The following is a 188,564-nucleotide window of genomic DNA, read 5'->3' on the forward strand; positions in this document are numbered from 1 at the left end:
ACGCGAACGCATGTCGGGATCCCGGGGCCGCTTCGGCGTCGTCTTCCGGTCCGTGGCCGTGGCCGTCGTCCTGGTCATCGTGTTCGGCGCGCTCTTCGCCAGTGCCGACGCCGCCTTCGCGGACCTGCTGGGCAGCCTGACCCCGGACGTGTCGGTCGGTGACGGTCCATGGCGGATCTTCCTGGGCCTCCTCGGTCTGGTGGGAGCCCTCGCCGCCGCCTACACCGCCGCCGCCCCGGTCCGCTGGGACGGGCTGCCGGTACGGCCGGGCAAGGCGCGGGGGCGGTTGGAATGGGCTCTCCCGCTGATCGTTCTGAACCTCCTCTTCGCGGCGTTCCTCACCATCCAGCTCACGGTGCTGCTCGGCGGATACGACAAGGTGATGGCCGAGACGGACCTGAGCTACTCCGAATACGCCCGCCAGGGCTTCTGGCAACTGCTCTGGGCGACGGTGCTCACGCTCGGCGTCATCGCGCTCGCCCTGCGCTGGGCCCCGCGCGGCGGCACGCGCGACCGCACCCTCGTCCGTTGTGTACTCGGCACCCTGTGCCTCCTCACCCTCGTCGTGGTCGCCTCGGCCCTGCGGCGTATGGACCTCTACGTCGACGCGTACGGCCTGACCCGGCTGAGGATCTCCGTGGCAGCGGTGGAACTCTGGCTCGGTGTGATCCTCGTACTGATCATGGCGGCCGGCGTGTTCGGCCCTCGTCTGCTGCCGCGTGCGGTCGCGGCGAGCGCGGCCGCCGGCGTACTGGCCTTCGGTCTCATCTCGCCCGACGGGCTCATCGCCGAGCAGAACGTCCAGCGCTACCGCAACGATCACGCGATCGACATCGAATACCTCAAGGGCCTCTCGGCCGATGCCGTACCCGCTCTCGACACCCTGCCCGAACCCCTGCGCTCCTGCGCCCTGCAGGACATCCGGCGCGAGCTCCAGAACTCCGACGAGCCCTGGTACGCGACGAGTTGGGGAGAGGCGCGAGCCCGGGACATCCTCGCCGACTGGGACCCCGGATTCCGCGCGTCCGACTGCCGGGGGCTGAGCACGGGCGACAGCGGCGACGAGCGCGGCGGCGGGACGGACGACGTCTACGACCCGTACGACCCGTACTGATCAACCCGCAAGCGGCAGCCCGGAGCCGTGTGTCGCGCGCCGTCCGGCGCGCGACCGCCGGTGCGAGCCCGCGAGGGGTGCCCCGGGGTGTTCCTGGCGTCCCCTTCGGCGTACGCTGACAGACGCCATGCCGTACGAACCACCCACGCACACCGTCGAGCGCTCACTGCGCGCCACCACCGGTGCCAAGATCGTCGCCGGTGTCGACGAGGTCGGACGAGGAGCGTGGGCCGGTCCCGTCACGGTGTGCGCCGCGGTCACCGGTCTCCGCAGGCCCCCCGCCGGACTCACCGACTCCAAGCTGATCACCCCCAAGCGCCGTGCGGAACTGGCGCCGGTGCTGGAGAGCTGGGTCACCGCGTACGGCATCGGTGACGCCTCCCCCCAGGAGATCGACGACCTCGGCATGACCGCCGCGCTCCGGCTCGCGGCCGTACGCGCCCTGGAGGCGCTGCCGGTCCGCCCCGACGCGGTGATCCTGGACGGCAAACACGACTACCTGGGCAGCCCCTGGCAGGTCCGTACCGTCATCAAGGGCGACCAGTCCTGCGTCGCGGTGGCCGCGGCATCCGTGATCGCGAAGGTCCGCAGGGACGCCATGATGGCCGAACTCGGCGCGCAGAAAGCGGAGTACGCGGACTTCGCGTTCGAGGCCAACGCCGGCTACCCGTCCCCCGTCCACAGGGCCGCACTCGAGGAGCGTGGGCCCACCGCCCACCACCGCCTCTCGTGGTCCTACCTCGACGCGCTGCCCCGGTGGCAGCACCTGAAGAAGGTCCGTTTCTCCGCCGAGGCGGCCGCACTGGAAAGCGGGGGCCAGCTCGGCTTCGACTTCTGATCGCGCATATGTGCCCACCCGCCGATGCCCGTGGTACCGGCGTTTGATAGACAACCACCCATGCCTCTCATCCCCGAGGAGCCTCAGATTCACGAGAGCGCCCAGGGTCCCCGCGCCACCCCGGCCACCGGCCGTGCCGCGTCGACCCCTCGTCCCGTACCCGGTCCGCGTTCAGCGGCCACGCCGCGCCCCGGTCGCCCGGGGCCCGGCCCGCGGCCTGCGCCCCCGGCGCAGCGCCAACCCGCCACCTCCGTCCGGCCCCAGGCGGCGCCGGTGGAGAATCGTTCCGCACCGAAGCTCCAGGTCATCCCCGCATCGGCCGACGGCGCGCTCGACGCCGCCGACGAGGCGGTGGACCTGCTGCTCGACTCGGGTCGCGCACCCGGCGACATCCTGGTGCTGACCACAGGCGGCCAGCACCCGTGGGCCACCCACGAGCTCTCCTTCGGTGAGGCCGCGTACTGGGCCCAGCTCGAAGCGGGCGACGACGTCTTCTTCGCCGAGGCCGCGGCCGCGGACCGGGTCAAGCCCCGGCCCGTGGTGGTCGTCGCGGTCAACGGCCCGGCCGACGACGCGGCCGCGCGGGCACTGGCCAGGGCCCGGGAATCGGCCGGTGTGCTGCTGATCGTCTGCGGCGATCCGCAGCGGATCAACGCCGCGCTCGGCGTCGGCGTCTGAGCATCGGCGCCGACGGGCCCGCGGCCGGTTACGTCACGGTGTGAGCCGCGGCTTCGGCGGTCCGGCCGTCCGAGAGGGCGGCCGGACCGCCGAAGCGTGCGTGGTCAGCGTGCCGCGGAACGGTGCAGTGCCTGTGCTGCTCCGCCTCCTGTGCGCGACGGGACCTGCGCGGAGGCCAAGGCTGTGTCGGCGAGGGCCGAAGGCTGCGACAGGGAGTTCGGACGGCGTCCGCCCCGGCCCTCGCCCAGCACCTGCCAGCCGCCCCGGGTCAGCGTGATGTACGCGCCGCACCGCAGTCCGTGCAAGGTGCAGGCGTCCCGAAGTCCCCACATCCACGCTCCGTCCTCCTCCGTCCAACGCTCGTCCCCTTCGCGGCAGTAGAGCAGTACCGCGGTGCGGACGGGCGTACGGCGCCGCAGATCATGCGGGATGACGCGCCGCAGATGCGCCAGCAGTGAATTCCGGAACTCCCAGCCGTCGGCCGTCACCGAGCGGCGGGCGAATGAGGCGCTTGCCGTCAGGCGCTCCTCGTGGTCCAGGACGGCGACCACCGCGGTGGCCGGCGACGGCCGGTGCCTGGCATGCAGGCCGCTGACCACCTCACGCGGGCTGCGCAGCAGGGGTATTCCGGCCGCTGCCCACTCGGCCGGTTCGAGCATTCTGGCAAGGCGGTTGGCGGAGTCGGCGGCTGCCGACATCGAAGTGGCTGCGGACGGAGCGAATCCGAAGGTCACGGTCCTCCCTTCGCATACGCGCCCACGATGCGGGCAGGGTCGGATGAGGGCGCGCCGCGGCACAGCCCTTTCGGGCCCGCGAGAGGACCGTGCGGGGAGCGACTCCAATTCTTCCTGGCGTATCGGCAGGCGGCAACGAGCAATTGGCGAGGCTGACGGTATTCAGCCGGAATGACACGGATATCCCTGCCCAGTCCGGGCCCGCCCGACGCCTTCCGTCACGCCTGAACCGCGAGGACCAGCGGAAACACCGCCTCCGCCCCGGCGCGACGCAGCAGGCGGGCCGCCACGGCGAGTGTCCAGCCGGTGTCCGAGAGATCGTCCACGAGCAGCACGGGACCGTCCGCGGTCGACAGGGCGTCCGCGAGGCCGGGTGGGACGAACAGCCGCTCGTGCAGGGCGCGGACCCGCTGCGCACTGTTGGTCTGCGATATCCGGACGGCATCGGCGTCCGGGGTCAGGCCCAGACACCCCAGCAGCGGCATTCGTCCCACGCCGGCGATGTGCCTGCCGAGCGATTCGATGAGCTGGGGCCTGCGGGCCGAGGCCATGGTGACGACACCGACCGGGCGGGAGACGGCGTCGGCGGTCCCGGAAGCCCAGCCTCCGGGGCCCTTGGCCCAGTCGGCCAGCACCGTCACCACGGCATCGGCGACGTCACCCGGAACCGGGGCGTCGGGCGCCTGTCCCGTCAATATCGGGCGCAGTCTGTTGCCCCACCCGATGTCGGTGAGCCTGCCCAGGGCCCGGCCGGTTCCGGCGAGCTCCGTCGCCGAGATCCTGCCCTTGAGATCGACACCGACCGACGCGAGCCCGGTCGGCCACATCTTGCGGGGCTCAACCTCCACACCGGCCCTCCGGAGCTCACCCTTCGCGGTGTCCAGCGCGGCGTCGGAGACTCCCGCGTCGAACCGGGCGCCGGCGCAGTTGTCGCAACGGCCGCACGGGACCGCTCCCTCGTCGTCGAGCTGCCGGCGCAGGAACTCCATCCGGCAGCCGTCCGTCGCGGCGTAGTCGCGCATGGCCTGCTGTTCGGCGGCGCGTTGCCGAGCCACCCATGCGTAGCGTTCGGCGTCGTACACCCAGGGCTCTCCCGTCGCGGTCCAGCCGCCCTTCACCCGCTTGACCGCCCCGTCGACATCGAGGACCTTGAGCATGCTTTCCAGCCGTGCGCGGCGCAGCTCGACCAGGGGCTCCAGGGCGGGCAGTGAAAGGGGCCGCCCGGCCCGGCCCAGCGCGTCGATCGTGCGCCGCACCTGTTCCTCCGGTGGGAAGCCGACCGACGCGAAGTACTGCCAGATCGCTTCGTCCTCCTTGCCGGGCAGAAGCAGCACCTCGGCATGCTCGACTCCGCGCCCGGCGCGGCCCACCTGCTGGTAGTAGGCGATGGGGGAGGACGGCGACCCGAGGTGAACGACGAAGCCGAGGTCGGGCTTGTCGAAGCCCATGCCGAGCGCGGAAGTCGCCACCAGCGCCTTGAGCCGATTGGCCAGCAGATCGTCCTCCGCCTGCTGCCGTTCCGCGTTCTCGGTGCGGCCGGTGTAGGACGCGACTGTGTGCCCGCACTGCCGGAGATACGAGGTGACCTCCTCGGCGGCCGCGACCGTGAGCGTGTAGATGATTCCCGAGCCCGGAAGCTCCTTGAGGCGGTCCCCGAGCCACGCCAGGCGGTGTGTCGCGTCGGGGAGCCGCAGCACGCTGAGGCTCAGGCTCTCGCGGTCCAGTGAACCCCTCAGCACGAGCGCGTCCGCGCCGGAGCCGGTACCCAGCTGTTCCGCCACGTCCGCGGTGACCCGGGCGTTCGCCGTGGCCGTGGTGGCGAGCACCGGGACTCCGGCGGGGAGATCGGCGAGCATCGTCCGCAGCCGGCGATAGTCGGGCCGGAAGTCGTGGCCCCAGTCGGAGATGCAGTGCGCCTCGTCCACGACGAGCAGCCCGGTGGTCGCGGCGAGCCGGGGCAGCACATGGTCGCGGAAATCGGGATTGTTGAGGCGCTCGGGGCTGACCAGCAGGACGTCGACCTCACCGGCGGCCACCTCGTCCTGCACGGTGTCCCACTCCTCCGTGTTGGAAGAGTTGATCGTGCGCGCACTGATACCGGCGCGGGCCGCCGCCGCGACCTGGTTGCGCATCAGCGCCAGCAGCGGCGAGACGATGACCGTCGGTCCGGCGCCCAGCGCACGCAGGAGGGAGGTGGCGACGAAGTACACCGCGGACTTTCCCCAGCCGGTGCGCTGGACCACCAGCGCCCGCCGCTTGTCCGCGACGAGTGCCTCGATGGCCCGCCACTGGTCCTCACGCAGACGCGCGGTGCCGGAGGCGTCACCGACGAGTCGGGCCAGTACGGAATCGGCCGAAGCCCTGAGCTCTGCGCGGTCTGCGTTGGTCATGCCTCCCATGCAACCCGATGGATCCGACAACCGCGAACAGCCCGTCACTGTCTGTGGATAAGTTATCCACAGGGGGTGGCGGAAACGCGCGGGCCGCGAGACGGTCTGGCCATGAACAAGCACCCCGAATCAATCGGTCCCTCCGAGGAACAGCAGATCACCCTGCGGGGCCCGGCCGAGCTGGCCGACGCTCTCCCCTATCTCCTGGGCTTCCACCCGAGTGACAGTGTGGTCATGGTCGCCCTGCACGGTGGCCGAGGCCGGTTCGGAGCCAGGCTCAGGCTCGACATCCCGCGGTCTCCGCAGGAATGGCCGACGGCCGCCGAGCAGCTCGCCGAATGCCTGATCAAGGGAAGCGAGCGGCGTGACGCCCGGCCCGACGCCATCGTCGTCTTCCTCTGCCAGGACCCGGTGGACGGCGAGACGGGCAGTCAGACCATGGAGCGTCTGCGGCCGTTCGCCCAGCGGTTGCGTACGGCGTGCGGCGCGCTGGACGTGCCGGTTCTCGAAGCGCTGTGCATCTCGGGCAACCGCTACTGGTCCTACGTATGCCCCGATGCCCGCTGCTGCCCGGCCGAAGGCAACCTGATGGCCATGCCAGGGACCTCGGTGATGGCGGCGGCGGCCACCTACGCCGGCATTCAGGTGCGGGGATCGTTGCGTGAGATGGAGGCCAGGCTCACACCGCTCACTCGCACATCCGGCACCACCCAGCAGCGTGCCCTGGACGCGGCGGGCAGCGCGATGGTGCCCCTGCTGCTCGATCAGGAACGCCGCCAGGAGCTCGCGGGCGACACTCTGAAACTCGCCGGCCGCCTGATCGACCGCCTGGGGAAGGCGCCCGTCACGGCACCGTCCCTCGCAGACATCAACGACGACCGGTTGATCAGCGACGAGGAGGCGGCGTCGATGATTCTCGGTCTCCAGGACAGGGAGACCCGCGACAGGGCGGCGGAGTGGATGGAGGGCCCGAAGGCACATGCCGCCTTGAGGCTCTGGCGAGCGCTGGCCCGACGCTGCGTCGCCCCGTACGAAGAACACGCCGCAGCCCCTCTCACCTTGGCGGGCTGGGTCTCCTGGTCGACCGGAGACGAACCGGCCGCTCGCGTCGCGCTGGGGCTGGCTCTGCGCCTCGATCCGCATTACACCTTCGCGCAGCTCCTGCACGAGGCGTGCAACCAGGGGCTCGACCCGGAGACACTGCGGCGCTGCCTGCGCGGCGAGCGCAGCATGCGGGCAGCCGGGCACGGCCGGCCTGCGGAACGGGTCGCGGGGGCCCGTTCCGCACGGGCGAGGCCGGCCGGGCGCGGCAGGACGCGTCCCGGTTCCACCCGTCCCGGCACCGGAGCGGCGGGCAGGCGGCGGCCCGCCCGGCCCGGGGTGCAGGGACGCCGGGGGACCAGGTCCGGCCGTTGAGACGGTGCGGCGCCGGGCCCCGGCGCCGCACGCGGGGCCGGTCGGACGCCTCGCGTCGCCGGAGGACACCGGGCCCGCGTTTCCTCCGGGCGCCCGGAGCGGGCTCCGTAGGGCGGTGAAGAGTCATCAGGAGGGGAGTGTTTATCGTCAGGAAGACGACTATGATCGCGGCATGCCGCCCTACGACCCGTCGACCTTTCCGCCGTTCGCCGTCACCGTCGACCTGGTGGTACTCACGGTGCGTCGGCACGCCCTCTGTGCGCTGGTGGTACGGCGGGGTGAGACCCCGTTCCAGGGAAGGTGGGCCCTGCCGGGCGGTTTCGTCAAAGCCGACGAGGATCTCGGGGCCGCGGCGGCACGGGAGCTCGTCGAGGAGACCGGCCTGTGCGCCCAGAATCCGGCGGCCCCGGCCGTCGGCAACGGCGCCCACCTGGAACAGCTCGCCACGTACGGGGACCCTGCCCGGGACCCGAGGATGAGGGTGGTCAGCGTCGCCCATCTCGCGCTGGCCCCCGATCTGCCCGCTCCCAGGGCGGGCGGCGACGCGAACAGTGCGCGATGGGCACCCGTCGAGGACCTGCTCGGCCCGGAGGGCGGCTGTGGACCGGACGGCGAGCACCAGGCGCCGTTGGCCTTCGACCACGCGAAGATCCTTGCCGACGGGGTCGAGCGGGCCCGGTCCAAGATCGAGTATTCCTCGCTGGCCACCGCCTTCTGCCCACCCGCCTTCACGGTCGGCGAGCTGCGCCGGGTGTACGAGGCGGTGTGGGGTGTCGTGCTCGATCCGCGGAACTTCCACCGCAAAGTGACGGGTACGCCGGGCTTCCTGGTGCCCACCGGAGGGACGACCACCCGCCAGGGGGGCCGCCCGGCCCAGCTGTTCCGGTCGGGCACGGCGACCGTGCTCAACCCTCCGATGCTGAGGCCCGAGGTCTGAGGTTCTGCTCGTCACGCCCGCTGGGCGAAGGCGGCCCCGGCCGCCGCGCGCCCCGCCTTGCGCCAAAAGTCTGATATGTCGGGTTATCGTGCTGCGGTACTCACTCGCCGCCGGGCGGCTCCGCCTTCGCCGTCCCATTTCCTGCGAGAGAAGCGATGCTCCAGGCCATCGGACTGACCAGCTCCCCCTCCCGTGGACAAGCCCCCGCCGTAAACGACCTCACCTTCGACGCGGAGCCGGGGTGCGTCACCGCACTGCTGGGCGCACCGGGTTCCGGAAAGACCGCAGCCCTGCGGTTGATGCTCGAGCTGGAAGCGGGCCGGGGGGTCACCTACTTCCGGGGCAGGCCGCTGCATCGCGTTCCGAACCCGGCCGGTGAGGTGGGCGTGGTGCTGGGTGACGTGCCGGGGCACCCCGCACGCACCGTTCGGGGACAGCTGCGCATGCTCTGCGCCGCGGCCGGCGTACCGGTCTCCCGGGCCGACGAACTCCTCGACGCGGTGGGCCTCGCCGGCCTGAGAGATCAGCGCATCGCCACCCTGTCCCTCGGTATGGACCGTCGGCTGGCGCTCGCCTGCGCTCTGCTCGGGGACCCGCACACGCTGCTCCTGGACGATCCGGCGGCGGGGTTGGTGCCCAAGGAGGCCGACTGGTTGCACGGGATGCTGCGCACCCACGCCGAGCGGGGCGGAACCGTACTGTTCGCCACCAGGGACCCCAAGGAGGCCGCGCGCTCGGCCGGTCATGTGGTCACCCTCGACGGTGGGCGGGTGGTCGCCGACCAGGACGGAGCGGCCTTTTCCCGTACCCGCCTACGGCCCCGCGTGGCGGTCCGCTCCCCGCAGGCCGCCCGCCTCGCGGCCATCGTCAGCCGGGAAGCGCGTGCCGCTCGACGGTCCGTGGAAGTCGTCGCCGAGGCGGCCGGCAACCGGCTCTCGGTGTACGGCAGCAGCTGCGCGGAGGTGGGCGACGCCGCCTTCCGGCACGGGCTCCCCGTTCACCAGCTCGCCGACGAAGTGGGTGACATGGGTCCCGCGGGCGCGACCGATGCCGCGGCCGATCCCGCGGCCGATGGCCGTACGGCGTCATCGCGCAGCGCCGTCGATGGCGACTCCGGATACTCCCCCCGCTCCTCGCGGTCCGCCGCCCGGGGTGAGCTTCCGCCGCCGATCAGGCGGCGCCCGGCCAGGGGGCCCTTGCGGCCGGTGCGGTACGAACTGCGCCGGTTGTTCGGGGTGCGGACGACCACCTCGATCATGGCCGTCGTGCTGACCGCTTCCGTCGGTCTCTCCGTGCTGATGGCCCGCGACGGCCGCGCCCCCCTCGTCCACGTGATCGCCGCCTGGCCCTCGTTGCTGCCGCTGCCGCCCGCCGCGCTCGGTGCCGGGCTTCTCGGAGCGCTGTCCTTCGGCGACGAGTTCCGCTATCCGGCACTCGCCACCGGGCGGGGGACTGTGCCCCGCAGGCTCGGACTGCTCGTCGCCAAACTGGTGGTGTCCGGGGCGGTCGCCCTTCTGCTGGCGTCGCTCGTCGTGCTGGGCTCGGCCGCGGCCCTGCGCGTCGTGTACGGGGGGAGCCTGCTCGACATCCCGTCGAACGCGGTGTCGAGCGCGGTGAGCTGGTCCGCTCTGACGGTCGGCTGTGCCTGGGCCGGGCTGCTGGCCGCCGGCATCTTCCGGGTGGCGGCGGCGGGCATCGCTGCTGTGCTCGCCGTGCCCGTGGTGATGGTGCCGCTCGTCGAGCGGACGCCGAAGGCGGCGACCACGCGTTCGATGGCTGGGCTTCCCGGTCGGCTGCGGGATCTGGCCTGGCTCCAGTGGCCGGGGGAGGCGGACCGGTGGATGCTGGCCGCCGCGCGGATCGTGGCGCATCCCGTGGGTGCGGCCCTGGCGCTGTCCCTGACGGCCCTGACCTGCGCGTTTCTGCTCACTGGCCTGCGCGGGAGGGTCCGTTGGTGAGCACGCCGGGCGGCGGGTGGCGGCGTCCCCGTAACCTCTCCAGCGGAAAGTCCGGTTTATACCAGTAAGGCGTCAATTGATGGGCGAGTGCCGATCACCCTTTCGTGTGCTTTTCAGCAAAGACCTCAAGGGGCGGATGGGAGCCGCCGACAAAGGATGCGTGAGTACCCTTGCGCACACCATGATGACCACCGCCCGCTCCGCCGATTCCGGCCTCGCCGGCCCGGGCGAACTCGACCGTTACCCGTACACGGAGGCGCCGGCCGGCGAGCGCGCCGCCGCGCGCTCCTGGGACGGCGCCGAAGCCGAACTCGGCCGGGTGGGCCGACGGGGGTCGGCCAGCCGTGGCCGCGGGCTCCACGGCCAACTTGTCCAGCAGCTGGGGCAGATGATCGTCTCCGGCGACCTCGGGGCGGACCGCCCCCTGGTGCCCGAGGAGATCGGCCAGCGTTTCGAGGTTTCCAGGACCGTTGTGCGGGAATCGCTGCGCGTACTGGAGGCGAAGGGGCTGGTCAGCGCCCGCCCCAATGTCGGTACCCGAGTGCGGCCGGTCGGTGACTGGAATCTGCTCGATCCCGACATCATCGAATGGCGCGCCTTCGGCCCGCAGCGTGACGACCAGCGCCGCGAGCTGGGTGATCTCAGGTGGACGATCGAGCCGCTCGCTGCCCGCCTTGCCGCAGGGCACGGGCGCGAGGATCTTCAGCAGCGTCTTGTCGACATGGTCGAGATCATGGGGCACGCGCTCGGGCAGGGCGACATGATCACGTGCGCCCGCGCCGACGCGGAGTTCCACTCCTTGCTCATCCAGGCCGCCGGCAATCGCATGCTGGAGCACCTTTCCGGGATCGTCTCCGCGGCGCTGCAGGTGTCGGGAGGCCCAGCCACCGCTTGCGACCGGCCCAGCGAGGCGTCCCTGGCCCTGCACGCGCACATCGTGGACGCCCTCGCGTCCGGTGACTCGGCGGGTGCCGAGTCGGCCATGCGCCAGCTGCTGGTCGGGCACCACGAGGCGGAACGCGTGGTGCCGGCGCCGCGCGAGCACTGACCGCCGCGCGGGCAGGGTGTGCCCACCCCGTGCCGTCGGACCTCGACGGTCCGGCGGCACGGGGTGGAGAGATGTCGCCTTGGTCGCGTTCATCGCAAATGGGGTGTGACTCGGGCCACGCGGAACGGCCGTAACGCTCCTTGAAACAGCGCGATGACTTAAGAGGTGACCGTCGCAGAAGGAATACAGCAGCCGCCCAGGGCGCTGTGCACTTCTGAGGCCAAGCCCGCGCCGTCGGTGCATTCCCCGCCCGTCGGTCGTCGGTTCCAGCCCTCTCCGGGCCGGGCCGGAAGCCGTTTCCATCGTTCCGAGAGGTTGTTCGTGTCGGCCAGCACATCCCGTACGCTCCCGCCGGAGATCGCCGAGTCCGAATCTGTGATGGCGCTCATTGAGCGGGGAAAGGCTGATGGGCAGATCGCCGGCGATGACGTGCGTCGGGCCTTCGAGGCTGACCAGATTCCGCCAACCCAGTGGAAGAACGTTCTGCGCAGCCTCAACCAGATCCTCGAGGAAGAGGGTGTGACGCTGATGGTCAGTGCCGCGGAGCCGTCGAAGCGTGCCCGCAAGAGCGTTGCAGCGAAGAGCCCGGCCAAGCGCACCGCCACCAAGACCGTCGCGGCCAAGACGACGGTGACGCGGACGGTGGCAGCGCCCGCCGCCCCGTCCGCCGAGCCCGCGGACCCGTCGGCCGAGGAAGCTCCCGCGGCCGCGCCCGCGAAGAAGGCCGCAGTCAAGAAGACGGCCGCGAAGAAGACCGCCGTGAAGAAGACGGCGGCCAAGAAGACGGCCTCCAAGAAGGCCGGTAAGCAGGACGAGGAGATCCTCGACGGCGACGACGTCGTCGAAGAGGTCAAGGTCGGCAAGGGCGAGGAAGAGGAGGGCGAGGGCGAGAACAAGGGCTTCGTCCTCTCCGACGACGACGAGGACGACGCGCCCGCGCAGCAGGTCGCCGTCGCCGGTGCCACCGCCGACCCGGTCAAGGACTACCTCAAGCAGATCGGCAAGGTCCCGCTCCTCAACGCCGAGCAGGAGGTCGAGCTCGCCAAGCGCATCGAGGCGGGTCTGTTCGCCGAGGACAAGCTGGCGAACTCCGACAAGCTCGCCCCCAAGCTCAAGCGCGAGCTGGAGATCATCGCCGAGGACGGCCGGCGCGCGAAGAACCACCTGCTGGAGGCCAACCTCCGTCTCGTGGTCTCGCTGGCCAAGCGCTACACCGGCCGCGGCATGCTCTTCCTGGACCTGATCCAGGAGGGCAACCTCGGTCTGATCCGCGCGGTCGAGAAGTTCGACTACACCAAGGGCTACAAGTTCTCCACGTACGCCACCTGGTGGATCCGGCAGGCGATCACTCGCGCGATGGCCGACCAGGCACGCACCATCCGTATTCCGGTGCACATGGTCGAGGTCATCAACAAGCTGGCACGCGTCCAGCGCCAGATGCTCCAGGACCTGGGCCGCGAGCCCACCCCGGAGGAGCTGGCCAAGGAACTCGACATGACCCCCGAGAAGGTCATCGAGGTCCAGAAGTACGGCCGGGAGCCGATCTCCCTCCACACCCCGCTGGGTGAGGACGGGGACAGTGAGTTCGGTGACCTGATCGAGGACTCCGAGGCGGTCGTCCCGGCCGACGCGGTGAGCTTCACGCTCCTCCAGGAACAGCTCCACTCGGTGCTGGACACGCTGTCCGAACGCGAGGCGGGCGTGGTCTCCATGCGCTTCGGCCTCACCGACGGACAGCCGAAGACGCTGGACGAGATCGGCAAGGTCTACGGCGTGACGCGCGAGCGCATCCGTCAGATCGAGTCCAAGACCATGTCGAAGCTGCGCCACCCGTCGCGCTCGCAGGTGCTGCGCGACTACCTCGACTAGGCCGCAGCGGTATCACGACGCGGCGAGGGCCCGGGTCCCACGGAGGACCGGGCCCTCGCCGCGTCGCGTCCCGATCTCCACGTGCGTCCGAGGCGGAGGTGCGCATCGGCGTCGCCGCGATGACTCTGGGTGGGCAAGGTTCATCACAGAGTCAGGAGTACGCATGTCCCGCACTGTCGTCCGCACCTTGACCGGGGCGCTCGCCCTTGCCGCCACCACGGCCGTGATACCGCTGGCCACCCCCGCTCCGGCTGTCGCCGACAGCATCATCATCGGAGGCCAGCCGGCCCACGTGGCGGACAGCCCCTGGGTGGTGGCGCTGTCCAGCCGTGACCGGTTCGGGGGTACTCGGGCCGGTCAGTTCTGCGGCGGCGTCGTGGTGGAGCCGAAGAAGGTCCTCACCGCCGCCCACTGTCTGAGCCGGGAGGCCCTGGGCACCGATGTGGACCAGGTGAGCGATCTGCGGATCATCTCCGGCCGGGACGCGCTGAACGGCTCGGGCGGCAAGGAGATCCCGGTGAGCGGGACCTGGGTGAACCCCGGGTTCGACGCCGGCACCAACAGCGGGGACGTCGCGGTACTCACCCTCTCCGAGGCGCTGCCGGAGGGGGACACGATCCCCCTGGCCGAGGCCGGTGACCCGGCGTACCGGGCGGGCACACCCGCGGTCGTCTACGGATGGGGCGACACCACCGGGTACGGCGACTACGCGACGTCGCTCAGGTCCGCCCGGGTGGACATCCTGCCCGACAGCTCGTGCGAACAGGCGTACCCGGGCGGCAGCATCGGTGCGTACGAGCCCTCATCGATGCTCTGCGCGGGCGAACCCGAGGGCGGGTACGACGCCTGCCAGGGGGACAGCGGAGGGCCTCTGGTGGCGCAGGGGCGCCTCGTGGGGCTCGTGTCGTGGGGGAACGGCTGCGGGCGCGCCGGATACCCCGGTGTCTACACGCGGATCTCCGCCGCCATCGATTGGATGGCGAACGCCGACTGACCGGCGCGGGCTCCGCAGATACGAGAACGGGCGGCTTCCCTCACGGGGAGGCCGCCCGTCGGCCGGTCCGGGACCGGCCCCTGGCTCGTCGTGGATGCAGAGGTGTCAGTGTTCCTCTTCGGCGGCTTGGGCCTGCACGGCCGTCAGCCGGTCCGTCTCATCCTGTATTTCCGCGGCGATCTTCTTGAGTTCCGGCTCGAACTTGCGACCGTGGTGGGCGCAGAAGAGCAGTTCACCGCCACTGATGAGCACGACGCGCAGATATGCCTGGGCGCCGCAACGGTCACAGCGGTCTGCTGCGGTCAGCGGGCTCGCGGGGGTCAGAACAGTAGTCACGTCGCCTCTTCTCTAGCTCGACGAGCTGTCGTACCAGGGTCAACATCCAACCAGGCCGAAAACGTTCCCGCTCGTGGCATTTCTTCGAAACTTCTTCTCGGTCTGGCTGTCTGTTGCCGGTTCGCGGCGAATGTGCCGTATTGCGTGGCGCTACGGTTTCGCGTTGCTTGGCTTGGTCAGTCCGGGCCGGCTGGCTTGCCGGTTGTTCATGAGGACGTGCCCGGAGCCTAAATGGTTCATGCCTGGAAGGGAACGTGATGTGCACGTCACCCCTGCGGGGAGATCGAACATGCATGCGAGTCTGGTTTAGGGTGAGGTTCTGCGAGGGTGGCGTTTCACCCGCTCCACCAGGCATCGGTACCCTCACAGCGGCACCGAAGCCGAGCCCGTGACCCACAGGGCCCCAAAAGAAATTCAGCGAGGAGCGAACCGCGTGACCGCCGATACGTCCGTGCCGTCCACTGCGCTGCTGACCGGAGCAGACCGAGACGGTTCCAACTACACCGCGCGGCACCTGCTCGTACTCGAGGGGCTCGAAGCGGTCCGCAAGCGCCCGGGTATGTACATCGGGTCCACCGACAGCCGCGGTCTGATGCACTGCCTCTGGGAGATCATCGACAACTCCGTCGACGAGGCCCTCGGCGGCTACTGCGATCACATCGAGGTCGTACTCCACGACGACAACTCCGTCGAGGTCCGGGACAACGGCCGGGGCATCCCGATCGACGTCGAGCCCAAGACGGGTCTCTCCGGCGTCGAGGTCGTCATGACCAAGCTGCACGCCGGCGGCAAGTTCGGCGGCGGCTCCTACGCCGCGTCCGGCGGGCTGCACGGCGTCGGCGCCTCCGTGGTCAACGCCCTGTCGGCCAGGCTCGACGTCGAGGTCGACCGCAACAGCGCGACCCACTCGATCAGCTTCCGGCGCGGCGTGCCGGGGATCTTCACCGAGCAGGGCCCGGACAGCCCGTTCGACCCGGCCAACGGGCTGCGCAAGGGCAAGCGCGTCCCGAAGACGCGCACCGGAACGCGCGTGCGGTACTGGGCCGACCGGCAGATCTTCCTCAAGGACGCCAAGCTCAGCCTGGAGACGCTCCACCAGCGTGCCCGCCAGACGGCCTTCCTCGTCCCCGGCCTCACGATCGTGGTGCGCGACGAGCGTGGCCTGGACGGCGCGGGCAAGACGGAGGAGACCTTCCGCTTCGACGGGGGCATCAGCGAGTTCTGCGAGTACCTGGCCCAGGACAAGGCCGTCTGCGACGTCCTGCGCCTGACCGGGCAGGGCACGTTCAAGGAGACCGTCCCGGTCCTGGACGACCGCGGGCACATGACGGCCACCGAGGTCACGCGCGAACTGGGCGTGGACATCGCGCTGCGCTGGGGCACCGGGTACGAGACCAACGTGAAGTCCTTCGTCAACATCATCGCCACCCCCAAGGGCGGCACCCACGTGACCGGGTTCGAGCGCTCCGTGACCAAGACGGTCAACGAGGTGCTGCGCTCCGCGAAGCTGCTGCGCGTGGCGGAGGACGACATCGTCAAGGACGACGCCCTCGAGGGCCTCACCGCGGTCGTGACCGTACGCCTGGCGGAGCCGCAGTTCGAGGGCCAGACGAAGGAGGTGCTCGGCACCTCGGCGGCCAACCGGATCGTCGCCAACGTCGTGGCCAAGGAGCTCAAGGCGTTCCTCACCTCCACCAAGCGGGACGCCAAGGCCCAGGCCAGGGCGGTCCTCGACAAGGCGGTGGCAGCCGCCCGCACCCGGATCGCGGCCCGCCAGCACAAGGAGGCACAGCGCCGCAAGACGGCACTGGAGTCGTCCTCGCTGCCGGCGAAGCTCGCCGACTGCCGCAGCGACGACGTGGAGCGCAGCGAGCTGTTCATCGTGGAGGGCGACTCCGCGCTCGGTACCGCGAAGCTCGCGCGGAACAGCGAGTTCCAGGCGCTGCTGCCGATCCGCGGCAAGATCCTCAACGTTCAGAAGGCATCGGTTTCCGACATGCTGAAGAACGCCGAGTGCGGAGCGATCATCCAGGTCATAGGAGCCGGCTCCGGGCGCACCTTCGACATCGACGCCGCCCGGTACGGCAAGATCGTCCTCCTGGTCGACGCCGATGTCGACGGCGCCCACATCCGTATCCTGCTGCTGACGCTCTTCCAGCGGTACATGCGGCCGATGGTCGAGGCGGGCCGGGTCTTCGCCGCGGTGCCCCCGCTCCACCGGATCGAACTGGTCCAGCCCAAGAAGGGCCAGGACAAGTACATCTACACGTACTCGGACAACGAGCTGCGCCAGCGGCTGCTGGAGCTCCAGCGCAAGAACATCCGCTACAAGGACTCGATCCAGCGGTACAAGGGGCTGGGCGAGATGGACGCCGACCAGCTGGCGGAGACGACGATGGACCCGCGTCACCGCACGCTCCGGCGGATCAACATCGGGGACCTGGAGTCCAGCGAGAAGGTCTTCGATCTGCTGATGGGCAACGAGGTGGCGCCGCGCAAGGAGTTCATCACCAGCTCCGCGGCGACGCTGGACCGCTCGCGCATCGACGTCTGAGCCTCCGCTCCGGGGTCCGGGCCGGCGTAAGGCGCGGACCCCCTGTCGTCCCCACACATGCGCAACGACGACAGGGGATCGACGGGGGTGTCCCACGGCGCGCTACGCGTACCCGCGAGGGACGGCGCGCCCCCCCCAGGGGATCCTTCACCTGATGAGGTGAAGTCTCGCGAATGAAGCGCCCGGGATCTTCCGGAACTGCCCATTCTTGGATACGCGGCCGAAGTGGTCCGTGGACAAGGGGAGTTGTGCGGTGGAGAAGGAAGCAGGGCGTGAGTCCGCGGCGACGCGGCTCGACGACCCGTGGGACGACGCGCTGACCTCCGGGTGGGCGGAGCCGGACGGCGCGGCCGGCCCCGCCCCCGTCGCGGTGCCCGCACCGGCCGCACCGCGCGGTGGCCACAGCGCGGCCGACATCTATCTGGAGGTGCAGCGCAGCGAGGCGTTCCAGGAGGTGCGCCGCCGCTACCGGCGCTTCGTCATGCCCGCCACCACGGCCTTCTTCGTCTGGTATCTCGCCTATGTCGTCACGGCGGTGACCGCGCCCGGGCTGATGGCGCGGCCGGTGGCCGGGGCGGTCAATGTTGCGATGGTCGTGGGGCTCGGCCAGTTCCTGACGACCTTCCTGCTCACCGGGGCGTACGCACGGCACGCGCGACTGCGCAGGGACCGGGCCGCGCTCGATCTGCGGTGGGAGACGCAGGAGATGACACGGGGGGCCGGGCGTTGAGCGGCGACCACCAGACCCTGGCGCTGCTGCTGTTCAGCGCCTTCATCGCGGTCACCCTGGGCATCACCACCTGGGTGAGCCGCAACAGGCAGGGCTCGGCGGAGGAGTTCTACGCGGGCGGCCGGCTCTTCTCGCCCATGGAAAACGGTTTCGCCATCGCGGGCGACTACATGTCCGCCGCGTCCTTCCTGGGCATCTCCGGCCTGATCGCCCTCTTCGGCTACGACGGCATGCTGTATTCGGTCGGTTTCCTGGTCGCCTGGCTCGTTGTCCTGCTGCTCGTCGCCGAACTCGTGCGCAACTGCGGCAGGTTCACGCTCGCCGACGTGGTCGCGGCCCGGATGGCGGAGCGCCCGGTCCGCATCGCGGCGGGGACGTCCTCCGTCACCGTGTCGGTGCTCTACCTGGTGGCACAGATGGTCGGTGCCGGCAGTCTGGTGGCACTCCTCCTCGGCGGGACGAGCGGCGCCGCCCGTTCCTGGACCGTCGTCGGTGTCGGGGCGCTCATGGTCGTGTACGTCTCGCTGGGCGGGATGCGTGCCACCACCTGGATCCAGATCGTCAAGGCCGTCCTGCTGATGGCGGGCACCGTGGTGCTCACTGTGCTCGTGCTGGTCCACTTCCACGGGAACGTCAACGCCTTGCTGAACTCCGCCGCCGACCGCAGCGGGTACGGCAAGGACTTCCTCTCGCCAGGTCTCCGGTACGGCGGGAGCTGGACCGCGCGCATCGACTTCATCAGCCTGGGCCTCGCCCTGGTTCTCGGCACGGCCGGGCTGCCGCACATCCTGTCCCGCTTCTACACCGTCCCCACCGCGCGCGCCGCCCGCCGGTCCGTCGTCTGGTCCATCGGCCTCATCGGCAGCTTCTACCTGATGACCATCGTGCTGGGCTTCGGGGCCGCCGCGCTGGTCGGCTCGGCCGACGTACGGGAGTCGAATGCCGCGGGCAACACCGCCGTGCCGCTGCTGGCCATGGTGCTGGGCGGGGGCGAGGGCTCCACCGGGGGGACGGTCCTCTTCGCCGTGGTCGCCGCCGTCGCCTTCGCGACCATCCTGGCCGTCGTCGCCGGGATCACCCTCGCCTCGTCGGCATCCGTCGCCCACGACCTCTACGCCTCGCTCAAGCGCCCCGGCGCCAAGCAGCGCAGTGAGGTGGCCGTGGCCCGGGTGGCGGCGGCAGGCATCGGGGTCGTAGCCATCGGGCTGGGCCTGCTCGCCCAGGACCTCAATGTGGCCTTCCTGGTGGGGCTCGCCTTCGCCGTCGCCGCGTCGGCCAATCTCCCGGTTCTGCTCTACTCGCTGTTCTGGCGGAACTTCACCACCCGCGGGGCGGTCTGGTCCGTCTACGGCGGACTGATCCCCGCGGTGCTGCTCGTGGTGCTCTCCCCGGTTGTCTCCGGCAGCCCAAGCTCACTCTTCCCCGGCGTCGACTTCCAGGTCTTCCCCCTGGAGAACCCCGGACTGGTCTCCATCCCGCTGGGCTTCCTCGCCGGCTGGGCCGGCACCGTCACCGCGCACGAGCCGCCGGACGAGGCCAGGCATGCCGAGATCGAGGTGCGCGCGATGACCGGGGCCGGGGCGGTCTGAGCGCCGGTCCCGCGCTCAGACGCCATCCGTGCAGAACACGCATTCCTCCCAGAACGGCAGCCCGTTCAGGACGCGGTGACGTACGCAGGAGGCCCTCGCGGCCTCCTGCGGGCCGGGCAGGACTCTCCGGCCGGGCCTGGCGGTGGCGGGGTCGAAGGCTTCGGCCATCGCCCGGTAGGTGCGCAAGTAACCTTCCACCCGGGGTGGTTCATACGTCAGCTCGTCCCACCGGTGGTGGGTCAGGGCCAGGTCGAGGACGCGCAGCAGGAAGTCCTTGGCCGCGGCGGCCTCCTGCGGCGAGTCACCCCAGTCGAGCTCCTCCAGATCGAAGCCGACCATGCCGCGCCCCATCACATTCTGGTTCTGCAGCGACAGAAGCGCGGCGAAGCGGAAATCCCAGGGTGCCCGGGCCAGTGACGAGACGGCGAACGTCAGCACGTCCACGAACACCGCTGTGCCGCCGTTGGTCAGGGACAGGTGCCGGCCGCCGCCTCCGCCGAACTCGTTCACGCCGTCAAGGATATGGGCGGCTCGACGCACGCCTCCAGGGGTGCCTGAGCGGGGCGGTGACGGGTACGGTGGCGCCGATGGAGAGCGGACGGGCCCAGCTCCAGTGAGGGGCCGGCCGAGGCGGCCCGCCGGACTTGCTGAAATTCGTCTCTGATTCCGCCCCCACGCAATCTGCTTGCGTTTCTTGCGCTAATCTTGCGCGTATGACGCGACGACTTGCTCAGGTGGCACAGAAGGTTGGAGTCAGCGAGGCCACGGTCAGCCGGGTGCTCAACGGCAAGCCGGGCGTTTCCGACGCCACGCGGCAGGCCGTCCTCTCCGCGCTGGACGTCCTCGGTTACGAGCGCCCGACCCAGCTGCGCGGTGAACGGGCCCGCCTGGTCGGCCTCGTGCTGCCGGAACTGCAGAACCCGATCTTCCCCGCCTTCGCCGAGGTCGTCGGCGGTGCGCTCGCCCAGCAGGGGCTCACCCCGGTCCTCTGCACGCAGACCAAGGGCGGCGTCTCCGAGGCGGACTACGTGGAACTGCTTCTGCAGCAGCAGGTCTCGGGCGTGGTCTTCGCCGGCGGCCTCTACGCCCAGGCCGACGCGCCGCACGATCACTACAAGGTGCTGGCCGACCGCAAGATCCCCGTCGTGCTGATCAACGCCGCCATAGCCCGTCTCGGCTTTCCCTGCGTCTCCTGCGACGACTCCGTGGCCGTCGAGCAGGCGTGGCGCCATCTGGTGTCCCTGGGACACGAGCGCATCGGCCTGGTGCTCGGCCCCTCGGACCACATGCCCTCGCAGCGCAAACTGGCCGCCGCCCGGGCGCTCGCGCAGGAGTCCGGCGCGACCATCCCCGACGAGTGGGTGACGCGCGCGATGTTCTCGCTGGAGGGCGGGCAGGCCGCCGCCGCACGGCTGCTCGACGACGGCGTCACCGGCTTCATCTGCGCCAGTGACCCCCTGGCCCTCGGAGCCGTGCGCGCGGCGCGCCGAAGGGGCCTCTCGGTGCCCGGCGACGTGTCCGTCGTGGGATACGACGACTCGGCCTTCATGAACTGCACCGAGCCGCCGCTCACCACCGTCCGCCAGCCCATCGAGGCGATGGGGCGGGCCGCCGTGGAACTGCTCTCCGTGCAGATCGGTGGGCGCGCCGTGCCGTCGGACGAGCTCCTCTTCGAACCGGAACTGGTCGTCCGCGGTTCCACGGCCCAGCCCCCGCGCTCGGCTTCCCGCTGACCGTCGCGATTTTGCGTCCGTGCAGCCGCCAATTGCGGGGCTACGAGGACGGGAGGGGCTGGGGCGGACGGGGGCCGGTGTAGTGCCCGCTGGGGCGCATCCGCAGCGGGCGTTCCCCGTACTCCTCCAGCGCATGCGCGATCCAGCCCGCCGTACGGGAGATCGCGAACACCGTCTCTCCCGCCTCCGCGGGCATGCCCGAGGCGACCGAGAGCACGGCCAGCGCCAGGTCGACGTTGGCGTGCAGGGGGACGTCCCGCGCGGTGGTGGCCACCACATCGCGTGCGGCGGCCAGGGCCGGCCCGGCCTGCGGGATGCGTTCGAGCAGGTCGAACAGCGTACGGGCGCGAGGGTCCTCGCCCGGATACAGCCGGTGCCCCAGCCCCGGCACCCGGCGCCCGGCCCGCAGATGGTCCGCCACCACGGGGGCGGCGCCACCGCGCTCCAGGACCTCGGCCAGCATGCGGTGGGCCAGTCCGCTCGCCGCACCGTGCAAAGGTCCTTCCAGTACGCCCAGCCCCGCCGACACCACCGCGTAGGGATGGGCCCGGGCCGATGCGGCGACCCTGGCCGCCAGCGTCGAGGCGGCCAGATCGTGGTCGATGAGCAGCGTGAGCGCCGTGTCCAGAGCGGCGAGTGACGGCTCGTCGGGCAGGCGAGCGGTGAGTTTCGGCCACAGTTGGGCAGCCAGACCGGAGGGCGCGACCGGTGCGGCGGCATCCACCGCGGGCAGCGCCGCGACCAGCGTGGGAATCAGGCTGCGCGCACTGCCGAGCACCGTCTCGCGCGACAGGTCGAAGCGCAGCGGATCGGCGGCGGCGGCGGCCACCACGGCCACCCGGAGCCGGTCCGTGGACCCGCAGTGCTCCGGCAGCGCGCCGACCGCCCGCCGGGCAGCCGCCACCGCCTGCTCCGGGCCGGTGAAACGGATGCCGGGCCGCAGCTCGCCGGTCCACAGCCAGTCGGCGACCTCCTCGTACGAATGGCGCGCGGCCAACTCCGTGGCGTCCACGCCCCGGAAGTAGTAGCGGTCGGTGCCGATGAGGGTGATGCCGGTACGGACGGCCGGCTCGCCCGGGGCCGGGACCGTCTCCCTGCGTCCTGAGCGCCGGGCCAGCGCGTCGACTTCCGCCGCGTCGAATGTGCTGCCGCGACCGCCCGGTGCCCGGCTGCTGCTCAGCTGGCCCCGGCTGACGTACGCGTACACCGTCTCGGGCTTCACCCCCAGGCGCTCGGCTGTTTCCCGCGTCGTGAGCCGCCGCTCGTCCGCCTCTGATCGCTCCGTCATGCCGTCACCGTATCCATATGACGGCCGTAGCATCCATGCACCTATATTGATTTAATCAATGTTGACAGGAATTGGGTCATGCATGGACAGTCGAATCAATAGCAAGAGCCCGTCCGACTTCCCACGGAGGAAGCAATGACGACCATGACCGGCGGCACGCCGCTCGACGTCCCCCGAGGTCTCGCGGGTGTCGTCGTGACCGAAACAGCGCTCGGGGATGTCCGGGGGCGCGAGGGCTTTTACCACTACCGCCAGTACTCGGCGGTCGAGCTTGCGCGAACCCGCGGCTTCGAGGACGTCTGGTATCTCATGACCGAGGGCGAGCTGCCCGGCCCGGACGCGCGTGCCGACTTCGCCGCCCGCACCGCCGCCCTGCGCGTACTGCCCGACGCCGTACGCGAGGCACTGCCCGCCATAGCGCGTGCGAGCGCGGTCTCGGGCCCGCTCTCGGGGCTGCGCACGGCGCTCTCCCTGCTCGGCGCCTCGGCCGGATTCCGGCCGGTGTACGACATCGAAGCGGACCGGCGGCGGGCCGACGCCCTGGCGGTCTGCGCCGCGGTCCCCACCGTGCTGACCGCCCTGCACCGCCTCGGTCAGGGCCTCGAACCCGTCGAGCCGCGCGCCGACCTGCCGCACGCGGCCAACTACCTGTACATGCTCACCGGTTCCGTCCCGGACGAGGCCCGGGCCAGGGCGGTCGAGCAGTATCTGATCTCCACCGTGGACCACGGCTTCAACGCCTCGACGTTCACCGGACGGGTCGTCGCCTCGACCGGAGCGGACGTCGCCGCCTGCCTGGTGGCCGCCGTCGGAGCGCTCTCCGGCCCCCTGCACGGCGGCGCCCCCAGCCGCGCCCTGGACACGCTCGACGCGATCGGCACTCCCGACCGCATCGACGGCTGGATCCGCGAACGGGTGCTCGCCGGCGACCGGATCATGGGCTTCGGCCACCCGGTCTACCGCACCGAGGACCCCCGCTCGCGCATGCTGCGGTCCATCGCCCAGGGCTTCGGCGGCCCGCTCGTGGACTTCGCCGTCGAGGTGGAGCGCCAGGTCGAGGCGATCCTCGCCGAGCTGAAGCCGGGGCGCGAGCTGCACACCAACGTGGAGTTCTACGCCGGCGTGGTCATGGAGCTGTGCGGACTGCCGCGCGAGATGTTCACGCCCACCTTCTGCACGGCGCGGGTCGTGGGCTGGAGCGCCAATATCCTGGAGCAGGCGGAGGACTCGAAGATCATCCGCCCGGCGGCCCGCTATGCCGGCCCGCCCCCGCCGCAGCCGGTCCCCGCCGGCTGACCCCGCAGGAAGGCATCCGTTGAGCTCGTCGTCGCCCCATCGCCCCCGCATTCCGGTCGTCGTCCTCGCCGGGTTCCTGGGGTCCGGCAAGACGACGCTGCTCAACCACCTCCTGCTGCACCGCGCGGGCAACCGGATCGGCGTGATCGTCAACGACTTCGGGGCCATCGAGATCGACGCCATGACGGTCTCCGGGCAGGTCGGGTCCACCGTGTCGCTGGGCGGCGGCTGCCTGTGCTGCGCGGTCGACGCGAGCGAACTGGACGCCTATCTGGAGACCCTGACCCGGCCCTCCGCCCGGCTCGACGTCATCGTCATCGAGGCGAGCGGCCTCGCCGAGCCGCAGGAACTCGTCCGCATGATCCTCGCCAGCGACAACCCGCACATCCTGTACGGGGGACTGGTCGAGGTGGTCGACGCGGCCGAGTTCGAGGCGACCAGGGAACGCCATCCGGAGATCGGACGCCATCTCGCGGTGGCCGACCTCGTCGTGCTCAACAAGACCGACCGGGCCGGGGACGAGGAGTGCGCCCGCGTCCGCAGGGCGGTCGCGGAGACGGGCAGCACGGCCGCGATCATCCCGGCCACGTACGGCCGCGTCGACCCCGCGCTGCTCTTCGACCCGGCCCTGCGGCCCGACGGCGAGGAGAGGGCCCGGCAGCTCACCTTCGAGGACCTCTACCTGGAGGAGCGCGCGGCGGAGGACCGCGCCGGGCACGGGGGCCATCTGCACACCGCGTACCAGAGCGTCGACTTCGACTCCGGCGTGCCGATGGACCCCCGCCGGCTGATGCGGTTCCTCGACACCCGGCCCAAGGGCCTCTACCGCATCAAGGGTTACGTCGACTTCGGCGCGGGCGACCCCGGCAACGCCTACGGGGTGCACGCCGTCGGCAGATTCCTGCGATTCACCCCCAGGCCCTGGAGGCGCGGCGAGCCGAAGCGGACCCAGCTCGTCCTGATCGGCTCCGGCATCGACGTACCGGCCCTGCGCGAGGAACTGGAGAGCTGTCGGGTCACGGAGGACCCGGCGGCCGGGGAAACGCGGCAGGACGCCGCACACGAGCGAGCCATGTGGGGCGTCCTGCGTTACGTACAACAGCCGGGCGACGACGACGCGTAGGGTCTCCCGCCGCAGCCGGGCCGGACGGACTACGCCGGGCCGGCGACCACCGCGACCGGATCCTCCAGCGGCGTCCCCGAACCGTCGCGTCGCGGGTCGGGCTCGGGCAGCGAGGCCGGAGCGCCGTTCTTCTGCGCGGCCCTGGCCGGCAGCGCGCCCGCCCAGGCGAACACCAGCACGTCCTCACCCTTCAGGAACCGCTGACAGCGCACCCCGCCGGTCGCCCGGCCCTTGCGCGGATACTGGTCGAACGGGGTGAGCTTGCAGGTCAGGACCGAGTCGTCCAGCGTGCCGTGCGAACCGGCGACCGTGAAGACCGCGGCGTCCGCCGCCGGGTCCACCGCCGCGAAGGAGAGCACCTGCGCTCCCGCCCCCAGCTTGACGCCCGCCATACCGCCGGCCGCCCGCCCCTGCGGACGCACCTGCGCGGCCGGATAACGCAGGAGCTGCGCGTCCGAGGTGATGAAGACCAGGTCTTCCTCACCCGTCCGAAGCTCCGTCGCGCCGACGATCCGGTCACCGTCCTTGAGGGTGATGACCTCCAGCTCGTCCTTGTTGGCCGGGTAGTCCGGCACCACGCGCTTGACGACGCCCTGCAGGGTGCCGATGGCGAGACCCGGTGACGACTCGTCGAGCGTGGTGAGGCAGACGACCTCCTCGTCGGGCCCCAGCGTGAGGAACTCGCCGACCATCGCCCCGCCCGACAGATTGGGCGCCGCGTGCGTGTCCGGCAGCTGGGGGAGATCGATCACCGGCAGCCGCAGCAGCCGCCCACCGGACGTCACCACCCCGACGTCACCGCGAGCCGTCGCCGCCACCGCCGAGACGATGACATCGTGCTTGGACCGCTTGGCGCCCTCCGGGACGACGATCGGCTCGTCGTTGGCCGTGCGCGCCAGCAGACCCGTCGAGGACAGCAGCACCCGGCAGGGGTCGTCCGCCACCTCCAGCGGCACCGACGCCACCTGCGAACCGGCCGACTCGAGCAGCACCGTACGCCGGGCCGTACCGAACTTCTTCGCGACCGCGGCCAGTTCCGCGGAGACCAGCTTCCGCAGCTCGGTGTCCGATTCCAGGATCGACGTCAGCTCGGCGATCTCGGCGTCCAGCCGGTCCCGCTCGCTCTCCAGCTCGATCCGGTCGAACCGGGTCAGCCGGCGCAGCGGCGTGTCCAGGATGTACTGCGTCTGGATCTCGCTCAGCGAGAAGCGCTCCATGAGCCGCTCCTTCGCCTGCGCCGAATTGTCGCTGGACCGGATGAGGCGGATGACCTCGTCGATGTCGACCAGCGCGACGAGCAGGCCCTCGACCAGATGCAGCCGGTTGCGGCGCTTGGTCCGGCGGAACTCGCTGCGCCGGCGCACCACGTCGAACCGGTGGTCGAGATAGACCTCCAGCAGCTCCTTCAGCCCCAGCGTGAGCGGCTGGCCGTCGACCAGCGCCACGTTGTTGATGCCGAAGGACTCCTCCATCGGCGTCAGCTTGTAGAGCTGCTCCAGCACCGCCTCCGGCACGAAGCCGTTCTTGATCTCGATGACCAGACGCAGGCCGTGCGAGCGGTCCGTGAGGTCCTTGACGTCCGCGATGCCCTGGAGCTTCTTCGCCGAGACCAGGTCCTTGATCTTGGAGATGACCTTCTCGGGGCCGACGGTGAAGGGCAGTTCGGTGACGACCAGACCTTTGCGGCGCGGCGTGACGTTCTCCACGGCGGCCGTGGCACGGATCTTGAACGAGCCGCGGCCGTTGGCGTAGGCGTCCTTGATGCCGCCGAGGCCCACGATCCGCCCGCCCGTCGGCAGGTCGGGACCGGGGACGAACCGCATCAGCGTCTCCAGGTCGGCGCCCGGATGCTTGATCAGATGCCGGGCCGCGGCGATGACCTCGCCCAGGTTGTGCGGCGGCATGTTGGTCGCCATGCCGACCGCGATCCCGGTCGTGCCGTTGACCAGGAGGTTGGGGTAGGCCGCCGGGAGGACGACCGGCTCCTGCTCCTGACCGTCGTAGTTCGACTGGAAGGCGACCGTCTCCTCGTCGATCGACTCCGTCATCAGCGAGGTCGCGTCGGCCATCCGGCACTCGGTGTACCGCATGGCGGCGGGCGGGTCGTCGTTGCCCATGGAGCCGAAGTTCCCGTGTCCGTCGACGAGGGGGAGGCGCATGGAGAACGGCTGGGCCATACGCACCAGGGCGTCGTAGATCGACGCGTCGCCGTGCGGGTGCAGCTTGCCCATGACCTCGCCGACGACCCGGGCGCACTTCACGAAGCCGCGGTCCGGGCGCAGGCCCATCTCGTTCATCTGGTACACGATGCGGCGGTGCACCGGCTTCAAGCCGTCACGGGCGTCCGGCAGTGCCCGGGAGTAGATCACCGAGTACGCGTACTCGAGGAAGGAGCCCTGCATTTCGTCGACGACGTCGATGTCGAGGATCTTCTCCTCGAAGTCGACCGGCGGCGGGGTCTTCGTGCTGCGGCGGGCCATCGCTGCTGCGACTCCTTCACGGATTTCGAGCGGGCAACCTCAGGTTCCCTCAGGTTCTGACGCGCTCCATTGTGGACCGCCCCACTGACAACCCCGACCTCGACCCGTCCCAAAGGGCCCACGCCGTCCGCCCCGAGGCGGCGGAGGACCACCTTCCGGGGAATTTCGCTCGCAGCTTCGCCGCACGGGAACTTCGGCAGGTGCCGGTTCGCTTGCATACAGTGTCGGGTGTCTTGAAGCAACCTTCGAAGCAGCCTCCCGCAACGGCTTCTTCATATGGACATCCAGTAGCGCGATCGAAGGGACGTACATGCCCATGGGTCACACGGCCACAGCCCAGGCCGGCTCCGGCGGGCTGACAGCGACCGAGCACCGTCTGGCCAACGGCCTGCGCGTGGTGCTCTCCGAGGACCATCTGACCCCGGTCGCGGCGGTGTGCCTCTGGTACGACGTCGGCTCACGCCACGAGGTCGAGGGCCGCACGGGCCTGGCCCACCTCTTCGAGCACCTGATGTTCCAGGGCTCCGGCCAGGTCAAGGGGAACGGACACTTCGAGCTGGTCCAGGGCGCCGGCGGCTCGCTCAACGGAACGACCAGTTTCGAGCGGACCAACTACTTCGAGACGATGCCCACGCACCAGCTGGAGCTGGCCCTGTGGCTCGAGGCCGACCGCATGGGCTCGCTGCTCGCCGCGCTCGACGAGGAGTCCATGGAGAACCAGCGCGACGTCGTCAAGAACGAGCGCCGCCAGCGCTACGACAACGTCCCGTACGGCACCGCGTTCGAGCGGCTGACCGCCCTGGCCTACCCCGAGGGCCACCCGTACCACCACACCCCGATCGGCTCCATGGCCGACCTGGACGCGGCGACCCTGGAGGATGCCCGCGCCTTCTTCCGTACGTATTACGCGCCGAACAACGCGGTGCTGTCGGTCGTCGGCGACATCGACCCCGAGCAGACCCTCGCCTGGATCGAGAAGTACTTCGGCTCCATCCCGTCCCACGACGGCAAGCAGCCGCCGCGCGACGGCTCGCTGCCCACGATCATGGGCGGCCAGCTGCGCGAGGAGGTGCGCGAGGAGGTGCCGGCGCGCGCCCTGATGGCCGCGTACCGGCTGCCCCACGACGGCACCCGCGAGTGCGACGCCGCGGACCTCGCCCTGACCGTGCTCGGCGGCGGGGAGTCCTCCCGGCTGCACAACCGCCTGGTCCGGCGCGACCGTACGGCCGTGGCCGCCGGCTTCGGACTGCTCCGGCTCGCCGGCGCGCCCTCCCTGGGCTGGCTGGACGTCAAGACGTCCGGCGGCGTCGAGGTGGCGGAGATCGAGACCGCGGTCGACGAGGAGCTGGCCCGGTTCGCCGAGGAGGGTCCCACGGCCGAGGAGATGGAGCGCGCCCAGGCCCAGTTGGAGCGCGAGTGGCTGGACCGCCTCGGCACGGTCGCGGGCCGCGCCGACGAACTGTGCCGGTATGCCGTGCTGTTCGGCGACCCGCAGCTCGCGCTGTCCGCCGTGAACCGGGTCCTCGATGTCACCGCCGAGGAGGTCAAGGCCGCCGCGCGGGCGCAGCTGCGGCCCGACAACCGGGCGGTCCTGGTCTATGAACCGGTCGAGCCGGCCGAGACCGCCGAAGAGGCCGCCGCCACCGACACCGACGCGCAGGAAGGGGCGGACCAGTGACCGACGCTGCCGCGACTGAAGTTTCGATGCAGTTCCACCCCCAGCCCGCACCCGGCGTGGCCCGGCCCTGGGCCTTCCCCGCGCCCGAGCGGAGCTCCCTGCCCAACGGCCTCACCGTCCTGCGCTGTGACCGCCCCGGCCAGCAGGTCGTCGCCGTCGAGATCTTCCTCGCCGCCCCCCTGGACGCCGAGCCCGAGGGCCTGGACGGCGTGGCCACGATCATGTCGCGCGCCCTGTCCGAGGGCACCGACAAGCAGAGCGCCGAGGAGTTCGCCGCCGAGCTGGAGCGGTGCGGCGCCACCCTCGACGCCCACGCCGACCACCCCGGCGTCCGGGTCTCCCTGGAGGTCCCGGCCTCTCGCCTGGCCAAGGCGCTCGGCCTGGTCGCCGAGGCCCTGCGGGCGCCGGCCTTCGCCGACAGCGAGATCGAGCGCCTGGTGCGCAACCGGCTGGACGAGATCCCGCACGAGCACGCCAACCCGGCCCGCCGCGCGGCCAAGCAGCTCTCCAAGGAACTGTTCCCGGCAACGGCCCGCATGTCGCGCCCGCGTCTGGGCACCGAGGAGACCATCGAGCGGATCGACGCCGCGGCCGTGCGCGCCTTCTACGACGCGCACATCCGCCCGTCCACCGCCACCGCCGTGGTCGTCGGCGACCTCACCGGCATCGACCTGGACGCGCTGCTCGCCGAAACCCTCGGCGACTGGTCCGGGGACGCCTCCGAGCCCCGCCCCGTCCCCCCGATCACGGCCGACGACACCGGCCGGGTGATCATCGTCGACCGCCCCGGCGCGGTGCAGACGCAGCTGCTGATCGGCCGCATCGGCGCCGACCGCCACGACAGCGTGTGGCCGGCCCAGGTCCTCGGCACCTACTGCCTGGGCGGCACGCTGACCTCCAGGCTCGACCGGGTGCTGCGCGAGGAGAAGGGGTACACCTACGGCGTGCGGGCCTTCGCCCAGGTGCTCCGCTCCGGCGCCGCCGATTCCGCCTCGGGGGCGACGGGCGCCGCGATGCTCGCCATCAGCGGTTCCGTGGACACGGAGTCCACCGGACCGGCGCTGGACGACCTGTGGAAGGTCCTGCGGACGCTGGCCGCCGAGGGCCTGACGGACGCCGAGCGCGAGACGGCCGTACAGAATCTCGTGGGCGTCGCGCCCCTGAAGTTCGAGACGGCGGCCTCCGTCGCGAGCACCCTCGCCGACCAGGTGGAACAGCACCTCCCGGACGACTACCAGGCGACGCTGTACGCCCGCCTCGCGGAGACCGGCACGGTGGAGGCGACCGCGGCCGTGGTCAGCGCCTTCCCGGTGGACCGGCTGGTCACGGTCCTGGTCGGTGACGCCTCGCGCATCGAGGAGCCGGTCAGGGCGCTCGGTATCGGCGAGGTGTCGGTCGTCACCGGCTGACCCGTCGCTCAGCCCGCGGCACGGGCGGCGAGGGCTCCGGCGCGTGGTCGCGCCGGAGCCCTCCGCGCATCTGGCCGCTGCCCGGCCCTTATGTGCCCTTTCGCCGTCAAGCGGCCCGATCGCCCTGTGGGATGCGCTACAAAACTCCGTGTCCGTTTGGTGGCGGGAAGTCCGTCCGCTTAGCGTCAGGTCGGCTGTCCGCCACTTGTACGCGCATCCATGACGTACCGGGCAGCCATCGCCGAGTCCCCGTCAGGCGCGAGCCTGGGGAGCCGGGGACCCACACAGTCCCTGGGGTGAATCGGATGCCCGCGCTCCGTCCGGGGCGGGACATCCGTAGGAGACCTTCCTGCTCCGAACCCGTCAGCTAACCCGGTAGGCGAGAAGGAAGGAAAGGACCAGCCACCCCATGGCGTTCACCCGTGCCACCGGGAAGCACCGTGCCCCGAGCCGCCTGACACGCGTCGGCGCCAAGGCCGTCGGTGTCACGACGCTCGCCGCCGGCGGCGTCATCGGCTCCCTGGCCTCCCCGGCCCTCGCCGCCGACGCCGGGACGGCCCCCGCCGCCGGCGAGACCGGCCTCTCCCAGCTCATCGCCATCGAGAACACCCTCGCCGACCGGATCGACGCCCAGGCCGCGGCGCAGCGGCACCAGGCCGAGGCCGCCGAGAAGAAGGCGGCGGCCAGGAAGAAGGCCGAGGCCGTGAAGAAGAAGGCCGCCGAGAAGGCCGCCAAGGCGAAGGAGGCGGCCAAGGCGAAGGCCAGGGCCGCCCGCGAGGCGTCCGCCCGCGCCGGCCGTTCCACCACCCGCACCGCGCTGGGCTCGTCCTACCGGCTGCCCGTGGCCGGCTCGTACGTGACCACCGGCTACAAGTCCAGCGGCTCGCTCTGGTCGTCCGGCAGTCACTCCGGCATCGACTTCCACGCCGCGTCCGGCAGCTCCGTCGTCGCCGTCGGCGCCGGCACGGTGGTGGAGGCCGGCTGGGGCGGGGCGTACGGCAACAACATCGTGCTCCGCATGACGGACGGCACGTACACCCAGTACGGCCACCTCTCCTCGATAGGCGTCTCCGGGGGACAGAGCGTCGCGGCCGGCCAGCAGATCGGGCTCTCCGGCTCGACCGGCAACTCCACCGGTCCGCACCTCCACTTCGAGGCCCGGACCACACCTTCCTACGGCTCCGACATGGACCCGGTCGCCTATCTGCGCGCCCACGGCGTCAACGTCTGACCGGTCCCGGGCTCCGCACCGAAGGCCCCGGCGCTCCTTGCACCCAAGCGAGCCCCGCCGGGGCCTTCGCCGTGCCCGGGCCCCGCCGCGCGCCTCCCGCCGCCTGTCCGCGGCCAAAAGATATTCATGAATTCCCGCCCGGCATCGGAAAGGCGACCGCATTGCAATAGAGTCGCGCCAGAGGTGTCGATCGGCCGCTGTTCGCGGGGATTGAGGCGGAGGTTCGGACATGCGTGTTCCGGCGCATTCGGTATGCACGGCAATCCGTGACGACATCGTCTCCGGTGTCTTCGAACGCGGCAGCCGCCTCACCGAGGAGGTGCTCGCACGGCGTTACGGGGTTTCCCGCGTGCCCGTACGGGAAGCGCTGCGCACCCTGGAGTCCGAGGGCTTCGTCGTCACCCGCAGACATGCCGGAGCCTGCGTCGCCGAGCCCTCGGAGCAGGAGGCCGCCGACCTCCTGGAAGTGCGCATGCTGCTGGAACCGCTGAGCGCCGCCCGCGCGGCCCAGCGCCGGACGGACGCCCACCTCAAGGTGTTGCGCGGCCTGGTCAGGCTCGGCCAGGAGCGGGCCCGCCGGGGCGAGGGCGAGGACCTGCGCTCCCTCGCCGGCTGGTTCCACGAGACGCTGGCCCAGGCGTCCGGCAGCCCCGGCCTCATCGCCCTGCTCACCCAGCTCCGCCACAAGATCGCCTGGATGTACGCGGTCGACCAGCCGGCCCGCCCGGCCGAGGCCTGGGCCGAGCACGGAGCCCTGGTGGACGCCGTGGCGCGCGGAGACGCGGCGCGGGCGAGGGCCCTGGCCGCGCAGCTCGCCGAACGCCAGGGCGCCGCGCACCGGCTGCGCCGCGCCGCGCGCCCCGCCAACGTGCCACGGGCCGGCCGTGTGAGGACTTCGCAACGTGCCGTAAACACCGCGAGCGGCCGGAATTAACAAAGGGCGCGTACAAATAAAGAAAGGCGCGCGTAAAAACTGGGAAAAGCGGGCCGCCTCATTCCGGCTGGGTTGCCCCATTCCGGCCGGGCCGTCATTCCGTCGGTCCGTGCATGCAAAAGCCGCGGCGCCCCATGCGGGGGGCCGCGGCTTTCCCGGGACAATTCCGGTAATGCCGGCCGCTCGGGCTCAGACGGTCTCCGGAAGCTCCTCAAGGCCCTCGGCGACCAGCTTCGCCAGGCGGTCCAGGGCGGCCTCGGCGTTGTCCGCGTCGGACGCGAGCACGATCTCCTCGCCGCCCTGGGCACCGAGACCGAGCACCGCGAGCATGGAGGCCGCGTTCACCGGGTTGCCGTCCGCCTTGGCGATGGTGACGGGAACGCCGGAGGCCGTAGCGGCACGGACGAAGATGGAAGCGGGGCGGGCGTGCAGGCCCTCGGCCCAACCGACGTTTACGCGGCGCTCAGCCATGGTTCTGCCCTTCAAGAATCAACGGTTGTCTAGACCAGTGTCTCATGTGGTGCGCGATGCTCCGGGCAGACCCGCGGGCCCTCCCGGGCGCCGCGCCCGCGGTCGTCCGGAGACCTCAGACTGCCCCGGCCCCGGCACCCCCGCGACCCGTGCGACAGCCGTAGGCTTTCCCCATGCAGCCCGCTCCGGAGCAGAGTCCGCATCACGCCTACCCCGATCACTGGGAGGCGGACGTGGTCCTCCGTGACGGCGGCACCGCGCGGATCAGGCCGATCACCACGGACGACGCCGAGCGGCTGGTCAGCTTCTACGAGCAGGTTTCCGACGAGTCGAAGTACTACCGCTTCTTCGCGCCCTACCCCCGGCTCTCCGCCAAGGACGTCCACCGCTTCACCCATCACGACTACGTCGACAGGGTGGGACTGGCCGTCACGGTGGGCGGCGAGTTCATCGCCACCGTCCGCTACGACCGGATCGACGCGACCGGCCGCCCCGCCTCGGCCCCCGCCGACGAGGCCGAGGTCGCCTTTCTCGTCCAGGACGCCCACCAGGGCCGGGGCGTGGCCTCGACCCTGCTCGAACACATCGCGGCCGTCGCCCGTGAGCGCGGCATCCGGCGCTTCGCCGCCGAAGTGCTGCCCGCCAACACCAAGATGATCAAGGTGTTCCGGGACGCCGGCTACACCCAGCGGCGCAGCTTCGAGGACGGCTCCGTCCACCTCACCCTGGACCTCGAACCCACCGCCGAATCCCTCGCCGTGCAGCGCGCCCGCGAACAGCGCGCCGAGGCCAGGTCCGTGCAGCGGCTGCTCGCCCCCGGCTCCGTCGCCGTCATCGGGGCCGGCCGCACCCCCGGCGGCGTCGGCCGCACCGTCCTGCGCAACCTGCTCGGCGCGGGCTTCACCGGCCGCGTCCACGCGGTGAACAGCGCCTTCTCCGACGGCCAGGACACCATCGACGGAGTCCCCGCGCACCGCTCCCTGGGCGAGATCGGCGAGCCGGTCGACCTCGCGGTGGTCGCCGTGCCCGCCGACCGGGTCCCCGAGGCCGTCGCGGACTGCGGCGAACACGGCGTCCAGGGGCTGGTGGTCCTCTCCGCCGGCTACGCCGAGTGGGGCGCCGAAGGCCGCGAGCGCCAGCGGGAACTGGTGCGCCAGGCCCGTTCGTACGGCATGCGGATCATCGGGCCCAACGCCTTCGGCATCATCAACAACTCCGAGGCGGTCCGGCTCAACGCCTCGCTCGCCCCGGACCGGCCCGCCTCCGGGCGGATCGGCCTCTTCACCCAGTCCGGTGCCATCGGCATCGCCCTGCTCTCCGGGCTCTACCGGCGCGGCGCGGGCCTCTCCACCTTCATCTCGGCCGGCAACCGCGCCGACATCTCCGGCAACGACTTCCTCCAGTACTGGTACGAGGACCCGGACACGGATGTCGCCCTGCTCTACCTGGAGTCGCTGGGCAACCCCCGCAAGTTCACCCGCCTCGCCCGCCGTACCGCCGCCGTGAAGCCGGTGGTCGTGGTCAAGGGCGCCCGGCACAGCGGCTCGACCCCGCCCGGCCACGCCGTCCCCGTCAGCCGCGTCCCCGACTCCACGGTCTCCGCGCTCATGCGGCAGGCGGGCGTCATCCGCGTCGACACGGTCACCGAGATGGTCGACACCGGACTGCTCCTCGCCGACCAGCCGCTCCCGGCGGGCGGACGCGTCGCGATCCTCGGCAACTCGGAGTCCCTCGGCCTGCTCACGTACGACGTGTGCCTGGCCGAAGGGCTCCGCCCGCGTCCGCCGGTCGACCTCACCACGTCCGCCACCCCGCAGGACTTCCGGGAGGCGCTGTCGGCGGCGCTGGCCGACGGGGGGTGCGACGCCGTGATCGTGACGGCGATCCCCTGGGTCGGCGAGAACGGCGAGGCGGAGTCGGGCGACGGCGAGGTCCTCGCCACCGCCCTGCACACCGCGGCCGCCGCCGGTCCGGCCAAGCCGGTCGCCGTGGTGCACGTCGAGATCGGCGGCCTGGCGGAGGCGCTGTCCGCCGCCACCAGCACGGTGGCGCAGCCGCGCCCGGCCACGCAGCCGTTCGCCGCGGCGCAGGGCGCCCCCACGGAGCCCGCCGCACCGGCGCCCGGCACCGGCAAGCCCGAAACCGACACCCCCGAAGAGGCGCGCCGCGTCGGGCGCATCCCCGCCTACCCCGCAGCCGAGCGCGCCGTCCGGGCGCTCGCCGAGGCCGTCCGCTACGCGCAATGGCGGCGGCAGGCCGCCGTGCCCGGCAAGGTGCCCGACTTCCTCGACGACACCATCGACGCCCCGGGCGCCGCCGCCCGCATCCAAGCCCTCCTCGGCGAGGACCCCGATCCGCGCGGCCGGCCGCTCGGCCACGACGAGGCCCGCGAACTGCTCGCCTGCTACGGCATCGCCGTACGCCCCACGCTGCCCGCCCCCGGCCCGGAGGAGGCGGTGGCCGCCGCGGCCCGGCTCGGCTACCCGGTGGCGCTCAAGACGACCGCGCCCCATCTGCGCCACCGGGCCGACCTCGGCGGCGTACGCCTGGACCTGGACAGCGAGGCGGCCCTGCGCCGCGCGTACGGCGATCTCACCGAACTGCTCGGCAAGCCCGCGGAGCTGCGGCCCGTCGTCCAGGCCATGGCGCCGCGCGGCGTCGACACCGTCGTACGGGCCACCATCGACCCGGCCGCGGGCGCGGTGCTCTCCTTCGGTCTCTCCGGCGCGCCCTCCGAGCTGCTCGGCGACACCGCCCACCGCCTGGTCCCCGCCACCGACCGCGACGCCGCCGAGCTGATCAGGTCCATCCGCGCCGCCCCCGTCCTGTTCGGCTGGCGCGGTGCCGCGCCGGTGGACACCGCCGCGCTCGAGGAGCTGCTGCTGCGGGTCTCCCGGCTGGTCGACGACCACCCCGAGGTGGTCTCCCTCGCCCTGGAGCCGGTCGTGGTCGCCCCGCAGGGCCTCTCGGTGCTGGGGGCGAGCGTCCGCCTCTCGCCGCCCCCGGCCCGCAACGACCTCGGCCCGCGCCGCCTGTCCAACTACTGACCCGGCCCCGCTCGCGTCCCCCTGGACCGGCCGGGGCGGGTCTCCGGCGGCGTCCCCGGCAGCCACCGGGCCCCCGTAGGATGGTTCCCATGGCTAAGACCGGTACGACGACCCAGGGGCTGCGCGCGGCGATCGAGCGCAGCGGCTACTACCCGGCCCTCGTGGCCGAGGCGGTGGAGGCCGCCGTGGGCGGTGAGCCGGTCGCTTCGTATCTGGTGCACCAGGAGACGACCTTCGACTCCAACGAGGTGCGCCGGCACGTCACGGTGCTGGTGCTCACGGACACCCGCTTCATCGTCAGCCACACCGACGAGCAGAACGCGGACACCAACTCCCCGTCGCCGTACGCCACCACCTCGACGGAGTCGGTCAAGCTGGACCGGATCTCCTCGGTGGTGGTCAGCCGCGTCGTCGCCAACCCGGAGAAGTACGTCCCGGGCACGCTGCCCCGCGAGGTCGTCCTGACCATCGGCTGGGGCGCGGTCTCCCGGATCGACCTGGAGCCGGCCGCCTGCGGCGACCCCGACTGCGAGGCCGACCACGGCTACACCGGCAGCACCACCGCCGACGACCTGAGCCTGCGGGTCAGCGAGGCCGGCGACGGCCCGGACACCGTGCGCCAGACCCTCGCCTTCGCCCAGGCGCTCTCCGAGGCCACGGCCGCCACCCCCGCGGCCGGCCGCTGATGGCCCAGCCGGCCTGGCCGGACGACTTCGTCCCGCTGCCCGTCGACAGCGCGCCCGTCCCGGAGTACGGCAGCGGCTCGCTCGCCGACCTGCTGCCGACCCTCCTCGCGGGCCAGGAAGTGCCCGGCTTCGACGCGGCCATCGGCGAGCTCACCCCCGCCGACCGGAACTGCGTCTTCCTGATCGACGGCCTCGGCTGGGAGCAGATAAGGGCCCACCCCGACGAGGCACCGTTCCTGTACTCGCTGCTGCCCACCTCGCGCGGTGGCACCGGCCGCCCGATCACGGCGGGCTTCCCGGCCACCACGGCGACCTCGCTGGCCTCCGTCGGCACCGGCCGGCCCCCCGGCGAGCACGGTCTTCCCGGTTACACGGTCCGCAACCCCGAGACCGGCGAGCTGATGAACCAGCTCCGCTGGAACCCGTGGACCCCGCCGAAGGCGTGGCAGCCCCACCCCACCCTCTTCCAGCTCGCCGACGCGGCCGGTGTGCGCACCGCCCAGGTCTCCGCCCCCGCCTTCGAGCAGACCCCGCTGACCAAGGTCGCGCTCAGCGGCGGCTCCTTCCTCGGCCGGCTCAGCGGCGAGGAGCGGATGGACACCGCCGCCGAGCGGCTGGCCGCCGGCGACCGCTCGCTCGTCTACACGTACTACAGCGAGGTCGACGGCAAGGGCCACCGCTTCGGCACCGACTCCGACGCCTGGCGCGGACAGCTGATGTACGTCGACGGGCTGGCACGGCGCCTGGCCGAGCAGCTTCCGCCGCGCTCGGCGCTCTACATCACCGCCGACCACGGCATGATCGACATCCCCTTCGACGAGCAGTCCCGGATCGACTTCGACGAGGACTGGGAGCTGAGCGCCGGCGTCGCGCTGCTCGGCGGCGAGGGCCGGGCGCGGCACGTCTACGCCGTTCCGGGCGCCGCATCCGATGTGCTGGCCGTCTGGCGCGAGGTGCTGGGCGAGCAGTTCTGGGTGGCGAGCCGGGACGAGGCCGTCGCCGCCGGCTGGTTCGGCCCCACGATCGACGAGCGGGTGTACGGCAGGATCGGCGACGTGGTCGCCGCGGCCCACGACGACGTGGTGATCACCGCCTCGCGCAACGAGCCGAACGAGTCGGCCATGGTCGGCATGCACGGCTCCATGACCCCCGTCGAGCAGTTCGTCCCGCTCCTCGAAGTACGCTCGTAGCCCGTTTCGCCCCCGCTCTTTCCTCCCGTCCCGAAAGGTGCTCGACCCGCCATGCCCGAGCTTGTGTTCTTCTCCGGAACGATGGACTGCGGAAAGAGCACCCTGGCCCTCCAGATCGGCCACAACCGCTCGGCGAGGGGCCTGCAGGGCGTGATCTTCACCCGGGACGACCGGGCGGGGGAGGGGAAGCTCTCGTCCCGGCTCGGCCTGGTCACGGAGGCGGTCGAGGCCGACGAGGACATGGACCTGTACGCGTATCTCGTCGCCCAGCTGTCCAAGGGCGGACGGGTCGACTACGTGATCGTGGACGAGGCGCAGTTCCTGGCCCCGGCGCAGATCGACCAGCTGGCCCGGGTCGTGGACGACCTGGAGATGGACGTCTTCGCCTTCGGCATCACGACGGACTTCCGCACCCGGCTCTTCCCCGGCTCGCAACGGCTGGTCGAGCTGGCGGACCGCATCGAACAGCTCCAGGTCGAAGCCCTCTGCTGGTGCGGCGCCCGCGCCACGCACAACGCCCGCACCGTGGACGGCGAGATGGTCGTGGAGGGCGCGCAGGTCGTCGTCGGCGATGTGAACCGCGCGGCGGGCGAGGTCGGTTACGAGGTCCTGTGCCGCCGGCACCACCGCCGCCGCGCGACCGCGGCCTCCGCGCAGGCGGGCGCCCTCTCCCCGGACGTCCTGCCGGTCAGCACCGCCTGACGCCGGCGGGCAGCCCGAGCCGGCACGGGCGGTGAGACCGGCCCGCGGCGCGGTGCGCCGGATTCGGTGTTTACGGTCGGGGGCGCCCGTGAACGAAGCCGTCAGCAGCCCGCCGTGTTCCATACCGTCGCCCCGCCCACCGCGCCTGTGCCCGTTTCGCCGGCGCGAGCGCGTGGTACGGCCCCGTCGTCACCGCGGGATGCGCCACCCCGTGCACGTACAGGCTGGTGCACAGCCCAGCGCACTGTCCCGGTTCGGGGAGGCACTCGCGGCGCGGTCAGCCCGCCGCCGAGCGCTGGATCGTGAAGGCCGCGCCCTCCGGGTCCGCGACCGTCGCGACCCGGCCGCTCGGGCTCTCCCTCGGCGGGCTCAGGACCTGCCCGCCGAGCTCCGCCACCTGCCGCGCGGCCTCGTCCGTGTCGGCCACCTCGAAGTAGGTCATCCAGTGCGGTCCCCGGTCGCGCAGCGGGGCGTGGCCGACGCCGTGCAGCGAGGCCACCGGGCGCCCCTGGAGGTGCAGGGTCTGGTAGTCGAAGTCCGCCGAGACGACGGCCTTCGTCTCGAAACCGAAGACCGCCTGGTAGAACTTGGCGACCGTCGAGGTCTCCCGGGTCACCAGCTCGTTCCAGACCGGGGTGCCGGGCGCCCCGGCCAGGGCCGTGCCGATGTGCGCGGCGGCCTGCCAGATCCCGAAGACGGCTCCGCCCGGGTCGGAGGCGATGGCCATACGGCCCGCTTCACCCGCGTCGAGCGGCCCGACGCCGACCGTGCCGCCGCACGACCGGATGGCCTCCGCCGTCTGATCGGCGTCGTCGGTGGCCAGATAGGTCGTCCAGGCGATGGGGAGGTGCCGGTCCGGCGGCAGCTGGCCGATGCCCGCCACCTCCCTCCCGTCGATCAGCGCCCGTACGTACGGGCCGAGCTGCTCGGGGCCGGGGCCGAACTCCCAGCCGAACAGCTCGGCGTAGAAGTTCTGGGTCGTGCGCAGGCCGTGCACGATCAGGCTCACCCAGCAAGGTGTTCCGGGTGTACGCCGAGCGGCAGCCTCGGTCATCGTCACTCTCCTCGGACCATCGTGGTGGCCGTACGGGAAAACGGGGCCGGCGCGCCGTGGTGCGGTGCGAGCTGTGGACGCCCCGTGCAGATGCTTGCACCACCGGGCGCGGGATGCGCTCCGGCCGCGCCGTCTTTTCCGGGATCTCGCCCCAGGCGGACCGGTTTGTACCGGTATAACCGCTTGGCCGTTGTTACGGGCAGCCGGGCGTCTGCGTGAGGATGGCACGCATGAAGCCCATCATCTCCGCATTCGAATGCGCGAGCGAACTGGCGGGGCCACGTCCGCCGGTGCTCCTGGACGTACGTTGGCAGCTGGGCGGCCCGCACGGCCGGCCCGACTACGAGGCGGGGCACATCCCCGGCGCGGTCTTCGTGGACCTCGATACGGAGCTCGCCGGACCGGCGGGCACCGGAGGCCGCCACCCGCTGCCCGACCCGGAGGAGTTCGGCGCCGCGATGCGCCGCGCCGGGGTCCGCCAGGACGGCCCGGTGGTCGTCTACGACGGCGGTCAGGGCTGGGCGGCCGCCCGGGCCTGGTGGCTGCTGCGCTGGGCGGGGCACTCCGACGTACGGGTGCTGGACGGCGGCCTCGCGGCCTGGACGGGGGAGCTGTCGAAGGAGACCCCGGACCCGGCCGAGGGCGACTTCGCGCCCGCGCCGGGAGCGCTGCCGCTGCTGGACGCGGACGGCGCCGCGGCCCTGGCCCGCTCGGGTGTCCTGCTCGACGCGCGGGCGGCCGAGCGCTACCGGGGCGATGTGGAGCCCATCGACCGGGTCGGCGGCCACATCCCCGGCGCGGTCTCCGCGCCGACCGGCGAGAACGTGGACGCGGACGGCCGCTTCCTGAGCCCCGAGCGCCTGGCCGCCCGGTTCGCCGGGCTGGGCGTCGACGGGGAGGACGCGGAGGTCGGCGTCTACTGCGGTTCGGGCGTCTCCGGGGCCCAGCAGGTGCTGGCGCTGGAGCTTGCCGGGCACCGGGCCGCCCTCTACGCGGGCTCCTGGTCGCACTGGTCCGCCGACGAGTCGCGCCCGGTCGCCACGGGGCCCCAGCCCGGGTAACGGCACGCCGTCGCGCGAGGACGACGCGGGGCCGGCACGCGCTCGCGTACCGGCCCCGGTCATCGCGTCCAGTCCTGCTTCTTTCGCGTCTAGTCCTGCTTCTTGCGGCGGGTGCCGAAGACGATCTCGTCCCAGCTGGGCACCGCGGCCCGGCGCCCGGGCCGGACCCCGTCCGCCTCGGCCTGCCGGTCCGTCGTCCCGGTCAGCCGGTCGCGGTGACCGGCGACCGCACGCGGCATCAGGACGTCCGCGTACGCGGAGCCCGCTCCGGCCGACGCGGCGGGCGGCTCCTCGGCCTCCGGCTCCCGGTCCGGCGGTTCGATCGCCGGGGGCTCGGGCGGCGCGGGCCGCTCCGGCACGACCATGTCACCCCGGAAGCTGGGCACCGCCTCCAGCAGGCTGGTGAGGGAGTCCCGCTCGCTCGCGGTCACCCCGGCGATCCGCTCCTCCGGCTCCGGGGGCGGCGGCGGGGCCGGACGCTCGATCTGCCGGTCCAGCGCGCGGTCCAGCGGCCGGTCGCGCGGCAGCCGGGCGATCCGGGGCACGAACGGGAAGCTGGGCTCGGGCGCCGCGACCTCGTCCGTCTCGCCGATCAGCGAACGGGCCTCGTCGTCGACGGCCTGGACCAGCCGGCGCGGCGGGTCGTAGGTCCAGCTCGCCGAGTGCGGCTCACCCGCGACCCGGTAGACGAGAAGGACCTCCCAGGTGCCGTCGTCACGGCGCCAGGAGTCCCACTGGACGGTCTCCTTGTCGGCGCCGCGCAGCAGCAGCCGCTCCTGCACCGCCTCGCCGAGCTGGGGGCCGGTGTTCTCGCCGGGACGGCGCACGGGAGTCTTCCGGGCCCGCTCGGCCATGAAGGCCCGCTCCGCGAGCACGGGGCCCTCGAAGCGGCGGACACGGTCGACGGGGATTCCGGCGAACTGGGCGACCTCCTCGGCGGAGGCACCGGCTCGTATCCGTGCCTGGATGTCGCGCGGGCGGAGGTGGCTCTCCACCTCGATCTCGATCTGGCCGAGCCGGGCGCGGTCGTTGCGCACGGCGGCTCGCAGCCGCTCGTCGATCGGAAGCGTGTACTCCGTGCTGTCCGCAGCCTTGAGCACCAGTCGTGTGCCGTCGTTGGAGACGGCCACGACACGCAGTTCGGGCATGGGGACCTCCCGGGTGGTGCCTGCCGACGTCACGTGCGTCGCTGCTTCCGCTAGTCGAGTGTGGCCTGCCCGGGTGCAGCCTGCCACAACATTGCCGTGTTGCCCGGCGTGTCGGGCGTGAGCCCTTGATCGCCGGTATGCCACGGTAGCCCTTGCGCAACGCAAAGTGACCGATGGTCACTCTGTGTAGCTGGCCGCCGTGCGATGCCGTGCGCCGCCGGATCGAGTGCCTCCTTCGGCCCCCTCCCGAAGGTTCCGGACGCCCGCGCGGGTGTCCGGCCCCAGGGCTCGCCACAGTACTCCATTCGGGCCATGTGGGTGGACCGCCGCGCCGTCGAAGTTCTCGCGAGGTACGGAAGTCCGCCTACCCCTCCAGGCGTCCCCCGCTCATGATCCGTGTCGTGCTTCACATAATCCACGCAACCGGAACTTTCGGCTTCGCTCACGTGTCCCTAGTTGGTGCATGGTGGGAGAGATGTCTATCAAGGGCTGGAAATGGTGCAGAAGCCGGAAAGCGGCATAGAACCCAAGGAGAGGCGGATCGATCTGAGCCTGCCCCAGGTGGCGGGCAGCGCGGTCGCCGCGGTGGCCGCGGCCGTGGCGGCTTCCCAGCTCGGTGTGTACGGAACCATCGCGGGCGCCGGAGTCATGAGTGTCGTGGCGACCTGCGGCGGCTCGGTCTTCCAGCACTTCTTCCGTCGTACGGGGGAGCAGATCCGCGAGGTGACGGTCCAGGTGAAGCACCCGGACCGCGAGGTGACCGTCCGCACCCGCGAGACCGGCGCCCGGCAGCCGGAGCCCGCGGCGTGGGAGACCGTCCTGCCGGGAGCGGCGGACGAGGCCACGACGGTGCTGCACCGGGTCGAGCCGCAGCCGGACGAGACGACGCTCCTGCGCCGGGCGGACCAGCGGCCGGACGAGACGATGCTCCTGCGCCGGGCGGACCAGCCGTCGGACGAGACGATGCTCCTCGGCCGCGTGGCGCCCGACGCGACGACCGTGCTGCGCGGCGTCGGCGCCGGGCCGGACGAGGAGTTCTCCGAGGCGACCACGCACGGCACCCGGATGCGTGGCTGGAAACGGTCGGCCATCGGCGCGGCCGTGGTCTTCGTCGTCTCGATGGCCGGCATCACCACGTACGAACTGATCTCCGGCGGCGACCTGAGCGGCGGCCACGGGACGACCGTGGGCTCCGTCGTACGCGGTGAGCACGACGCGGGCCCTTCCACCCCCGCGCCCGCCGAAACCACCCGTCCCGGTCCGGACGCGTCGGACCCGGCGCAGCGGGACCCGGGCACGGCCACCCCCGGCACGGGCACCCCGGACGACGACGGCACCGCCCCGCAGCCGGACCGCAGCGGCGGTCCCGGCGAAGGGGCGACACCCTCGCCCACCGCCTCGGACCCGGCGGACGAGGGCGCCGAGCCCGCGCCCCCCCCCCCCCCGCGCACCACGGACGACGGCGGGAGCGCGGCGCCCGACCCGACGGCCACGGACGGCGTCCCGGCGCCCGCCGGCACCGAAGCGGGGGAGTGAGCCCGGGGTCAGTCGCCCAGCACCCGGCGCAGGTAGTCGTTGCCGAACAGCCGGTCCGGGTCCAGCCGGTCCCGTACGGCCGTGAACTCGCCGAAGCGCGGATACACCCCGGAGAGGTACGCGGCGTCCCGCGTGTTGATCTTGCCCCAGTGCGGGCGGCCGCCGTGCGCGGTCATGATCCGCTCCACCGCCGTGAAGTACGCCTGGTAGGGCGTGCCCCGGTACAGATGGACGGCGATGTACGCGCTCTCCCGGCCCGACGCGGTGGAGAGCGCGATGTCGTCGGCGGGCGCGGTCCGCACCTCCACCGGGAAGCTGATCCGCAGCGGCGAACGGTCCACCATCGCCCGGACCTCGCGCAGCGCCTCGACGGCCGCCTCACGCGGCAGCGCGTACTCCATCTCCACGAAACGCACCCGGCGCGGGCTGGTGAACACCTTGTACGGGATGTCGGTGTACGTGCGCGCCGACAGGGCCCGGCTGGAGATCCTGGCGATCGAGGGGATGGTGGCGGGCACGGCCCGGCCCAGCGCGCAGGCGACCTGGAAGACGCCGTTGGACAGCAACTCGTCCTCGATCCAGCCGCCGACCCTGCCGAGCGGGGCGGCGGGGCCCGCGCTGCGGTTGTTGCGCTTGGTGTTGCAGTTCCCGGTGTGCGGGAACCAGTAGAACTCGAAGTGCTCGTTCTCGGCCACGAGCTGATCGAACTCGGTCGTCACCTGGTCGAAGCTCATCGGCTCCTCGCGGGCGGTCAGCAGGAAGACCGGCTCCACCGCGAAGGTGATCGCGGTGATGACGCCCAGCGCGCCGAGCCCGATCCGCGCCACCGCGAACACGTCGGCGTTCTCGGTCTCCGAGCAGCGCAGCACCGTGCCGTCCGCGGTGACCAGCTCCAGGGCGCGTATCTGCGCGGATATGGACGCCGAGTCACGCCCGGTGCCGTGCGTGCCGGTGGAGGTGGCTCCGGCGACCGTCTGCTCCATGATGTCGCCCATGTTGGTGAGCGAGAGGCCCTCGCGGGCCAGTGCGGTGTTCAGACGCTTCAGCGGGGTGCCCGCCTCGACCGTCACCGTCATCGCCTTGCGGTCGATCTCGCGGATGCCGGTCAGCAGATCGGGCCGGACGAGCAGCCCGTCGGTGGCCGCGGTCGCGGTGAACGAGTGCCCGGTGCCGACCGGCTTCACCCGCAGCCCGTCCTCGGACGCCCTGCGCAGCGCCTCGGCCAGCTCGTCCACGGAGGCGGGGGACACAATCCGGGCCGGCCGGGCGGTGACGGTCCCCGCCCAGTTGCGCCACGGGCTCGTCGCCGTCCGTACGTAGGTCTCGGTCATCTTCCCCGCGCCCTTCCCTAGGAACCGGCCCACCCAGCCGGCGCTTCCCCCGGACGGAAACCACGGGTTACCGGCCGGTTGGAGGGGGATCATACTCACGGCTCCCGCACATTCATCCACCCCTCGCGCCGCCCTCTGCCCAGGGCCCGGAGCGCCCGCTCCGGACGTCGGTGCGACCCCGCCCGGGTGCGGGTGGCAGGATCGACGGCATGTCCGATCTGCGCGACCCCGCCCCCTACGACGCCCTGCTCCTGCTCTCCTTCGGAGGCCCCGAAGGCCCGGACGACGTGGTCCCGTTCCTGGCGAACGTGACCCGCGGCCGGGGCATCCCCGAGGAACGGCTCAAGGAGGTCGGCAAGCACTACTTCCTGTTCGGGGGCGTCAGCCCGATCAACGCCCAGAACAGGGCCCTGCTCGACGCGCTGCGCGAGGACTTCTCCGAGCACGGGCTGGACCTGCCGGTCTACTGGGGCAACCGCAACTGGGCCCCGTACCTCACCGACACCCTGCGCGAGATGGTCAACGACGGCCACCGCCGCATCGCCGTCCTCGCGACCAGCGCCTACGCCTCGTACTCCGGCTGCCGGCAGTACCGCGAGAACCTCGCCGAGTCACTGGCCGCCCTGGAGGCCGAGGGCCTTCCCGTGCCGCGCGTGGACAAACTCCGGCACTACTTCAACCACCCCGGCTTCGTGGAGCCCATGGTGGAGGGCGTCCTCGCCTCGCTGGCGGACCTGCCCGACGAGCTGCGCCCCGGTGCCCACCTGGCCTTCACCACGCACTCCATCCCGCTCTCCGCGGCCGACACCTCGGGCCCGGTCGAGGCGCACGGCGACGGCGGCGCGTACGTCGCCGAGCACCTGGAGGTGGCCCGGCTGATCGTGGACGCGGTGCGCGAGCGGACCGGCACGGCCCATCCCTGGAAGCTCGTGTACCAGTCGCGCAGCGGCGCGCCGCACATCCCGTGGCTGGAGCCCGACATCTGCGACCACCTCGACGCGCTCCACGGGGACGGGGTCCCCGCCGTCGTGATGGCGCCCATCGGCTTCGTCTCGGACCACATGGAGGTCCTGTACGACCTGGACACCGAGGCCACCGCCAAGGCCGCCGAGCTGGGTCTGCCGGTACGCCGCTCCGCGACGGTCGGCGCCGACCCCCGGTTCGCCGCCGCCGTGCGTGAGCTCGTCCTGGAGCGGGCCGCCGCCGAGCAGGGCCGCGAGCCGCGGCGGTGCGCCCTCGGGGCGCTGGGTGCGAGCCACGACCTCTGCCCGGTGGGCTGCTGCCCGGCGCGGGCGCCCAAGCCCGCCGCCGCGGGGGCCGACAGCCCCTACGCGTAAGCCTCCGCCCTTTCCCCGCCCACCACCCTCGCAACCCCCTAGGGAGCGCCGTGACCGAAACCGACCCCTCATCGGACGTCCTGCTCGACCTCGCACTGGAAGCCGCGCGGCTCGCCGGCCGGCTGCTTCGCGACGGGCGTCCGGCGGGGCTGGGCGTGGCCGCGACCAAGTCCAGCCCGGTCGACGTCGTCACCGAGATGGACATCGCCGCCGAGAAGCTGATCACCGAGTTCCTGATCGAGCGCCGCCCCCTGGACGGCTACCTCGGCGAGGAGAGCGGCACGACCGCCGAGGGCAGCACCGGAGTGCGCTGGGTGATCGACCCGCTCGACGGCACGGTGAACTATCTCTACGGACTCCCGTCCTGGGCCGTCTCCATCGGCGTCGAGGTGGACGGCGAACGGGTCGCCGGTGCCGTGGAGGTCCCGATGCGCGGCGAGACGTACTTCGCGCGCCGCGGCCACGGCGCCTTCGTCACCGGAGGCCCGTACGGCGACGAGCACGTCCGGCTGCGCTGCCGGCCCACCGCCCCGCTCGCCGAGGCGCTGGTGGCCACCGGCTTCAACTACGTCGCCGAGGTCCGGGCCCACCAGGCCGAGGTGGCGCACGACCTCATCCCGCAGGTCCGGGACATCCGGCGCGGCGGCTCCGCTGCGATCGACCTGTGCGACGTGGCCGCCGGCCGGCTCGACGGCTACTTCGAGCGCGGGCTGCACCCCTGGGACCTGGCGGCGGGCGACCTCATCGCCCGGGAGGCCGGCGCGCTCACCGGCGGACGCCCGGGCAGGCCGGCCGACGGCGAGCTGACCGTCGCCGCCTCCCCCGGGGTCTTCGAACCGCTCCAGGCCCTCCTGGACGGGCTGGGAGCCTGGCACGACTGATCAGCGGCTCCTCCCCAGGTCCCGGGCACCAGAAGGGCCCCGCAGCCGCTTCACAACGGCTGCGGGGCCCTTCTGGCCCAGAGCGACGGTCAGGCGTTCGTCGTCGTGCTGATCCGCACACCGTGCTCGGCGGCGAGACGACGGAGGTCGTCCAGCTCGCTCTGCTCGACGTCCGCGAGGAAGTCGTCGCCCGTCTCGCGGGCCTTCGTGAGGTCGTCCTCGGTCGTCTTGATGCGTTGCAGCAGACCTGCGGTGAAAGCGTCCATGAAGCGCCCCCTCATCGTGGGTCGGTGGCACGGGGGTGTGCCCGGGTTTCCCTCCGCCGAGGCGGTAGGGCGGGTGATCACGCACTCTCCGGGGGACGGAGGGGCCTGTGACAACGCCACATGGGAAGACGTGATCGCGGGTGTGAATGCGTACTCCCCCGCCCGAAGCTCAGAGAAACCTCAACTAGCCGGGAAATCCCGTCGCTTCCTCGAAGCCGCAGGTCGGGGCGGGACGTCTTACCGCCGGTTTATGCGGGTTACGGGCAGGATGGAGCCGCACAAGTGTGCCGGGGCCGTGCCCGCGGCGCGGGCGGCCGGGCCGCCCCGGCCGCCCGGGAGCCCCGTGGTGAAACCGCTTGCGAAGTTCTAGGGAAGGAAGCGCCGTGCGCGTACTCGTCGTGGAGGACGAGCAGCTGCTCGCCGATGCGGTGGCCACCGGTTTGCGCCGTGAGGCCATGGCCGTCGATGTCGTGTACGACGGGGCCGCGGCCGTGGAGCGCATCGAGGTCAACGACTACGACGTCGTGGTGCTCGACCGCGACCTCCCCCTCGTCCACGGCGACGACGTCTGCCGCCGGATCGTCGAGCTCGGCATGCCGACCCGGGTGCTCATGCTCACCGCGTCAGGGGACGTCAGCGACCGGGTGGAGGGTCTGGAGCTCGGCGCCGACGACTATCTGCCCAAGCCCTTCGCGTTCAGCGAGCTGACCGCCCGGGTACGGGCGCTCGGCCGGCGTACGACCGTCGCCCTGCCGCCCGTCCTCGAACGGGCCGGCATCAAGCTGGACCCCAACCGCCGGGAGGTGTTCCGGGGCGGCCAGGAGGTCCAGCTCGCGCCCAAGGAGTTCGCCGTCCTGGAGGTCCTGATGCGCAGCGAGGGCGCCGTCGTCTCGGCGGAGCAGCTGCTGGAGAAGGCGTGGGACGAGAACACCGACCCGTTCACCAACGTCGTCCGGGTGACCGTCATGACCCTGCGCCGCAAACTCGGTGAGCCGCCCGTGATCGTCACCGTGCCCGGCTCCGGCTACCGGATCTGATGCCCGTGCCCACCGTCCCGCCGCCCATGGGGGCGCCCCCCAAACCCACCTGGGAGCCCAAACAGCAGGAGCCCTCCTACCCGTGGCTGCGCCCGACCATCCGGATACGGCTCACGCTGCTGTACGGCGGCATGTTCCTGATCGCGGGCATCCTGCTGCTGTCGATCATCTACATGCTGGCCGCCCAGGCCCTGCACGTGGGCAGCGACCTCCCGTTCAAGATCGTCGACGGTCACGTCTCCAGTGACGTCTGCAACCTCCTGGAGGAGGGCAACTCACCGAGCGCGGTCAACGCGGCGATGAACTCCTGCGTCAACCACCAGCGCCAGCAGGCTCTGGACACGCTGCTCAACCGGTCGCTGCTGGCTCTGGTGGGCCTCAGCATCATCGCCTTCGCCTTCGGCTACGGAATGGCCGGCCGGGTGCTCTCGCCGCTGGGCCGGATCACCCGCATCGCCCGGACCGTGGCCGGCACGGACCTGGCCCGCCGCATCGAGCTGGACGGGCCGGACGACGAGCTCAAGGAGCTGTCCGACACCTTCGACGACATGCTGGACCGGCTGGAGCGGGCCTTCACCGCGCAGCAGCGGTTCGTCGGCAACGCCTCGCACGAGCTGCGCACGCCGCTCGCCATCAACCGCACGCTGCTGGAGGTCCACCTCTCCGATCCGGCGGCGCCGCCCGAGCTCCAGCAGCTCGGCAAGACGCTGCTGGCCACCAACGAACGCAGCGAGCAGCTGGTGGAAGGCCTGCTGCTGCTGGCCCGCAGCGACAACCAGATCGTCGAGCGCAAACCCGTCGACCTCGCCGAGGTCGCCTCGCGCGCCGTGGACCAGGCACGCGGCGAGGCCGAGACCAAGGGCGTGGAGATGCGCGAGGAGCTGGCCGAGGCGGTCGTCCAGGGCAACGGAGTCCTGCTGGAGCGCATCGCGCTGAACCTCGTGCAGAACGCCGTCCGCTACAACGTGGCGGAGGGCGGCTGGGTCGAGGTGAGCACGGCGCTGCTGCCCGGCCAGGCGGTGCTCGTCGTCTCGAACACGGGCCCCGTCGTCCCGGCGTACGAGATCGACAACCTCTTCGAGCCCTTCAGGCGGCTGCGTACGGAGCGGACGGGCAGCGACAAGGGGGTCGGACTCGGTCTGTCGATCGCGCGGTCCGTCGCCCGGGCCCACGGCGGCCGTATCATCGCCGAGCCACGTGAAGGCGGTGGTCTTGTGATGCGCGTCTCACTGCCGGTCTGACCGGCGCGCGAGGAGCTTTGCCCGCCGATTATTTTTTGTTCGCTTTGAGCGGAATTTTCGGGACCTGGTCCCGAAAGTTCCGTGTGTGATCGATCACAGGAGCGAATATCTCCCTGTCCACGCTCCGTGACCAGGGAACCCACCGGAAACTAGGCGAAACACCGGGTTTTCGGGGGTGGGCATGACGGGAAGTACACGGGGTGGCGCCTGCGAAGGGTGCCGCCGGGACCGTGTACGGTCCCCATCGCCACCCAAGCCGATCACTCCCGAGCGGTCCTTTTGGGTGTCGATTGAGTAACAGACCTTGATGTGAGGCAAAATCTCCGCCTCAGGTCGGGCACAAGTCCGGCCTCTCACGCGTTACGAGCGCTGAGACACCGCAGACACCCAGAGGGGGAGAGCGACATGGCAACGGATTACGACACCCCACGCAAGACCGACGACGACGTCGATCAGGACAGCCTTGAAGAGCTGAAGGCGCGCCGGAGCGACAAGACGGCGTCCGCCGTCGACGTCGACGAGTTCGACGCGGCCGAGGGCCTTGAGCTGCCCGGCGCGGACCTGTCCAACGAGGAGCTGGCCGTACGGGTCCTGCCCAAGCAGGCCGACGAGTTCACCTGCATGAGCTGCTTCCTCGTGCACCACCGCAGCCAGCTGGCCCGCGAGAAGAACGGCCAGCCGATCTGCCGCGACTGCGACTGAGATCCGGTCGGCCGTGGCAGGGGACACACCGTTCCGCAAGCGGCGCCCCTGGGGCAGAAGGCCACCGGAGGCGCACCAGGGCGGTACACGCCCGGCAGAGGGCGCCGAGGCGCCCGCCGAGCGGCCCGCCCTGCCACCCTCGCCGGACGGACAGGACGACGAGCGGGGCCTGCAGGCGGCCTCGCTCGAAGCAGCCGAAGTAGCGGTCAGGGCAGCCCGTGAGGCTGCCGGAGCCGACACGGCCTATGGGGCCGGACAGGTCGGCAGGACGGAGCCCGTGACCGGGGCAGGCCGTCTGAGTTCAGTGAAACGGGGTGTACGCAAGGGCGGGGAGAGCGCCAAGGAAGCGATCGGTCATATCGCGGACCTGATCATCCACATCGCTCCCCGCGTCCCTGTGCGCGACCTCGCCACCCTGCGCGCCCACTTTCCCGGCCTCGGGCCGGAGGAGATCGCGGACCGGCTCGTCGTGGGCGCGAGCCGCGCGACCGCCACCGTCGGCGCCGGAATCGGCGCCGCGGCCATGATGCCCGTGCCGCCCGCGATGCTCGCCGAGCTGGCCGCCGAGGTCACCGGCGTCGCCGCCGTAGAGATGAAGCTCGTGGCCGAGCTGCACGAGGTCTACGGACGCCGTCCCCCGGGCAACATCGCCCGGCGCTCCACCGCCTACCTCACCGCCTGGACCGAGGAGCGCGGCATCGAGGTCACCCGGCCCTCCTCGGTCGACGCGGCGCTGAGCGGCCGGATGAAGCGCGAGCTGCGCCGCCAGATCATGAAGCGCACCGTGCGCGACCTGCCGAGCCTGATGCCGTTCATGGTCGGCGCCGCCGTCGGCGCTTCCATGAACCGGCGCGACACCAGGAAGCTCGCCGAACGGGTCAGGAAGGACCTGCGCGAGAAGCAGATCCCCTGGGACCGCCTCCCGGAACAGCCCCCGCTGAGACCGGAAGGCTCTTAGGGCCCGCCCCCGCGAAGGCCCGCCGGACCTACTGGGCCCGGACCGCCGCGTTCACTGCTGCCACCAGGGACTTCGGGTCGCGCGTCGAGAGATAGACGTACGGGGTCGGGTCCTCGGGGTCGGTGACCTCCACCCGGACGGCCGTCGGGATGTAGCTGCGCAGCAGCATGAAGGCCCGGGTGTCCGCCTTGTGCGTGCGCCAGGCGCGCGCCTCCTCGGCGTCCAGCGCCTCGGCCTCGCCGAGCGCCGAGACCGGGATGCGGGCGTCCCCCGCGACGAGCGCGCCCGCCACCACCCGGATGCGGGCGGAGCCGTACGAGCTGACCGCGACGGCCGACAGGACCGTGCCGCCGGCCAGGCCGGCCAGGAGCGGCAGGGTGCCCAGCGGCAGCAGCATCAGCGCGCACGCGATGCCGATCAGGACGGCGATCAGCCACCACGAACGGGGTGCGGTGAGGCGTTCGTCGAAGGGCGGGGTCGAAGGCTGCATGGCTCCAGCTTGGCACGGCGCGACCGGCGGGTACCCGCGCGGGTAAGGTCTGCGCCTGTGAGTGGAACATCTGCGGCTCTGACGCCCCCGGCCGACGCGGTGAAACCGGTCCGGCACCCCGACGCCCCGGCCCCCGGCGAACTCCTCGGCGCGCACTACGAGCACTGCTTCGGCTGCGGTTCGGGACAGCCCCACGGACTGCACCTCCAGGCGCGGGCCGGCGAGGGCGTCAGGGTGACCGCCGAGTTCACCGTGAAGGCGGCCCACCAGGGCGCGCCGGGCCTCGCGCACGGCGGGGTGCTGGCCACGGCGCTGGACGAGACGCTCGGCTCGCTGAACTGGCTGCTGCGGGTCATCGCGGTCACCGGCCGGCTGGAGACCGACTTCGTGCGGCCCGTCCCCGTCGACACCGTGCTGTTCCTCGACGCCGAGGTCACCGCCGTGCACGGGCGGAAGATCTACTCCCGGGCGACCGGCCGCATCGGCGGCCCGGACGGGCCGGTCGCGGTGCGGGCCGACGCGCTGTTCATCGAGGTCAAGGTCGACCACTTCATCGAGAACGGCCGGCCGGCCGAGATCGAGGCCGCCATGGCCGACCCCGACCAGGTCAGGCGCGCCCGCGCCTTCGAGGTGAACCCGTGATGCGCCACCCCGTCGACGTCCTCATCCGCCGGATCGACCCGGACGTTCCGCTTCCGGCCTACGGGCACCCCGGCGACGCCGGCGCCGACCTCGTGACGACCGAGGCCGCCGAACTGGGACCGGGGGAGCGGGCCGTACTGCCCACCGGGGTTTCGATCGCCCTGCCCGACGGGTACGCCGCGTTCGTGCACCCACGATCCGGTCTCGCCGCCCGCTGCGGAGTCGCCCTGGTGAATGCCCCGGGGACGGTCGATGCCGGGTACCGTGGAGAGATCAAAGTGATCGTCATCAATCTCGACCCGCGCGAGTCCGTGCGGTTCGAGCGGTTCGACCGGATTGCCCAACTGGTCGTGCAGCAGGTCGAGAAGGTGCGCTTCCACGAGGTGTCGGAGCTTCCCGGCTCGGCGCGGGCCGAAGGGGGCTTCGGGTCCACCGGCGGCCATGCCGCCGTTGATGTTGATGGCGTCCGGGGCGGGGTTCCCCAGGGCGGGAACGGCTACGCTTCGGTCGAATCCGACCGGGAAGGACAGTGACGTGTTCGGACGTCGCAAGAACAGTGGTGCCGCCGATGACACGGCGGACGAGGCGCGCGAGGCCGAGCAGGTCGTCGACGAGCAGGATGACGCCGAGGGCGAGACCCGCCGGACGAACCTTCCGCCGGCGCCGCGCCCGGACGGCCCGTGGGACGTCAGCGAGGTGTCCCAGCCCGGCGACGGCCGGGTCGACCTGGGGGGCATCTTCGTGCCCGGCGTCGAGGGCATGGAGCTGCGCGTGGAGGTCGCCGGTGACGCGATCGTCGCCGCCACCGTCGTGATGCGGGACAGCGCGATCCAGCTCCAGGCGTTCGCCGCCCCCAAGAAGGAGGGCATCTGGGGCGAGGTCCGCGAGGAGATCGCCACCGGCATCACCCAGCAGGGCGGCGTCATCGACGAGGTCGAGGGACCGCTGGGCTGGGAGCTGCGCGCCCAGGTCCCCGTACAGCTTCCCGACGGGGCGACCGGCGTGCAGCTGGTGCGCTTCGTCGGTGTCGACGGCCCGCGCTGGTTCCTGCGCGGGGTGATCTCCGGCCAGGGCGCCGTGCAGCCGGAGGCCGCCGGGCTTCTGGAGTCGGTCTTCCGGGACACCGTGGTCGTCCGCGGCGAGGGCCCGATGGCCCCGCGCGACCCGATCGTCCTCAAGCTCCCCAACGACGCCCAGATGGTTCCCGAGGGCGTGCAGCAGGAGGAGCAGGAGGGCTCGAAGTTCTCCGGTGGCATGGCGGGGCTCCAGCGCGGTCCCGAGATCACCGAGGTGCGCTGACCCGCACCCGCGGACACCGGCCGGCGGGCCGTACCCCTTCCCCGGGGGGCGGCCCGCCGGCTTTTGCGTGCGCCGGCGCGTACGGGGCGCGTATCGGCGGCGTACAGGCGCCGTCAAGGCCGGGCCCCCTTCCGTAAGAGAGGCATCAACGCAGGTCACGGCGGTGGGGGCCAGAGGTTTGCTCAGGGGGTCCGATTCATCGACGCCTCATTCAGGAGCATCCGATGGCCGATGTGGCCTTCGTCGTCACCACGATCGCGGTCTTCGCGCTGGTGGCACTCGTCGCCAAGGGGGTGGCGAAGCTGTGACCGCGGACAACGTGGCCGGCCTCGTCGTGGCCGCCGCCCTGCTGGGCTACCTCGTCCTGGCCCTCCTCTTCCCGGAGAGGTTCTGAGCCCGACATGAGCCCCGTCCTCTCCGGTGTGCTCCAGCTCCTCGCGCTCGTCGTCGCGCTGGGGCTGGCGTACCGCCCGCTCGGCGACCACCTGGCCCGCGTCTACACCTCCACCCGTCACCTGCGGGTGGAGCGGTGGATCTACCGGGCGATGGGCGCCGACCCCGGCGCACAGATGCGCGGAGCCGCCTATCTGCGCGCCGTCCTCGCGTTCTCCGCCGTGAGCGTCCTCTTCCTCTACCTGCTGCAACGGCTCCAGGGCGTCCTGCCCGGCTCGCTCGGCTTCGCCTCGATCAGCCCGGACCAGGCCTTCAACACGGCCGCCTCGTTCGTCGCGAACACCAACTGGCAGTCGTACGCCGGCGAGCAGGCCATGGGCCACGTCGTCCAGACCGGCGGCCTCGCCGTCCAGAACTTCGTCTCCGCCGCCGTCGGCATGGCCGTCGCGGTGGCCCTGGTACGCGGATTCGCCGCCTCCCGCACCGGGGAACTCGGCAACTTCTGGGCCGACCTGGTGCGCGGCACCGTACGCGTCCTGCTGCCGATCGCGGTCGTCGGCGCACTCGTCCTCGTCGCCTGCGGGGCGATTCAGAACTTCTCCGGCATCCACGAGGTCGGGCGGTTCACGGGCGGCGAGCAGCAGTGGAACGGCGGCGCGGTCGCCTCCCAGGAGGCCATCAAGGTACTGGGCACGAATGGCGGCGGCTACTTCAACGCCAACTCCGCGCACCCCTTCGAGAACCCCGGCGGCCTGTCCAACCTCTTCGAGATCTTCCTGATCCTGGTCATCCCGTTCGCCCTGACCCGCGCCTTCGGCCGCATGACCGGTTCGGTCCGGCAGGGCTACGCGCTCCTCGCCACGATGCTCGTCTTCTGGCTCGGCTTCTCCGCGCTGATGATGTGGACCGAGTCCGCCCACCGGGGCGCCGCCTTCGAGCTCGCGGGCGGGGCGGCCGAGGGCAAGGAGACCCGGTTCGGAATCGGCGGCTCCGCCCTGTTCGCCGTGGCCACCACGCTCACCTCGACCGGCGCGGTGAACTCCTTCCACTCCTCGTTCACCGGCCTCGGCGGCGGCATCACGCTGCTCGGCATGCAGCTCGGCGAGATCGCCCCCGGAGGCGTCGGTTCCGGTCTCTACGGCATGCTGATCATGGCGCTCATCGCGGTGTTCGTCGCCGGACTGATGGTCGGCCGGACGCCCGAATACCTCGGCAAGAAGATCGGCACCCGCGAGATCAAGCTCGCCGCCTGCTACCTCCTGATCACCCCGGCCCTGGTGCTCGGCTTCACCGCCGCGGCCGTCGCGCTGCCCACCCCGCCCCGCTCTGTGGCCAACCCCGGGGCGCACGGCTTCTCCGAGATCCTGTACGCCTACACCTCGGGCGCCAACAACAACGGCTCGGCGTTCGCGGGGCTCGCCGCGGACACCCCGTGGTTCAACACCACGATCGGGCTCGCGATGCTGCTCGGCCGGTTCCTGCCCATGGTGTTCGTCCTGGCCCTCGCCGGCTCGCTCGCCGAGCAGCGCCCCGTCCCGGCGACCTCGGGCACCCTCCCCACCCACACCCCGCTGTTCAGCGGACTGCTGGCCGCGGTCGTCGTGGTCGTCGCCGGCCTGACCTACTTCCCGGCCCTCGCCCTGGGCCCGCTGGCCGAGGGGCTGGCGTCATGACCACTCGTACGAAGCAGGAGGGCCCGATGACCGCCGGCGCCGCGCTGTCCGACCCCAAGACGCTGCTCGCCGCGCTGCCCGAAGCACTGCGCAAGCTCCACCCCCGCGCGATGGCCGCCTCACCGGTCATGTTCGTGGTCCTCGTGGGGTCCGTCTTCACCACCGTCCTCGCCGCCCTGGACCCCGGCGACTGGTTCGGCTGGGCGATCACCGGCTGGCTCTGGCTCACGACGGTCTTCGCCAATCTGGCGGAGGCGGTCGCCGAGGGCCGCGGCAAGGCCCAGGCGGACACCCTGCGCCGGGCGAAGACGGACGCCGTCGCCCGCCGCCTCACCGGTGACGGCGAGGAGCGCGTCGCGGGCACCGACCTCCGCGTCGGCGACCTGGTCGTCTGCGAGGCGGGCGACATCGTGCCCGGCGACGGGGACGTCGTCGAGGGCGTGGCCGGCGTGGACGAGTCCGCCGTCACCGGCGAGTCCGCCCCGGTCATCCGCGAGTCCGGCGGCGACCGCAGCGCGGTGACCGGCGGTACGAAGGTGCTCTCCGACCGGATCGTCGTCCGGATCACCACCAGGCCCGGCGAGACGTTCATCGACCGCATGATCGCCCTGGTCGAGGGCGCCGCCCGGCAGAAGACGCCCAACGAGATCGCCCTGAACATCCTCCTGGCGTCCCTGACCGTCGTCTTCCTGCTCGCCGTCGTCACCCTCCAGCCCTTCGCCGTGTACGCGGGCGACGCGCAGTCCATGATCGTGCTCACCGCGCTCCTGGTCTGCCTCATCCCGACCACCATCGGCGCGCTGCTCTCCGCGATCGGCATCGCCGGCATGGACCGGCTCGTGCGGCGCAACGTGCTCGCGATGTCCGGACGGGCCGTCGAGGCGGCCGGGGACGTCTCGACGCTGCTCCTCGACAAGACCGGCACCATCACCCTCGGCAACCGCCGCGCCACCGGCCTGCTGCCCGTCGCCGGGGTCACCGCGGCGGAACTCGCGGACGCCGCCCAGCTCGCCTCGCTGGCCGACGAGACGCCCGAGGGCCGGTCCGTGGTCGTCCTCGCCAAGGAGCGGTACGGGCTGCGCGAACGCCACGCGGGCGAGCTCTCCGGCGCCACCTGGGTCCCCTTCACCGCCCGCACCCGCATGTCGGGCGTGGACGTGGACGGGCGCAAGGTCCGCAAGGGCGCCACCGGAGCCGTCGTCGCCTGGGTCCAGGAGCGCGGCGGCAGCGTCCCCGGCGAGGCGCGGAGCCTCGCCGACCGCATCGCGGCGGCCGGCGGCACCCCGCTCCTGGTGGCCGCGGAGGACGGGCACGGGGCGCGGGTCCTGGGCGTCGTCCACCTCAAGGACATCGTCAAGGAGGGCATGCCGCAACGGTTCGCCGAGCTGCGCCGCATGGGCATCCGCACCGTCATGATCACCGGGGACAACCCGCTGACCGCGAAGTCCATCGCCGAGGAGGCCGGGGTGGACGACTACCTCGCCGAGGCCACGCCCGAGGACAAGATGGCCCTCATCAAGCGCGAACAGGCCGGCGGCGGGCTCGTCGCGATGACCGGTGACGGCACCAACGACGCCCCGGCGCTCGCCCAGGCCGACGTCGGCGTCGCCATGAACACCGGGACCTCGGCCGCCAAGGAGGCCGGGAACATGGTCGACCTGGACTCCGACCCGACCAAGCTCATCGAGATCGTGGAGATCGGCAAGCAGCTGCTGATCACCCGGGGAGCGCTCACCACGTTCTCCCTGGCCAACGACGTGGCGAAGTACTTCGCGATCATCCCCGCGATGTTCGCCGCGCTCCACCCGGGGCTGGACCGGCTCAACATCATGGACCTGTCCTCGCCGCACACCGCGATCCTCTCCGCGGTGATCTTCAACGCGCTGATCATCGTGGCGCTCGTCCCGCTCGCCCTCAGGGGCGTCCGCCACCGGCCCGGCGGCGCCGCGGCCGTGCTCCGGCGCAACCTCGCCGTCTACGGCATCGGCGGCCTGCTCGCCCCCTTCGCCGGCATCAAGCTCATCGACCTGCTCCTCTCCCTCGTCCCCGGAATCGGCTGACCCGCCATGAACACACCCGTACGCAACCCCGCCCGCCGGCTCTGGGCCGCCCTGCGCGCCCTGCTCGCCCTCACCCTGGTCTGCGGCGTCCTCTACCCGCTCGCCGTCACCGGCGCCGCCCAGCTGCTCATGCCCGGACGCGCCAACGGCTCCGAAGTCACCGAGAACGGCCAGGTCGTCGGCTCCGCCCTGATCGGACAGCGCTACGACCTGCCCGGGGGAGCCCCGGACCTGCGGTGGTTCCAGCCGCGGCCCTCCGAGGGGCTCGGCACCAACAGCGTCAACACCCGGTACGCGCTGCTGGTCTCCGGCGCGTCCAACCTCGCCGGCGACAACCCCGGCCTGATCGACCGGGTCACCGCCGCCAGGGCCGCCGTGGTCCGGGACAACTCCGTCCCCGGCCATCCGGTGGACCCCGCCGCGGTGCCGCCCGACGCGGTCACCTCGTCCGGCTCCGGACTCGACCCGGACATCTCACCGGCGTACGCACACCTCCAGGTCCGCCGCGTCGCCGCACGCAACCACCTCACCGCCGGACAGGTCTCCGAGCTGGTCGAGCGGCACACCGAAGGCCGCGCCCTCGGCTTCGTCGGGGAACCGCGCGTCAACGTGCTCCGGCTCAACATCGCCCTGCGGCAGCTGGTGACCGGGGCGCGCTGACGGAAGGGGCATTGCCCGGTCCCGTGCCACCCGCACATACTGGCGGCCGACAGGACCGAGGACCCACGGGGGAGCACCATGACCGACAACACCGCCGACACCAGCACCGGTGGGGGCGCCGGCACGGCCGTCGCCGACGGCCCCATGGTCCGCGTGGAGGACCTGCACCGCTCCTACGGCTCCGGCGCGGGAGCGGTGCACGCGCTGCGCGGCGTCTCCTTCGAGGTGCCGCGCGGCGAGCTCGTCGCCCTCAAGGGGCGCTCCGGCTCCGGCAAGACGACCCTGCTCAACCTCGTCGGAGGCCTCGACACCCCGGACGGCGGCCGGATCACCGTCGACGGCACCGACCTCTCCTCGCTCGGCGAGAACGGGCTCCTGGAGCTGCGCCGGGACCGCATCGGCTTCATCTTCCAGTCGTTCGGCCTGATCCCGATCCTGACCGCCTCCGAGAACGTGGGCGTCCCGCTGCGGCTGCGCAAGGCCGACCCCAAGGAGCGCGAGGAGCGGGTGTCGCTGCTGCTCTCCCTCGTCGGCCTCGCCGACCACGCCGCCCAGCGCCCCGGCGAGCTCTCCGGCGGCCAGCAGCAGCGGGTGGCCATCGCCCGGGCGCTCGCCAACCGGCCCGCCCTGCTGATCGCCGACGAGCCGACCGGACAGCTCGACGCCGAGACCGGCCTCGCGGTGATGGAGCTGCTGCGCGCCGTCGTGCACAGCGAGGGCGTCACCGCGCTCGTCGCCACCCACGACGCCCAGCTCCTCGGCCTCGCCGACCGGGTCCTCGAACTCAGCGACGGCCACATCATCGAGCACTGACCGGCGGCCGGGGCAGCGAAAGCGGAGTGCGGCCGGGGGGTCGGCACCGCAGTACGGCCGGAGGAGCGGTATCAGAGTTACGTCAAATCCCGCCGCTTCCCCACCCTCCGGGCGATATGCCGGAAATCCACCAGGTACTTTCGAACCATGGCTGCCACGGCGGCAGCCGCCGGTTTCGGAAGACAATGGGGCCATGGCGCGCGGCAAACTTCGGATCTACCTCGGTGCGGCTCCCGGCGTCGGCAAGACGTACGCGATGCTCGCCGAGGCGCACCGGCGCGTCGAACGCGGCACCGACTGCGTCGTCGGCTTCGTGGAGCACCACGACCGCCCGCGCACCGAGACCCTGCTGCACGGACTCGAAGTCGTCCCGCGGCGCGAGATCGAGCACCGCTCGGCCGTCTTCACCGAGATGGACATCGACGCCGTCCTGGAGCGCGCCCCGGCCGTCGCGCTGGTGGACGAACTGGCCCACACCAACGTGCCCGGCTCCCGCAACGCCAAGCGCTGGCAGGACGTCGAGGAACTGCTCCGGGCCGGCATCGACGTCGTCTCGACCGTCAACATCCAGCACCTGGAATCCCTCGGCGACGTGGTCGAGTCCATAACCGGCGTACGCCAGCGCGAGACCGTGCCCGACGAGGTCGTCCGCCGGGCCGACCAGCTCGAACTCGTCGACATGTCGCCCCAGGCCCTGCGCCGCCGTATGGCCCACGGCAACATCTACAAGCCCGACCGGATCGACGCCTCCCTCTCCAACTACTTCCGCCCCGGCAACCTCACCGCCCTGCGCGAGCTGGCCCTCCTCTGGGTCGCCGACCGGGTCGACGAATACCTCCAGCAGTACCGGGGCGAGCACAACATCCGCACCACCTGGCAGGCCCGCGAACGCATCGTCGTCGGCCTCACCGGAGGCCCCGAGGGCCGCACCCTCATCCGCCGCGCCGCCCGGATGGCGGCCAAGGGCTCCGGCAGCGAGATCCTGGCCGTCTACATCGCCCGCAGCGACGGGCTGACCTCCGCCTCGCCCAAGGAGCTCGCCGTCCAGCGCACCCTGGTCGAGGACCTGGGCGGCACCTTCCACCACGTCATCGGCGACGACATACCCTCGGCGCTCCTGGAGTTCGCCCGGGGCGTCAACGCCACCCAGATCGTCCTGGGCTCCAGCCGCCGCAAGACCTGGCAGTACATCTACGGACCCGGCGTCGGCGCCACCGTCGCCCGCGAGTCCGGCACCGACCTCGACGTCCACATCGTCACCCACGACGAGGTCGCCAAGGGCCGGGGCCTGCCCATCGCCCGGGGCGCCCGCCTCGGCCGGGCCCGCATCATCTGGGGCTGGGTGGTCGGCGTCGGCGGCCCGGTCCTCCTCGCCCTGCTCCTCAAGGCCCTCGAATCCGGCCCCGGGCTCGCCAACGACGTCCTGCTCTTCCTCTTCATGACCGTCGCCGCCGCCCTGATCGGCGGACTGCTGCCCGCCCTCGCCGCGGCGGCGGGCGGCTCCCTGCTCCTGAACTACTGGTTCACCCCGCCCACGCACACCCTCACCGTCCAGGACCCGGAGAACTTCGTCGCCATCGTGATCTTCTTCGCGGTGGCCGTCGCGGTGGCCTCCGTGGTGGACCTCGCGGCCCGCCGCACCCACCAGGCCGCCCGGCTGCGCGCGGAGTCCGAGATCCTGTCGTTCCTGGCCGGCAGCGTGCTGCGCGGCGAGACCACGCTCGCCGCCCTCCTGGACCGGGTCCGGGAGACCTTCGGCATGGGGTCCGTCGCCCTGCTGGAGCGCCGCAGCGACGTCGACCCCTGGACCTGCGCCGGCAGCGTCGGCCCGGCCCCGGCCGCCCGGCCCGAGGACGCCGACGTGGACATGCCCGTCGGGGACCACATGGCCCTGGCCCTGACCGGCCGGGTGCTGCCCGCCGAGGACCGCCGGGTGCTCGGCGCGTTCGCCGCCCAGGCCGCCGTCGTCCTGGACCGCCAGCGGCTGGTGGACGAGGCCGAGGAGGCGCGCAGACTCGCCGAGGGCAACCGCATCAGGACCGCGCTCCTGGCCGCCGTCAGCCACGACCTGCGCACCCCGCTCGCCGCGATCAAGGCCGCCGTCTCCTCCCTGCGCTCGGACGACGTGGCCTGGTCCGACGACGACGAGGCGGAGCTCCTGGAAGGCATCGAGGCCGGCGCCGACCGCCTCGACCACCTCGTCGGCAACCTCCTGGACATGTCCCGCCTCCAGACCGGCACGGTCACCCCGCTCATCCGGGAGATCGACCTGGACGAGGTGGTGCCCATGGCCCTCGGCGGCGTCCCCGAGGACAGCGTCGACCTGGACATACCCGAGACGCTGCCGATGGTCGCCGTGGACCCCGGACTCCTGGAGCGGGCCGTCGCCAACGTCGTGGAGAACGCCGTGAAGTACAGCCCCGACGGCGACCGCGTCACCGTGGCGGCGAGCGCGCTCGGCGCCCGCGTCGAGCTCCGGGTGGCCGACCGCGGCCGGGGCGTCCCCGACGAGGGCAAGGAGCGCATCTTCGAGCCCTTCCAGCGCTACGGGGACGCCCCGCGCGGCGCCGGGGTCGGCCTCGGCCTCGCGGTGGCCCGGGGCTTCGCCGAGTCCATGGGCGGCACGCTCGACGCCGAGGACACCCCGGGCGGCGGCCTCACCATGGTCCTGACCCTCAGGGCGGCCCCCGGCCACGCCCCGGCCGCCCCCGGCCTCCCCGCGCGGACCACCTCATGAACCGCCCGGACGGCCGGGACCGCCCGGACGGCCGGGACCGCCCGGACCCCACGGACGGCCGGGACTGCCCGGACCTCCCGGACCTCCCGGACCACCCGGACCGCCGGGATTCCCCGGACCTCCCGCGCCTCCCCGCACCGACGTACGCCCAGCAGAAAGGCAGGACCCCGATGACCCGGGTGCTTGTGGTCGACGACGAGCCGCAGATCGTACGCGCCCTCGTGATCAACCTGAAGGCGCGCAAGTACGAGGTGGACGCCGCGCCCGACGGCGCCACCGCCCTCCAGCTCGCCGCCGCCCGCCACCCGGACGTCGTCGTCCTCGACCTCGGGCTCCCCGACATGGACGGCGTGGACGTGATCCGGGGCCTGCGCGGCTGGACCCGGGTGCCGATCCTGGTCCTCTCGGCCCGCCACACCTCCGACGAGAAGGTCGAGGCGCTCGACGCGGGGGCCGACGACTACGTGACCAAGCCCTTCGGCATGGACGAGCTGCTGGCCCGGCTGCGGGCCGCCGTGCGCCGGGCCGAGCCGGTCGGACAGGACGGGGGCGACCAGGTCGTCGTGGAGACCGAGGGCTTCACCGTCGACCTCGCCGCGAAGAAGGTCCACCGCGAGGGCCGCGACGTACGGCTCACCCCCACCGAATGGCACCTGCTGGAGGTCCTGGTCCGCAACGGCGGCCGGCTCGTCAGCCAGCGCCAGCTGCTCCAGGAGGTGTGGGGGCCCTCGTACGGCACCGAGACCAACTACCTGCGCGTCTACATGGCCCAGCTCAGGCGGAAGCTGGAAGCGGACCCCTCCCACCCCCGCCACTTCGTCACCGAACCCGGCATGGGTTACCGCTTCGAGCGCGCCTGAAACCGGCGGACGGGCGCGTACGCGTCCTCCGTACGAGTGAGACGGCGGCCACCCGCCAGGCCCTCGCGGGACCGGTACCCTTCGGGTATGAGTGCTGTTCCTCGATCCGCGAAGCCCCACAAGGGCGACCGGCCCTCCGGGCGCTTCCGGCGCATGCTCGACCGGCTTTCCAGCTCCCAGGAGGACCTGGAGTGCGAGGAGCTGGAGGAGGACTCGCAGGCGTCGGGGTGCACCCGGATCTCCGAATGCACCGACCGCCAGATCGTGAAGGTCACTGGTACCTTGCGGACGGTCACCCTGCGGCCGCGCGCCGGAGTGCCCGCCCTGGAGGCGGAGCTCTTCGACGGCACCGCGCCGCTCGACGTGGTCTGGCTCGGCCGCCGCTCCATCCAGGGCATAGAACCGGGCCGCAAGCTCATCGCCTCCGGCCGGATCGCCATGAGCCACGGCCGGCGGGTGCTGTTCAACCCCAAATACGAACTCCGACCGCTCGGCAAGGAGTAGCCGGTGACGTCTCTCGACAAGCCGACGTCCGACACGGACCGCACCACCGACCAGCAGGAGGCCGACAGCAGGGCGGTCACCGAGGCCGCCCTCTTCGAAGCCTTCGGCGGCGTGAGGGGCATGGTGGAGACGGTCCTGCCCGGGCTGCTCTTCGTCACGATCTTCACCATCAACAAGAACCTCACCGCCTCGGCCATCGCGGCCCTTGCGGTGTCGCTGGCGCTCGTGGTCGTGCGGCTGATCCGCAAGGACACCGTCAAGCACGCCTTCAGCGGCGTCTTCGGTGTGGCCTTCGGCGTGGTCTTCGCCAAGATGACGGGCAACGCCAAGGACTTCTACCTCCCGGGCATGCTCTACACCCTGGGCCTCGCCCTGGCCTACCTGGTCACCGCGGCCGCCGGCCTGCCGCTCATCGGCCTCATCCTGGGCCCGGTGTTCAAGGAGAACCTCTCCTGGCGCACCCGTAACCCCGGCCGCAAGAAGGCGTACACCAAGGCCAGCTACGCCTGGGGGCTGATCCTGCTCGCCAAGTGCGCGATCCTCTTCCCGCTGTACTGGTGGGCCGACACCACCCAGCTCGGCTGGGTCCTGGTCGCCCTGAAGATCCCGCCCTTCCTGCTGGCGGTCTACCTGACCTGGGTCTTCCTAGCCAAGGCACCGCCGCCCATCGACGTCTTCGCCGAGATGGAGGCGGAGGAGGAGGCCGAGAAGGCCCGTAAGGCCGCCGCCGCCGAAGCGGCCAGGGGCCAGGAGCTCTGAGACGTACGAGAGGGGCCCCGCCACCAGCGGTGACGGGGCCCCTCTCGCGTGCTCACGCCTCCGAGCCGCCCCGGCGCACCGACAGCAGGTCCTCCAGCTGCTCCTCGCGCGCCTGCGCGGCGACGAACAGCAGCTCGTCACCGGCCTCCAGACTCTCCTCCGGGTTCGGCGTCAGCACCCGCTGACCCCGGATGATCGTCACCAGCGAGGTGTCCTCCGGCCAGGCGACCTCCCCGACCTGGGTGCCCGCCAGCGCCGACTCCGGCGGCAGCGTCAGCTCCACCAGGTTCGCGTCGCCGTGGCTGAAGCGCAGCAGCCGGACCAGATCGCCGACGCTCACCGCCTCCTCGACCAGCGCCGACATCAGACGCGGCGTGGACACCGCCACATCGACGCCCCACGCCTCGTTGAACAGCCACTCGTTCTTCGGGTTGTTCACCCGGGCGACGACCCTCGGCACGCCGTACTCGGTCTTGGCCAGCAGCGAGACGACCAGGTTCACCTTGTCGTCGCCCGTCGCCGCGATCACGACGTTGCAGCGCTGGAGCGCCGCCTCGTCCAGCGACGTGATCTCGCAGGCGTCCGCGAGCAGCCACTCGGCCATCGGCACCCGCTCCACCGAGATGGCGGTCGGCGCCTTGTCCACGAGCAGCACCTCGTGCCCGTTCTCCAGCAGCTCGCCCGCGATGGAACGCCCCACCGCACCGGCCCCGGCAATCGCGACACGCATCAGTGACCGCCCTCCTCGGGGCCCTCGGCGAAGGCCGCCTCGACCTTCGCGATCTCGTCCGTACGCATCATCACGTGGACGAGGTCGCCCTCCTGGAGCACCGTCTGCGACGACGGCAGTATGGCCTCGCCCAACCGGGTGAGGAAGGCGACGCGCACGCCCGTCTCCTCCTGGAGCGTGCTGATCTTGTGGCCGATCCAGGACGGCGTGGTGTGCACCTCCGCGAGCTGCACCCCGCCGCTCGGGTCGCGCCACAGCGGCTCCGCACCCGAGGGCAGCAGCCGGCGCAGCATCTGGTCCGCCGTCCAGCGCACGGTCGCGACCGTCGGGATGCCCAGACGCTGGTACACCTCGGCGCGCCGGGGGTCGTAGATCCGGGCCGCGACGTTCTCGATGCCGAACATCTCGCGCGCCACCCGGGCCGCGATGATGTTGGAGTTGTCGCCGGAGCTCACCGCCGCGAACGCGCCGGCCTCCTCGATCCCCGCCTCGCGCAGCGTGTCCTGGTCGAACCCGACCCCGGTGACGCGACGGCCGCCGAAGCCGGAGCCGAGTCGCCGGAAAGCCGTGGGGTCCTGGTCGATCACGGCGACCGTGTGCCCCTGCTGCTCCAGGGTCTGCGCGAGAGCGGCTCCCACTCGCCCGCAGCCCATGATGACGATGTGCACCTTGCGCCTACCTCGCAGTCCTGGTCGTCCGGCTGACCTGCGAAAACACCCTGCTCACACTCTTTCCTCGGCTGGCCGGGCAGACAACGGGGCAACGGTGTGTCCCGTCGCCCGCTTACGAGCTTATGCGGCGTCGTTCCCGTCGCCTCATCCGAGTGTGCGCATCGCGGCGCGGGTACGGCGAAGACGGCGTGTCCGGGGCGCTCCCCGGCGGCGTGGCGCAAGGATTGCGTTAAGGATTCCGTGGCGTTTCCGGCCGAGTGCAGGAGATTGGCGGGCCACGCCGGTGCAGCGGGGGCGGGCCCCATACGGAACCCTTACGATCCTCTGCGTGTCCAAACTGACCGACGTGCCCAAACGGATCCTGATCGGGCGGGCCCTGCGCAGCGACAAGCTGGGGGAGACGCTCCTCCCCAAGCGCATCGCACTCCCCGTCTTCGCATCCGACCCGCTGTCCTCGGTGGCGTACGCACCCGGAGAAGTCCTCCTCGTGCTGTCCATCGCGGGTGTGTCGGCATACCACTTCAGTCCCTGGATCGCGGTCGCGGTCGTGGTCCTGATGTTCACGGTCGTCGCCTCCTACCGGCAGAACGTCCACGCCTACCCGAGCGGCGGCGGCGACTACGAGGTCGCCACCACCAACCTCGGCCCCAAGGCCGGGCTGACCGTCGCCAGCGCGCTGCTGGTCGACTACGTCCTGACCGTGGCCGTGTCGATCGCCTCCGGCGTGGAGAACCTGGGCTCCGCGATCCCCTTCGTCGTCGAGCACAAGACGGGGTGCGCGGTCGCCGCGATCGTCCTGCTGACCCTGATGAACCTGCGCGGGGTCAAGGAGTCCGGGAAGCTCTTCGCCATTCCCACGTACCTCTTCGTGGCCGGCGTCTTCATCATGATCGTCTGGGGCGCCTTCCGCGGACTCGTCCTCGGCGACACCATGCACGCCCCGACCTCCGCGTACACCATCAAGCCCGAGCACAAGGGCCTGGCGGGCTTCGCGCTCGTCTTCCTGCTGCTGCGCGCCTTCTCCTCCGGCTGTGCGGCGCTCACCGGAGTCGAGGCGATCAGCAACGGCGTGCCCGCGTTCCGCAAGCCGAAGAGCAAGAACGCCGCGACCACGCTCGCGATGATGGGCCTGCTCGCCGTCACCATGTTCTGCGGCATCATCGCGCTGGCCATGGCCACCGACGTCAAGATGGCCGAGAACCCGGCGAAGGACCTGATCAGCAACGGCACCCCGGTCGGCTCCGGCTTCGTCCAGGACCCGGTCATCTCGCAGGTCGCGGCCGCGGTCTTCGGCGACGGCACGTTCTTCTTCGTGATCCTCGCCGCCGCCACCGCCCTCGTCCTCTTCCTGGCCGCGAACACCGCGTACAACGGCTTCCCGCTCCTCGGCTCGATCCTCGCCCAGGACCGCTACCTGCCCCGACAGCTGCACACCCGCGGCGACCGGCTCGCCTTCTCCAACGGCATCGTGCTGCTGGCCGGCGCCGCGATCCTGCTGGTCGTGATCTACGGGGCCGACTCGACCCGGCTCATCCAGCTGTACATCGTCGGCGTGTTCGTCTCCTTCACGCTCAGCCAGACCGGCATGGTCCGGCACTGGAACCGCCACCTGGCCGTCGAGAAGGACCAGACCAAGCGCCGCCACATGATCCGCTCGCGGGCGATCAACGCCTTCGGCGCCTTCTTCACCGGCCTGGTGCTCGTCGTCGTGCTCGCCACGAAGTTCACCCACGGCGCCTGGGTCGCGCTGCTCGGCATGGTCATCTTCTACGGCACGATGACCGCGATCCGTAAGCACTACGACCGGGTCGCCGAGGAGATCGCCGCCGACGAGACCGCCCCGGACGAGTCGATCCGCCCCTCCCGGGTCCACTCGATCGTCCTGGTCTCCAAGCTCCACCGCCCCACCCTGCGCGCCCTCGCCTACGCCAAGCTGATCCGCACGGACCACCTGGAGGCGCTCTCCATCAGCGTGGACCCGGCCGAGACGAAGGCCCTCAGGGAGGACTGGGAGCGACGCGGCATCAACGTACCGCTGAAGATCCTCGACTCCCCGTACCGCGAGGTGACCCGCCCGGTCATCGAGTACGTCAAGGGCCTGCGCCGGGAGAGCCCGCGCGATGTGGTGAGCGTCTACATCCCCGAGTACGTCGTCGGGCACTGGTACGAGCACCTGCTGCACAACCAGAGCGCCCTCAGGCTCAAGGGCCGGCTGCTCTTCACGCCCGGTGTGATGGTCACCTCGGTCCCGTACCAGCTGGAATCCTCCGAGGCCGCGAAGAAGCGCGCCCGCAAGCGCGCCGACTGGACCGCTCCGGGCTCGGTGCGCCGGGGCCCGGTGGAGCGCAAGCACAAGGAACCGGCGCCGAAGGGCTGAGGCCGGGGGCCCTGGAGAGTGGTCGGCGGCCGGACGACACCCACGTAGACTCGTAGGTTGTTGTCGTCCGGCCGCGGGCCGTCCCCCTTCCCTCCCTGGAGCCATCCCCTCATGCAGAACGAATCCACGTCGCCGCAGACCGGGGAGACACAGCCGGAGTCCCTGGTCGGGCGGGAGTACGAGGTCGAGGTCGGCCCGGTCGCGCACGGCGGCCACTGCATCGCCCGCACGGACGAGGGCCGGGTGCTGTTCGTCCGCCACACCCTGCCGGGCGAGAAGGTGGTCGCCCGGATCACCGACGGCTCCGAGGACTCGCGCTTCCTGCGCGCGGACGCGGTGGAGATCATCGAGGCGTCCAAGGACCGGGTGCCGGCCCCCTGCCCGTTCGCGGGGCCCGGCAAGTGCGGCGGCTGCGACTGGCAGCACGCCAAGCCGGGCGCCCAGCGCCGCCTCAAGGGCGAGGTCGTCGCCGAACAGCTCCAGCGCCTCGCGGGCCTCACCCCGGAGGAGGCCGGCTGGGACGGCACGGTCATGCCGGCCGAGGGCGACAAGCTCCCCGCGGGCGAGGTGCCCGCCTGGCGCACCCGCGTCCAGTACGCGATCGACGAGGACGGCCGGGTCGGGCTGCGCAAGCACCGCTCGCACGACATCGAGATCATCGACCACTGCATGATCGCCGCGCCCGGGGTCTCCGAGCTGGGCGTCGAGCAGCAGGACTGGCCGCGGATGGCCGCGGTGGAGGCCATCGCCGCCACCGGCTCCCACGACCGCCAGGTCATCCTGACCCCCCGCCCGGGCGGCCGTCTGCCCCTGGTCGAGCTCGACAAGCCGGTCTCCGTCCTCCGCGTGGACGAGCGAGACGGCGGAGTGCACCGGGTCCACGGCCGCGGCTTCGTCCGCGAACGCGCCGACGACCGCACGTACCGCGTCGGCTCGGGCGGCTTCTGGCAGGTCCACCCGCAGGCCGCGAACACCCTGGTCCGCGCGGTCATGCAGGGCCTCCTGCCCCGTAAGAACGACACCGCCCTCGACCTCTACTGCGGCGTCGGCCTCTTCGCCGGCGCCATCGGCCAGCGCATCGGCGAGAAGGGCGCGGTCCTCGGCATCGAGTCCGGCAAGCGCGCGGTCGAGGACGCCCGCCACAACCTGGCCGACCTGGACCGCGTCCGCATCGAACACGGCAAGGTCGACCAGGTCCTGCCCCGCACCGGCATCACCGAATGCGACCTCATCGTCCTGGACCCGCCCCGCGCGGGCGCCGGCAAGTCCACGGTGAAGCAGCTCGTCGCGCTGGGCGCCCGCCGGATCGCCTACGTCGCCTGCGACCCGGCGGCGCTGGCGCGGGACCTGGGGTACTTCCGGGACGGGGGGTACCGGGTGCGGACGCTGCGGGCGTTCGATCTGTTCCCGATGACCCACCATGTCGAGTGCGTCGCGATCCTTGAGCCTGCTGGAAAGGGCCGCTGACCTGCTGTTTTAGCGAGTGTGCGTTATGTGCGCTGTGTGCGTTACGGGCGATATCTTGACGCATATTCGACGCACGATCGGCCCTTCTGACGCACGTTTGACGCACGCCCTGATGGGTCATCAGGCACTTGCCTCCGCTTCTGATGGTGTAACAGGTGTGGCAGGTGGGGGCTCAATCTTGATAACTCTCTGTGGCGGAGCCGGTGTCGTGTAGCGGCTCTGGGGGGGGTGCCCCTATGTCTTTGGTCAAGGTGGTCGGGTCGGTGTCGGGTGGGTCTGGCAGTGTGGCTGTCGTGAGTGATGATGTGTCTGTTCGCGGGTCTGCTGGTGAGGGCATGCGTCCGTGCGACTTTTGTGGTCACCCGGTCGTGATCGACTCGATCGACGAGCGTGACTGCCCGGTGTGTGGCGAGGGTGCTGAGGTTCAGCCCGAAGTAGCCGGCTGGGGTTCGTAGAAGGTTCCGTCGCGGAGCATCGCGAAGAGGACGTCGGCCCGTCGTCTGGCGAGGCAGAGCAGGGCTTGGGTGTGGTGTTTGCCCTGGGCGATCTTCTTGTCGTAGTAGGCCCTGGAGGTCGGGTCGCCCAGTGCGGCGAACGCGGAGAGGAAGAATGCCCGTTTGAGCTGCTTGTTTCCTCTCCTGGACGGTTGCTCGCCGCGGATCGACGAGCCCGAGCTGCGGGTCGCCGGGGCCAGACCGGCGTAGGCGGCGAGGTGGGCGGCGGAGGGGAAGCTGGATCCGTCGCCGACGCCGATGAGGATCCTTGCTCCGGTCCTGACGCCGATCCCCGGCATGGAGGTCAGGACCTTCGAAAGAGGGAGTGCCTCCAGCAGTTCCTCGATCCTCGCGGCTAGCAGTTTCCGCTGGTCAAGCACCGCTTGGAGCGAGCCGGCGAGGCTGGGAACGATCAGCGCGGCCGCGTCCGTGCCCGGGACGACGACGGTCTGCTCGTCCAGCGCGGTGAAGATGTCCTCGACCAGGCGCTCGGCCATCCGCAGAGCCTTCGGACGTATGAGTGTCACCAGCCTGCGGCGTCCGGCCTTGCGGATCTGGGCCGGAGAGCCGAACTGGTCGAGGAGCTTGAGGACGGCCGGGTGCTGCACTCTCGGGCCCAAGACCCGCTCCAGCGACGGGTGGATCTGCGTGAGCAGGCCCCGCAGCCGGTTGCTGATGCGGGTCGCTTCCCCGGCCAGGTCGTCGTCGAAGCCGACGATCATCTCCAGCTCGGCGATGGTCTCGTCCTCGAGATCGACCGAGCGGAGCGTGTGCGGCATGACGCGGGCCGCGTCCGCGATGACGAACGCGTCCCGGGCATCGGTCTTGGCCTCACCCGGATAGAGATCGGCGATCCGCCGCATCGTCAGCCCCGGCAGATAGGCGACCGGGCAGCCCATGTCCCGGGCCACCGCCAGCGGAAGGGCTCCGATCGAGGCCGCCTGATCGACGACCACGAGCACGGTTCCGTGCTTGGCCTGCAGCTTACCGAAGACCTCGCGGAGCTTCGGTTCGCTGTTGGGCAGCCGTTTGTCGAACGCCTTCTTCCCGGCCGGCGTGACAGCGGTGGCGTGGTGTTCGCCTTTGCCGAGGAAAGCGCCGATCTCGCTGACGTCAATCACACGCGTCCTCCGGTCGTTCCTGCCCGGCCGTCCCACGGCACCGATCGCCACATCCACATTACGAAGAGCCTCCCGACCTGCGAAAAGGCCGGTGGTCATGCCCCTAATCAGCGGTCTGTCGATGCCTCCGGAGCTGGTGACACCCCCCCCAGGCCATGCGTTCGACAGGGGGAGAAAGTCATGCCAACTCCGGAGGCCAGGCGCCCCATTGCGGGGCCACCAAGAAGGTAATGGGGGGGACGATCGTGACGGTGTGGCCCGGGTCGTCCGGCGCGAACCCGTCCTTGATCAACCATGTGGCGATGTTCGTCAGGTCCTCCGCCGTGAAACGGACGCTGTCGTGAGGGACGCGCCGGTCCAGCCAGGTCGGGATGTCCGCAGCCTGGATCAGGACCGTCCCGTCGGCGTTGAACTCCGGCGAGATGGTCGGCCCCTCCCAGACCGGCAGCCCGTCCCGGTAGATCACCAACTTGTGCCGCCAGGCCCGGACGCGGCCGAGCTGGGCGCAGCAGTTCCCGTCGGGCTGGATGAGGACGCTCGCCGTCGAGTTGTCGTCCAGGACCCGCGACCAGTCGACTTGCAGCAGCACATCCGCCTGGGCGACGGTCCCGCCGTCGCGGTCGATGATGGCCGCCTGGTGGCTCGCGCAGCCAACTGCCATGGGTGGGCACTCCTCACGCCGAAGGTGCCCGGCCCGCCCACAACCAGCGGCCCCGCAAGGGTAAGTCGGTCCTTCCTCGCACAAGCGGTCGCACTCTGCGAGCGTGCCGTCCAGGAGAGAACTCCGGATCGTGTGCGTGTGACTGAAAGTCGCGGCCCCATAGGACAAGATCAGGCCACGACCAAAAGCGATCGTTGGTCTCCTGAAGGCATCAGCCATAAGGTCACCCTGGTTGGCATGTGACAGGGACATGGTAGTCCGTTGGGTGCACATGCAGCTGCGGAGGGAGGGGAAGCACCCCCCTTCCGTACAGTCGGCCTCAACTCAGCAAACAGAATGGGAAGCACTGTGAAATCTCTCTACGCGCGTTCAACTTCCCTGAAGCCATCGATTCGCCGAGCCGCAGTGGTGCTGTTCAGTGCCGTGACAGTTATCGGCATATTCAGCAGTCCCGCACAGGCGGGCAGTTACACCAGTTACATGAAGGGGGTGCAACCGGGTTTTGAGTCCACCCGCTGGAGGGAGGAAACCTCTGCCACAACGACGACCATCAAGTTCACCGGCTGCACCAGCGACGGCAGCGTCGTGAACGTCACCATGGCGAAGGACATCGGCGGCGCTCCCGACACCTACTACACCAAGGCCGCGTACACAAAGTGCCTGGAGAGTAGCACTTCGACCTCCACGGGCACGTGGAATGACCACGGGGCCGGCAGTTACTACTTCATCGTCAACGATGGTGGCTTCAGTGTCGTCTCGGTCAAAAGCTTGACCGTCTCTTGGTGATTGCACTCTCCCCGGCCGCCCGCCCACTCGGACGGCCGGGGCCTGCTCTGTTCTGTCGATGAGGGTCACTTTCATGCCGTTGCACTACCAGTCCTGCACGTTCCGCTACAACCGTAGAAAACGCCCAGTCATCGACGAACTCGAACTGCGGTTTTCACCGGGCAACACCGTGCTCCTTGGCCCGAACGGAGCGGGCAAAAGTACGCTGCTCGCGCTGGGAGCGAGCGCAAACGCCCCCCAGAGCGGGGAGGTCCGCTTCGGGGATTTGCGATCAACGAACAGGAAGAGCCTGTCCACCTACCGCCGCAAGGTGTCCTGGCTCCCCCAGCGGAGCTCCACTCTCCCCGGACTGACATGCCGGGAACAGGTCGCGTATGTTGGATGGCTCAAAGGGATGCGTGAGCGAGACGCCTGGCGAGCCGCTCCAGCAGTAATTGAACGCGTCGGGCTCACAGCGAAGATGAAGGACAAGGTAAACACCTTGTCCGGAGGTCAGCAGCAGCGATTGGCGATTGCCCAGGCTCTCGTTCACGGTGCGGAACTGCTTCTACTTGACGAGCCCACCGTCGGCCTCGACCCCACTCAGCGCCGTCGCTTCCACGATCTTCTCGTGGAGCTTCGTGGGGCGGTGCATGTGATCGTGTCCACCCACGATATTGGAGATCTGGACGACGCCTTCGACGAGGTAGTGGTATTGGAAGGCGGTGTACCCCGATTCCAAGGAAGTGTAGCTGTGTTCGAAAGTCACGCTTCCATCGGGAGCGCCCCTGGCCGGCGCTTGGAAAGCGCATATTCGGCACTGCTGGGATCGGTGGAACAGTGATCTCGCTCGGAAATATCCGCGCCTCGTCAGCCCCCTGGCTGCTCATACCGGCCGCACTCTATATGAGCAGTTACGTCGGCGGAGACAACTTCTGGGGCGATCACAACTACGGCCCAGCCTCAGGTGAATTCGCCGCCTGGGGGATCACCGTGATCACACCGGCAGTTGCCGGATCCGCCGCCTGGGAGGCCGGCCGCCAGAAGGTACTCGGAGGCATCCGGGAAACCAGTGCACGCAATGTCGTGCAACAGTGGCTCTGGGCAATCCGACCTGTCATGGCCCTGCATCTGACCCTCGTTGCCGCCGCAATCGCCTTGGCCAAGCTCACGGTCGGCGTTTGGCCCGCCGGTGCCGGTCTGCTCGCCGTTGCGCACTTGCTCGTACTCCCCTGCGGCTGGATGATCATTGGCTGGGTAGTGGGACTGTTCTGCCCCCGGGCCGTTGCAGCACCGGCTGTCGCAGTTGGGACTTGGGCATGGCTGGCTGTTCCCCCCTCAATAAGCTCCCCTTCGTGGCGTCACCTGACTGGCTTCGAGACCGAAGGCTCTACTCTGACCGATACCCTTGATCCGCTTGTCTACTTCATTCCGTGGCTGGTCACGGCCGGGTTCGCAGGGGCTCTGCTTCTCATGGCCGGGGCACGACGCAGACCATGGCTCGTAGCTGCCAGCGCAGCACTCGTCGTAGGGACGCTCCTCGGCGGACGCAGCCTTGTAGCGGACTGGGGATTCAGCCCTCTGACAAAAGCTCGCCTCGGCCACACAGTGTGCATCGGCAGAGAACCTGCAGTCTGCGTGCCCGAAGAGTACGAAACCGATGCAGCAAAAATCCGCCTTCAAGCCTTGCCCGCCCTGAAGGCGCTAGGTGGCAGCGGGGTTCCCTTTCCCATGGCTTTGCGGTTGGCCTCTGCTGATCTCCCAGCAGAACCGGGCACTTGGCCTCTCTACTGGTCGCCAGATACCTCCCTTGAGCAACTCGATATCGACCTCGCTCGGTCTGCAGTCACTGGCACAGCAGCGTTGCACGGAGTGCGTGACTGTCGGCAACCATCGATCGCAGCAACTTGGGCTCTACTGAAGGTGGGGGTGAACGAGAAGAAAGTGCAGGAAAGCACTACTCCCCAGGAGTGGGCGCAATTGCTGCGCATTCGCGAACTGTCGGCTAAACAGCAGGCAAAATGGTTCACATCAACGGTTCAGGACCAAACACACTGTGTGGCAGGCATTACGTGAAGCTCTACTTCAACGTCGTACGGCGCTGGTGGACCGTGCTGGTGGCCACTGCGTTGCTCGGTCTGGTCTCCTGGAGCCTCGGTGGCACCGAAATTCCCGTCCCTGGCTTCATAGGCGGCATGGTTAGCATGCGCGTTGAGTACTTCGCTCCCCTACTGGTCATCGTCGCTGTCCTGTACTGCCTCGAACGTCGGCTGGAAGCTCCGGAGAGCACCGCGGCTGTGCGCCTGAGACGCTGGGATCTGGCCGCGGTTTCCCTCACAGCATTCCTCGGTCATGTGCTCGGCCTTTTCGTGGGCATGGACATACCTCGAAACCTGATGCTTCTCCTCGCTCTCGCTCTACTCGTTCGACAGTTCAGTAACGAGGCGGCAGCAGGCGGCGCCTGTCTACTGTTCCTACTCGCTACTGCTACCCTCGGCCGCTATCACCGGCCCTCGGGCCAGCCGACAGGCCAATGGTGGGCTCTTCCCCTCTACCCGCCTGGGAGTCTGACCGCTTGGGCAGTGACTCTGGCCATCTTCGGCTGCGGGCTGCTGTCGTCGGGTCGGAGCAGACGGCTCCGCTAGCTTGATCTTTAACCTTGGAGCCCGAACGCGACCTCGTACTTGATCACTCGGAGTGATAACTGCCGTACGTGCGGGCGGCCTTCGGCTGAGCATGTGATTCGACCAAGGAACACACAAGCTCAGCCGAAGGCCGTGGGGATGAGTCTGTCGCATCATGCTGTCCGGCAGGATCCGATTGCGGAACTGTCACGCTTCCGGGGTGAGTTCTACTCCTGTCTGGCCAGGCGTGCGGACGCGCTGTTCGAACTCGTGGACGCGGTGTTGTGCGCGGACGGGCCGGTCCGGTCGCTGGTGGAATTGTCACTGGTCGGCGAACATCGGCGTGGGCACGGCGGGCTCTACGACGCCCTGGCCGCAGGCCAGGTCGATGTGGCCCGACTGCGACGGGCCCTCGCTGCGGTGCCTCTGCCGCGGGCGGCGGACGGCCGGCTGGTCCTGGCCGTCGACCTCACCTGCTGGCTGCGGCCCAACGCCCACACCTCACCGCAGCGGGTCCTGTGCCATACCTATGGCCGGGGCAAGGACCAGCACATTCCCGTTCCCGGCTGGCCGTACTCGGTGATCTGCGCGTTGGAGACGGGCCGCAGTTCCTGGACCGCACCGCTGGACGCGCTACGTCTGGCACCGGGCGACGACGCCGCCACCGTCACCGCCCGGCAGATGCGCGAGCTCGTCGAACGGCTCATCACGGCCGGGCAGCGGAAAGACGGCGACCCGGAGATCCTGATCGTGGTGGACGCGGGATACGACGTGCCACGTCTGGCCTTCCTGCTCAAAGACCTGCCGGTCCAGGTTCTGGGCCGGATGCGCTCGGACCGCGTCCTGCGACGCGCGGCCCCACCCCGCGAGCTTGGAGTTCGGGGCCGCCCGCCCCGCCACGGCGGCGAGTTCGTGTTCGGTGACCCGGCCACCTGGGGCACCGCCGACGCGCAGACGGTGACCGCGACCCGTCTTACGGCACCACCGTCGCACGGGCCTGGGACCGGCTCCACCCGAGACTGACCCACCGCTCGGCCTGGACCGCCGAACTGGGTGCCCTGCCAGTCATCGATGGCACCGTGATCCGTCTGCAGGTCGAGCACCTGCCCAGCGGCGCGACGCCGAAGCCGGTCTGGCTGTGGTGGTCAGGCACCCACGCCACAACCGCCGACGTCGACCTGCTCTGGCAGGCATTCCTGCGACGCTTCGATATCGAGCACACCTTTCGACTCTTCAAACAGACCCTCGGCTGGACCTGCCCGAAGATCCGCAGCCCCGAAGCCACCGATCGCTGGACCTGGCTGATCGTCGCCGCGTTCACTCAGCTCCGGCTTGCACGCCCACTGGCGGCAGACCTCCGACGGCCGTGGGAGAAGCCGGCCCCGCCCGACAGGCTCACCCCCGCCCGAGTCCGCCGCGACTTTCGGCACCTCCGCACGAAGGCTGTCTGCCCAGCCGGCGCACCGAAAACCGCCCGGCCTGGCCCGGGACGCCCACCCGGCCGCAAGAACGACCAGCCCACTGCCCGCTATGACGTGCACACAGTCGGCAAACCAGGCTCCACCAGGCGACGAACGAAGAAGTCGATGACCCCACGCCCACGCCGCACAGGTTAAAGATCAAGCTTGGACAGGTTCCGAAAGTTCGGGATACCCAACTTCCGCTTGACCGCCGCTTCGTTCACGTAGCCCATTCCCTGACTCCGTCCGTCGTCCCGTGAGGATCCTGGATAGTAGCGGTCCCCACCGACAAGCCGCTCTTCCTCGTCTTCGGGCTGCTCGCCACGACTCTGTGAGCCGTACCGGGGGCAGGCGTACCCACTGGGCGCCAGTCAACGGCACGCCCCGACCGATGGTCGCATGGTCGGGAGAGCACGACGGCAGGAACCACCTCATCTCCGAAGGCCGGTCACGGTCGAGACCTGGAGCCGGCCCCGGGTCGAATCCGCCGAACGAGGCATTGGAGGCTCCTCGTAGTGGACATCATTCAGGCAGCGACTGTTGCGCGGCCGGCTCCCCCTGCCCGTGCACGAGACGGCGACCCCTTGCACCCCCGTCGCCCGGATGGCCTTGAGCAGGTCGACGGTCGCGACGTCAGGGGAGACACCCCACAGCACGTTCGAGCCCAAGATGATCACAGCAGGTTGCTCCGTCTTTGGGCGGCATGCAACGGGCGGGGCGGACCTCGCAGGCTCGAAGCGGCCTCGTCGACGGTTCTCGATCACACTGCTCCTTTGACGGCTGGACTTCCCTACGCACTGGGCGCACCGACGTGACTCCACCGGCGTGAGACTCCCTACGGGTGGAGGCGCTGCGTACTACGGGGAGCCATGACGCGCCAGAGTTCCGGTGCCGAACCGACTCAGGGCCGTGACGCTCATTTGACGCTCCGGGCGTCTGACGGCTCTCATCCGGGACCTAAAAGCATCTCTGACCTGCTGCTTTCCCGCTCGCCTCCAGGCCCACATCTTTCCGATGACGCACCACGTGGAGTGCGTGGCGATTCTGGAGCCGGTGAAGAAGGACGCGTGATTTGGGGTTTTGTGGGTGCGCGGTATGTGCCGTGTGGGCGTTACGGGCGATATCTTGACGCTGAGATGACGCTCGTGACGCTCATTTGACGCTCGTTCTGATGGGGTGTCAGCCCAGGGCTGGGTCGCCCAGGTCGTTCTCCTCCCTGTCCTGCTGACTACGCAAGGCGTCTTCTACGTCCACTGGGTGGCGCTGGGCGTTGTGGCGGCTTCGTTGCGGCTGAGAGCCCCGTCCCGCGTGTGTTCGGATGCCGCACACGCTCCTCTACGAGCCCTCGGTCGCCCGTTCCGACACGGGCGACCAGGTGCTGATGGCCAGGGCGCGGGGATGCCCCCGGGTGGCGAGCGCCGCCGCCACCCGCTCGACCGCGCCGTCGACGGTCTCGTGTTCCCAGATGCGGAGGGGCAGCCAACCGATCAGCGTGAGGTGGGCATCGGTTTCCTCGTCGCGGCGGGCATTTCCCCGAAGCTTCTGCCGCCACCATTCCGAGTTGTGCCGGGGCATATGCAGGTGACTCGGGCAGGCGTGCCAGAAGCAGCCCTGTACGAACACGGCGGTGCGCCACTTCGTGAACGTGACGTCGGCGCGACGACGCGGCATGCCGACGATCGGCAGGTCCACGCGGTAGCGGAAGCCCAATGAGTGCAGAGCCCGGCGAAGCGCAAGCTCCGGAGCCGTGTCCCGGCTTCGCTGGGCGACCACGACCCTCCGCGCGTTGGCGTCGCGCGGCGCCGGCGTCCCCCTGCGGCGTCCCTGGATTCTCACGCCTGATCAACCATCGGGGCGCCTCGCCGTTACGGGCGTCGTACCGGTGATCCGCCCGGGCCGTTCACGACCGCTGCTCATGCTGCGACCGAACTCGGCATCGTGCTCCTTCCCGGTTTCACCGAGGGGTTGTGGGCAGCGGTCGGACGTGATTGTGCGACGGGCAGGCCTCAGGAGCCGGATAGCAGCGCCGTGACCGTGGATTGAACGAGTTGGGCCGCCGCGAGGACGCTGGGGATGGCTCCGGGCCGACCGCGCTGAAGATCTGGGGCGGACACAGAGGGGCGTCATCTTCAGGCCGAATCGAGTGCTTGGGGGCGGTCGGCGGCCGTCCCTGAACTTCCTCCGAAGCTTGGGAGTCGGACACGCGGTCCCACGTGCCGGCTGTGCCGCTCCTCCGATTGTCATTGAGGAACTGTGCGTAACCGAAGAAAGCTTTCCGTCTTGCTCTTCGTAGGACTCGACCTGCGGCCAAGTGCTTTAGAAGGCACTTGGTGGATCGGGAAGGATCATCCCTCTGACCTGCTGTTTTTCCCTTAGGCTCAGTGAGCTGGCCCGGATTTCCGGCGTTCTCGGGACGGACGGCTCGCAAGGGAGCCGACGGGGTTGGTGCGTCACACGGAGAACAGGTCGCCCTGGACGAAGTCGACCACATGCCGCTGGGGGTAGAACAACCCGAGCAGCATGAAGGTCCGCGGGTGGGCGGCGATGTTGCCGACGAAACAGTGCACGGCCTTGTCCGGCGTCACCATGCGGTCGAACCATCGTTCGCGCAGCTTGTCCAGGACGGCTCGCTCGCCGTACTTCTGGAGGAACTTCCGATAGGACTGTCCAGCCTCCCAGTCCTTGAGCCCCATGTGGTGTCCGGGGCAGTCATCGTCGACGCAGCGCAGGCGGTAGCGGAACTCGTACGGGACCCAGTCGAGGCGCCGTAGATCCTGGTCGAAGAGATCCAGCTGGTCTGCGAGTGCGGCCTTACCCGCCGGCCACGGCTCCGCCGCCTCCAATCGGAAGTCGGTGATCTCTGCCGGACGGAACACACCGAGTGACGTTCCGTTCGCCTCCTGGTCACGCTTGATGGCGCACAAGGAGCGAGCGACCAGTGGTTCGATGTGTGCATACCGCTGCTTCCAGCCGTCGGAGGTCGGTAGATGATCGACGACGCTCAGCGTTTCGAGGTTGGGGCGCAGGCTCTCGGGACGTCTGTCCTTGGGGTGAGGCCGGACATCGACCTCGACGATCGAGTACTTCTGGAACTGGGCCTCCTGCTGCAGGAGTCGGAAGGGGACCGGGAAGAGACGCACGTGCTGTGGCGTTCCCTGATCCAGCCGGATGCCTGCGACGCAGCTCGTCTCTCGGTACTTGGATGAGAGCTCCGGGTACGTCTTGACGGTGATCATGATTCGAGCCCGTTGCCAGTTCTCGGCCACGCTTCCCCCTCCGATGAATCGCCCCGATTCAGATGGGAAAGGAGGGACGGCCCCCGGTCAAGACCGCAGACATGGGGAACCGTTGATCTCAGGCCAGCGGTCGCACATCTACCGAGGTCCGCTTTCGGACGGTGTCCAGAACGACCTTCCGGTGGCATCGCTCCTCGTCCTTTTCGAAGCACAACACCGCGACGCGTGACTGGGCGGCGTGCTCGGCCAGGCGGTCGAGGTCCGACTGTGCTTCGTCCGACCGCAACACGCTTCGGAAGCGGGCCCGTCCCACGCTCACGCGACCGTCCCAGAAAGGAGCCCTGTTGTCCTTGGGGTTTCCCAGGGCGCGCAGATGGGTGTACTCGATGCCGGCCTCGGCGAGTGCCTGCCCAAGTCGTGTCTTGCTGAAGCCGGGTTTGCGGCTGATCGGTGTGAGCCTGACGTCGGCCACGACCTGGATGTCGCTTTCGAGGAGTGATGAGACGAAGGAGTCGATGTTCCGGCCTTCATAGCCTGCCGACCAGAGTCCAGGGGCGGGCCTCGCTTCGCGGAAGAGCGCGTCGAGAGAGACGTTCAACGCTTCCGCGACGGCTCCCACCGTGAAGAATCCTGGCTGGATCGCACCTTCGCTTTCCAGCCTCCTGAGCGTGCTCAGGCCGATTCGGGCCTCCGACGCGAGGCGCTTCGGTGACCATCCCCGTGCCTCGCGAAGTGCCTTCACTTGTCGTGCGAGCGCACGAGAATGAGTGGGGTCAAAGCTGTTCGCTGAAAGTCGACCGGCCATGGGCTGTGATCCTAACGGGACTCGAACTAGACCGTACTGCCACCCTGTTCAACTCGATCGAGAGGCTTCCGTCACCAGTTCTGTTGGGCAGTGCGCACCCTTCGCGTGAGTCCCCGTTCACGCGATAGCGTCCTCGTACGAGTCCGATCTCGGAAGGGACGTTCAGCCGGTGGCGCACAGGAACACGGCCGATGGGCAGGAGCCGATGGGACTGATCCTCGACTTCGCCGGGGTACTGACGGCTAGCCCCATCGAGGTCCATCGGACCTGGTGCGTGTCGGAGGGACTGGAACCTGGAGCGTGGCGGGCAACGCTCAACGATCACCCCGAAGGTCGGCGGCTGTACGCGGCGCTGGAGATCGGGGCTATCGGGCAGACCGAGTGGAACGAGGGCACAGCGGCGCTGCTGGGAGAGCACGTGGACCCCGTGAACCTGATGGGACGGGCTTGGGCCAATGTTCCTCCGGCGCGTCGGATGATCGCGCTCGCCCGTGCCGCGCGGGCCGCCGGCCACCGGCTCGCGCTGTTGTCGAACAGCTTCGGGCTCGATCCGTTCAACCCGTACGAGCACGTGGGTATCTGGGACCTCTTCGACGTGCACGTCGTGTCCGAGCTGGAGGGGCTGGCGAAGCCGGACCCGGCTATCTACCGGCTCGCGCTGGAGAGGATCGGGTTGCCTTCCGAGCGGTGCGTGTTCGTGGACGATCACGAGGTGAACCTGCCGCCGGCTGCCGAGCTGGGCATCACGACCGTTCACGTCACCGACGAGGACAGGGCCGTGGCGGAGCTGGAGGCTCTTCTCGGCGTCACAGCTGTGCTCACGGTCTGAGCGTCAACTGCCGCCTGGCCGAAGGCTGTCCGCCGCCCCATTTCTGTGAGTACTGTCCATGTGGGGCCCATCACGCGTAGGTTCTGGAGCATGCAGTGGTCGGAGTACACCACCTCTGAGCGCTTGAAGGCGCTGCGCGGTGCCATGACGCAGGAGCAGTTAGCGGAGGCGGCCGGTGTGTCCGTCGGCGTCGTCCGCAAGCTCGAACGTGGCGGGTCGGCTTCCCTGCCGTCGCTGCTGTCGATCGCCGACGCGCTCGGTACGGACATCGCCGTGCTCCTCGGGCAGCAGGCGCCGCGCCGCTCCATGGACCGCGACGAGAGGGCCGCGCTGCGCCTGGTCTCCGCAGCGACCCACGACGCTGCCATCGGCATCCCCGCCGAGGTCGAGCCGGGAAGCATCGAAGAACTTCGGGCGGTCGTTCGTCGCGCGGACGCCGCCTACTGGGAAGGGCGGTACATCGAGCTCGGTACCCTCCTCGGACGGCTCCTTCCAGAAGCCCGCGCCCGGTTCGACGCCGCCGGCCTCGATGAACGGGAGGCCGCCGCCGGAGTCCTGATCGACACCTTCCAGACCGCGGGCATGGCCGCCAACGTGCTTGGCTCGCGAGACCTGGCGTACGCGGCGTTGACGTACGGGCGGCAGATCGCCGTCCAGGGCCGTGACGAACTGCGCGACGCCCATCTCGCCGCCACGACCGCGTGGGTCAATCTCCGTGATGGGCGCACCAAGCAGGGCTTCCTCCTCGCGGCGGCCCAGGCCGACCGGATCGAGCCCAAGATGAGCGAGCACGACCCGGATCGGCTCAGCGTCTACGGCCAGCTCGTCACGAACGCCGCCGTCGCCGCCTCCCGGGGCGGGGCGAGCGCGGACCACGCCCGTGAGTACCTCTCCCAGGCGCACGCCGTCGCAGCCCGCATCGGAGACGAACACGCCCGCGGCTCGCACGCTCAGCCGTACGGGCCGATGTACGCCGCCACGCAGGCGATGAGCATCGCGGTGGCGCTCGGCGACACAGGTGGCGCTCTGCGCCTCATGGACACCGTCCGCTTGGACGCCAGCGTGCCTCTGGCCACCCGTGCCCGCTTCGGCTTGGACGTTGCTCTCACCCAGGTGGAATGCCGACGGTGGGAGGCCGCCGCCGACACCCTCCAAACGGTGTGTGAGACGGCTCCCGGCTGGGTGCGCCACCAGATGCTGCCCGGCGTCATCATCAGCAGGCTCGCCGGCGTGTCCGTCAACCGACTGCGCGGGCTGGCCAACTCCGCCGGTGTCCCGCTCGGGGTGCGCTGAGGAACGGGCCGCAGTACCACGGTCCGTAGTAGCTCCGCGGGTGCCGCCGGCATGACTGCTACGGGCCGTGCCAGCCCCACGGCGGAGTCCGCGACCGCTGCCACGGGACGTGGCAGTCGAGCCCGGTACGAGGTTCCTCCGCTGTGACGGGCCGTGCCTGGGCTCATGCATCGCAGGCCACCAGCCTGGAGGCATGCCGAACAACCCGCCCGGCGGCCTCGGGCCCGTACCCGTTGCCGTCTACTCCTGCGCCACCACCTCCACCGCCCTGGGCGAGAGCGAGGAGCATGGCCGCTACTACGCCGACGCCCGGCACTGGCTCGTCGCCGGGGCCTGGTCCGACGCCGACCCGGCGCTGCCGCTCGCTGAGCGGCCGGGGTGGCAGGCGGTCACGGCCGCCCTGTCCGCCGGGATGATCCGAGGCGTCGTCGTCAGCGGCCCGGCGCATGTCGCCTCTGACGCGGCTCAGTTCGCGGCCCTCGGCGTGCTCCTCCGCGATCGGGGAGGGTTCGTCGCGGACGCGTCGAACGGCACCCCGGGCCGCCATACGCCCGGTCAGGCCCGACGCCGCCGCGACCTCGCGGACGCGGCCTCCGGCTGGTTCGGACAGACCGACACGCACCACGAGGGCACCTCGTTAGCACCGAGCGTGCGTGGGTCGGCGACCTCGTCAGGGACGGAAACGGACGGCGGGCGATCGTCACCGACGTCCGTGCCGGCGGCACCGTGTGGGTGCTGCGGCCGCCGACCGGGGGAGGGCCCTGCTGGGAGACCGACGACCCCGAAAGCCTCCAAATCCTCGCCCCCTCCGGCGGCGGGGACAACCGGTGAGCTTTCGCGTTCACCGGCCCGTCCCTCACTCCCTTCCGTGCACCACGCCTGAAAGGCGACGTCCCGTGTACGCGTTCGGTCTCTGCATCGACCAGCAGTACCTCGTCCCCGGCCTCGCCGCGATCGCGGGTCTGGCCGACAGCCTCACCCCCGTCGCCCGCCGCCCTGCGGCGGTACGGGTGCTCACCCTCGACCTCGCCCCGACGCAGGCCCTGCTCCTCTCCGACTTCGCCAAGCGGACCGGCTTCGCCTCCTTCGACCTTCGGCGCTGCGTCCCGCTGCGCGCCTCGCGCATGGCGGACGCCTCGTACATCACCGTCACCACCTACCTGCGGTTCGAGTTCACGCCCGACTTCGTCCGCCGGCCTTACCTGATCTACGTGGACGCGGACGTGCTCGTACGCGGAGACATCACCGATGCGCTCGGATCCCTCCGGGAGGACGAGATCGGCGCCGTACGTGACGAGTTCAACCCGGCCGTAGGTGAGTGCCCGGCGCTGCCCGGGGCCGCCGAACGCTGGCCCCACCTGCGCGGCCGTCCCTACTTCAACGCCGGCGTTCTCTGGACCCGCACCGGCCACATGCCCGTCGTCCGCAAGGGCGTCGAGCACGCGCTCATCCACGGCCGCCGCCACATCCTCCACAACGACCAGGACGCCCTGAACCTGTGGCTCCTGCACTCCGGCCGCGTGCGGCCGGTAGCCGCCGGGCTCAACAGGTTCGAGACCGGCCGGTTCCTGGAGCGGGGCAACTGGGTACGGCGGGTCGTCACCCGGTCGCTCAGGCCGGACCCGGCCGCGGCTCTCGTGCACTTCGTCGGCCCGGAGAAGCCCTGGCAGGTTGACTGTCCCGTCACCGAGGAGGTGGCCGAGTACCGGCGGCACCTGGCGGTCGCCCTTCGGCACGTCCGCCGCCTGGGTGCATTCGGGGCGGAACCGGCGGGTGCGTGGTGAGCACGACGAACGTACCCGCGGCCGTTGCGCGGGCCGCCCTCGGTCTCGTGGGAGTTTCGGTCCGTGCCGCACACCACCTGTCGGCACGGTCGAGGACGGTCGTGTACCGGGCCTTCCTGGCCGACGGCCGGAGCGTGGTGGTCAAGCTGTACGCGGTCACCGCCCGCCGCAATGCCGCGACCGAGGCGGCGGCGGTCCGGGCCGTCACCAAGTACGTCCCCGTGCCCGTCGTCCTGGCGCACGGACACGTGCCCGGTCACGAGGTGACCGCTCTCATCATTGCGGACCTCGGCCCGCTCACCCTGGGAAGCGCCGTACGGTCCGGCCGGGTGGGCGACGAGCGAGCCCTGAGAGACCTCGGCGGCCTGCTCGGCCGCCTTCACCGGGCCCCGGTCCAGCCGTGGGCTCCGCGCCGGCCGCTCCATGAGCAGGTCACCTCGATCGGCCGTCGCTGCCCGCCCAGCGCTCTGGACCGCATCGCGCCTGCCCTGGCCGCCATCACCGATGCCCCCACAGCCGCGCCGGTGTGGTGCCACGGCGACCTGCACGGCGACAACGTCGTGCTCGCCGGGCCCCGAGCCGTCCGCCACCTCGTCGACTTCACCGACGCCGCAGCCGGCCCCCGCGAGTCCGACGTGGCCCAGACCCTGGTCATGACCGGCGCCATCGCCTCCGCCCGGGTCCGCACGGTCACCGACGCCTATCCGCTCGCCTTGGACCACCACCAGCTAGCGGCCTGGGCCGTCTTCCACACGATGCGCTGCTGGGCCCACTCGGAACCCGGCGACGACCGCGCCCGGTGGGCCGGCCGCCTGGACGAGCTGAGCCGCCGGACCCCGCACCTCTTCCGCGTACCCCGTACCGAAAGGACGTACCGATGACCACCCCTGCCTTGTCGGTGGTGATCCCCGCCTTCAACGAGGTCGCCTACCTGCCCCGCTACCTGCCCTCCGTCCTCGCCTCCCTCGCCCGCTGGGAGGAGGTCACCGGCCGCACCGGGGAGGTGATCGTCGTCGACAACGCAAGCACCGACGCCACCGCCGACATGGCAGCCTCCTTCGGCGCCCGCGTCGTCACCGAGTCCGTCCGCAACATCGGCCGGGTACGCAATACCGGCGCGAGCGCCGCCCGCAGCGGCCGGCTCTTCTTCACCGACGCCGACGTGGCGCTGCCCCTGGAGGCGGTCAGCGCCGCCGCTGCCGCCATGGACGCCGGCGCCGTCGGCGGCGCCATCCCGCCGCTCTACACGCCCGAGCGGCTCGGAGCCCGCCTGCTGTGCGCCTACTGGGACCACTACCGCGCCCGGCGCGGCGGAGCCCAGGGCGTCAACCAGTTCTGCACTGCCGACGCCTTCCACCACGTCGGCGGGTACCGGGACGACCTGTTCATGAGCGAGGACGTGGAGTTCTTCGTCCGACTCAGCGCCCACGGCCAGGCCAGCGGACGGCCCGTGGCGATCCTCGACGACCTGCGCGTACGCCCGTCGACCCGCCGCTACGACCAGTGGTCGAGCCTGCGGATGCTCTGGTGGCAGAACCCCATCACCGCCCGCCTGCGGCTCCGGTCGCCCCGCATGTGGCGCCACTGGTACGAGACCACCGTGCGATGACGAAGGAGACCCCCGTGCGGCCCGAGCCCAAGACCCTGCCCGCCGTCGGCCTGCCGGTTCCGGACGGCAGCGGCATCTACACCTTTCCCGACGACCTCCACCGCGCCCACCGGACGCACACCCAGCAGCTCGCCGCCCGCCACCGGGCCACGGACCACCGCGTCCTGGAGGTGACGGCGCCCCACACCCGCGTCCCCTACTACGTCGAGGCCCGCACCCCCGCCGGCCGCCCGGTCCTCGTCATCGAACCCCACCACGACGACTTCGCCCTCTCCGCCTCGGGTGCCTTCCTCGTCAGCCCCCGACCGCTGACCGTAATCACCGTCTTCACCCGCTCCCGGAGTGTGCACCCCGCCCTGGAAGCCACGTACGCCGACGTCGACACGGTGTCCGAGCTGCGCGACCGCGAGGGCGCCGCCGCGCTCGCACCGTTCGCTGCCCGCCGACTCCTCCTCGGACACAAGGACGCCGAGCCGCCGTACGGGCCCTACGACCCCGAACGGCTCGACCGGGTCACCGAGGAGCTGCGCCGGATCGCCGCGCTCCACCCCGACGCCGAGCTCCTCGCCCCCGCCGCCGTCACCCGTCACCCCGACCACCTCCTCGTCCACGAGGCCGCCGTCCGCCTCGGCTGCACCTGGTTCTGGGAGGACCTCGCGTTCTGGTCGACGTACGCGCTCGCCGGATGCGACCAGCACCTGTTCCGCACGCGTACGGGGGCGGCCATGCGGCCCGAGCTGGTCGACATCACCGACGTCGTCCTGGACAAGGTCACCGTCCTGAGGATGCACGGCTCGCAGATGCACCCGGCCCGGAAGATGTACCGGCCGATCCGGCACGCCTTCACCACGGCGGCCGACCTCGTCGACGGGCCCGGCCCGTACGCCGAACGCTTCTACCGGACGGAGTCGCCGGCGTGCTGATCATCGCCCTGGAGGGGCCCTCCTACGCCGGCAAGTCCACGGCGATACGCCACCTCCGCCGCACCGCCCTCGGCTCACGGGCGTACGTCTCGGACTGCTACGTCAAGCACATCGCCCACCGCGACGACATCCCTCCGGCCCGCACCGACTCGGCACCCGCCCAGCTCGCCGCCTTCGAGAGGTTCATGGAGATCGAGGCGACCCGAGTCGTCGAGGCCACCGCGAGCAGCAGGCAGTTCGTCGTCCTCGACCGCTCCGTGGACACCCTCCTTGCCCACGCGTACGCTCTGGACGCCCTGTTCGGGTACGGCGTGCACCACCAACTCCGCCACCGGCTCCAGACGCTGCCGTTCCTGCGCCCCGATCACACCCTCTACCTCGATGTACCGGCCGAGACGCTCCACCTCCGCCGGAAGACCGCCGGCCACACCGCCGCCGAGTCCGAGTACTTCCTCCACGAGCCGGGCTTCCTCCGCCACGCACGCGACTACTTCGTCCACACGGCCCGTCGGCCCATGACGCGAGAGCTCACGGTCCTCGCCGCCGACGCCGACCCGGACGAAGTCGCCCGGGCCGTGGAAGCCCTCGTCGGTTTCTGGACGAGGTGACCGCCGGTGCCCACCGCACTCTTCGCCTGGCGCCGCACCCCGCCCCCCTTCCTCATCGGCGGCGCCGAGGTCACCCAGCAGCTCCTTGCCGAAGAACTCGCTGCCGCGGGCTGGCGCGTCACCTACCTCGGCTCACACGAGGCGCCATGGGACGGAGCCACCCAGCTCCCCGACATGCGCGCCCATCTCGACAGGCATCGCGTCCCGTACGACGAAGCGGACGACACCCTGCGCTACCGGTGGAACGGGGTCGAGTGCGCGGCGTTCACACAGAACAACGTGGAGCACGCACTGGGCAGCCTCCTGGGGGAGATTCGCCCCGACGTTGTGTTCACCGCCCAGGAAGGATCAGCGAAGCTGGCCGAACTGGCGAAGCCGACCACCCTCGTCGCCGGCCTGCTCCACTCCGTCTCCGCCACCGGCCTGGGCGTGCTCACCGGCCGCCCCCACTACGGACTTGCCGTGTCGAAGTTCGTCCGCGACCGGGCACCCCGCACGCCCGGCACCCGCATCGACGTGGTGTACCCGCCGTTCGCCCGCCCACGACCGGCTACGGACACGGAGCGCACCCCAGCCGTACTGATGGTCAACCCCATCCCCGCCAAGGGCGCCGAGCTGCTGCACCAGCTCATCCGCCTCATGCCGGAACAGCCCTTCACCCTGGTCGAGGGCTGGTGGGACACGTCTGCCGACTTCGCGGCCTATCCGAACGTCAGGTACGTGCCCCGTGTCTACGACATGGAGCCGCTGTACCGTAGCCACCGCCTTCTGCTGGTCCCATCCACCGTGGAAGACGCCTTCCCCCGCGTGATCGTCGAGGCCGCCCTCCACGGCGTCCCGACCATCGGTACCAACCGGGGCGGGATCCCCGAAGCCATCGGCGACGCCGGAATCGTCCTGCCTGCCACTGCCGGCCCCGAGGCGTGGGCGCGAGTGATCCGCGACGTGGACTGCGAAGCGCTGGGGGAGCTGGCACGGGTCAGAGCGACACGTTTCACCCGCCCGTGCCTCCCAGAGCTCCGGGAACTGGGGATCTAGAGAGCGCCGCCGAACGCCCGCTCCACCTCGTCGAGCCGCTCCGTCCACCAGTGGAGGAGCGCCTCGTCGGCGATGAACAGGTCGTCGCAGGAGTGGTCGCCCCGGTCGTAATGGAATTCGAGCTGCCAGAAGTCCGTCATCCGCTTCCACCACAGACGGCGTGCGCCGTCGAGCAGCGCGGCCGGCTCCAACGGGACCACCGACCGGTAGCCGCTCACGAAGGCCGCCACCCGCTCCAGGTCGAAGACGCCCTCCACCCCGAACTGCACCTGTGCCGTACGGACGACCTCCTCGGCGTACGGGCGGACGCCCAGCCGGTCCCAGTCCAGGACGGCCGTCAGCTCGCCGTCGGCCCAGAGGAGGTTCCGGTACTGGAAATCGCCGTGCGTCCAGCCGTACGGCCCTGCGGGAACGTCCCCCGCAGGGCACAGGGCCGCGTACTCGGCGAGCAACACCCGACGCTTGGCGAGGGCGTCGAGCGCCGCCGCGTCGAAGGAGTCGCCCGAACCGTGGGCCCGCGCAGCAGTGGCGAGCCGGTCGGCCTTTTCCGACGCCCGTTCCGGAGTGACGACGTCCGCGGTGAGGCTGTCGGGAACGGCAGCGAGGGCGCCGATTTCGGCGGCGTGGCGGAGCGCCAGGTGGAGCTTGGCGAGGACTGCGCCGAGCCGCCGCACCTGAGCGATGGGGAGGTCAACGCCACGAACGTGTGCTCCTCGGGCCCATGGGAACAGGCAGTACCCGCTCCCACCGACCTCGACCACGACCCCACCCGACGAGCCCACCACAGGGACGATCACCGGAATGCCGGCCTCAGCCAGGGCTGGCAGCACGGCAAGATTGCGGCGCAACCTGTCGAGCGGCACATCCGTGACCCGCTTCAGAGCGAAGATCCCTCTCGGCGTGTCCAGCTGCCAGTTCACGTTCATGAGGCCGTCAGCCAGATGACGCCAGTCGACGACGTCCCCGAGGTCGAACTCCTTGATCAGTTCCGCAAGATCATGGGAGGGAATGCGGTGCCTGCTCGCCACATGCGCGTTGGTCACCTTGGCGACGATACGTGAGCGGGGCACCCGGGCGCACAAGGATCACCGCGCGGCACCGGGCATCCGTGGTCCGGCCGGAGCTTGTACTCAGACACCGTGCCCTTCGTGCAGGTGGCAGGGGGCTTCTCCGGCCCGGCCCCCTACGCGAATGCTGGCAGCTAGGGTCTGGATCGTGACCACAGAGGAGCGCGTCGACGAGGGGGGCACAGTCATGAACGACCGGCCGACAAAGCTGTTCCTGTATGTCGTCGTCTGCGCCGCCGGCATCGCGGGCGACGCACACAGGCTGATCAGCGCCGCGCAGGAACAGGGCTGGGGCGTCGGCGTCGTAGCCACCCCCCAGGGCCTCGGCTTCCTCGACACCAAGGCGATCGAGGCCCAGACCGGCTACCCGATCCGCTCGGCGTGGCGGAGTCCCGGCGACCCGCGCCCCCTCCCGCCCGCAGACGCCATCGCCGTCGCGCCTGCCACGTTCAACACGATCAACAAGTGGGCCGCCGGCATCGCCGACACCCTTGCGCTGGGCATCCTGTGCGAGGCGTACGGGATGGGTATCCCGACGGTCGTCCTGCCGTACGTGAACGCGGCCATGGCCGCACACCCGGCGTACGACCGGAGCCTGAACCAGCTGCGGGAGATGGGCGTGCTGGTCGGGTCGTACGAGCCGCACCGGCCGAAGGCGGGCGGGGGAGCGGACCGCTTCCGGTGGGAAGAGGCGCTGGAACTGCTGGAGGGCAGGGGCGCAGGTCTCTTCGGACGGTGATCCGAATCGAGGCCCGCGCGCCTGTCGTCGGACGGAGAGGACCGGGCGGATCTTTCGTCAGTGGGCGGAGCCCGGGTGCGGCTCCTCCTCCTGTCCCTGTAGCAGTCGCAGGGCGAGGACCGAGCCGTCGGCGTGGACGGAGACCGGGCCGCCCCAGTCCTTGTCGTAGGTGAGGTGGGGGCGGGCGTGGCGGCCAGCGTGGACGAGGGCCCGGTACTCCTTAATGTCGCCCCTGGCGAGGAGTCGGAAGACCTCCTCGTCCACGCCGGAGAACGCCTCGACGCGGGGGCCATTGAGGCGGAAGACGTGGTCGGTGCCGACGTACGCGGTGCCGAAGAGAGTGTGGGCGGCGTCCTGGATGCTCATGGCGGCCGCGTGTTCGAGACCGGTGAAGCGTTTGCGGCCCTGCCGGTCGGTGAGGTGGCGGGCGGTGGCGTGGCCGGAGCCGGTGAACGCCATGAGGCCCGCCGCGGTGGTGTGGGCCAGGGACTCCTGGAACCAGGCGTAGTCCTTCGGCTGGACGTGGCAGCCCCGTACGGGCTCCGGCGTTACCAGGCCCTCGGTGGGCGGGTGGATGTCCGGCATCACGTTCGCCTGGAACGGCGGTGCGTTCAGGTTCGGCTCACGACCTTCCGCGGGGGACAGCCGTCCGCCGCTGCCGGGTGCCTGGAGGGTGTAGACGGTCATCGTGCCGCCGTCCGTCGGGAGCTGCGTGCTGAACAGCAGGCCGGGGGTCTCGTTCCACGCGCCGATGTGGACCGCCTCGGCGTGGGCCGAGGCGGAGGCCAGCTGGTCGGCGGAAGTGGCGGCGTCGCCGTGGTTGCCCTTGCAGGCGAGGGGGATGGCGAGGGACGGCTCGCCCGGCCGCCAGACCTCCGCGAAGTACTGCGGGCGGTAGCGGTACTTCACCTTCTCGCCCTTGTCCCTGCTTGTGAGGGCCCAGCCCGCGCGTAACACCGTGTCGGCGGGGACGATCGTCACCGAATGGTCGGGGAAGCGGCTGCGCAGCACGTGCTCCGCGAGGGTCAGCGCGAAGCCGATGCCGAGCTCGCCGGACTGCAACGACTTGTAGTGGCCCGCGATGCGGTGGCCCTCGTCGGTGAGACCGAGGAAGGAGCCCCTGCCGCCGGCCAGGGCCTGGGTGTACTTCAGCGCGCCCCAGTGCTCCGCCAGTCCCCGTCCCGCGCCACGCCACGAGAGGGCGGTGGCCCGGGCGAGGGTGTGGAGGACGTCCCAGAGGGTCACTTCGAACTGCCGGGGCAGCTCCGTCGACGGGATCGGGACGAGGGCGGGCTTTCGGCGAAGCGGCTCGTCCTCGTTCTCCTTCCGCTTCTTGTCGTCCGCCGCGATGGCGGCTTCCACCTTGCCGACGAGTGCGTCGTCGGAGTGGATGGAGATGTTCGACGGCTGGGTCAGGTCCTGGAGCACTTCCTCGGTCGGCTTCAACAGCTCTCCTTCACGGTGTCCGAGGGTGGTTCGCCATCGGCTGGACCGTACGGAAGGCAGGAGCGGCGCACGCAAGTGCGCAGGGGCGCGTGGTCTGGACTTCGGCACGGCGGCGGACAGTGTGCAGCCGGTGGCAGGGAAGACCCCCGCCACCGGCTGGTTGTTTGCATGGAGGACCTGGCCCGTTCCTGCTATCTCTCTCGGGTCATGAATCGGCGCCTGCGGCGACGATTCCGCACAGGCGGTCGTATTCGAGCATGTCCTCGTGGGTCATGAACTGGACTTGGCGAGTTCGGTGAAGGCTGCTTTGGCTTCGGTTCCTGCTTCGGGATCGTGGATACGAACGCCGGCGGCCTGGGATTCTTCGAGAGTCGCGTCATCGGCGATTGCCTGCTCTTCGTCGGTGAAGGGGCGGCTGTCGAGATGACGGAAGGTGCGGGTGCCCCACGGTCGGTCGAAGTCCGTGTCGAACAGCAGGGCCATGACGTGGGGGCGGGGCGCGGGGGAAGGGGTGGGCATGGAGGTTTCCTTGTGACTGGTCAGAAGGTGTACGGGGTGAAGGGGAGAGCGGGTTCGATCATGAGCTTGAGCAGGCGGTCGAACTCGGCTCGTTCGTCCTCCGTCATGAGGGAGTGGGCGTTGCCGAGGTTCTTCTCGTCGAGCTGTTCCATGAACGGGGCGAGGAAACGCTGGATGGCTTCGGGTGCTTCCTCGTGCGTCCGGAGGTACTCCAGGTAGCGCGAGTGCTGGGACTTCAGCTCTTCGAGGTCGGCACGGGTGGCCTTGAAGACCGCTTCTCGTTTTTCCGGGGAGAAGAGGCGGCCGTCTCGGTGGGACCAGGCGCCGGTTTCACGGAAGTGCTGGAAGTTCGCGTCGCAGAGCAGGGCGACGATCTCGGGGCGGGCTTCGGACGGGGGCATGCGGGATTCCTTCCGGGGGTTGGTCGGAAGGTCAATTGTTGGGAGAATCGCCGGTTAGGCTAACCGGCGATTCTGGGCTATCTTTCCGCCTCGTTTCGCGGGTCAGCGCTGCCTTCGGGTGTCGTTCGAGGGCCTGGCGTCGAGGTGTGCCACACGTTGCTGCGAGGAGGCGGTAGCGCTGCCTCGTCCATGCGTGCTTCGGGAGTTCTGGGGGTCGGCGGGAAGGTCGGCCATCCGTCGTAGCCGCCACACGAGCACGTCACTCATGCGCGCCGCCGTGTCCAACTCCCTCCGGGCGGCTGCCTGCACCAGCAGAGCGGTGGGGCTGTGGCCGGTGGTCCGGACTTCGTCGAGGGTGGCTGCGAGGGCGGGCCATCCGCGTTCGGCGAGGACCTGGTCGGCCAGCTCGGGCAGGGCTTGGCGCAGGCTGGCGACGTGATGGCGTTGCCAGGCAGGGGTCAGGTGGCTGCCCCGCTGGTGGAGGAAGGCCATGGGGTGGTCGGCTGCGGCGCGGAGGTGCGCGGCGGCCCGGTGGGCGGCTTCGGCCTGCTGGAAGTGCTGCTTCCAGGCATGCCAGTGGGCGCCGGCGGTGACCAGGAAGAACAGCATGTCGATGACCATGGCTGTCGTGGCGCCGTCCTCGCCCCGGCCGAGGGCCGGACCGCTGTGGGCGAGGTCGTGGGCGGCTCGGCGCAGGGCGTGATCGTGGCCGCGCGCGGCGCGGATGTGGGAGCGGGAGGCGCGTTCGAAGGAAGATGCTGCGGCCTGGAGTTCGTGGCGGGTGTGGGCGGCGGAGGTTTTGGCGAGGGAATCGAGGACTTCCCCTGTGGCGGCCATCTGCGCGGCGATCACACCGTCGTCGCTCTGGTCGATGACGAGCAGGGCTTGCCAGGCGGCCGTCGTGGCGCGTCGGCGTGCGGACGCGGGCCCGGTCACCCACGGCTGGGACGGCTCCGGGGAGGGCACTTCCGCGGACGTGGTCCAGCGTTCACGGATCCGGGGCAGCGAGAGGTCCGGGGCGAGCTTGGAGTCCGAGTAGAAGACCTGTCATCGCCAAGCGCCTGACGGCCTGGTTTCCCGATTCCTGCGTCGTCGGGGTGAGGGCAGGGTACGCGTGCCCTGCCCTCACGAGCTTCCGGCGCGGCCCGCGTGGCCGCGTCGGCTGGTCGGAAGGGACTCCGGGGTGCTGCGACCCATCGGGTTCATGGGCTCGTTGACGTCGTCAACGAGGTGGCTCTTGGAGTGGCTGGGGGCATCTGTGTACCGTGGGTGTATGTCAGACGCGCCCGCTCCCCAAGCCGGATCGCTGGTCACCGGCTCCGAGATCGCCCGATTCGCGGGCGTCACTCGTGCCGCGGTCTCCAACTGGAGACGGCGGTACGACGACTTCCCGGCGCCTGTCGGAGGTGGCGCGGGGAGCCCGCTTTTCGCTCTGGCCGATGTCCAGGCGTGGCTGGCCAAGCAGCGCAAGGGCCAGGATCTCTCGGAGGACGTACAGCTCTGGCAGGCGCTGCGCGGAGCCTATGGCGACGACATGCTCGCCGCGCTCGCCGATGCGGCTCGGTTGCTGGCGGACCCCGCGTCGGAGGCGTGCGGCGCCTTGCCCGCAGAGGCTGTCCGTCTGCTCCGCGGCGCGGTGGAGGCAGGAGCGGAAGGTGAGATGTCCCGTGCTCTCGCCGAACGCTTCACGGACTCCGTCCGCCGCGCGGGATCGGATCTGGTGACCCCGCCGCGCATCGTCCGTGCTGTGCGGCACTTCGCCGCGGATGTCGCGGCCGATGCGACCGTCTTCGATCCGGCCTGCGGCATCGGGACCCTGCTGATGTCCGTCGGGCCCGAACAGGGACCGCGCCGCTGCGGCCAGGAGGCCGATGCGCGCGGCGCCGGCTTCGCGCGGTCGCGGGCCGCCCTCGCCGGACTCACCCGAGTCACCATCGCCGAGGGAGACTCCCTCCGTGCGGATCAGTGGCCGGACCTCAGGGCGGACTTGGTGGTCTGCGATCCGCCGGTCGCCGACAGCGACTGGGGCCGCGAAGAACTGCTTCTCGACTCCCGCTGGGAATTCGGCACGCCGTCCCGCGCGGAAGGCGAACTCGCCTGGTTGCAGCACGCTTACGCGCACACCGCACCGGGCGGACGCGTTCTCATGGTCATGTCGGCTTCGGTCGCCTATCGCAAGGCGGGCCGCCGTATCCGAGCCGAGCTCGTACGGCGCGGTGTGCTGACGCAGGTCGTCGCCCTGCCGCCGGGGAGTGCGGCGTCGCACGCGCTGCCCCTGCATGTGTGGGAACTGCGCCGACCGCAGTCGCCCGGTGACGAGGCGGACAGCGTCCGGATGGTGGACCTGACCCGGAACGAGCTGGACGGCTCACTGGATCCGAAGCCCGAGCAGGCGGTGGACGTGCCTCTGATCGAACTCCTCGACGATGCCGTGGACCTCACTCCCGGCCGCCACGTCAGAGAGTCCCAGCGGGATTACGTCGCCGCATACGACGACCTGCGACGGGAGCTGACGGAACAGGTCCGCCGGCTGGCCGAACTGCTGCCCCGACTGAGCGGGGGAGAAGGCGTCGGTGCTCTGGACGGGCCGTCCGTCAGTGTCGCCGACCTCGCGCGCGCCGGACTCGTGGAATTCGGCGACGCCGAGCCGGTCTCGGCCAGCGATCAGCTCGACACGGACTTCCTTCGGGGCTTCCTGCGCGGTGCCGCGAACACGCGCCGCTCCACCAGTTCCAGCGGCACCTTCCGGTTCGACGCGAAGGGTGCTCGCATTCCGCAGATGGACATCGCCGAGCAGCGCCGCTACGGCGCCGCGTTCCGGGCGTTGCAGGAGTTCGAGGAGCGGGCGCGGAGGGTGGCGGAACTCAGCAAGGAGGCTGCCGGGCTGGCACGCGAAGGCCTGGGCAGTGGCGCCCTCGAGCCCGGCCAGGAGGCACGCCCGGCCCCGGCCGAATGAGCCCGGCGCACGTCAGCGAGGGACGAAGGGGGTGGGGTCTCCGGCCCACGACACCGCCAGCGCCTCACGGGCCCGGGTGCACGCGACGAACAGCAGACAGCGCTCCCGCAGCAGGTCCGACTCGTGCTGCAGGACATCCACCGCCGCCGGCGTGACCTCACGAGCGAACGGCACCGCACCCGCTGTGACCCCGAGGACGGCTACGCAGCGGAACTCCAGCCCCTTCATGCTGTGCATGGTCGCCAGGCGCACACCTTCCACTTGTGGCCCGGGATTGTCCTTGACCCGGGCGACCGGGACGCCGGCGGCGGACAGCTTGTCGTACGCCTTGTCCAGCAGCACGTGGAAGCGGGCGCACACGCCGATCTCCGAGGGGCGGATGCCCTGGGCGATCCAGCCCGTCACACGTTCGACCAGCGCGGCGACCTCGGCGTGTTCCGAGCCGTGCCCCTCGACGTGCGGTCTGCGCCCGTGCAGGAGCGAGCGGTAGCCCGCCAGGGAGTCGCTGCCCTCGCCCGCCAGGTCCTCGACGGCGACCCCGCTCATGACCCCCGCGGACCAGGAAAGGATCTCCTCGGTGCTGCGGTAGTTGACACGCAGACGGTGCGCGCGGCCGGTCACGGAAATGCCCAGGGAGCCGAGTGACACCTTCGAGTCGTAGATCCGCTGGTGGGGGTCGCCCGTGAGGAACAGGTCGTCGCTGCCCGGTGCCACGGCGCCGCGCAGCACCCGCCACTGCGCCGGGTGCAGATCCTGAGCCTCGTCCACGACCACGTGATCGTGCGTGGGGGAGGAGCCGGCGAGCAGTTCGGCGGCGCGCGCGCAGATCCGCAGATGCGTGGTGGCCCGCTGGTCCCGCAGCATCGACTCGAACAACTCCACGGCGGGCCACAGCCGTTCCCTGCGCGCGGACGACAGCGCGGTGCCGCGCCCACGGCGCGACGCCACCCGGTAGGCGTCCCAGCCGCGCAGGTTCTGGGCGAGGATCACGTGCCGGTACTCCTGAGCCAGGAACTGTTCGGTCCACGGCAGGCCGAGCCTCTTGACCACGCGCTGCCACACCTGTCGCTCCTCCCGGTCCCCGAGCGGCGAGAGCACCTTGCCGTCGAGGCGGCTCACGATGCCGTGCGCATAGGCATCGACCGTGGTCACGTCGACGCGGGCGAGCAGCGCTGCGTCGCCGTCCAGCAGGGCGGACAGGCTCTCCCGCAGGGACGCCGCCAGGGCACCGGTGAAGGTGGTGAGCAGGACGCGGGAATCGGGCGAACGGGTGAGCAGGTGCTTCACCCGGTGCAGTGCAGCCACCGTCTTGCCGGTCCCCGGGCCGCCGGTGACCTGGGCCGGACCGCTGTACGACACCCGGTAGGCGACACGGCGCTGTGAGGGGTGCAGAAACACGCGCCATGCGGCGAAGGGCTTCTCCAGGATGTCGGCGAGTTCCTCCGGACCGGTGACCAGCGTGATGCGGCTCGCCGTGTTGGCGATGGCGACGGCGAGGCTCGCGTCGGGGTCCGGACCGGCGTCGACGGGCTGGTGCTCGGCGACGACGTCCCGGTACACCTCCTCCGGGCTGAAGCCCTCGGCCAGATACTGGAGGACCTCGCACTGGTCCTCCGGCAGCAGGGTCTCGAAGGCCCGCAGCTGCGCCTTGTCCACGATGGTCCGTACGGCCCTGAGCACCTGCTCGTCGATGCCGAGCTCGCGCAGCACGGTGTCGGAGTACTTGGCGAAGAGCAGGGAGCCGGCCGCCGCGGCGGCCTTCTCCAGGGCGGGGGTCAGCTCCTCCAGCGCGACCACGTTGCGGACTTCCAGCGCCCGTGTGGCGGAGTTCGTCGTGTACAGGCGCTTCGCGGCCCAGGAGTAGGCATCGTCGTGCGGGACGACGTTGACGAGCAGGAAGACATCACTGCCGTCGTCCGGGGCGAGGACCACGCCCCGCCAGAAGTCGTTGATACGGATGGTCCGCATGCGCGGGTCGCGCGCGTTCTCCACGGACTCCAGGTGCAGTCCCTTGTCCGCGTGCAGCTCGGCGACGGTGAGCCGCTGGAACTTCTGCATCGCCTTGCGTACGCCCGCCCGCACGGGCTTCTCCAGGATGTCGTAGCCCTCCCAGAAGCTGTGGGCGAACGCGAGCTGCGGCACGAGGTGAACTCCCCACCCTGGACGGACACACCGCAGTCGATCATACGCGCGGCGTACCGCTCAGCTGGTCGGCCACCTCCTGGAGGTCCGCGAGCAGCCCCGGGGGGTCCTGGTCCAGGTCGAGGGCGTGCTGGTGGATGACGGTGCCGGCGTGCCGCACGGTGTGGGCCGCGTGCGCCGCGTTGCCCTTGGCATACACGAGGTGTCCTTCCGGCAGGCCCAGAGCGGTGCAGTACGCGAGCATCTGATACAGGTCGGCGTCGGGGAACCCGTGCCGCTTCTCGGCCTTGTACTTGGCGTCCACCACGGCGCAGACCGCTCCGCCGGGTTCGTACAGCACGAGGTCGGGCTTCATCCGGATCGCGGCGGCCTCGTCGAGGTGGTGCGGGTCCTGGAGCCGGGCCACATGACCGCGGGCATGGCAGGCGTTCCGCAGCGCGACGGTCACGAAGTCCTCGAAGAGCCTGTTCATGTCGAACAGGAACCCGTCGACGCGCAGTCCGCCGGCGGAATGCTCGACCGAGGTGCCGTCCAGGACGGCCCGGGCCAGATGAAGGGCCTGGTGGTAGCGGGCGTTGAGGCGGGTGGGCCGCCACGCCGGCAGCGGTTGCCCCCGCACCAGCGCCTCCGCTTCGGCAAGGCGGGCCCGCTGGTGGAGGAGCCTGTGCCGGACGCCGCCCGGCACGCCGGGCAGCCGCAGCAGGCGCTCCACGGCGGCGCGCAGGATGCGGTTCTCCGCTATGTCGGTGGTGAACTCGTCGAAGGCGACCTCGATGGGCAGAGTGGCGCCGAACCGCCGCCGTATCTGCTCGGACTCCCGGATACGCCCGCGCACGACGAGGGCGGACTCCTCCGCCGCCCGGTATCCCTGGAGAAGCCCCTGGCGCAGCGCCCGGTCGATCTGCCGTTCCACGGCATGAGCGAGCGCGGGCACCAGATCTCGGTGCCCGGCGAGTCCCACGTCCCCGTCCCGCCAGACGTCCTTCGGGTCCTGGGCGTACCCGAGGAGGAAGAACAGCCGGGCGACGGGGACCTTGGACGTCACACGCACGGTGATCCGCGGGCCGGGGTCCGGCGCCGTGAAGGCCATCGCGCCGACCTTGCTGCCGGCCCGTAGCGACCAGTGCCCGGGGATGTGCGCATCCGGGGCCGCTTCCACCATGTCGCCTGCTGCCAGGGCGCGCCCGACGGCGTCCGGCAGGGGGACGGAGACCGCGGGGGCGTGCTCGACGAGTTCGATCACCCGGGTCACCCGAGCGACTCCCGGAGCGCCGCGAGCCCGTACCGCTTCTCGACCTCCACACCCTCGCCGTAGTGGTGTTCCTCGAGGAGCGGGAGGATCTTGGTCCGCCAGGTCCGCTCAAGGCCCCCCTCGCGGTAGACGCCCTTCTTCATCAGGTACGAGGGCCCGATGCGGAAGTCGGGGTCGTCGATACGGGAGTTGAGCGCGTCCAGCAGGTCGGCCGGTTCGCCGTCGCGGCCCGCCCGCGCGAGCCAGCGGCGCAGCAGTCCGCTCGTCGGCTCGGTGCGGGGGGAGAGTTCGACGAAGGCGAAGCGCCGCCGCATGGCGGCGTCGACGAGGGCGATCGACCGGTCGGCGGTGTTCATGGTGCCGATCACGAACAGGTTGGGCGGCAGGGCGAAGTCGTCGCCGGAGTAGGTGAGCCGGACCGACTTGTTCCGGTACTCCAGGAGGAAGTACAGCTCGCCGAAGACCTTCGCCAGGTTGGCGCGGTTGATCTCGTCGATGATCAGAAAGTGCGGGACGTGGCGGTTGCCCTCGCGGGACGCCAGATCGGCCAGCTCGCGCAGCGGGCCCGCGGTGAGCCGGAAGGCGACCTCGCGGGTCTGCGGGTCCTCCTGCGGCCGGAAGCCCTCGAAGAAGTCCTCGTACGCGTAGGAGGGGTGGAACTGGACGAGCTTGACCTGCTCCGGGCCACCGCCGAGGAACTCGGCCAGCTTCAGCGCCAGATAGGTCTTCCCCGTGCCCGGCGGGCCGTACAGCACCAACTGCCGTTCGTCCCAGAGGAGATCGCGTACCTCACGCAGCCACGCGGTCTCATGCACCAGGAGCTCGGCGGCCAGGCCGTCCGTCGGATGGGGCAGTTCCAGCTCCCGTCGGGCGGTCAGCGCGGGCAGTTCGGCGCTGGGATCACGGTCTATCGCCTCCGCCTCCTCCACCAGCTCCTGGTCGGTGAGGCCGAGTCCCTCGATATGGGCCTGGACGGAGGTGAGGTCGACGACATCGTGCTGGACGGACAGCTTCTGCTGCAGTTCCTCCGGAAGATCGTCGTACGGGAATCCGGCGGGCTGCCACTCGACCGGCCGGCGCAGGTTGGACCGCCGGTCCTCGGACTCCGACTGCTCGGCCTCGCCGGTGATCTCGCCGACGTACAGCCGGCCGCCGGAGATCGTGCACACGCTGTCGCCCGGCTTCATGCGGGACAGGAAGGCGTGCAGGTCCTCGACGAGTTGCTGCTTCTGGCTGTAGGTCGCCGTCGACTCGTAGCCCTCCTGGACGAGGGTGCGCAGCGCGTCCTTGCTGATCCCCTGCTCGACCCCCTGCCTCAGCCTGGAGGCGGGCAGAGTGACACGTCCCTCCGGCAGCCACAGGCGCTGGACCAGGTCGAGCCCCGTGACGTTGGAACCGCGCACGAGCCAGGGCCGGCTGGGCCCGGGCCGCACCCCGGTCATGTAGTCGGACAGGGGGCGGTCGTCCTCCGTCCGCCACTCCTCCCAGCCGTTGCGCGGGGCCCCGACCAGCACCACGGCGGCGAAGGAGGGCGAGCCGAACTCGACGTCTTCGGTCAGCTCCAGCCAGCCCGGCCAGCGCGACGACGGCGCCAGCACACCCTGTGCCTTCAGCTCCTCCCGGCGCCTGCTCGGCGCCTTGAAGTGCCTGTCGAGCGACGGCATGACGTGGTCGCGGGCCGGTGACCCCGCCCGCACGAGGAACTTCCGGCTCCCGTTCGTCCCCGTTTCGTCCAGCAGGACTCCGCGCGCCCGCTCGACGCCGTCGCCGCTGGGCAGGCGCAGCCGGAACTCCGGGTACTCGTGGGCCGCCACGGATCACCTCTCCTCACGGGTCGATCTCGCCCCGCAGCGTACTGCGGGGCACGGCCGGTGACCGAACGGCCGGGAAGGCCGCCGTTCTCCGGCGGCCCGGAGTGGGGCGAGCACCCCACGTGTGTCAGTGGAGGCCGCGATGATGGCCGCATGCAGAAGCTCGAAGCACATGAGATGCCGCTCCACAAGGTCTTCAGCAGTGACTACGACTTCCGGATCCCCGACTATCAGCGGCCGTACGCCTGGGAGGTGGAGCAGGCCGTCCAGCTGCTCACCGACCTCGCGGAGGCGCTGGACCGGGGCAACGAGGAGCCCTACTTCCTCGGTTCGCTGGTGCTCGTCAAGGAGACCGGGCAGCCGAGATCCGAGGTCATCGACGGCCAGCAGCGTCTGACCACGCTCACCATCCTGCTGTCGGTGCTGCGCGACCTGACGACTCAGGCGGAGCTGCGTGACGCCCTCCACAAACTGATCAACCAGCCCGGCGACCCGATTCTCGGCAGGAAGCCGCAGCCCCGGCTGAAGCACCGACAGCGCGACGCGGACTTCTTCCACAGGTATGTCCAGGCCGGCGGCGCGATCGACGCGCTGCTCGCCGTGGACGGGACCACGCTGGCGACGGACGCGCAGAGGGCCGTCCGCGACAACACGGTCGCCCTGCACCGTGAACTGCTGGGGTGGTCCGAAGAGCGCCGCCTCGGCCTGGTCAGGATGCTCGGCGAGCGGACCTTCCTCGTCGTGGTCGCCACCCCCGACCTTGAGAGCGCGCACCGGATCTTCAGCGTGATGAACTCCCGCGGCCTGGACCTGTCTCCCACCGACATCTTCAAATCGCAGGTCATCGGAGCCCTGGAGGACCCGGGGGAATCGGAGAACTGCGCCCGCAAGTGGGAGGACGCCGAAGAGACCCTGGGCAGAGACGACTTCGCCGACCTCTTCCTCCACCTGCGGATGATCTACGAGAAGAAGCGGGCCGAGCGGGAACTGCTCAAGGAGTTCCCCAGGCAGGTGCTCGACCACTATCTGCCGGACAGGGCGGACGTCTTCGTCAACGACGTCGTCGTGCCGTACGCCGATGCGTACGCCCGGATCCGCGACGCGCGCTACGAGGCTTCGTTCGGCACGGAGCAGGTCAACGCCTGGTTCAAGCGGCTCCAGCAGACCGACAACAACGACTGGCGGCCCGCCGCGCTGTGGGCGCTGCGCAACCGCGAGCACGACCCGGAGTGGCTCAACCGCTTCCTCCGCGCGCTCGAACGGCTGTCCGCCAGCATGTTCATTCGCCGTGTCTACACCACCCCGCGCGTGACGCGCTACGCGGAACTGCTCCGCCAGCTCGACCAGGGGCGGGGCCTGGACTCGCCCGCGTTCGAGCTCACGGAGGCCGAGAAGGCCGAGACCCGGACCCGGCTCGAAGGCGAGCTGTACCTCGTCGGCAAGATCCGCAAGTACGTGCTGCTCCGTGTCGACGAAATGCTCTCCGAGGCCCACGGTGTCAAGTACGACCTTCCGCTCATCACCGTCGAGCATGTGCTGCCGCAGAACCCGCCGGCCGGTTCCCGGTGGACGGAGCTGTTCGACGAGGACCAGCGCGCGCACTGGACCCATCGGCTCGGCAACCTGGTCCTGCTCAACCGGGCGAAGAACTCCGCCGCGCAGAACTACGACTTCACCGCGAAGAAGGCCAAGTACTTCACCGGCCGCAGCGGTGCGGTTCCGTTCGCACTGACCAGCCAGGTGCTCCAGTACGAGGACTGGACGCCGGACGTCCTGGAGGCCCAGCACAAGACGCTGGTCGACCTCCTGGTCAAGGAGTGGGACCTGTGACCGTCGTGCCGCCGGCGCCCAGCGCCGCCAGAAGCCCGGACACCTCCCGCAGGCGGACGCTGATCTCGGCCGGGGCCGGGGGCAGTTCACAGGTCCGGTAGTGGCACGCCGCGCTGAGCGCCGACCAGGTGGTGCGGCAGCGGCGGGCGGTGTCCTGGCCCGCGTACCACTCCAGGCACAGCATCCGGTGCTTGCCCACCCGGGTCATGGAGGGGGTGACCCGGGTCCAGTAGGCGTCCAGGGCCTGGTCGAGTGCCATCCGGAGCAGTACGGCCGCGGCGCGGGCGCGTACGGCCGGGGCCAGGGCGAGCGCGCGCCCGGGTCCGGGGAGCAGGAGGTGACCGGCGGCGTGCACCAGGGTCTCGGGGGATGCGCTCACCGGGCACCTCCGGAATTCCGCGCACCGGCGGCGCTCCGGATGGCCTTGGCGAGCGCCGTGGTGCGGCGCACCAGACTCCTGCGGTGGTCGGCCGTCGGAAGGGGCGTGTGCGAGCCGGAGTTGAACGCCTCGATCAGCGCCCAGCCGCCGGGGTGGATGCGCTCCAGGGCCTCGCGGGCGGGCTGCCGCGCGTCACCCAGCAGGGCGAGGGACACGTACGTCTTGGTGCGCTCCAAAGCGCCGATACGCTCCTCCACGGCCCGCAGGCTCAGCCCCTGATCGTCGCGCAGCCTGCGCCGCGCGGTCTCCAGACAGGCGGCCTCGACCGCCACCCGGCACATCGCGGGCAGGACATGGTCGGCCACGTCCTGCGGCAGGTACGGGTCGAGGGAGACGGCCCGCGCTTCCGCGAGAGCCTGGTCCACCGGGTCGGAGAGGGTCTCGACACCCACCACCGAGTCGGTCTGACGGGTGACGCGCAGGACGGTCGCCTTGATGCCGAGGTGGGCGATGGCCTGCTGGAGCCGGGTGTCGTGGGTGAACACGATCACCTGCCGGTCACGGGCGCAGGCGTCCAGGACCCGGGCCAGGCCCTCCACCTTCTCGGGGTCCATGGACTGCACCGGGTCGTCGATCACCAGGAAGCCGAAGGGGCTGGCCGCATGGGTGGCGCGGGGCAGGAAGAGGGAGAGCGCGAGGGAGTGCAGCTCGCCCTGGCTCATCACGCTGTAGGCGGGGGCCGACATCTCGTCCACGGAGACGTCCAGTTCGATCTTGCCACGCTTCGGGGTCCCGGCCAGCGTGACGGAGCCGAGCGTGACGCTGCTGTGCTCGCACAGCTGCCGCCACACCTCCTGGGACTGCTCGGCGAAGGGCCGCAGCCGCTCGTCGCGCAGCTCGTCGATGATCGGCCGCAGCCAGGCCCGGGCCTTGCGCGCGTGCTTGCGCCGCTCGCGGGCTGCCGCTGCCGCCTCCTCGGCGCCCAGCCACTCCGCGAGCCGCACGGCCGTCGGCTGCCAGAGACCGTCGTGCTCGGCGAGCCGGCGGGCGGCGTCCTCCCGCATCTGCCGGCAGGCCTCATGCAGCGCGGTCGCGGTGCGCTCGATGCGGTCCGCCAGCTCCCGGGGATGGGTCACGTCCCTGCACTGCGCCCACTCCTGCCACACCGAGGCGAACGCGGACGACTCTCCCCTCAGCCACACCGGAACCGGCTGGACGAGGCCATGGGCGGCCCGCACCGCCTCCGCCGTCTTCTGCTGGGCCGCCGCGGCGTCCTCGGCCTCCGTCCGCAGCCGCTCCACCTCGGCGCGCGTCCGCTCGGCCCACGCCCGGTCCAGCCGCTGCTCCGCGCCGCAGACCGGGCAGTCCGCGGTCCGCGAGCGCCGCTGCTGCTCCACCGCCGCCTCCAGGAGCGCGGCCAGGCGAAGGGCCTCATCGGCCCGGCCGTACCGGGCCTGCTCGGCGTGCGCGGCGGCGTCCCGCAGCCGCTCGACGGCCGCGCCGACCTCCCGCAGGTCCAGTTCGTCGAGACCGGCGTACCGCCGCAGCCGGGCCGGCCCGGAGTCGGTCGCCGGGTCGCGGCCTTCGAGGAGGGCCCGTACCCGGGCCAGGTCGCGCGTGCTTCCCGACAGCGCCTGAACGGCCTCGCGGGCCCGGGGGTCGTCGAGCGCGGCCAGCTCGGTGATCAGCTCCGCGGTGAGTCCGTCGGCCCGCTTGATGACCTGGTCGCTCTCGCTCGCCGCGTCCTTGACCCGGCCGTCGTACTCCGCGAGCAGTTCGAGCCCGAGGAGCTTGAAGAAGGCGTCGTGCAGCCCGCCGAGGGTGCCGTTGATCATTGAGCCGAGTTCGCTGTACGGCAGGAAGGGCCGGGACAGGTCAAGGGCCGCGGGGTCGATGACCTCCTCCAGCTTCCGTTCGGAGCGGTCGGCCCCCTCGACCCTGGTCCGGGCCTCGGTGACCTTCGCTCCGAACCAGGTCCGACGCACGGTGACGGCCTCGCCGCGCTCACCGACGGCGAGTTCGACGGCGACCTCGGGCGTGACGTCGGGGCTGTGCAGGTTGCGCCAGCCCTTCTGCCAGTCGCCGGCCCGCCGCCCCTCCCACCGGGAGTTGAGTCCGGTGATCGCGGTCTCGGCGGCCTCGGCGAAGCTCGACTTGCCCGAGCCGTTGGCCCCCGCGACGACGACCAGGCCGGGCCCCGGCGGCAGTTCGAGCGTGGTCCGCGGACCGATGCCGCGCCAGCCGCCCGCGGTGATGGACCGCAGCTGTACGGGATCGGCGCGTCCGCTGCCTCCACCGGCCCGTTCTTCGGGGAGCAGGTCACGCAGCAGCTGCCGCACCTCCGGCACCAGGCCGGAATCGTCCAGGCGGGTGAGCAGAAGGGCGCGCAGGGAGGCGGAGGGCTGATCGGTCATGGTCGGTTCCCTTGACTGGGCGTGACGGAAGGGGCTGCGCGAGCTGATGGCGCAGCCTGTTGGCATCATGAGTATGTCGACGACCTGTTAGCGATGTCAACGCATTTCTTGTGCTCACAGATTCGAAACTGTGTACACGTGCGGTCGGGCTGCGTCGCGAGGTGACCGGCCGGGGCATGGGCGTACGAGAGGTGTCCCGCCGTTCCGTCGGCAGGATGGGCACGGCTCGGTGCCCCGGCGGCCGGCGTATGCGGTGAGGGCGGGGGGAGGGGCCGAGGCCTGTTTCGGCCTGTCCCGGCCCGGGCCTCCGGCATGGGTACGGACACGGGCGCCCGGGGCGCGGTCGCCCCGGGCGCGGGGTCAGCCCGCGGCCGGCCCGACGAGCTTCGCGGCCTCGTCGCGGAGGCTCCTGATTGCCTCCAGCGCTGTCTCGCGCGCGGCGCTGATCTCCGCACCGGGGCGCGTGAGGCCGCTCAGCGACTGTTCCACCTCCGCGATCCATGCGCCGAGGTGCTGCTCACCGGCGGCGGTGAGTTCGTTGCGCTGGCTGAGCGCCACTGCGGCGAAATGGTCCCGGAGCGCCTGGCGACGCTTGTTGATCTTCATCCGCTTGTTCTGGTCCTGCGCGATGCTCTTCACATCCATCAGCGGGCCCATGGCCGCCATGGCCCACTGCACCTTTCCGGCCGTGCCGGTGACCTTCGCGGCCCCCTTGATCTTGCCCCAGGGCTTGTACTTGCCGACGCCGTTGGTGATCTTCCCGCCGATGTCGAGCGCCTTCTGGCCCGCTCGGGACTTGTTGAGCCAGTTCGCGACGTTGGCCGCCGCCTTCGGATCGTCGGCGACCTTCTTGATCCACTCGTGCAGTCTCTTGGCGCCCACCTTCGCGGCCTTTTCCGCCGCTTCCCTGACGGCCCGTTCGTACGGTGACTCCGCGGGTGCGGCGAGTTCCGCCTCGGGGGCGTCGACGTCATTCACCCAGGCCTCGGGCTCGGGCACGCTCTCCCCGTGTTCGGCGGCCATCGCGTCGAACGCCACCCTCAGCGATGCGGAGAACGTGACGTCGAAGTCGGCGCGGGCGGCGATCAGTTCCCCGGTGACGGCAGTGGCGATATCGAGGGGGACGACGCCGTTCTGCTCGGAGACGCCGTCGGCGGCGATGCCTCCCGCCGTTCTGATCCTGGAGGCGACGATCCCGCTCTCCCTCTCCAGGGCGTCCAGCACCCCCTCCTTCGCCCGGGCGACCGACGCCTCGGCGTCCTTCGCGATCCGCGCGGCGTCGAGTGCCTCCCCCTCCAGCTCCCACCGTTGTTCGGCGTCCTGCAGAACCCGGATGAGCTCGTGTGCCTGCGCCTTGGGCCGGACACCCTCGACGCCGGGTGCCGTGATTCGCCGCAACTCGGCGGTGAGGGCGTCGATACCGCTTTCCGCTGCGAGCAACTCACGATTCTCGTCGGAGAGTTCGGGATCGTTGGCCGCGTCGACGTAGTCGCGTGCGTCGGTCGGTATGACGGGGACACGGTCGGCGAAGGGGCCGAGCCGTTTGCGGACCTCGTCGAGGATGACCTCGCGGTCACTGTTCTCGGCGCTCATCTTGTTGACGACGACGACACCGCGGTCGGCGAACCCGTCGGCATCGAGCGCCTGCAGGATGGCTGCGGTCTCCGCCTCTCCCGGGAGCTCGCTCGTCGTCACGATCATCAGCGCGTCCGCGCCGCGCACGCCGCGTCGGGCGGCGGCGGAGTGCTCGTCGTTGCCGGACAGCGTTCCGGGCAGGTCGACCAGCGTCACGCCGTTCCACGGGTAGGGCGTCGCCCGCCGCGTCTTGGGTGCCGCGTCGACGAGCCTTTCCACCTCGGCCGCCGGGAGCCGGAGCAGTGCCGCGACGAGCATCGACTTCCCGGCGCTGTACGGACCCAGGAGCGCGATCCGCAGCGGACTCGTGTCGGCACGGGGCAGGCTCGCTGCCAGGTCCCGCGTGCGGGGGTGAGCGTTCAGGACCTCCTCGGCCCGGGAACTCAGCGCGAGGACGCGAGCGTCCCGTCCTCCGTCAGCCATGTGTGGTCCCCTCTCCTTCTCCACTTGTGGAAACCGGGCAGCTCTCGATCCGCTCGGTGAGGACGTCCACGAGATGTTCACGCAGGCGCCTGCGCACTTCCTCGACGTGGGACGCGTCGGTCCAGACGCGGAGCTCGACTCCCGGCGTCCGGCGCGCCCGCCGGATGGCCGCCGGGTCGCCGCCCGCGAGAGCCAGGAGCCGGCGCGCCAGCACGAGGTCGATCGCGTCGAGGGCGGAGCGTACGGCCGACCGCATCCGGCCCAGCCGCTCGAACCGCTTCCGGGCGCTGCCGAGGTCCTCGGCCTGTGCGGCGAACTGGGCGTCGACCTGGGCCGAAGCGTCCTCGACGATACGCTCCAGCCGCGCACCGATGAAGTCGTACAGACCGTCAACGCCGGTCTCCACCGAGGCTCTGGTGGCGCTGGCCCACCTGTCCTTCTCCTGCCGTACGCGGTCGACCTCACCGCTCACCGACTTCGCCGCTCCGGCCAGGGCCTCCGCCACGTAGACCGCCGTCACCGCCGGAGGCGGTACCGCGAGCTTCTTGGGGATTCCCTTCGCGGTGAGCGAGCCCAGGAGGGCCGTGGCCGCCCCCTTGGCTGCCGCCGCGCCCATGGTGACGGCCTTCACGGCGGGACGCGGCCCCACCCGTGGCTGCTCGTCGTCCTGCGGGTCCTGCCGGTCCTGCCGGTCCGGGGTGGTCGCCTGCGTGCGCAGCAGCCTCTCCCGGTTCCGTGCCTCCCGTTCGAGCTCGTCCCCGAGCGCCGAGACCAGCCCCTCCAACCCCAGACCGGTGACGAAGTCGCTCCACCGCTGTGCGTGATCCGTTCCGCCCAGCGCCCGGACCACCTCCGGCAGTCGCTCCTTGGCGTGCCGGCGTTCGGCTTCGAGCCGGTCGCGGGTGCCGCGGCCGGCGATCCGGAAGGCGTCGAGCAGTGCGGCCCGCTCACCCGGTGCCGAGCGTTCGAGGCCGGCCAGCGTGCGGTGGATCTCCGGGAGTTCTCCGTCCAGCCGGTCGTGGATCGCGGCGAGCGGCGCCCGTATGCCCTCGGCCAGCCGAACGGCACGAAGCGGAATCGCGCGCTCGGCCAGGAGCCGGGCGAGGGACTGCTCCAGCTCGGGCAGCCCACTGGCCCGCAGGACCTCTTCTCCCAGGTCCCGGTCCTGCGCGGACAACGCCTCGTGCGCGGCGCCGGAGTGGACCGCGAGGATGACGGGCGGGGCGATGCCGAGCGCCGTGGCGACCTGTTCGATCCGACCGGCGTGCTCCGGCACCGACTTGAACGCTCTGTCCGGGTGATCGGCGAAGAGCTTGAAGCGGGCGGGGGTGTTGACCTGCCCCTTCACATTGATGACCGCGAGCAGGGGTTTTCCCGAGAGGAGAAGCCGCCGGAGCTCCGCGGACTCCTCGTCGCGGAGCGTGTCGGCGTAGTTCCAGACGACCGCGTCGGCGCTGTCGCACGCCGCCCGTGCGCGCTGCGCGTCGAAATCGTCGTCCTTCGCGGCGAAGCCGGGTGTGTCCAGGTAGGTCACGGAGCCGACGTCGAACGCGGAGGTCTTCCGCGTGGTGCGGTGCGCCCCGAGCCCGATGCCGGACCGGTCCGCTTCACGCGTCAGGGCCTTGCGGAGCGTGGTCTTCCCGGACTTGGTCCTTCCGGCGATGGCCACGAGCAGCCTGCCCCGCACCGGGGGCAGGGGCCGCAAGGCAGCGCGCAGTTCGCGTTCGAGCGTTCCGATGCGACCGATGACCCCGGCGAGGTCCTCGCTCTCCATCGCGTGCTCGGAGTACGCCGTCCGTGTCGGACCGGCCTCGACTTCGGCCCGGAGAACGGACTGGATGTCGCGGTAGTCCGAGCGGCTCGTGTCCACCGCCCCGGGGGGCAGCGCCAGTTCGCCGACCAGAGGATCGAGGGCCTCACGGAGGCCGGGTTCGGTGCTCCGTACGTCCATGGCCGCGGCCACCCGGTCGAACAGCGCGGTGTGCTTCGTGTACCAGGACTCCAGAGCGCGCAGCTGGTCGACGCCGTGCCGGGCGGCGACCGCCAGGAGGCCGGTCACGAGCCGTGCGGCCGAACTCGTGGCCGGTGGTGCGGGCAGGGAAGCGGTCATGGCCTCCGAGGCCGCCGCCGGCGCCTGTTCGATCAGGGTCCGGGTGCCGTCCGCCGCGAGCAGCTCCAGGGCGCTTTCCGGCACGGCGCCGGTGTCGCGGGCCTCGATCGCCCACAGCAGGGCGTCACGCCGGTCGGACCTGAATCCGGACCGCGCGTCCGGTCCGAGCCAGCGCCACCACTCCGGTCGTGCCGTCAGGAACGCCTCGTAGGCCTCCTCCGCCGCGATGAAGTCCCGCACCTTCTCCAGCCGGCTCGCCAGGTCCCGGTTCCGCAGATCCCGGGCCGCCGAGACGCTGTGCTGGAGGACGAGCTCCCGCGCGGCTGCCGCCCGCTGGGTCACGCGGGGCCGGCTCAGGTCGGCCAGCGCGCTGTCCACGTCGATCTCGCGGATCGACTGCCAGATCTCCTCGGGCCAGTCCTCGCCCGCGCGACGGCATGGTTCGAGGGCCGCGGGCAGCAGGCGTTCCGCGACCGCCACCGCGGCGAGGTCCGCCCGCAGCGCTTCCACCGGCACACCGTCGAGCGCCTGAAGGCGAGGCCGTACGCCTTCGAGCCGCGTCAACTCCCGCAGCGCTCGGGCCTCTCCCGGCGTCGGGGTCCCGCCCCGGGCCATGGCCCGACGGACCAGTTCGTGTTCCTCGACGCACGCCGCAACGGCCTCGGAGACCCACGGGAGGGTGCTCCCGGACGGAGGGAGACCGGCGCAACCGCTCGCCCGGGACACCGTGTCCACCTTCTCGGCGAGCCGCCGGAGGGCGGCCTGCCCGGCCATGGCGTCCACGCCCAGCGGTTCGAGCAGAAGGGCCAGCGTCTCGGTGCGCAGGCTCGTCGTTCTGTCGTGCACTGCCGTGTCACTCACCGCTACTCCTCGTGCGGGCGGTGGTACCGGAACGTGGGGATCGGCCCGGGGCCCGGGGGAATCAGGGCCTGGGTCTGCCGGGGCACCGTCGCCGGTGCGATCCGGTGGCGGGGCGGTACGCAGGTGCGCGGTGTGAAGACCCACATGCCTTGCGACAGGGTGGCCCCGAGCACGCGGTCCTTGTCCCGCAACCAGGGATATCTGCCCTGCAACTCGACGTAGTTGTCGTTGGTGACCACGATTCCGCGCGTGTCCTCCGCGATCGCCGTGACCAGCGCGTCCCCCTTGCCCTCGGTTCCGGCCGGGGGCTGGCTCAGCTCCCCTGTGGAGAGCGCCGAGTCCACGGCGGCGCGTTCCTCCTCCGCGACCTTGTGTCTGAAGGTGGCGTCGACGACCACGTGCAGCACGGCGTCGGGATACCGCGAGGCCAGGGCGTCGCGGGCGGACAGCAGCTGTGCGTAGGAAGGCCGGTCGTCGCTGCCGTACACCCCGGGCTGCCGCGGCGACCTGCCGATCCACGCCAGGTTGGAGCCGTCCAGCACGAGCACGGCGGGCGCCGAGCCCGCGTCGCGCTTCCCGGGCTGGGCCGGCAGCGGCCTGCGGGTGGTGCTGCCCGTGAGCAGATCCTCGAGTTCCCTGCTCACCGCGGGGGTGGGACCGCCGGAGCTGAAGCTCTTGACCTCTTCGTTCAGCACCTCCTCGCCGGTGCGTTCAAGGGTCGCCTTGACGTGGAGAAGGCCGTTCGTGTCGTACGTGTACTCCAGCAGGAACCGGGAGTCCTCACGGGCCCGGGGTTCCCGATAGGTGAGCCGGAGGTCTGTCAACCGCACGTTGTCGGGGTGGTCCAGCGGCCGTTCCGGGTCGCCCTCCCAGATCTCCACGGCGAGTTCACGGGCGTTGTCCCGGCGCGGCGTGTAGTTCTTGCGCTCCTTCCACGGCAGCGGGGAGTTGCGCGGAATGATCTGACTGAACTTCCGCTGTCCGGTGTCGTCCGTGACGACCGTGCCCAGGGCATGGCTCGTCGCCACCTGGATCACGCCTTCCACCTCCCCCGACAGCACAGCCGCCGCGATGGAGGCGCCGCGGGCGACCGCCGTCATGGGGTTGCAGACGTCGACCTCGACGGGCTGCTGCTGCATGACCTCGGCGACCGCCGCGCGGACGCTCGGGATCTGGCTGGTGCCCCCGATCATCAGCACCGCGTCCACATCCAGCGGTGCCATGTGCAGGTCGGTGAGACACTGCTGGACCGGTGCGAGAGCGCGGTCCACGAGGTCGGTGACGGCCTCCTCCAATTCCTCCTGCCACACCGTGACTTCGTCCCCGTCCGGAGTCGTGATCCTGACGGAGTCCTCGGACGACAGGCGGATCTTGCTGCGCTCCACATCCAGTGCGAACTGGCGTTCCTGCCCGGGGGTCCACACCGATCGTGCCGGGGCCCGTTCGAGGATCAGGTCACGCAGGCGGCGGTCGATCTCCAGACCGCCCAGCTCGGTCACGCCCCGTGACGCGAGCTCTTCGAAGAAGCCGTCCTGGTAGTCGAGCACGGTGACGTCGATCGTGCCGCCGCCCCAGTCGAAGACCAGGATCGTACGGGCCTCCTGCAGTTCGTGCACGTACGAGATCGCCGCCGCCGTCGGCTCGTTGAGCAGCGCCAGGACCTCGATGCCCGCGAACTGCGCGGCGGCGCGCGTGCGGTAGCGGGCGGCGCCCGTGGCGTTCGCGGGCACGGTGATCACAGCCCGGTCGATGGCGGCGAGGTTGTCCTCCGCGCCCTTGCGCATGGCCTGGAAGACACCGGCGGCCACCGTCGTCGCCGCGAACCTGCGGCCCTGGATCGTGACGTACTCGTCGTCCTTCAGAAGCCGCTTGCAGGCCTCGGCCGCCTCCTCCGAGCGCAGCTTGGCCTCCCAGCCGAACAACGCTCCCCGGCGCAGCGAACTGATGCCCACCACCGAGGGGAAGAGGTACTCGAAGCCGGGGTGACGCCAGTCGGCGTCGATGTGCTGGGCGTCGAGCAGCAGCACATCGGCGTCGTCGCCCAGCCACTGGGCCACCACGGAGTTCGTGGTGCCGAAATCGATCCCGGTGGCGGTCACATGCCCTCCCCGTCCGTCGCCTCGTCGGCGGCGTCGGAGTCAGCCCCTCCGCCGGGGCCGGGCAGCCGGCGCAGTTGCCCGGAGAGCACCAGTTTGCCGGTCGCCTGGTCCACGTAGGCCGGACGCAGCACCTCGAACGCCTCTCCCTCGCCCTCCACCACCACGAAGAGCTCGTGCTCCCCCTCGGGCGCGTCCACGCACCGCACCCCCTGGTCCAGCAGGGCGGCGCGGATGCCCTTGCGGAGCGAACCGGCGCTCTGGTGGGGCGCTCCGGCGAGCAGATCGACCTCGACCATCCGGGCCAGGTACTCCTCCCGCGAGCGGAACGCCTCCAGAACGGCCTGGCGCAGGGCGGCCGTCAGAGCGGCCTGGGTGGGCCGCCCCTCCTCCGGGAGAGCGGCCAGGAGGTCCGTCGCCCGCTCGGTGAAACGGGAGAGCAGCTTGGGAGGGCTCAGCAGTTCCTCGGGACGGTAGGTGCGCGGGGAGTCCTTGGGAGCGTCGGCCGCCATCCGCCGCTTCTCCCGACGGTGTTTGAGCCCGTTGTTCCCCTTGGGGGCAACCCGCTTGGGGGCGGCCTTCTGGACCCGTCGGCTGCGGGGCACCTTGTTCACTGTGTGTGCATCCTTGAGTTGCGGTCGGGGCGCCGGGGCGCGTTGAGCAGGTGGGGCAGCAGATCCGCCACCGCCCGCTGCCGTACGAGCCCGAGGCCTTCGGGGGAGCGGGGTGGCGTTCGCCTGGGCAACGGGGCCAGGGGCGGGACCAGGGTGACCGGCACCGCGTCCGGAAGCTCGAACACGTCCGGGTCGAGCGGGAGCACGAAGAAGCCGGACCAGTCCTCGTCGCGCTCGGCGTCCCGGATGCGTTTCATCGCGCTGTTGAGCCGCGCGCCCATGTCCACGTCCTGGAGGTGTTCCCGACGGAGGTCCCGGTACCGGGCCTCCCAGCTCCGTGCGCCGTGCGGAAGCCCGAGGTCCAGGTAGGGGTTGGACGCCGCCGGTCTTTCGTTACGGGAGAGCTCCTGCCGATGCTTCAACAGGCGGAGGTTGGAGTCGACCGGTTGGCGCGGTCCGCTGATCTCCTCCAGCGCGGCGGTCGCCGCGCCCAGCTCCTCCCGGAGCAGCAGCGTGTACGCGTGGAAGTTGAGCGCCTCGGCCCGGTAGTCCGGGGCGGCCGTCTTGAACGATTTCAGCTTGTCGATCTGGGACGACGCACGGCCGAGGTCGTTCATGCACAGCAGGTCGTAGGCCTGGCGCAGGGCCATGAGCGCGTGCAGCGGCGACCGAGAGGGGTTGACGGCCGCCTTGGGTTCCCACAGGGAGAAGATGAGCCGCCACAACCCCCGGTCCTCCCAGATGTCCTGGTCCCAGTTGCCGACGTCCACCCCGTCCAGGAGCCGGCGCAGCCGGAGCACCAGATCGCGGGGCAGCTCCCTCTCGAGTTCCTTCACCACCGAGGTGTCGCCGTCGGCGACGCGCTCCAGGAGGTCGTACACGTCTCCGGCCGAGGGCAGCGGCTCGCCCCCGGCGAGGAAGGCGCTCCGCCGCTGCCACGCCGTCCATTCCAGTGCGGTCGCCTGCTCGGCGGTCACCTGCTCGGGTACGAGCCGGGCCTTGAGATACGCGTGCTCCGCCTCCTCGGCCCGGCACTGCCACGGCTGGTGCTCGGGGCCGACCGCCCCGGCGTCGATGAGGTCGTCGAGAACGCTCAGCGGTATCCAGGGAAGCACGCGCGGCAGCAGCCGAGGCGGGAAGGCGGGTATCGCGTCCGCCGCGAACGCCCCGAGGAGGGCGACGGCCCCGTAGGGGTCCTCGCTCCCGGAGGCGGCGAGCGCGTCGCCGCCCGCTGCCAGGGCGGTGAGCCTCTGCTCCCCGGTCTCGGACAGCCACAGGAAGCCGCCCGCGTGGGCAGCGGTGAGCGTCGCGGCGACCGTGGCCTCAGGGGCCCGTTCGAGGACGGACCGCACGGCGGGCAGCAGCCGGCTGTCAGGTTCGTCGCGCAGGGCGGCGGCCAGGGCATCGTGCGTGGCGTCCTCGGCGAGCGGAAGGAGTTCCCGGAGCAGGGCGTGCGCCCGCAGTACCGCCGGGGCGCCGAACACCCCTGCCTTGCGCCACCTGCGTACGGTGAACCCGTCGACCCCCGCGTCCGCGCTCTGGGCGGCCCGGCGCTCCCTGAGCACCCTCAGCCGCTCGCGCTCCCGCGCGACCGCCTCGGCCCGCGTCCCGCCGCCCGGCGGAAGGTTCGTCACCGTCCGGCTCCTTCGTGGCGGGGGCCGCGACCGGGAGGCGGTGTGAGGGACGAGGTGTAGGTCTCGCCGTCCACGAGGGGCTTCTCCAGGTCCAGGCCGGCCGTGGCCATGCGGGCGTACTCGGTGAGCACGAGGCGCTTGGTGCGGTATTCGCCGAACTTGTTGATCTCGTTGTTCTTCAGACCGCCCGACTCCGACTGGAAGTCGATCCGGCCTCCGGTGTGGCGGCGGAGGATCGTCTTCACGGCGACCTTGCGCTCGGGCGCGCCCTCGGGGGCCCGCAGGTCCTCGGCCTGATGGACCTCCCCCATGTTGCCCCTGCCGATGACACGCACGATGCGGAATCTGCCGTCGACGAGCTCGTGGCTCACTGCCGCTCCTCTGCCCTCTGCCCGCGTTCACCTGCTGGTCTTCCTGCCGCCCGCCCATCGTGCCAGAGCGGTCGGTGAGGCAGGTCACTGTACACGAAGTGGGGGAACCGGTGAGAATTCGATCTGTTGACGGTGTCAACCGGCGGTCAACTGGCAGGTGCCGGGGTGGCTGAGAAATGGGTGGGCGGGGGCTGCGCGTACATGTAGACGCGGACTCTCCGGGTGTGGAAAAGGTTGCATCGACCCGTGAAGAAAATGTGTCGGCCGCGCCGCCTGTGACCGTCTTCCGGGCAAGCGGTTCGCCGGGCCTTGCCGGGGCTGTCAAGTTCCGTCAAGCGGGGGTCCGGTGCGCCGGGCACCTTTGGTCCAGACCTATTGACGGGCCCTTGGCCCCCTTCTACGATCCCGTCGATCGCCGGACTGCGTGCCTCCTCTTCATCGGGGCCGCGCGTCCCCGCCCCTCCCGCACGCTCACGCCCGTGGCACGTCGCCAGAATGGAGCACAGCATGTTCCGTCGGAGGATTCGTACGCTGCCGGAGGCAGATGACGGGCGCTCGGCCGCCGTCCTGACCCGGACGGTCGCCGGGGTGAGCGCCGCCGCCCTCGTCGGTGCCTGCGTCGCGCTGGTCGGTTCCGGTTCGGCCGGCGCCGCCGACGCCGCCAACCTGGTGACCAACTCCGGTTTCGAGAGCGGCCTTTCCGGCTGGTCCTGCACCGATGGTTCCGGCCAGGTCACCAGCAGCCCTGCGCACTCCGGCGCGTCCGCGCTGAAGGCCACGCCGTCCGGCCTGGGCAACGCCCAGTGCAGCCAGACGGTCAGCGTGCGGCCGAACTCGACGTACACGTTGAGCGCCTTCGTCCAGGGCAGTTACGTGTACCTCGGCGCCGACGGCACCGGTGCGGCCACCGAACCGCGGACCTGGACGCCCAGTTCCCCGTCGTACAGCAAGCTGAGCGTCGACTTCACCACCGGTGCGAACACCACCTCGGTGACGGTCTACCTGCACGGCTGGTACGGGACGCCCGCCTACTTCGCGGACGACGTGTCGCTCACCGGCCCCGGTGGCACGACGCCCCCGCCGACCACGCCCCCGCCCACCGACCCGCCCACCACGCCCCCGCCCACCGACCCGCCGACGACTCCGCCGCCCACCGACCCCCCGGGTGACGCCACCTGTGCCACAAAGCCGAAGCCGGCCGGCAAGGTGCTCCAGGGGTACTGGGAGAACTGGGACGGCGCCTCGAACGGCGTGCACCCCGGCATGGGCTGGGTCCCCATCACCGACAGCCGGATCGCCCAGCACGGCTACAACGTCATCAACGCCGCCTTCCCGGTGATCCTCTCGGACGGGACCGTCCTGTGGGAGGACGGCATGGACGTGGGCGTGAAGGTCTCGACGCCGGCGGAGATGTGCCAGGCCAAGGCGAACGGCGCCACGCTCCTGATGTCCATCGGCGGCGCCGCCGCGGGCATCGACCTGTCGTCGAGCAAGGTCGCCGACCGCTTCGTGGAGACGGTCGTCCCGATCCTCAAGAAGTACAACTTCGACGGGATCGACATCGACATCGAGACCGGTCTGTCCGGGAGCGGGAACATCAACACGCTGTCCGCCTCCCAGTCCAACCTGATCCGCATCATCGACGGCGTGCTGGCCAAGATGCCGGCGGGCTTCGGCCTGACCATGGCGCCCGAGACCGCGTACGTCACCGGCGGCAGCGTCACCTACGGGTCCATCTGGGGCGCGTACCTGCCGATCATCAAGAAGTACGTCGACAACGGCCGGCTGTGGTGGCTCAACATGCAGTACTACAACGGCAGCATGTACGGCTGCTCCGGTGACTCGTACTCCGCCGGCACCGTGGAGGGCTTCGCCGCTCAGACCACCTGCCTCAACAACGGCCTGACCATCCAGGGCACCACGATCAAGGTGCCGTACGACAAGCAGGTGCCCGGTCTTCCGGCCCAGCCCGGCGCGGGCGGCGGCTACATGGCGCCCAGCCAGGTCGGCCAGGCGTGGAACACGTTCAACGGCTCGCTCAAGGGCCTCATGACGTGGTCCCTCAACTGGGACGGCTCGAAGGGCTGGTCCTTCGGCGACAACGTCAAGTCCCTGCAGGGCCGCTAGGGTCCGGGAGAGGCTGATGCGTCCGGCTCCCCACGGGGCCGGACGCATCGGTGCGTGAGGGCCCCGTCCGGCGGGCCGCGTCCGCCGAGCGGGGCCCGGGCCGCCGCCCCCTCGAACGCGGCCCGCACGGCCGGGTGGTGCTCCCCGGTCTCACCGGGCGTCTTCGCCGGCCGCGCCGGCAGGCGGCGAGCCCCGCACGCCGCTGACGCCGAGACCGTTACGGCTACGGGCGTTGGCGTCGGCCACGCGGGCGCTCAGCGACTCGGCCGGGCCGAGCGTCCGCAGACGGGCCGGGTCCGCGTCCCACGCGCGGCCACCGCCGAGCGGGCGGAGCTGGAGGCGGGCACCTTCACGGCCCGTCACCAGGCCCACCCGGCCGCTCCCGGAGTCGTACACGGCCGTCCCCACGCGAGGGACACCGGCGTCGGTCACCTGGTCGTTCCGTTCCTGATCGCCTCGGCGAGGGCGTGTGCCACGGGGGCGGAGCAGATGCCGAGGTTGACCAGGGCGTACTCGGCCGGCCGGACACGGCCCTCGTTCTCCGCGTCCGGCCACGGGGTGCGTACGTCCATCGCGGGCAGCTGGATGCCGGCGGCGGTCAGAGCGGCGGCGAGATCGTCGCGCGCCGCCAGCGCCTCCTGGATCTTGGGCGACCGGCGGGGGAGGGACGGCTTCTGCGACGGCGAGGTCATGGCGGGTCTCTTCCTTCGGTTGTTCTTTCGTGGATTCCTCAGTCCGCCCCCACGCCCGGTACTACGGTGCGTGAGGGGAGCGTTACGAGAATGACCCGGCCGGAGACGTGACACACCACGGCCGGACCGTGTTTCTCCAGCGGGTCCCCCACGTTCCACACGTTCCACGGAGGGCGAGATGCCGGTCAGGCGGGCGGTCACAGGCCGCAGCAGGGAACCTCGTGCGAGGTTCGCGGAAGAGTTGCGGTCCTTGCGCGCCGCGCGCGGCGACAGCCTGCGCCAGCTCGGCGAACGGCTGGGCTGGGACTGGTCGTTGTTCGGCAAGATGGAGAAGGGCGAGACGGTCGGCGGCCCCGAGGTCGTGGAAGCGCTCGACCAGTACTACGGCACGCCGGGGCTGCTGCTGGCGCTGTGGGAGCTGGCCATCAGCGACCAGACCCAGTTCAAGGAGCGGTACCGCCGGTACATGGCCTTGGAGGCGGAGGCGACGAGCCTGTGGCATTTTTCGGTGAGCACTGTGCCCGGTCTGCTGCAGACTCCTGGGTACGCGCGAGAGTTGCTGACGGCCGGTGGATACAAGGGTGCCGAACTGGACCAGCAGGTCGAGGCGAGGATGGGGCGGCAGGAGCTGCTGACGGCGGATGACCCACCGCCCTTCCGCACGATCCTGTCGGAGGCTGCACTCCGGACGCCGCTACGGGACGCGACGGAGTGGCAGCGGCAGTTGGAGCGCCTTGCCCAGGCGGGGGAGCGGGGCGACGTGACCGTCCAGGTGCTGCCGCAGAGTGCGGGCGTGCATGGGCTGGTCAGCACCGACGTCTGGTTCCTCCGATTGCCGGGAGGCCGCCCGATCGCGTACACGGAGAACGCCTACTGGGGTGACCTCATCGAGGACAGCGCTAAGGTCGAGCGTTTGCAGCGTGCCTACGATGTGGTGCGTGACCTGGCCCTCTCCCCGCCTGAGTCGCGGAAGTTCATCTTGCGCATCCTGGAGGAAATGTCGTGCGACCCATCGATCTGAGTGCCACCACTTGGCGGAAGAGCAGCCACAGCAATCCCGACGGTGGTGCGTGCGTCGAGGTGTCCGACGACTTCACCGCATTCGTCCCCGTCCGGGACAGCAAGAACCCGCACGGCCCCGCCCTCACCTTCGCGGCGGCCGAGTGGTCGTCCTTCGTTTCCGCCGTGAAGGACGGAACGGTAGGCGCCTGAGCCGAGGACTCCCGGCTCGGCGCCCCCTCACCCCCGCAGCCGCACCGGTAGCTTCCGCACACTGTTCCCCACGAACGAGCGGTGGCGCGGGAGTTCCGCCTCCGGGACCGCGAGGTCCAGGGCCGGGAAGCGGGTGAAGAGCTGGTCCAGGGCCGTGGTGGCCTCCAGGCGGGCCAAGGGCGCGCCCAGGCAGTAGTGGGCGCCGTGGCCCAGGGAGAGGTGGCGGGGGCCGGTGCGGGTGAGGTCGAAGCGGGCCGCGTCCGGGCCGTGGGCCCGGGTGTCGCGGCCGGCGGCGGAATAGCCCGCGAGGACCGGGGTGCCCCGGGGGATCACCGTGCCGTCCAGGGTCAGATCGCGGGTCGGGTAGCGGAACGGGAAGTAGCTGACCGGGCTGTCCCAGCGCAGGGTCTCCTCCACCACGTCCGCCCAGGTGGCCTCGCCGGAGAGGACCAGGCCGAGCTGGTCCCGGTGGGCGCACAGGGCTCGTACGGCGTTGGTGATCAGATTCAGCGTCGTCTCGTGGCCCGCGACGATGGTCAGCAGCAGGGTGCCGATCAGCTCCTGCGGGGTGAACCGGTCGCCGTCCTCCTCGCGGGCGGCGATCATCGCGCTGGTGAGGTCGTCGCCGGGGTCGGCCGCCCGGGCCGCCGCGACCGTGCTCAGGATCTCCACCATCTCCCGGTTGGCCGCCACCGCCTCGGCCGGTCCGATGTCCGTGGCCACGAGCTGGTTGGAGAGGTGGTGGAGCCGGTCGTGGTGGGTCTGGTCCACGCCCAGCAGCTCGCAGATGACGCCCATCGGCAGCGGCAGCGCGAAGTGGGCGCGCAGATCGACGGTGCCGTCCTCGGTGGCGGCCGGCTCCAGGCCGTCCAGCAGGCGGGCCGCCAGCTCCTCCACGTACGGACGCAGTCGCTCCACCCGGCCCGCCGTGAACGCCTTGCCCATCAGCGACCGCAGCCGCCGGTGGTCGGCGCCGTCCGCGGTCGTCATGCCCCGGACCGTGGCGAACGTCCTCAGCGGCCAGCCGTCGGCGATCTCCCCGGCCCGGAGCGCCGCGAAGTGCCGTGCGTCCTTGGCGACGTCGGGGTGCGCGAGGAATTCCCTCAGCGCGTCGTGGCCCAGGACCGCCATCCCGCCCACCTCGCCGGGAAGGACCACGGGGACGACCGAACCCCCCTCCAGCAGCCGGGCGTTGGCCGCGTGCGGGCAGCCGCCCGCCGGGTCCATGCGGTGGGGGAGGCCGGCCGCGGGGTTATCCGGTGACGTGTCCAACGGGGCTCCAGGTCTTCGGGGGGAGGCGTCCGGGCGGGCCAGTGTGGCCAGCCCCGACGCCCCCGCGCAAGAGCCGGGCCCCGTGGCGTTCAGTCCTTGTAGTCCGGCGCGATGCGCTCCACCAGCCGCAGCAGCGCCGCCCAGGCCAGGTCGTAGGCGTCGTGGTCCTCGAAGTCGGAGGAGGCCTCGCCCTCGCCGGTGAGCTGCTGGGCGGTGTATTCGGCCACCTGGTCCGAGGGCAGCACGAGTTCGGCGCCGCCGGCCTGGGCGGTGACCTGGATCTCGCAGGCCTTCTCCAGGTAGAACATGCGCAGGAACGCCTGCTTGGCGCTCTCGCCGACGGTCAGCAGGCCGTGGTTGCGCAGGATGAGCGCCGGGTGGGTGCCGAGGTCGGCGACCAGGCGCTCCTGTTCGGCGAGGTTGAGGGCGACGCCCTCGTAGTCGTGGTAGCCGACGCGGTTGTGGAACTCCATCGACATCTGGTTCACGGGCAGCAGGCCCGACTTCTGCGCGGCCACGGCGCAGCCCGCCCTGGTGTGCGTGTGCAGCACGACGTGGGCGTCGGCGCGGGCCTTGTGGATCGCGCTGTGGATCACGAAGCCCGCCGGGTTGACCGGGTGCGGGCTCGGCTCCACCGCGTTGCCGTCCAGGTCGATCTTGACCAGGTTGGACGCGGTGATCTCCTCGAAGAGGAGTCCGTACGGGTTGATGAGGAAGTGGTGGTCCGGGCCCGGCAGCCGCTGCGAGATGTGCGTGAAGATCAGGTCGGTCATGCGGAAGTGGGCCACCAGGCGGTAGACCGCCGCGAGTTCGCGGCGCAGCCGCAGTTCCTCGGCGGCGATGGCGGCGGTGTCCGCGCCCTGAGCGGGGGCGGGGGTGTCCAGGATGTCCGTCACGCGGGGTCTCCTTGCGTGCTGTCGGTGAGAGGGGCGGTCGCGGCCGGCTGCGGCGTCACGACGGGGGTGCGGGGGCGCCCGGTGGTCCACCAGGCGATGACGTTCTCGGCGGGCTCGGTGACGTAGGCGCGCAGCGAGGCGTCCGAGAGGAAGGCGAAGTGCGGGGAGACCAGCAGCCGGGGGTGGCCGCGCAGCGGGTCGTCGGCGGCGGGCGGCTCGACGGGGAAGACGTCCAGCGCGGCGCCGGAGAGCCGGCCGCTGTCCAGGGCGTCCAGGACGGCGCCGGGGTCGATGAGGTCGCCGCGCGAGACGTTCACCAGGAGGGCGCCGGGCCGCATCCGGCCGAGCAGGCCGGCGTCGACCATGCCGCGCGTCCGCGGCGTGGACGGCACGTGCAGGGAGAGCACGTCGGCGGTCCCGGCCAGGGTGTCGAGGCCGAGGCGTTCGACCCCCTCGGGCCAGTCGGCGGCGTGCGGGTCGTGGGCGACGATCCGGCCGAAGAGCGGGGCGGCGAGGCGGGCCAGGACCCGGGCGATCCGGCCGAGGCCGACCAGGCCGAGCGTCATCTCGCTGAGCCGCCGCGGTACTTCGGTGAGGTCGGTGCTCCAGCCGCCGGCCCGGACCACGGCGTCGGCCTGCGGCAGGCGCCGCGCGAGGGCCAGGATCTGGGCCAGCGCGTGGACGGCGACGTCCTCGGTGGCCGAGCCGGGAAGGTTGGCCACCCACAGACCCCGGCGCGCGGCCTCGGCGGTGTCGATCATGTCGTAGCCGGCGGACATGGTCGCCAGCATCCGTACGTGCGGCAGGCGGTCGAGGAGAGCACCGTCCACGCGGGCGTAACCGACGACGAGCGCCACGGCGTCGTGCGCGGCGGCGGCGATCGCCCCGGGGTCCGTGCTGCCGGCGACGCGGACCTCGAAGCCCGCTCCGGTGAGCAGCTCCACGCCGGGTGAGGGGTCGAGCTCCCCGGTGTCGGTGATCACGGCTACAGGGCGCGTCACGTCAGCCTCCGTCGATTATTCGATCGTTTGATCGCCATGAAACTTACGTTTCGGCTGTGGTGGTTGTCTACCTCGGACGGGATGATTGTGAGGAGGGTGGTTTCCGGGTCGGGGCGGGCCCGGAGCCGGACGGTCCGCCCGGCGGGCCCAGAATGGGCGGACACCGCTGAACGAGGAGGGGCGCTACGTGGAGCTCGACCAGACCGATCTGGCGATCGTGCGGGAGTTGCAGGGCGACGGACGGCTCACCTACGAGACGCTGGCCCAGCGTGTCGGGCTGTCCCGGCCGGCCGCCCGGATGCGGGTGCAGAGGCTCCAGGAGTCCGGCGCCGTGCGGGTGGTGGCGATCGTGCACCCGGCCGTGCGCGCCCTCACCGCCTCGGCGCACCTCGCCATCGACACGCACGGTCCGGCCGGTGAGGTGGCGCGCCGGGTGGCCGAGCTCCCGCAGGCGCCCTTCGTGACGCTGACGAGCGGGCGGCGGGCCATCATGGCCGAGCTGCGCACGGCGGGCTTCGGGGAGCTGGAGCGCACGATCGAGCACATCCGCGGCCTCGCCGGCGTGCGCGCGGTCGATCCGCTGGTGGCGACGCGGCACGTGAAGGACCCCTACCTGCTCACCGACGAGCCGACCGTCGGTGTGCTCGACGGGACGGACGAGCGCATCCTCGCGGAGCTGGAGGAGGACGGCAGGCTGCCGTTCGCCGAGCTGGCCGGGCGGGTCGGCCTGTCGGCGGGGGCGACTCGCACGCGGACGCTGCGACTGCTCGACGGCGGGGTGGCGAAGGTGGTCGCGCTGGTGCGGCCCGACATGCTCGGCATGGGCTACCTGTGCGGATTCAGCCTGCGCGTGTCCGGCCGGGCGGCGGAGGTCGCCGAGACCGTCGCGGGGTTCGCCCGCGTGGCCTTCCTCTCGACGTGCCTGGGCCGGGCGGAGGCGGTCGGCACGATCACCGCGGAGTCCTTGGACGCCGTACGCGCCACGCTGGAGGAGATCCGCGGCCTGGGCGCCGTGCGCGAGGTGGAGAGCTGGCTCCACCTGGAGCTCGTCAAGGAGCGCTACGACCTCCGCCCGCACGCCGTTTGAGGGCCGCACCGGCGGTCCTGACGGGGTGTGCAGTCGATACGTAACTTAAGGCGCGGTTCAACTTTACAAAACTTCTTCGCCAGAGCCTCTGGTCAATCAGGCGTTCGCTCCTTATCGTTCTGCGAGCCGAATCGTCTGTCGGCGAGCCCTGTACGTTCTGGTCGAAAGCAGCCTGCCATGCCCCGTCCCACCGAGTCCCCCGAGCGCACGCTCCTCGTCACCGGCGCCGCCGTAGCCGTACCGGGCACCTCGGTCCGCGCCGAGGCGCTGGCCGTGCGCGGCGACCGCGTGGTGCACGTCGGCACCGCCGAGGACGCCCGTGCGGCGCTCGGCGGCCGGGCCGACGAGGAGCTGTCCCTCGACGGCGGCCTGGTCCACCCCGGCTTCGTCGACGCCCACTGCCACCCCGTCATGTACGGCCAGGCGCTCGCCTGGGTCGACCTGCGCCCCGAGCGCGTCCCGGACATCGACACCATGGTCGAGGTGCTGCGCGAGGCGGCCCGGGACCTGCCCGCCGGCGTCCCCGTCCGCGGCTTCGGCTACGAGCACCGCCGCCTCGCCGAGGGCCGCCACCCCAGCTGCCACGACCTGGACCGCGTCGCCGAGGACCGCGAGGTCTACGTCATGAACGCCTCCGGTCACGGCGGCGTCGTCAACTCCCACACCCTGCGCACCTGCCGCATCGACGCGGCCACGCCGTCCCCCGAGGGCGGCAGCATCGGCCACTTCGAGGACGGGCAGCCCGACGGCCAGCTCTGGGACGCCGCCTGCGACCTGCTGACCGGACCGGCCGGCGTCAAGATCGGCAACCACGGCCCGAACTTCCACCTCTCCGAGCCCGACGACATCATGGCCGACCACCTCCTGCGCGCCCAGGAGGTGTTCCTCGCCGCCGGCGTCACCACGATCGGCGACGCCCAGGTCTCGCGCCGCGAAATGGAGACCTATCTGCGCGCCCACGCCGACGGCTCGCTCCGCATGCGGGTCTCCGCCTACCTGACCTCGGCGCTCCTCGACACCGCCCTGGAACTCGGCGCGGTGCGCGGCTTCGGCGACGACCAGTTCCGCATCCAGGGCGTGAAGTTCTACGCCGACGGCACGCTCGGCGGCTGGACGGCCTACTTCCCCGAGGGCTACGCCGCCGACTGCTGCCACCACGGCCAGCTCTACCACTCCGTCGAGGAGTACGCCGAGATCGTCCGCCGTGCCCACGCGGCCGGTCTCCAGACGGCGACCCACGCGCAGTCCCCGTACGCGATCGGCATGGTGCTCGACGCGATCGAGAAGGCCCAGGCGGAGCGCCCGCGCGAGGACATGCGCCATCGCATCGAGCACTCCGGACTGCCCACCGACGAGCAGATCGACCGCATGGGCGAACTCGGCGTCGTTCCGGTGATGCAGCCCCAGCACCACCTGCGCACCGGCGACGGCACCCTCACCGCCATCGGCGAGATGGGCCACCGCTACAACCCGGCGGGCCGCTGCCCCGAGGCCGGCGTCCCGGTCGTCTTCTCCTCCGACGCCCCCGTCGCCCCGCCCGCCCCGCTGGAGGCCGTCGCCGCCGCCGCGACCCGCCGCACCGTGCTCGGCACCGTCCTCGGCGACGAGTCGCTGCGCCTGCCCGTGGAGGCCGGTCTGCACGCCCACACCGGTGCGGCGGCGGCGGCCCTGCACCGCGAGGACGCGGTCGGCGCGCTCGCCCCCGGCATGCTGGCCGACTTCGTCGTCCTCGACGCCGACCCGCTGACCGTCCCCGTCGACGAGCTGACCGGCGTCCGCGTCCTGGAGACGTGGGTCGGCGGCAGCCGCGCCTGGGCCGCTCCCGGCCGCTGACCCGGCGGGCGCACCCGATTCCCCGGCGGCCGGACGATCCTTCCGTGGCCCGGCCGCCGGGCCCCCTCTTTTTCGCCAACTCGACTGGCCGCAGCGTCCCCGTCTGCAACGTCCCCGTCTGCACTCACCTGCCGGAGGTCCCCTTGCCGGACCGCACCACCACCGCCCGCCGACCGCAGAGCCCGTACCGGACGGCCCTCGCCGCCCTGTCCGGAACCTCCATCGAGTGGTACGACTTCTACGCCTTCGCCACCGCCGCGGCGATCGTGTTCAACGACGTCTTCTTCCCCGACGACATGCCCACGGCGCTGAAGACCATCTCGTCCTTCGCCACCTTCGCCGTCGGCTTCCTGCTGCGTCCGCTCGGCGGCATCGTGTTCGGGCACATCGGCGACCGCGTCGGCCGTAAGAAGACGCTGGTCATCACCCTCATGATGATGGGCATCGCCTCGTTCGCCATCGGCCTGCTGCCCACCTACGACCAGGTCGGCCCGCTGGCCCCGATCCTGCTGATCGTGCTCCGGCTCGTCCAGGGCATCGCGATCGGCGGCGAGTGGGGAGGCGCCGTCCTGATCGCCGTGGAGAACGCCCCCAAGGGCAAGGCCACCTTCTTCGGCTCCTTCGCCCAGCTCGGCTCCTCGGTCGGCGCGCTCCTGTCCACCGGCATGTTCAGCCTCATGAGCCTGTTCGGTGACACCGCCTTCGACAGCTGGGGCTGGCGCGTGCCGTTCCTCGCCTCGGCGGTCCTCGTCGTCATCGGCCTGGTCGTGCGGACCAAGCTGGAGGACTCCCCGGTGATGGAGGACATCCACACCGAGCAGAAGGAGAAGGGGGAGGGGAAGGGCGGGGGAGCCTCGCAGCTGCCCGTCGCCGAGGTCCTGCGCAACGACTGGAAGACGGTGCTGGTGGGCGTCTTCTCGCTGGCCACCGCGACCGGCGGCTACTACGTCGTGACGAGCTACCTCCTCTCGTACGGCACCGACGACCAGCACCTGTCCGAGTCGATGCTGCTCAACGGCCTCACGCTCGCCGCGTTCCTGGAACTGGTCGTCACCCCGTTCCTGTCGCTGCTCGGCGACCGGATCGGCGCGCACAAGGTCGTCGTCGGCGGACTCGCGGGCGTGGTGCTGCTCTCGATACCGCAGTTCATGGTCGTGGGCACCGGCAACGTCGTCCTGATCTATCTGGGGATGCTCGCCATGCGCTTCGTGATGTCGGCGCTGTACGGGCCGATGGCGGCGATCCTCGCGGACGGCTTCGCCCCGCACGTGCGGTACACCGGCATCTCCCTGGCGTACCAGATCTGCAACCTGGTCTTCGCGGGCTTCGCCCCCGTCACGGCGGTGTGGCTGTCCTCCCTCGCGGGCGGCGCGTACTGGCCGCCGGCGGTCGCGCTGATGGTGATCTCGCTGATCGGCATCTGGTGCACCCTGCGCCTGCGCGTCTACCGCGCGCGCCTCATCGCCTCCGCGACCGCCGACGCGCCGGCGGCCCGGGTGGCCGCCGGCGTCTGAGGCCCGACGCACCGGGGCCCCGCCCCTTCGGTGGCCGGGCCTTCCGGCTTCTCCCACGACTCGCCGGATGATACCGGGGCGGTATCATCCCCGTATGGCGATGACACTCCGGCTCCCCGACGACCTCGACGCACAGCTCACCGAGCGTGCCCGCAGAGAGGGCCGTAGCAAGCAGGAGCTTGCGATCGAGGCCATCCGGGAGGCCCAGGAGCGTTCCGAGCTGAAGGTGGACGACGTCCTGGCCGAGCTCATGGTCAGCGACGCGGAGATCATGGACTACCTGAAGTGACCGGGGTGCGGTACGTCCGGATCGACGAGGTGCTGGCCATCGCCCGGGCCGTCAACGGGACCGAGCACAGCGTGCGTGACCTGGGGCTCCTGGTGTCCGCGATCGAGCGGCCCCGGACGCATGTGTTCGGGGCGGAGCTGTATCCCACGCTGCACGAGAAGGCGGCGGCGTTGCTGCATTCCGTCGCCCGGAATCACGCGCTGATCGACGGCAACAAGCGCACCGCCTGGCTCGCCATGCGCGTCTTCCTGCGGTTCAACGGCGGCGCCGCCGTCGCTCCGCCACCCGTCACGGTGGCCGGCCCGTTCGTCGAGGACGTCGCGCAGGACCACCTCGACGTGCCGGTCGTCGCCAAGCGGCTGGCGGAGTGGTTCCCCCTGTCCTGACCCGGTGGCCGGTCAGCGCCGCAACGCCTCCGCGATGATCTGCACCAGGTGGCGGCTGTCCAGGCCCGCCAGGTCCCGGACCTGGGTGCGGCAGGAGTAGCCGTCCGCGAGGATGCGGCGGTCCGGGGCTTCGGCCGCCTCGGCGAGGATGCCGTCGCGGGCGATCTTCTCGGACACCTCGTAGTGGCCCTTCTCCATGCCGAAGTTCCCGGCCAGGCCGCAGCACCCCGAGGAGACCTCGACGTCGCAGCCCATCGAACGCAGCAGCGAGCGGTCCGCCTCGTAGCCCATGACCGCGTAGTGGTGGCAGTGGGGCTGGACGAGGAGGCGTTCCGCCGCCCGCGGGGGCGTCCAGTCGATCGAGGTGAGGAATTCGGCGACCGTGCTCACCGCGCCCGCGAGTTCCGCCGCGCCCGGGTCGTCCGGCAGGAGTTCCACCAGGTCCGAACGGAGCGTCGCGGTGCAGCTCGGCTCGATGCCGATCACCGTGCGGCCGGCCCGGACATGGGGGAGCAGCAGGTCCACCGTGGACCGGAGCTTCGCCCGGGCGGCGGTCAGCTGGCCCGTCGAGATCAGGGTCAGGCCGCAGCAGGCGCCCGGCGCGGCGATCTCCACGTCGCAGCCCGCCGCCGTCAGCACCTCCACCGCGTCGCGCGGGATGTCCGGCGCGAGCGCGTCCGAGAAGGAGTCGACCCAGAGCAGCACCTTGGGGCCGTCCGCCCCGGGCCGGGTCCGGGAAGCCCCGCGCCACCGGAACGGCTTCGCCGGCAACGGCGGCAGCGAGCGGCGGGGGTCCGCGCCCATCAGGCTCATCATCGTGCGCCGGAGCACCGGCACCCGCCCCGCCAGGTTGACCAGCGGGGCCACGGGCGCGAGCAGGCGCAACCACTGCGGGAGCCGGCCGAGCGTGTAGTGGCTCAGCGGGCGGCGGCGGCCCTTGTACGTCTGGTGCAGGGCCTCCGACTTGTACATGGCCATGTCGATCCCCGTCGGGCAGTCGTTGGCGCACGCCTTGCAGCTCAGGCACAGGTCCAGGGCCTCGTGGACCTCCGGCGAGCTCCAGCCCTCCGTGACGAAGCCGCCGTTCAGCATCTCCTGGAGCGCCCTCGCCCGGCCCCGCGTCGAGTCCTTCTCGTCCCGGGTCGCCGTGTACGAGGGGCACATGAAGCCGCCCTGGCCGCTCAGGTCCGCCCGGCACTTGCCCACCCCGACACACCGGTGCACGGCCGCCGTGACGTCCCCGCCGTCGTGCGCGAAGGCGAAGCCGTCGGCCGCCCGCAGCCGGCGCGCCCCGGGCCGCCGGAGGTCCGCGTCCAGCGGCGCGGGGCGGACGACGACCCCGGGGTTCATGACGTCGTCCGGGTCCAGCAGGGCCTTGAACGCCTCCATCGCGCGCAGCGCCTCGGGGCCGTACATCGCCGGCAGCAGCTCGGAGCGGGCGCGGCCGTCGCCGTGCTCACCGGAGAGCGAACCGCCGTGCTCGGCGGCCAGGGCGGCGGCGCGTTCGAGGAAGCCGCGCATCGGCGCGCCCCCGGCGTCGAGCGGGAAGTCGATGCGGGCGTGGACGCACCCGTCGCCGAAGTGGCCGTAGGCCAGGCCGGAGAGCCCCTCCTCGGCCATCAGCGCCTGGAGGCCGCGCAGGTAGTCGCCGAGCCGTTCCGGCGGCACGGCGGAGTCCTCCCAGCCGGGCCACGCCTGCTTGCCGTCGGCGGTGCGTCCGGCCAGGCCGGCGCCGTCGGCGCGGATCTGCCAGAGCCGGGTCGCCTCGGGGCCCGCCGGCAGGACCACGCTGTCGGCGGCGTGCGAGGCCGCGACGAGCGCCCGCGCCGATGCGACCGCCTCCGCCGAGGTCGCCCCGCCGACCTCGGCGATGAGCCAGCCACCGCCCTCGGGCAGCGTGGGGACGGCCGCGTCGCCGTGCGCCCGGCGCACCACGTCCACGAGCTGCGCGTCCAGGCCCTCCAGCGCGAGCGGGCGGAAGGGCAGCAGGTGCGGCACGTCGTCCGCGGCCGTCGCCATGTCCGCGTAGCCCAGGACGGCGAGCGCCGGAGCCGGTGCCTGCGGCACGAGCCGCACCGTGGCTTCCAGCAGGACGCCGCAGCTGCCCTCCGTACCGGTCAGCGCCGCCGCGAGGTTGCGCCCGTTCTCCGGCAGCAGGTGCTCCAGCGAGTAGCCGGAGATCTGCCGCCCGAACCGCCCGAACTCGGTACGCAGCACCGCCAGATGCTCCGTGACGAACGCGTCGAGCCCCGGCACCGCCGCGAGCGCCTGCGGACCCGAGCCGGCCGTGATCACCTCGCCGCCGCCCGTCAGCCAGGTCATCGACACGACGTTGTCGGCCGTACGCCCGTACGACAGGCCGTGCGGGCCGCACGCGTTGTTGCCGATCATCCCGCCGATCGTGCAGCGGCTGGCCGTCGAGGGGTCGGGCCCGAACCGCAAGCCGTGCGGCAGGGCCTCCCGCTGAAGGGTGCTCAGGACGACGCCCGGTTCGACCACCGCCGTCGAGGAGACGGGATCGACGGACAGCACGCGGTTCATCGAGCGGGAGAAGTCGATCACCAGGCCCGGCCCCACCGCGTTGCCGGCGCACGAGGTCCCGCCGCCCCTGACGGTGACCGGAACCCGGTGCTCACGTGCGATCCCGACCGCGGTGATCACGTCGTCGGCGCCGCGCGGCATGAGCACGGCCCCCGGCACGATCCGGTAGTTCGACGCGTCGGTCGAGTAGACCGCCCGGGTCGTCGCCGAAGCGTCGACGAGATCGCCCAGCTTCCCGCGCAGGGCGTCGAGAAACGCCTCGGAGAGGGGGGCCGGGGCGTCTGCCATGGTCGCGTCCATCGGGTGCTGCTCCTGGGGGCGTCGGTTCTGGTGGTGCGGGCACGGTCCCGCCGTGCCACGGGCGGAAGCGCGGTTACGTCATCCTCATCGCAGGACCAGCTTCCGGGGGACCTCACTCGCCGCGTCCCGCAGCCGGCCCCCGTCCAGCCCCTCCGCGGCCAGTGCGGCGATGAGCTCTTCGAGGGCGGTCGGCGGCTGCGGGCTGTCCGGCTGCCCGGCGTCCGAGGCCAGCACCAGGCGCGGCCCCGCCGCCCTCGCGACCTCGGCCAGGCGGGCCGGGGTCATCCCGGGCTGGTGCAGGAGCTGGTACGCCGTGATCTCGACGTACGCGCCGCGCGCCGCCAGCTCCGCGATCTCCGCCGGCTCCATCCCGGGCACCGTGTACGAGGGGTGGGTGAGCAGGAACCTGCCGATGCCCCGGGCCTGTGCCTGCTCCAGCAGCCACCAGCACTCCGGACCGCTCACGTGGCCCGTGCACAGCACCGCGTCGTGCTCCGCGATCAGGTCCAGGACGAGCAGGGCGTCCCGGGCGGCCTCGTGGTCCGCGGCCAGGACCGGCGGAACGGCCAGCGCGGACCGGCCCAGCCGCTCGTCCAGGTCCCCGAGCCGGGGCAGCCCCGCGCTCTCCTGGGTGTGGGAGTCCGCCGTGGGGAACCAGACGACCCGGCCGCCCGTGGACAGGGCCGACACGACCGCCGCCGGGTTGATCCCGCCGACGGCGCGGTTCAGGGTGATGCCCCCGACGACGTCGAGGCCGGTGGAGCGGGCGAGTGCGCTGGCCCGGCCCACGGTCGACTCGTGGTGCGCCTTCAGGACGAAGCCGCTGTAGCCGGCCGCCGCGTAGCCGGCCGCGATCTGGTCGTCGTGCCCGATCCGCGCGAGGACGTCGGGGGCGGCGTGGACATGCACGTCAAACACGGAGCGGCTCACTCTCACAGGGCTGCGGCGCCGGGAACGTCCCGGCGGGGGCGGGCAACAGGTCGGTCCTGGCCTCCGCGCGCATCGGAGTCTCCGCGCGCAGCCGGCGCAGGGCCGCCAGGTCGAGTTCGGCGACGGCGGACCCCGGCTCGTCGCCCAGCTCCGCGAGGACCGAGCCGTCCGGGCCGAGCACGCGCGAGCCGCCCCAGAACCGGGACGCGCCGTCCGTACCGCACCGGTTCACGAAGACGACGTAGCACTGCAGCAGCACGGCGGCGTGTTCCAGGATCACCTCCCAGGTGCGGCGGATTCGCGCCTCGTCGGCGCCGGTCATGCTGGCCACGGGCACGAACAGCACCTCGGCGCCGCCCTGCGCCGCCAGCCACGGGACGATCGGGTGCCACATGTCGTTGCAGATCGCCGTGGCCACCGTGGCCGCGCCGAAGGCGGCCGTACGCAGCTGGTCGCCGGCCCGGAACGACAGGTGCTCGTTCCACGGCGCGTACGACACGGGGTGCAGCTTGTGCTGGAGGTGCCGGGTGCCGGTCAGCGGGTCCGACAGCAGGTAGCCGTTCCAGGGCAGCCCGGACGCGTTGCGCTGGGCGAAGCCCACGCCCACGCCCTTGGAGACGAGCGCGTCCAGGCGCGGGTCGTCGGCCGGCAGCAGGTCCGCGTCCCGGTGCGGGGTGAAACCGTAACCGTGGGCCGAGAGTTCGGGCGTGAGCGCGAGGTCGACCGGGTCCAGGCCCGCGTGCAGCTCCGCGATGCCGGCGAGATTGTCGTCCACCGCGCCGAAGACGGGCGCGGTCTGCAGCAGGCCGACGCGCAGCGTCGTCAGGCCAGCTTGTTGGCGCTGAGCCACTGGTGTGCCACCTCCTCGGGGCGCTTGCCGTCCACGTCGATCCGTGCGTTGAGCCGCTGCATCTCGGGGGTGGTCAGCAGTTCCGCGACGGGGGCCATCGCGGCCTGGATCTCCGGGTACTTCTTCAGGGTCTCGCCGCGGACGTTCAGCGACAGGTTGTACGGCGTGAAGTACTTCTTGTCGTCCTTCAGGACGGTCAGCCCGAGGGCGGCGATCCGGCCGTCGGTCGCGAAGACCTCGCCGGCGCTGCACGGGTTCCCCTTGGCGACCGCGTTGTAGATCGGCCCCTCGGCCAGCTCCGCCACCTTGCCCTTCGGCAGGCGGAAACCGTACGCCTGCTGCAGCCCGGCCCAGCCGTCGTCGCGGCCGAAGAACTCCGAGGCGCCGCAGAAACGCGCCTTCGACGGGTCCTTCGCCGCCAGTCCGGCGTAGTCGGAGAGGGTGGAGACGCCCAGCTTCTTCGCGGTCCGGGTGCTCATCGCGAGCGCGTAGGTGTTGTTCGCCGCCGCCGGCGGCAGCCACACCACCCCGTTGCGGGCCTCGTCCAGGGTGCGCACCTTCTCGTACACCGCCTCGGCGTCGGTGGTGCTGCCCTGCTGCTTCAGGGCCAGCCAGCCGGTGCCGGTGTACTCCCAGTACATGTCGACGGAACCGCCGGTGAGCGCGGAGCGCACGGCGTTGGAGCCGCTCATCCCGCAGGTCCGCTTCACGTGCGCCGCCTGCGCCTCCAGCCGCTGCGCGGTGATCTCGCACAGCAGCAGCTGCTCGGTGAAGCTCTTCGACGCGACGTTCACCGTGGCCCCCTTGAGGGGCCCCTCGGCCGCGGGGCCGTCGCCCTGCCCGGGCGGATTCGCGGTGAGAGCGCAGCCGCTGGTGAGCACGAGGCCGAGCGCACTCGCCACCGCCACCATGTACTTACGCATGCTGAAGCCCTTTCGTGGTGCCTGAGATGTGTACGGGGATGCCGGCGCGGGCTACATGCCGCGCGGGCGCAGGGCCCGCTCGGCGAGACCGGCCAGCCAGTCGACGGCCAGGGCCAGGGCCATCGTGAGCGCGCTGCCGACCACGAGCACCGGAGTCCGGTCCAGGGAGATGCCGGAGGAGATGATGGAGCCGAGCCCTCCGGCGTTGGTGAACGCGGCGAGGGTGGCGACGCCCACGTTGAGTATCAGGGCCACCCGGATGCCCGCCAGCATCACCGGGACCGCCAGCGGCAGTTCGATCGTGAAGAGGACTTCCCGGCGGCTCATCCCCATGCCCCGCCCCGCGTCGATCAGCGCGGGGCTGACCTGCCGGATGCCGACCATGGTGTTGCGGAGCACGGGCAGCAGGGCGTAGAGGACGAGCGCCACCACGGCCATCCAGAAGCCGACGCCGACGACCATGGCCAGGATCACCAGCACCCCGATCGACGGCACCGCCTGGCTGGCGTTGGCCGCGGCGAGCACCACCGCACCGGCCCTGCTGATCCCCGGCCGGGTCAGCAGCACCCCGAGCGGCACCCCGATCGCGATGGTCAGCAGCGTCGAGGCGACGACGAGCTGGACGTGCTGCCACAGCGCGGTCAGCACGACCTCCGAGGTCAGGCTCCGGCTCTCGACCGAGTCCAGGTCGCGCGTCCCGATGTACGCCCACAGCGCGCCGAGCAGGACGAGGACGGCCACGGGCGGCACCCAGGTCCTCGACCGGCGCGTCCCGGACCGTGCCGCCCCGGCCGCCTGCGCGGTCCCGGCGCTCACGAGAGCACCTTCGCGGGCCGGGCGGCGGCGGTGAGCAGGGTCTGGAGGTCCAGGAAGCGGGCGCCGCCCCCGGCGACCTCGATGCCCTCCGCGCCCGCCGCCAGCACCAGTTCGAGCGCCTTGTGGACGGAGTCCCCGGCGCCGACCTCCACGGTCCTCGCAGCGCCGGCCGCCCGGACCGGGGCCGAGGCCATGACGTCCGCGACCTTCAGGAGGGTGAGCCGGCGGACCGGGGCGCCGGAGCCGATGAAGTCGCGTACGAACGCGTCGGCCGGGTTGGACAGGATCTCCAGCGGGGTGTCGTACTGAGCCAGCCGGCAGCCGGGCCCGAAGACGGCGATGCGGTCGCCGAGGCGCAGCGCCTCGTCGATGTCGTGCGTGACCATCACGATCGTCTTGCGGATACGTTCCTGCAGCAGCAGGAACTCGGCCTGGAGCTTCTCCCTGGCTATCGGGTCCACGGCGCCGAACGGCTCGTCCATCAGCATCACCGGCGGGTCGGCCGCCAGCGCGCGGGCCACTCCGACCCGTTGCTGCTGCCCGCCGGACAGCTGCTTGGGATAGCGGTCGGCGTAGACGGCCGGATCGAGGCCCACCATGTCCAGCAGTTCCCGCGCCCGTTCGCGCCGCTCGGCCTTCTTCGCCCCGAGCATCTTGGGCACCAGGGCGATGTTGTCGGCGATCGTCAGGTGGGGGAGCAGGCCGATCTGCTGGATGACGTAGCCGATGCCGCGCCGCAGACCGTCCACGTCGGCGTGCGTGACGTCCTCGCCGTCGATGAGGATGCGCCCGTGCGTCGGCTCGACCAGGCGGTTGATCATCCGCAGGGTGGTGGTCTTGCCGCAGCCGGACGGGCCGACCAGGACGACGAACTCGCCCCGCCGGATCTCCATCGACAGGTCGGAGACCACGGCCTTCTCCTGGCCCGGATACCGGGCGGAGACGTGGTCCAGCCGGATCATGGCGTCGGGGTGCGGGGCGGGCCGGTCAGACATGGGATCCTCGCAGGGCAGTGATCTTGGCTATCACGATGAACAGCAGGTCGAGGACCAGAGCGACGAGCACCACTCCGATCACTCCGGACAGGGCTTCCTCCAGCGCGTTGGCTCCGCCGATGCGGTCGAGCCCCCGGAAGATCAGCTGGCCGAGGCCGGGGCCCCGGACCACGGCACCGATGGCCGCGGTCGCGACCAGCATGATCGTCGCCGTGCGGATGCCGTTGAGGATGACCGGCCAGGCCATCGGCAGCACCACCGTGCGCATCCGCCGGGCCGGCCCCATCCCGAGGCCGCGCGCCGCCTCCACGACGGCCGGGTCGACCTCCTCGATGGCGGTGACCGCGTTGCGCAGGATCGGGAAGACGCCGTACACGGTGAGGGCGACGATCGTCGGGGCGACGCCGAGCCCCATGACGGGGATCATCAGCGCGAACAGCGCGAACGACGGAATCGTCAGCAGAGACCCGGTGACGGACAGCAGCACCTGGCGCGGGCCGGGCGCGGCGTGGGTGAGCACGGCCAGCCCGACGCCGATGACCGAGGCGATCCCGACGCTGATCAGCACGAGTTCGATGTGCTGCCGGGCCAGGAACAACAGGTACTCCGAGTTGTCCGACATGTAGGAGAGGAGATTCACGGCGCCGCCGCCCTCGCGCCGGCACGGCGCACGGCCGCGTGGGGCCGCGGGCCGGCGGGGCCGTACCCGGGCAGGGGAGGATCAGGGTGTCGCATGGTGTTCTCCGGTTCTCCGGTTCTCCGGGGCGCGGGCGGGGGAGGGGCGGCCGGTCGTGGCGGCCGTCAGAGCTCGCCCGGACCGGCGCCGGGGCGCACGTCCGAGCCGAGGGAGGACTGCAGGACCCGCGTCGTCGCGAGCAGGTGCCCGGCGAGGGACTGGATGTGCGGCTCGATCCGGAACGCGGGGCCCGAGATGTTCACCGCGGCCTTGATCCGGCCGGTGAAGTCCCGCACCGGCGCCCCGATGCCCACGAGCTCCGGGTCGAAGCTCCGGTCCGCGATCGTGTAGCCGCGCCGCCGGGCCGTCTGGACGTGGGCCAGGAACGCCTTGGCCTCGCGCTCCGAGCCCCCTTCGCCGCGCCGGACCAGGTCGAGGATGTGCTCGTCGTCGTAGTCCATCAGCAGGGCCATACCGCTGGAGCTGCGGTGTGCCGGGATCGTGCGGCCCACCCAGTTCACGGCCTCGATCGAGCGGCGGGAGCCCTCCGACAGCACGGTGAGCACTTCGCCGTCGCTGAGGACGCTCAGGTAGGTGCGTTCGCGTACGGTCTCGGCCAGCCTGAGCAGCAGGGGCGCCGCCAGCGTGGTCAGCCGTTGGTCGCCGGCCCGCACCGCGAGAGCGAACAGCCGCCAGCTCAGCTCGTACCCCATCGAGGGGCGCCGGGCGACCATGCCCGTTTCGAGCAGGCTCTTGAGCTGCCGGGAGACGACGGACTTCTCACGCCCGAGCACCCTGGCCACATCGGCCACGCTCATCCCGTCCGGGAACACGGCCGGGTCCGCCGACGCGAGCGCGTCCAGCACCGCCATCACGCGCGAGGCGCCACTGCGTGCGGCGGGAGTGTTCTTCTGCTCAGAGGCCATACCGAATCCTTGGTAGCGGTATGAATAGATAGACGGATCGCGACGATACATGCAACGCGCGATTGCGTTTTCTGCACCGCCCGGCCCGGCCGCCCCCGGGAGCGGGGGCAGCCGGCCGGGAGGATCAGGCCGAGACGGCCCGGGCGGGGACGGCGGCGCTGAACGCCGCGTCGAAGAAGTCCCGCAGGCGGTCGCAGAGGGTCAGGAACTCCGGGTGGTCCACGAACATGAAGTCGTTGTGCCGTCCGTCGATCGTGTACAGCGTCTTGGGCGACGCGGCGGCCTCGTACAGGTTCGCGGCCTCGTCAAAGGGGTGCAGCGAGTTGCGCTCGCCGTGGCCGAGGAACAGCGGGGTCGGCGCGAGGTTCGCCACCACGTTCTGCACCTTCAGGTCGAGGATCGACTCGGTGAACTGAATCCGGGTCGGGTGCCCGAAGCCGTAGACCTGTGACAGCTCCTTCTCGACGTAGTCGCCGGTCGCCGGGTCGAGCGGGTAGTGCTCGAAGGTGTCCGCGAGCCTCGACTCGCCCTTCAGCACCCGGTTCGTCCGGTCCTCGGCCACCTCGGCGACGATCTTCTGGAACTCGTCGTAGGTGTGGATGGACTTGAGCCAGCGCTCCCCGTCGTAGAACCCGTTCAGCGCGGCGACGCCGGCGACGGCCCCGTCCTTCTCGGCGGCGAGGATGACGTTCGCCGCGCCCATGCCCCAGCCGACGAGCCCGACGCGCCGGGGGTCGATGCCGTCCTGCGCGCGCAGGAACGTGACCGCGTTGCGCACGTCCTGGGTCTGCTCCTCGATGAGGACCCGGCCCTTCTCGCCCTCGCTGTCGGCCATGCCCCGGTAGTCGAAGCCCAGGCAGACGAAGCCGCGCTCGGTCATCCGCTCCGCGAACATCTTCGGATAGAACTCGTTGAACCCCTGGTAGCCGGAGTTGATCACGAGCGCCGGGCGCGGGGCGCCGTCCTGCGCCGCGTCCTGCGGGTAGTAGAGGGTCGCTTCGAGGCGGCTGCCCTCGCTGTGGAACGCGGTGTCCTGCTGAATCACGGTAAATCCCTCGGGTCGGTCCGGGTGTCCGGCGGCCACTCTCCCGAGGTGATGCGGTCAACGCAACCATGAAGTGCAATTTCTGCAACGCCTGGGACGAGTCCGCTGCACGCGCCCCAAATCGCCTGCGGCGACGGCGAGTTGCCGGTGACCAGGCGTGTAATGGCTGAGTAACGGCGGCGCCCTACGGTTCGCGCACCCCGTATGTGCCCTCACTCGGAGGAGTGCTCGATGCACCAGCCGCAACCGTCCAGGCGCAGATCCGCCGTATGGACGGTGGCCTCGCTCGCCGCCGCCGCCCTGCTCACCACCCCGCTGCCCGCGCTGGCAGCGGACTCCCCGTCCGCGTCCGCCGCCGCTTCGGCGAAGATCGACTCCGCGCTCGCCCGCGCGGTGCGCGACGGCGGGGACACCACCTTCTTCGTCGTCCTGAAGGACCGGGCCGACCTGTCCGGCGCGAAGAAGCAGAAGACGCACGCGAAGAAGGCCGAGGCCGCCTACCGCGAGCTGCGTTCGCACGCCGAGTCCAGCCAGAAGTCGCTCAACGCCTTCCTCGACAAGAAGAAGGCCGGCCACCAGGGTTACTGGATCGCCAACGCGGTCAAGGTCACCGGCGGCCAGGACCTCGTCAACGAGCTGGCCGAGCGCCCGGACGTGGCATCGGTCGTCGAGCGGCGCTCCTTCAAGCTGGACGACATCGAGACCTCCGACAAGCAGGTCACCGCCTCCCGCGCAGCCGCGCTCGGCACCGACTCGTCCGCGGACGGCACCGACGCCCCGGCGTGGGGCGTCGCCGACATCAAGGCCGACCAGGTCTGGGACCAGTACCAGGACCGCGGCGAGGGCATCGTCATCGCCAACGTCGACTCGGGCGTCCAGTACGACCACCCGGACCTCGCCGCCAACTACCGCGGCAACAACGGCGACGGCACCTTCTCGAACGACTACAACTTCTACGACGCGACCGGGACCTGCGCCACGACCGCGCCGTGCGACAACAACGGCCACGGCACCCACACGATGGGCACCATGGTCGCCAAGAACGGCCTCGGTGTCGCACCGAACGCCAAGTGGATCGCCGCCAAGGGCTGCACCACCGACCTCTGCTACGACGACGAGCTGCTCGACGCCGGCCAGTGGATTCTCGCGCCGACCGACCACAACGGCCAGAACCCGCGCCCGGACCTGGCCCCGAACATCGTCAACAACTCCTGGGGCGGTGACGACGGCACCTTCTACACGGACATCCTGAACGCCTGGAACTCCGCGGGCATCTTCGAGGCGTTCGCAGCCGGCAACGACGGCAACGGCGTCACCTGCTCCACGACCCACCCGCCGGGCTCGCAGGCGGAGTCCTACGGCGTCGGTGCCTACGACGTGAACGGCAGGATCGGCAGCTTCTCCGGCTTCGGCCCCTCGCCGATCGACGGCGGTGCCAAGCCGAACATCACCGCCCCGGGCGTGCAGATCCCCTCCACCTGGCCGGGTAACTCGTACAACACCATCAACGGCACGTCGATGGCGACCCCGCACGTCGCGGGCGCCGTCGCGCTGCTGTGGTCGGCGGCCCCCTCGCTGATCGGGGACATCCAGGGGACCCGCAAGCTCCTCGACGAGGGCGCGCGTGACGTGGACGACACCCACTGCGGCGGCACCGCCGAGATGAACTACGTGTGGGGCGAGGGCAAGCTCGACATCCTCGCCTCCGTCGAGAAGGCCCCGCACACCGCGGCCGTCGTCAGCGGCAAGGCCACCGACAAGGCGACCGGCGCCGCCCTGCCCAACATCACCGTGCAGTCCACCGACGCGGCCGGTGCGGTCCGTACGGTCACCACCGGCACCGACGGCACCTACCGGCTGCCGCTGGCCGCCGGCACGTACTCCTTCGCGTACAGCGGCTACGGCTACGCGAACCGCGCGGTCACCGGCGTCACCCTGGCCGAGAGCCAGGCGTACACCCGGGACATCGCGCTGACCGCGGTGCCCAGCCACCAGGTCTCCGGCATCGTCCGCGACGTCACCGGCAAGCCGCTGCCCGGCGCGTCGGTCGAGCTGACCGGCACGCCGCTGCCCGCCGTCACCACCGACGCCAACGGCAGGTACACCTTCAAGAAGGTCGCCGAGGGCTCCTACGGCCTCGCCGTGAAGCCCGCCGCGCCGGTCCTGTGCAACGGCGTCTACACCGGCACCGCCGCCGTCGGCGCCGCCGACCTGACGAAGAACGTGCAGGTCCCCAACCGCACGGACAACTCCGGCAACGTCTGCGCCCCGGCCGCCTACTCCTGGATCGCGGGCTCCAAGAAGGTCGCCCTGACCGGTGACGAGGACTCCGCCAAGATCTCGCTGCCCTTCTCGGTGAAGCACTACGGCGTCTCGTACTCCACCGCCTCGGTCACCACCGACGGCCTGATCAACTTCCTGTCCTCGCGCGTCGGCGACTACAACAACACCGCCCTGCCGGCGGCCGGCGTCAACGGGGTGAAGGGCATCGTCGCCCCGCTGTGGGACGACCTGACCCTGGACAAGAAGTCCTCCGTGCAGACGGCCACCACCGGCACCAGGGGCAGCCGGAAGTTCGCCATCGTGTGGAACAACGCCGCCTACGCCAACGGCACTTCGGGCCGCGCCACCTTCGAGGCCGTCTTCGACGAGGCCACCGGTGGTGTGACCCTCCAGTACCAGTCCGTCGCGGACCGGGGCGCCGGCGCCACCGTCGGCATCGCCGACCAGTCCGGCTCGGACGCCCTGCAGTACTCCTTCAACCAGGCCGTGATCGCGAACGGCACCGCCCTCGGCTTCACCCAGGGAGCGAAGTGATGAGAGCCCAGCACTCCCGGCGGGCGCTTCAGCTCGCCGCCGGCCTCGCCGCGGCGGGCCTCTGCCTGACCGCCGCCCCGCAGGCCCTGGCCGCCGACAGCGACAGCGGCAAGCCGATGAAGCTGACCAGCGCCGAGGCGAAGAAGCTCGCCGCCAACGCCACCCTCGACCCGTACGTCAAGGCCGAGGACACCACCGCCGCGCAGCAGGACACCGCGGCCGAGCCCGCGGCCCAGGCCGCCGCCACCGACCCGAACACCAAGGTCACCATGACCGCGAAGGCCACGCTGGAAGGCGTGCGCGGTCTGGGCGCCACGGTGCCGATCGGCAAGAAGGGCGACTACTTCTCCGTCAACAGCATGGGCTACGTGCAGCGCCATGCCGCGGACGGCAGCGAGACCTGGGCCCGCACCAGCAGCTCCTTCTACACGGACTGGCAGGTCAAGCCGCTCCAGGTGTGGCGCGTCGAGCCGTACCCGGCCCAGATCCTCATGGGCTACAACGCGGTCTCGCCGTTCTCCCCGAACTCGCAGTCCGGCTACTCGGCCGGGGACCTGACCGGCGACGGCGTCCCGGACATCGTGTTCACCGCGCTGGTCGGCGCGACCCCGTATCCGCGGCCCTTCACCTCCCCGGGCTCCGACCTGAGCACCGGCACCTTCGTGACGGTCCTCGACGGCAGGACCGGGGCCACGGTCTGGTCAAAGCTGTACAACTACGCCTCCATGGTCAAGATCGTGGACGGCACCCTGCTCATCGCCGACGCGCCCCGGATGAGCGGCGACGCGAAGGTCCCGGCCGCCGCGACCGCCACCCTGACCGGCATCCGCTTCGCGGCGGGCGCGGGCGGGAAGCTGACCCCGGCCCGGACCTGGACGTTCGACACCAAGGAAGCCCGGTACACCAACTGGGGCGACATCCAGGACCTCGGCAAGGGCAAGGTCGCCGTCTCCTGGAACCTCGCCAAGGCGGCGGGCGTCGAGGGGCGCGGCCACACCGCCGTGCTCGACGCCACCGACGGCTCGGTCACCTGGCGGACGGACAGCGTGCTGTACAGCCGCATCATGCGCCCGGACGCCGGCCGCAAGCGCCTCGTGGCCGTCGAGCAGGCGGACGCCAACGACGCGGTGCACTACGAGATCGCCGCGTACGACCTGAAGACCGGCCACCGGGCCACGCTGAGCAGCCGTGACAACGTGGTGCCCACCGCGCTGGCGGTCGGCGACCTCGGGGCCAAGGCGGGCGACGAGTACGCCGTCTCGGAGTCCTCGTTCGACGAGAACCTCGCCATCAACGCCGCCACCGTCCGCGTCGTCAACGGTGACAACGCGGACAAGGTCCTCTGGTCGAACACGACCAAGCGGGATGCTGAGAACGGCCACGACGCGCCCAGCACCTGGGGCCTCGGGGTGATCGACGGCAAGCTGGTCGCCTCCGCCCAGGACGACCGGAAGATGAACGACGCGGAGAACCGGGGCAGCCTGCGCTACGCGTCGCTGACCGTCTTCTCCGGCAAGGGCAAGGTCGCCTGGCAGTCCAAGGGCGTCGCGGCCTCCCCGATGTTCCAGGAGCTCTACAGCGACGCCCAGGGCTCCCACGTCCGGGTGATCGACCAGGGCCAGAACATCCGCACCTTCAAGCTGGGCAACGGCAAGGCGCAGAGCGTCACGCCGCTCCAGGGCGACATCGCGTACGCCAAGGGCGCCGACCTGAACAAGGACGGCATGACGGACGTCGTCATGGGCGGCTCGTCCAACGGCCTGTGGGCCTACTCCGGGCCGTCGCTGGTCAACGGCTCCAAGCCCGAGAAGCTGTGGCAGGCCACGCTCCCCGGCGCGGTCCACGACATCGAGACCGGTGACGTCAACGGCGACGGCAAGACAGAGATCGTCGTCGCGGCCGACACCGCGACGGTCGTCCTCAACGGCAAGACCGGCAGGACGCTCGCCACGATCGACGGCGGCGGCCAATTCGTCCGTTCGGCCAGGCTCGCGGACCTGAACGGCGACGGCGAGCTGGACATCCTCGTCGCCACGGACGCGCTGCGCGCCTACTACGGCGACGGGCACGCCCTCTGGACGTACCGCGCCCCCGAGAGCGCCGGCGACGTGCGCTTCTCCGACCCCTCGGTCAACGAGGGCCGGGTGTACGTCTCGTACTCCAGCGTCAACTCGTACAACCTGAGCGACCCGGCGATGAACGCGGTCGCGCTCGACGCCAAGAACGGCAGGGCCCGCTGGTCGGCCGCCCCGAAGCGGCCCGCCAACGCCATCGGCGCCTTCCGCACGGCGGTCGCCAACGAGGGCGTCTTCGCCTCGGAGGAGATCCCCTACGCCGGCGGGCACGCGGTCGTCTACACCTGGACGATCGAGGCCCCGTACCCGTTCAACGAGAACATCTCCGGCGTGCAGAACCTCTTCGAGATCCGGGACGGCCGCACCGGCGAGGTGCTGCACACCTGGCTCTCCGGCGGCCTCTGGACGCACTTCAGCTTCTTCGCGAAGGACGGAGTGCTCTACGAGGGCGGCACGGCGTCGTTCCGCCGCTTCGGGGCGAACGGTGACGACAAGCAGCAGGGAGTCACCCCCCAGTCCTACGGCGGCGGCTTCCTGACCGGCCCCGGCGGACGTTCGCTGCTGGTCGCGGGGGCCGAGGCGGGCCTGTACCTCTGGGACCCGAGCATCCTGGACTCCCAGGACTCGTGGGCCTCTTCCGTCGGAAACATGCCCAGCGCCACCGGTGCCCGCAACTACTTCGCGGGTGACCTCGACGGGGACGGCGTCGACGAGGTGCTGTCGCTCAACAGCGACGACATCGGCATGGACCGCACGGCCGGCCAGTCCGGCGGCGGCTACTACCTGAGCGACAAGGGCATCCACCAGGTGACGGCGTTCAAGCTGTCCTGACCCGAACCGCCTTCTACGGGCCCCCGGGACGTCTCGTCCCGGGGGCCCGTGGAATGGGTCACCACGCCACCCGGAAACCGATGTTCCCCGCCGAGCTGTCCACCGTGTTCGAGGTGCGGGCCGCGACCCGGTAGCGGTTGCAGTACGAGTCGTGGCAGAGGTACGAGCCGCCGCGCATGGTGCGGCGGTCGTCGGTGCCGGGCTGCCAGGTGTCGGCGGACCACTCCCACACGTTGCCGGCCGTGTTGTACAGGCCGAACCCGTTGGGCGCGTACGTGTGGACGGGGGCCGTGCCCGCGTAGCCGTCCTCCTCCGTGTTACGGGTGGGGAAGGAGCCCTGCCAGATGTTGCAGCGGTGTTCGCCGTCCGGGGTGAGCTCGTCGCCCCACGGGTAGCGGGCCTGGTCGAGCCCGCCCCGGGCCGCGTACTCCCACTCGGCCTCGGTGGGGAGCCGGGCCCCGGCCCACTGGCAGTAGGCGAGCGCGTCGCGCCAGGTGACGTGGACGACCGGGTGGTCGCCCCGGTCGCGGATGTGGCTGCCCGGCCCCTCGGGGACGTCCCAGCGGGCCCCGCTCACCCCGCACCACCAGGGCGTCTGCTGCGGGCGCGGCGAGATTTTGCGGAGGTGGCCGGGCAGGAACTTCGCGAAGACGTAGCTCCAGCCGAACTCCTCCGCCTCGGTGCGGTAGCCGGTGGCCTCGACGAAGGCGGCGAACCGGTCATTCGTCACGGCGTACGCGTCGATCGCGAACGGGCCGACGCTCACCTCGCGCACCGGTCCCTCGGCGTCACCCGCGTTGGCATCGCGGTCCTCGCTGCCCATGCGGAACGTGCCGCCGGGCAGCTCGACCCGGTCCGCGAAGGCCGCCCCCGGGGCGCGCGGGGCGACCCGCCCGATGCCCAGGACCGGACCGGCAGCGGCGGCCCCGTCCCGGGACGGGGCGCAGCAGCTCTGGGGAGCGTCGTCGGGGCTGTCGTTCATCGTTGCCTTCGTCATGGTGAAGTCGTGGACGAGGGGCCCCGCACGTGCGAGGCCCGTCCGATCGTAAGGGCGGCCCTGCGGCCGGCTACTCGACGGCCTCCATCGTCTCGGCGACCTCCTCCATGTCCTCCGGCCCCGTGAAGTGCAGGTCCACATGGACCAGCGCGTCCCCGGGCTGCGGGAACTCGTCCCCGTAGGCGGTGGAGACCCGGCTCGCGGTGTCCCGGCCGACGTCGAGCCCGTAGCCGGACAGGCGGCCGGCCGTCATGGGTATCTCCGCGTGCGCGAGCGGTACGCCGCCGGCCTCCAGGGTGACGCCCGCCGACCGGTCGTCCCGGCACCGCAGGCGGAAGCCGGCCGTGGTGGGGCCGGCGGGCAGCGGGGCGGGCGAGGCGCAGACGACGTGGTCGCCCAGCAGACGGTGCTCGAAGACCAGGTGCCGGTCCTTGACGTACAGCACATAGCCGCCGGCCGCGGTGCCGGCCGCGAGCAGCACGCCGTCGGCCGTACGGCGCAGCAGGGCCGTCGCACGCATCGACCGGTTGCTGCCCGTGATGCGGGGGGGCGCGGGCACGTGGGACGCGCCCGCTTCCAGCCGGACGTGCGTGGCGCCGTGCATGCCCTGTCCGGTGCGCAGCGCCAGGAGCTCCTTCAGTGGCCGGTCGTCCAGCGGGAAGACCCCGTGCCGGGCCGCCTCCTCCTCCCACAGCCGGCACAGCCCGGCCAGCCGGGCGGGCTGGAGCGCCGCCAGGTCGTGGCACTCGGAGAAGTCGCGCCGGGTGTCGTACAGCCGCCAGACGTCGTCCTCGTAGGACGTCCCGGGGACGTGGGTGGTGACGGCCTTCCAGCCGTCGTGCCACAGCGCGCGGTGCCCCAGCATCTCGAAGTACTGGGTGTCCCTGGGGGCGGGGGCGGTGGCGTCCCCGAGTACGGAGGTGATGCTGCGGCCGTCGAACCGCTCCTCCTCGACGGGGATGCCGGCGGCGTCCAGCAGGGTGGGCGCGATGTCGACGGCGTGCGCGAACTGGTCGCGGACGCCGCCGCGTTCGGCGATGCCGCGCGGCCAGTGCACGACCAGGGGGACGCGTACGCCGCCGAGGTCCGTGTACTGCTTGTACAGCCGGAACGGGGTGTTGCTCGCCGTCGCCCAGCCCTCGGGGTAGTGCGCGGGGCCCTCGGGGCCGCCGAGCGCGTCCAGGCGGGAGAGCTCCTGCTCGACGGTCTGCGGGATGCCGTTGTAGGGGGCGTTGACGTCGACCGCGCCCTGCGGGCCGCCCTCCCGGCTGGCGCCGTTGTCGGAGAGCACCAGGACGAGGGTGTTGTCGAGCTCGCCCCACTCCCGCAGGGCGTCGACGACCCGGCCGAGCTGGGCGTCGGCGTGCTCCAGGAACCCGGCGTACACGGCCTGCAGGTGGGCGTAGAGGCTCCTCTGGTCGTCGGTCAGCTCGTCCCAGGGCGCGACGCCGGGGTTCCGTTCGGTCAGCTCCGTGCCCTCGGGCACGAGTCCGGCCTCCGTCTGGCGGCGCAGCCGGTCGGCGCGCGTCCGGTCCCAGCCCTTGGTGAACACGTCCAGATAGCGCTCGGCATAGGCGCGGGGCGCCTGGAGCGGGGCGTGCGTGGCACCGAGGGCGAGGTTCAGGTAGAAGGGGCTGCCGGAGCGGTACGTGCGGTGCTCGCGCAGGTACGAGATCGCCCGGTCGGCCAGGTCCGCCGACAGGTGGTAGTCCGGGTCCCGCGAGGGCTGCACCGGGTGGTGGTCCTCGAAGAGCTCCGGGGAGAGCTGGTCGGTGGCCCCGCCCATGAACCCGTAGAACCGGTCGAAGCCGCGGCGCAGCGGCCAGTTGTCGTACGGGCCCGCCGGGGTGATCTCGTGTCCCGGCGCCAGGTGCCACTTGCCCACCTGGTACGAGCCGTAGCCGTGCGGGCGCAGCAGGTCCGGCAGCAGCGGGACGTCCGGGTCGATCCGGCCGCGCGAGTTCTCGAAACCGGTGTCGGTGTCCGCGATGAAGCGCATGCCGAGGCGGTGGTTGTTCCGGCCCGTGAACAGGCTCGCCCGGGTGGGCGAACACATCGGGTTGACGTGGAAGTTGGTGAAGCGCAGGCCGTTCTCCGCCAGCGCGTCGATGGTGGGCGTGCGGATCTCGGAGCCGTAGCAGCCGAAGTCCGACCAGCCCGTGTCGTCCAGGACCACCGTCAGGATGTTGGGGCGGCCGGGCGCCGGCGGGGCGGGCCACCACGGCGTGGACTCGGCGGCCGTGCGGCCGGGGGCGGCGGTGCTCACCGGGCGTCTCCCTCGCTCCGGCGCCGCTGCCGGCGCCGGTCCTGGATGCGGGCCTCCAGGTCGTCCAGCCACTGACTGGACTCGACCAGGACGGGAGGCCGGTCGTCCCGCCAGGCCTCGTCACCGTTGTGGCGCGGCTGGTCGAGTACGTGGATTCCGGCGCGGCCGGGCTCCTGGTGGGCGGCGAAGTACGTGTCCATGGCGTCGTCCAGCGCGTCGCGCCGGTCCCGCAGCCCGGGGGCGTCGATCACGTTGACCGTCTCGCGCGGGTCGCGGTCCAGGTCGAACATCTCGTGCGGGCCGTCCGGGAAGCGGCGGACGAGCTTGTGGCGGTCCGAGCGCACCATGCGGAGGTTGCCGTACTCCGCGAAGACCAGTTCGCCCGAGCCGGGCAGCGGCGCGCCGAGCAGCGCGTCCCGGTAGCTGCGGCCCGGGTACGGGGTCGAGCGGTCGTCGGGCAGGCCGGCGTCGGCGGTGTCGAGCAGGGTCCGGAAGGTGTCGACGTGGCTGACGTTCTCCTTGCGCCGCTGGCCGCCCAGGACCGAGCCGGGGTGGTTGACGATGAGCGGCACGCGGATGGACTCGTCCACCACGTTGTAGGGCAGGGTGGCGTTGCCCTTGCCCCAGAGGCCGTGGTGGCCCGTGTTCAGCCCGTGGTCGCTGGTGTAGATCACCAGGGTGTCGTCGCGGAGGTCCAGCGAGTCCAGCTCGTCCAGGACCCGGCCCACCTGGTCGTCGATGTCGGTGACGGCCGCGTAGTACTGGGCCAGGGCCTCGCGCGGGTCGTCGCGCGACGGGTAGAGCGACTCCGAGCGCGGGCGGCCGAAGGGGTGGGTGACGTCCTCGGGGATGTCCCGGAAGGTGGCCCGCCGGTAGCGCTCCACCAGGCGTTCGGGTGCGCCGGCCCAGGGGCTGTGGGTGGCGAGGTGGCCGACGAAGAGGAAGAACGGCCGGTCCTCGTCCCGGTTGCGCAGGAACTCGATGGCGCGGTCGGTGATGGCGTGCCGGTCGTAGCGCTTCTCGACGGGCTCGGTGCGCTGCCACGGGGTGTGGTAGCCCTCCGCCTCGGAGACGGGCGCGCTGCGCGAGTACCAGAAGTCGAAGCCGCGAGCGGGGCGCTCGCCGTGGCCCAGGTGCCACTTGCCGCTCAGCCCGGTGACGTACCCCCGCTCCTGGAGGACCTCGCTGACCAGGCGCTCGCCCTTCAGCCACTCGACGGAGCGGACCTCGGGGTCCGCCTCGGCGAGGTAGTCGTGCACGCCGTGCTGCGAGGGCAGCCGGCCGGTGAAGAAGGACGCCCGGGCGGGGGAGCAGACCGGGGAGGGGGTGTAGGCGTTGTCGAAGACCACGCCCGTCCGCGCGAGGTGATCCAGATTGGGGGTCTGCACCTCGGAATTCCCGTAGCACCCGGCGGCCCACTGCGCGTGGTCGTCGGTGAGGAAGACAAGGATGTTCGACGGCATGAACGGACTCCAGCTTCTGTTGAACGCCGCCCCAACTTAAAGATTGGACCTCTGGATGTCCATCCCTTGACAGGTGCCTTCGCTCACCTTTACATAGCTGAAGCCTTGGACCACCAGAGGTCCAATCTCCTAGCTCAGTTCTGAGGGAGCCCTCGATGACCCCCGTCGATCGCACACCGGGAAGCCGCGCAGCGGCGAGCCGGCGCCCGGCCACCGCGTGGCTGGTGACGGCGCTCCTGCTCTCCGTGGGCAGTTACCAGCTCAACAACACGATGGTCGGCCCGGCCAACGCGAAGATCATCGAGAGCCTGCACACGGACACGGCGACCGTCGGTCTCGCGCAGACCCTCTTCTCGATCGTCGGCGCCATCTCGGCCATCGTCGTGACCCGCATCAGCGACTGGACTGGACGCCGCCGCGCCCTGCTGTTCAGCCTGTGCTCGCTCGTCGTCGGCAACGTGATCGTGGCGCTCGCCCCCGGCGTCGGCGTCTACATCGCCGGCCGTGCCCTGTCCGGCATGTGCGGCGCCGTCTTCGCCTTCGCGTTCCTGATCCTCCACGACCTGCTCGACCTCAGGACCTTCAGCAAGGCGCTCGCGGTCATCGCCGCCATCAAGGCGGGCCTCGGGGGCATCGAGGCCGTCGTCAGCGGCAGCATCGTCGACTCGTTCGGCTACCGGGGCGTCTTCTGGTGCATGGTCGCCTTCACGCTGGTGGCCGTCGTCTGCGTCCACTTCGTCGTCCCCGAGATCACCCCGGCCGAGAAGCGGCGCCTGGACTGGCAGGGCTCGGTCGTGATCGCCCTCGGCCTGGCCGGTCTCTCGCTGACCCTCTCCCAGGGCGGCAAGTGGGGCTGGTCGAGCCCCGGCACGCTCGCCGCCCTCGTCGGCGGCCTTGTCTTCCTGTGCAGCTTCCCCTTGGTCGAGAAGCGCGTGACGGAGCCGCTGATCCGGACCAGCGAGCTCGCCTCCCGCAAGGCGTGGCCCCTGCTGCTCACCAACGTCCTCACGCTCGCCGGCGCGGGCGCGGCCACGCTGTTCGTCCTGCCGCTGCTCGCGCAGAACGAGAGCGGCGGCTTCGGGATGAACGCCACCACGGCGGCCCTGCTCTACACGATGCCGGTCTCCGTGGTCGGCTTCGCCTTCGCCCCGGTCGCCGGGACGTACGCACCCCGGATCGGCTGGCGCGTCATCCTGCTCGCCGGCCTGATCATCACGGTCGCCGGCCTCGCCGTGCTCGCCGCCTTCAGCGACAACTCCAAGGTCGCCTTCGCGATGACGCTCCTGCTCGGCGCCTGCTACACCGGCCTGGTCCTGACCGCCCTCGACGGCCTGGGCGTGCTGCTGTCGTCCGCCGAGGCGCCCGGTGCGCTGACCGGCTTCAACACCGCCGCCTTCGGCATCGGCGCCTCGCTCGGCATCGCGGTCAGCAGCGGCATCATCACCCAGCACCAGGTGCACGGTGCGGCCACGCACAGCGGTTACGCCACCGCGCTGTGGACGTGCACCGGTCTGGCCCTCCTCGGCCTGCTCGTCTCCTTGCTCATCCCCCGTACCAGCGTCGGCGAGGTGGCCGAGGACCGGTCCCGTCAGGGAGCCGCGGCGGCCTCCCGCTAGATTCATTGCGACCGGCGGCACCGCACGGCTGCGGGCGGCTCATGACGATGGAGAACCCTTGACACGGCTACGAACGCTCCGCGCCCAGGCGGCGGAAGAGCTCCGCGCGCTGATCGCAAGCGACTACAGCCCCGGGGACCGGCTGCCCCCCGAGGCCGAACTCGCCAAGCGGATCGGGCTGAGCCGCAACACCGTCCGCGAGGCCGTCGCCCTCCTCGTCTCCGAAGGGCTCGTCCAGCGGCGCTGGGGCGTGGGCACGACCGTCCTCGCCCCGGTCCCGCCGGCCTCCTTCAGCGTCACCGACATCATCCCCGTCAAGGAGATCATCCAGGGCGCGGGCCGCGAACCGGGCCTCTCCCACTGGCACCACGCCTCGGTCCGGCCCGACCCGGAGATCGCGGCCCACCTCGACCTGCCCGAGGAGGAGGCGGAGACCTGGTACGTGGAGCGCGTCTTCACGGTCGACGGGCGGCCCGCCGTCCACCTGCGCGACTGGTGCCTCAAGACCATCGGCGGCCGGCCCGTCGACCTGACCCACCTGCACGACGTGGAGGTCGACTTCATCGGCCTCCTGCGGGAGCAGTCCGGCGAGATCCTGCACCGCATGGAGGGCAAGCTCCAGGGCGCCCTGTCCGGCGAGGCGTTCGCCACGCCCGCGAACCCGGGGCCGGTCCCGCTCGTGCAGATCACCCAGACCTGCTACACGACGGGCGGCTCGGCCGTCGTCTACTCGATCGTGCAGTTCGACACGAGCGTGGTGGACCTGACGATCCGCCGGGCGTTCACGGGGACGGAGGGGTAGCCCCCCCGCCCGCCCCCCACGGCGAACAGGCGACATGTCGCATGTTCGCCACCCGCGACTCCTATGCCCCACCGCGACGCCGACCCCAGGATGTCCGGCAACGGGCCGCGCGGCTGCCTCAGCGGTCGCCCGGCCCGTCCCCGTGCTCCCGTTCGTCCGTCGCCCGGCAGCCGATGCCGTGGCCGCACCGCGCCAGGAGGCCACGATGTCCACCGGTCCCGCCGGGCGCGCCGGAGTGGCGGCGCGCGGCACCGCGGTCCTCGCCGCCGCGCTCACCCCCGCGCTCCCCGGCCCCGTGCTCCCCGCACAGGCGGCGTCGCCGGAGCCGGCCGGCGTCACCACGCGGAGCACCGCCCCGCACCGCGACACGCTCGCCCCGGTCACCGGGGGCACGGTCACCGACACCTCCGCGCGCGTCCCGGTCGCCCTCGAACCGGTCGCGGGCACGGCCACCGCCGTCCCGCACCACCCGCGCACCGGCGCGGAGCACGTCACGCTCCGGGCCACCGCCCGGGACGACGCCGGCCGCCGCACCCGGCAGACCGCGGTCCGGGCATACGCGCTGCGCCGCTGACCGAGGCGCGGGAGGAGCCGGAACCGCAAGCCCACTCCTACGAGGAAGGGTCCACCTCTCCATGACACCGAGACAAGGCAGACCGGGCACGGGCAGAGCGCGACGCGCCTGGGGACTCCTGCTCGCCGCCGGCCTCGCGGCGGCGGGGCTCCCCGCCGCGACGACCGCCCAGGCCGCGCCCGCGAGCGACACCGCCGCGTCCGTCGAGCGCGCCCTGACCGACGACCTCGCGGACGGCGGCAGTTCCACCTTCTGGGTCTACCTCCGCGACGAGGCGGACCTCAAGGGCGCCGCGGAGATCAAGGACCGGTCGCGGCAGGGGCGCGAGGTGCACAGCCGCCTGCGGGAGGCGGCCCGGACCAGCCAGTCCGCCCTGATCGGCATGCTGCGGGACGCCGGCGCCTCGTACACGCCCTTCTGGATCGCCGACACCGTCGAGGTGAAGGGCGACGCGAAGCTGCTGAAGCGGATCACCGCCCTGCCGGAGGTGGACCGGGTCACCGGCGACCGGACCTACGGTCTGCCGGAGATGAAGGCGGCGCAGGACGAGCCCACCGTGGACGACGTCGAGTGGGGCGTCGACCGGATCGGCGCGCCCCGGGTCTGGAAGGACTACCAGGCCACCGGCGAGGGCATCGTCGTCGGCAGCATCGACTCCGGCGTCCAGTACGACCACCCCGCGCTGGTGAAGCGGTACCGGGGGAACAACGGCGACGGCACCTTCACGCACGACTACAACTGGTACGACCCGACGATCAGTTGCGGCATCGTCGTGTCCACGCCCTGCGACAACGTCGGGCACGGCACCCACACCGTCGGCACCATGACCGGCGACGGCGGCACCGGGAACCACGTCGGAGTGGCGCCCGGAGCCGAGTGGATCGCCGCCAAGGGGTGCGCGGGCAGCACGTGCAGTCAGCGCGACCTGCTGGCCGCCGGCCAGTACATGCTGGCGCCCACGGACGCCCGGGGCAAGAACCCGCGCCCCGATCTGCGTCCGCACGTCGTGAACAACTCGTGGGGCAGCGCGGCGGCGGGCGACGACCCGTGGTTCGAGCAGACCGTGCAGGCGTGGGTGGCGGCCGGGATCTTCCCGGTCTTCTCCAACGGCAACGAGGGCCCGGACTGCGGCACCGACGGCAACCCGGGGAATCTGAGGGAGAGTTACGGAGTCGGGGCCTTCGACGCGGACGGCACCGTCGCGTCCTTCTCCAGCCGCGGCCCCTCGGAGTTCGACGACGGCCTGGTCAAGCCGGACGTCTCGGCGCCGGGTGTCGCCGTCCGCTCCACCTACCCCGGCGGCAAGTACGCGGTGGGCAGCGGTACGTCGATGGCCGCGCCCCATGTCGCGGGCGCCATCGCCCTGCTGTGGTCGGCGGCCCCGGCGGTCGCGCGGGACATCGACGCGACGCGCAGGCTCCTGGACGAGACCGCCGTCGACGTCCCGGACGTCTCCTGCGGCGGCACCGCCGGGGACAACAACGTCTACGGACAGGGCCGGCTGGACGTGCGCGCCGCCGTCGAGAAGGCGCCGCGCGGCACCACCGGCACCCTGAGCGGCACGGTCACCGACGCGGCCACCGGTGAGCCCGTCGAGGGCGTCACCGTGCAGCTCACCGCCGCCGGTGACCCGGTGGGCCTCCCGGCGACGACCGACGCCGAGGGCCGCTACACCACACTCGCCACCGTCGGCGACTACACCGTGACGACGTCGTCCCCGGCCTACACCGCCGTGAAGACGGAGGTGACGATCACCGAGTCCGCCACCGCCACGGCCGACATCCGCCTCCCGGCCCGGCCCGGAAAGGTCCTGTCCGTCACCCCCGACGACGCCGACTTCGGCGCCGTCCCCGTCGGCACCACCGGCGGCCCGGTCGCCGTCACCCTCACCAGCCTCGGCAGCAAGCCGGTCACCGTCGTCCGCGTCACCGACCACGACGGGGCCTTCGTGGCCGGTCCGGGCACCTGCGGCGAGGCCCCCTTCCGGCTGAAGCGCAAGGAGACCTGCACCCTCGACCTCACGTTCCGGCCCACCGAGAAGACCGCCCAGGACGGCAGGATCACGCTCCTGGACGACGCGAAGGGCCTCGTGCACACCGTGCGCGTCCACGGCAGCGGCACCGCCATCCCCGCCCGCACCGCCGCGCTGGGCACGTCGGTCCTCCAGCGCGACCTGCACGCCGCGGCCATCGACCCGCAGGGGCGTTACGCCTACTTCGGCACCGACAACCCCTGGGACCCGCTGCCCGGTTACATCACCAAGGTGGACCTGAAGACGTTCAGGACGGTCGGCACGCTGTCGGTGGGCATCGGCCAGAAGAGCCTCCAGGACGCGGTCATCGACCCGGCGGGCAGGTACGCCTACTTCGCCGTCGCGGCGACACCGGGCCGCGTCGTCCGCGTCGACCTGGCGACGTTCACGCTGGACAAGATCCTCCTGCTCGGCCCGGACGAGGGCAACCTCCGTTCGGCCCTCATGGACCCGGCAGGCAAGTACGCCTACTTCGGGACCGGCACCGATCCCGGCCGGCTGGTCAAGGTCGACCTGGCGACGTTCACCCGGGCCGGAGCGGTCACGCTGGGCGCCGGGGACGACTTCCTGGACGCCGGAGTCATCGACTCCAAGGGCGAGTTCGCCTACTTCGGCACGGTGACCAGCCCGCAGGGCCGCGTGGTCAAGATCGACCTGGCGGCCATGAAGGAGGCCGGCTCGCTCGTCCTCCCCTCGGGTGAGGGCCCGTTGCGGTCGGCGGTCATCGCGCCCGACGACAGCTACGCCTACTTCGGCACGGGGGAGGGCGCCCGGGGGAAGATCGTCCGGGTGGACCTGAAGACCTTCGCCCGGGCCGGGGCCATCGCCCCGTCCGGCGGCGGGGCGTTCTTCTCGGCCGTGATGGACCCCGGGGGCCGGTTCGCCGCGTTCGGCACGCTGGAGCTGCCGGGCCACGTCGTCACCGTCGATCTGGAACGCTTCGAGTCCACGGGCTACGTGGTCCTCGCCGAGAAGGAGGACGGGCCGATCTCCGGCGTGATCGACCCACAGGGCGCCTACGCCTACTTCGGTACGAAGACCGCGCCCGGCCGGGTCGTCAAGGTCAGGGTCGGCGCCCGCTTCGAGCTCGCCGCCGAGGCGGGCCCGGGCAGGCTGCCGCGCACCGCGTCCCTCACCTGGAACGGGGCGACGACGGAGAAGGTCCGGGTGTTCCGCAACGGCAGGGTGGTCGCGACCGTGCCGAACACCGGGCGCTTCACCGATCTGATCACCGGCCGCCGCCTGCCCTCGTACACGTACAAGCTGTGCGACACGGCCACGGACCGCTGCTCGGCCGAGGCGAAGGTGGCCTTCGGCGGGTAGCGCGCGGGGCCTCCGCCGGTCCGTTCCCCCCGGCGGAGGCCCCAGCCCCTCGGGCGAGCCCGTCCGGGAGCACCGTTGCGGGCCGCGGAGCCACCGGACCGGCCCCGCGCCCCGGGGACTACCCTCGCCGCCATGTCCGAACACGAAACCCTCTCCGTCACCCGTGCCGCCTACGACGACGCCGCCGAGCTGTACGCGCGGATGTTCAGCGACTCGTTGCGCGACAGCCCGCTGGACCGCGCGATGCTGGACGTCTTCGCCGAGGCCGTCGGTACGGGCGGCCGGGTGGCGGACCTCGGCTGCGGGCCCGGGTACGTCACCGCCCACCTCGCCGGGCTGGGGCTCGACGCGTTCGGCGTCGACGCCTCGCCCGCCATGGTCGAGCTGGCCCGGGCGGCCTGCCCGGGGCTGCGGTTCGACGTCGGGTCGATGGCCGCGCTCGACATCGCCGACGGCGCACTGGCCGGCGTCCTGTCGCGGTGGTCCGTCATCCACACCCCGCCTGCGGAACTCCCGCCCGTCCTCGCCGAGTTCGGCCGCGTACTCGCGCCCGGTGGCCACCTCCTCATCGGCTTCTCCGCCACCGACGGGCCCGACCGCCCCACGCAGTCCTTCGACCACGCCGTCGCGACGGCCTACCGGTGGTCACCCGACCACCTCGCCGGGCTGCTGCGCGCCCACGGGCTGACCGAGACGGCCCGGATGGTCCGCGAGCCCCGGCCGGACGACCGGCGCCAGTTCCAGGAGGTGCACCTGCTCGCCCGCAAGGCGTAGCCCGGGGCGGCGCCCGGCCCGGGGGGCGCCTGCGGCCCCGGAAATACCCCGGGGGGTATCCCTGTTACAGTGGGAAAGAAGATACCCCCTGGGGTAATCGAGGCTACGTGATGGAGGGAGTCGACCGTGTTCTTCGTGGACACCCTGGAGACCGAGGGTCTGGGCAACCGCAGCTACCTGGCCGGAGGGGAGGCGACGGCGGTCGTCGTCGATCCCCCGCGTGACGTGGAGCGGGTCCTCGCGGCAGCCGCCGCGCGCGGGGTGCGGATCGCGTACGTGGCGGAGACCCATCTGCACAACGACTACGTCACCGGCGGACCGGAGCTGGCCCGGCTGACCGGCGCCCGCTACCTGGTCCCGGCCGACGCCCGGGTCTCCTTCGCGCGGGTGCCCGTCGCGGACGGCGACCGCTTCACCGTGGACGCGGGCCTCGAACTGAGGGCCCTCGCCACCCCGGGGCACACCCCGCACCACACCTCGTACGTGCTCGCCGAGGACGGCCGGGAGACCGCCGCGTTCACCGGCGGCTCGCTGCTCATCGGTACGGTCGGGCGCCCCGACCTCGTGGAGCCCAGGCTGACCGAGCGGCTGGCCCGGGCCCAGCACGCCTCCGCGCACCGGCTCGCCGGGGAGCTCCCCGACGACGTCCGGGTCCTCCCCACCCACGGCTTCGGCAGCTTCTGCTCGTCCACGCAGGCCGAGGGCGACTCCACGACCATCGGCGCCGAGCGGACGGGCAACGACGCCCTGACCCAGGACGTCGACACCTTCGTGGCCGGCATGCTCGCCGGTCTGGAGGACGTCCCCGCGTACTACGCGCACATGGCGCCCCTCAACGCCGGCGGACCGGCCCCCGTGGACCTGACACCGCCGAGGACCGCCGACGCGGAGGAGATCGCGCAGCGCCTGGCCGCCGGTGAATGGGTCGTGGACCTCCGCAGCCGTACCGCCTTCGCCGAGGGGCACGTGGCGGGGACCTTCAACTTCGAGGGGGAGGGCAAGCTCGCCACCTACCTCGCCTGGCTGATCCCGTGGGGCAAGCCGGTGACCCTGCTCGCGGCCACCGCCGAGCAGCTGGCGGACGCCCAGCGGGAGCTGGTCCGGGTCGGCATCGACCGCCCGGCCGCCGCCGCCACCGGCGGACCGGACGCCTGGCTGCGCGCGGGCGACGAGCCCCGGTCCTTCCCCCGGACCGACTTCGCCGCCCTCAAGCGGGCCCGCGAGCGCGGTGAACGGGTCGTGGTGCTCGACGTGCGCCGCGACTCGGAGCGGGCCGGGGGATACGTACGGGACTCCGTCCACATACCCGTGCACGAGCTGCACGAGCGGTCCGGCGAAGTGCCGGACGGCGAGGTGTGGGTGCACTGCGCCGGCGGGATGCGCGCGGCGATCGCCGCCTCCCTGCTCGACGCGGAGGGCCGCGCGGTCGTCGCCGTGGACGACGGCTTCGACGCGGCCCGGCAGGCGGGGCTGACGGTCGCGCCCGGTTCCGCGGCGTGAGCGTGCTGATCCTCGCCCTGGCCGCCGGGGCCGTGGTGGGGCTCGCGCTCGGCGCGCTGGGCGGGGGCGGCAGCGTCCTGGCGATCCCCGCCCTGATCTACCTGCTCGGCCTCAGCCCGGCCGCCGCGACCACCGCGAGCCTGTTCATCGTCACCGCCACCTCCGCGACCGCCCTGTACGCCCACGCCCGCGCCGGACACGTCCGCTGGAAGGCCGGGGCCGCGTTCGCCGCGGCGGGCGTCGTCCCGGCGGCGGTGGCCGGACTCGCCGCGACCCGGCTGCCGCAGGCGGTCCTGACGGCGGCCTTCGCCGCCCTCGCCGCCCTCGCCGCGGTGCGGATGCTGCGCCCCGGGTCCCGGGACGCGCCGGGGGAGGTACGGCCGCTGCGGGCCGGGGGAGCCGGGGCGGGGCTCGGCGCGGTGACCGGGCTGCTGGGGGTGGGCGGCGGCTTCCTGGCCGTTCCGGCCCTGGTGACGGTCCTGGCGTTCGAGATGCAGGCGGCCGTCGGGACGAGCCTGCTCGTCATCACCGTCAACTCGCTGACCTCGCTCATCACCCGCTCCGGCGGCGCGGGGGGCATGGACTGGGCGGTGACGGCGCCGTTCACCGGCGCGGCGATCCTGGGCGCGTGGGACGGCAAGCGGCTCGCGGCCCGGGTCTCCGGGAGCGGGCTCCAGCGGCTGTTCGCCTGGGTGCTGCTCGCGGTCGCCGCGTTCATGCTGGCCGACGCGCTGACGTGACGGCGGGGGCGCCCTCGGACCGGCGCCCCTCAGGCCAGGGAGAGGAACAGCTTCTCCAGGCGGGACCGCATCTGGTCCCGGTCCACCACCGGCTGGTCGCCGTCGGCCATGCACTGCTGGAGCCCCGTCGCGATGATGGCGAAACCGGCCCGGTCCAGGGCGCGGGAGACGGCCGCCAGCTGGGTGATCACGTCCTCGCAGTCCCGGCCCTCCTCGATCATCCGGACGATCCCGGCGATCTGCCCCTGGGCCCGCTTCAGCCGGTTGAGCACCGACTTCAGCTCGTCGGCCGCCATGTCCAGCTCCACGGTTCCTCCCCAGCGCACGGCCTGAGTGCACGGCCTCGGTCACGGTCTCATACCCCTAGGGGTATATCCTACCCCGTTCGGCCCCCGTACGGCCCACACCCGCTTGTGGACCTCCGCACCCCGGGTGAGGGTGGCGGTGCCCGCGCCGCGCGGAGCCGGGCCGCCGCCGCGAAGGAGACCGACATGCCGCAGGACACCGAGGCCAAGCCCGCCGAGCCGGCCGTCGCCCGGGCCAACCAGTCGGTACGGCGCGACTACCCCTTCGACGACACCCAGGACCTGGAGGACGCCCGGCGCGGCTTCATGGGCACCGCGGAGGACCCGGTCATCCGCGACGCCACGGGCGGCGCGGTGTGGGACCTGGAAGCCTACGGGTTCCTCGACCAGGAGTGCCCGGACACCGCCAATCCGAGCCTGTGGCGGCAGAGCCGGCTCTGCTCCGAGCACGGGCTGTTCGAGGTCACCGAGGGCATCTACCAGGTACGCGGCTTCGACCTGTCCAACATGACCATCGTCGAGGGCGACCGGGGCGTCCTCGTCATCGACCCCCTGGTCTGCGCCCCCACGGCCGCCGCCGGCCTCGCGCTGTACCGCGCCCACCGGGGCGAACGGCCGGTCACGGGCGTGCTGTACACCCACAGCCACGTCGACCACTTCGGCGGCGTACGCGGTGTGCTCGGCGACGAGGACGTGGCGGGCGGGGTCCCGGTCCTCGCCCCGCACGGCTTCCTGGAGCACGCCGTCAGCGAGAACGTCTACGCGGGCACGGCGATGAGCCGGCGCGCCGCGTACATGTACGGCGCCGCCCTCCCGAAGGGGCCGCGGGGCCAGATCGGCGCGGGCCTCGGGCAGACCGTCTCGACGGGCGCCCCCGGGCTGATCCCGCCCACCCTGGACATCACCCGCACCGGGCAGACGGAAACCGTCGACGGCATCCGCATGGTCTTCCAGCTCACCCCGGGCACCGAGGCCCCGGCGGAGCTGAACATCCACTTCCCCGGCTTCTCCGCCCTGTGCATGGCCGAGAACGCCACCCACAACCTCCACAACCTGCTGACGCTGCGCGGCGCCCAGGTCCGCGACCCGCACGTCTGGTCCCGGTACCTCACCGAGTCCGTCAACCTCTTCGGCGAGTCGTCGGAGGTGGCCTTCGCCTCGCACCACTGGCCCGTCTGGGGCCGGGAGCGCGTGATCGCCTTCCTCCTGGAACAGCGCGACCTGTACGCGTACCTCCACGACCAGGTGCTGCGGATGCTCAACCAGGGCCTGACCGGACCGGAGATCGCCGAGGAGATCGTGATGCCGCCCGCCCTGGAGCGGGCCTGGCACACGCACGGCTACTACGGCTCCGTCAGCCACAACGCCAAGGCGGTCTACCAGCGCTACCTCGGCTGGTACGACGGCAACCCGGCGCATCTGTGGCAGCACCCGCCGGCCGAAGCGGCCCGGCGCTACGTCGACTTCATGGGCGGCGCCGACGAGGTCCTGCGCAGGGCCCGGCAGTCCTTCGCCGACGGCGACTACCGCTGGGTGGCGGAGGTCGTCAACCACCTGGTGTTCGCGGAGCCGGACAACGCCCCGGCGCGCGCCCTCCAGGCCGACGCGCTGGAGCAGCTGGGCTACGGCAGCGAGAACGGGACCTGGCGCAGCGTCTACCTGATGGGCGCCCGGGAACTGCGTCACGGCAGCCTCGGCACCCCCACCGACACCGCCTCGCCCGACGTCCTGGCGGCCCTGACCCTGGACCAGCTGGTGGACGCGCTCGCCATCCGGGTCGACGGCCCCCGCGCCTGGGACGCGGACATCACCGTCCGCTGGGACATCGCGGGCGGCGAACCCCTCACGATGCGGCTGCGCAACGGCGTCCTGACCCACGTCGTGGGCACCGGACCCGCGGTGGGCGAGCCCGACGTCACCTTCGCGCTGACCGAGGCGGACCTGCGGGACGTCCTGGTGGGCGCCGTGCCGCCCGGCGACCTGGCGGCCCGCCCCGGCGTCGAGGTCACCGGCGACGCCGGCCGGCTGACCGAACTCCTCGGCCACCTCGACGAACCCAACCCGGACTTCGCCATCGTCACCCCCTGAACGGCGGACCCGGACCCACGACGACCTACGGAGGACCCATGGCGGTACGACACCGCTTGATCGAGGCGACGGTGGCAGACGTCTGGCGGGTCCTCGCGGACCCCTCGCTCTACAGCGACTGGGTGGTCGGGACCTCCGGCTCGCGCCCCCGCCGGGGCGACTGGCCCGAGGTCGGTTCCAGCCTCACGTACACCCTCGGCATCGGCCGGTGGTCCGTGCGGGGCCGGACGATCGTCCGGCGGTGCGAGGCGCCGCACGTGCTGGAACTGGAGGCCGACAGCGGGCGGATCGGCACCGCCAGGATCGCCCTGGAAGTACGGCAGTGGGGCGAGAACGCCCTGGTCACCCTGGACGAGCACCCCCTGCGCGGACCGGCCGGCACCTTCCACAACGCGGCCATCGACGCCGTGATCCAGCTCCGCCACCGCAGCGTGCTCGCGCGCCTGGCGAAGACCGTCGAGGCGGCCCCGAAGGGCACCCGCGAAGCGGTCTGATCCTCTTCCGCGCTCCCCACCACCTGGAGGCATCGATGCCGGACGCCGTGGTCATCGGCGCGGGCCCCAACGGTCTCGTCGCGGCCAACCTGCTCGCCGCCGCCGGATGGAGCGTGGAGGTCCTGGAAGCGCAGCCCGAACCCGGCGGGGCGGTGCGCAGCGACCGCCGGGTGCACCCCGATTACGTCACCGACCTGTTCAGCGCGTTCTACCCGCTGGCGGCGGCCTCCCCGGTCATCGGCGGGCTCGACCTCCAGGAGGAGGGGCTGCGCTGGTCGCGCGCCCCCCGCGTGCTGGCGCACCCGCTGCCCGACGGGCGGTGCGCGGTGCTGGAGGACGGAGCGCGGGACACGGCGGCGGGGCTCGACGCCTTCGCCGAGGGCGACGGGGCGGCGTGGCTGGAGCTGTACGCCACCTGGGACCGGGTGCGCCGCGATGTGCTGGACGCGCTCTTCACCCCCTTCCCGCCCGTGCGCCCGGGTGTCCGCCTCGCCGCCCGCCTCCGGGCCGCCGAAGGTCTCCGCCTGGCGCGGACCGTGCTGCTGCCCGTACGCCGCCTGGGCGAGGAGCGGTTCGGCGGCGAGGCGGCCAGAATCCTGCTGGCGGGCACCGCGCTCCACGCCGACCTCGGCCCGGAGGCGGCCGGCAGCGGCGGCTTCGGCTGGCTGATGTCCATGCTCGGGCAGACCTACGGCTTCCCGGTGCCGGTCGGGGGCGCGGGCGCGCTCACCACGGCCCTGGTGCGGCGCCTCGAACGGCACGGCGGCGTGCTCCGCTGCGGTGAGCGGGTCACGGAGGTCGTCGTACGCGGCGGACGCGCCGTCGGCGTACGCACCGCGCGGGGCGAGGCCGTGCCCGCGTCGCGCGCCGTGCTCGCCGACGTGTCCGCGCCCGCGCTCTACGGCGGGCTGGTCGACGCGCACCACCTGCCCGGCCGGCTCCTGGACGACCTGCGCCGCTTCCAGTGGGACTTCGCGACGTTCAAGGTGGACTGGGCGCTGAACGGCCCGGTGCCCTGGACCGCCCGCGAGGCCTCGACGGCGGGCACCGTGCACCTGGCGGAGGGCGTCGACGGCCTCACCCGGTTCACGGCGCAGATCGCCATGGGACAGGTCCCGGACCGCCCGTTCCTCCTCTTCGGCCAGATGAGCACCGCCGACGCCACCCGCTCCCCGGCCGGCACCGAGGCCGCCTGGGCCTACACCCACGTCCCGCACCGGGTCAAGGGAGACGCGGGCGAGGACGGGCTGACCGGGCGGTGGGACCGGGGCGAGCGGGAAGCCATGGCCGACCGCATGGAGAACGAGGTGGAGCGCTGGGCCCCCGGCTTCCGCTCCCGCATCAGGGCCCGCCGCCTGCTGGCGCCGCCGACCATCGAATCCATGGACGCCAACCTCTCCGGGGGCGCGATCAACGGCGGTACGGCGTCGGCGCACCAGCAACTGGTGTTCCGCCCGACCCCGGGCACCGGCCGCCCCGAGACCCCGGTCAGGGGCCTGTACCTCGCCTCGGCCTCGGCGCACCCGGGCGGCGGGGTGCACGGCGCACCGGGCGCGAACGCGGCGCGCGCGGCGCTGCGGCGGCGCCTGCGGCGGCGCTGAGGCACGGGCCGCGCCCCGGTGCCGGAGCGCGCGGGTCAGCCGGAGCGTGCGGGGCCCGCCGGCCCGGCCGCGCGGCCTCCCGCGCCGAGCAGGCCCGTGGGCGCGAACTCGGAGCGGTTCAGCTCCTTGCGGGTCGCGAGGGCGACCACCCCCGGCAGCCCGGCCCGCACCGCCTGGACGCCGCGCAGCCAGCGGGGGACGTACACCGACGGGGAGCGCCGCTCGATCGCGGCGACCACCCGCCGGGCCACATAGGGAGCCGGGTAGGTCTTCCGGGCCGGCGGGGGCATATGGGCGCGCAGCTCCCGCAGCACCGGGTACTGGTCGGCGTCCCGGATCATGTCGGTGTCGATCCAGTTCAGATAGGCGATCCCCACCCCGACGCCGCGCGGCGCCAGTTCCGCGCGCAGCGAGTGGCAGAAGCCCTCCACACCCGACTTGGAGGCGCAGTACGCGCTCATCATCGGCGCGGCCCCGATGGAGGCCAGCGAGGCGATCTGGAGGTAGTGCCCCCGGGTGTCCAGGAGCTGCGGCAGGAACGACCGGGCGGTGACCGCGCTGCCGATCAGATTGACCTCGATCACGCGCCGCCAGCTCGCCGGGTCGGAGTCCGCGAACGGCCCGCCCTCGGCCACGCCCGCGTTGGCGACGACCACCGACGCCGGGCCCAGCCGGCGGCGTACCTCCTCGGCGACGCGGGCCATCGCCGCGTCGTCGGTGACGTCCACGTGCCAGTGCCCCGAGGGGGCGGGCAGCGTGCCGGCCACCCCGGCGAGCGCGTCCTCCTCCAGGCCGAGCAGGGCCACGTGGGCGCCCCGGGCGGCCAGCTCCCGCGCCACGGCCTTGCCCAGGCCGCGCGCCCCGCCCGTCACCACGGCCGTACGGCCGCGCAGCAGGTGCTTCCGGTCAGTCACGGGACTCCTTCGCGGTGCCGGGAGGGCCAAGACGCCCTGTCCCGGCCATGGTCACCCCGGCGTGGCGGATGTGCGCGGCGGGAGCGGCCCGCATGCGGCGGCGCGGCCGGGGCAGGAGGCGGGTGACCGCCGCTCGGGTCGCGGCGGGCGGCGGGCCCGGCCACGCTGGACTGGATGAGCCCGCGCCGGTGAGAACGAGGACCGCCTTCCCCCTCCTGGAGGACTCGGATGACGACTGCCGCCGCACCGCCCGTGGACCTGGGCAGGCTGTGGACCCTGCCCGGGGTGTACGCCCCGCAGGCCGACACCCACCTGCTGGCGCGAGCCCTCCAGGCCGAGGGCCCGGCCGCCGGCATGGACGTCCTCGACGTCTGTACGGGCAGCGGTGCCCTGGCCCTGCTGGCGGCGCGCGGCGGGGCCAGGGTCTCCGCGATCGACATCTCGCGGCGGGCCGTCCTGACCGCCCGCCTGAACGCCGCCCGCGCCGGCCACCGCGTCCGGGTGCTGCGCGGCGACCTCACCGGCCCCGTCGTCGGCCGGCGCTTCCACCTGATCGTGAGCAACCCGCCGTACGTCCCCGCGCCCCACGACCGCCGCGCCCGCAGCCACGGCCCCGAGGTCGCCTGGGACGCCGGGCGCTGCGGCCGGCAGGCCCTGGACCGCATCTGCGCCCACGCCCATGACGCCCTGCACCCGAGCGGTGTGCTGCTCCTCGTCCACTCCGGGCTGTGCGGCGTGGAGGAGACCCTGGCCCGGCTGACCGCGAGCGGCCTGCGCGCCGCGGTGACCAGCCGGTCCTCCGTACCCTTCGGCCCGGTCATGACCGAGCGCCTGCCGTGGCTCCGCGCGCAGGGACTGCTCGGCCCCGACGACGACACCGAGGAACTGGTGGTCATCCGTGCCGAACGCCCGTGAACCCCGCCGTCTGACCGTCGAGCCGGGCGGCCCGGTGCTGATCGAGGGCCCGGTCGAGATCGTCCGGGAGGACGGTTCGACCGTCACCTCCGACCGCTTCGTCGTCGCCGTCTGCACCTGCCGCCGCAGCCGTATGTACCCCTGGTGCGACACCAGCCACCGCCGTCACCGGCGGCCGGTCAGCCCGCCGTCGGGTGAAGGCGGACCGGAAGCGCCTGGTGGCCGTTGCTGATCAGCGACGGGAGCGGGAGCAGGTCCTCGGCGGGGACCGCGAGACGGATCTCCGGGAAGCGCTCGAAGAGCTGACGGAGCGCGGTGGCGATCTCCAGGCGGGCGAGCGGGGCGCCGAGGCAGAAGTGGACGCCGTGACCGAACGCCAGGTGGTCCTTGGCGGTGCGGGTGACGTCGAAGTCGTCGGCGGTCTCGCCGTGCCAGTCGGGGTGGCGGTTGGCGGGGGCGAAGGAGACGAGGATCGCCTCGCCCCGCGCGATCACCTGCCCGTCGGGCAGCGGGATGTCCGAGAGGGCGAAACGCATCGGGATGTGCTTGACGGCCGGCTCGTGGCGCAGGGTCTCCTCCACCACGTCGTCCCAGCCGGCCCGGCCCTCGCGGAGGTGGGCGAGCTGTTCCGGACGGGTCAGCAGGGCGGTGATGGCCTGGTCGATCACGTTGACCGTGGTGTCGTAACCGGCGGAGATCATCAGGAGCAGTGTGTCGCGCAGCTCCTCGTCGGTGAGGCCGCCGCCGTCGCCCTCCTCGTCGCGGGTGGCGAGCAGCAGCGAGGTCATGTCGTCGCCCGGCCGCGCCCGCTTGGAGTCGATGAGCCGGGCGAGCGCCCCGTACAGGGCGGCCGTGTTGGCGGTGGCCTCCTCGACGGTGAGGGTGGTGTCGAAGACGCCGTCGACCTTGGCGCGGAAGCCGTCGAGCTGGTCCTCGGGGACGCCCATGAGCCGGCCGATCACCGCGATCGGGAGCGGATACGCCAGCTCGGCGCGGAGGTCGACGGCTTCGCCGGCGGGCCGGTCGGCGAGGCCGTCGAGGAGTTCGGAGACGATCTTCTCCACCGAGCCGCGCAGGTCCTGGACGCGGCGGGCGCTGAACGCGGGCGCGATCATCCGGCGCAGCCGCCGGTGGTCGCCGCCGTACGCGGTGAACATGTTGTTCACCGCCACCCACAGGGCGAGCGGCCAGGTGGCCACCGTCTCGGCGAACGCCGGCCAGTGCGCGCGGGCGTCCTTCGAGACCTGGGAGCTGGTCAGCAGCTCCTTCAGGAGGACCGGGTCGCTGACGGACCACGCGGTGACCCCGAGGACGTCGACGCGGGTGGCGGGACCGCGCTCGCGCAGCGCCCGGTACTCCGCGTGGCGGTCGGCGCCGGCGGGATCGAGGACGAGGATCGGCTGCTCGGACATGGGTCTCCTTCAGTGGGAGGCGTGGAAGACGACGGGGAGGGATTCCAGCGCGCGGTGGAACGGGCCGGGGCGCCGGCGCAGTTCGGAGGCCGGGACCGCGAGGTCCATCTCGGGCAGGGCGTCGAGCAGATGGGTGACCGCGGTCTCCGCGATCAGGTAGGCGTGGGAGCGCGCCGGGCAGGTGTGCGGGCCGATGCTCCACGCCAGGTGGGCCCGGTTGCCCGCGACGCCGCCGGAGGCCCGGCTGATCGCCGGGTCGTTGTTGCAGCCGGCCATCGATATCAGGACCGGCTGGTGGGCCGGGAGCAGCACCCCGTCGACGTCCGCCGGGTAGGGCGGGTAGGTGACGCAGTAGTTCGCCATCGGCGGGTCGGTGTAGAGGACGGTGTCGAGCGCGTCCCGCACGGTGGAGTGCCCGGCGTGCAGCCCGGCCGAGAACTCCTCGTCCGTGAGGATCTTCAGCTGGGTGTTGGCGATGAGATTGGTCAGCGGCTCGATGCCCGCCCCGTACAGCGTGACCAGCTGGTGGCCCATCTCCTCGTCGGTCAGCCGCGCCGAGTGGGCGAGCAGCCGGGAGGTGATGTCGTCGGCGGGCCGGCGCCGGCGCAGTTCGACCAGGTCGGCGACCGCCCGGCCCAGGATCTCGTTGCCCCGCTGGGCGTCCGTGGCCTCGAAGATCCGGGACATCCCGTCGGCGATGCGCGCCCCGATCTCGTCGGGGCAGCCCAGCAGGGAGCTGAGCACGCGGAACGCGATCGGCCACGCGTACTGCGTGAGCAGATCCGCCCGGCCCGCCGTGATGAAGTCCCCGATGGCGGCCTCGGCCAGCTGCTCGACCCGGGCCCGCAGCTCGTGCTGGTCCACGGCGTCGATGGCGGTGGTGTTCGCGGCCCGGTAGCGGGCGTGCGCGGTGCCGCTGCTGCGCAGGGCGTTGGGCCGCCACTCCAGCATCGGCCGCACCGGGCAGGAGGCCGGCACCCGCTCCTGCCAGACGCGCGGATCGTGCGGGAAGTACAGCGGGTCGTTGAGGATGCGCCGGGCCTGGAAGTAGCCGATCACCAGGGTGGCCGGGACGCCCGGGGACAGCTCGACGGGCACCAGCGGTCCGTACGCCGCCCGCATGCTCTCGTACGCGGCATGCGGGTCGGCGGCGTACGCCGGGTCGTAGAGCGCGACCCGGCCCGACGGGGCCGACGGCAGGGTGGTGCTGGGGGACGTCATGACGTGGGCTCCAGGGAGAGGGCCGGCCGTTGCGCGGCGAGGTGTTCCGTGAGCGTGATCAGGGCGTACACGCAGGAGGTGCGGTCCCGGGCGTCGCAGGTGGTCAGGGGCGTCTCCGGGTCCAGGGCCAGCGCCTCGCGGATCTCGGCGAGGCCGTAACCGGGCGCGTCCGGGAACACGTTGATCGCGACCGCGTACGGGATGCCCTGGTCCTCCAGCAGCCCCAGCGCCTCGTGGCTCGCGTCCAGGTCGCGGGTGTCGGCCAGCACCAGGCACCCCAGCGCGCCGTGCGCCAGGTCCTCCCACAACGGCTGGAAACGCGCCTGGCCGGGCAGGCCGAACAGATACAGGGCGAGGGCGCCGCCGGCCAGGTGGATGCGGCCGAAGTCCATGCCCACGGTCGTCGTCGTCTTGCCCGGCACCCCGCGCAGATCGTCCACGCCGACGCTGTCCTCCGTGATCGGCTCCTCCATCCGCAGCGGCCGGACCTCCGAGACGCTGCCGATGAAGGTCGTCTTGCCGACGCCGAAGCCACCGGCGATCACGATCTTGGCGGACTGGGTCACCGTGGCCGGTACGTACGAGACGCCGTTCGAGGCGTCAGACCAGTTCTCGGAGTCCATCGAGCACCTTCTGGAGGATGTCGTTTCGGGGCCGGTCACCGGCGGCGGGGGCCGGGGCGGCCAGATGGCCGCTGTCCATCAGGGAGGACACGATGATCCGGACGGTGGAGGGCGGCAGCCGGAGCGCGGCGGCGATGTCGGCGACCGCCAGACCGCCCCGGCCCACCGCGAACAGGCCCATCACCCGCCGCGCGTCGGGCCCCAGCTCACCGGCCGGGCCGGGCGCGGCGACGACCACGCTCTCCAGGCGCACATCCCGGTCCGGGCGGACCCGCCCGCCGGTACGGACGTAGGGCCTGACCATGTCCGGATCGTGCCGTGGGCCGCTCATGCGGCAGGGCCCCCGTCCGGCTGGAGCACCGGGGTGCGCTCCCTGGTGCCCAGCTGTTCGCCCAGGCGGACGACCAGCAGGGCCATGTGATGGCTGATCAGCCCGACGTCGGCGTGCGGGCCCGTGGTGACGACGGACAGCATGGTGTGGTGCCCGGCCGCGGTCGTCAGCCCGATGTTGGCCACGGACTCGATGAGCTGCTGGCGCACCCCCTGCCCGCCGGTGAACTCGTCCCAGGCCCGGCCCGACGCGCGCAGCGACGCGGTCAGGGCGGCCAGCTTCTCGCCGTCCTCCTGGCTGATGGTGCGCGTCCGCGCCTTCAGGAGCCCGTCGCCGCTCATCAGCACGGCGTACCGGACGCCCTCCACCGACCCGAGCTGCTCGTCCAGCAGCCAGCCCAGGGTGTTCGCGTGCGTGTCCGACATGATCAACGTCCTTCATCCGTACGAGGGGTGTTCTGGTCGTCCCGGCTGCGGCGGCTGCCCGCCATCCACGCGGCGGCCACCGCGGGTCGGCCCGGCCCGACGTCCGGTTCGGGCGCCGGCCGCGTCCCGGCGGCGGGCCGCGCCCCGCGCCGGCGGACGGTGAGCCCGCCGGCCGTGGTCGCCGGCGCCGGACCGGAGGCGGGGTCCCCGTCGGGCGGGGGCAGCGGCGCGGTGGCCTTCCGGGCCGCGGGCGGCGGCTGCGCGGCCACCGGCCGGGCCGGCCCCGGCGTCGTCAGCAGCTCCCGCGGCAGCACGATGATCGCCCGGGTGCCGCCGTACAGGTTCGGCGCGGTCAGCTCGACCCGGAAGCCGTACTGGTGGGCCAGGACCGAGGCCACCCGCAGACCCGTCTGCGGGTACGCGCCCAGCCGTGTGATGTCGTCCCGCTGCTCGCCGGACATCACCTCGCGGGCCCAGGTCAGCCGCTCGTCCTCCATCCGCAGACCGGCGTCGTCCACCACGAGGAAGGCCGCGTTCGCCCCGTGCTCCAGGGAGACGTGCACCAGGGCGTTGGGCGGCGAGTAGCGCAGGGCGTTGTCCAGCAGCACCGCCAGGGTGTGGACGACCGCCTCCACGGACCTGCTGCGCACCGCGAAGGACTCCAGGTCCGTGTGCTGGACGCGCTGGTAGCCCTCGACCCGGCCCATGGCGGTGCGCACCACATCGGTCAGCGTGGTGGCGGGCCAGCGCCGCGACAGCTTGTCACCGGCCAGGACCCCGTAGCCGGACGCGGTGAGCAGCATCTGCTGCGCCAGGTGGTCCATCTCGACCAGCGTCGCGTACGCGTCGTCCGACACATGGCGCCGCACCCCGGCGCTGATCGTGCTGCTCAGCTTCGCCGCGCGGTGCACGGTGCTCGACGCGAAGGCGCGTACCGCCGCCCGCGCCGTGTCCACCGACTCCCGGCGGACCCGCTCGACCTGACGCTCCGTCTCCGCCCGCGCCTGGGCGAGCTGTTCGTCGGCGGCCTCCTGCGCGAGACGGCCCGTCATGGTGATCGCGGAGCGCACCTGGTGCGCCAGCGCGGTCAGCCCGTTGGCGAGCTGGGTGTGGGCCAGCTGGGGCGGGATGGCCGGATCGGGTTGTTGGGGGCGGCCGGTCCGCGCCTCGGAGGCGGCCACCTGGACGAGACTCTGGGCGATGAGCGCCACGTACTGCTCGGCGGCCCGGAGCTGCTGGCTCAACTGCTCGCGCTGCCGGTGCGTTTCGTCGGCCCGCCGCCGCTCGGCGCGGGCTCGGCGCAGGAACCACAGCGAGGCGCAGGCCCCCGCGGCCAGCGCGAGCAGGATCGATATCGGTTCGGTCATGGGGTCCTCGCGGAAATCAGGGGGACGGTTCAGCCGGCCGCGCGGGCATCGGAGGGCAGGCCGGTCCACGGTCCGCCGCAGCCGGTCGACCCACTGCCGAAGCCGGCCGCCGGGTGGGGGTGGAGCGGTTGTCCGGCGAGGGGGACATGACAGAACACTAATCAGAAACGTCCAAACAACGTGTGCAGGACGAGTGTTGACGATGTATCGGTGGCCGGAAAGTGAGACAACCTGCCCGTTCGGGCGTCGAACGCCCCTCGTAGGATTCGGTGCGGGCCGCGACCGCCAAGGCGCGGACCCAGCAGCGCCCGAGCAAGCGTCATTCCGCGCCGGCGCACCGGCGGCCAAGCGGCCGGGCGCACGGCCGGGACATCAAGTGAGTGGAGAGTCAGTCATGCGTGGAGGCAGTATCGCCGTGGTCGGCGGGAGCATAGCGGGGTGTGCCACCGCCCTCGCCGTGTCGCGCGCCGGAGCGGACCGCGTCACCGTCTTCGAGCGTGCCGACGCCGAACTCCGGGACCGGGGCGTCGGAATCGCCCTCCAGAGCGACCGCTACGAGGAGCTGAGAGAGGCCGGATACGTAGCCCCCGAGATGCCCTGGGCGCCGCTGAACCGGCGGGTGTGGAGCGTACGGGACTCGGACGCGCCGCACGGCCGGGGCTTCGGGCAGCAGCCGTTCCCGTTCCGCGCCTACAACTGGGGCTCGCTGTGGAGCGAGCTGCGCAGCCGGGTGCCCGAGGGCGTCGACTACCGCTCCGGCGCCGTCGTCACCTCCGTGGAGCCGGCCGACGACGGGGTGACGCTGCGGCTCGCCGACGGCCACGAGGAACGGTTCGACCTCGTCATCGGCGCCGACGGCTACCGCTCCGTGGTCCGCGAGGCCATGTTCCCCGGCATCAGCCCCCAGTACGCCGGATACATCGGCTGGCGCGGCGCCTCCGAGGACGTCGAGGGGCTGCCCTCGGACGGGCTCGACGCCCACAACATTGCCTTCCCCGGCGGCCACTGCATGATCTACCACATCCCGGACGGCACCGGCGGCCACCACCTCAACTGGGTGCTCTACACCACGCCCCCGCAGACCGACGGCCTCCACCCGGACCTGCGCACCCCCACCTCGCTCCCGCCCGGCCGCCTCAAGTCCGAGCTGACCGACTGGCTGCGCGCCCTCGTCGCCGACAACTTCCCGCCGTTCTGGGCCGACAAGGTGCTCGGCACGCCCGCCGAAACCACCTTCATCCAGCCCATCTACGACCTGGTCGTCCCGCACTACACCTCGGGCCGCATGGTGCTCGTCGGCGACGCCGCCAGCGTCGCCCGCCCGCACGTCGGCGCCGGCAGCGTGAAGGCGCTCCAGGACGCGACCGCGCTGGAGGCCGCCTGGAACGCCGGGGACAGCTGGAAGGACGTGCTGGAGCGTTACGACGCCGCACGAGGCCCGGTCGGCTCCGCGATGGTCGCCCTCGCGCGCCGCATGGGCAGCACCCAGGTCGAGAACACCCCGGACTGGGCGGCCATGCACCAGCCCGACTTCGACGCCTGGTGGCAGGAGCAGAACAGCGGCTCCGACCGCAGCAGCGGCTTCGGCGGCCACAGCCTGAAGGTCAAGTAGCCCCCGGGCGCGAGGGGGCGCCGCCGCCCCCTCGCACCCGTCAGGACCCCGTGGGCGCGAGCTCCAGCGCCGCGTGCAGGGCCGTCGGGTCCGCACGGACCTCCGCCCCGTCCAGCCGCAGCGCCACCCGGCCCGACGTCAGGACCGTGAGCGTGTCCGCGCACCCGGCCGCCGTCGCCGGACTCGGCGACACCAGGAGGACGGCGATGCCCTCGTCGGCCAGCGTCGCCACCAGGTCGTGCACCTGACGGACCAGGGCGGGCGCCAGGCCCTCCGTCGGCTCGTCCAGCAGCAGCGTGCTCGGCGAACCGAGCAGCGCCCGGGCCAGGGCCAGCATCTGCTGCTCCCCGCCCGACAGGTCCGTGCCCCGGTTGCCCCGGCGCTCGCCCAGCCTCGGCAGCAGCTCCAGGACCCGCTCGGGCGTCCACACACTCGGCCGCGAGGCGTCGCCCCGGCGCGGCGGACGGTACGAGAGGCGCAGGTGCTCGGCGACGCTGAGGTTCGCGAAGACCCGGCGGCCCTGCGGCACCAGGCCGATCCCGGCGCGGGCGATCCGGTGCGCCGGCTGTCCCGTCAGGTCCCGGCCGGCCAGCCGTACGGTGCCCGCGTCCGGGCGCATCAGACCGGCGACGGTGTGCACGAGCGTCGTCTTGCCCGCGCCGTTGTGGCCGACGACGGCGTGCACCGTGCCGGCGGGCACGGACAGGTCGAGGCCGTGGAGGACCGTGCCGCCGTGGTAGCCCGCGGTCAGGCCCGTGATGTCGAGCATCGGGGATCGGTCATCCTCTCGCTTCGGTGCTGCCGGTGATCGCTTCAGGGGTGCGGGCGGCAGGCTCCGGCACCGCGTTCTGGTACGCCTCGCGGACCTCCGGGTGGGCGAGCGCCTCCCCGGTCGGCCCGGTCACCAGCACCCGGCCGGCCGCCAGCACGGTCACCGACGTGGCGACCTGGGCGACCACCTCGACGTGGTGCTCGACCAGCACGACCGCCACGCTCTCGGGCAGCGCCCCGAGGATGGAGAGCAGCCGGCCGATGTCGCCGTCGGTCAGCCCGGCCGCCGGCTCGTCCAGGAGCAGCAGGCGCGGATCGCCCGCCAGCGCCGCGGCCAGGTCCAGCATCCGGCGCTGCCCGTGCGAGAGCTCGGAGGCCGGCCGGTGCGCCAGGTGCGCGAGGCCCACGGTCTCCAGATGCCGCCCCGCCGACTCGGTGTGCAGCCGGTAGCGGGACGGGCTGCGCCAGGCGCCCCGGCGCTTCGGGTGGTGCGCCCAGCCGGCCAGCACGATGTTGTCCAGCACCGTCAGCTCGCCGATGACGGAAGGCTGCTGGAAGCTGCGCGCGATGCCCAGCCGGCTGCGCTTCGCGGTGGACGCCCGGGTGACGTCCGTACCGTTCAGCGCGATCGTGCCCCGGTCGGGCCGGTCGGTGCCGGCGATGAGGTTGAGCAGGGTCGTCTTGCCGGCGCCGTTGGGCCCGATCACGGCGTGCCGGGCGCCCGGGGGCAGCCGCAGCGCGACGTCGTCGACGGCGGTGAGGCTGCCGTACCTGCGGGTGAGGTGGCCGAGGTCAAGCACGGGGGGCGGGGAGCCGGGTGCGGGCGTCATGGGGAGACCTTCGCGGAGGATGCGGCGGGCGCCGGGCGGCCGACGACGGCGCTCAGGCCGGCCAGGCCGCGCGGCAGCAGATACACGGCGGCGATGAACAGCGCCCCGAGCAGCAGCGGGCCGTGGCCGGGCCAGGAACCGGCCACCCAGTCCCGGGTGAACACGATCAGCCCGGCGCCGAGAAGGGCGCCGATGACCGACGTCGTACCGCCGATGACGACCGCCAGCAGCGCGAACGCGGCGATCTCGAAGCCGACGTCGGCGGGGGAGAGGTACTGCTGCACGGTGACCATCAGGGAGCCGCCCACCCCGGCCAGCGCGCCGGCGCAGATGTGGGCCACCAGGAGATAGCGCCCCACGGGGTGCCCGGACGCGCGCATCCGCGCCTCGGCGCCCCGGGTCCCGGTCAGCAGCTTGCCGGCCGGGGAGCGCAGGACGAGCAGGGTGAGGGCGAGGGCGACGACCGCGACGACCGCCGCGTACACGTACAGCTCGCGCTCCTCGGTCATGCCCTCACCGCCCCACAGCGCCTGGGTGGCCGGGAAGCCGACCAGCCCGTCGGCCCCGCCGGTGACGGACTTCACCTGGTTGATCACCGCACTCGTCAGCTCGCCGACGGCCAGCGTGATCATCAGCACGGTGGTGCCCCGGGCCCGGATGACCGCGGGGCCGGTCACCGCCGAGAACACGGCGGCGGCGAGCGCCGACAGGACGATCTGGACCGGGCCCACCGTCCACCCGGCGTCGGCCAGGTTGGCGGTGGCGTACGCGCCGACGGCGAACGGGGCGGTCTGCCCGAGCGTGGGCAGACCGGCGTACCCGGTCAGGACGGTGACGCTGACCGCGAGCAGCCCGAGCGCCAGGGCGGACCCGGCGAGCGAGATGCTGTACGAGTCGAGCATCCCGGGCAGCGCGAAGAGGACGGCGAGCAGCACGAGCAGCGGCACGGCCTGCCGCCACCCGGCCGAGTGCAGCCAGGCACCGAGCCGTCCGGGGAGCGCCGCAGCGGGCGCCGCCGCCGCGCGGGGCCGGTTCTCCCAGCGGGCGGCGAGGAGCCGGCGCAGCCGGGAGACCGGATCGGAGGACGGGCCCCGCTCCTCGTGCGCCTCCGGCTCCGTGAAGCGGGAGCGGAACACCAGCACCGCCGCCATCGCGGCGAACAGCAGATACGGCGCCAGGTCCGGCAGCACCGAGACGCCCAGGGTCTGGACCTCGCCCACGGCGACCGCCGCGGCGAGCGTGGCCCACAGCGAGCGCAGCCCGCCGAGGACGACGACCACCAGGGACAGCATCAGCACGTTCTCGGAGGTGCCGGGGCCGGGGCCGATGATCGGTGCCCCGAGGACGCCCGCCGCACCGGCCAGCGCGCCCGCCGCGGCGAGCACACCGGTGTGCACGGCGCGGGGGTTGTGGCCGGTGGCGGCGAGCATCTGGGGGTCGTCCGCCGAGGCGCGTACCGCCGCACCCACCCGGGTCCGGGTGAGCACCCACGTACCGAAGGCCGCCAGGGCGACGGCCATGGCGATGAAGCAGAGCCGGTAGGCGGGGTAGCGGTGGCCCAGCAGGCGGACCGAGGAGTCGAGCGCGCCGGGGACGCGCACCGGCAGCTCGTCCGCCCCGAAGAACTGGATCAGCAGGTCCCCGCCGACGAGGGCGATCCCGAACGTCAGCAGGGCCTGGGCCAGATGCCCACGCCGGGCGAGCGGAACCGTGGCGGCGGAGAGCCCCGCCCCGGCGAGGGCCGCGGCCGCCGTTCCGGCCGCGAGACCGAGGGCGAGGCCGCCCCACGTCCCGTCGCTCAGCTCGGCGCCGGTGTAGGCGCCGATCGCGTACAGCATGCCGTGCGAGAGGTTCAGTACGCCGGCTGTGCCGAACGCGAGACTCAGGCCGGCGGCGACCACGAACAGCAGCAGCCCGTAGGCCACGCCGTCCACCGCCGGCACGAGGTGGGCATCGAGCAGATCCATGTCAGCCGCCGAGCGTCGCCAGGTCCTGGACCATGACGTTGGACAGCTGGTTGCCGTCCGGGCGCACCTGGCGCAGGTACCACGTCTGCACGGGCGCGTGCGCCTTCTCGCTGAACTCCCAGCTGCCGCGCGGGCTGTCGATCTGGCCCAGGTCCGCGATGGCCTTGTTGATCGTCTGCGGGGTCACGTCACCCTTCTTCGCGGCGTCCGCGATCGCCTTGTCGAGCACGCCGGCCGCGTCGTAGGACGACATGGCGTACGTGGTCGGCTGGGTGTCGTGCTCGGCGGTCCAGTCGGCGGCGAACTTGCGGTTGGCCGCGTTGTCGAGGTCCGGCGCGTAGTTCAGGACGGAGTAGATGTCCTTGGCGGCCTGGCCCTCGGCCTGGAGCACGCTGCCCTCGGTGACGAAGGCGGTGTACAGCGGCAGGTCGGCGACGTCGGACTGCGCGTACTGCTTGGCGAAGTCGATCGCGGCCTTGCCGGCGTAGAAGCAGTAGACGGCCTTGGCGTCGGTCTTGGCGATCTCCGCGAAGTACGGCATGAAGTTGGTCGTCTGCGGGAACGGCGTCCACTTGGTCTTGCCGTCCGGGTTGGCCAGCTTGCCGCCGATGCGCTTGAACTCGTCGGTGAACCCGCGCAGTTCGTCGTAACCGCCCTGGTAGTCGGGTCCGATCGCGTAGACCGGGCCGTTCACCTTCTCCTTGACGTACGGGGCGATGGCCCTGCCCGGTTCGTCGGACATGAAGCTCGTCGTCCACACGTATTCGGCGTCCTTCACCTCGGGACGGGCGTTGGAACCGAGAAAGGGGATCTTCGCCTGGCCGACCAGCGGCAGCACCGCGTTGACCGAGCCACCGCTGACCAGGCCCGTCAGCACGTCGACCTTGTCCTTCTTGACCAGCTTGGTGGCGGCCGGGACGGCGGTCGGCGGGCCGTCGCCCTCGTCGGCCACGATGAGCTCGACCTTGCGCCCGCCCAGCTTGTTGTCGTGCGTCTTCAGGTACAGCTGGAAGCCGTCGCGCAGGTCGGTGCCGACCGGCTTGTAGGTGCCGGAAAGCGAGGCGACCAGGCCGACCTTGACGGTCTCGTCGCCGGAACCGCTGTCGCCGCTGCAACCGGTGACGGCGGCCAGGCCGAGGGCGAGGGCGGCGGCCCCCGCGGGCCGGACGAATCTGCGGTGGCGGGCGCGGCGGGGTATGTCGAAGAACATGGGTGCTCTCATCGGGGAAGTGGTTGGGCAACGGTGTGACCCGACCGCGGAGCCGGCTCCGCGGACGGGTCGCTGCGGCCGTGGGTAACGGGTACGGCCGGGGTCAGTGCGTGGGGGAGGAGTGCGGGGTACGGACCTCGGGGGACAGCGAGTCACCGACCTGGTTGATCAGCTCGGACATCATGTAGCTGACCTCGCCGATGTCCGCGTCCCTGGTGGTCATGACCAGGAGCGAGGCACCGCTGGAGACGGCCATGGAGAACATGTAGCCGCCCTCCATCGCGGTGAGGCTGTGCTCCACCGGGTCGGTGTCGGTCAGCTGGGCCGCCGCGGACAGCAGGTTCACGACGCCGGAGGCGATGGCGGCCAGCCGGTCGGCGTCGTCGCGCTCCACGCCGGTGTACGCGAGCGCGAGTCCGTCCACGGACACGGCTATCGCCTGGGTGACCTCCGGAATGCGTCCGGCGAAGTCGCTCAGGATCCAGCTCAGGTCGGTGGGTGAGGTCATTTCTTGGTCCGTTCGGTGTCGTCGTTGCTGGCGGGACGCCCGCGGGGGTTCGTGCTCCGGCTGATGCCCTGGGCGTAGGCCGCCAGGACGTCGGATACCTGCCGGGAGTCCCGGCGGCGGGGGGTCGGCCGCGGCGCACCGGCGCCGGACCGCTGTTCGGTACCGGCCCGCTTCTCCCGTGCGGGCCACTGCTGGGGCGCGGTGCGCTTGCGGACCGGGAGCCCGGACGCGCTGACGCCCGCGATGCGCGAGGCCGGCTCGTCGTGCACGGGGTGCGGGGCGGGCGCGTCGGCGGCGTCCGCACGGGCCGGGGCCTCGTGCTCGCCGCGCGCGGCCGGGGCCGCCGGGGCGCCCGCACGGATGCCGGTGCCCGCGCCGACCGGACGGCCGGCCCGCCCGCCGCGTACGGCGTCCTCCTTCCGGCGGGTGACGACCGTACGGGGCGACTCGAAGCCGCTCTCCGCCGGCACGGCCGGCTCCTCGGACACCTCGGCCAGCACGTTCTTGGGCAGGGTGACCTCGGCGATGGTGCCGGGGCCCGAGGAGTCGCGCAGCTCGACAACGATGCCGTGCCGGGCGGCGAGGCGCGCCACCACGTGCAGACCCATCGACCGCACGTCCCCGATGCCCGACTTCGGCTCGCGCAGCCCGGCGTTGAGCGCGGCACGGCGGTCCGCCGAGATGCCCACGCCCTCGTCCACGATCTGCACGACGGCCCGGTCCCACAGCCGCCAGACGGCGACCCCGACCTGGGCGTCGGGCGGGGAGAAGCGGGTCGCGTTGTCGAGGAGTTCCGCCAGCATGTGCGCGACGTCGTGCACGGCGCGGGCGGCGATGCCGATGCCCGGCTCGATCGCGCCGAGGGACACCCGGTCGAAGCGCTCGATCTGCTGGGCCGCCGCGACGATGACCGTGGAGCAGCCGATGTCGGCGGACCGCACCCGGGCGTTGCCGTAACCGCCCAGCACCAGCAGGTTGTTGGTGTTGCGCTCCATGCGGATCGCGAGGTGGTCGAGGGCGAAGAGCGTCTTCATGCGCTCCGGGTCGGCCTCGTCGCGCTGCACCGTGTCCAGCTCGGACACCATGACGCTGGTCAGCTGGGCGCCGCGGCGGGCGACCCGGACCAGGGTCTCCGCGAACTGCTCGTGGACCAGCGCCTGTTCGGCGGCGAGGCGCACGGCCTCGTGGTGGACGGCGTTGAACGCCTCACCGACCTCACCGATCTCGTCCCCGCTCGTGGTCGCGACGGGGTTGCCGGTGCGTTCGGCGACCTGCTCGGGTGTGGCACCGCTCAGCGCGCCCGGCTGGGACAGCTCGCTCATGACGGCGGGCAGCCGGGTGTGGGCCACTTCGTGCGCGGCGTTGCGCAGGTCGCGCAGCCGCCGGATCATGACCCGGCCGAGCCGGACGGCGACGAGGACGACGCCGACCAGGGTCAGCAGCACGAGGGCGACCTCGCCCCCGGCGGTCCACAGCAGCCTGGTGCGCTCCGCGTCGACGGTGGCGGCGACGGACTCGTCGATCCGCTCCTCCACCTGGTGCAGCAGGGTCTGCCGGTCGTCGGACGCCTTCTGCCACGCCTTGGGCGTGACGCCGATCGGCTTGCTGGTGTCCGTGCGCCCGATCCGGTCCTCCAGCTTGCGGGACTCCAGGGCCTTCGGTCCGGAGAGGGTGCGCTCCAGCCAGCTCCGCCACTCGTCCGGGCCGAGGCCGAACATCACGCTCGTCGACTCGGTGTAGCCGAGCCGGGAGGCGTCGAAGGTGCGCTGGGACGCGGCGGTGAAACCACCGGCGGCCTGCGCCCTCATGACGGTGATCTGCTGCTGTGCGGTGTGCTCGGCGGCCTCGGAGAGCGCCGCGGCGGCACGGATGCGGTCGGCGATGTCGGCGTCGACACCGTCGGCCTGCGCGATGCCGTCGCGGTAGCCGTTGAGGTCCGCGATCACGATCCGGTAGCCGAAGGCGAGTGCGGAGATGGTGGTGCTGCCGGAGCGCACCTGGGCGCGCAGGGCCGGGAGTTCGTCGATGAAGCGGTCGACGCGGTTCAGTGCCTCCCGGGCGCTTCCGGGCACCTCGGAGAGTGTGCCGGTGCGGCTCTTGAAGGCGGCGATGCTCTTGTCGGTCGCGTCGGAACTCGCCTGGAAGGCGGACGAGTCCCCCTGATCGGACACCAGCGCGGTGGCGGCGGCGCGCTCACGCTGCAACTGGTGGGTTAAGTCGGCTGCGCCGGCGGCGACGTCGACCATGTCGGCCAGCCGGTTCGCTTGCAGTGCCTGATTGGTCGCGGGCGCGAGGGCCAGGGCCGAGAACGTGACCGCGACGGCGAGCGGAGCGGTGACCAGCAGGACGAGGCGGCGATTGATTTTCACTGCGCGGCTCCGTCGCCGGAGCCGGGCTTGAGTATCGGTGACACGCAGATACCTGTTAACGGATTGTGGGGTGTCGGTGGGGACGCTCGTACATCGTGCGCACAGTTACGGATGGGACGGGTGGGGCGGATGGGGCTCGCAGTGCGCGGCTTGATCTTATGCCTAGTGCACAACGCTCGATGCGTGCGCTACCGAAACTTTGCGTTCAGTTCGCTGCGCGAATGCGGTCGGACTCGGTCAAGTATGGCTGTTGACAGCCGGTTTGGCCCCGCCGGGCGGGGCTTCGCGGACTTCGCCGCGAGGTGCGAAGCCGAAGGCAGTCGCGTCCGATTAGCGAAGGTGACGTTTCGTCACCCGCCCTTCACCACAGTGAACAGGCCATCCTCGAACGGCACATGACCTCCACGGCACGCCGCCTTGACCTGATCGCCCCGTCGTGCCGCGACCGCCCACCGCGCCCGCCTCCGGCGCCGGCGCACATGACGGCGCCCGCCCGGCCACCACGGCCCGGGCGGGCGCGAGGAACCCGCCTTACGCGCCCACGTACCGCGCCAGGTGCTCGCCCGTCAGCGTGGAGCGCGCGGCGACCAGATCGGCGGGGGTGCCCTCGAAGACCAGCCTGCCGCCGTCGTGTCCGGCGCCGGGGCCCAGGTCGATGATCCAGTCGGCGTGCGCCATCACGGCCTGGTGGTGCTCGATGACGACGACCGACTTGCCGGAGTCCACCAGCCGGTCGAGCAGCCCGAGCAGCTGCTCCACGTCCGCGAGGTGCAGTCCGGTGGTCGGCTCGTCCAGCACGTACACCCCGCCCTTCTCGCCCATGTGCGTGGCGAGCTTCAGCCGCTGCCGCTCACCGCCGGACAGCGTGGTCAGCGGCTGGCCGAGGCCGAGGTATCCGAGCCCGACGTCCACCAGCCGTTCGAGGACGCGGTGCGCGGCCGGCGTACGCGCGTCACCGGAGCCGAAGAACTCCTCGGCCTCGGCCACCGACATGGCGAGCACCTCGCTGATGTCCCGCCCGCCCAGCCGGTATTCGAGCACCGACGCCTGGAACCGCTTGCCCTCGCACTCCTCGCAGACCGTGGCGACGCCCGCCATCATCGCCAGGTCCGTGAAGACGACACCCGCGCCGTCGCACGTCGGGCAAGCCCCCTCGGAGTTGGCGCTGAACAGCCCCGGCTTCACGCCGTTGGCCTTGGCGAACGCCTTGCGGACCGGGTCGAGCAGCCCGGTGTACGTGGCCGGGTTGCTGCGCCGCGAACCGCGGATCGCGCTCTGGTCGACCGTGACCACGCCGTCCAGCCCGGCCACCGAGCCGTGGATCAGCGAGCTCTTCCCGGACCCGGCGACGCCCGTGACGACGGTGAGCACGCCGAGCGGGATGTCCACGTCGACGCCGCGCAGGTTGTTCGCCGAGGCGCCCCGCACCTCCAGCGCGCCGGTGCGCTCGCGGGTGGACTCCTTGAGCGCGGACCGGTCGTCGAAGTGGCGCCCGGTGACCGTGCCCGAGGCGCGCAGCCCGTCGACGGTGCCCTCGAAGCAGACGGTGCCGCCCGACGTACCGGCTCCGGGACCGAGGTCCACGACGTGGTCGGCGACCGCGATCGTCTCCGGCTTGTGCTCCACCACCAGCACGGTGTTGCCCTTGTCGCGCAGCCGCAGCAGCAGGCTGTTCATCCGCTGGATGTCGTGCGGGTGCAGCCCGGCTGTCGGCTCGTCGAAGACGTACGTGATGTCGGTCAGCGAGGAGCCGAGGTGGCGGATCATCTTGACGCGCTGGGCCTCGCCGCCGGACAGCGTGCCCGCGGGCCGGTCGAGCGCCAGGTAGCCGAGACCGATCTCCACGAACGAGTCGAGGGTCTGCCCGAGCGCGGTCAGCAGCGGCGCCACCGAGGGCTCGTCCAGGCCGCGGAGCCAGGCGGCCAGGTCGCTGGTCTGCATCGCGCAGGCGTCCGCGATGCTGATGCCCGCGATCTTCGAGGACCTGGCGCCCTCGCTGAGCCGGGTGCCGTCGCAGGCCGGGCAGGTGGTGAAGGTGACCGCGCGCTCCACGAAGGCCCGGATGTGCGGCTGGAGCGAGTCCTTGTCCTTGGACAGGAAGGACTTCTGGATCTTGGGGATCAGCCCCTCGTACGTGAGGTTGACGCCCTCCACCTTGACCTTGGTGGGCTCCCGGTACAGGAAGTCCCGCATCTCCCTCTCGGTGTACTTCGCGATCGGCTTGTCGGGGTCGAGGAGGCCGGACTCGGCGTACACCCGGACGGTCCAGAAGCTGTCGGACTTCCAGCCGGGGATCGTGAACGCGCCCTCGGCCAGGGACTTGGAGTCGTCGTACAGCTGGGTGAGGTCGATGTCCGAGACGGTGCCCCGGCCCTCGCACTCGGTGCACATGCCGCCGGTCCGGTTGAAGGTCGCCTTCACGGTCTTCCCGCTGCCGCGCTGGACGGTGATCGCACCGCTCGCCTTCACCGAGGCGGTGTTGAAGGAGTACGCGCTGGGCGGGCCGATGTGCGGGGTGCCGAGGCGGCTGAAGAGGATGCGCAGCATGGCGTTGGCGTCGGTCGCCGTGCCCACGGTCGAGCGGGTGTCGCCGCCCAGCCGCTGCTGGTCCACGATGATCGCCGTGGTCAGCCCTTCCAGGACGTCCACCTCGGGCCGGGCCAGGGTGGGCATGAAGCCCTGGACGAAGGCGCTGTACGTCTCGTTGATCAGCCGCTGCGACTCGGCGGCGATGGTGTTGAACACCAGTGAGCTCTTGCCTGACCCGGAGACGCCCGTGAACACCGTCAGCCGGCGCTTGGGGATCTCGATGCTGACGTCCTTGAGATTGTTCACGCGCGCCCCGTGCACACGGATCAGTTCGTGGCTGTCGGCGGCGTGCGGCCGTGCACCTGTGGCCCTGCTCATCGTGTCTCCCTGACTTGGCGGAGCCGTCGCGCGGCCCCGTCGTCGCCGCCCGTCCTCACCGGCGGCTCTTCCCCGTACACCGGCTCACGCTACGGCGTCCCCGGCAGCGGGGCTTCTCGATTCCTGACCGGCCGCGTCACCTGCTTCGCCACGCAGGACGGCATCCCCGCGGTCGCCTGCGCGGCCTGCTGCCGGTAGACGCTCGGCGGCATCCCGACCAGCTCCGTGAAGCGCGTGCTGAACGTGCCGAGCGAGGAGCAGCCGACCGCGAAGCACACCTCGGTGACGCTCATGCCGCCCCGGCGCAGCAGCGTCATCGCGCGCTCGATGCGCCGGGTCATGAGGTAACCGTACGGGGACTCCCCGTACGCCTTGCGGAACTCGCGGCTGAGGTGGCCCGCCGACATGTGCGCGCCGCGCGCCAGCGCCTCGACGTCGAGCGGCTGGGCGTACTCGCGGTCGATCCGGTCGCGGACCCGGCGCAGCCGCGCCAGGTCGCGCAGGTTCTGCGCCGCGTCGGGTTTGCTCGTCACGCCCGAAGCGTACGTCGCGGGGGAGCGCCCCGCCCGGGTGTCGCGCCACCCGGTCAGGTGCGGGTGGCGGTGTCGCAGTCCGAGGCGTCACGGTCCCCCAGGCGCTCGTCCATCGAGGTGTCCCGCTCGTAAGGGTCGATCCTCGTGCCGTCGTCCGAGGGGCCCTGCTCCGGGCCGAACTCGGGGACGAAGTAGCCGGTGGTGTTCTCGCAGCCCCCGTTGGCGGAGTCCAGCCGGTACGACTTCAGCGAGAAGGTCCCCGGCTCGATGACCACCTTCTCCGGGTCGTCCCAGCTCATCACGATCTCCCGGCGGGCGATCGTACGGGCGACCTCGTCGCCGTCCCCGGAGGCCCGGACGACGGGGTAGACGAAGGTGACGTCGGCGGTGACCTCGACCGCGCCCCGCTCGCCCTCCCGGTAGGTGATGCCGCCGCGCGTCTTGACCACGTCACCGGCCAGGCGGGCGTACGAGGGGTCGAAGCGGCTGAACAGCAGCAGCGGGTCGTTCTTCCGGCTCGGGGTGTCGAAGGCGTTCGCCAGGTACTCCTTGACGTCCGCCTGCTCCGGGTTGAGCGCCGCGATCGCCTTCACCGGCCGCTCCCCGCGCAGCACCGCCGGATCGAGGCCGGCGTCGGAGAGGAAGGCCAGGCTGCGGTCGAGCGCGTCGGACACCTGCTTCTCGCTCATCCACCCGGTGGCCCGCGCCGAGGGCATCGTGATCCCGGCCGTCCCGGCGGCCCAGTGCTCCGCCGGTGAGCCCTTGAACGGGTCGTCCGGCGTGGGCCGGCCGGGCGCCGCCGTGGAGCCGCCCCCGTCGTGGAAGCCGAGCCAGCCGGCCGCCCGGCCCGGGACCAGCGCCACGACGAGCAGCGCGACGACGACCACCAGGCCCACCACGTACCAGACCCGGCCGCGCCGCCGGGGCGGCCGATGGGTGCGCCACTGCGGGGGCGGGCCGGTCTCCTCGCGCAGCCGCTGGGCCACCATCCGGGCCCGGGCGGACGGCTCCTCGGGGGCGCCGGGGGTCCCGGCCTCGGCCTCCCGCAGGAAACGCTCCCACTCCTCGTCCGGTATGGACGACCCGCCGTTGTCCACGCTGTGCCCCCGCCCCTCCCGGCCTGCCGCCGGCCCGAATTCCCGTGCATCATCACACAGCCCGGTGACGCCCAAGTGCCCACCGGGCCGCTGCGGATGAGGCCCGGGGCTACGGCTTGCGGCCGACCGCGACGTAGCCGGGGGTGACGATCTCGCCGGTGCCGGGGACCGGTTCGCCGAGCTCGGGGTGCCATGCCTCGGCGGCGACGATGCCCGGCTCCACGATCTCCAGCCCGTCGAAGAACGCGGCGAACTGGTCGCGGGTGCGCGGCGCCAGCGTCAGGGTGTTGGCCTTGTACATCTTGTCCACCTCGCGCGCCTCCTCCGGGTGGAAGTCGGCGGTGATCTGCGAGATGGCCATGTAGCTGCCGGGGGCGAGGACATCGGTCAGCCGGCGCACCAGCTCGTACGCGCCGTCCTCGTCGCTCACGAAGTGGAGCAGCGCGATCATCGACAGCGCGACCGGTTCGCCGAAGTCCAGTGTCTTGCCCGCGTGTTCGAGGATCGTGTCGACGTTCCGCGCGTCTGCCTGGACGTAGTCGATGACCCCCTCGGGCGTGCCCTTGAGCAGCGCCTCGGCGTGGGCCAGCACGATCGGGTCGTTGTCGCAGTAGACGACCCGGGTGGCGGGGGCGGCGGCCTGGGCCACCTGGTGCAGGTTGGGCTCGGTGGGTATCCCGGTGCCGATGTCGAGGAACTGGCGGACGCCCTGGGCGGACAGCCAGCGGGTGGCGCGGTGCATGAAGGCTCGGTTGATCTTCGCCATCACCGGGACATTCGGTTCCACGGCCAGCATCTGACGGCCCATGGCCTCGTCCACCGGGTAGTTGTCCTTGCCGCCCAGGAACCAGTCGTACATCCGCGCGGGATGCGGCTTGCTGGTGTCGATGAGCGGGGCGGTGGGGGCGTTCTCCGGTCGGGACATGGCCAACTCCAGGGTGCGAAGGGCTGCGAATGATCAGCTCGGGCCCACCTTAAGCAACTTGGCCGGAGAGCAGGGAGGGTTCGGCCGCCGACGAGAGTTACCAATGCGTAACTTACCGATGGGTTACCACCGGTAAGCCCCGCTGCTAGCTTGCGCTCACCCGTACTTCCGGAGCAGAGCGAGGAGTGAGCCTTGAGCCGCAAGGACCGTTCGCGTTCCACCCTTCCCCCACGCCGCGTCCGTCCCCTCCGCGCCGCGGCCGTCGCCGTCACCGCGGCGGCCTGCCTGGCCGCGTACGCCGCGCCCGCGTCCGCCGCGGACGGCGGTGAGCCCGTCGTGTCCCGGGGCGTGACCATCCCCGCCTTCTACAACCCGCCCGCCCAACTGCCCGCCGCCAACGGGGCGCTGATCCGGACCGAGCCCCTGCCGCTCGCCCTGAGCCTGCCCGGCCTGGACGGCCGCCCGATGCCGGGCACCGCCACCCGCCTCATGTACCGCACGACCGACTCCAACGGGCAGCCGGCCGCCGTGACCGGCGCCTACATCGAGCCCTCGGCCGCCTGGAAGGGCGGCGGCGCCCGCCCGCTGGTCGCGCTGGCCTCCGGCACCATGGGCCAGGGGGACCAGTGCGCCCCCTCGCTGGCCCTCCAGCACCCGCTGACCGCCACCCCGGAGACCGTGTCGATCGGCTACGAGACCCTCTCCGTCTACCGGCTGCTGTCCGCCGGTGTCGCCGTGGTCGTCACCGACTACGTGGGCCTCGGCACCACCGACCGCCTCCACACCTACGTCAACCGGGTGGACGAGGCCCACGCGCTGCTCGACGCGGTCCGCGCCGCCCACCAGCTGCCCGCCACCTCGCTCACGCCCGACTCCCGGACCGGCCTGTACGGCTACAGCCAGGGCGGCGGGGCCAGCGCGTCGGCCGCCGAGCTCCAGCCCTCGTACGCCCCCGAGATCGAGCTCGCCGGCACCTACGCCGGGGCGCCGCCCGCCGACCTGACCGCGACCATGAAGGGCATCGACGGCAGCGCCCTGGCCGGCGCCCTCGCCTGGTCGATCAACGGTTTCGCGCAGGCCGACGCGGATCTGCGGGACGTCGTGGAGGCCAACATCAACGACGCCGGGCGGGCCGCGCTGAAGGACGCCTCGACCATGTGCGTCGGCGACGCGATCCTCGGCTACGGCTTCGCGAAGAGCACCAAGTGGACCACCACCGGCAAGTCCCTCGGTGAGATCATCGCCGCCGAGCCCAAGGCGCAGGCCGCGCTCGACAAGCAGCGCATCGGCACCCTCAAGCCGTCCGGACCGATACGGGTGGCGACCGGCACCCAGGACGACATCGTGCCGCACAGCCAGGCGCGTCAGCTGGCCGTCGACTGGTGCCGCAAGGGCGGCGACGTCACCTATGACGCCGTCATCCTGCCCAACCTCGGCGACAAGATCCTCACCAACCACATGGTGCCGCTCATCACCGACCAGGGCGACGCCGTCTCCTGGATGACCGACCGCCTGGCCGGCAAGCGGTCCGTCTCCAACTGCTGGTCGATGCCGATCCAGCCCTGACCCGGACACCCCCGCCCGCCCCGGCCGTCCCGGGGCGGGCTTTCCCGTAAAACCACTGTCGTACGGGCCCCGGCGCGACGATCATGGTCGGTGACGACCCGCGACCGTGAGGAACCCATGCCGCTGCCCGTACCCGCAGACCCGACCGTGCTCCACCCGATGCCCGGCCAGCCGAGAGTGGTGCAGCTCAAGCCGCTGGTGACCTCGCCGCTGATCGAGGTGGGGGAGTACTCGTACTACGACGACCCGGACGACGCCACCGCGTTCGAGACCCGCAACGTGCTGTACCACTACGGCCCGGAGAAGCTGGTCATCGGCAAGTTCTGCGCGCTCGGCACGGGCGTGCGCTTCCTGATGAACGGCGCCAACCACCGCATGGACGGCCCGTCCACCTTCCCCTTCCCGACCCTGGGCGGCTCCTGGGCCGACCACTTCGATCTGCTCGCGGGGCTGCCGAACCGGGGCGACACGGTCGTCGGCAACGACGTCTGGTTCGGTCACGGGGCGACCGTGTTGCCCGGCGTGCGGATCGGGCACGGCGCGATCATCGGCAGCGGCTCGGTGGTCACCAAGGACGTGCCGCACTACGGGATCGTCGGCGGCAACCCGGCCGGACTGCTGCGTACCCGCTACGAGGAGAAGGACATCGCCCGCCTCCTCGCGCTGGCCTGGTGGGACTGGCCCGCCGAACACATCACCGCCCACATCCGGACCCTCATGTCCGGCACGGTGGACGACCTCGAAGCGGCCGCCCCGGGGGCGTGACGGCGACTTCGCCGCCCGGAAACCACGTGCGCCCGGGCCGGGCGGCGGTTAGGGTCGCCGTATGAACATCGTCCAGCTCTACGGCTGACGCGGCCGGGGCCGGCCCCCGACCCGTCCGGCACACCGCGCACGCGCGCCCACCGCCCGGCCCTCGCCGGGGTGGCGACGCGGCGGTCGGCCGTATCCACTCCCGCCGCAGAACTGAAACGAGTGATCCCTCATGTCACCTCGCCGTGCCCACATCGCCATGATCGGCATCCCCGCCGTCAGCCATGTGCTGCCGAGCATCGAGGTCATCCGCGAACTGGTGGCCCGCGGCCACCGCGTCACCTACGCCAACGACCCCGTGATGGCCGAGCGCATCGAGGCCACCGGCGCCACCTTCGTGCCGTACGACTCCGTGCTCCCGGTCGACGACCACAACTGGCCCGACGACCCGATCGCCGCCATGGGCCTCTTCCTGGACGACGCCGTGCAGGCGCTGCCGCAGCTGCGTGCCGTCTACGACGAGGACCCGGCCGACCTCTACCTGTACGACATCGGCGCGTACCCGGCCCGGGTGCTGGCCGAGTCCCGGAACCGCCGCCTGATGCAGCTCTCCCCGACCTTCGTCGGCTGGCGGAGCTACGCGCGGGACGTCGCGGCCCAGCTGTGGGCGCTGCCCGGGGCCGACGCCTACCGGGCGAGGTTCACCGAGTGGCTGGCCGGCTGCGGCGCGACCACCCTGGACATGGAGGACTTCACCGGGCGCCCCGACAACACCCTCGCCCTGATCCCCCGGGCGATGCAGCCGCACGCGGACGACGTGGACATGGACACCGTGACGTTCGTCGGGCCGTGCTTCGCCGGGCGCGGCGAGGAGCGGAGCTGGACCCGGCCCGCCGGGGCTCAGAAGGTGCTCCTGATCTCGCTCGGCTCGGCGTACACCAACCGCCCGGGGTTCTACCGCAATTGCCTGGCGGCCTACGGCGACCTGCCCGGCTGGCACGTGGTGCTCCAGGTCGGCAAGCAGACGGACCTGGCGGAGCTGGGCCCCGTACCGGGCAACGTCGAGGTGCACCGGTGGGTGCCGCAGCTGGCCATCCTCCAGCAGGCGGACGCCTTCGTCACGCACGCCGGAATGGGCGGCAGCTCCGAGGGGCTGTACAGCGGGGTGCCGATGATCGCCGTGCCGCAGGGCGTCGACCAGTTCATGAACGCCGACAAACTCGTCGAGCTGGGCGTCGCCCGCCGCATCGACACCGACGACGCCACCCCTGAGGCCCTGCGCGAAGCGCTCACCGCGCTCGTCGGCGATCCGGAGGTGGCCCGGTGTTCGGCGCGGCTGCGCGAGGACGCCCGGGCGGAGGGCGGCACCCGGCGGGCCGCCGACCTGGTGGAGGAACTGCTCGGCTGAAACGGGCCCGGCCGGGGCGGTGAGCGGGACGTCCGCACTCACCGCCCCGGCCGGGCACGGCACCTGAGGGGGTGTCAGCCCTTGCGGCTGTTGATCTCCTCGGTGAGCTGGGGGACGACGTCGAAGAGGTCGCCGACGACGCCGTAGTCGACGAGGTCGAAGATCGGGGCCTCGGCGTCCTTGTTGACCGCGACGATCGTCTTGGAGGTCTGCATCCCGGCCCGGTGCTGGATCGCGCCGGAGATGCCGGAGGCGATGTAGAGCTGCGGGGAGACGGACTTGCCGGTCTGGCCGACCTGGTTGGTGTGCGGGTACCAGCCGGCGTCCACGGCGGCGCGCGAGGCGCCCACCGCGGCGCCGAGCGAGTCGGCCAGCGCCTCGATGACCGCGAAGTTCTCCGCGCCGTTGACACCGCGGCCACCGGAGACCACGATCGCGGCCTCGGTCAGCTCCGGACGGCCGGTCGACTCACGCGGGGTGCGCGAGAGGACCTTCGTGCCGGTCGCGGCGGCGGAGAACTTGACCGCCAGCTCCTCCACCGCACCCGCGCCGGCGGCCGGCTCGACCTGTGCCGAGTTCGGCTTCACCGTGATCACCGGCGTCCCGTGGGTGATCCGGGACTTCGTCGTGAACGACGCCGCGAACACCGACTGCGTCGCGACCGGGCCCTCGGCCCCGGCCTCCACGTCGACCGCGTCGGTGATGATGCCCGACCCGATCCGCACCGCGAGCCGCGCCGCGATCTCCTTGCCCTCGGCGGAGGACGACACCAGCACCGCGGCCGGGGAGACCGCCTGGTGGGCGGCCTGGAGCGCGTCCACCTTCGGCACGACGAGGTAGTCGCCGTACTCCGCGGCCTCGGACACGAGGACCTTGACCGCGCCGTGCTCGGCGAGCACGCCCGCCGTGCCCGACGCGCCCGCGCCCACCGCGACCGCGACCGGGTCACCGATCCGCCGCGCGAGCGTCAGCAGCTCCAGCGTGGGCTTGCGGACCGCGCCGTCCACGTGATCGACAAAGACGAGAACTTCAGCCATCAGACTTCCCTACTCCTGCACATCAGCGACAACGACCACGAAATACGGGCTAGATGAACTTCTGACCGGCCAGGAACTCGGCCAGCCGCTTGCCGCCCTCGCCCTCGTCCTTCACGATCGTGCCCGCGGTGCGGGCCGGACGCTCGGCCGCGGAGTCGACCGCG

General features: G+C 71.7%; 155 protein-coding genes, 5 pseudogenes and 1 riboswitch (1 of these 161 cut by a window edge). Of the genes and pseudogenes, 88 read left to right on the top strand and 72 right to left on the bottom strand.

What is annotated here, in order from left to right; all coding sequences use genetic code 11:
• The 3 genes from FKN01_RS07500 to FKN01_RS07510 all read left to right on the top strand — a co-directional run.
• Positions 1 to 1,114, top strand: partial view of a DUF4153 domain-containing protein gene (locus FKN01_RS07500; RefSeq protein WP_260696815.1) — the 3' portion only. The gene continues 440 nt to the left of window position 1, outside the view; 1,114 of the gene's 1,554 nt are visible here — the last part of the coding sequence; its start codon lies beyond the left edge, outside the window; the stop codon is at positions 1,112 to 1,114.
• A 127-nt stretch (positions 1,115 to 1,241) separates the two neighbouring features.
• Entirely contained in the window at positions 1,242 to 1,952 is a 711-nt protein-coding gene (locus FKN01_RS07505) for a ribonuclease HII (protein ID WP_143617703.1), read from the top strand.
• Positions 1,953 to 2,012: 60 nt separating this feature from the next.
• The gene (locus FKN01_RS07510; protein ID WP_143617705.1) at positions 2,013 to 2,630 is read left to right on the top strand and encodes a hypothetical protein; all 618 of its coding nucleotides are present in this window, start codon (positions 2,013 to 2,015) and stop codon (positions 2,628 to 2,630) included.
• A gap of 104 nt (positions 2,631 to 2,734) precedes the next feature.
• Here FKN01_RS07510 and FKN01_RS07515 read toward each other — a convergent pair whose 3' ends face one another.
• Complete coding sequence (locus tag FKN01_RS07515) at positions 2,735 to 3,364, bottom strand: hypothetical protein (RefSeq protein WP_143617707.1); 630 nt, start codon at positions 3,362 to 3,364, stop codon at positions 2,735 to 2,737.
• Positions 3,365 to 3,582: 218 nt separating this feature from the next.
• Positions 3,583 to 5,754 carry a RecQ family ATP-dependent DNA helicase gene (locus FKN01_RS07520; RefSeq protein ID WP_143617709.1) on the bottom strand — a complete coding sequence of 724 codons (2,172 nt, stop codon included), beginning with the start codon at positions 5,752 to 5,754 and terminating at the stop codon, positions 3,583 to 3,585.
• Between the two features lie 111 nt (positions 5,755 to 5,865).
• Between FKN01_RS07520 and FKN01_RS07525 the strand changes: the two genes are divergently transcribed.
• The 6 genes from FKN01_RS07525 (at position 5,866) to FKN01_RS07550 (ending at position 13,976) form a co-directional block, all read left to right on the top strand.
• Positions 5,866 to 7,170: a DUF4192 domain-containing protein gene (locus FKN01_RS07525; RefSeq protein ID WP_143617711.1), complete on the top strand. Its 1,305-nt coding sequence runs from the start codon at positions 5,866 to 5,868 to the stop codon at positions 7,168 to 7,170.
• A 172-nt stretch (positions 7,171 to 7,342) separates the two neighbouring features.
• The gene (locus FKN01_RS07530; protein WP_143617713.1) at positions 7,343 to 8,107 is read left to right on the top strand and encodes an NUDIX domain-containing protein; all 765 of its coding nucleotides are present in this window, start codon (positions 7,343 to 7,345) and stop codon (positions 8,105 to 8,107) included.
• A 155-nt stretch (positions 8,108 to 8,262) separates the two neighbouring features.
• A complete protein-coding gene (locus FKN01_RS07535; protein WP_143617715.1) occupies positions 8,263 to 10,065 on the top strand; it encodes an ATP-binding cassette domain-containing protein in 1,803 nt (600 codons plus the stop codon).
• Between the two features lie 136 nt (positions 10,066 to 10,201).
• The gene (locus FKN01_RS07540; protein WP_313906142.1) at positions 10,202 to 11,113 is read left to right on the top strand and encodes a FadR/GntR family transcriptional regulator; all 912 of its coding nucleotides are present in this window, start codon (positions 10,202 to 10,204) and stop codon (positions 11,111 to 11,113) included.
• Between the two features lie 321 nt (positions 11,114 to 11,434).
• On the top strand, positions 11,435 to 12,982 hold the full coding sequence (locus FKN01_RS07545) for an RNA polymerase sigma factor (RefSeq protein ID WP_143617719.1): 1,548 nt from the start codon (positions 11,435 to 11,437) through the stop codon (positions 12,980 to 12,982).
• A 163-nt stretch (positions 12,983 to 13,145) separates the two neighbouring features.
• Positions 13,146 to 13,976 (top strand): trypsin-like serine protease, encoded by an 831-nt coding sequence (locus FKN01_RS07550; RefSeq protein WP_143617721.1) that lies wholly within the window; start codon positions 13,146 to 13,148, stop codon positions 13,974 to 13,976.
• A 105-nt stretch (positions 13,977 to 14,081) separates the two neighbouring features.
• Here the strand turns inward: FKN01_RS07550 and FKN01_RS07555 are convergent, their stop codons facing one another.
• Complete coding sequence (locus FKN01_RS07555; RefSeq protein ID WP_018105354.1) at positions 14,082 to 14,312, bottom strand: hypothetical protein; 231 nt, start codon at positions 14,310 to 14,312, stop codon at positions 14,082 to 14,084.
• Between the two features lie 433 nt (positions 14,313 to 14,745).
• On the opposite strand from FKN01_RS07555, the gene FKN01_RS07560 reads away from it, so the two are divergent.
• From FKN01_RS07560 to FKN01_RS07570, 3 genes are all read left to right on the top strand, one after another.
• Positions 14,746 to 16,866 (top strand): type IIA DNA topoisomerase subunit B, encoded by a 2,121-nt coding sequence (locus FKN01_RS07560; RefSeq protein WP_143617723.1) that lies wholly within the window; start codon positions 14,746 to 14,748, stop codon positions 16,864 to 16,866.
• 253 nt (positions 16,867 to 17,119) lie between these two features.
• Positions 17,120 to 17,596, top strand: coding sequence for a DUF485 domain-containing protein (locus tag FKN01_RS07565; protein ID WP_143617726.1), 477 nt, complete (start codon positions 17,120 to 17,122; stop codon positions 17,594 to 17,596).
• Positions 17,593 to 19,185 carry a cation acetate symporter gene (locus tag FKN01_RS07570; RefSeq protein WP_143617729.1) on the top strand — a complete coding sequence of 531 codons (1,593 nt, stop codon included), beginning with the start codon at positions 17,593 to 17,595 and terminating at the stop codon, positions 19,183 to 19,185. Before FKN01_RS07565 ends, FKN01_RS07570 begins: the two co-directional genes overlap by 4 nt.
• A gap of 15 nt (positions 19,186 to 19,200) precedes the next feature.
• On the opposite strand, the gene FKN01_RS07575 is transcribed toward FKN01_RS07570, so the two are convergent.
• Positions 19,201 to 19,695, bottom strand: a complete 495-nt coding sequence (locus FKN01_RS07575) for a hypothetical protein (protein ID WP_143617732.1) — start codon at positions 19,693 to 19,695, stop codon at positions 19,201 to 19,203.
• Between the two features lie 203 nt (positions 19,696 to 19,898).
• Between FKN01_RS07575 and FKN01_RS07580 the strand changes: the two genes are divergently transcribed.
• Positions 19,899 to 20,918 carry a LacI family DNA-binding transcriptional regulator gene (locus FKN01_RS07580; protein WP_143617734.1) on the top strand — a complete coding sequence of 340 codons (1,020 nt, stop codon included), beginning with the start codon at positions 19,899 to 19,901 and terminating at the stop codon, positions 20,916 to 20,918.
• 40 nt (positions 20,919 to 20,958) lie between these two features.
• Here the strand turns inward: FKN01_RS07580 and FKN01_RS07585 are convergent, their stop codons facing one another.
• On the bottom strand, positions 20,959 to 22,206 hold the full coding sequence (locus tag FKN01_RS07585; RefSeq protein WP_143617736.1) for a citrate synthase: 1,248 nt from the start codon (positions 22,204 to 22,206) through the stop codon (positions 20,959 to 20,961).
• 135 nt (positions 22,207 to 22,341) lie between these two features.
• Between FKN01_RS07585 and FKN01_RS07590 the strand changes: the two genes are divergently transcribed.
• A complete protein-coding gene (locus FKN01_RS07590; RefSeq protein WP_143617738.1) occupies positions 22,342 to 23,502 on the top strand; it encodes a citrate synthase/methylcitrate synthase in 1,161 nt (386 codons plus the stop codon).
• Positions 23,503 to 23,521: 19 nt separating this feature from the next.
• Positions 23,522 to 24,625, top strand: a complete 1,104-nt coding sequence (locus FKN01_RS07595) for a GTP-binding protein (protein ID WP_143617741.1) — start codon at positions 23,522 to 23,524, stop codon at positions 24,623 to 24,625.
• 29 nt (positions 24,626 to 24,654) lie between these two features.
• Here FKN01_RS07595 and FKN01_RS07600 read toward each other — a convergent pair whose 3' ends face one another.
• Positions 24,655 to 27,105 (bottom strand): DNA topoisomerase (ATP-hydrolyzing) subunit A, encoded by a 2,451-nt coding sequence (locus FKN01_RS07600; protein WP_143617743.1) that lies wholly within the window; start codon positions 27,103 to 27,105, stop codon positions 24,655 to 24,657.
• A 310-nt stretch (positions 27,106 to 27,415) separates the two neighbouring features.
• Here FKN01_RS07600 and FKN01_RS07605 point away from each other — a divergent pair, with 310 nt between their 5' ends.
• The 4 genes from FKN01_RS07605 (at position 27,416) to FKN01_RS07620 (ending at position 32,357) form a co-directional block, all read left to right on the top strand.
• On the top strand, positions 27,416 to 28,783 hold the full coding sequence (locus FKN01_RS07605; protein ID WP_185992781.1) for a pitrilysin family protein: 1,368 nt from the start codon (positions 27,416 to 27,418) through the stop codon (positions 28,781 to 28,783).
• A gap of 26 nt (positions 28,784 to 28,809) precedes the next feature.
• Positions 28,810 to 30,192, top strand: a complete 1,383-nt coding sequence (locus FKN01_RS07610; RefSeq protein ID WP_143617748.1) for a pitrilysin family protein — start codon at positions 28,810 to 28,812, stop codon at positions 30,190 to 30,192.
• A gap of 229 nt (positions 30,193 to 30,421) precedes the next feature.
• A riboswitch (cyclic di-AMP (ydaO/yuaA leader) is annotated at positions 30,422 to 30,588 on the top strand.
• 13 nt (positions 30,589 to 30,601) lie between these two features.
• Positions 30,602 to 31,423, top strand: coding sequence for a M23 family metallopeptidase (locus FKN01_RS07615; protein ID WP_143617750.1), 822 nt, complete (start codon positions 30,602 to 30,604; stop codon positions 31,421 to 31,423).
• Positions 31,424 to 31,652: 229 nt separating this feature from the next.
• A complete protein-coding gene (locus FKN01_RS07620; RefSeq protein WP_143617752.1) occupies positions 31,653 to 32,357 on the top strand; it encodes a GntR family transcriptional regulator in 705 nt (234 codons plus the stop codon).
• Between the two features lie 189 nt (positions 32,358 to 32,546).
• On the opposite strand, the gene FKN01_RS07625 is transcribed toward FKN01_RS07620, so the two are convergent.
• A complete protein-coding gene (locus FKN01_RS07625; protein ID WP_018105371.1) occupies positions 32,547 to 32,828 on the bottom strand; it encodes an HPr family phosphocarrier protein in 282 nt (93 codons plus the stop codon).
• A gap of 173 nt (positions 32,829 to 33,001) precedes the next feature.
• Between FKN01_RS07625 and FKN01_RS07630 the strand changes: the two genes are divergently transcribed.
• The 4 genes from FKN01_RS07630 (at position 33,002) to FKN01_RS07645 (ending at position 38,453) form a co-directional block, all read left to right on the top strand.
• Positions 33,002 to 35,875, top strand: coding sequence for a bifunctional GNAT family N-acetyltransferase/acetate--CoA ligase family protein (locus FKN01_RS07630; RefSeq protein WP_143617754.1), 2,874 nt, complete (start codon positions 33,002 to 33,004; stop codon positions 35,873 to 35,875).
• A gap of 89 nt (positions 35,876 to 35,964) precedes the next feature.
• Positions 35,965 to 36,561: a DUF5998 family protein gene (locus tag FKN01_RS07635; protein ID WP_143617756.1), complete on the top strand. Its 597-nt coding sequence runs from the start codon at positions 35,965 to 35,967 to the stop codon at positions 36,559 to 36,561.
• Positions 36,561 to 37,751, top strand: a complete 1,191-nt coding sequence (locus tag FKN01_RS07640; protein WP_143617758.1) for an alkaline phosphatase family protein — start codon at positions 36,561 to 36,563, stop codon at positions 37,749 to 37,751. Before FKN01_RS07635 ends, FKN01_RS07640 begins: the two co-directional genes overlap by 1 nt.
• 51 nt (positions 37,752 to 37,802) lie before the next feature.
• Positions 37,803 to 38,453, top strand: coding sequence for a thymidine kinase (locus tag FKN01_RS07645; RefSeq protein ID WP_143617760.1), 651 nt, complete (start codon positions 37,803 to 37,805; stop codon positions 38,451 to 38,453).
• Between the two features lie 277 nt (positions 38,454 to 38,730).
• On the opposite strand, the gene FKN01_RS07650 is transcribed toward FKN01_RS07645, so the two are convergent.
• Entirely contained in the window at positions 38,731 to 39,507 is a 777-nt protein-coding gene (locus FKN01_RS07650) for a VOC family protein (RefSeq protein WP_185992782.1), read from the bottom strand.
• 230 nt (positions 39,508 to 39,737) lie between these two features.
• Here FKN01_RS07650 and FKN01_RS07655 point away from each other — a divergent pair, with 230 nt between their 5' ends.
• Positions 39,738 to 40,568 carry a sulfurtransferase gene (locus tag FKN01_RS07655; protein WP_143617764.1) on the top strand — a complete coding sequence of 277 codons (831 nt, stop codon included), beginning with the start codon at positions 39,738 to 39,740 and terminating at the stop codon, positions 40,566 to 40,568.
• 89 nt (positions 40,569 to 40,657) lie between these two features.
• Here FKN01_RS07655 and sepH read toward each other — a convergent pair whose 3' ends face one another.
• Positions 40,658 to 41,716: a septation protein SepH gene (sepH, locus tag FKN01_RS07660; RefSeq protein WP_143617766.1), complete on the bottom strand. Its 1,059-nt coding sequence runs from the start codon at positions 41,714 to 41,716 to the stop codon at positions 40,658 to 40,660.
• Between the two features lie 495 nt (positions 41,717 to 42,211).
• Here sepH and FKN01_RS07665 point away from each other — a divergent pair, with 495 nt between their 5' ends.
• Positions 42,212 to 43,252, top strand: coding sequence for a hypothetical protein (locus FKN01_RS07665; protein WP_143617768.1), 1,041 nt, complete (start codon positions 42,212 to 42,214; stop codon positions 43,250 to 43,252).
• 8 nt (positions 43,253 to 43,260) lie between these two features.
• On the opposite strand, the gene FKN01_RS07670 is transcribed toward FKN01_RS07665, so the two are convergent.
• The gene (locus FKN01_RS07670) at positions 43,261 to 44,583 is read right to left on the bottom strand and encodes a D-arabinono-1,4-lactone oxidase (protein WP_143617770.1); all 1,323 of its coding nucleotides are present in this window, start codon (positions 44,581 to 44,583) and stop codon (positions 43,261 to 43,263) included.
• A 209-nt stretch (positions 44,584 to 44,792) separates the two neighbouring features.
• Between FKN01_RS07670 and FKN01_RS07675 the strand changes: the two genes are divergently transcribed.
• Both FKN01_RS07675 and FKN01_RS07680 read left to right on the top strand, forming a co-directional pair.
• Complete coding sequence (locus FKN01_RS07675; protein ID WP_143617772.1) at positions 44,793 to 45,920, top strand: ferrochelatase; 1,128 nt, start codon at positions 44,793 to 44,795, stop codon at positions 45,918 to 45,920.
• 50 nt (positions 45,921 to 45,970) lie between these two features.
• Positions 45,971 to 46,801 carry an inositol monophosphatase family protein gene (locus FKN01_RS07680; RefSeq protein WP_143617774.1) on the top strand — a complete coding sequence of 277 codons (831 nt, stop codon included), beginning with the start codon at positions 45,971 to 45,973 and terminating at the stop codon, positions 46,799 to 46,801.
• A gap of 89 nt (positions 46,802 to 46,890) precedes the next feature.
• Here FKN01_RS07680 and FKN01_RS32480 read toward each other — a convergent pair whose 3' ends face one another.
• Complete coding sequence (locus FKN01_RS32480) at positions 46,891 to 47,067, bottom strand: hypothetical protein (RefSeq protein WP_018105385.1); 177 nt, start codon at positions 47,065 to 47,067, stop codon at positions 46,891 to 46,893.
• A gap of 383 nt (positions 47,068 to 47,450) precedes the next feature.
• Between FKN01_RS32480 and FKN01_RS07685 the strand changes: the two genes are divergently transcribed.
• From FKN01_RS07685 to FKN01_RS07700, 4 genes are all read left to right on the top strand, one after another.
• Positions 47,451 to 48,104, top strand: coding sequence for a response regulator transcription factor (locus FKN01_RS07685; protein WP_143617776.1), 654 nt, complete (start codon positions 47,451 to 47,453; stop codon positions 48,102 to 48,104).
• Positions 48,105 to 48,109: 5 nt separating this feature from the next.
• Positions 48,110 to 49,345 (top strand): sensor histidine kinase, encoded by a 1,236-nt coding sequence (locus tag FKN01_RS07690; protein WP_398931488.1) that lies wholly within the window; start codon positions 48,110 to 48,112, stop codon positions 49,343 to 49,345.
• Between the two features lie 405 nt (positions 49,346 to 49,750).
• A complete protein-coding gene (locus FKN01_RS07695) occupies positions 49,751 to 50,047 on the top strand; it encodes a DUF4193 domain-containing protein (RefSeq protein ID WP_003965732.1) in 297 nt (98 codons plus the stop codon).
• A 13-nt stretch (positions 50,048 to 50,060) separates the two neighbouring features.
• A complete protein-coding gene (locus tag FKN01_RS07700) occupies positions 50,061 to 51,005 on the top strand; it encodes a hypothetical protein (RefSeq protein ID WP_185992783.1) in 945 nt (314 codons plus the stop codon).
• A 28-nt stretch (positions 51,006 to 51,033) separates the two neighbouring features.
• Here FKN01_RS07700 and FKN01_RS07705 read toward each other — a convergent pair whose 3' ends face one another.
• A complete protein-coding gene (locus FKN01_RS07705) occupies positions 51,034 to 51,495 on the bottom strand; it encodes a DUF3093 domain-containing protein (protein WP_143617782.1) in 462 nt (153 codons plus the stop codon).
• Positions 51,496 to 51,552: 57 nt separating this feature from the next.
• On the opposite strand from FKN01_RS07705, the gene FKN01_RS07710 reads away from it, so the two are divergent.
• From FKN01_RS07710 to FKN01_RS07770, 12 genes are all read left to right on the top strand, one after another.
• Positions 51,553 to 52,137: a PaaI family thioesterase gene (locus tag FKN01_RS07710; RefSeq protein ID WP_143617784.1), complete on the top strand. Its 585-nt coding sequence runs from the start codon at positions 51,553 to 51,555 to the stop codon at positions 52,135 to 52,137.
• Positions 52,137 to 52,670, top strand: a complete 534-nt coding sequence (dut, locus tag FKN01_RS07715; protein WP_143617786.1) for a dUTP diphosphatase — start codon at positions 52,137 to 52,139, stop codon at positions 52,668 to 52,670. Before FKN01_RS07710 ends, dut begins: the two co-directional genes overlap by 1 nt.
• Position 52,671: 1 nt before the next feature.
• Positions 52,672 to 53,436 (top strand): DUF3710 domain-containing protein, encoded by a 765-nt coding sequence (locus tag FKN01_RS07720; RefSeq protein WP_143617789.1) that lies wholly within the window; start codon positions 52,672 to 52,674, stop codon positions 53,434 to 53,436.
• A 304-nt stretch (positions 53,437 to 53,740) separates the two neighbouring features.
• Positions 53,741 to 53,830: a K(+)-transporting ATPase subunit F gene (gene kdpF, locus FKN01_RS07725; protein ID WP_018520580.1), complete on the top strand. Its 90-nt coding sequence runs from the start codon at positions 53,741 to 53,743 to the stop codon at positions 53,828 to 53,830.
• A 7-nt stretch (positions 53,831 to 53,837) separates the two neighbouring features.
• Complete coding sequence (gene kdpA / locus FKN01_RS07730; protein WP_143617791.1) at positions 53,838 to 55,502, top strand: potassium-transporting ATPase subunit KdpA; 1,665 nt, start codon at positions 53,838 to 53,840, stop codon at positions 55,500 to 55,502.
• Positions 55,499 to 57,562, top strand: coding sequence for a potassium-transporting ATPase subunit KdpB (gene kdpB, locus FKN01_RS07735; protein ID WP_313906141.1), 2,064 nt, complete (start codon positions 55,499 to 55,501; stop codon positions 57,560 to 57,562). Before kdpA ends, kdpB begins: the two co-directional genes overlap by 4 nt.
• A gap of 6 nt (positions 57,563 to 57,568) precedes the next feature.
• Positions 57,569 to 58,222, top strand: a complete 654-nt coding sequence (gene kdpC / locus FKN01_RS07740) for a potassium-transporting ATPase subunit KdpC (RefSeq protein WP_143617793.1) — start codon at positions 57,569 to 57,571, stop codon at positions 58,220 to 58,222.
• A gap of 78 nt (positions 58,223 to 58,300) precedes the next feature.
• Positions 58,301 to 59,035 (top strand): ABC transporter ATP-binding protein, encoded by a 735-nt coding sequence (locus FKN01_RS07745; RefSeq protein WP_143617795.1) that lies wholly within the window; start codon positions 58,301 to 58,303, stop codon positions 59,033 to 59,035.
• 193 nt (positions 59,036 to 59,228) lie between these two features.
• The gene (locus tag FKN01_RS07750; RefSeq protein ID WP_143617797.1) at positions 59,229 to 61,772 is read left to right on the top strand and encodes an ATP-binding protein; all 2,544 of its coding nucleotides are present in this window, start codon (positions 59,229 to 59,231) and stop codon (positions 61,770 to 61,772) included.
• Positions 61,773 to 61,942: 170 nt separating this feature from the next.
• Complete coding sequence (locus FKN01_RS07760; protein ID WP_143617799.1) at positions 61,943 to 62,632, top strand: response regulator; 690 nt, start codon at positions 61,943 to 61,945, stop codon at positions 62,630 to 62,632.
• Positions 62,633 to 62,719: 87 nt separating this feature from the next.
• A complete protein-coding gene (locus FKN01_RS07765; RefSeq protein ID WP_164401032.1) occupies positions 62,720 to 63,136 on the top strand; it encodes an OB-fold nucleic acid binding domain-containing protein in 417 nt (138 codons plus the stop codon).
• Between the two features lie 3 nt (positions 63,137 to 63,139).
• Positions 63,140 to 63,895, top strand: coding sequence for a DUF3159 domain-containing protein (locus FKN01_RS07770; protein WP_143617804.1), 756 nt, complete (start codon positions 63,140 to 63,142; stop codon positions 63,893 to 63,895).
• A gap of 52 nt (positions 63,896 to 63,947) precedes the next feature.
• Here FKN01_RS07770 and FKN01_RS07775 read toward each other — a convergent pair whose 3' ends face one another.
• Both FKN01_RS07775 and FKN01_RS07780 read right to left on the bottom strand, forming a co-directional pair.
• Positions 63,948 to 64,625 carry a TrkA family potassium uptake protein gene (locus FKN01_RS07775; protein ID WP_143617806.1) on the bottom strand — a complete coding sequence of 226 codons (678 nt, stop codon included), beginning with the start codon at positions 64,623 to 64,625 and terminating at the stop codon, positions 63,948 to 63,950.
• Positions 64,625 to 65,293, bottom strand: coding sequence for a TrkA family potassium uptake protein (locus FKN01_RS07780; RefSeq protein WP_026242838.1), 669 nt, complete (start codon positions 65,291 to 65,293; stop codon positions 64,625 to 64,627). The genes FKN01_RS07775 and FKN01_RS07780 overlap by 1 nt, the downstream gene beginning before the upstream one ends.
• 331 nt (positions 65,294 to 65,624) lie before the next feature.
• Here FKN01_RS07780 and FKN01_RS07785 point away from each other — a divergent pair, with 331 nt between their 5' ends.
• On the top strand, positions 65,625 to 67,673 hold the full coding sequence (locus FKN01_RS07785) for an APC family permease (RefSeq protein ID WP_143617808.1): 2,049 nt from the start codon (positions 65,625 to 65,627) through the stop codon (positions 67,671 to 67,673).
• A 111-nt stretch (positions 67,674 to 67,784) separates the two neighbouring features.
• Positions 67,785 to 69,140: a class I SAM-dependent RNA methyltransferase gene (locus tag FKN01_RS07790; RefSeq protein ID WP_143617810.1), complete on the top strand. Its 1,356-nt coding sequence runs from the start codon at positions 67,785 to 67,787 to the stop codon at positions 69,138 to 69,140.
• 424 nt (positions 69,141 to 69,564) lie between these two features.
• Here FKN01_RS07790 and FKN01_RS07795 read toward each other — a convergent pair whose 3' ends face one another.
• Both FKN01_RS07795 and FKN01_RS07800 read right to left on the bottom strand, forming a co-directional pair.
• Positions 69,565 to 70,755, bottom strand: a complete 1,191-nt coding sequence (locus tag FKN01_RS07795; RefSeq protein ID WP_143617812.1) for an IS110 family transposase — start codon at positions 70,753 to 70,755, stop codon at positions 69,565 to 69,567.
• A 178-nt stretch (positions 70,756 to 70,933) separates the two neighbouring features.
• Positions 70,934 to 71,416: a hypothetical protein gene (locus FKN01_RS07800; RefSeq protein WP_143617814.1), complete on the bottom strand. Its 483-nt coding sequence runs from the start codon at positions 71,414 to 71,416 to the stop codon at positions 70,934 to 70,936.
• Positions 71,417 to 71,764: 348 nt separating this feature from the next.
• Between FKN01_RS07800 and FKN01_RS07805 the strand changes: the two genes are divergently transcribed.
• The 5 genes and pseudogenes from FKN01_RS07805 to FKN01_RS07825 all read left to right on the top strand — a co-directional run bounded on the left by FKN01_RS07805 (position 71,765) and on the right by FKN01_RS07825 (position 76,421).
• Positions 71,765 to 72,202, top strand: a complete 438-nt coding sequence (locus FKN01_RS07805; RefSeq protein WP_143617816.1) for a hypothetical protein — start codon at positions 71,765 to 71,767, stop codon at positions 72,200 to 72,202.
• 73 nt (positions 72,203 to 72,275) lie between these two features.
• Positions 72,276 to 73,025: an ATP-binding cassette domain-containing protein gene (locus tag FKN01_RS07810; RefSeq protein WP_143617818.1), complete on the top strand. Its 750-nt coding sequence runs from the start codon at positions 72,276 to 72,278 to the stop codon at positions 73,023 to 73,025.
• The gene (locus FKN01_RS07815) at positions 73,022 to 74,257 is read left to right on the top strand and encodes a hypothetical protein (RefSeq protein ID WP_143617820.1); all 1,236 of its coding nucleotides are present in this window, start codon (positions 73,022 to 73,024) and stop codon (positions 74,255 to 74,257) included. The genes FKN01_RS07810 and FKN01_RS07815 overlap by 4 nt, the downstream gene beginning before the upstream one ends.
• Positions 74,254 to 74,826: a hypothetical protein gene (locus FKN01_RS07820; protein ID WP_143617822.1), complete on the top strand. Its 573-nt coding sequence runs from the start codon at positions 74,254 to 74,256 to the stop codon at positions 74,824 to 74,826. Before FKN01_RS07815 ends, FKN01_RS07820 begins: the two co-directional genes overlap by 4 nt.
• A 138-nt stretch (positions 74,827 to 74,964) precedes the next feature.
• Positions 74,965 to 76,421 (top strand): annotated as a pseudogene (locus FKN01_RS07825) (NF041680 family putative transposase).
• Between the two features lie 1,179 nt (positions 76,422 to 77,600).
• On the opposite strand, the gene FKN01_RS07830 reads toward FKN01_RS07825, so the two are convergent.
• The 3 genes from FKN01_RS07830 to FKN01_RS07840 all read right to left on the bottom strand — a co-directional run bounded on the left by FKN01_RS07830 (position 77,601) and on the right by FKN01_RS07840 (position 80,306).
• Complete coding sequence (locus FKN01_RS07830) at positions 77,601 to 78,101, bottom strand: very short patch repair endonuclease (RefSeq protein WP_260696813.1); 501 nt, start codon at positions 78,099 to 78,101, stop codon at positions 77,601 to 77,603.
• 614 nt (positions 78,102 to 78,715) lie between these two features.
• Positions 78,716 to 79,501: a hypothetical protein gene (locus FKN01_RS07835; RefSeq protein WP_143618008.1), complete on the bottom strand. Its 786-nt coding sequence runs from the start codon at positions 79,499 to 79,501 to the stop codon at positions 78,716 to 78,718.
• 118 nt (positions 79,502 to 79,619) lie between these two features.
• Positions 79,620 to 80,306, bottom strand: coding sequence for a DUF488 family protein (locus FKN01_RS07840; RefSeq protein WP_143617826.1), 687 nt, complete (start codon positions 80,304 to 80,306; stop codon positions 79,620 to 79,622).
• A 205-nt stretch (positions 80,307 to 80,511) separates the two neighbouring features.
• Here FKN01_RS07840 and FKN01_RS07845 point away from each other — a divergent pair, with 205 nt between their 5' ends.
• From FKN01_RS07845 to FKN01_RS07890, 8 genes are all read left to right on the top strand, one after another.
• On the top strand, positions 80,512 to 81,135 hold the full coding sequence (locus FKN01_RS07845) for an HAD-IA family hydrolase (protein ID WP_143617828.1): 624 nt from the start codon (positions 80,512 to 80,514) through the stop codon (positions 81,133 to 81,135).
• A gap of 90 nt (positions 81,136 to 81,225) precedes the next feature.
• Complete coding sequence (locus FKN01_RS07850) at positions 81,226 to 82,428, top strand: helix-turn-helix domain-containing protein (RefSeq protein ID WP_143617830.1); 1,203 nt, start codon at positions 81,226 to 81,228, stop codon at positions 82,426 to 82,428.
• 896 nt (positions 82,429 to 83,324) lie between these two features.
• Entirely contained in the window at positions 83,325 to 84,212 is an 888-nt protein-coding gene (locus tag FKN01_RS07865; RefSeq protein WP_143617832.1) for a glycosyltransferase, read from the top strand.
• A 101-nt stretch (positions 84,213 to 84,313) separates the two neighbouring features.
• Positions 84,314 to 85,093: an aminoglycoside phosphotransferase family protein gene (locus tag FKN01_RS07870; protein ID WP_143617834.1), complete on the top strand. Its 780-nt coding sequence runs from the start codon at positions 84,314 to 84,316 to the stop codon at positions 85,091 to 85,093.
• Positions 85,090 to 85,821: a glycosyltransferase gene (locus FKN01_RS07875; RefSeq protein ID WP_143617836.1), complete on the top strand. Its 732-nt coding sequence runs from the start codon at positions 85,090 to 85,092 to the stop codon at positions 85,819 to 85,821. The genes FKN01_RS07870 and FKN01_RS07875 overlap by 4 nt, the downstream gene beginning before the upstream one ends.
• Positions 85,818 to 86,744 (top strand): PIG-L deacetylase family protein, encoded by a 927-nt coding sequence (locus tag FKN01_RS07880; protein WP_143617838.1) that lies wholly within the window; start codon positions 85,818 to 85,820, stop codon positions 86,742 to 86,744. The genes FKN01_RS07875 and FKN01_RS07880 overlap by 4 nt, the downstream gene beginning before the upstream one ends.
• Complete coding sequence (locus tag FKN01_RS07885) at positions 86,738 to 87,352, top strand: hypothetical protein (protein ID WP_143617840.1); 615 nt, start codon at positions 86,738 to 86,740, stop codon at positions 87,350 to 87,352. The genes FKN01_RS07880 and FKN01_RS07885 overlap by 7 nt, the downstream gene beginning before the upstream one ends.
• A 6-nt stretch (positions 87,353 to 87,358) precedes the next feature.
• Positions 87,359 to 88,390, top strand: a complete 1,032-nt coding sequence (locus FKN01_RS07890) for a glycosyltransferase (protein WP_143617842.1) — start codon at positions 87,359 to 87,361, stop codon at positions 88,388 to 88,390.
• Here FKN01_RS07890 and FKN01_RS07895 read toward each other — a convergent pair.
• The gene (locus FKN01_RS07895) at positions 88,387 to 89,472 is read right to left on the bottom strand and encodes a phosphotransferase (RefSeq protein WP_398931428.1); all 1,086 of its coding nucleotides are present in this window, start codon (positions 89,470 to 89,472) and stop codon (positions 88,387 to 88,389) included. The genes FKN01_RS07890 and FKN01_RS07895 overlap by 4 nt on opposite strands.
• Before the next feature lie 172 nt (positions 89,473 to 89,644).
• On the opposite strand from FKN01_RS07895, the gene FKN01_RS07900 reads away from it, so the two are divergent.
• Entirely contained in the window at positions 89,645 to 90,196 is a 552-nt protein-coding gene (locus FKN01_RS07900) for a flavoprotein (RefSeq protein WP_143618012.1), read from the top strand.
• Between the two features lie 57 nt (positions 90,197 to 90,253).
• Here the strand turns inward: FKN01_RS07900 and FKN01_RS07905 are convergent, their stop codons facing one another.
• The 4 genes and pseudogenes from FKN01_RS07905 to FKN01_RS07920 all read right to left on the bottom strand — a co-directional run.
• Entirely contained in the window at positions 90,254 to 91,642 is a 1,389-nt protein-coding gene (locus tag FKN01_RS07905; RefSeq protein WP_143617846.1) for a hypothetical protein, read from the bottom strand.
• 270 nt (positions 91,643 to 91,912) lie between these two features.
• Positions 91,913 to 92,161 carry a hypothetical protein gene (locus FKN01_RS07910; RefSeq protein ID WP_143617848.1) on the bottom strand — a complete coding sequence of 83 codons (249 nt, stop codon included), beginning with the start codon at positions 92,159 to 92,161 and terminating at the stop codon, positions 91,913 to 91,915.
• Positions 92,162 to 92,181: 20 nt separating this feature from the next.
• Complete coding sequence (locus FKN01_RS07915; RefSeq protein ID WP_143617850.1) at positions 92,182 to 92,562, bottom strand: hypothetical protein; 381 nt, start codon at positions 92,560 to 92,562, stop codon at positions 92,182 to 92,184.
• Between the two features lie 102 nt (positions 92,563 to 92,664).
• Positions 92,665 to 93,606: pseudogene (locus FKN01_RS07920) on the bottom strand (mobilization protein); the annotation flags it as partial.
• A gap of 229 nt (positions 93,607 to 93,835) precedes the next feature.
• On the opposite strand from FKN01_RS07920, the gene FKN01_RS07925 reads away from it, so the two are divergent.
• Positions 93,836 to 95,518 carry an N-6 DNA methylase gene (locus tag FKN01_RS07925; protein ID WP_143617852.1) on the top strand — a complete coding sequence of 561 codons (1,683 nt, stop codon included), beginning with the start codon at positions 93,836 to 93,838 and terminating at the stop codon, positions 95,516 to 95,518.
• A gap of 12 nt (positions 95,519 to 95,530) precedes the next feature.
• Here FKN01_RS07925 and FKN01_RS07930 read toward each other — a convergent pair whose 3' ends face one another.
• The 3 genes from FKN01_RS07930 to FKN01_RS07940 are packed head-to-tail and all read right to left on the bottom strand — an operon-like array spanning position 95,531 to position 100,726.
• A complete protein-coding gene (locus FKN01_RS07930; RefSeq protein ID WP_143617854.1) occupies positions 95,531 to 97,660 on the bottom strand; it encodes a UvrD-helicase domain-containing protein in 2,130 nt (709 codons plus the stop codon).
• A 40-nt stretch (positions 97,661 to 97,700) separates the two neighbouring features.
• Positions 97,701 to 98,912: an McrC family protein gene (locus FKN01_RS07935; RefSeq protein ID WP_143617856.1), complete on the bottom strand. Its 1,212-nt coding sequence runs from the start codon at positions 98,910 to 98,912 to the stop codon at positions 97,701 to 97,703.
• Entirely contained in the window at positions 98,909 to 100,726 is a 1,818-nt protein-coding gene (locus tag FKN01_RS07940) for a DUF4357 domain-containing protein (RefSeq protein WP_143617858.1), read from the bottom strand. Before FKN01_RS07940 ends, FKN01_RS07935 begins: the two co-directional genes overlap by 4 nt.
• Before the next feature lie 150 nt (positions 100,727 to 100,876).
• Between FKN01_RS07940 and FKN01_RS07945 the strand changes: the two genes are divergently transcribed.
• Positions 100,877 to 102,553, top strand: coding sequence for a DUF262 domain-containing protein (locus FKN01_RS07945; protein WP_143617860.1), 1,677 nt, complete (start codon positions 100,877 to 100,879; stop codon positions 102,551 to 102,553).
• On the opposite strand, the gene FKN01_RS07950 is transcribed toward FKN01_RS07945, so the two are convergent.
• The 8 genes and pseudogenes from FKN01_RS07950 to FKN01_RS33690 all read right to left on the bottom strand — a co-directional run.
• Entirely contained in the window at positions 102,534 to 102,932 is a 399-nt protein-coding gene (locus tag FKN01_RS07950) for a hypothetical protein (protein ID WP_143617862.1), read from the bottom strand. The genes FKN01_RS07945 and FKN01_RS07950 overlap by 20 nt on opposite strands.
• Positions 102,929 to 105,346 carry an AAA family ATPase gene (locus tag FKN01_RS07955; RefSeq protein WP_143617864.1) on the bottom strand — a complete coding sequence of 806 codons (2,418 nt, stop codon included), beginning with the start codon at positions 105,344 to 105,346 and terminating at the stop codon, positions 102,929 to 102,931. The genes FKN01_RS07950 and FKN01_RS07955 overlap by 4 nt, the downstream gene beginning before the upstream one ends.
• Positions 105,347 to 105,706: 360 nt before the next feature.
• Positions 105,707 to 107,404: a GTPase gene (locus FKN01_RS07960; protein WP_143617866.1), complete on the bottom strand. Its 1,698-nt coding sequence runs from the start codon at positions 107,402 to 107,404 to the stop codon at positions 105,707 to 105,709.
• Positions 107,397 to 110,375, bottom strand: a complete 2,979-nt coding sequence (locus FKN01_RS07965) for a GTPase (protein WP_143617868.1) — start codon at positions 110,373 to 110,375, stop codon at positions 107,397 to 107,399. Before FKN01_RS07965 ends, FKN01_RS07960 begins: the two co-directional genes overlap by 8 nt.
• Before the next feature lie 2 nt (positions 110,376 to 110,377).
• On the bottom strand, positions 110,378 to 112,474 hold the full coding sequence (locus FKN01_RS07970) for an Hsp70 family protein (protein WP_143617870.1): 2,097 nt from the start codon (positions 112,472 to 112,474) through the stop codon (positions 110,378 to 110,380).
• The gene (locus tag FKN01_RS07975) at positions 112,471 to 112,983 is read right to left on the bottom strand and encodes a hypothetical protein (RefSeq protein WP_143617872.1); all 513 of its coding nucleotides are present in this window, start codon (positions 112,981 to 112,983) and stop codon (positions 112,471 to 112,473) included. Before FKN01_RS07975 ends, FKN01_RS07970 begins: the two co-directional genes overlap by 4 nt.
• A 98-nt stretch (positions 112,984 to 113,081) precedes the next feature.
• Positions 113,082 to 114,719, bottom strand: a complete 1,638-nt coding sequence (locus tag FKN01_RS07980; protein WP_143617874.1) for a hypothetical protein — start codon at positions 114,717 to 114,719, stop codon at positions 113,082 to 113,084.
• Positions 114,716 to 114,922, bottom strand: a pseudogene (locus FKN01_RS33690) (hypothetical protein); the annotation flags it as partial. The pseudogene FKN01_RS33690 and the gene FKN01_RS07980, both read right to left, overlap by 4 nt.
• Positions 114,923 to 115,597: 675 nt before the next feature.
• Here FKN01_RS33690 and FKN01_RS33020 point away from each other — a divergent pair.
• Positions 115,598 to 116,092 (top strand): annotated as a pseudogene (locus tag FKN01_RS33020) (carbohydrate binding domain-containing protein); the annotation flags it as partial.
• Positions 116,093 to 116,296: 204 nt separating this feature from the next.
• On the top strand, positions 116,297 to 117,217 hold the full coding sequence (locus tag FKN01_RS33025; RefSeq protein WP_260696816.1) for a chitinase: 921 nt from the start codon (positions 116,297 to 116,299) through the stop codon (positions 117,215 to 117,217).
• Between the two features lie 150 nt (positions 117,218 to 117,367).
• Here FKN01_RS33025 and FKN01_RS07995 read toward each other — a convergent pair whose 3' ends face one another.
• Together FKN01_RS07995 and FKN01_RS08000 are read right to left on the bottom strand one after the other, a co-directional pair.
• Positions 117,368 to 117,649, bottom strand: a complete 282-nt coding sequence (locus tag FKN01_RS07995) for a hypothetical protein (protein WP_143617880.1) — start codon at positions 117,647 to 117,649, stop codon at positions 117,368 to 117,370.
• The gene (locus tag FKN01_RS08000) at positions 117,646 to 117,909 is read right to left on the bottom strand and encodes a hypothetical protein (protein ID WP_143617882.1); all 264 of its coding nucleotides are present in this window, start codon (positions 117,907 to 117,909) and stop codon (positions 117,646 to 117,648) included. The genes FKN01_RS07995 and FKN01_RS08000 overlap by 4 nt, the downstream gene beginning before the upstream one ends.
• Before the next feature lie 178 nt (positions 117,910 to 118,087).
• Between FKN01_RS08000 and FKN01_RS08005 the strand changes: the two genes are divergently transcribed.
• Positions 118,088 to 118,930: a helix-turn-helix transcriptional regulator gene (locus FKN01_RS08005; protein WP_143617884.1), complete on the top strand. Its 843-nt coding sequence runs from the start codon at positions 118,088 to 118,090 to the stop codon at positions 118,928 to 118,930.
• Positions 118,912 to 119,121: a DUF397 domain-containing protein gene (locus FKN01_RS08010; protein ID WP_143617886.1), complete on the top strand. Its 210-nt coding sequence runs from the start codon at positions 118,912 to 118,914 to the stop codon at positions 119,119 to 119,121. Before FKN01_RS08005 ends, FKN01_RS08010 begins: the two co-directional genes overlap by 19 nt.
• 27 nt (positions 119,122 to 119,148) lie before the next feature.
• Here FKN01_RS08010 and FKN01_RS08015 read toward each other — a convergent pair whose 3' ends face one another.
• The 3 genes from FKN01_RS08015 to FKN01_RS08025 all read right to left on the bottom strand — a co-directional run bounded on the left by FKN01_RS08015 (position 119,149) and on the right by FKN01_RS08025 (position 122,290).
• On the bottom strand, positions 119,149 to 120,348 hold the full coding sequence (locus FKN01_RS08015) for a cytochrome P450 (RefSeq protein WP_143618014.1): 1,200 nt from the start codon (positions 120,346 to 120,348) through the stop codon (positions 119,149 to 119,151).
• A 134-nt stretch (positions 120,349 to 120,482) separates the two neighbouring features.
• The gene (locus FKN01_RS08020; protein ID WP_398931442.1) at positions 120,483 to 121,289 is read right to left on the bottom strand and encodes a class II aldolase/adducin family protein; all 807 of its coding nucleotides are present in this window, start codon (positions 121,287 to 121,289) and stop codon (positions 120,483 to 120,485) included.
• Entirely contained in the window at positions 121,286 to 122,290 is a 1,005-nt protein-coding gene (locus tag FKN01_RS08025) for a C-terminal binding protein (protein ID WP_143617888.1), read from the bottom strand. Before FKN01_RS08025 ends, FKN01_RS08020 begins: the two co-directional genes overlap by 4 nt.
• A gap of 187 nt (positions 122,291 to 122,477) precedes the next feature.
• Between FKN01_RS08025 and FKN01_RS08030 the strand changes: the two genes are divergently transcribed.
• From FKN01_RS08030 to FKN01_RS08050, 5 genes are all read left to right on the top strand, one after another.
• A complete protein-coding gene (locus FKN01_RS08030; RefSeq protein ID WP_143617891.1) occupies positions 122,478 to 123,377 on the top strand; it encodes an Lrp/AsnC family transcriptional regulator in 900 nt (299 codons plus the stop codon).
• 177 nt (positions 123,378 to 123,554) lie between these two features.
• On the top strand, positions 123,555 to 125,210 hold the full coding sequence (locus FKN01_RS08035) for an amidohydrolase (protein ID WP_143617893.1): 1,656 nt from the start codon (positions 123,555 to 123,557) through the stop codon (positions 125,208 to 125,210).
• A 143-nt stretch (positions 125,211 to 125,353) separates the two neighbouring features.
• Positions 125,354 to 126,724 (top strand): MFS transporter, encoded by a 1,371-nt coding sequence (locus tag FKN01_RS08040; RefSeq protein WP_143617896.1) that lies wholly within the window; start codon positions 125,354 to 125,356, stop codon positions 126,722 to 126,724.
• A gap of 94 nt (positions 126,725 to 126,818) precedes the next feature.
• Positions 126,819 to 127,013 carry a CopG family transcriptional regulator gene (locus FKN01_RS08045; RefSeq protein ID WP_143617898.1) on the top strand — a complete coding sequence of 65 codons (195 nt, stop codon included), beginning with the start codon at positions 126,819 to 126,821 and terminating at the stop codon, positions 127,011 to 127,013.
• Complete coding sequence (locus FKN01_RS08050) at positions 127,010 to 127,399, top strand: type II toxin-antitoxin system death-on-curing family toxin (RefSeq protein ID WP_143617900.1); 390 nt, start codon at positions 127,010 to 127,012, stop codon at positions 127,397 to 127,399. The genes FKN01_RS08045 and FKN01_RS08050 overlap by 4 nt, the downstream gene beginning before the upstream one ends.
• A 12-nt stretch (positions 127,400 to 127,411) precedes the next feature.
• Here the strand turns inward: FKN01_RS08050 and FKN01_RS08055 are convergent, their stop codons facing one another.
• The 9 genes from FKN01_RS08055 to FKN01_RS08095 all read right to left on the bottom strand — a co-directional run bounded on the left by FKN01_RS08055 (position 127,412) and on the right by FKN01_RS08095 (position 137,401).
• Complete coding sequence (locus FKN01_RS08055; RefSeq protein WP_143617902.1) at positions 127,412 to 130,240, bottom strand: FAD-binding and (Fe-S)-binding domain-containing protein; 2,829 nt, start codon at positions 130,238 to 130,240, stop codon at positions 127,412 to 127,414.
• An 84-nt stretch (positions 130,241 to 130,324) separates the two neighbouring features.
• Positions 130,325 to 131,158 carry a DUF6282 family protein gene (locus FKN01_RS08060; RefSeq protein ID WP_143617903.1) on the bottom strand — a complete coding sequence of 278 codons (834 nt, stop codon included), beginning with the start codon at positions 131,156 to 131,158 and terminating at the stop codon, positions 130,325 to 130,327.
• Positions 131,151 to 132,020 carry a carbon-nitrogen hydrolase family protein gene (locus FKN01_RS08065; protein WP_143617905.1) on the bottom strand — a complete coding sequence of 290 codons (870 nt, stop codon included), beginning with the start codon at positions 132,018 to 132,020 and terminating at the stop codon, positions 131,151 to 131,153. Before FKN01_RS08065 ends, FKN01_RS08060 begins: the two co-directional genes overlap by 8 nt.
• Positions 131,993 to 132,943, bottom strand: a complete 951-nt coding sequence (locus FKN01_RS08070; protein ID WP_143617907.1) for a glycine betaine ABC transporter substrate-binding protein — start codon at positions 132,941 to 132,943, stop codon at positions 131,993 to 131,995. Before FKN01_RS08070 ends, FKN01_RS08065 begins: the two co-directional genes overlap by 28 nt.
• Before the next feature lie 51 nt (positions 132,944 to 132,994).
• On the bottom strand, positions 132,995 to 133,759 hold the full coding sequence (locus FKN01_RS08075) for an ABC transporter permease (RefSeq protein ID WP_143617909.1): 765 nt from the start codon (positions 133,757 to 133,759) through the stop codon (positions 132,995 to 132,997).
• Entirely contained in the window at positions 133,756 to 134,754 is a 999-nt protein-coding gene (locus FKN01_RS08080) for an ABC transporter ATP-binding protein (protein ID WP_398931452.1), read from the bottom strand. Before FKN01_RS08080 ends, FKN01_RS08075 begins: the two co-directional genes overlap by 4 nt.
• On the bottom strand, positions 134,747 to 135,376 hold the full coding sequence (locus FKN01_RS08085; RefSeq protein WP_143617911.1) for an ABC transporter permease: 630 nt from the start codon (positions 135,374 to 135,376) through the stop codon (positions 134,747 to 134,749). The genes FKN01_RS08080 and FKN01_RS08085 overlap by 8 nt, the downstream gene beginning before the upstream one ends.
• A gap of 179 nt (positions 135,377 to 135,555) precedes the next feature.
• Positions 135,556 to 136,356 carry an IclR family transcriptional regulator gene (locus FKN01_RS08090; RefSeq protein ID WP_185992784.1) on the bottom strand — a complete coding sequence of 267 codons (801 nt, stop codon included), beginning with the start codon at positions 136,354 to 136,356 and terminating at the stop codon, positions 135,556 to 135,558.
• Positions 136,357 to 136,480: 124 nt separating this feature from the next.
• Complete coding sequence (locus FKN01_RS08095) at positions 136,481 to 137,401, bottom strand: alpha/beta hydrolase (protein ID WP_143617915.1); 921 nt, start codon at positions 137,399 to 137,401, stop codon at positions 136,481 to 136,483.
• 231 nt (positions 137,402 to 137,632) lie between these two features.
• Here FKN01_RS08095 and FKN01_RS08105 point away from each other — a divergent pair, with 231 nt between their 5' ends.
• The gene (locus FKN01_RS08105) at positions 137,633 to 140,218 is read left to right on the top strand and encodes a S8 family serine peptidase (protein ID WP_185992785.1); all 2,586 of its coding nucleotides are present in this window, start codon (positions 137,633 to 137,635) and stop codon (positions 140,216 to 140,218) included.
• Positions 140,218 to 143,124 (top strand): FG-GAP-like repeat-containing protein, encoded by a 2,907-nt coding sequence (locus FKN01_RS08110; protein ID WP_143617921.1) that lies wholly within the window; start codon positions 140,218 to 140,220, stop codon positions 143,122 to 143,124. Before FKN01_RS08105 ends, FKN01_RS08110 begins: the two co-directional genes overlap by 1 nt.
• Positions 143,125 to 143,182: 58 nt before the next feature.
• Here the strand turns inward: FKN01_RS08110 and FKN01_RS08115 are convergent, their stop codons facing one another.
• The 3 genes from FKN01_RS08115 to FKN01_RS08125 form a co-directional block, all read right to left on the bottom strand.
• The gene (locus FKN01_RS08115) at positions 143,183 to 144,106 is read right to left on the bottom strand and encodes a formylglycine-generating enzyme family protein (protein ID WP_143618020.1); all 924 of its coding nucleotides are present in this window, start codon (positions 144,104 to 144,106) and stop codon (positions 143,183 to 143,185) included.
• An 85-nt stretch (positions 144,107 to 144,191) separates the two neighbouring features.
• Positions 144,192 to 146,387 carry an arylsulfatase gene (locus FKN01_RS08120; protein ID WP_143617923.1) on the bottom strand — a complete coding sequence of 732 codons (2,196 nt, stop codon included), beginning with the start codon at positions 146,385 to 146,387 and terminating at the stop codon, positions 144,192 to 144,194.
• Positions 146,384 to 147,850, bottom strand: a complete 1,467-nt coding sequence (locus tag FKN01_RS08125) for a sulfatase-like hydrolase/transferase (RefSeq protein ID WP_143617925.1) — start codon at positions 147,848 to 147,850, stop codon at positions 146,384 to 146,386. Before FKN01_RS08125 ends, FKN01_RS08120 begins: the two co-directional genes overlap by 4 nt.
• Positions 147,851 to 148,005: 155 nt before the next feature.
• Between FKN01_RS08125 and FKN01_RS08130 the strand changes: the two genes are divergently transcribed.
• From FKN01_RS08130 to FKN01_RS08160, 7 genes are all read left to right on the top strand, one after another.
• Positions 148,006 to 149,466, top strand: a complete 1,461-nt coding sequence (locus FKN01_RS08130; RefSeq protein ID WP_143617928.1) for an MFS transporter — start codon at positions 148,006 to 148,008, stop codon at positions 149,464 to 149,466.
• A gap of 58 nt (positions 149,467 to 149,524) precedes the next feature.
• Positions 149,525 to 150,268 carry a GntR family transcriptional regulator gene (locus FKN01_RS08135; protein WP_185992786.1) on the top strand — a complete coding sequence of 248 codons (744 nt, stop codon included), beginning with the start codon at positions 149,525 to 149,527 and terminating at the stop codon, positions 150,266 to 150,268.
• Positions 150,269 to 150,473: 205 nt separating this feature from the next.
• Positions 150,474 to 150,842, top strand: a complete 369-nt coding sequence (locus tag FKN01_RS08140; RefSeq protein WP_143617932.1) for a hypothetical protein — start codon at positions 150,474 to 150,476, stop codon at positions 150,840 to 150,842.
• Between the two features lie 61 nt (positions 150,843 to 150,903).
• Positions 150,904 to 154,197, top strand: coding sequence for a S8 family serine peptidase (locus FKN01_RS32485; RefSeq protein WP_185992787.1), 3,294 nt, complete (start codon positions 150,904 to 150,906; stop codon positions 154,195 to 154,197).
• Positions 154,198 to 154,329: 132 nt separating this feature from the next.
• Positions 154,330 to 154,971, top strand: coding sequence for a class I SAM-dependent methyltransferase (locus FKN01_RS08150; protein WP_143617934.1), 642 nt, complete (start codon positions 154,330 to 154,332; stop codon positions 154,969 to 154,971).
• Positions 154,972 to 155,097: 126 nt separating this feature from the next.
• Positions 155,098 to 156,471 (top strand): rhodanese-like domain-containing protein, encoded by a 1,374-nt coding sequence (locus FKN01_RS08155; RefSeq protein ID WP_143617936.1) that lies wholly within the window; start codon positions 155,098 to 155,100, stop codon positions 156,469 to 156,471.
• Positions 156,468 to 157,211 (top strand): sulfite exporter TauE/SafE family protein, encoded by a 744-nt coding sequence (locus tag FKN01_RS08160; RefSeq protein ID WP_143617938.1) that lies wholly within the window; start codon positions 156,468 to 156,470, stop codon positions 157,209 to 157,211. The genes FKN01_RS08155 and FKN01_RS08160 overlap by 4 nt, the downstream gene beginning before the upstream one ends.
• 29 nt (positions 157,212 to 157,240) lie before the next feature.
• Here FKN01_RS08160 and FKN01_RS08165 read toward each other — a convergent pair whose 3' ends face one another.
• Complete coding sequence (locus FKN01_RS08165; protein ID WP_143618023.1) at positions 157,241 to 157,519, bottom strand: metal-sensitive transcriptional regulator; 279 nt, start codon at positions 157,517 to 157,519, stop codon at positions 157,241 to 157,243.
• A 183-nt stretch (positions 157,520 to 157,702) separates the two neighbouring features.
• Here FKN01_RS08165 and FKN01_RS08170 point away from each other — a divergent pair, with 183 nt between their 5' ends.
• From FKN01_RS08170 to FKN01_RS08180, 3 genes are read left to right on the top strand one after another with little or no spacing between them, the layout of a single operon-like run.
• Positions 157,703 to 159,604, top strand: a complete 1,902-nt coding sequence (locus tag FKN01_RS08170) for an alkyl/aryl-sulfatase (protein WP_143617940.1) — start codon at positions 157,703 to 157,705, stop codon at positions 159,602 to 159,604.
• 38 nt (positions 159,605 to 159,642) lie between these two features.
• Positions 159,643 to 160,098: an SRPBCC family protein gene (locus FKN01_RS08175; RefSeq protein WP_143617942.1), complete on the top strand. Its 456-nt coding sequence runs from the start codon at positions 159,643 to 159,645 to the stop codon at positions 160,096 to 160,098.
• Between the two features lie 35 nt (positions 160,099 to 160,133).
• Positions 160,134 to 161,699: an NAD(P)/FAD-dependent oxidoreductase gene (locus FKN01_RS08180; protein WP_143617944.1), complete on the top strand. Its 1,566-nt coding sequence runs from the start codon at positions 160,134 to 160,136 to the stop codon at positions 161,697 to 161,699.
• A gap of 35 nt (positions 161,700 to 161,734) precedes the next feature.
• On the opposite strand, the gene FKN01_RS08185 is transcribed toward FKN01_RS08180, so the two are convergent.
• Positions 161,735 to 162,613, bottom strand: a complete 879-nt coding sequence (locus tag FKN01_RS08185) for an SDR family oxidoreductase (RefSeq protein WP_143617946.1) — start codon at positions 162,611 to 162,613, stop codon at positions 161,735 to 161,737.
• 228 nt (positions 162,614 to 162,841) lie between these two features.
• Between FKN01_RS08185 and FKN01_RS08190 the strand changes: the two genes are divergently transcribed.
• Both FKN01_RS08190 and FKN01_RS08195 read left to right on the top strand, forming a co-directional pair.
• Positions 162,842 to 163,528 carry a HemK2/MTQ2 family protein methyltransferase gene (locus FKN01_RS08190; RefSeq protein WP_143617949.1) on the top strand — a complete coding sequence of 229 codons (687 nt, stop codon included), beginning with the start codon at positions 162,842 to 162,844 and terminating at the stop codon, positions 163,526 to 163,528.
• Complete coding sequence (locus tag FKN01_RS08195) at positions 163,512 to 163,760, top strand: CDGSH iron-sulfur domain-containing protein (RefSeq protein ID WP_143617951.1); 249 nt, start codon at positions 163,512 to 163,514, stop codon at positions 163,758 to 163,760. The genes FKN01_RS08190 and FKN01_RS08195 overlap by 17 nt, the downstream gene beginning before the upstream one ends.
• Here the strand turns inward: FKN01_RS08195 and FKN01_RS08200 are convergent.
• From FKN01_RS08200 to FKN01_RS08225, 6 genes are read right to left on the bottom strand one after another with little or no spacing between them, the layout of a single operon-like run.
• Positions 163,708 to 164,940 (bottom strand): cytochrome P450, encoded by a 1,233-nt coding sequence (locus tag FKN01_RS08200; RefSeq protein ID WP_143617953.1) that lies wholly within the window; start codon positions 164,938 to 164,940, stop codon positions 163,708 to 163,710. The genes FKN01_RS08195 and FKN01_RS08200 overlap by 53 nt on opposite strands.
• Before the next feature lie 9 nt (positions 164,941 to 164,949).
• Positions 164,950 to 166,161 carry a cytochrome P450 gene (locus FKN01_RS08205; RefSeq protein WP_143617955.1) on the bottom strand — a complete coding sequence of 404 codons (1,212 nt, stop codon included), beginning with the start codon at positions 166,159 to 166,161 and terminating at the stop codon, positions 164,950 to 164,952.
• Positions 166,158 to 166,784, bottom strand: a complete 627-nt coding sequence (locus tag FKN01_RS08210) for an ATP/GTP-binding protein (protein WP_185992788.1) — start codon at positions 166,782 to 166,784, stop codon at positions 166,158 to 166,160. The genes FKN01_RS08205 and FKN01_RS08210 overlap by 4 nt, the downstream gene beginning before the upstream one ends.
• The gene (locus FKN01_RS08215; protein WP_185992789.1) at positions 166,762 to 167,088 is read right to left on the bottom strand and encodes a DUF742 domain-containing protein; all 327 of its coding nucleotides are present in this window, start codon (positions 167,086 to 167,088) and stop codon (positions 166,762 to 166,764) included. The genes FKN01_RS08210 and FKN01_RS08215 overlap by 23 nt, the downstream gene beginning before the upstream one ends.
• A gap of 23 nt (positions 167,089 to 167,111) precedes the next feature.
• Positions 167,112 to 167,540, bottom strand: a complete 429-nt coding sequence (locus FKN01_RS08220; RefSeq protein ID WP_143617960.1) for a roadblock/LC7 domain-containing protein — start codon at positions 167,538 to 167,540, stop codon at positions 167,112 to 167,114.
• 2 nt (positions 167,541 to 167,542) lie between these two features.
• The gene (locus tag FKN01_RS08225) at positions 167,543 to 168,907 is read right to left on the bottom strand and encodes a sensor histidine kinase (protein ID WP_143617962.1); all 1,365 of its coding nucleotides are present in this window, start codon (positions 168,905 to 168,907) and stop codon (positions 167,543 to 167,545) included.
• Between the two features lie 394 nt (positions 168,908 to 169,301).
• Here FKN01_RS08225 and FKN01_RS08230 point away from each other — a divergent pair, with 394 nt between their 5' ends.
• On the top strand, positions 169,302 to 170,519 hold the full coding sequence (locus FKN01_RS08230; RefSeq protein WP_143617964.1) for an FAD-dependent monooxygenase: 1,218 nt from the start codon (positions 169,302 to 169,304) through the stop codon (positions 170,517 to 170,519).
• A gap of 40 nt (positions 170,520 to 170,559) precedes the next feature.
• Here FKN01_RS08230 and FKN01_RS08235 read toward each other — a convergent pair whose 3' ends face one another.
• The 10 genes from FKN01_RS08235 to FKN01_RS08280 all read right to left on the bottom strand — a co-directional run bounded on the left by FKN01_RS08235 (position 170,560) and on the right by FKN01_RS08280 (position 183,636).
• Positions 170,560 to 171,288, bottom strand: a complete 729-nt coding sequence (locus FKN01_RS08235) for an ABC transporter ATP-binding protein (RefSeq protein WP_143617966.1) — start codon at positions 171,286 to 171,288, stop codon at positions 170,560 to 170,562.
• A gap of 10 nt (positions 171,289 to 171,298) precedes the next feature.
• On the bottom strand, positions 171,299 to 172,120 hold the full coding sequence (locus FKN01_RS08240; RefSeq protein ID WP_143617968.1) for an ABC transporter ATP-binding protein: 822 nt from the start codon (positions 172,118 to 172,120) through the stop codon (positions 171,299 to 171,301).
• A complete protein-coding gene (locus tag FKN01_RS08245) occupies positions 172,117 to 174,087 on the bottom strand; it encodes an ABC transporter permease subunit (RefSeq protein ID WP_143617970.1) in 1,971 nt (656 codons plus the stop codon). Before FKN01_RS08245 ends, FKN01_RS08240 begins: the two co-directional genes overlap by 4 nt.
• A 1-nt stretch (position 174,088) precedes the next feature.
• The gene (locus FKN01_RS08250) at positions 174,089 to 175,297 is read right to left on the bottom strand and encodes an ABC transporter substrate-binding protein (protein ID WP_143617972.1); all 1,209 of its coding nucleotides are present in this window, start codon (positions 175,295 to 175,297) and stop codon (positions 174,089 to 174,091) included.
• 103 nt (positions 175,298 to 175,400) lie between these two features.
• Positions 175,401 to 175,805: a roadblock/LC7 domain-containing protein gene (locus tag FKN01_RS08255; protein WP_143617974.1), complete on the bottom strand. Its 405-nt coding sequence runs from the start codon at positions 175,803 to 175,805 to the stop codon at positions 175,401 to 175,403.
• Positions 175,802 to 178,174, bottom strand: a complete 2,373-nt coding sequence (locus FKN01_RS08260; RefSeq protein WP_143617976.1) for a nitrate- and nitrite sensing domain-containing protein — start codon at positions 178,172 to 178,174, stop codon at positions 175,802 to 175,804. Before FKN01_RS08260 ends, FKN01_RS08255 begins: the two co-directional genes overlap by 4 nt.
• 531 nt (positions 178,175 to 178,705) lie before the next feature.
• On the bottom strand, positions 178,706 to 181,081 hold the full coding sequence (locus FKN01_RS08265; RefSeq protein WP_143617978.1) for an excinuclease ABC subunit UvrA: 2,376 nt from the start codon (positions 181,079 to 181,081) through the stop codon (positions 178,706 to 178,708).
• Between the two features lie 89 nt (positions 181,082 to 181,170).
• Positions 181,171 to 181,614, bottom strand: a complete 444-nt coding sequence (locus tag FKN01_RS08270) for a helix-turn-helix transcriptional regulator (protein WP_143617980.1) — start codon at positions 181,612 to 181,614, stop codon at positions 181,171 to 181,173.
• 53 nt (positions 181,615 to 181,667) lie between these two features.
• Positions 181,668 to 182,711 carry a hypothetical protein gene (locus tag FKN01_RS08275; protein WP_143617982.1) on the bottom strand — a complete coding sequence of 348 codons (1,044 nt, stop codon included), beginning with the start codon at positions 182,709 to 182,711 and terminating at the stop codon, positions 181,668 to 181,670.
• Between the two features lie 109 nt (positions 182,712 to 182,820).
• Positions 182,821 to 183,636, bottom strand: coding sequence for an SAM-dependent methyltransferase (locus FKN01_RS08280; protein WP_143617984.1), 816 nt, complete (start codon positions 183,634 to 183,636; stop codon positions 182,821 to 182,823).
• 192 nt (positions 183,637 to 183,828) lie between these two features.
• On the opposite strand from FKN01_RS08280, the gene FKN01_RS08285 reads away from it, so the two are divergent.
• The 3 genes from FKN01_RS08285 to FKN01_RS08295 all read left to right on the top strand — a co-directional run bounded on the left by FKN01_RS08285 (position 183,829) and on the right by FKN01_RS08295 (position 187,363).
• Positions 183,829 to 185,202, top strand: coding sequence for a lipase family protein (locus FKN01_RS08285; protein ID WP_143617986.1), 1,374 nt, complete (start codon positions 183,829 to 183,831; stop codon positions 185,200 to 185,202).
• 123 nt (positions 185,203 to 185,325) lie between these two features.
• The gene (locus tag FKN01_RS08290) at positions 185,326 to 185,967 is read left to right on the top strand and encodes a CatB-related O-acetyltransferase (protein ID WP_143618028.1); all 642 of its coding nucleotides are present in this window, start codon (positions 185,326 to 185,328) and stop codon (positions 185,965 to 185,967) included.
• A 220-nt stretch (positions 185,968 to 186,187) separates the two neighbouring features.
• Positions 186,188 to 187,363 carry a macrolide family glycosyltransferase gene (locus FKN01_RS08295; protein WP_260696814.1) on the top strand — a complete coding sequence of 392 codons (1,176 nt, stop codon included), beginning with the start codon at positions 186,188 to 186,190 and terminating at the stop codon, positions 187,361 to 187,363.
• A 74-nt stretch (positions 187,364 to 187,437) separates the two neighbouring features.
• Here FKN01_RS08295 and FKN01_RS08300 read toward each other — a convergent pair whose 3' ends face one another.
• Together FKN01_RS08300 and FKN01_RS08305 are read right to left on the bottom strand one after the other, a co-directional pair.
• Positions 187,438 to 188,400: an electron transfer flavoprotein subunit alpha/FixB family protein gene (locus FKN01_RS08300; RefSeq protein ID WP_143617988.1), complete on the bottom strand. Its 963-nt coding sequence runs from the start codon at positions 188,398 to 188,400 to the stop codon at positions 187,438 to 187,440.
• 49 nt (positions 188,401 to 188,449) lie between these two features.
• Positions 188,450 to 188,564, bottom strand: a pseudogene (locus FKN01_RS08305) (electron transfer flavoprotein subunit beta); the annotation flags it as partial.

This window comes from Streptomyces sp. 130 (genome assembly GCF_007096885.1).
Taxonomy (GTDB): Bacteria; Actinomycetota; Actinomycetes; order Streptomycetales; family Streptomycetaceae; genus Streptomyces.

Coding starts and splice junctions, on each gene's coding strand:
- FKN01_RS07530 (WP_143617713.1), top strand. CDS start 7,343: ATGCCGCCCTACGACCCGTCGACCTTTCCGCCGTTCGCCGTCACCGTC.
- FKN01_RS08300 (WP_143617988.1), bottom strand. CDS start 188,400: ATGGCTGAAGTTCTCGTCTTTGTCGATCACGTGGACGGCGCGGTCCGC.
- FKN01_RS07910 (WP_143617848.1), bottom strand. CDS start 92,161: ATGCCCACCCCTTCCCCCGCGCCCCGCCCCCACGTCATGGCCCTGCTG.
- FKN01_RS07975 (WP_143617872.1), bottom strand. CDS start 112,983: ATGGCGGCCGACGCTCCCAAGGACTCCCCGCGCACCTACCGTCCCGAG.
- FKN01_RS08170 (WP_143617940.1), top strand. CDS start 157,703: ATGCCGCAGGACACCGAGGCCAAGCCCGCCGAGCCGGCCGTCGCCCGG.
- FKN01_RS07650 (WP_185992782.1), bottom strand. CDS start 39,507: ATGACCGAGGCTGCCGCTCGGCGTACACCCGGAACACCTTGCTGGGTG.
- FKN01_RS08115 (WP_143618020.1), bottom strand. CDS start 144,106: ATGAACGACAGCCCCGACGACGCTCCCCAGAGCTGCTGCGCCCCGTCC.
- FKN01_RS07960 (WP_143617866.1), bottom strand. CDS start 107,404: ATGGCTGACGGAGGACGGGACGCTCGCGTCCTCGCGCTGAGTTCCCGG.
- FKN01_RS07600 (WP_143617743.1), bottom strand. CDS start 27,105: ATGGCCCGCCGCAGCACGAAGACCCCGCCGCCGGTCGACTTCGAGGAG.
- kdpC (WP_143617793.1), top strand. CDS start 57,569: ATGAACACACCCGTACGCAACCCCGCCCGCCGGCTCTGGGCCGCCCTG.
- FKN01_RS08080 (WP_398931452.1), bottom strand. CDS start 134,754: ATGTCTGACCGGCCCGCCCCGCACCCCGACGCCATGATCCGGCTGGAC.
- FKN01_RS07955 (WP_143617864.1), bottom strand. CDS start 105,346: ATGACCGATCAGCCCTCCGCCTCCCTGCGCGCCCTTCTGCTCACCCGC.
- FKN01_RS07550 (WP_143617721.1), top strand. CDS start 13,146: ATGTCCCGCACTGTCGTCCGCACCTTGACCGGGGCGCTCGCCCTTGCC.
- FKN01_RS07900 (WP_143618012.1), top strand. CDS start 89,645: ATGAACGACCGGCCGACAAAGCTGTTCCTGTATGTCGTCGTCTGCGCC.
- FKN01_RS07840 (WP_143617826.1), bottom strand. CDS start 80,306: ATGGCCGGTCGACTTTCAGCGAACAGCTTTGACCCCACTCATTCTCGT.
- FKN01_RS07625 (WP_018105371.1), bottom strand. CDS start 32,828: ATGGCTGAGCGCCGCGTAAACGTCGGTTGGGCCGAGGGCCTGCACGCC.
- FKN01_RS08125 (WP_143617925.1), bottom strand. CDS start 147,850: ATGCCGTCGAACATCCTTGTCTTCCTCACCGACGACCACGCGCAGTGG.
- FKN01_RS32485 (WP_185992787.1), top strand. CDS start 150,904: ATGACACCGAGACAAGGCAGACCGGGCACGGGCAGAGCGCGACGCGCC.
- FKN01_RS07525 (WP_143617711.1), top strand. CDS start 5,866: ATGAACAAGCACCCCGAATCAATCGGTCCCTCCGAGGAACAGCAGATC.
- FKN01_RS08255 (WP_143617974.1), bottom strand. CDS start 175,805: ATGACCTCACCCACCGACCTGAGCTGGATCCTGAGCGACTTCGCCGGA.
- FKN01_RS07605 (WP_185992781.1), top strand. CDS start 27,416: ATGCCCATGGGTCACACGGCCACAGCCCAGGCCGGCTCCGGCGGGCTG.
- FKN01_RS08220 (WP_143617960.1), bottom strand. CDS start 167,540: ATGTCGGACACGCACGCGAACACCCTGGGCTGGCTGCTGGACGAGCAG.
- FKN01_RS07705 (WP_143617782.1), bottom strand. CDS start 51,495: ATGCAGCCTTCGACCCCGCCCTTCGACGAACGCCTCACCGCACCCCGT.
- FKN01_RS07610 (WP_143617748.1), top strand. CDS start 28,810: ATGCAGTTCCACCCCCAGCCCGCACCCGGCGTGGCCCGGCCCTGGGCC.
- FKN01_RS08215 (WP_185992789.1), bottom strand. CDS start 167,088: ATGGTCAGGCCCTACGTCCGTACCGGCGGGCGGGTCCGCCCGGACCGG.
- FKN01_RS07640 (WP_143617758.1), top strand. CDS start 36,561: ATGGCCCAGCCGGCCTGGCCGGACGACTTCGTCCCGCTGCCCGTCGAC.
- FKN01_RS07695 (WP_003965732.1), top strand. CDS start 49,751: ATGGCAACGGATTACGACACCCCACGCAAGACCGACGACGACGTCGAT.
- FKN01_RS07775 (WP_143617806.1), bottom strand. CDS start 64,625: ATGCGTGTCGCGATTGCCGGGGCCGGTGCGGTGGGGCGTTCCATCGCG.
- FKN01_RS07585 (WP_143617736.1), bottom strand. CDS start 22,206: ATGACGGAGCGATCAGAGGCGGACGAGCGGCGGCTCACGACGCGGGAA.
- FKN01_RS08070 (WP_143617907.1), bottom strand. CDS start 132,943: ATGCGTAAGTACATGGTGGCGGTGGCGAGTGCGCTCGGCCTCGTGCTC.
- FKN01_RS08090 (WP_185992784.1), bottom strand. CDS start 136,356: ATGGCCTCTGAGCAGAAGAACACTCCCGCCGCACGCAGTGGCGCCTCG.
- FKN01_RS07880 (WP_143617838.1), top strand. CDS start 85,818: ATGACGAAGGAGACCCCCGTGCGGCCCGAGCCCAAGACCCTGCCCGCC.
- FKN01_RS07615 (WP_143617750.1), top strand. CDS start 30,602: ATGGCGTTCACCCGTGCCACCGGGAAGCACCGTGCCCCGAGCCGCCTG.
- FKN01_RS08150 (WP_143617934.1), top strand. CDS start 154,330: ATGTCCGAACACGAAACCCTCTCCGTCACCCGTGCCGCCTACGACGAC.
- FKN01_RS32480 (WP_018105385.1), bottom strand. CDS start 47,067: ATGGACGCTTTCACCGCAGGTCTGCTGCAACGCATCAAGACGACCGAG.
- FKN01_RS08175 (WP_143617942.1), top strand. CDS start 159,643: ATGGCGGTACGACACCGCTTGATCGAGGCGACGGTGGCAGACGTCTGG.
- FKN01_RS08130 (WP_143617928.1), top strand. CDS start 148,006: ATGACCCCCGTCGATCGCACACCGGGAAGCCGCGCAGCGGCGAGCCGG.
- FKN01_RS07535 (WP_143617715.1), top strand. CDS start 8,263: ATGCTCCAGGCCATCGGACTGACCAGCTCCCCCTCCCGTGGACAAGCC.
- FKN01_RS08200 (WP_143617953.1), bottom strand. CDS start 164,940: ATGTCCGAGCAGCCGATCCTCGTCCTCGATCCCGCCGGCGCCGACCGC.
- FKN01_RS07925 (WP_143617852.1), top strand. CDS start 93,836: ATGTCAGACGCGCCCGCTCCCCAAGCCGGATCGCTGGTCACCGGCTCC.
- FKN01_RS07835 (WP_143618008.1), bottom strand. CDS start 79,501: ATGATCACCGTCAAGACGTACCCGGAGCTCTCATCCAAGTACCGAGAG.
- FKN01_RS08235 (WP_143617966.1), bottom strand. CDS start 171,288: ATGCTCGACATCACGGGCCTGACCGCGGGCTACCACGGCGGCACGGTC.
- FKN01_RS08055 (WP_143617902.1), bottom strand. CDS start 130,240: ATGGACGCGACCATGGCAGACGCCCCGGCCCCCCTCTCCGAGGCGTTT.
- FKN01_RS08105 (WP_185992785.1), top strand. CDS start 137,633: ATGCACCAGCCGCAACCGTCCAGGCGCAGATCCGCCGTATGGACGGTG.
- FKN01_RS08225 (WP_143617962.1), bottom strand. CDS start 168,907: ATGACCGAACCGATATCGATCCTGCTCGCGCTGGCCGCGGGGGCCTGC.
- sepH (WP_143617766.1), bottom strand. CDS start 41,716: ATGCCCGAACTGCGTGTCGTGGCCGTCTCCAACGACGGCACACGACTG.
- FKN01_RS07540 (WP_313906142.1), top strand. CDS start 10,202: ATGGGAGCCGCCGACAAAGGATGCGTGAGTACCCTTGCGCACACCATG.
- FKN01_RS07665 (WP_143617768.1), top strand. CDS start 42,212: ATGGTGCAGAAGCCGGAAAGCGGCATAGAACCCAAGGAGAGGCGGATC.
- FKN01_RS08240 (WP_143617968.1), bottom strand. CDS start 172,120: ATGACGCCCGCACCCGGCTCCCCGCCCCCCGTGCTTGACCTCGGCCAC.
- FKN01_RS08205 (WP_143617955.1), bottom strand. CDS start 166,161: ATGACGTCCCCCAGCACCACCCTGCCGTCGGCCCCGTCGGGCCGGGTC.
- FKN01_RS07510 (WP_143617705.1), top strand. CDS start 2,013: ATGCCTCTCATCCCCGAGGAGCCTCAGATTCACGAGAGCGCCCAGGGT.
- FKN01_RS07760 (WP_143617799.1), top strand. CDS start 61,943: ATGACCCGGGTGCTTGTGGTCGACGACGAGCCGCAGATCGTACGCGCC.
- FKN01_RS07670 (WP_143617770.1), bottom strand. CDS start 44,583: ATGACCGAGACCTACGTACGGACGGCGACGAGCCCGTGGCGCAACTGG.
- FKN01_RS08140 (WP_143617932.1), top strand. CDS start 150,474: ATGTCCACCGGTCCCGCCGGGCGCGCCGGAGTGGCGGCGCGCGGCACC.
- FKN01_RS07620 (WP_143617752.1), top strand. CDS start 31,653: ATGCGTGTTCCGGCGCATTCGGTATGCACGGCAATCCGTGACGACATC.
- FKN01_RS08230 (WP_143617964.1), top strand. CDS start 169,302: ATGCGTGGAGGCAGTATCGCCGTGGTCGGCGGGAGCATAGCGGGGTGT.
- FKN01_RS08015 (WP_143618014.1), bottom strand. CDS start 120,348: ATGGACCCGGCGGGCGGCTGCCCGCACGCGGCCAACGCCCGGCTGCTG.
- FKN01_RS07945 (WP_143617860.1), top strand. CDS start 100,877: ATGCAGAAGCTCGAAGCACATGAGATGCCGCTCCACAAGGTCTTCAGC.
- FKN01_RS07790 (WP_143617810.1), top strand. CDS start 67,785: ATGCAGAACGAATCCACGTCGCCGCAGACCGGGGAGACACAGCCGGAG.
- FKN01_RS07745 (WP_143617795.1), top strand. CDS start 58,301: ATGACCGACAACACCGCCGACACCAGCACCGGTGGGGGCGCCGGCACG.
- FKN01_RS07850 (WP_143617830.1), top strand. CDS start 81,226: ATGCAGTGGTCGGAGTACACCACCTCTGAGCGCTTGAAGGCGCTGCGC.
- FKN01_RS08250 (WP_143617972.1), bottom strand. CDS start 175,297: ATGTTCTTCGACATACCCCGCCGCGCCCGCCACCGCAGATTCGTCCGG.
- FKN01_RS07845 (WP_143617828.1), top strand. CDS start 80,512: ATGGGACTGATCCTCGACTTCGCCGGGGTACTGACGGCTAGCCCCATC.
- FKN01_RS07580 (WP_143617734.1), top strand. CDS start 19,899: ATGACGCGACGACTTGCTCAGGTGGCACAGAAGGTTGGAGTCAGCGAG.
- FKN01_RS07505 (WP_143617703.1), top strand. CDS start 1,242: ATGCCGTACGAACCACCCACGCACACCGTCGAGCGCTCACTGCGCGCC.
- FKN01_RS07875 (WP_143617836.1), top strand. CDS start 85,090: ATGACCACCCCTGCCTTGTCGGTGGTGATCCCCGCCTTCAACGAGGTC.
- FKN01_RS07675 (WP_143617772.1), top strand. CDS start 44,793: ATGTCCGATCTGCGCGACCCCGCCCCCTACGACGCCCTGCTCCTGCTC.
- FKN01_RS07645 (WP_143617760.1), top strand. CDS start 37,803: ATGCCCGAGCTTGTGTTCTTCTCCGGAACGATGGACTGCGGAAAGAGC.
- FKN01_RS07750 (WP_143617797.1), top strand. CDS start 59,229: ATGGCGCGCGGCAAACTTCGGATCTACCTCGGTGCGGCTCCCGGCGTC.
- FKN01_RS07765 (WP_164401032.1), top strand. CDS start 62,720: ATGAGTGCTGTTCCTCGATCCGCGAAGCCCCACAAGGGCGACCGGCCC.
- FKN01_RS07655 (WP_143617764.1), top strand. CDS start 39,738: ATGAAGCCCATCATCTCCGCATTCGAATGCGCGAGCGAACTGGCGGGG.
- FKN01_RS08005 (WP_143617884.1), top strand. CDS start 118,088: ATGCCGGTCAGGCGGGCGGTCACAGGCCGCAGCAGGGAACCTCGTGCG.
- FKN01_RS08190 (WP_143617949.1), top strand. CDS start 162,842: ATGACGACTGCCGCCGCACCGCCCGTGGACCTGGGCAGGCTGTGGACC.
- FKN01_RS08280 (WP_143617984.1), bottom strand. CDS start 183,636: ATGTCCCGACCGGAGAACGCCCCCACCGCCCCGCTCATCGACACCAGC.
- FKN01_RS07635 (WP_143617756.1), top strand. CDS start 35,965: ATGGCTAAGACCGGTACGACGACCCAGGGGCTGCGCGCGGCGATCGAG.
- FKN01_RS08265 (WP_143617978.1), bottom strand. CDS start 181,081: ATGAGCAGGGCCACAGGTGCACGGCCGCACGCCGCCGACAGCCACGAA.
- kdpB (WP_313906141.1), top strand. CDS start 55,499: ATGACCACTCGTACGAAGCAGGAGGGCCCGATGACCGCCGGCGCCGCG.
- dut (WP_143617786.1), top strand. CDS start 52,137: ATGCGCCACCCCGTCGACGTCCTCATCCGCCGGATCGACCCGGACGTT.
- FKN01_RS07590 (WP_143617738.1), top strand. CDS start 22,342: ATGACGACCATGACCGGCGGCACGCCGCTCGACGTCCCCCGAGGTCTC.
- FKN01_RS07810 (WP_143617818.1), top strand. CDS start 72,276: ATGCCGTTGCACTACCAGTCCTGCACGTTCCGCTACAACCGTAGAAAA.
- FKN01_RS08085 (WP_143617911.1), bottom strand. CDS start 135,376: ATGTCGGACAACTCGGAGTACCTGTTGTTCCTGGCCCGGCAGCACATC.
- FKN01_RS08045 (WP_143617898.1), top strand. CDS start 126,819: ATGGCGATGACACTCCGGCTCCCCGACGACCTCGACGCACAGCTCACC.
- FKN01_RS07800 (WP_143617814.1), bottom strand. CDS start 71,416: ATGGCAGTTGGCTGCGCGAGCCACCAGGCGGCCATCATCGACCGCGAC.
- FKN01_RS08180 (WP_143617944.1), top strand. CDS start 160,134: ATGCCGGACGCCGTGGTCATCGGCGCGGGCCCCAACGGTCTCGTCGCG.
- FKN01_RS07915 (WP_143617850.1), bottom strand. CDS start 92,562: ATGCCCCCGTCCGAAGCCCGCCCCGAGATCGTCGCCCTGCTCTGCGAC.
- FKN01_RS07630 (WP_143617754.1), top strand. CDS start 33,002: ATGCAGCCCGCTCCGGAGCAGAGTCCGCATCACGCCTACCCCGATCAC.
- FKN01_RS08000 (WP_143617882.1), bottom strand. CDS start 117,909: ATGACCTCGCCGTCGCAGAAGCCGTCCCTCCCCCGCCGGTCGCCCAAG.
- FKN01_RS07520 (WP_143617709.1), bottom strand. CDS start 5,754: ATGACCAACGCAGACCGCGCAGAGCTCAGGGCTTCGGCCGATTCCGTA.
- FKN01_RS08035 (WP_143617893.1), top strand. CDS start 123,555: ATGCCCCGTCCCACCGAGTCCCCCGAGCGCACGCTCCTCGTCACCGGC.
- kdpA (WP_143617791.1), top strand. CDS start 53,838: ATGAGCCCCGTCCTCTCCGGTGTGCTCCAGCTCCTCGCGCTCGTCGTC.
- FKN01_RS08245 (WP_143617970.1), bottom strand. CDS start 174,087: ATGGATCTGCTCGATGCCCACCTCGTGCCGGCGGTGGACGGCGTGGCC.
- FKN01_RS08210 (WP_185992788.1), bottom strand. CDS start 166,784: ATGGACTCCGAGAACTGGTCTGACGCCTCGAACGGCGTCTCGTACGTA.
- FKN01_RS08110 (WP_143617921.1), top strand. CDS start 140,218: ATGAGAGCCCAGCACTCCCGGCGGGCGCTTCAGCTCGCCGCCGGCCTC.
- FKN01_RS08295 (WP_260696814.1), top strand. CDS start 186,188: ATGTCACCTCGCCGTGCCCACATCGCCATGATCGGCATCCCCGCCGTC.